The following is a 230,686-nucleotide window of genomic DNA, read 5'->3' as shown; positions in this document are numbered from 1 at the left end:
AAGTTGAAACGGAAAACGTTGGCACCTTCCTTGATCAATTGAGCAATGTTTTTAGCAGATGCTTCACGGTCAAGTTTTTCACCCCAGTAACCATCTTCACCAAATTTCTTGCCGCCACGGATTTCAACCGCAGGACCAAGTGTTGCAACGATTTTTACACGTTTATTCATGATAAATAAAACTCCCTTATATTTTTTGTCGCATTAGCGACGGATTAACAATAATTTAAGTAACTGAGATTAGCTCAAGTTAGACAATGAACGGTTAAGGTCTGCAAAGTCAAGACGTGCTTTGTGAGGATTGTTGACGATAATTTTACCGTCTTCAGTAAGACTGAACAAAGCTCCTTCTTCTGCTGTACCAAGGATTGGGCTTTCAACAAGCTCTTCATTGTGGATACCAACAGCTACACCACCAATACCTTGTTTAAGGAGGTCAACCGCATGTGCCCCCATCCATGAAGCAAGAACACGGTCACGCGCAGTTGGTGAACCACCACGAACCACGTGTCCAATGTTTGTTGCACGAAGATCTGAAGTATCTCCAGCTTCTTTCATTTTAGCTGCAAATTCTTCAGCACCCATGACACCTTCAGCAACTACGATTACATGGTGAGTTTTAGCACCTGATTCGTAACCTTCTTTAACTTTACGTACAACTTCATTAATATCATACTCTTCTTCAGGTACGATAATTTGGTCTGCACCAGAAGCAATACCAGCCCAAAGAGCGATATCACCAGCGTTACGTCCCATAACTTCAACGACGAAAGTACGTCCGTGACTGAAAGCAGTGTCTTGAATCTTATCGATAGCTTCTGTTGCTGTTGCAACAGCAGTATCAAAACCAATTGTGTAGTCTGTACCAACGATATCGTTATCGATAGTTCCTGGAAGACCAACAGCTGGGAAACCATGTTCAGTCAAACGCATAGCACCATGGTAAGAACCATCTCCACCAATAACTACTACACCTTCGATTCCATGTTTTTTAAGTTGCTCAATACCTTTAAGTTGACCCTCAAGTTGGGCAAACTCAGGATAGCGAGCAGACTGAAGGAAAGTTCCACCACGGCTGAGGATGTTGTCTACGCCTTTTGCATCAAGTTGGAAGATATCTCCTTCAACCATACCAGCGTATCCACGGTTAATACCGAAGACTTCAATTCCTTCAGAAATTGCTTTGAGAACAACTGCACGAGCGGCAGCGTTCATACCAGGGGCATCTCCACCACTAGTCAAAACAGCAATACGTTTCATTATTCCTGATACTCCTTTTATATATTTAACATTTTCATTATAACACAAAGAATTCTAAATGGCTTTAAATTTGAAAAGATTTATTGTTTTTTTACCGTAAAACCGTTTTCAACACATAAGGTGCTAATTCCCGATTAAGTTCCTCGTTCTTAGTTACTCTGTATCTTTGACTAACGATAGTTTCCTTACTTCCTTGATAACGGATAATGACAGGAATGTGTCCAGGATGCTTAGCTAATATTTGAGAAACTTCTATGTCTTTATCATGATTCTCAAGTAAAATCCAAAAACGCTCCGTGCTAGCTTCCTCCATGTTTGACAAGATTAACTGAATGCGTCCATCACGCTCCTGGGTCCGTCCATCAAGATAAAAGAGACCACCTTCACTTAATTTATCCTTATGATAGAAATAAGTTTCTGGAAATAGGGTAACATCAAGTTTATTGATCCCATCAGTGACGTTCAGAAAGGCCATCTGATCACCTTTTTTAGTTCTGATAATTCGAACGGATTCTATCTGAACCAAAACCGTTGCCTTAGTATTAACAGCCAAATCAGAAATGGCTTGATAGGGACGAGAGGCCATTTTTTGAGCCAAGTGTAAAGGATGGGGGCTAAGCCCAACTCCTAGTAACTCCTGTTCTAAATTATAACGATCCTTCTGGCTATAGTCTTCATAATCAACCCAAGAGTAAGATGACTCTGCAAACAAACTTCCTAACTCATTGACAAAAGTAAAGAGGTTGCTTAAATTACCAATGATTTTCTGACGATTTGGTTCAAAAATATCAAACAAACCAATCTGGATAAGAGGTGTCAGACTATCGACTTTCTGATATTTGCTAGGAATACGTGTCAAAAAGTCTTCTATAGAAATGTATTTACCATTTTGTTTGCGATCCTCAATAATCCAAAGGGCAAAATCTCTTGGCAAGCCTTTGATAGTCTTAAGACCTAATATAATCTTTCCATCTGAAATCTTGTCCAGATAGGGAATTCTATTAATATCAAGTCTGGCTAGAGAAAAGCCATTTTCAATTGCATCCTTAATGTAATCACTAGACGAATAGTTTAACATGATGTCATAGAAAATCTGAGGGTAATGCGTTTTGAAATAGGCTAATTGAAAGGCTAGTGCTGAATAAGCATAGGCATGACTTCTATTAAAGCCATAACCTGCAAACTTAGCCATCATACTAAAGAGTCGTTCAGCAATCTGTGGGTTACGTCCCAACCGACGACTTCCTTCCATGAACTCTTCGGACATCTTGGACATTTCATTGGCATCTTTTTTCGACATTGCCCGACGAAGCAAATCGGCTTTTCCGAGTGTAAAGCCTGCAAATACTTGGGCAATTTGCATAACCTGCTCTTGATAAAGCATGATGCCATACGTAGGCTCAAGGATTGGTGCAACTACTGGATCAATCAAATCTACTTTTTCCTTACCATACTTACGAGCGATGAAATTATCTGTATAATCGCTAGCTCCAGGTCGGTTAAGAGAGGTTGTCGCTACCACTTCTTCGAACTTAGCGGGTTTAATCCGTTTAAGAAGGTTAATAGCACCCGCCTGCTCAAACTGAAATATTCCCTTAGTTTTTCCCTTGGCAAAAAGAGCTAGGGTCTGTGGATCTTCCAAATCAATTGATTTGATATCTATAGAGACTCCCTGCTCTTCTTCAAGTTTCTCCTTCATTTTTTGAACAAAGGTCAAATTACGGAGGCCCAAGAAATCCATCTTAAGCAAGCCATTGGCTTCGACCGCGGAGGCATCGTACTGAGTAACCATCATATCCTCACCAGCTTTTAGAGGAATATGGTTGGTTAGGTCATCGTCACTCATCACTATACCAGCAGCATGGATTGAGGTCTGTCTTGGTTGGCCTTCAATAGCCTTAGCAATCTCAAAAGCCCTCTGAAATTCTTGTCTTTGATTAATCAACTGTCTAAATGACATATTTTTCTCATAGACAGAGATCAAGGTGTCACGAAAAGAAATCTTTTTACTAAGTTGTGACAGTTCAAATTCCTTGGCTCCGAAACGTTTAAAAACATCTCGGATAGCCTGTTTGGCCCCAAAAGTTGAAAAAGTAACAATCTGAGCAGAGTGCTTACTACCATAACGGTCCCTAACATAATGAAGAAACTCGCTTCGATAGATATCAGGCAAGTCGATATCTATATCAGGCATGCTATAACGTTCTTCATTTAGAAAACGCTCAAAAAGCAAGTCATTTTTAACGGGATCAATTCCAGTAATATCAAGGACATAGGCCACCAAGCTTCCTGCAGCAGACCCACGTCCCATTCCCATATAATAACCACGGCTACGCCCAAAGCGTAATAAGTCCCAGACAATCAAGAAATAATCATCAAAGCCCATCTGATGAATGATAGACAATTCTTTGTCTAAACGTTCCTGATAAACTGCTGCGCTTAACTTTTTAGTTTCTAATCCAGATTGGGCTAATTGACGTAATTGGTCAACTGCTGGCATATCACGATTAAAACGGGGAAGCTTCAAATCCGTATCAAATTGATAAGTAATATCTGAAACAAGTTGCTCCAAATTGTTCAAAGCCTCTGGAATATCACTATATGCACTTTCCATTTCTTGAGGCGAGAAAAGAAGCTGATTCATAGGACAAATAGAGGCCTCTGACAAGGAAACGTTTTGTGAGATGGCGTGTAACATCTGAATCGTCGAGCGATCTACATTCTCAAAATAACGCACTGTATGTAAAGGAATTACAGGATAATCAAACTCTTTGCCAGCATCTTCTGGCCTTACCCCAATAAAAACCTCTGAACCAAGAGTCATCCCTGGCTCCCAGTCTTCACTCGGAAGGATGAGGGCAATAGCATTCAGATAGTCCGAAAAAGCTGTAAACTCGCGTTGCCCTGAGGAGAGCTCTGTTGCCAACTTCATCAAATTTTTATAGCCCTGATTATTTTTTGCTAATAGACGAAAAGGAATTTTTCTTCCCTCGTAAAATAGATTAGCTTCCATACCAATCAAAGGACGTAAACCGTTGCTACTTGCAAACTGAGCAAAATGATAAGCAGCATAGAGATTGTCACGATCCATCAAACCAAGGGCTTGATAGCCAAGCTCTTTGGCACGCTTAATGTAGGTGGTCAAATCTACAACACTATCCATGAAACTATAGACAGATTTTGTATCCAATTGTGCAAACATGAAGGCCTCCTTTCTATCCTTCTATTATAGCATACGCTCCTTGTAAAAACGCCTCTACCATGTTAACTGTTTCAAACAAAAAGAATGAGATAGAACAACACCTTAAACATTGTCCTTATCCCATTCTTTTAAGTCCTCATTATTATTTTACAAACACATCATTGTTTCTTATTGCCAATATGATGGGCGTTGTTTTTCATAGGCAGCAATCAAATCTTCATATTGAAGAGTGATTCCAATATCGTCAAGCCCTTCAACCAATTTACGTTTCCACTCATGATCGATATCAAATGGAAACTCTCCTGCTGAAGATTTAATCACTTGGTTTGGAAGGTCAATCGTAATTTCTTCACCTGCAGGAAGAGCAGCCAATTTTTGACGGACTTCCAAAGGTTGAACGATTGGCAACATACCATTCTTCAATTCATTGTTATAGTGAATATCTGAAAATGATCCAGCAATAACACAACGGAAACCGTAATCTTCCAATGCCCATGCAGCGTGTTCACGAGATGACCCCGAACCAAAGTTATCACCAGTAACCAAAATGGTCGCATCGCGATACTCAGGTTTATTGAAGACGAAATCAGGATTTTCATCGTAATCATCATTAAGGTAACGCCATTCAAACATCAAATTCTTACCGAAACCTTTTTTATCAACAGCTTTCAAGAATTGTTTGGGAATGAGTTGGTCCGTATCGATGTTATCATTCATCAAAGGTACTGATTTCCCTGTATAGACGGTAAATTTTTCCATTATCTTCTCCCTTATGCTTGAACTTCTGGCATATCGCGGACATCTACAAATTTACCAGCGATTGCTGCAGCTGCTGCCATTGCTGGACTACAAAGGTGAGTACGAGCACCATATCCTTGACGTCCCTCGAAGTTACGGTTACTTGTAGATGCACAGTGCACACCTTCTGGAACATGGTCTGGGTTCATACCAAGACACATTGAACAACCTGGATCGCGCCATTCAAATCCCGCATCCATGAAAATTTTATCCAAACCAAGACGTTCAGCTTCTTTCTTAACTGGACGCGAACCTGGAACAACAATAGCTGTCAATGTCGGTGAGATATGTTTTCCTTTAACGAATTTAGCAGCTAACTCAAGGTCGCTAAGACGTGCGTTAGTACAAGAACCAATGAAGACATAGCCAAGATCAATATCTTTAGCATATTCACCAGGCTTAACGTCCATATACTCGTAGGCACGTTCATCATTAAAGTCCTTGATTTCTGGGAATGGTTGATCAAACTCAACACCCATTTCAGGGTTAGTTCCCCATGTAACCATAGGTGCCAATTCTGAAACATCAATAGTAATCACTTTATCATATTCAGCATCTGGATCTGAAACCAAAGTTTTCCAGTCGGCTACTGCTTCTTCGAATTTCTCACCCTTAGGTGCGCATGGACGCCCCTCAACATAATCATAAGTTTTTTGGTCTGGATTCATAAGACCCATCTTAGCACCAAATTCAATAGACATGTTACAGATGGTCATGCGTTCATCCATTGAAAGAGCATCGATAGCTTCACCACAATATTCAACAGCGTATCCTACACCAGCATCAACGCCATAGCGTGCAATGAGTGCAAGAATAAAGTCTTTTGAATAAACACCTGGCTGTGGTTTACCAACAAATTCAACCTTCATTTTCTTCGGTTTCACTTGCCACAAACATTGTGTCGCAAAGACATGTTCTACCTCAGATGTACCAATACCAAAGGCAATAGCACCAAAGGCACCATGAGTAGCCGTATGACTATCACCACAAACGACAAATTTTCCTGGTTGACTACGACCTGTTTCAGGACCAACCATGTGGACAATCCCCTGACGAGCAGTACCGTGGGTAGCCGCATCAATACCAAATTCCTCAACGTTTTTCGCCAAAGTATCAATTTGGTTTTTAGAAATAAGGTCACGAATGTTAAAAATATCAACCGTAGGAACGTTGTGGTCTGTCGTACCAAAAGTTAAATCTGGGCGACGAACTTTACGTCCAGCATCACGAAGTCCTTGAAAGGCCTGTGGACTTGTAACCTCGTGAATATAATGCTGATCCACATACATCAATTGTGGTTCGCCCTCATTTCCAGTAACGACGTGGCGTTCCCAAAGTTTATCAAAAATTGATTTTCCGCTCATAAAATACTCCAATTATAATCTAAGGATTAGCTAATCCGAAAGTCTTGTTAGAATAAGGTATAAAAGAAAGACATCTATAACAATTCCTATAAGCCAGCAAAGCTTAAAGTACCATTTGTTAATTTTATGTCTAAAAAGTCTCCCACCTAGAAAGGCACCAATACCACCAAAGATCAGTGTCTGTAATAATAATGCCTTCTCAGAAATCCGTCTCTTATGTCGGATAGCCTTATGTTTATCAAGGCCATAAACGGATAAGACGACTAGATTCCACACCAACAAAACACTTAGTAACACTAATTTCAGTGTCATGAGTTTAGAGATTGCCAATAATAGCTGCTGTCATTTCAGCAGTCGAAGCCTGACCACCCAAATCACGTGTCAAGATGCCTTGATTCAAGGTCTTATCAACAGCATTTTCAATCAATTCTGCCCCTTCAGTTTCATTGAAACTTTCACGTAACATCATAGCTACTGACAAAATCATTGAAATTGGATTGGCAATACCTTGACCAGCGATATCTGGTGCTGAACCATGGATTGGTTCATAAAGACTTGGACCATTTTCAGAGTGACTGGCAGATGGCATAACACCTAAAGTTCCTGGAAGAACACTTGATTCATCAGACAAGATATCACCAAAAAGGTTTTCTGTCACAACCACATCAAAACGAGCTGGGTTGGTAATCATAATCATTGCGGCACTATCAACGAGCTGATGTTCAAGGGTTACATCTGGAAACTCCAAAGAAACTTCATCAGCAACCTTACGCCACAATTTAGAAGTTGCCAAAACATTTTGTTTATCAATGCTAGTGACCTTTTTGCCACGACCTTGAGCAATCTTGAAAGCACGTCGCATGATACGACGAATCTCATCTGCTGAATAATCATTGATATCGCGGGCCTTATCTTCTTCCAAAATGTGCTCACCAAAGTAAATACCACCTGTGAGCTCACGAACAACGACGAAGTCTACGCCCTCAATACGCTCAGGTTTAAGAGGTGACAAGTGTTTCAAAGCATCAAAGATGCGGACAGGACGGATATTAGCAAAGAGATTCAACTCCTTACGAATGGCCAAAAGTCCTTGTTCAGGACGAACTGGCGCATTGTCATATTTAGGTCCACCAATTGCAGCCAAGAGGATAGCATCTGCTGATTTAGCAGCATCCAAAGTTGACTTAGGAAGTGGATGACCCTCGGCATCAATGCCAGCACCACCAAATGGTTTAGCATCGATGTCGTAATCAAATCCAATTTTTGAAGCTACTTTTTCAAGAACTTCAAGACCTGCTGCCATAATCTCAGGTCCAATTCCATCACCTGAAAGTGTTACAATTTTCTTTGTCATGTTTAACTCCTCTTCGGCTTATGGAAGGTCACGATAAGAAACCTTACGTGCCATCTCACCAGCATTTTCTTTTTGAACCAATGTATTAGCATTGATATAGGCAATTGCTGATGCTTTCAAGACATCAAAGTCCAAACCAGATGCATTGAAAATAGTATCTGTATCTACATTTTCTACAGTTACAAGTACACGTGCTTGCGCATCAATACCATCAGTTACTGCGTCAATATTATAAGAAGTCAAGCGAACTGTTTGGTTGAAGAATTTATCAATAGCATTGAAGATAGCTTCAACTGACCCTTGGCCATTTGCCAAAAATTCAACAGATTCACCATCTTCATTAGCCAAGCTTACTGTAGCAGTGATTGTTTCATCAGCATTAGTAGTCAAACGAAGATCTTGGAAGTGGAAACCTTCTGGATTATCTACACTTGTACCAGCAACAAGGGCACGAATATCTGCATCAGTAATATCATGTTTTTTCCCAGCCAAGACTTTAAATTTGGCAAAGAGTGGTTTGATATCTTCTTCCACAAAATCAAGCTCAAGTTCTTTCAATTTTTCAACAAAGGCATGACGTCCTGACAATTTACCAAGAGGAAGACTGTTACTCTTCACACCTACCAATTCTGGTGTGAAAATTTCATAAGTTTGTGGGTTCTTAAGAACACCATCTTGGTGGATACCTGATTCATGAGAGAAGGCATTTCCACCAACAACAGCTTTATTTTTAGGAACAGGAATTCCAGAGAAGCGAGAAACAAGCTCTGAAGTATTCATTGTTTCATTAAGAACAATATCACTTGTTGCTTGGAAAAAGTCTTCACGAATTTTCAAAGCAACAGCTACTTCTTCAAGAGCAACATTACCCGCACGTTCACCGATACCATTAACAGTTCCCTGTACACGTCCAGCACCGTGTTTAATTGCTGTCAAAGTATTTGCAGTTGCCATACCGAGGTCATCGTGACAGTGAACACCAAAAACAACTTTATGGTCTGATTTAATATTTTCAGTCAAATGATCAAAAATACGTGCAAACTCTTCTGGAGTCGTAAATCCTACTGTATCTGGAATATTAATATATGATGCACCAGCGTCAACCGCTGTTTGAACAACTTCAGTCAAGAAATCAAGCTCAGTACGAGTAGCATCCTCTGGTGAAAATTCAACAACTTCAAATTTTGAACGTGCATATGATACATGCTCTTTTACAGCTTCAAGAATTTCTTCTTTTGATTTCTTCAATTTAAACTCACGGTGAATCGGACTTGTTGCGATAAAGACATGAATTTGTGGATACTTGGCATCTTTCAAAGCCTCATAACAAGCATCAATATCAGATTTTACTGAGCGAGCCAAGCCGGTAACAGAAGTTGTTGTCATAGCTTCTGCAATTTGTTTTACTGCCTCAAATGAATCTGGACTAGCTGCAGGGAAACCTGCTTCGATTACAGAAATTCCCCATTTTTCAAGTTGCTTAGCAATAGCAACTTTTTCTTTGATTGAGAAGTTAACTCCAGGTGTTTGTTCCCCATCACGAAGACTTGTATCAAAAAATTCAACTTTACGCATAGACAATCCTCTTTCTAAAAGTAAAAACGATAGTAGTAAAAAAACATCTCACTCGGAAACCCAAGCGAGATGTTTTTCCCTCCCGCTTGGTAAGCCAAACAGGACTAATGCTTTTGCACTAGCCCTCATTACGCAATAGCAAAACAGTTGTAGTTGCGAATGTCATTTGACTCATTTCCTTTCGATGTATCTTGGTTAATATAATACATCTTTCCAAGTTGAAAGTCAAGGAAAAATTACTGAATTGACTGACTTTTCTGACCGTTTTTTACAATTTTTTTCAGAAAAACAAAAAAGCTGACCGAAGTCAACTTTTTATTTATTAATGATAACTACTTATCTCAGCTTATTTTCCGAGGTAGTATTCAGAAACAACGTTCAATTTTTCGTCAAATTCGAATACCAATGGTGGGAAGTTTAGAATTTCAACATCCATGATTTCGTCATCTGACAATTGTTTGATGTGTTTTACAAGGGCACGAATTGAGTTACCGTGTGCACCTACGAATACGTTTTTACCATCTTTAAGAGCTGGAGCGATTTTATCTTCCCAGAATGGAAGGGCACGTTCCAAAGTCACTTTCAAGTTTTCAGCATCTGGAATTACTGAGTCATCAAGTGAAGCGTAACGACGATCAGTGTGTGCTGAGTGCTCATCATCACGATCCATAAATCAAATTTCATTTCAGATTATAGATTAATTTACTGTCTAACCCCAGAAAGCATCTTCTACTGCTTGATCTGATGAAAAGAGCCAAACTTCCTTGATCTTTCCATTATCCATGCGAAAAAGATCAATACCATTCATGTTGAGTTCCTCGCCGTCTGGGCGAGTTCCAACAAAGGTCACATTGGCTGCTACAAGGTCAATATTTTCAGACACCCAGTTAGTCAATACTTTGAAGGTACCGTTTGTTTTTTCTGAAAATTGAGCCAAGTGTGCTCCAAGTGCTTCTTTTCCAACAACTGTACCGGAATTACTATGCTGACCTGGCTGGTGCCAGATAATATCATCTGCCATAGTCTCAAAAACAGCTGGAAAATCACCTGTTATAAGACCATTGTTATATGCATTAAAAATTTCTAAATTTACTGACATGAGTTACTCCTCGTTTCTTTTATTTATGATATAATATTATCACTTACTAACAAAAAGACAAGTAGGCACTTTATTGTTATCTAGTATCAAATACGATACTATTATTGTCAAATAAGAGAATAATTTTAAAAAATTTGGAGGAATTATGGTAACCAAAGTCAGTGAATACGGAATTTGTCCTTTTGCCACGACGCAGCGTGTACTAACAGGCAAATGGGCTCTAGTCATCATCTATCAACTCAGTACGGGCACTAAGCGTTTTAATGAACTACAACGTCTAATTCCTGGCATTACCCAAACCATTCTAACACGACACCTCAGACAGCTCGAGAAGGATAAAATCGTGGAGCGTAAAGTCTATGCTGAAGTTCCCCCACGGGTCGAATACAGTCTAACTGAAATGGGTAGAAAATTTCAAGGTGTCCTAGATGCCATTGAAAGTTGGGGACTGGAGTATATCGAAACTCTAGACTAATTATCTCCTTGGTTCATCTCACCTTACAAAGTGAGACGAACCGAGAGTCACTTCTCAAAAAAAAGGTGGAATAAATCCCGCCTTTTATCTTTTATAATTATTTTCCGAGGTAGTATTCAGAAACAACGTTCAATTTTTCGTCAAATTCGAATACCAATGGTGGGAAGTTTGGAATTTCAACATCCATGATTTCGTCATCTGACAATTGTTTGATGTGTTTTACAAGGGCACGAATTGAGTTACCGTGTGCACCTACGAATACGTTTTTACCATCTTTAAGAGCTGGAGCGATTTTATCTTCCCAGAATGGAAGGGCACGTTCCAAAGTCACTTTCAAGTTTTCAGCATCTGGAATTACTGAGTCATCAAGTGAAGCGTAACGACGGTCAGTGTGTGCTGAGTGCTCATCATCACGATCCATTGCTGGAGGCAATACATCGTATGAACGACGCCAGATGTGAACTTGCTCATCACCAAATTGCTCAGCAGCTTCTGCTTTGTTTTTACCAGTCAAACCACCGTAGTGACGTTCGTTCAAGCGCCATGATTTTTCAACTGGAACCCAAAGTTGGTCAGATGCTTCAAGAGCCAAGTTAGTTGTTTTGATCGCACGTTTCAATACTGAAGTGTATGCTTGGTCAAATTCGATACCAGCTTCTTTAATCAATTTACCAGCGTCGATAGCTTGTTGAGTACCTTTTTCAGAAAGATCTACGTCAGCCCAACCTGTGAAAAGGTTAGCTTTGTTCCATTCAGACTCACCGTGGCGAGCGAAAACCAATTTTACCATTAGTTATGTCTCCTTTTTATTTTGGGTTAAACCCATTTACTGTATCTATTCTACCCAAAAAACCTTGAAAAAGCTAGCAAAATCCAAAAAATTCTGTAAAATTCTATTGCCTCTTGTCTTGGCAAAAAGAGACGATATCAGAATTTCGTTTTAGAGGCTTTAGCCCGTCCAATATTTCCTTGTTTTAGGCCCCTTTTCATGCTAAAATGAGATGAAATAGTAACATTTTACTTTGTGATCTTTAAGGAGGATCTTATGGTTTCTACTGCTACAAAAGTTGGTCAGTTTACATTTGATAACTGTCTTATGAATGCCGCTGGTGTTCATTGTATGACTAAGGAAGAATTGGCAGAGGTTGAGGCTTCAGCTGCAGGTTCATTTGTCACAAAAACCGGAACACTTGAGGCCCGTCCCGGTAATCCTGAACCACGTTATGTGAATGTTCCTCTTGGGTCAATCAACTCAATGGGATTGCCAAATAACGGTTTCGAATACTACCTTGACTATGTCATTGAATTACAAAAGCAACCCAATACAAAAAATCATTTTCTTTCTCTCGTTGGTCTTTCACCTGAGGAAACACACACCATTCTTAAAAAAGTTCAAGAAAGTGACTATGAAGGGCTGGTTGAACTCAACCTTTCATGTCCTAACGTTCCGGGTAAACCTCAAATCGCTTACGATTTTGAAACAACAACAGAGATCCTAACTGAAGTCTTTTCTTACTTTACGAAACCTCTTGGTGTGAAATTACCACCATACTTTGATATTGTGCACTTTGATCAAGCTGCTGCCGTTTTCAACCAATTCCCACTTGTCTTTGTTAACTGTGTGAACTCAATTGGTAATGGCCTTTACATTGAAGATGAGTCTGTTGTCATCAAACCTAAGAATGGTTTTGGTGGTATAGGTGGTGACTACATCAAACCTACTGCCTTGGCAAACGTTCATGCTTTCTACCAACGTTTGAAACCTGAAATCCAAATTATTGGTACTGGTGGTGTAAAATCTGGTCGTGATGCTTTTGAACACATCCTTTGTGGCGCAAGTATGGTACAAGTTGGTACTGCCCTTCAAAAAGAAGGTGTCGCTATTTTTGACCGTATTACTAAAGAACTTAAAGAAATCATGGAAGAAAAAGGTTACGAAACTCTTGAAGACTTCCGAGGAAAACTTCACTACATCGACTAGTCTATAAAAAAAGTTTGGAAAATCTTCCAAACTTTTTTTGTTATTTGATGAGGATTCTCTTATTAGACAAGACCATCATCATCGCGTTCATCCCAGTCTTCAAAAGGGTCCTTGCCCTCTTTTTCAGCTTGAAGACGTTTCTGACGCGCTTCTTCAATTTGTTCTTCACTTGGCTTCATCAGTTTGCTAATAGCAACAATACCTGATAGTTTAATAACAGTAAAAACCAAAAGAAAAATCAATACCACTGTTATGGTTTTCATAGATTCCCTTAACTTATTTCGTATAAATCAAAACCCCTAAAATCTTAGGGGTTTTTACATTATTTAACTGCGTCTTTAAGAGCTTTACCAGCTTTAAATGCAGGAACTTTAGAAGCTGCGATTGAGATAGCTTCACCAGTTTGTGGGTTACGACCTTGACGAGCAGCACGTTCGCGTACTTCAAAGTTACCGAAACCAATCAATTGTACTTTTTCACCTGCAGCAAGAAATTCTTCGATAGAAGCGAAAACTGCATCTACAGCTGCTGCTGAATCTTTTTTAGTAAGCTCAGTTGCTTCTGCAACTTTAGCGATCAAATCTTGTTTGTTAGCCATTGTAACAATCCTCCAATTTATTTCTAAGCGAATAGTTTTTTTAGCGCTTGAACAAGTATTATCTTATCCTAAAAGACCTATGAGGTCAAGTAATAAACGCTAATTTAATCGCTTTTTTGCAAAAAGTAAAGGCTTTTTAATTTATTGTCTTATAGATGTCAAATTCGATACGGTCATTAACCAAATCTAGGCTTTGAGCACGTGCTGTTATCCCCTTCTCATTCTTCATAGACTGAATATTTAGGGTAACCTTTCCCTTCTTACTATCGATTGCGATGTAATCAGGAAGGTTAGTCGAACGTTTAATCATCTTAAGGACATCCGAAACAGGCAGTTTCAAGGTTCCAGCTGAAAGCTCAGAAACATGCAGTACAATTGCTCCTGATTCACTAACAACCGGCGTAAAATAGACATATAGAGGAACAGGATGACCTAAAACCTTATAGCTACTTTCAAAAACAATTTTAGAATTGGTAACCTTGACCTTGAAACGCATCTTATCAGTCGAATAATCCTGGGCAAAGCCTGTAAGAGCAGCGTCAAGCTCATCCTTAGTCATACTATATTTTCCAATTTTAGTTGCTCCCTTGGATAGAGATACAGAACTTGTCGTCTCCACTGGAGTCATGATTCTATATGTCACAACACTTACTAAGGCTAGATTTAAGGCCAAGAGTCCTAAAAATAGCCATTTCCATATCTTACTCACCTGACCACTCCTTTTTTGTTTGGTTAATACGTTTCAAAATGGCATCTGACATAATTTGATAACCTGTATTATTTGGATGAAAATGATCATCCTCAAAAAGAGCATCGTTCAGACTATCTTGAGAAGATTTACTAGACTGAGAGGTATCATCAGAACTTGTAACACCGCCCTTACCATCAATTCCCTTATAAAGCAAATCATTTACAGGAACAAAATACACATTATCGTACTCTTTGCACACCTCTTCAGTAGACTGGTTCCAATTATCTACAATCGTTTGCATTTCTGTCATCTCTGGAAAATTAAGATAAAAAGGATTGTAAATACCAACAATATAAATTGGCAATGTTTTATTTTCCTTGCGGGCTAGCTCAATAATCTGTTCTAATCTCTTTTGATAGGCCTGAGCAGGCTTAGTGAAGGTAGCTACATTAAGATTCGTGATATTGTCCTTAATGACATGGATTACATCATTACCACCAACTGTCAGAGTCATCACTTTAGCCTTTTTGAGATCTCTTTGAATATCCTTCTTTTCTTGCATTCTTTTGAGAATTTGATTACTCGTATTCCCCGCAATACCGTAGTTACGAGAAGTCACTTGCCAGTCAAAATCTGACTCTAATGCCTGTGATAGCACAGGAACGAATCCTCCTTGATTACTACTATCACCTACCCCTTGAGTAAGGGAATCACCAATAGCAACATAGGTCACATTTTCATTTTTGATAGATTTAATCTTTTCTGCAATTTTTGATGACTGATGCGTACTAGGAACGATAAAAATGAAGAGGCCTACAAATAAGAGAAAAAGCAAGAAGAAGCCTACGAGGCTTCTAACTAATTCTGATTCTTTCCACTTATTCATAACGAACCATTACGGCAAAGGCGCCTTCACCAGTGTGCGTTTGAATGATGGAACCAGTCTCAAGGATTGAAATTGGAGCACCCAAAACCTCAAGTTTTTCAGCCAGTTCATGTGCTAAATCAGGTGTCCCTGCATAAGAAATACCAATCTCTGCCACTTTTAGGTCCTTATCCTTGATACCATTAATATAAGAATCTAACCATTTCGTGAAAGTCTTAGCTCCTCGCCCCTTAGCAACCGTATTCAACTGATAGTCTTTCAACTCCATGATGACACGGATATTGAGTAATGAAGACAGAAGACCTGTTACACGTCCAATACGACCACCTTTGACCAGATTCTCAAGGGTAGAAACACCAATATGAAGTTCTGATTTATTTTTCACTTCTTCAACATGGGCTACAATCTCATCAAGACTAGCTCCTGCTTCAGCTAATTTAGCTGCCTCAACAACTTGAAACTTGAGGCATTGATCCGTAAAGCCTGAATCGATGACAGTTACATCTGCTCCTGAAAGACTAGCTCCTTGACGTGAGGCTTCACATGTCCCAGAGAGTGTGTGCATAATGTGGATTGCCACAATTTGTTCTGCACCTTCTTTGACAAGATTTTCATATGTCTCAGCAAACAAACCTACAGGTGGTTGGCTTGTCTTTGGTAACTCTTTACTATGCTTCATCATTTCCAAGAAACGGCCTTCTTCTCGAAGGTCACTATCTGAATAGATGACACCGTCCACCATTACCGACAATGGGACAACAGTGATATTATATTTTTTAACCAATTCTGGTTCAATCGTGATTGACGAATCGGTTACAATTCTGATTTTACTCATAATTTTCTCGCTTAACACAAATTTTTATTCTATTATAGCATGACTGGAAAGTTTTTCCCAAGTCTTTTCCTAAAGAGAGTCATCCACCTTTAACAAAGCTCTTGCTTGGCTCAAGGCAGCCTCCGTCACGTTATCACCTGCTAACATCTTAGCGATTTCTTGCACCCTTTCCTCAGGTGTCAAAAGACGAACACGAGAGACAGTTGTCTCATTATCGCTTTCCTTAGAAATAAAGAACTGATAATCAGCAATAGCAATAACTTGCGGAAGGTGACTGATGGCCAAGACCTGACCATGACTCCCAATCTTATGAATCTTCTGAGCGATGGCTTGGGCAACACGTCCTGAAACGCCAGTGTCAACCTCATCAAAGACGATACTTGTTTTATCTTCTTTGCGGGCAAAGGCTGACTTAATTGCTAACATGAGTCGAGATAATTCACCACCTGAAGCTACCTTAACAAGCGGTTTAAAGCCTTCACCTGGATTGGTTGAGATGTAAAACTCAACCTGCTCATTACCATCACGATTAAATTTCCCCTTAGTAAAGGTGACTTTAAAATCAGCCTTATCCATATAGAGGTCGCATAACTCGTTCTTAATCTCAGCTTCAAGAGCCGTAGCAATTTGATGGCGTGCTGTTTGTAGGGTCTCCGCAGACGCAAGCAGGTCCTTTTCAAGTTGCTTAAGCTCTTGTTCCATAGCATCTGACGAGCTAGAGTTTCCTGTCAGAAGATTGTATTCTTTACTTGAATTTTCCAGATAATCCAAGACGTCATCGACAGTCCCACCATATTTACGAGTAATGGCATTAATGGTATCTAAGCGGTGTTCAATCTCTTGTAAACGCCCAGCATCAAAGTCCAGATTATCCAAAAAATCACCTAGTTGCTTAGTGACATCTTCCAGAACATAATAGGCTTCTGATAGATTTCCAGAGAGTTCTTTGTAATCAGAGTCATACTCTTCAAGAGACTGGAGGTCATTCATGGCAGAACGAACATTTGAAAGGCTTGAAAAATCCTCATTATCCAGCATGACATAGGCATTTGTTAAGGTATCAGCAATCTGCTTATGATTAAGAAGCTTGTCTCGCTCCTGCATCAAAGCCAAATCTTCTCCTGATTTTAGAGAGACTGCTTCAATTTCTGCAATCTGAAAAGCTAGCATTTCAATTCGAGCCTTATGCTCCTGCTCATTTTTCTGCTTTTCAAGAACAGCTTTTCTTAACTCACGATAGCGGTCAAAATACTCCTGGTACTCTTTCTTAGTCTGGAAAAATTCCTTGTCACCAAAGGCATCAAGCATGGTAATATGCAGAGCAGGTTTCATAAGCTCTTCCTGGTCATGTTGTCCATGGATATCTACCAAGAAGTGCCCAACAGCTTTAAGTGTCGTTAAATTGACCATCTGCCCATTGATGCGACTAACACTTCTACCATTTTGGAAGATTTCACGACGGATAATCAATTCATCCTCAACAGGAATCCCATTATCTTCCAAGATACTAACCAAGGCAGGATTTTGTTCGATTGAAAAGAAGCCCTGAATTTCAGCCTTAGATGCTGAATGACGGACGACCTCACTAGAAGCCCTAGCACCCAACATAAGATTCATAGCATCTATAATAATGGACTTACCAGCACCTGTTTCACCAGTAAGGACGGTCATACCATTCTCAAAGTTTAGAGAAATCTCTTCAATAATTGCGAAATTCTTTATCGTAATTTCGAGAAGCATAGGCCCTCCTATTCTTCAACCCACTTAATGATTTGCCCCTGTAGTTCAATAGCTGCTAACTCTGACTGAGCCACTAAAAAGAGGGTATCATCATCAGCAATAACACTAAAAATCAAATGCCTGTACTCATCTAAAAGAATCTTCTTGATGAGGCGGCTTGTCCCAGGTTGAACAACGATATTCATAAAGGCATGTTGACGATCAACGCGCAACAAGCGACGAGTCGCAACAGAGGTTCCACCTACTCGTCTAGGAGCAGTTGAGAGCCCATAGATGTAAGAACCGTCTTCAGTCGGTACTTTGGTAATACCAATTTCATTGATATCACGCGATACAGTCGCTTGAGTAGCCTTTAATCCCTCATTTTGGAGTAATTTTACCAATTCTCCTTGAGTCGTAATTTTATTTTCTTGGACAATCTTTCGGATTAACTCCAAACGATCATTCTTCTTCATTCTTTTTAAACTCCTTGTGTGCTTGTGCTACAACTTCCTTAATAGAGGTTTGAGCATCATTTTGAGGAGAATTTGTCTTCTCCAAGTGTGCGAGAAACTCAATGTTACCATGACCACCTTGGATAGGTGAAAAGTCCAGCCCCTTAACTGAAAAGCCATAGTCAACCGCAAAAGCAGTCACTGTTTCTAACACTTTTTCATGGACACTGCTCTCACGGACAATCCCGTTTTTCCCAATTTGTTCACGGCCCGCCTCAAATTGTGGTTTCACAAGAGCAACAACTTGCCCCCCATCAACCAATATCTTAGCCAAAGCCGGTAGAATCAGATTAAGAGAGATGAAGCTGACATCGATTGATGCAAAAGACGGTAGTCCTTCTGTAAAATCAACAGGTTCAGCATAACGGAAATTATATTGCTCCATGGAACGAACACGCTCATCTTGACGCAATTTCCAAACCAACTGATTGGTACCGACATCAACAGCATAAACCAGTTTGGCCCCATTTTGAAGCATAACATCAGTAAACCCACCTGTTGAGGCTCCGATATCAATGGTCGTCATACCTTCAACTGACAGATTGAAAACTTCCAAAGCTTTTTCAAGTTTGAGTCCTCCACGACTCACATACTTAAGTTTTTCACCTTTAAGCTTCAACTCTGTACCGTCGTCGATTTTTTCACCAGGTTTATCGTAACGCTCACCATTGATAACATTAACAACTAAACCTGCCATTACGCCACGTTTTGCTTGTTCTCGTGTTTCAAAAAGGCCTTGTTTATAAGCCAAGACGTCTACTCTTTCCTTAGGCATGGAGTCGTAACCTTTCTATGATTTCTATAATACTGTCTTTCTTGAAACCTTGAGTCTCAGCTAGATTTTGGAAAATAGCCTCCGCTTTATTGAGTGATTCCTCGAGGATAGCATGTGATTTTTCCAGACCAAGAAGAGCCGGATAGGTTGATTTCCCAGCTACTACATCTTTTCCAGGTGTCTTTCCAAGTTCTTCGAAATCAGCAGTCACATCCAAAATATCATCACGTACTTGAAAGGCAAGACCAATCAGGCGACCAGCTTCTTTCAGATTTTCCAAAACCTCTAGATTTTTTTGAGCAACAATACCAGCCGCCACAAAAGGAAAGGTTAAAAGCTTACCTGTCTTATGCTCATGAATTTTAGACAGTTGCGATAAATCAAGTTCCTGACCTTCCCCCTTCATATCCAACATCTGGCCACCAACCATACCGAAGGTGCCTGAGGAATGAGACAATGCTTGAATCAATTGAACTCGAATTTCTGCTGATAGCTCTGTTTGGGACAGGAGATCAAAGGGATCCAAAAAGAGAGAATCGCCAGCCAATATCGCCGTTGCTTCATCAAATTTCTTATGGTTGGTTAAACGTCCTCGACGGTAATCATCATCATCCATAGCCGGCAGATCATCGTGAATCAGACTTCCAGTATGAATCATTTCAAGACTCGCTGCAACATCGAAATGACTAGGAGTTAGCTCTAAACCAAATCCTTCAAGTAAATCTAAGAAAATCAGTGGACGAATACGCTTACCGCCACTATCAACTGAATAAAGAATAGCAGTGATTAAATCACTTGATACAGGAAGATTATTTTTTTGGTAGTAATCACGGATAGCCGCATCAATTTTATTTAGCTTGCTCATTAGGCATCCATTTCCGTTTCTGTACCATCTGCTTGCATAACCTTAACTAGTGTTTTTTCAGCATCTTCCAAGGTCTTCTGCAAATCCTTAGACAAGGCCATACCTTTTTGGAACTCAGCAATAGCATCCTCAAGAGCAACATCTCCTGTTTCGAGCTTAGTGACAATGGCTTCTAAGTCCTGTAAATTTTCCTCAAATGTTTTTTTAGTTGACATTTTTTACCTCTACTTCTAGTTCTCCATCTCTCATTTGGACGGTTAATTGATCACCTTCGGTAATATTCTTGGTACTGGTTAAAGGTTTATCATCTTTTTTGACAATGGCATAGCCCCTTGCAACAATACGGCTAGTATCTAGAGACAATAAAGCATCCTGTGCCTTTTCTAATCTCACACGGTTACCATTAATGGTGTTCTTGGTTGTGGTCACCAATAAACGTTGCAAAGACTCTCGACGGTCTTGATAGTTCTGAACACTGCTCAGAAGATTTAAGCCTTGTAACCGTTGTTTCAAAAGTTCCGCTTTTTTTTGCTTTCGCTCGAAATCTTGACTCACGAAGGTTTCAAGCCTTGTTGTTAGTCGATCCAACTTTTGTAAATAACCATCATATAGGCGCTCAGGTTGCCTAAAGACAACAGATTGTGACAGTTTAGCTAAACGTTCTTGATTGTACTGTATACGTCTCAAACAGGCTTGATAAGCTCTATTTTGTCTTTCACGAATCCAAACCAAGGTATCGGCCTTTGATACTGGAGTAGCAAGTTCTGCCGCTGCTGTAGGTGTAGCAGCCCTACGATCTGCAACAAAGTCAGCCAAAGTCGTATCTGTTTCGTGACCAACACTTGAAATCACAGGTAGACGACTCTCAAAAATGGACTGAACAACAATTTCCTCGTTAAAAGCCCAAAGGTCTTCAATAGAACCTCCACCACGACCAACGATAAGTAAATCTAAGTCATCCCTTTGATTGGCTTTTTGAATATTTTCAGCAATTTCCTGTGCAGCTCCTTCACCCTGAACCTTGGTAGGGAAAAGTAAGATTTCTACCCCTGGAAAACGACGACTAACGGTCGTAATAATATCTCGAATAACCGCACCACTAGGACTTGTGACAACCCCGATTTTTTTGACAAAATTAGGCAGCGCTTGCTTATGACGATCATCAAAGTAGCCTTCTGCAGTCAATTTTTTACGAAGCTGTTCAAACTGGATAGCCAAAGCTCCAATACCATCCGGCTCAGCCTTCTCGATAATAATGGAATAAGAGCCACTAGGCTCATAAATCTGGACACGACCTACGACATTGATCTTCATACCTTCTTCGAGTTCAAAACCAAGTTTTTTGAAAACTCCAGCCCAAATCGTCGCCTGAATAACAGCTCCTTCATCCTTAAGCGAAAAATATTGGTGACTCGGGCGGCGACGAAAATTGGAAACCTGTCCCGTCAAATATACCCTCTCTAAATAAGGATCACGGTCAAATTTCATTTTCAAATATTTTGTTAAGGATGTGACCGATAAATAGTCTGACACGACAACTCTCCTTTATTTAACCTATCCTCGAAAACCTGAAGACATTAAAAAAGTTCTGTAGAACCATCATCCCCAAATCTTCTCAGTCAGCTTTTTAATTGTATACACGATTACCTTAAATTATACCAAAAAAGACTGTCAAAAGACAGTCTCAACCACCATAGTCAGGTGTTTTATATAGTTTCATTAATCGGTTGTATAAGTTTTTGAAACGACGTCCCAAGAATCGCTTGAACCGTCAATACCACCATAGGCTTCGAGTTGTCCCTTCTTATCTACACGGAAAAGAAGAACATCATTACCATAGGCATCATAAAGTTGAGCATAAACTATGTTATCATCATCATCCGTCCATGAATAAACATTCCAACCTAGATTTTTATAATTTTCTCCAGTTGAACCTTGTTCTTTAGCATAGGTAGAAACAACCCAGTCTTCTAACTGTTGATCAGACAAAGATGAGGTATCAACTTGAGAGGATTGATTATCAGATGATGCTGCAGCTGCTTCCTTACTTTTTGCCAACTGACCATTTTTCCATGGATTTGTTTCACTCTCTTTTTGGTTATTACTATACCACATCAAGGTAACAACAGGAATAACCACTGCAAGTACTGCAACAACTCCAATTACCCATCTAATGTTTTTAGGATCTTTGAGTTTGTCAAAACTCGAAACTTTTCTTCCCTTTGTAGTTTCATTTTTACGATGTCTAAATTCGCTCACAGCTTTTTCCTCTTTTTCTTGAAAGTAGTCCCTTTTTTTCTTTTCCTCTTGTTCCAAGAGCTTTTGCACTTCCCTACGACCCTGTGGATCACTCGTTTGAGCCAATGAAATCTGCAACTGAAAAATACGATTATCCAAAGCTTGCTCATATTCTTTGGCTGCTTCTCTATCACCATTATCAGCTAAGGCTCTCAGATACTCTTCATTACTGAATTCAGCCATTCACTAAAACGCTCCTGCTTCTAAATCGTTTCTTCTATTTTCTTAAAGCCTGAGACTTTTGTCAAGTTACTAGTTTGTAACAAATTCTTACAGTTGTAAAAAGCCGAAGAAAATCACATTCTTCAGCTTATTTCTTAGTTGTTTCTTTATAATACTTACAATAACTTTGAAGAGGACAGGTCTGGCATTTAGGATTCTTAGCTAAGCAATGATAGCGTCCAAAGAAAATCATACGGTGATGGCTGATAATCCAATCCTTCTTGGGGATTTTCTTCATCAATTCTGCTTCGATTTCCTCTACACTAGCATCCTCTGGGGCGATATTTAGCCTTTTGGAAACACGTGAGACGTGCGTATCTACTGCAATCGAAGGAATGCCATAAACCTCAGCTAAAACCACATTAGCCGTTTTTCGTCCCACACCAGGTAGACTTTCCAATTCCTTATGCGTTTTCGGAACCTGTCCATCAAAATTCATTAAAACAGCTCTAGCAGTCTTAATGATGTTCTTTGCTTTATTCTTGTAAAGACCAATCGTTCGCAAACACATCTCAACATCATCGAGGTTGGCAGAAGCCAAATCCTCAATTTCTGGATAACGCGCCCACAAGCCTGGTGTAATCTTATTAACAGCCTTGTCTGTTGTCTGGGCTGATAAAATAACAGCAACTAATAGTTGGAAAGGCGTTTCCCACTCCAACTCTCCATGAGCATTGGGAAACATCTCTCCCATGAGAGCTAAAGCCTCATTAACACGTTTTCTTCCTAACATTATTGGGCACCCCATAATTGACGGGCGGCATCCATTCCTGTTTTGAAGTCATCGGAAACCTGATGATGGTGCTTCTTACCTTGATGCTCCAAACGACGCTCTTCAACTTGAATTTTAGTTGTAATACCACTTAATTTCCAGTTACGAAGAACTCCTTTTATATAATTCCAATTTGTCTTGCGGTTAAATACTGCTTCTTTCAAAGCCTCACGGATAAGTTCGGGATCAGTATGTTCTTCTTGGATTTCCTTGTTTAAATCTTCGACAACCATTGGATTCAAGATTCCCAAAGCTTGTTCCAATTCATCTGTTAATTGCTTGATGAGCTGGGTATTGGTTGGCTGACCAACGACAGGCCTTGCCGTTGTCTTTTCATTGCTCACTAACTTGTCCAACACTGCCAAGGCAGGTGAGGCATCTACAACCATCTCAATTTCATTGTTAATCTTAATAGTCGTGAAATCAAGAAGTCCAGCCTCAGTTAATGTTGTAATACTTTTATTAACTTCAGTTGGCGTCTTCCCAGTTGCTTGCGCGATCTGACTAGAAGCCACTTCTCCAATCTGGGTTGTCGTTTGTAGATAGAGAAACTGCCAAACCAGAAAGTCATCCGCAGATGGGAAAATATCCTTAAAGTGGAAAAATAAAGCATTAGGAAGGACCAGATTACCTGATCGATACTGTTCAAAAAAACTCATATTTACCTTTCAGAGTAGCTAGACACCCCAAAAAGTCAAATGCTCTCACATAAGTCCTTTGAGACTGTCTACTACAAATAACCGTAGAATGAAAAATCGTCTTCCAACTCTTCTAAACGATAAGGTGTTTCTTGATATACCGCATAGTTAATCCAATTGCTAAAGAAGGCAGATGCCGCAAGATTCCAACGAAGTTTAGGCTCCTGACTTGGATCATCCTCTGGGAAATAGTTTGCCGGTACATCTGGATTAATGCCTGCATCTAAATCTCTTCGGTATTCTCTTGCCAGAGTATCACGGTCATATTCAAAATGACCAAAACTATATACTTCACGAAGATTCTTACTTGCTAGAATGGATAAGCCAACTTCTGGTCCTGACACAACAATATCTAAATCCGTCTTGTTTTTAATATCCTCGAACCTAACCTCAGTATAGCGTGAGTGCGGTGACACAAAGCTATCATCAAAGCCATTCATAAGGAAGTTTGCAGGCATGTCAACCGTTTGTTTATAGATACCAGATAATTTCTCTGACAATGGAACCTTGTCGACTCCATGCTTATAATAGAGACCTGCTTGAGCTCCCCAACACAGATGAAGGGTTGAATAAACATGCTTTTTAGACCAATCAAAAACTTGTGTTAATTCTTGCCAATAATCCACTTCCTCAAATGGCATTTGCTCAACAGGTGCACCTGTTACAATGAGACCATCATAATACTTATGCTTAATTTCATCAAAAGTCTTATAGAAAGTTTCCATATGTTCGGCATGTGTATTTTTTGACTTATGACTAGCCATATAAAGAAACTCGACGTTAATTTGAAGTGGCGTATTAGCTAAAAGACGTAGTAACTGAGTTTCTGTAACTTCTTTAGTTGGCATAAGATTTAGGATTAAGACCTCCATTGGTCGAATATCCTGGCTACTAGCTCTGTTCTCATCCATGATGAAGACATTTTCCGAACGCAATACATCAAGAGCTGGTAACTTATTATCAAGTTTTATAGGCATAACAATATCTCCATCCTTATTTATTCTATCTTCATATTATAAACCGGGGAGGTATTGTTATCAAATATATATTTTCTCTAGTTAGCTATAGCTTTAAACTATATTTAGAGGCCACCTTTGTTTTAAAAGAGTTAAAAAGGCCCTAAGGCCTTTTGTTAATTCATAGATAGATTTATCCTGGGAAGTTCATCAATACTTTAGTATCGTAACCTTCAATAGCTTTGCGTCCATTAAGACCATCAAGCTCAATCAAGAAGGCACAGCCAGCAACGACACCACCTAGGCGCTCAATCATTTCAATTGTAGCTTTGACGGTACCACCAGTCGCCAAGAGATCATCAACGATAAGTACACGTTGACCTGGTTTGATTGCATCAGCATGCATACAAAGTGTATCAACACCATACTCTTTTTCGTAATCTGCTGAGATCACTTCACGTGGCAATTTACCAGGTTTACGAACTGGAGCAAAGCCAATACCAAGTTCAAAAGCAACTGGACAACCAACGATGAAACCACGCGCTTCAGGACCAACAATCATGTCAATCTTCTTATCAGTCGCATACTGAACGATTTCACGGATAGCATAGCTATAAGCATTTCCATCAGCCATCAAAGGACTAATATCACGGAAAGTAACCCCTTCTTTAGGGTAGTTTTCAATAGATGCAATATAATCTTCTAATTTCATTTGTTCTTCCTATAGGCTTTTCGCCAAAAAAATATTTTCATACCATTATAGCATGAATCTTCAGATTTAGAAAATGCTAACCCTCATTTCAAGACGAATCCTTTGGATTAAGTACTCCCCCTACTTATAAAGCCAGTCATAAATTTCCTGTGGTGTCCCTAAAGCCATAAGTTCTTGGAACTTGACGAGATGTTTAAGATCTTGGAAAATCTTGCTGTCCTCAATCTCACGTTTTTCAGCTTCTTTATTGACTGTCATAACACCATTATCAATAGTCACAAAATCCAATTCATCAAAAATCTGAATCATCTTAATCAGAAGTATCTTATCGATTTTAAGGTAATGACTGAGCTCATCCAGTTTATAGCGGACATCGAATTCTGGGAATTGGTAAATGGTTTTATAGAGCCTTGCAAATTGCTCTCTCGTTCCATATCCAGTCAGATAATAGGCTTCCTTAATACTATTTTTAAAATAGATAGCTTGGAAATCTTTACCTTCAAACCACTCTTTTAATTCCGTTGCTGAATCAGGTAAGGTGTTGAGGACAACCGCAGGTTCAGTGTCTGATGCTTCTTCTACCGTTGGTAGGCCTTCAGGTAGTGCCATATTTTTTGAGCGAAAATCAAATAACTGAACACCATCCACACGCGCATCTTCTAGCATGAGCTGGAGCGTTGTCTGACCATTCCATACATTAACGGACAGGGTCACTGCTAATTCCAACCCCTGAGCTTGTTGGAATTCTTGAAGCAAATGACCTTTATTAAAGGCCACAACATCAAAACTATCCTTTCCTTGCTTAACCTTAAACTTAAGATGGGCTCCGTTTTGTCCCATAGTCCTAGCTTGAGTAACGGTAATATCATGTAGCCAAAAGACTGGCTTTTTATTGTCCATACCAAAAGGTGCTAATTTTTCAAGGCTCTTGATGGTATCCAAGCTAAGCTCACTGAGCTGGAGCTCCTCGTCTAAATTTAACGTATTTTTGGCACTCGTATCAATGTCATTATCGTAGACATAATGACACAAAATCTCTGATAGTCGTCCAAGATTTTCTTCAGGAAGGGTCATCCCCGCCGCTCCAGCATGTCCTCCAAAAGCAGTAAAGATGTCTCGGTGGTCATCAAGGGCATGGAAGATATTGATAGATTCCAAACTACGAGCGGAACCCTTAGCCAAGCCATCTTCAATATTCAAAACCACTACTGTCTGACTGATTTGTTCCATGATACGCCCCGCCACAATACCTAGAACGCCAGGATGCCAACCTTCCTTGGCCAGAACCTGAACAGGTTTGTCCCGGTCTACCATGGTTATGGCTTCATCAAAGATGTTTTGAACAACTTCCTTACGTTCTTCATTTTTAGCATTGATTTCCAGAGCAATGGCTTGGGCTTCTTCATCGTCAAATCCGGTCAGCAGTTCAATGGCTGGATTTGGATCATCTAAGCGCCCCAAGGCATTGAGTTGAGGGGCCAGTTTAAATCCTACCGTTTCTTCAGAAATCGTTGTTGGGTCTACATCTGAAATACGGAGTAACTCTTGCAGTCCAATACGCTCAGTAGTCTTTAGAATTTCCAGGCCGACCTTGACCATAATACGATTTTCATCCCTTAGGCTAACCATATCGGCAATGGTACCAATGGCTACCAAGTCCAACATCTCAGTAGGAATAGTTTCAAGGAGGGCAGTTGCCAATTTGAAAGCTACACCACAACCTGCCAAATACTTAAAAGGATAATCGGCATCTGGATGCTCTGGATGGACAATGGCATAGGCATCTGGAAGCTGGGCCGGCATACTGTGATGGTCTGTAACGATAACGTCCACACCTTGCTCTTGCGCATAAGCGATAGCCTCATTCCCCGCTACCCCATTATCCACTGTAACAATGAGTGAAATGCCTTCCTGCTCAATAAAGTACTTGTAGACACTTTCATTTGGCCCATAACCATCTGTGAAACGGTTAGGCAAATAAACTCGAGCCTCAGCTCCCATCATTTCAAGAGCTTCCTTGACAATCGATGCTGATGTCATACCATCTGCATCATAGTCTCCATAGACTAAGATTTGTTCATAATTTTCAATGGCCTGACGAATTCTAGCCACTGCCTTATCCATATCATGAAGAAGATAAGGGTCATGAAGGTGTGATAAATCAGCCTTTAGAAAGTCTTCAAGAGCATCTTCTGTCGTAATGCCACGTTCATAGGCAATCTTGGCTGCAGTTTCTGCCAGCCCATGTTCTTTGGCAAGTTTAAAAAAGCCAGCATCTGGCTCTTTTGTGTTTATTTTCCAATCATACGTTGATGTAATCATGTTTTTATCTTTTCTCCCTGTCATCTAGTCTATCTATTATAACATGAAAAAATTTATCATAGTGGATAGAAAGCTAAGTTTCCTAAAAAGAGAATGTCAAACATCGTAAGTTGCTTAGACTTGTGGTACATTTCCAATCAAGACCTGCTTTTCTAGACAAAATAATAGTCTGGATATTGCTCCCTTTTTGACTTGTGTTTTCTCAGATATTCCTTTATCCTCTTTACGTTAACTAACTCTATTCTACTATCATTTTCAAGTAATATTAGGAAAAACAAGAAAAGAGAGTGGGACAGAAATCGGTAATTCGTTAGAATTCGATTTCGTCGTCCCACCTCCGCACAGTTGAGTAGGGCTGTAAAAGCTGATGAAATCAGCGTAGTAGAGCCCACTCAACCACTGCGTCTTGCTCGACAATCCAAAAACAATTAAGAGGCTAGGACTTTTGTCCCACTCTCTCTCCGTCAATTATTATAAATCATCCCTGTACAAGCTTGCTCTGAAAGTTCGACAAATCCCAGGGATTGGTAAAAGGCTAAATTTTTCTCGCTACGATCAGTGGCAAGGAGCCGTTGATAGACATTGGGGAAAGTCGCTAAAGCCTCTTCTAAGAGTTTCGTGCCAATGCCTTGGCGCTGGTGATCTGGTCGCACCAAGAGGTCCTGTACAAAAATGACAGAATGGCCATCTCCTACTAAGCGAATGTAGGCTACTAACTCTTCCTTATCATAGACCGCCAACTGCCATAGACTGGCATTGACAGCTTTTTCCAACATGGTTGGATTGTTAGTATAATTGGTCCAGCCGACTGAACTGTACAGTGCGAGTAGGTCTGTCATCGCTGGAATCTCTTTTTTATAATTTAACATCTTAACTCCTTTCCAAACTTCCGACTAGTTGCTAATAGGAGTTGTCCTGAGCCCGTAAACCTACCATTTCCTCATTGGGTTCCACAGCTAGGCCTCTATTTTCTTACGCTAGGTGGTTGGACACAGGGCCAAAGCTACTGCCAAAATCAAGCACTCGCTTTCCCTTGATGTCCTTTAATTGCCCAAAAAGGATATCATAATAGATCTGTCCCCAGGGTTTCCGGATGTTTTCTAAATAGGCTTGAATATTAGCTGCCATCTAGTATCCTCCTATTTGTAGTTAAACACATTGGTAGCTAGTTTGTCCGAGATTCGTGGAAATAGCGTGTAGCCTTTGTGGGCAACTGATAAGAGTCGTGGTAGATTGACTTCACGTTTGTTTTTACACAGAATACGGACAATCTTTTTAGCTACGTATTTAGGACTGAGGACAAACTTTTTAACACTCTCAAGATAGGCTCCAGAGGGATCAGCTTGATCAAAGAAACCTGTCTCAATTGGACCAGGATTGACTGTTGTCACATAGACTCCTTTATCAGCCAGCTCTAGACGCAGGGCATCTGAAAAACCAATTACCGCAAACTTTGTCGCTGCATAGACACTTGAGTTGGCTGTCGCAATTTTCCCCGCCATACTGGCGATGTTGATGATATGACCATGGCCTTGCTCCACCATTTTCTCAGCCATCAAACGTGAAAAGGTCATCGTCGCAAAGGTATTGATATCAAACATATCACGTACTTCTTGGCTAGTGTAGTTATCATAAGACTTGAATTCACCGAAACCAGCATTATTGATAAAGACGTCAATACGTCCAAATCGTTGATAGAGATAATCGACCATCTCTTTAATGGCCTTGTCGTCTCTTAGGTCAATGGCAAGGCAGGTTTTATTTTCCACATGACGATAACATTTCTCAAGTTTGTCCTTGTCTCGTCCTAAGAGGATAATACCATCACTGGGTGAGAGCTGCTTGACAATTTCTTGAGCAAGGCCTCCTGAGGCACCAGTAATAGCAATAATACGTTGTTTAGCCATTAAATTTCTACCTCTTCCAAGTCACGAACGATGTGGGTGTTTTCGAAAATTGTTTTAGCATCTGCTGCCATCTTACCGATATCACGCCCTAAGAAACGTGCTGATACGTGATTTAGAAGAAGACGTTTAGCTGACGCATCTTTAGCGACCTGTGCTGCTTGCATGTTGGTTGAATGCCCATGGCTCTTGGCAATTTTTTCGTCACCTTTACCATAAGTAGACTCGTGCACCAAGACATCTGCTCCCAAGCCAAGACGAACACTGGCATTCGTCTTACGAGTGTCACCTAAGATAGTGATAACCTTACCTTTCTTAGGTGCGGAAATAAAGTCCTTGGCAATGATTTTTGTTCCATCTTCAAGGACCACATCTTGCCCATTCTTAATTTGACCAAAAAGCGGACCAAATGGTACACCTGCTGCTTTAAGGGCCTCAGCATCCAAGGTTCCTTCAAGATCCTTTTGAACCACACGGTAACCAATACAAAAAATGGTATGATCCAACTTATCTGCATAAACAGCGAACTTGTCATTTTCCATAACCAAGCCAAGCTTATGCTCATCAATTTCCTTAAAATGCACATGGTAAGGGAGGCGTGTTCCAGAGGTACGAAGACTAGTCATAACATATTGTTTAATGCCGACTGGACCATAAACCTCTAAATCTGTTTGTTCTTCACTCGATTGGAAAGAACGGCTAGCCAAGAAACCAGGTAGGCCAAAGATATGGTCTCCATGCATATGTGTGATAAAGATTTTTTTAACTTTACGAGGTTTGATTGTTGTTTCTAAAATCTGACGTTGGGTACCTTCTCCACAGTCAAACATCCAGACCTCATTGATTTCATCGAGTAACTTCAGAACCAGACTCGACACGTTACGGGCCTTGGAGGGCTGCCCGGCACCCGTCCCTAAAAATTGTAATTCCATGACTTCCTATACTTTCTATCTATCGTTCTTCTTATTTCTGGACAATATAAGCCAGGCATTCACGCTGAGCAAAGCCATAATAAACAGTTTGCCCTTTATATTGAGACAAAAGTTCCACTAATTCGTCTTGATTGAAGCTAGCCAACTTAATGACATTTCCCTTCAATTTAGTTACACGACTAAGTAACTGTGTCTCAGGTGTTAACTCTTCCAATACTTCTTCATCAAAATCAACCTTGGTCATCTTAATTTGAGTGCCTTCAAGATAAACCTTATACTGCGGGAAAACTTGAGCAAGCTCAAACAAAATGCTAGCCGTTGGAACCTCTAAATGCTCGGCAAAGACTAAGGCCACCTCATCAGCATTTTCATAGCAAAATCCATAAGATTTTCCTGACAGATTGAGACGAATAAAAGGCTTGTGCTCATCAAAAGATGGTTCAGGGTTAAAGAGGTTCAACTCCTTTGAAAGGTCCAAATAGTATTCCGTCGCTGCTTCAGGAGATTGTTTTTGGTAAATCTCTGCAAAATAAGCATTAATCACGCTTGGTGGTGGCGTAATGAAAGCCAATTTTTGACTGTCAGAAAGGTCTGACAAGGTATTTTCTAAATAGACCTTATCTAAACTTGTAAAACCACCATATTTTAAAGCTAAATCCATATAATCAGTCATAAAATTCTTCCAATTTCCATTTATTTTTCGGTGAAATATAACCTGTAATTTCTTCCACTTCTGTCTCAAAAGTGTAGCTATCTAGCAAGGCCAATTGACTCAACTGATAAAGTTTATAAGCTTGATCCTGATGTACCTTAATACTAAAGGGTTCAAAAATCTGTTGAATTTCATCAATCAAGAGTCTTCTGAGGGCCTCACGACTTCCCTTGTCACGTGCTGAGAGGCGAACATTAGGAAAGACTGTTGCTACTAGATTATCAGCTACATCCATCTTATTGTAGATTGCTAGTCGAGGAATATCAGTCATGTCTAAGTCTTTGAGAATGTCTAAGACCACCTTTTCATGCTCTTCGTGATTAGGATCACTCGCATCAATGACATGCAAAAGGAGGTCCACATTACGACTTTCTTCAAGCGTTGACTTAAAGGCAGCAACCAATTCTGTTGGCAAATCCTGGATAAAACCAACCGTATCTGTCAAGGTCACTTGAAACTGATCCTTTAAGTAAATTTTCTTAGTTGTTGCATCCAAGGTCGCGAAAAGTTCATTAGCCTCATATTGCTTATCATCCGTCATAAGGTTCATGATCGTTGATTTCCCAGCATTGGTATAACCAATCAAACCAATTTTAAAGGTACTTGAATCAACACGCTTTTCGCGAATGGTTTCTCGGTTCTTCTCAACAATCTTTAACTGGCGTTCAATATCAGCAATCTGGTTACGAATCGAACGACGATTGAGCTCCAATTGACTTTCACCAGGTCCACGGCTACCAATGCCCCCTGCTTGACGGCTGAGCATAATCCCTTGACCAGCTAAACGGGGCAACATGTATTTTAGTTGAGCTAGGTGAACCTGAAGTTTCCCTTCATGGCTTCTAGCCCTCATGGCAAAGATATCCAAAATTAATTGCATACGATCAATAACTTTTACGCCAAATGCTGCTTCAAGATTGGTATTTTGACGAGGTGTTAAACGGTTATTGACAATGACCGTAGTAATCTCATCCGCATCCACCATGGCCTTGATTTCTTCTAATTTTCCTGAACCTACGAAAGACTTACTATCATAGCGTTCACGTTTTTGGGTATAGCTAGCTACAACCTCTGCTCCTGCAGTTTTGGCAAGACTGGCAAGTTCCTCCATTGACATGTCAAAATGCTCTGTTTCTTGCAATTCAACACCTACTAAAATAGCACGTTCTTGCTGTTTGGCTGTCTCTATCATAGCAAACCCCTTTTCAAAATAGTCAACTTTTATTATACCACAGGCAGGGGCAAAGAAAAGGTCACAGACCTTAATTTTTTTCAAAGAAAAACAAGTTGGATTAACCAACTTGTTTTCTCTTAATGTTTACGTGTCGGTTTCTTTTTCGAACCCTTACGACGCTTGCCTTGATGAATGCTTGGCGTATTTTGAGAAATGGTTTGACGCATTTTCTCAGTGGCCTTATCAACCTTATCTTTAGCCTTGACCAATTCTTGAGAGGCCTTAGTAACACTCTTCGAAGGCTTATTTTTCTTAGACTTGCTCTTAGAAACAGGTTTCACTTGACTAGTTCCAGACGTACGCATACGACGAGACATAGCCAGGAGAATTTTATTTTCCTCGTTGAGGTTGGTTTGATAAGCCATTGAAAGCACCAAACCAACACCAATCAAGTTAGAGATGAGTGATGACCCCCCTTGAGAAATAAAGGGCAAAGGAATACCTGTCAAAGGAAGAATTCCCACTGCTGCCCCAATATTTTCAAAAATATGGAAGACAATCATCATGATAAAACCTGTCGAAATAAAGGTATAGAAACGATTGTTAGACCTGAATGTCACCCGCAACATGCGATAAATAAGGAAGAGATAGGTTAGAAGAACCAATCCACCACCTACCAAACCAAAGTCTTCCGCAATAACTGTGAAAATCATGTCACTCTCACGAACCGGTACGTTCAACTCCAGATGATTAAAGCCTTTACCATAGATTCCTCCAGTACCAATCGAAATCATCCCCTGTGTCTGTTGAAAGGCGATACCATCTGCATAAGTGAAAGGATCCAACCAAGCTGAGATACGGTTAATCTGGTAGGTTTGCACCCCCATCTTGAGCATGGCTTCCTTACCCCAATCTGTGGTAAATACCATTACAAACAAGCCTAATCCCACTGCAAAAGCTAGAACTACCGGCAAGATAATACGCCAGGATATCCCCGAAACAACTATTATACCTGCTAAAATAGCGAGGAAGACTAAGGCTGTCCCCATATCACCTTGAAGAACCAGTAAACCTAGGACAGGAAGCGTGACCGCTACATATTGGAAAAGTAGCAACCAGTCATCTTGAAGTTCAGTTACTTCCTTTCCTTGTTTAGCCCAAACACCTATTCTCGAAAGAAAAAGGATGTAGGATATCTTCATAAATTCTGATGGTTGGAAAAGGGTGACTGATCCAATGCTGACCCAGTTTTTTGCCCCTGTCGAGGCAACCAAAGCAGGTGAATAGAAAACGAGAGGTAGAACCATAAGTCCCAGGCCAAAAATATAGAGCCAGGGGGTTGCCTTCCAAAGAAACTCTGTATTAAATAACATGACAACAAAAGCAAGTACTGAACCTAGAAAAATCCATAGTACTTGCTGAGACATGACTTGCACAAGATTCTTTGGGTAATCAAAATTTGTCGCGATAAATACCGAGACCAGACCAACCAGTAGTAGAATAAGGACTGGCAAGAGAATCGAGTAATCTATCCGACTTTCAATAGTATTTTTTGACTTAGCCATGTGTACTCCAAAATAAAGATTTAGCAAGAGTTATTATACCACTTTTTGGCCAGACAAATGACCTGAATGTATAAAAGTTTGACAATTTTTTACGAAAAAAGCAACCACAAAAAGTGATTGACTTCTTTCATTCATTAATCTTAATTTGACACGTAGCCTTTTCCTTGAGCGTTAAAGTATACCCATTGCCCTGAAGGAATTTTAACCCAACGATTAATAGCCTTTTCCCCTGTATGAACATCATAGTAAGAGATTGAGCCATCAGGATTCGCAGCTGTTGCACCTTTCACTTGCTTACCAGTTTGGTCAAAGTAAAGGTTTTGGCCGTTGATCGTCTGTTCGCCAACAACAAGTTCACCTTTGGCATCAGCATAGTACCAGTTGTTGTCTCCAGTAGTGAAGAAGGTTGAGACTAACTTATTACCAGTAGCTCCATGGTAGTATGAACGGCTGCCATTCGCATTTGTTGCAAAGTCACCTTTAACCTGTTTACCATCAGTAGCAAAGAAGAGTTTTTGACCGTTAATCACTTGAGCTCCTGTAACGACATTTCCCTTATCATCAGCATAATACCATCTATCATGACCGGTAGTGAAGAAGGTTGATACCAATTTATCACCAGTATTCCAATGGTAGAATGAACGACTACCGTCAGTGTTCGTTACGAAGCCACCCTTAACTTGACGACCATTTGCATCAAAGTAGAGGTGTTGACCATTGATGACCTGAGCACCTGTGACATTACGTCCATGTGAGTCTGCATAGAACCAGTTGTTGTCCCCAGTAGTATAGAAGCCTGGTGTATGTGCCTTAGTCACAACACCCTTAGCATCGATATTAAAGGTTTGACCATTAACTACTAGTGATGTATCCACAAGTTTCACACCTGTAATGGCATCGTAGTATGAAGTCGTACCATCAGGATTGTTCACAAACTCACCTTTAACTTGTTTACCTGACTCATCAAAGTAGAGCTCGTCACCATTGATGGTTTGCGCACCACGAAGAACATCACCTTCGTTATTTGCATAGTAAGTGGCATCACCAACTTGGAAGAAGCGATTCTTAACTTGAACACCTTTTTCATTGAAGTAAAGGTTTTGTTTACCTACCTTAGTAAATCCAGTGGCAACATAGCCCTTATCATTAGCGTAGTACCAGTTACCATCTTGTTCAAAGAAGCCTGAGTACTTACGTTCACCTGAATCGCCACAGAAGAACATCAAGTGGCCGTCTTTTGTAGGAATGAAGATGCCTTTAGCTTGGTAACCATTGTCATAGAAGTATTTTTCCTTACCTTCTACTTCAGTCAAACCAGTAGCCATGATGCCACCTTTGAAGAAGTATTGGTAGAATTTCTCTTCCTTACCACTATCATCTTTAACAGTAACTTCTTTCCAACCAGTTTGAGTCGTCAATTTACCTGACTTACCATAAACCAATGATTGACCTTTGGCATTTTTAATAACACCATCAGTAAACATAACACCATTTGGCAAGAAGAAATAGTTTGAACCGTCGATAGCTTGTTCACCAGTTACAAGGTAACCCTTATCGTTAAAGTAGTACTGTTTGCCATTATATGTCACAAATTGACTCTTAGCTTGAGTACCAGATGTTGTATAATAAGTTACCCCTGTACCATCATAAGCAAATCCAGTTTTAGCTTTTGTATCACCAGTCAAGGCAGCTGGAAGGAAGGTACCTTTATCGTTAACGGTGAAGTACAATTTACCATCGCTGAGAACGTAGTCTGAACCACGTTTTTGGATGTTTGTACCGTTAAAGTACTTAGCTTCCCATTGTTTAATCTTCACAGATGGATCAATTGTCTTACCTGACGCTTCCATAACTTCTTTGAAGATTTCTGGATAAAGTTTTTGAAGTTTGTCGAGGAAGGCCCCACCATACTGTGCTTGGAAATCATTTCCTGATGACTTGGTATTTGTCACATAGAGCTTATTAACCAAGCTAGTATCATCAAGCACCTTACCATGCGTATCTGTACGAGTAGCTGTCACTACTTCTTTACCTGGGAGAGTATACAATTGGTCTGGAACCCAGTCAGCAATGACTTGAATACCTTGTTTGTGAAGAGCCTTGAGGGCATCACGAAGATCTTCTTTTGAACCATATTTATTGTTTTTGCTCATGGCAAAGTCGTAACGGTCTGTGAAGGCATAACCATTTTCAATAATAGAATCAAGGAAAGTGCCATCCTTAGATGAGACATATTGAGGTGCAATCTCAAATGACGTAATACCCCATGACTTGAAGAGGTCTGCGTTAGCTGCAATCAATTTGTTAGTATATTGACTATCCTCTTTGACAAAGTCTTGGAAGTTTGAGAAACCTTCGTAAATCACTTGTGCTTCAAGTGCTGCAGAAGAGCTATAAACCTTATCCCCTTCTTTGTAGGCTTTTGTTGATGGTTTGGCAAGAACGTTTTGATCGTCAGTCGCACCTACTGGTACCCAAACTGAAAGGTAACCACTCATATCAACAGTCTTAAAGCCTTTGATTTCATCAGCTGTGAAGACAAGATTTCCTTGTGCATCTGTGTATTTAACAATCTTAGTATCTGAATCATTCAATGAGGACACGATACCTTTATCCGTACCAAGCAAGAGTGGACGGTAGGCTTGGTTCTTGTGGGCTGCACCCATATTTACAGTAATTGTTTCACCATCTGCTAATTTCAAATCTGGGTTATTAGCAATGAGGGTCAACATACCAGAATTACGACCGTATTTTCCACCTTCTGTATCAGTCTTAGACATCAAATCTTGACCATAACGGACAGAAACCAAAACTTCTTTATTGTCTTTAGCAGACGATACGCCATCTCCAGCAAGATTGTGGATATAAGATGTTTGTCCACCAGCTACATATTTAGGACGCGCTTTAAGAAGAGTTGTGATTTGATCAAAGTATGGTGATTTCTTAGCCATGTACTGACCATTATCAGTATACAAGTCTCCATAATAAACACGTGTTGCTGCACCCATTGTTTGAAGCATCAAAGCATAAGCTCCAGGAATATTTGAATGCGTATATTCCTTATCCACTTTCAACATATCAGCATTATAAATGTCAAAAGCTTGTTTCAATTGATCTAATGTAAAAGTAAATCCATCTGTTGTAGGATCAATTTTTTTGCTGATAATGTCTGCGATAACCGTTTGAACTTCTGAGTCGTGTGCACGAACAAAGAGATAGGTTGCAAAACCAAGTTGATCATATGATGTAACTTCCGCACGGTTTGAAAGACCGAAATAACCACCGTTAATAAGGTCCTTCATTGATGCATTACGAGCACCTGTACCTTTATTAGTTACTGGACGAGTCAATCCATGAACAATAGACAAACGGAGACCATTATCCATAGAAAGGGCAGCTGTATTATGTTCGTCCACATAATATGGGTCGTTTTGAGACCAAGCTTCAAGAATTGAGATATTAGCAAGGGCACGTGCTTCAGACTCATTGACCTTGTAAGCAGCCTTCATGTATGAAGACACTAATTGAAGCATATCGATGCTGACATTGTCCACAGCATCAACACGGATACCATCAAAGTGAGCATCTTTGTCCTTGTCACCAAAGACGATTTGTCCCCAGTTCATGAAGTAATACAATTGGTTAAGCATTTCAGCTTGCACAATTGGGTTTGAGTTGTCGATATCGCTTGATAGCAAGAACTCATAACCAGCATCACTACCACTCTTGATCTTATCGTTTGCCAAACGACTTGTTGCCGTTTGGTCAAGTTTACGGTAGTCTGAGTTAGCCCACTTCGTTAAATCACTATTAACAAAGAGGAGAGCCCCTTTTTGGAAGTGTTCTTTACCTGGAGATTCAGAGTTAATGTCCCATTTATCTTGGTCTTTAACAAAGGCCTCGATTGACTGACGCAACCAGTCTGTTGACTTATTAGCAGCAATCTTAACCTCAATCTTACGTTGAATGATTTGAGCAGCGGCATTCAAGCTAGCTTGAGAATTTTCAATCGTAAAGACATCTTTTGTTTCTTCACCATTGCTAAGAGCCTTAGTCATGTAGTTCAAGTAAGCTACTTGAGTATCCTTATCAGGCCACCAAGACATCAAAAGTGGGCGAAAATCTTTTTCAGTTGACGCTTTCCAAGTTGTTCCTGCTTCAAGGATTTCTTTTGGACGGTACCAACTATCAGCTGTCAAATAACCATCAACAAGTTCAAAGCTTGCTTTTGTTGAATCGTAAGCAGCATTGTTTTTAGTAAAATCAGTGACAAGATTTGTTGTTTCTTGTGTGAATGAATAAGTTGATGTGCTTGAAAGGACACCATTCTCATCAAAATAAAGGACCTGACCATTTACAGTAATGGCAAAGTTTTTCTTATGTGATCCATCTTCTAAAAGATAGTAATATTTACCATCTTTTTCTTTTTTAATATTATCGAGTGAGACTGCAGCTTTAATTTCAGCTTCAGAAAGCTCTTTAGACTTCTCAGTCGTTGGAGCGGCTACTCCAGCATTTGCAGCTACTTCAGATGTTGTAGCTGTTTCTGGTTTAGCGGCTACTTCTGGCTTAGCAGTCGTTTCAGGTTTGGCTTCAACCTCTACTGCTGCAGCTCTATCACTAGTTGCTCCTGAATTTGGTTGAACTGTCGTTTCAGCTGGTTTATCAGCAGTAACTGCTGCTCGGTCTGTTGTTGTGGCATTTGAAGTATTTGCCACCTCTGTTGTTGTGCCTACCTCTTTTTCAACCACAGGATTTGTATTTTCCCCGACTGTAGTTGTTGAAGGTGATCCATTAGTATTATTTATTTCTTCTGCCGAAACAAGTGAAGACGTGGTAACACTAGCACCAACAATGGTAGCCAAGGCTACTGAAGCAACCGCTAAAGTAACCCATTGCTTCTTCACTTTGTGCAGTTTATAGCGTACTTTATTTTCCATATTCAATTTTTCCCCAATATATTTTTTGTCTAAAAATCTACACCTTAAAGACTCATTCATTATATCATTTTTTAGCGCCAAAAAAACTTGATAAATCTTATTTTAACGAGTTTTTTACTATCTTAATGAAAGATTAAATAATTGTCATGTAATCGAATTGGATACTGTCAATAATTTTGTGTAAACACTCAAGTAGAGTTGAAGAATGTTAATCAAATAAGCTTTCAAGTGTGTCAGCACATTGGCCAAACCCTTTGTGGATACGTTGACTTTGCTTGAAATTATAATTTTCAAACAAAGTAACTAAATAACGTTCCAGAGCCTCCTCGTTAGGAGAGTGGGACAGAAATCGGTAATTCGTTAGAAGTCGATTTCGTCGTCACACCTCCGCACAGTTGAGTAGGGCTGTAAAAACTGATGAAATCAGCGTAGTAGAGCCCACTCAACCACTGCGTCTTGCTCGACAATCCAAAGACAATTAAGAGGCTAGGACTATTGTCCCAGCCTCGTTTGACGTTTGATTTCTTTGTTAAGAGACTCAATGAGGTTTGTCGAATAAATGCTGTGCCAAATCTGGTAGGGAAACTGATAAAAAGTTAAAAGATTATCCGTATTCTCCAGACTTTCCATGACTTTCCTATACTTTGGTTTCCATTCAGCGATAAAGTCCTCCAAAGCTAGGACTGCTATTTCTAAATTTTCAGTACGATAAATCGTTTTAAATTGCTTCAAAATAACCGCTCTATCTGCTCGTTTCACTTTACTAGCTAGATTTCGACTAATATGAATTAAGCAACGTTGTTGTTTAGCTAATGGGTAAGCCTGACTGATCATCTGCTCAAGCCCCTTGAAGCAATCGGTCGCTACATGAGAAACCTGTTGAATGCCTTGTTTTTGAAGCTTATCTAACAGGGTGGACCATGAATCATTGTTTTCATTTGGGGCGATTTCATATCCAAGAACAACCTTCTGTCCTTCTGGTGTAATGCCAAGTGCGATATGAATACATTCTTTATTAACGGCTCCACGTCTTAATGGAAGATAGGTTCCATCAAGAAATAAAACAGAGTAATTGGCTTCTAAGCTTCTCTCATGAAAAGCAGAGACATTCTCCTGAGTTGTTTTTGAGATATTAGAAATTGTGGCAGGACTATAGTGATGACCATCCATTCGCTCGATGATGTCGCTAATTTCTCGAGTCGTTACGCTGGTTTGATAGAGTTTGATAACCATCTCTTCCAAGTGGTCATCTCGACGTCCATAAGAGGGGATCAAAGCTGGACTAAAGTTTCCATTACGACTATTACCAGAATTATAGCCTACTTTATCGTAAGGCTCATACCCTAAAAGGGCTGACAATTCTGCTTGAAGCGGATCATTCATCGCCGTTTCAAGAGAAGTACGGAAAAATTCATCAATATCTTGCTTTTGGGCTAAGAAGTTAAGTAGTTCTGTGCTAAACTGAGTCATAGGAATAAATCTCTTTCTAGTAATGTTTCGCAACTCTACTATAACGGATTTATTCCTTTTTGTGTTTACAGAACATATTGTATACTATCCTCTGCAAAATATAGATATAAACATTTTATTCTATTTTGTACAGAAAATAACAACAAATGACCATATTCCTTGCCTATTTTCAATCATTTTGATACTCTACAATTGGAGGTATATATGACTAAACAAAAAATAAATCAAATTGTCGGTTCCATTGGGGCCTTTATCGGGATTATTGTATTTATCGCCTACATCCCACAAATTTTTGCCAATTTACAAGGCAACAAAGCTCAACCATTCCAGCCTTTATCCGCAGCAGTATCTTGTTTAATTTGGGTTCTTTATGGATGGACAAAAGAACCCAAGAAAGATTGGATACTAATTATTCCAAACTCAGCTGGTGTGATTTTGGGTGGACTCACTTTTTTGACTTCACTTTAACAAATTTAATAGTATGTATAAAAAGCTGAGATGAGTTTCTCAGCTTTTTCTCTATTCTCAGATAATTAAACGCTGCACTCACTAACTTCCGCTTTTCCATTCACAATCATTCTCATGGTCATCAACTAGACCTGCCGCCTGTAGAAAACATACTAAGATTAGTAGTGAAGAAATCTCCGACGGGAGTGAGTACTCACTACTTTTTCTTTGTGTTAAAGTAGAGGTGTCTTGTGAAGTCGTGGCTTCTTTTGGCGCTAGACGCCGTAAAAAAACTGGCAAGACACCTGTTTTAGATGGAATTTTATCAAAGTATGTTGGACGCTAGACGTCGAGTATTGAAAATGAAATCACTAAAATAAGGAATCATTCAAGACAAAGAGGTAAACATAATGCGGACAGTTTTTGGAATTGATGTGAGTAAAGCAAGCTCAGAAGTCGCTATTCTTGTGAATGGTGAAAGGGTTCATGGCTATACTATGTCTAATGACATTATCGGATTTTCTCGTCTACTGAAGGACTAAAGACCGTGAGAAACCCCGAAATTATTTTCGAAGCTAATGGTGTCTACTCTTGTCGACTTCAGGCTTTTCTAGAAGAAAACAGCTATGACTATACACGTCTTAATCCTTTGGAAGCTAAAAAGCAACTTGACAGCTTACGAGTCCGGAAAACCGATAAAATTGACGCAGGGAAACTAGCTTCGTCACAATTCGTTTTAAACCGTAAGCCAATTTATGTTCAAGAAAAAGTCTATCAAAACTTGCATGATCTTAGCCGGTTCTACCAAAATCTGACAGAGGATATCGTAAGGACGAAGAATAGGCTGCACAAAGTTCTTCAAGTCGCCTTCCCAGAAATCGAGATTCTACTATCTACTCCTGCAGGTGAGCAATATTAGAATCTCGTGTCCATCTTCCCAACAAAGCATTAGGTGCTGGAATTATCGGAAGTTGAGTTGAAAGAGACTATTCGCCAGTCAACCTCTAAACGCATTTCAGAGAACAGAGTAGGTAACTTGGCTGAGAAGCTAGTTGGACTGGTAAAGCAATCTTATTCTGCCATTTCAAAAACCTCTCCTATAATAGAAGAGGTTAAGTATAATGCACAGAAACTTATAAGGTTGACAAGCCGTCGAGAACAAGTTTTAGAACAGTTGATAGAGTTAGCTAAACCTCTACCTGAATATGTGATTCTTCTCTCTATTCCTGGCATCGCAGAGACAACGGGTACAAGCGTTATTGGCGAATTAGGAGACATTCGTCGCTTTACGTCTGCTAATCAAATCAACGCTTTTATCGGTATTGATCTCAAACACTATGAGTCGGGAGATTTCCTAGGTCAAGAGCATATTACTAAGCGTGGGAATCCTTGTGCAAGAAAAATTCTGTACAAATCTATTCGCAATATCGCTTCAGCTAGCCATACCAATCCTTGTCATATCGCAGATTTCTATGAGAAACGAAACAGACAATCGACAATAGCTTCAACTAAGCCACATACGATTTCCTCTATACATCGTCTCATTCGAACAATGTATTACCTCATTACGCATAACAAACTTTACGATTACTCTTTGACCCAAAATCGATAAGGCTGTCTATGCCGTATTATGGTAACACCTTGTTTCAAAAAATACCAGATGAGGTGTTTTTTTAGCATGCCCATTTATGGATCAAAAAGTGTTAAAAATAAGACAGTAACCTCAGAATAGCCACTATCTTATCTCTTTTTTTACTTAAAGCCTTGATAGACTTGGCAAATGGTAGAAAAAGAGAACCGAAGTTCTCCTTTTTATTTTATTCTATTAGTTTAACACTCTAGGTGGGTAAGCAATACCAGTCTTATCAAAGTAAACGTAGATTCCTGGTTGGATTTCTATCCATGTGCTGATGGCTTTCTTACCACTATCACCATAGTAATAGCTAATACGACCATTGCCAGCAGTTACCGTTTGTCCTTTTACTTGTTTACCATCTTTAGCGAAGTAATAGGTATCAGCACCGATTTTAACTTCACCAGTTACTGTCTTACCATTAGAACCAATATAATACCAATTGTTATCACCTGTTGTGAAGAATTCATTAGTCAAACGTTCACCTGTTGCAGCATCGTACTTGCTATAGGTACCATCTGCATTCTTAACAACGCCACCTTTAACTTGGCTTCCATCTTCTTTAAAGTAGAGGTGTTGTCCATTGATAACTTGAGCACCTGTAACAGTCTTACCGTCAGCGCCTGCATAGTACCATACATTTCCATCAGTTGTGAAGAATTCGTTAGTAACTAATTCTCCAGAACCTTCTTTGTACTTACTATAAGTACCATCTGCATTCTTAACAACGCCACCTTTAACTTGACTTCCATCTTCATTAAAGTAAAGTTTTTGACCATTGATAACTTGAGCACCTGTAGCGGCAACACCATTTTCATCGAAGTGGTACCATTTACCATCGATGTTCCTCCAAGTGTTCTTGATAGCATTACCAGTATGAGCTTCGAAGTAATAAGTCTTACCTTTATAGGTTGCTAACTTATCTTTAGTTTGGAAACCATCTTCACCAAAGTATTGTGTGGAACCATCGATAACAGTAAGACCTTTAGCCATGACACCTTCATTAGTGAAGTAACGGAATTTCACAACCTTAGATTCATTACCATCTTTATCAGTTTCAGTTACATCAAATTTAGTGTAACCACCCTTGTACATTTGACCTTTATAGTTATAAAGGTAAGTATTACCGTTAGCATCAACATAGAAGGCATTGCTCAACATGATACCATTTGGCAAGAAACGATAAACATCTTTACCATTTGGTGAGTATTCACCATTTGTAACCATGTGACCACGTGCATCAAAGTAATAGGTATTTCCATTGAAAGTAACAAAGGCAGATTTAGCTTGATTACCACTTGTACCGAAGTAAGTGATTCCCTTACCATCATTTGAGAACCCAGTAACAGCCTTTTCATTTCCTGTCAATTGAAGAGGAATGAAGTTACCTTCTTTAGTGACAGTGAAATATTTACCAGTTGCTTCATCGCTAAGTACATAGCCAACACCGCGGTCAAGAACGTTTGTTCCGTTGAAGTATTTAGCCTTCCATTGTTTCAATTTAACAGAATCATCAATTGGTTTACCAGTTGAGATCATGTTTTCCGTGAACATTTTAGGGTACTTAGCTTTAAGTTCAGCTAAGAATTCGCCACCATATTGAGCTTGGTAATCCCTACCTGATGACTTAGAGTTAGCTACATAAAGTGAGTGATCAATGATAGCATCTGCAATCTTACGTCCTGCACCGTCAGTACGAGTCGCTGTTACGACTTCTTTACCTGGCAATTGGTAAATTTGGTCTGGAACCCAGTCAGCGATTGCTTGGATACCCGCTTTGTGAAGGGCTTTAAGAGCATCACGAAGATCTTCTTTAGAACCATATTTATTGTTCTTACTCATGGCAAGATCATAACGATCTGCAAAGGCATAACCATTTTGGATAACTGAGTCAAGGAAGGTACCGTCATCGGCAGATACAAATTGTGGTGCCATTTCAAATGATGTTACGCCCCATGATTTGAACAAATCAACATTTTCAGCAATCTTACGGTTAGTATAGACTGAAGGATCTGAACCATCCGGGATAGTTTGGAAGTTTGAGAATCCTTCGTAGATCAATTGTGAATCATAAGCCTCAGTCGCTTTAAGGGTCAATTCGCCTTCTTTTTTAGCTTCTGTTGAAGGTGCTACACGGATATCTTGATCATCTGAAGCTCCGACTGGAACCCAAACTGCTACGAAACCTGACATATCAAATGTTTCATAACCCTTGATGTCATTAGCGCCGAAAGTCAAGACACCATTGCTGTCTGTTTCTTTCACGTAACCTGCTGCGATTGCCTCTGCATCAGATGTAAAGTTCTTGATACCATCAGCTGTACCAACAATCAAAGCACGGTATTTCTGGTTGGCATGGATTTTACCCATTTCAACATTAAGTTTAGCTGACTCATGCAAAGTCAATTTTGGATTATTCACTACAAGAGTTACCTGACCAGAGGTACGGCTGTATTTAGAACCTTCTGTATCGTCAGCTGTCATGATGTCTTTACCATAACGTACTGAAGTGTAGACTTCACTTGTGCGGTAAAGTTCAACATCTGAATTGTCCATCTTACCATCAGTTGGCAACCAGTAAGAACGTTGCGCTTGTCCACCAGATACATACTTGATACGGTTCTTCATCAAGTTAACGATGGTGTCGTGATATGGTGATTTAGTTTCCATATAGTGACCGTCATCTGTATAAAGGTCTCCATAGTAGACACGAGTGATCGTTTCCATGTTCTGCAACATTACAGCATAAGCTGCAGGGATGTTATTCAAGGTATATTTCTTATTGCTGCTGAGCATGTCTTTGTTGTAAATTTCAAATGCTTGCTTCATTTCAGAATCAGAGATAGTGAAACCATCTGATTTTTTATTGATTTCTTTCTTAATGATTTCAGCAATAATATCTTGAACGTTGTTATCATGGGCACGGATAAAGACGTAGTTTCCTGACGCGTCTCCGTATTTCTCATTGTATTTACCAATTGTAGACTGTTTAGCTGTACCGTCTTCGTTGTAGGCAGTGCTTCCATCTTTGTTAATCCAGTCAGTCTTAAAATCGCGTTGAGTCGTATTGAAAGTATTGTTATACAAAGGACTTACAGCTGGTGTACGATCCTTAATTGGTTTAGCCAATGAGAAAAGGAGGGCCAAACGTTGTTTATTTTCCATGGCAAGCGCAGCACCATCAGTCTTGTCATTGTAATGGTTGTCGTTAAGACTCCACGCTTCAAGAACTGAGATATGAGCAAGAGCTTGCGCCTCAGATTTATTTACACCATAGTACTCACGGAAATAGTTTGTGTAGAGTTGAAGCATGTCAGCATTGACATTATCTACCGCATCGACACGGATACCATCGAAGTTAGCATCCTTGTCACCCATAACAATTGAACCCCAGTTCATAAGGTAGTGAATTTGGTTCAATTGTTCCGCTTGAACAACTGGGTTAGATAAGTCTACGTCATTAGCAAGCAAGAAGTCGAAGCCACCCATGTGGTTTGGGTCAGACTGCTCATCAAGAACTGACTTATTAATCGTACCAGTCTGGTTAGTAGCCGTACGGTTCAAAAGACGATAGTTAGAATTTGCCCATGGTGTACGTGAGTCATTCACATAAAGAAGGGCTCCACCTTGAAGGTGATCCTCTCCTCCACCTTTTGAATAGTTTTCAGTTTCTTTGTTCCACTGTGGTTGTGTCTTAACAAAGGCAGAGATAGTTTCACGCAACCATTGTGTTGATTTTTCAGCCTGAATCTTTTGTTCAATCTTAACTTGGATATCCTTAGCAGCACGATTTAAGTCTGCTTGCTTATCTGTGCTTGTGTACTTAGCCTCCAAGTTGAAGACTTTAGACATGTAGTTCAAGTAATTAACTTGCGTATCTACATTTGGCCACCAAGCCATCAAAAGTGGACGGAAATCTTCTGCAGTTGATGCTTGCCAAGTCACACCATCTTTGATGATAGAAACTGGACGGTACCAGCTATCAGCAGTCAAATAACCATTAATCAATTCAAAACTTGCTTCAGATGAATCGTAGGCACGGTTATTGATTGAGAAACCATCAACAATATTTGTTGTTCCAGGTGTGAAAGAGTGTGTTGATGAACTTGTAAGGGCGCCATCTTTGCCGAAGTAAAGCAATTGACCATTTACAGTAATGGCAAAGTTTTCTTTGTGTGAACCATCTTCATTAACATAGTAATATTTACCATCAGTGTATTTGATGTTTTTCAAAGAAAGTGCTGCTTCCACTTCTGAATCTTTCAAAGCAGCTTGAGGAGCTTTAACTTCTGTATTGACGACTTCAGCCTTGACGGTAGCTGGCTGTTCTGCTGCTTTTTCAGTTGTTACAGCTGGTGCATCTGTTGTTACAACTGCTTCTTTATTTGGAACAGCTGCCACTGCTACATCAGTAGTAGTTGTTGCTGTTGTAGCTACATCAGCTGTTGCTTGTACGTTAGTTGTAGCCCCTGCTTCTACTGCATTTGTTTCTTTTGCAGGTATTAAAATATCTGCTTCTTTTGTATTAGTATGTTTAGCGACTTCTTTTGTTGCTTCTGTTGAAGTTACTTCAGTAGACGAAACTAAGTCTGCTGTTGTATCTGAATTTGGTTGCGTTACAGTCTTGTCTTGTGTCTCATCCGCTGAAACTGAAGATGTTGTTGCAGAAAAGCCCCCTACGACAGTAGCGAGCGCTGCAGATGCAACTGCAATTGTAACCCATTGCTTCTTAACTTTATGAAGCTTATAGTGTACCTTTTTTTCCATTATAATTTTCCCCGTGATTTTATTTGTCAAAATCAGACTGAAATCTATCCGATTTCAAACAATTACATTATATCATTATTTTCTAACTATTTCTCGAATTAATTGTTTTTTCATAAAATATCTTTAACATAACAGTAACATTAGAAATATTTTGTAACACGCCTATTTCATAGGTTTTCAATTCTCATTTTCATATTGTTTGATAGCTAAAACTTTTTTCAAGGAGATCGCTAGAAAGATTGATACAATAGCTTTTTCAGGGTTTCTAACTTAAAATTGATATTTGTCAGATTTTTTCTTTAAGGTACAAAAAAAGGCAAAATTTCCTTAAACGATTTCCGTTTTCAAGAAATTTCACCTAAACAATCATATAGTTTTTCACTTAATATCTCATATTAAGATTAGAATGAGTGATTATTTATCAAAATCAGCATAACCATTTTCGTCGAAGAAGACTGTCTTACCATCTTGGAATGTAATCCATGTATTTGTCACACGTTCTCCAAGAACTGATTCGTAATACTCCACTCCTTTTGCTGTGCTAATAGGGCTTCCTTTAACCTGACGTCCCAAGTTATCAAAGTAATACTCTTTGCCATCAATGTTTTGACGTCCAGTTACAGCCTTACCATCTTTGAAGTAATACCAAACATTGTTTCCAGTTGTCAAGAAACGGTTATTAAGACGCTCACCTGAATCTTTATCATAATATGACAGCGAACCATCCGCATTCTTAACAAAGTCACCTTTGACCTGGCTACCATCTTCTTTGAAGTAATAGTTTTTACCGCCGATACTATAGGCACCTGTCACGATTTCACCATTATCTTTGGCGTAGTACCATGTCTTACCACCATCAAGTGTGAAGAAGTCAGATTTAACTTGGCTACCATCAGCATTGAAGTAATAGTTAAGGTGGTCAATAGTTTGGCGACCTGTGACAAGGTTACCATCCTTATCAGCATGGTACCATTTACCATTCACTTCGAAGAACTTATCTTTAACCTTGTAACCATTATCTACAGTATAGTAGCTAATCTTGCCGTTTTCAGTAACAAAATCACCTTTAACTTGAGCACCATTTGCACGGAAGTAGTATTCGTGACCATCCAAAGTAAGGGCACCTGTCACATTTTTACCAGCCGCATCACGGTAGAACCATGTTGAGCCATCTGTAGTGTAGAATTCCCCCTTCTTAGCTTGTGCATAGCCTTGATCGTTGAATTCATACCAGATACCATCGATTTCTGCCCAACGATTTGTGTAGGCATTACCTGAATTTTTATCGAAGAAGTAGAGTTTTCCGTCTGGAGTCACATACTTAGTGCCTTTAGCTTGGAAGCCATTTTCATCAAAGTATTGCAATCCTCCACCAGCATAAGTCAAGCCAATTGCCATTTCTCCAGTTGGTGAGAAATAACGGAATTTAGCTTCTGTTTCTGAAGTACCTTCTTTTGGTACATCGAATACAAAGTAACCATCTTTGTACTGCTCACCAAAGCTACCAAAGTAATAATATTTACCATCTTGCTGATAAATAGAATCTCGAAGCTGGATACCATTTGGTAAGAAGAAATAAGTCTTACCATCGATATCTTGACGACCAGTCAACATATAACCTTCTTTGTCGAAGTAATAGTAATTTCCACCATATTTAATGAAGGCATTCTTAGCTTGGAAACCACTATTATCAAAGTAGGCCATACCCTTACCATCATAGTAGAAACCTGTCTTACCACCTTGGTCTGTCAAAGGTTTTGGCAAGAAGATACCATTATCAGTAACTTGATAATAGCGACCAGTAGCATCGTTACTGAGAACATAACGATTACCACGACCAAGGATATTTGTACCATTCATGTACTTAGCAGACCATTGCTTGATTTTAACAGATGGATCAATCTTCTTACCAGTTGAAATCATCACATCTTCAAACAACTGTGGATATTTCTTTTGGAGCTCATCAAGGAATTCACCTCCATATTGAGCTTGGAAGTCCTTACCTGATGATTTAGAATTTGCAACGTACAAACTGTTATTGATGTAAGCATTGGCCTTTGGAGTACCATAACTATTAGCACGCGTTGCTGTTACAACTTCTTGTCCTGGCAATTGGTAAAGTTGGTCTGGTACCCAGTCAGCAATTGCTTGAATACCTTGCTTGTGAAGGGCTTTAAGGGCATTACGAAGATCTTCTTTAGAACCGTATTTGTTGTTCTTACTCATGGCAAGGTCATAGCGGTCCGTAAAGGCATAGCCATTTTGGATAACAGAATCAAGGAAGGTACGGTCATCAGCCGATACAAATTGAGGAGCCATCTCGAATGATGTGATTCCCCATGACTTGAAGAGTTCTGCGTTTTCTGCAATCAATTTATTAGTATATTGGCTATCGTTTTCAACAAAATCTTGGAAGTTTGAGAAGCCTTCATAGATAACTTGTGAATCTAATGCTTCAGTAGCAGAGAATGTCTTATCAAGTTTCTTATCTGAACCTTTAACACGAATATCTTGGTTATCAGGTGCGCCTACTGGTACCCATACACCAAGATAACCTCTCATATCAACAGTTCGATACCCCTTGATTTCATCTCCACTGAAAGTCAAGTTCCCTTCAGCATCAGTGTATTTAATTTTTCCAGCTGCTGCTGCATCATTTTCGTAAGTGACAATTCCCTTATCAGTACCAAGAAGTAATGGACGGTAGGCTTGGTTAGCATGAAGTTTACCCATGTTAACTTTCAAAGTACCATCACCCAGTGAGAAATCCTGATTATTGGCAATAAGGGTCAACATACCAGAATGTTTACTTGTTTCTGCTACACCCGTAGTTTGGTCAGCAGTCATAATATCTTTACCGTAACGAACAGATGACAAGATTTCTTTTCCATTGAACGTGTCGACTTTCATCGATTGTCCACCTGAAACGTATTTCATACGGTTCTTCAAGAGTGTTGTGATAGTATCATAGTAAGGAGACTTAGTAGCCATATATTGGCCATTATCTGTATAAAGATCTCCATAATAAACACGAGTTACCTGCTCCATATTTTGAAGAATCAAAGCATAGGCAGCCGGGATATTGTTAATCGTATAACGTTTTTCTGCCTTCTTAATATCTTCATTATAGATTTCAAAGGCACGTTTCAATTCAGCATCAGTCATGGTATAACCATCTGATTTTGGATTGATTTCTTTTTGAACAATATCACGAATGATATCTTGAACAAGGTTATCATGAGCACGCGCAAAGATATAGTTAGCTTGTGTATCCCCATACTTACTATTATTTGTACGGTCTGTCAAACTGCTAGTAATCAAATCTTTCAATGAAGAGCCTGATCCATAAAGTGCACCCATAATTGCATAACGAAGGTTATTATCCATGGCAAGGGCTGCACCATCATGTTTTTGATTATAAGCATTATCATTTAAATCCCAAGCTTCAAGGATAGAAATGTGAGCGAGTGCATTAGCTTCAGATTTATCCACACCAAAGGCTGCTCGGAAGTAGTTTGTATAAACTTGGAGAAGGTCTGCATCAACATTATCAACTGCATCAACACGGATACCATCAAAGTTAGCATCCTTATCACCCATAACAATTGATCCCCAGTTCACAAGATAGTGAATTTGGTTCAACTGCTCAGCTTGCACAACTGGATTTGAGTTATCAACGTCATTGGCAAGTAGGAATTCATAACCACCCAAGTATCTTCCTGTACCATTTAGAGAACCATCTTGGTTACTTGGTGTACGGTTAAGCAAACGGTAATCAGAATTTGCCCAAGGGGTCTTGTCATTATTGACATAAAGAAGAGCTCCCCCTTGAAGGTGGTCAGCAAGGGTATAGTTTTCAGTTGTAGTATTCCACTGGTCTTGTTCTTTTACAAAAGACTCAATTGCTTGACGAAGCCATTCAGTTGATTTTTTAGCTGAAATTTCTTGTTCAATCTTAATTTGAATTGTCTTAGCAGCTGCATTCAATTCAGATTGACTTTGGGTGGTTGAATAAGTTGCGTTAAGGTTAAAGTGTTTAGAGAAAGTATTGAGGTAGGCAACTTGTGTATCTACATCAGGCCACCATGCCATCAAAAGTGGACGAAAGTCTTTCTCAGTTGATACACGCCATTTTTCACCATTTTCCAAAATAGTGACTGGACGATACCAGCTGTTTGGTGTCAAGTATCCATCTACCAACTCGAAGCTTTCTTTCTTAGAATCGTAAGCACGATTATGTGAAGAGAAAGCATCAACTAGATTAGTTGTACCTGGTGTGAACGAGTGTGTTGATGTGCTTGTCAAAGCACCATCTTTACCAAAGTAAAGCAACTGGCCATTAACTGAAACAGCAAAGTTTGTTTTGTATGAACCATCTTCTTTGACATAATAGTATTTACCATCAACTTGTTTGATGTTGTCCAAAGAGAGTGCTGCTGTTTCTTCTTTTTCAGTAACGCCAGATTTTGGTTTTTCAGCTACTGTAAGCGTTGTATCTGTCGCAGTCGCAGTTGTAGCTGGTGCTTCTGTTGTTGCATCATTTACTACTGCTGCACGATCAGTTGTTGCTGGTGCCACCGTATTAGCACTTGTATCTGCTGCAGTGGTTGCTGCCGCAGGAGTTTCGACTGTTGTAGTATCAGCAGCCTTGTCAGTTGTTACTGCTGTCGCATCTGTCGTAGCAGTTGCTGCTGGAGCGGCTACTTCATGCGTTTCAACGACAACATCGCTTTCAGCTGTCGTAGAGGCAACTGGTTTCGTTGTTTCATCGGCTGAAACCTTTTGATTAGCTACTGTAGCACCACCTACGATAGAGGCAAGTGCTGCCGAAGTGACGGCAATCGTCACCCACTGCTTCTTAACTTTGTGAAGCTTATAATGTACCTTTTTTCCCATTTTAGGTCCTCTTTTCATTTTCCTAGTTTGAATGAAATCTACATAATTCAAACAATTTCATTATAGCATATTTTTTTCAGCCTTTTCGAGTCTTTATCAAGTCATTTCAATTTTTAATCATAATGTAAATTGAAAAACATTTTGACAATCATTAAAAACTACCGAATGTCGAAAACGGTAGTTTTTTCTATATTTTTAGGAAAATTTTTAGAGGTAATTGAGAGGTAAATAAACTATCTCTATTCAATCAGTTAGCGATTTTCAAATCAGCTATTAAGCAAAAACCACAGTATGTTGGACCCTGTAGCTAACTAAAAAGAGCAAGGTTTCTGTGACTAATTTTGCCAGAACCAAGCCAAGACCTAGAGCCACTAAGCTACTCAGCAAGAAATAGTTACAGGCCAGGAGGACCAGGACCAACATAAAGTAGCGAACACTCGATCTAAAGAGAGAGCTTGTCGGATTAAAGACCACATTAGCGTTCAGCAAACACTGGCTAGAAGCCGAAATCACACGAGCTAGCACGACCGAAAGGAGAAGATTTTTAGTCAAGGCAAATAGCACAAATAAGGCTGTTGCATCAATGACTGAGGCCAAGACGGCCGTGCCAGAGAACTTTAAAAAAGGGCTGTAGATACGGATGGAATCACGAATGGGGCGAAAGTGCGAACTTTTATTTTCCTCCAGATAAACGGTCTCGATAGGGACTTCAGAGATTTGGTGGCCTGACTTTTTGCCTTCAAGCAACATATTAAACTCGTACTCAAAACGATTGCCATCCAGATTAAGAAGCCATGGAATCAGGTCAGTTGACATGCCTCGAAGCCCTGTCTGAGTATCTGTGACTTTCTGGCCAGTTACTAGACGGAAAAGTCCAGCAGTCACCTTATTTCCAAAGCGGCTACGTGCTGGTACCTTACCAACAAAGGCACGCGCACCCAAGATAAGATGGCTTGGATTTTCCTCAGTCGCTTTGGCTACACGGACAATATCCTTAATCAGATGCTGACCATCGCTGTCAACTGTTACTATAGGTTGAGCAGACAGATGTTGGCTGACCACTTCTTCTTGGATATAAGCGAAAGCAGTCTTTAGAGCAGCTCCTTTTCCTTTATTAATCGGGTGTTTAAGGACCGTAGCTCCAAAAAGGGCTGTTTCATCGTAATAGTCGTTATAGCGTGGTCCACTCCCATCATTGACAACAATAATGCGTGATTTAGGGAGTTTTATGGTAATATCTTGAACCACCTGAATCAGGCGTTTGTCTGGTTCATAAGCTGGAATAATAATATACATAGGCACTTCCTTTCTGTTTCATCCTATGACTCTTTAGTGACCTCCTCCAAAGCCACCTGGTTGTCCACCACCTTGGGGACCACCGCCACCTTGAGGGCCACCGCCACCAGGCATTGAGTTTTCAATCTTAGTTTGTTTTTCACCATTGATAGTAATGTCACCACCGGTATAGGTCGCTGAACCATCGAAGTCAAAGCCAGACTGACCAGTCAGATTGATCGTTCCACCCGATACAATAATATCGCCGTTAGAATCGATTGGGTCTGTATCGCCCTCGCCAACCTCAACATTTAGGGTTCCACCGGTCATCTTGAAGAAAATCTCACTTTGACTGGCATTAGCATTGGCCGCATTAACACCATCATCCGTCGCATAGACATCGATGTCTCCGTCATTGATGGTCACAGATTTACCTTCGATACCTTCAGTTGATTTTTCAACCTTGTAAGTACCACTATCAATAATCAGGTCCCCAGACGCATGAATACCGTCGTCACCAGCCTTAATGGTCATGGTATTGTCAGACAGATAGATGGTACCTACTGAGGTGTCGTCATCATTGTCAACCTTAACACCATCTTCTTCCGCTTCAATGGTCATAGTTGTTCCTGTGATGTTGAGTTCATCGTTGACATTGAAGGCATCACCAACTGAGGAAATCTTATAGGTACCGCCAGTCATATGAAGGCTGTCATTGGCTTTAATACCGTTGTTTTTCTTGGCATCAATATTTAGGGTACCTGAACCGTTAATGGTCAAATCTCCTTTAGAAAAAATCACAGCATCCGCATCTTCATCACTATTAGAACTTGAATCAGAAAGTGTGTTTGCAGTGCCATCTTTAAGTGTCAGATAGACATGACCAGCTTTTGTGGCGTTGATTGCTGCATTTGTATTAGTCATGGTAACACCATCTAGAACAATATGGACATCATCTGAATCCCCAGCGTCTACCTTGATTTTCAAACCGTCGGATTTTCCTGAAATGACGTAGGTACCAGCTTTGGAGATGGTTACAGTTGAACCTGATAGGGCTGCACCATCACCTGAAACATCCGCAGATGAGCCTGATAACTTAATCTTAGTAGCTGAACTTTCATTATAAGAGGTATCAGAATCTTTAGAAGTAAAGTAGTTGCTGTTGTTCTTATTTGTTTTCTTACTGGTCGTTGCTGTTACAGCACTTGTTTTTGAAGTCGTGCTTGACGTCGTCCCAGTTGACTGACTGCTTGATTGGCTACAAGCCGTCATGACTGTTAGGGCTGTCGCACAGGTTAATAAAGTCGTCCATTTTTTTAGTTTTTTTGATTTCATATATTTTTCCTCTCGGGTTCGTTTGGATGATTACAGTTTACGGGACTTACCTAAAACATTTCTAAAGGATAACTGAAACTTATCTTAAGTTAAGTTTGGTGAAAGTTTGACTTAGGAAAACTTTCAGAAAAGTCCCATAGACTAGTAGGCAAGCAAATGAATACTTTATATAGTAGTACTTTTGCTCTCAATTTAATTTTCTACTAAAAAATAAAAGCCAAATCTTGAAGTGACGGCTTTGTATCTCATCTAAGTGAACTCGCCTACAACTCGTGGGAAAAGATGGGACCTGCTTGGAGTTAAACTCCTTCGACTGGTCCCCCTATTATCCTGAGAGTTGCTTCACGGCTTTGTATCTTATCTATAAAAGGAGTTTTTTCATGGTTAAACAATTGGAAACACGTTTTAAACGTATTGAAACAAAATATGTGGTCTCAAAGGAAAATCTTGAGGACCTGCTTACTGATCTTAAGGAGTATTTAGTGGAGGACGATTATCCGACTTCTACCATTTCAAATATTTACTTTGATACGGATAATTTTGACGTCATCCAAGATGCCTTAGATGGTAATCACCGTCAAGAGAAAATCCGCATGCGTACCTACCTAGCCAATCCTAAAATTGATAGTAAGGTATTTTTAGAGGTTAAAGCCAAAGATGATGAAGGAATCGGTCATAAGTTTCGTCTCGTTTCAACACCGCTTGCCATCACTAACTTGCTGACAGACGGTAAGAATCATGGTCAAATCACTGACCGCCAGCTATTACAGGATATCCACCACTTACGTCAACGATATGATGAGGGGCTTAAACCTCGTATGTATATCTACTACGACCGTTTTTCGATGAAAGAAAAAGAGACTATCGAAGGCTATGCCTACAATAAAGTTCGTGTTACCCTTGACCAAAATTTGACTTACCGTGATGAAGACGTCAGTCTCTTTAAGGGAAATCATGGTTTTCCCCTTCTTGATGAAGATACGATTATCATGGAAATCAAGGCACCTGGCAAAAAGCCTGACTGGCTTCAAGCTATCTTAGACAAACATGGTTTGGAAGAGCAGAAATTCTCAAAATACAGCTGTGCCTATCATAAGTCTCAAGGTCTAGACTATGGACCACGTCCAGCACAAGAAAAAGGAGCTGCTGCCTATGTCTAATCTCTTCAATTCTATCTTTAATGATGCGACCGCAACCGCTAGTCCCCTTCAACTCATGCTGGCCTTACTGGTCAGCCTTGTTTTAGGATTGGCCCTGACCTGGACTTATAAATACCGAACCCTCTACACCAGAGAATTTGTCATTAGTTTGACCCTACTTCCATGTTTGATGACCCTAGTTATCTTCCTTGTTAATGGCAGTTTGGGAACCTCTATTGCCGTGGCTGGGACCTTTAGTCTCATTCGTTTTCGTTCAGCTACCAGTGGTTCCAGAGAGCTGATTGCTGTCTTTATGGCCATGATTATTGGTCTGGCATCTGGGACAGGCTATCTCTTACTGGCTGTCCTCTTTACCATCTTCCTTTTGGCTGTTTGGCTTCTTTTGGAAAATCGTCAAAGTCGTACCGACAACCAACGTCGTAGGCTCCTGACCATTAACGTCTCCTACCAAGACTTGATTGATCAAAAAATCACTAAAACATTGCTCAATTTCACCAGCGAATGTGACTTGATTTCTCTTAACACCACTGGTGGGGGCGAGAGCATGCAACTGGTCTACGAAGTGGACTTGAATCCCCAAGTGGATGACTTCCAATTGACGAATCACCTTATCTCAAGTATTGAAAATTGTGACCTTGCCCTAACCAAAAAAGCTAAAAAGAAAAAGAATTTGTAAGATAAAAAACATCTCCAACTAGTTTTTGGAGATGTTTTTGCATGTTTTGAGGTTAGTGTTTTCACTTAGCTATTACCTATACTTCTATGCCGCCAGTATGGAGTGCGAGATTATCGGCAGAAAGTAAAATATCTGCTAATCATCTTCATCTTGGACAACCTTACCATCTTGTATATTAAAGGTATAGCTAATGTGATTGTAATTATCTTCATCAGTTGTGAAAAAATAAAATTCGTACTCTCCGTCTGGCAGCTTGCTAGCATCCAATTTAGTTGCTGCCTCTTTTAAATCTTTCTTGCTAATATTTTTTGAGTCATGTACTTTTATTTCCATAGTGACAAGGTGTTCTTCAATCATTGTTTGGTATGGAATTTGATAATATCCATAAAAATCATGCTTGCCATTTTTACGGTTTTCCTCAGCTAGATGCTTTTTACGATTACCAGCCTCTTGATCTATCGTAGTATGATCTCTGAAGGAGAAATCTTCGATATCAAGGCCTAAAGATTGCTTCTTAAGCTCCTTAAAGAGTTTCTGCTCTTCTTTTTTTACAGATTTTTGTTGTAAGTAGCTTTCCCAATAATGACTTGGGGTCACATATTCTTCACCATTAACTGTCCAGTCAAGATTAAAAGTAATTTTTGAATCTAATGATATAGTTTGATTGTCGTAGGTTTCCTCTGAATAGGTATAATCGACATAAATGCCTGCACTATCTAGAATCACCTTTTTGATATTCTTAACTTGGACCTTTCCCTTAAAACCATTATGAGCCAAGATTTTTTGCGTTTTTTCCCTGGCTTTTGAGTAAGCATTTGGAAGTAGCACTGTGCAACGAACTAAAAGAATAGAACAAAGGAGAAGAATAGCTAAGCGAGAAAGCTTTAAAATATTAGGAGTATTTTTCTTCATAGGACATCTTTCCTTTCCTCAATGATTTGTATAAATAAGCACACCAAATCCTTCAAATAAAACGAGCTTTCTTCACTCCTATTATAGCATTTTAAAGCGCTTTCTCATGGTAGTTAGAGGGACAAAATCATTAGAATTCCTCTAGCAAAAAAGCCTGAAATTAATCATCACTTCAGGCTTTTCATCTTAGTTCAAATCGGTTGAGATAATCCTTAATAATCTGTTACTTCTTTTCGGTCATGGACATTGCTTTGTTTGCCTTGACGTGCTTTAAGTACGTCTTCTACGTCTTCAGGGCTGACCCCTGTTTCAACGAGCATGACTGCTAGGTGATAGAGGACGTCTGCTGTCTCGTTGGCAATTTCTTCTTTATCAGCATTTTTGGCTCCGATCACAACTTCTGTTGCTTCTTCGCCAACCTTTTTAAGAATCTTGTCTAACCCCTTGTCAAAAAGGTAATTGGTATAAGATCCTTCTTTGGGATTTTTTTTACGATCTAAGGCTTCCTTATAAAGTGTTTCTAACATAGCTACTCCTATCTATCTTGATTGTCATCATATATATCTGTAAAGAAACAGCTGTAGGCTCCTGTATGACAGGCTGCTCCTTCTTGTTCCACAGCGATAAGCAGGGTGTCCTGATCGCAATCTGTCTTGATGCTTTTGACATGTTGGAAATGACCAGATGTGGCTCCCTTATGCCAAAGCTCATTCCTAGAACGGCTCCAGTAATGCATTTGTTTGGTCTCAAGGGTCAACTGATAGGACAGCTCATTCATATAGGCCAACATGAGCACCTGCCCCGTCTTGTAATCTGTCACAATGACTGGTACCAGTCCGCCTTGTTTGTCAAAATCAAGTTTAATCTCTGTCATTGTCTCACCTCAATTCCTGTATTTGTCAAGACTTGTTTTGTTTCGCCTATATTCACCTCACCAAAGTGGAAGATAGAGGCTGCCAGAGCACCCGTCGCTGTTGTCTTTTCAAAGACTTCTACAATATCCTCGATATTTCCCGCGCCACCAGAGGCAATAATCGGAACATCAACGACCTCCGCCACACGATTTAGCATTTCCAAGTCAAAACCAGACTTAGTGCCATCCTTGTCCATGCTAGTTAAGAGAATCTCTCCAGCCCCCAAGGCGACGACTTCTTGAGCCCATTGGATGAGGTCTCTACCTGTATCCTTACGGCCACCTGCCACAAAGACATGCCAGCTCCCATCAGCCATCTTTTTCGCATCAATCGCAGCCACTACACACTGATTTCCAAATTTTTGAGCACAATCAGCGATTAGTTGTGGATTGGCAAGGGCTGAGGAATTGACGGCAACCTTGTCAGCACCGGCTTTGAGCATCTTGTTCATGTCTTCGACTGAACGGATACCACCACCTACCGTGAAAGGAATAAAGACCTGATCGGCAACACGACGCACCATGTCAACCGTTGTTTCACGATTATCTGAAGTAGCTGTGATGTCCAAGAAAACAAGTTCGTCACAACCAGCCTCATAGTAAGCACGCGCAGAATCAACAGGGTCTCCAACATCTGTCAGATTCACAAAATTAACCCCCTTTACGACACGGCCATCCTTGACATCCAAACAGGGAATAATACGTTTCTTAAGCATATTAACCTCCGAAAGACTTGAGTTGGTCTAATGTGATATTGCCGTTATAGTAGGCTTTGCCGACAATGGTTCCTGCCACACCAATCTCTTGTAGGTGATCTAAGTCGGCTACTTCTGCAATCCCACCGGAAGCGATGATTTTGGCGGTTGTGAGTTCAGATACCAAACGTTTGTAGTGATCAAGATTGGGTCCTGTCAGTGTGCCATCTCGATCAACATCAGTATAGACAAAGAGGGTTACGCCCATCTTTTCCATTTCCTTGGCCAAGGTAATATAGTCCACATTGCTGGTTTCCAACCAGCCTTCAGTAGCGACAAATCCTGCCTTGGCATCAATACCTACGACAATTTTATCAGCACCAAATTCCTCTAAAGCTGCTCGAACGAAATCAGGATTCTTAACGGCCATTGAACCGATAATGATACGGTCGATGCCAACTGCCAAATAATCACGAATCTGCTCCAAGGTACGGATACCGCCACCAACTTCGATGCCAAGTCCAGAAACCTTCTTGACCTCTGCAATCAAGTCACGGTTAGTGGCACGACCATCAAGGGCACCGTCCAAGTCCACGACGTGAATAAATTGAATGCCCGCATCCTTAAAGGTCTTTGCCTGCTCAATAACATCAGGATTAACAACGGTTTGTTGGGTGAAATCTCCTTTGAAGAGACGAACAGCCTGTCCATCCTTTATATCAATTGCTGGTAGAATTTGCATCTCCCCTACCATCCTTTCTAAGTGAAAAAACTTTGCTCTCAAGAGCTTTTAGGCTTTGCATAAACCTACAAATTGTTCAATAATACCTAAACCAATATCACCTGATTTTTCAGGATGAAATTGAGCTCCATAAACATTGTCTTTATGAATCATGGCTGGCACCTCGATACTATAATCTGCGGTAACATCAATGTATTGGCTAGGGACATCCGTGAAATAACTGTGAACGAAGTAGACAGCTTGGCCATCTAAACCATCTGTCAAAGGGCTGGCTTGCTTAACAGCCAAATTATTCCACCCCATATGTGGGACAGGTTGCTCCTTGCAGGCTGGAATAGGACGGCAGACACCTGGAATAAAGCCAAGACCATCTGTTTCTTCATGTTCCAGTCCTTTTTCTGTTAAAATCTGCATGCCTAGGCAAATTCCCAAAAGGGGAACTCCCTGTGCGACTGCCTCTTTGATAACAGCTACCAAGCCTCTTCGCTCCAACTCTGCCATAGCCGTTGGATAGGCACCTACACCAGGTAAAATCAACCCATCTGCAGCTAGGATTTTTTCTTTATCGGCAGACAATTCTGCAGTCACACCAATCTTTTCAAGGGCACGCAGAACATTTGCGGTATTCCCCGCATCGTAATCAATGACGATAATCATAGCATCCCCTTTGTCGAGTTTACGCCGTGAATGTCAGGATTGATTGTGATGGCTTCACGCAAGGCACGTCCTGTAGCCTTGAAAAGACTTTCTGACTTGTGGTGATTGTTTTTTCCGTGGAGAATCTTGAGGTGGAGATTCATCTGAACATTGAAAGCCAAGGCTTGGAAAAATTCTTCTACCAGTTCTGTGTCAAAATTACCTAATTTTGGATTATCGAAACTAGCATCAAAGACCAAGAAGCTACGTCCAGACAAGTCTAAACTTGCCATGCCAAGGGTTTCATCCATAGGTACAAAAGCCGTTCCATAACGGTTGATTCCTGCTTTATCGCCCAAGGCCTCTTTAAGAGCTTGACCAAGGACAATACCGACATCTTCAACAGTGTGGTGACTATCAACCCAAAGGTCACCATCAGCCTTAACCACCAAAGACATACGACCGTGACGGGCAAACAAGGTCAACATGTGGTCAAAAAATCCGACACCTGTTTGAATATCTACTGGTTCTTGAGCATCCAAGTTAAGACTTAACTTAATTTTGGTTTCAAAGGTATTACGTTCAATTTCTGCTTGTCTCATAACTTCTTCCTCTACTCTCTCAGTTATTGTCGTTTCTGACTTCAATTGCCTTGGCGTGGGCCTGCAAACCTTCTGCGTAAGCCAAGGTTGTGATATCGTGCTGAGCCTTATTGACTGCGGCCTTATCGTATTGCGTATATTGGATACGTTTGACAAAATCGTGCACGCCTAAAGCTGATGAAAAGCGGCTGGTTGCTGTCGTTGGAAGAACATGGTTGGCACCTGCATAGTAGTCGCCAATTGGTTCGCTGGTAAAGTGACCAAGAAAGACGGAACCAGCATTTTCCACTTTTTCCAAGTAATCATAGGCATTGTCCATAGCAATTTCCAAATGTTCTGGCGCAACCAAGTTCATGAGCTCGAACATGTCATCTGTATCATTGGCAATAATAATACGGCCGTTATTTTCGACAGATGGACGAGCAATCGCCTCACGTGGCAAAAGCTTGAGTTGACGTTCAATCTCACTTTCAACCGCATCAGCCAAGGCTTCAGAATCTGTGACCAAAATGGCGCGTGCGCGTGTATCGTGCTCTGCTTGAGACAAGAGGTCAGCTGCCACATAGGTTGGATTGGCACTACTATCAGCGATAACACCAATTTCTGATGGCCCTGCAATCATATCAATACCGACAATACCGTAAACTTGTTTCTTGGCAGTCGCCACGAAAATATTACCAGGACCTGTAATCTTGTCCACCTTTGGAATCGTTTCTGTACCAAAGGCTAAGGCCGCAACCCCTTGAGCCCCGCCAACTTGGTAAATGCTATCCACACCGGCCAATTTGGCGGCTACCAGAATCGCAGGAACAAAATGCTCTTGAGGCGGCGTAATCATAATAATCTCTTTAACCCCTGCAATTTTAGCAGGAATAACATTCATAAGAACTGACGATGGATAAGCCGCAGTTCCTCCAGGCACATAAACACCCACACGATTGATGGGACGAATCAATTGACCACGAATAACACCCTCACTTGGTTGGTCCTCAAAACCAGTCTCCAACTGATGTTTGTGATAGGATTCAATGTTTTCTTTAGCATTAACTAGGGCTTGGTAAACCTCTGGATCAATCTCCTTAAATGCTTGATCAATCAAGTCCTGTCCAACTTCAAAATCAGTCAAGTCAACCTTATCAAATTTAGCTGAATAGTCACGAAGGGCCTCGTCTCCACGTTTTTTAACGTCTTCAATAATGGCTTGAACCGTGCTTTCAACGTCTCTATTTTCTTTTGACAGTTCCAATTGCTCCTGATAAAGAAGCTCTGCAATTTCTTTATTTGTTCCAGTTAATCGTTTCATTCGAACGGTACCTCCTCGTTCCCTACAAGTGATTCAATCTTACAAATGAATGGTAGAACTTCCTTGTTATTTTTCAAAGAAGCCTTGTTCACAATCATTCGTGCTGAAATACGGCAAATATCTTCATAAACTTTTAGGCCATTTGCAACAAGGGTATTCCCTGTTTCTACAATATCAACAATGGCATCCGCTAGACCAATAACAGGAGCAATCTCAACGCTCCCTTGAATCGAAATGATCTCGACATCCTCACCCTTTTGATTAAAATAATCCGTCGCAATGGTTGGATACTTGGTCGCAATACGTTTACGCTTATGGTCATCAGGATTATAGTCTTCTGTTGATGCTACGGAGAATTTACAAAGACCAAAATTAAGGTCTAACATTTCTAAATAGCCTGTCGGATGTTCGACCAAAACATCCTTACCGACAATCCCAATATCTGCGACACCATGTCGGACATAGGTAGTCACATCTGGAGCTTTGACCAAGAGAAAACGGAACCGGTTGTCAGGACTCTCGAAAATCAAATTACGTCCCTTATCGGCCATGAAAGACATATCAAAGCCAGCTTTTTCCAGTAATTTAACCGTATCTTTCTCAATACGTCCCTTGGTCAAGGCAATTGTGATTTGATTGCTAGTCATCCAAGTCACCTCCAAATTCTACATCGTCATGTACTGCTTGATAAACTGAGTCGATATCAATGGCCCAGCCAACCGCTGTTAACTCGGTAGCTCCAAAGCGTTCAAATAGTTTATCGTAACGGCCACCTGATACAAAGGCATCTGGTACCTTGTCACCGAAGACCTTAAACATCATGCCCGTGTAGTATGGCACTGCTGGCAATTGAGCCAAATCAAGCGTCGTCTCTGGAAGACTATCTGATAAACAATTAGTTAAAACTTCCAAACTATCCAAGGCCGTCAAAAAGGCTTCACTATCCGTTAACTGTCTAGCCTTGGTCAGGACAGCATTTGTCTCACCAAACAAGAAGGGTAACTGCTCCAAGACCTTGTCATATTGACTTGGATTTTCTTTGGTGAACTCCTTAAGACCGGTAATCGATTTATCACGGATATAGGCCGCCAACTCTGCTTCTTTTACAGCTGGAAGGTTTAATTCTTCAAAAATGAGTTGTAAGAGGCGGGCGTGTGAAAATTCAAACTTGTAATTCTTGACCCCTGCAGCATCTAGAGCCTCTTTAGCAGAAGCTATTGCTTCTTCCAATGCCTGATGAACTGGAAAACCAATGATTTCCACACCAGCCTGCGTATGCTCATTGGACAAGCCACGCATCTCCTCATTGTAGTTAAAGACTTTTCCAGAGTAAGAAAATTTAATCGGTGTATGAACCTGAGTCGAAGCAATCACACGCCCAATTTGGCTAGTAATATCAGGACGTAAACTAACAAGATCTCCATTTTTGTCAAAGAAATTATAGTTTCCATTGTCCACGACATCACTAAAGACTTCGAAATGTTCTAGGGTTGGTGTCTCAATTCGAAGGAAACCCTTTGTCATCAACAAGTCACAGATACGATGCTCAATCTGATACATGGTACGGGCACGTTTAAAAAGTTTATCGTGCATTCCTAAGGATAATGTCGTTTTTTTCATGCTTGTAACTCCTGTATTGTCATTAATACGCGCTCCATCTCATCCTGCGTCCCAATAGAAATGCGTAGTCTGTCTGAAATACGCTCCACTTTTGGAAAATAACGGACATAAATTTTCTTACTTTGGAGGTAGTCAAACAATTGACCTGCAGTCACTCCGTGAGGTTTGACCAAAACAAAATTAGTTTTTGAAGGTAGGATATCAAAACCAATCGCCTGCAATTCTTGGCTAAACCAGTCACGTGTTGCCATAATCTTTGCGCAAGTGTCCTCATAGTAGTCCCATGACTTAACCGCTGCAGTCGCCAAGACTTCCGCAATGCTATCCACATTATAGGGGTTGACCGAATTCTTGACGGCATTGATCACAGCCATTAGCTTTGGACTTCCGATGCCATAACCGACACGCAAGCCTGCAAGTGAGGCGTCCTTAGAAAAGGTCCTTGTGATAAACACATTGTCATACTTTTCTAGAAGAGGTAAGGCAGTCTCCCCACCAAAGTTAATATAGGCTTCGTCAATAATCACAACTACCGACTGGTTGGCCTTTACGATTTCTTCAATTTGATCGAGAGGTTTATAAATACCTGTTGGCGCATTTGGGTTAGTGAGGACAATCCCACCATTTTCAACCAGATAATCTTGAGTATCAATCCCAAATGAAGAGTTCAAAGTCACTTCTCTAAATGGGATGCGATACAAATCTGCCCATACCTTGTAAAAACCATAGGTCAAATCTGGAAACAAGACTTCTTCCTCACTATTAAAGAAAGCTAGAAAAGCCATTGACAAGATATCGTCTGACCCATTTCCAATAATCACTTGATCGGCAGGAACACCTAACTGTTCAGATAAGGCCTGACGTAAAGCCGCTTGATCCAAAGTCGAATACTTGCGTAACTGATGGGCATCAAAGGATGCTAAAGCTTGATGGACTGCTGGACTTGGTCCATAAGCATTTTCATTAGTATTCAACTTAATGATATTTTTCTCAGCAGGCTGACTACCCGCTACATAGGGTTCAATCTTTCGTAATCCCTTGATTTCCATAGTTTATCCTTTCTGTTCAACTCCGACCAAGTGTACTTCTCGCTACACACTCTAAAAAAAGTGTAACAAAAAACGTCCTCGCAAAAATAACTTTTGCAAGGACGTTGGCACGTGGTTCCACCTTAATTCGAACAGGGGTCGCCCCCTCTTCCTCATGAAGTCACAAAATCTCTCTTGTAACTCCTAGTCTCTAACGGAACCACCCGTCGTACACTACTGTCATCCAGAGTTCGCATACGCTCTCAAGAATGTGTCGTCTTTGATCTCATGCGTTCTCAGCTTCCCGCATTCTCTGTGAAACGATCTGACTTTTTCTATCAACGATTTAGATTTTAGTTCATTTTACCTAAAAATTCAGAACAAAGCAAGTCTTTTTTGTATATTTTTATAAAAACTTGAATTCCTTGTATATTTAATAACCAAAACAAACTGCTGTGAAATTGAGTTCAAATAAATAAAAAGTTGATGAGGTATCTTTTCACAAACCAAGTGGATACCTAAAGAGACCTCTGACTGTGATAGCTTAACTGGAAACCATCACTTTTTTCAAGTACTTTCATCACTACAGAAGATCTCGATCTATCTAAATTCCTATCACAAAAAATCTTGCTCAGTTATTTTTTATGACAATTTCTTTGTACTTTTCCCAAATTGAAATCATTTCTTCATATTATAATTTGTATATTTATCCTAAATAATTTTTCAAAGCAAGACAAAAAGCCTGAAGCACAGCTCCAAGCTCTCATGGTTAAGCTAATTTTCTAGGTCTGATAAATCCTGTCATAATACTCAAACAAAGTAGTCCAGCTGCCACATACCAATAGGGCATATCTACACTAGTTGTACGTCCTGAAACCTCGACAATTCCCTTTACCAGACAGGCACTAGCGACAACAGCGATGGCTGAATTAAAGAGTAGTTTTGAGGCACGATTTCTCACCCAAGACATTCCCATCCCTGTTAGCAGATAAATCAAAGCTCCAGCCAATGGTGCGAAGAACATCATGCGCATAAACATAGATGATTCCCCATAAGAAAAGCGTTCATAAACAAAGGTAAAGACTAGACTAAAAATGGTTAGACCGATGTAGGTGAAAAAGTGTTTGCTAGCTGATTTCTTAGTAACCGATGTAAACAATATCGCTCACCGCCCTTTCTGAGATTTTATTTCCGTTTGTGGTTGGCTTGTTAATGACTTGACCATTGAAGTACATGGTTGATGAGCCACCACCATCAAGGTTATAGGCTGTCGTCACACCATAGGATTTCATCAACTCTGCCATTTCATAAAGAGTCAATCCTGACGACTCACTGGTACGACCATCAGAGACAATGACAATATAGTGCACACTGCCGTCACTTTCTTCGATAACTCCGATGGCTGTACGTGGATTGTCAGCCATGGCTTGACCAACCTCTTCATTTTCTGATACAGCTACCTTGCCATTTTCAACCAAGGTTGGACCAAAGGCAAAGGTATTCACCACACCTGAATCAACCAATTTTTGAGCCGTTGTATCGCTCTCCTTAAAGGTCTTGAAGCTACCATCTGAGTAAACGGCAAGGTCCTCGTAATCACTGTTTCGATCAGTATCACGATAGACCTGACCATTTTTAATCACATAGCCTGACTGGTTTGCCCCATAGTAGTCACCATTGATGGCAAAGATAGCATTGTTTTGCTGAGCAATACTTGAAGTGGTATCAGTAATGTTGGTCCCATAGGTGTTTTGTGCCAAAGCCGTTTTAAGGTAATCTGCACTCGAAAGTTGGATATCTGCCACATAGTATGTGGTATCACTGGTTTTACCCGTCGTGATTTTGATATCTATATTGTCATCTTTGTAAGTTGTATCCGTCTTAGTCACCTTACCAGTGCTGGTAGATGCTGTCGACGAAGATGTGCTTGAGCTAGTCGTATTGGCTGAAACCGTTGAGACTGCTGAGGGAATGACAAAGACCTTTAGGAGAGAGTAGACATTTGCCCCCATCAGAAAAAGGGTAAAGAGTAAGGCATAGGCATGCCTTTTGAGAAATTTCATAGAAAACCTCCAATTTTGAAAGATAAGATAGAAACCATAAGTTTCTTTTGCTTGAAATTAGCATAACAAGCAAAGCTTAAAATCTTCTATAAATCCCACAACCACGCTTTTCCTTTAAGTTTTCCTTAAGAAAAAGACAGCTTCAGTTGAAGCTGTCTTCGCTATATAATCATATCTTCAGTAATATCAAATTCTCTCAAGAGCTCCTGAATCTTATCAAAGTTCAGACGGAAATGCTCTAATTTATGACCATCAGAGCCGATAGAATACTTGCAACATCCCAAATCCTTAACAAGGCCCAAGGCATAACGATAAAGATCTTCGTGATGATAGAGATACATACTCTTTGCATTCAGCTCAAAAGCCAAATCATTAGCAAGCATTTTCTGGAAAATGCGTTTGAGCTGCTCCTCATAGGCTTTTAGCTCATCAACAGTCACCTCAAACAGGCGGAAACCATAGTCAAAGTGAGCCAGAACATCTGCGTCTACACGACCAATAGCGTACTCCAACTTGTCCAGATACTCTTGAATAATGCTTGCCTTGTCCATATCAGCTACCTCATCATCAAGATAATCATTGACCCCATTATGGTGAACAGAAAGCAGTTTGAGATCATAGTCCTTACCATCCAAAAAGGCCAAAATATCCTCTTCCCTAGGCTGATAATAACCAATCTCGATGCCACGTTTAATACGATTGCCATACTTGAGGTTAAGACTTTCGATTTCGTGACTATAAGCCTCGTACTCGGGCACATCGTCCTGTTTGGTATAAGGATTAGAGAGATCGTAATGCTCAGTCGTTACAATTTCGCCATCAAAATGTGTCAAATAGTCAGTAAAGTTCGCATCCGAATCATAGGAATGATGGGTATGCAAATGGTTATCACGAATAGACATAACTACTCCTTATTTTTCAAATACATTGTAAGCTGCTTATGGGCCAACCAGGTCAAACTCACCATCAACCCCTCATAAATAATAAAGAAAATCACAAAACATTGAAGGAAATACTCTTCTGGTAAAACATTGATAATCGGATCCAAGATTGGATTAAAGAGCCAACTGCTATCTCCAGGAAAGAGGGCTTCATGAAAGAGCGTAAAAAACTCATCAAATCCGAGAAAAACTCCCACTACTCCAATAAGGATTGGTAAAACAGCTAAACTCATATAAAGCCTACGATAAAGACCAAAGGTGCCCTTCTTCACACTTCGCCAGAGAGAAGTTGCTGCGGGATAAGCCAGTAGAATAACAAGCCCCTGTACCAAATGAAAGAGCCACTTGACATCATGAAAATGCTTTAGCCCACTCTCCGACGATGGAAAATCAGGCATGGCCAGATGACCAACCCAAGGAAAGGTCAAGTACTGCATGAGGACATTGAAATTATGCCAAAGCTCCGTCTTTCCGATAATGACATAGTCCATAAGATGCATCCAATCAATATCAAAATAATAGAATCCCCATGCCAGATAAATCGTCACTAGGATAGACAGGGCCAGGAGCCAAATCGGAGTCAGTACAGCTTCAATCTTAGTTCGCATCAAAATCCCACTCCGATAGACTAGCAAGTACGTGGTCTGGTTTGACAGGTAGACCTGCAACCTCTTCCGCCTTGGTGAAGCCAGTTGTCACAAGTAGTGTTGGAAAGTCATTTTTAATGCCAGCTGTAATATCAGTCAAGTAATTGTCACCAACCACAATAGTTTGGCTACGTTCTGTCCCAAGTATTTCAAGAGCCTTATTCATGATAATAGCTTTAGGCTTACCAATAATGATTGGTTTCACACGGGTAGCCGCCTCAATAAGGGCCAAGAGGGAACCAGCACCTGGAAGAAGACCACGTTCTGTTGGGATATTCAAGTCTGGGTTAGTTCCAATAAATATAGCCCCTTTGTGGATAGCAAGCGTTGCTTTAACCAACATTTCATAAGTGACTTCACGGTCCAAGCCCACCACAACATAGGCAGGATTTTCCTCATCTACCGTATACCCCGCTTCCGCAATTGCAGATTTAAGTCCAGTCTCACCGATAACATAAACCGTCTTACCACGATTCATATCATTCATATAGTCAACTGTCGCCAAGGTTGCTGTGTAAATGGTCTCAAGAGGCGTTTCCAACTCGCACTGATTACGCAAAAGTTCTTGGACCATTTCTGGTGTACGCATACTGTTATTCGTCACAAAAAGATAGGGAATCTGACGCTTCTGCAACTCCTTAACGAAGGCTTCTCCCTCAGGAATGCGGTCCTTCCCCTTGTAAATAGTTCCATCTAAATCAATCAAATAACCTTTATATGTCATCCTACTCGTCTCCTATTTCTTTCCATTGGATAATAGCCTGAGCATGAATATTGCCATCCACACAAATCTGGTGTTGACTACTCAAACTTTCTTGGTCAAACTCGTAACCTGAATAAATTTCTGCTCCATGATGAATTTCCTTAACATACTTGAGGTCAATATGGGCTGGTGTACACTTGGTCAAAAAGTCCAAATCGAAAACATCCAACATCCACTCCAAGTACTTGCTATTATTAACGTGACCATTCATGTCTAGGTCAAAATAACGCACACGATAAAGCGTCTCAATTGGATTTTCCAAAGCCTTATAGCGAGGCCCTCGAATCAACTTTTTAATCTTATCAGCCCCATAAGGTGCTACCACCTCATCTGGCACTTCGGCTACCTTACGCGTTTCATAATCCATAAGAGCAAAAGTAGTCTTAAAGAGCATGATTTGTTGACCAGTTTCATCCGTGATGTAAAAATTACGGTAACAAAAAATCTTATTATAGGAAACGGCTTCAGTTGTAATGGTCACCTTTTCATTGTAGCGAGGCAAACGGTCAATCTCAATCGCATAGTCTGTCACAATCCAAACCAGACCGTACTTATCAAAAACTTCCTTATCCGTATTACCCAGAGACTCTGACTGCATACCAGATACTTGCAATGAAAAAGCCAATAAATGTGGTAACTTCACCTGATGCGTGATATCCGTCTCATAAAACGGAATCTGATAAGGAATACTAAATTTTAATCCCATCTAATCCTCCAAGATAAATTGCTCAGCGACACTATCTCCCAAAAAGAGTCCTCGTTTGGTCATACGAACCACCTCTGGATCCTTGACCAAGAGACCATCTTCCTGTAGTTTTTTCACAATGTCTCCATAAGTATCCGAAAATGACAAACCAAACTTCTCTTCAAAACGTTTAATAGACACACCTGACTTTTTACGCAAACCAAGGAAGAACTCCTCCTCCATCATCTCCGCCTTAGTCAGATGCTCCTCGTGAAGTCTAGCATGACCATCCTCAGCTATAGCCTTTAGATAATGCTGGATAGGTCCTCTATTGCGATAACGAACACCATTGACATAACCAGAGGCTCCAGCACCAACACCATAGTACTCATCATTATTCCAGTACATGAGATTGTGACGACTCTCCATCCCAGGTTTGGTAAAGTTGGAAATCTCATAATGCTCAAAACCATTCTTTTCCAACTCTTGGATAATATAGTCAAACATCTCTGCTTCCAAATCCTCAGTTGGCAGATTGAGCTTACCCCGACGCATCTTATTCATAAAGACCGTGTGATGTTCCAAGATCAAACTGTAGAGACTTAGGTGTGGAATATCCAGTTCCAGTGCCTTTCTCACATTTTCCTTGACCTGATCCATGGTTTGACCAGGTAGCGCATAAATGAGGTCAATGGAAATATTATGGAAACCAGCAGACTTCAAGCTATCAATGCTTTCATAAATCTGTGCTTGATTGTGACTGCGGCCAATTTGACGCAAGTGCTTGTCATCAAAAGTCTGAACCCCTAAAGACACTCGATTAACAGCAGATTTTTTGAGTACTTCAATCTTATCAACCGTCAAATCCCCAGGATTGGCCTCAATAGTAAATTCCTCCAGCTTTGACAAATCCAAGTTTTTCTGAAGATGACTTAAAAGGTAGTCCAATTGCTCGGCAGAAATAGCTGTTGGGGTCCCCCCACCAATATAAAGCGTGCGAAGCTCCTTGATATCTAAAAGCTCCCACTCACGAATCAAAGCCCGTAGGTAGTCATCAACGGGCTGATTTTTAATAAAGACCTTGGAAAAGTCACAATAATAACAAATTTGTGTGCAAAATGGAATATGCACATAAGCTGAAGTTGGTTTTGTTTGCATGTAACTATTCTACCATTTTTTAAGCAGAAATGAGACCATGAATGATAAGAGTTGAGGCAAAAAAGAAGCTATCTCTTCAGATAGCCTCTTCCTATTATTTTGTTAATGAGAATGGGAAAGCATTGTAGTTGCTATAATCAAAGGTTGGGCCCAAGTCTGAAATGAATTGAACTGGCGTGTAGGTTCCATTTTCAAGAATAAAACCAGGCTTAGCTTGGAAACCAGCTCCCCCTAGTCCAGTAATACCAGGAAGCAAGGTTGAAAAATCGCCACCTTCCCAAACGTAGAGATTACCGGAAATTTGAACAGCTTTTGCAGTTGTTGAGCTTTGACGATAGGGTTCGTAATCGACATTGAAATTAGCTTTTGAAGTGATGTTCCCATCAGCATCAACTGTAAAACTAATGTCTGTTGCTTGAGGACTCGTACCAGTCCAAGTTCCCACTAATGCTGCTGGAACAGGAGCATCACTTTGAGTATCAGTTGTTGCTTGACTAGACTTGTTTGACTCAGAAGCAGCACTACCACTTGTTCCTGCTTGACCATCAGTTCCTGCTGTGGCTTGATTTTTTGAAGAGCTAGCTTCAGGAGCACTCGCTTCTTCTTGACCTTGAGAATCCTTTGAAGATGAATCCTCTGTCTTAGACTTTTTAGCAGATTTCTTCTCAGATGCTTTTGTTTTTGTTGATGACTTCACAACTTTAGAAGTTGACATTGTAGATGATGATGCAGTGTCTTTTTCTGACTTAGAGCCACATCCAACAAGGGTTGTAGAAACAGCTACAGACAACAAAACAAGAGAGCAAACACGAATAACTTTTCTTTTCATTTTCATAAACCTCTTTTCTATATGTCTATTATATCTATTTTGTTACAAAAATCAAGTGTTTTGTGTAATTTTTGTAATATTTATGTAATCATTTGTATCGCTGTTATAAGTTAATGTGGTATTTATAAGTAAAAAAAGCCTATCACCCCCTATAGGAATGATAGACTTTGGGATATGATCTAAGCACTTCTTATCTGCTAGAGGTATCCTAATTACTATTTGTCTTGTCTTTCAAGATAACCTGTAAAGAGATGGTCGTATCTATCCTCCAAGATAATAATGCGCTTGCCACCATCTACAACTACATAATAGTTTAAATTTTTCGAATCGTGGTAGATGTCATTAACACTCATAGCCTGATAACCATGTGACTTAAGAGACTTTTGAATTTTAGTAAACTCTTTTTGTACTTTATTCTTATCTACCCTACCTGATTTATCCACCAGATATTCTTTTAAAGGTTTAGCAATTAAGATTTCTTTACCATCAGAATCTGTAGTAACAACCCCATTTTCAGAGATAGTCCCTTCTCCTTCTGAATCATCATCGGAATCAAATTTTTTCCATTGCCCAACAAAAACTTTTGGAACCTCTGCCTTATGAAAAAGACATTTCTTTTTTAAATCTTTGGTACTTCTTGATCCGTAGTAGAGGTCTGATAAGATTAAATCTAGAACTAAGTTTGTCCCATCCTTCTGAATCAGATTATAGTAGCCAAACCATTCCGTCTTAACCAGGATGATCTCTTTGGTCTGTAAATGGTATTTCTTGTCAAAATCAGCAATCGTTTTTAGTTTTGAATCACTGACGTCCTCTAAGTTTTTTTCAAACTTCTGTCTTACTTTCTGACCAATAGAGATTTCTTTGATTTCTTCTTCCCTATGGCCTGCAACAAGTTTTGACTTTTTCCCACTTAACTCATAAACCAAACCAGCATTATCACTAGTTACCCACAAACCACCCAAGTTTGTTCCTTTGGAAGAAAACAAAAAGAGGCCAAGACTTGTTGCTACAATAAGAAATAAAGCAATACCAAGACCAATAAAAGTCTTCTTCCCAAACTTTTTCTTCTTAACAAAGACCATTTGCTGTGCATAAGGTTGGTTAACTATTTGATTTGGTAAAGGTATGGCTCCTCCAGTCACGGACTTACCATTGCTGGAAAAAGTAGCTTGCCTTCCTTCCATAACAAATTCACCATTTAAGAGGGCTTGCTGACACTCCTGGATGGTGGGTTTACGATTATTAATCGCTTCAAAATATTCAATCCATTCTTTTCTATTCATTATCTCTCCTAACCTCTCTTAATAGAAAAATCTATCACTAACTTTGAAGTGATAGACTTTCCATTTATTTAAGCACTTCTTGTGTCTTAGCGTAGTTAGCTTCAACAGCTTCTTTTTCAGCCTTCCACCAGTCTTGGTGATCTGTGTACCACTTGATTGTTTCTTCCAAACCTGATTCGAAGTTTGTGAATTGTGGTTCCCAACCAAGTTCTTCACGCAATTTTGTTGAATCAATAGCATAGCGCAAATCGTGACCAGCGCGATCTGTTACGCGGTCATAAGCGTCTTTTGGTTGACCCATTTTTTCAAGGATAAGCTCAAGCACTTCCTTGTTATTCTTTTCACCATCAGCACCAATCAAGTAAGTTTCACCGATACGACCTTTAGTGAGGATAGCCCAAACACCAGTTGAATGGTCGTTAGTGTGAATCCAGTCACGGACGTTTTTACCTTCACCATAAAGTTTTGGTTTAATACCTGACAAGATATTGGTGATTTGACGTGGGATGAATTTTTCGATGTGTTGGTATGGTCCATAGTTGTTTGAGCAGTTTGAAATCGTTGCTTTAACACCAAATGAACGAACCCATGCTTTAACGATAAGGTCTGAAGCAGCCTTGGTTGATGAATAAGGTGATGATGGGTTGTATTTGGTTTCTGCTGTGAATTTTTCACCAGGACCTTCACCATGTCCAGGGAGATCTTCACGCAATGGAAGGTCACCATACACTTCGTCTGTTGACACGTGGTGGAAACGAATATCGTATTTACGAGCAGCTTCCAAAAGTGTGTATGTACCAATAAAGTTTGTGTGGATAAATGGTGATGGGTCGTTCAATGAATTATCATTGTGACTTTCAGCCGCGTAGTGAACAATAGCATCAGCCTTAGCAGCCAATTTATCAACCAATTCAGCGTCAGCAATATCACCAACAACCAATTCAACACGGTCACCAAGGATTTCTTCAATGTTAGCACGGTTACCAGCGTAAGTGAGCTTGTCAAGGACAGTCACATGCACGTCTGGATGATTGTTGTAGACATAGTGTACGAAGTTTGAACCGATGAAACCTGCGCCACCGGTTACGATGATGTTTTTATATTCAGTCATTTTTTCTCCAAATAGTTTTTTTGATTGTTCCTTAAATCAATTTTTTTTAGCTTTCCTTAGGTGAGTACGGACGTCAGCGAACTTCTACGAAGTTCCATGACTAAGTTTTGAGCCTAATGTCTCAAAACTTCCGAGCACCTGAAACAAAATGGTTCAGGTGCTTTTCTCACGGCGGAAAGCTAAGCATATAGCTCGCTTCGCTCGTTTATAGCAAAGCTAAAAACTATATAATGATTTTACTGATTCTTTTAAGAGCTATGTTTTTTACAAATCTTCTGCTTTTAGGGGTTTAACGTCTTTGAGCAATGGGTGGTTTTTATCTGCTTCTGAGACTTCTGCTTCCTCCAAGTTTTCCCACTTGATATCAAGGCTTGGGTCAGCATAGTTGACAAAGGCGTATTTTGGTTTGAGTTCAAGTGCCCAGTAGTCGTTCACAAGATAGCTGTATGCGACCTTATCAGACAAAACTTGGAAACCATTGGCAACACCACGAGGAACGAAGATTCCTTTTGAGGCATCAATCACTGTTTGGTAAGTATTCCCAAACGTTTCGCCTTCACGGAGGTCAACCCAAGTTCCAAGAACCTTTCCTTCATCTGCTACTGAGATGTATTTGTCCCATGGCTCAGCGTGCAAGCCACGCAAAACATTTTTACGTGAGAAAGAAACATTATTTTGCAATTTTCCTTCTGCAAAGAATGATTCTGGAAAACCAAGTGGCAACATCTTTTCCTTTTGGAAGTTTTCCTTGAACCATCCACGGTTATCTCCATGAACAGGAATATCAAATTCAAGCAGACCTGGGATAGCATCAATCTTACGTGCAGCTAATTCTTTACCAAAAAATTGTTCAGTCATTATGCTTCTCCAATCAAACGGAGCAAATATTGCCCGTATTCATTCTTCTTAAGTGGTTGTGCCAATTCGAGGACCTGCTCTTTAGTAATGTAACCCATGCGATAGGCAATTTCCTCAAGGTTAGCCACTTGAACATTTTGCAAACGTTGAACTGTTTCAATGTACTGAGCAGCTTGCAAGAGACTTTCGTGAGTGCCTGTATCCAACCAAGCAAAGCCACGTCCCATAAGTTCAACAGAGAGGTCACCACGTTCTAAGTAAGCCTTGTTAACATCCGTGATTTCAAGTTCACCACGAGGACTTGGCTTGATATTTTTGGCAATTTCCACAACATCATTGTCATAGAAATAAAGACCAGTTACAGCAAAGTTTGATTTTGGATGCTCCGGTTTTTCCTCGATTGAGATGGCATTCATATTGTCGTCAAATTCAACAACACCAAAACGTTCTGGATCCTTAACTTGATAACCAAAGACTGTAGCTCCCTTTTCCTTAGCTTCGGCACGTTGAAGCATGGCAGAAAGACCATTGCCATGGAAAATATTGTCCCCAAGAACAAGGGCAACACTATCATCACCAATGAAGTCTTCACCAATGATAAAGGCTTGAGCCAATCCATCTGGACTTGGTTGTACTGCGTAAGAAAGGGAAATACCGAACTCAGAACCATCACCAAGGAGCTCTTCAAAACGTGGAAGGTCCTGTGGGGTTGAGATGATGAGGATTTCCTTAATACCAGCCAACATAAGCGTTGATAGTGGGTAATAAATCATTGGTTTATCGTAAATCGGCATCAGTTGTTTTGATGCAGCACGAGTCAATGGATACAAACGCGTCCCTGAACCGCCTGCAAGAATAATACCTTTCATAAGAAGGCTCCTTTTTTCTCTAATATATTACCTATATTTTAGCATTTTTCAGCCCTCTTGTCACGGTAAACCCTATGTTCTTAAGCTTTCATTAAGAAAATAACAAGTGTCCATTTTCTTAATCCAATGAAAAAAGGATTTCGATTGAAACCCTTTTAGATTGAAGATAACCTCTTGTAGCACTTTCCTTAAAAAGCGTAATCATCATCTTCTTCAGTGCCTTTGTGCACTCATCCAGTCAAAGATACTGTTATATGTTTGCCCATTGACACTAGCTCGAGAGCCACCGCCATAGGTTGGGTCAGTGGCTACCATACCACTATAACCATCCCAATTTTTCGTATTTTCAGGATGCTGAACGCCAATCACCTGGTCATGGAAGAAATAAATCCAAGCCCAATGCCCATCATACTCTGTCCCAGGAAGATCGGTCCCGGTAGCTGTTTCAAAGTATGAAAACCATTTGTTAGAAGCTCCAGAGGTAATCAAACTCTTGTATAGAGGCAAGACACTATTTTCTGGTTGAACTGTTGCGTCTGCTTTCGTGTGAATCAACCACATAGGCTGGTTCTTCAGTTTATCAATCCCAGATTGGTCAACAGTTAAGGGAGCAGCAATTGGAATGAGAGCTGCAAAATAATCTGGATAGGTTGCTCCCATGGTCAAGACCATACCACCACCATTGGAAACTCCTGCAAGATAAATTCGTCCCTTATCTACCTCTGGGTGATTAGCTAGGTATGTATCAATGGTCTCTTTGAGTTGTGCTGCATTATCCGCACCCCAAGGTGTCTGCGTTTGAACAGCAAGCACATTGACCCCACGCGCCTGATCACCAGTTGTTAAGAAATGGCCTTGAATATCAGACTGGGTAAGCGCATAGACGTCATTTGAAAGAAGGGGAATATTCATATCTGTCCCTCTTTCACCAATGCCGTGTAGCCAGACTATCAAAGGTTTGGTGCTATTTCCTGTACCAGTCTGGGCACTATAAGCCGCATACTGCATGTTACCTACCTGCCCTCGCTCATCGAAAACCTCCGTTGTTGGCATCAAACGATTATTGATGGCATCTTGCTCAGAAGACACCATTTGCGACTGACTACTACCTTCTGCCACTACTGACAAATCTTTCATCGATACCATATAACTTTCCAGCCATTGGTTAGTCCAAGTAGAAAGGTTAAAATACATAGGTTCAGCATTTCCACCCATATTGTAGCGATTATAAGAAGGTAGGCTCAATTCAAGCGTCACGTACTTGCTGTTATCATAATAGACCACATGCCCCTGATCGTCGGACACATAAGAATTCGTCACCTGACGACTAACTCCTGTTGTTGTAACCTGGGTTGAGCTGTGGACAACCTCTGGTGTGACCTTCTGATTAAATTCAAAAATGACTTTGGTTACAGCAGGACCAAACTCATAACTCTCTAGGACAATTCTTGTCTTTGTCACAGCCAAGTCTTCTGCTGCCCCTGCTTTGACAGACAAGCCTAAACTTATGACTAACAAGGAAACAAAGACTGTCACATATACTTTAACTTTTTGGAACATAGTCCCTCCCCATTTTTTATTAGTATTCACCTACAATCGATGAACAGTTACTATTTTATCATTTTCTAATCAAATAAGAAATAGATGTAAATAACTCTAATAAAAAAGAATCAGCCAACATCCCTCAATAGCGAGAAATAGCCAGCTGATTCTTGAGTCTAAATATCTAGAAGAACTTTAATACTATTAGTCTTTTTTCTTAATGTACTGAGCCACTGGATAGTCCGCACTATCCAAGCTACCAGGGCGATTCATGGCCAAATCAACCAGATTTTTTCCAATCAGTGGCCCTGTCGTGAGCCCTGAAGATCCTAAACCAGAAGCAACAAAGACACTCTCAAGTTCTGGAACTTCTCCAAAGAAAGGAGAGAAATCACTCGTGTAGGCTCTCGTTCCCACACGTTCTGAGAAGGAATTAGCCGTGCTTAAGCCAGGGAAATAGGTCTTAGCCTCTTCCTCCAGACTTGCAAGTACAGTCTCATCAACTGTCAAATCAAAGCCTTGGTCATTTTCGTGGCTAGCTCCTACCGAAATCTTTCCACCAGCAAAGGGGATGACATCTAGTTCGCCCTCTGGCATCAAAACAGGCAACTTACCAGTATCTAACCCCTCAAAGAAATAGTCACGTAATTGACCTTTTTGGGGGCGAACATCTACTTCAAAACCAAGGGGTTCAAGCGTTTGACCTAGCCAGGCACCACAAGCGAGAATGACCTTATCAAAAGTTTGAGCATTAATCTCGTAAGTGCCATTGTCAAGAGGAGAGAGTGTAACTGGTCCCTCCACCTTTTCAAAACCAGAGGCCTCAATCAAGGTAGCTGTCAACTCTGCCCCCTCCACTCTGGCTCCTCCAGAAGCATAGAGATAATGGTCAAATCCAGTGAATTCAGGGAGATCCTCAGCATTTTTTATAGAGAGTTCACCAATAATGGGTGATTCTTCTAGTCTCGTTTCTGCATGCTGGTACAAAGCATCCAATTTACTATCGTCTTTCTTGAGAAGGGCTACACCAGACTGATCATAGAAGCTTGTGTCATAACCATCCTTTTCAAGATCTGAAACTAAATCTTGGTAAAAATCGGCTCCCAAACGGGCCATGCGATACCAGGCCTTATTACGACGCTTGGAAAACCAGGGGCTGATAATTCCTGCTGCTGCCTTGGTTGCTTGTCCAAGACCATGGTCAAATACTGTAACTTCTACGCCTTTTTCTTTTGATAAGTAGTAGGCAGCCGTTGAACCGACGATACCTGCACCAACGATTGCAATTTTCATTTTTTACTCCATCTATTTGAAAAGAGCTGAGTCCTATATCAATAGGCACAGCTTTTTATTATTCTTTTACCCCAAGGCCACGTCCATGACCATCATGACGACAAAGCCAACCATAAGGCCCAAGGTTGCTACGTCAGTATTACCATTGGTTTGTGATTCAGGAATCAATTCCTCCGTTACCACAAAAATCATGGCACCAGCCACAAAGGCCAAAGCATAAGGAATGATTGCCATCATCAACATGACAAGGGCAGCTCCCATAACAGCCCCTATAGGCTCCACGATGGCTGACATAGATCCCCAATAAAAGGCCTTGATACGAGATTTTCCATCTGCTCGAATAGGAACTGAGAGGGCTGCACCTTCAGGGACATTCTGCAAACCAATACCTATAGCTAGACCAATGGCTCCCATAAGACCCGCGAATGTCATATTGCCACCAGCCAAGGCTCCGAAAGTCACACCGACTGCTAATCCCTCTGGAAAATTATGAATGGTGATAGCCAAAAAGAGCAGTGCTGTCTTGGACAACTTTTTCTTACGAGGTTGAATACCTTCTGCTTTAGAGATGTCATTCCCCAAATGCAAATGGGGAACGACGGCATCAATCAAACGAAGGGCAACACCGCCAAGCAAGAAACCAGATGCCGCAGGGAACCATGACCACTTCCCATAGCCATTTTGAGTCGCATAAGTTAAAGAGGGGTCCAAAAGCGACCAAAAAGAGGCCGCAATCATGACACCTGCCGCAAAGCCCATCATGATATCTAGCAATTTACGGCTAATATTCTTGAAGAAGAAAACAATGGCCGATCCAACAATGGTACAGCCCCAAGTAAAAAGACCAGCAAGCAAGGCCAAAAAGACTACATTTTGATGTAAAAGCCAAGTCACAGACTCATCCTCCTACAAATGGTCAAAAGGATTGGTTGAGGACTGACTTTCAAGTATGGTCACATTCCAATCATGCTCACGTTTCCAAGCCTCAAGTTTCTCAGCAATCTTTGAGATAAAAAGGGCTTCGATATGGTGCCCGGGATCAATTGCCAAGAGACCATTAGTAATCATTTCCTGTCCTGTATGGTAGTAAACATCACCAGTGATGAAGACTTGTGCGCCCTTTTTCAAAGCATCCTGGTAAAATCCTTGACCGCTACCCCCACAAATAGCCACACGGCTAACTAGAGGATTGTCATGATTATAACGAACCAAGCGAACACTATCTAAGGCAAAAACAGACTTGACTTTAAGAGCAAGTTCTTCAATAGTCTGAGGCACGATATCACCTACTCGACCGATTCCATGATTTTCAGAAGTCTGCGTTAAATAAGTGGTGTCTTTAATGTCAAGTAAGTCACAGAACCAATCATTCAGCCCATCATTAACGACATCAATATTAGTATGACTCACATAGACTGCAATATCATGCTTAACCAGGTCAAGTAAAATATCTCGGTCAGGCGAAGACACCAAATCCTTAACTGGACGAAAAATTGGAGCATGTTTAGCAATAATGAGGTCCACACCTTTTTCAATGGCTTCGGCTACCGTATTCTCACGAACATCCAAGGTAACCATAACCTTCTGAATCTCTTTGTCCAGACTACCAATCTGCAAGCCAACCACATCACCTTCCATAGAAAGCTCCTGTGGACAAAATTCTTCATAAGTCTTAATAAGTTCACTAGCTAACATGATTCAAAACCTCCTTAATGGTTTGAATTTTATCTTCAATAGCTGTACGATCAGCCTGATTGGCCAGTGGAATGGATCCTAAAGCAATCTCTAATTTATTGATTTCGCGTTGCCATTTGAGCTGGAAAACCTGAGATTGGTCTTTCATGAGATGAGGACCAAAACGCACTTCCTTGTCCGAAAGGCTCATGTGTCCAGCTTCTGCCACCATGATTTCGTAGTATTTGCCATTTTCAGTCATGATAGACTCTGCAATAATCTCAAAACCATTTTCCATCAACCAGATACGGAGATCATCTTCACGATTATTTGGTTGTAAAATCAGGCGGTCTACGCCCTTAAGTTTGTCCTTTCCAGCATCAAGGATGTCCGCAATAAGACGTCCTCCCATACCACAAATCGTGATAGTTGTTACCTCATCAGCAGGTTCGAAGGCAGCCAAGCCATTAGCCAAGCGCACGTCGATTTTATCTTGGAAACCAGAGGCTGAGACATTAGCAAGAGCAGATTCATAGGGCCCTTTTACAACTTCACCAGCAATAGCTGAAGTAATCAGGCCTTTTTCAAGTAAATAAATCGGAAGATAGGCATGATCACTGCCTACATCCAAGAGTTTTGCGCCTTTGGGAACATAGATTGCTACATCCTTAAGGCGTTGAGATAATTGTACGTACATATTTCATCTTTCTATTTTTTTAAGTCTCTTCAATTATATCAAAAAAGGAGGTTGGTAAGAAATGCTTTTACCACATTTCCTAACAACTTCCTTTTTGCTTATACTTTCTCGCCTGTAAAGACGAAGAATTTAGAAATAATATAGTTCAATACAATGATAAGGACCTGAGAGAAGAGGCTCTCGATACCGTTTACCCAAGCATGACTATGACCAACAAATTGACCAATAATTTCTGGATAGGTATCGACCAAGAAATAGGCCAGAGCCAAATCCAAGACCAAGGTCAATAGGCGAGCACCCACGAACTTAACAAAGCGCGTAACCATACCTGTCTTTTCCTGATTAAAGACAAACATGTCATTTGTAAAAAAGGCAAAGATAATGGCAATCGCATTTGCTAAGACTGCTGAAAGTGTTCCTTGTTGGGTAAACTGGAAAATCAAAGTACGACTGACCATATAGACCAACGTTGCCAAGACACCAAAGAAAAGGTACTTGAAAACTTCGGTGGCCATGAAGGCTCTGAGCTTAGCTATCATACTTAGTCCAATCCAATTTCTGCACGAACAACATCGGCAATCGTATCAACGTAGTAATTCACTTCATCATCTGTTGGGGCTTCTGCCATAACACGAAGAAGAGGTTCAGTACCACTTGGACGAACCAAGATACGTCCATTCCCAGCCATCTCAGCTTCCATTTTTTCAATGATAGCGGCAATTGTAGGAACTTCCATAGCCTTATCTTTCATGCTATTTTCCACACGGATATTAACCAATTTTTGTGGATAGATGGTCACTTCTGAAGCCAATTCAGACAAGCTCTTACCTGTTTCAACCATGACTTTAGTCAATTGGATTGCTGTCAATTGACCATCACCAGTTGTGTTGTAATCCATGATAATAACGTGTCCAGACTGTTCACCACCAAGGTTGTAGCCGTTTTTACGCATTTCTTCGACAACATAACGGTCACCAACAGCTGTCACTGCCTTATTAATGCCTTCGCGGTCAAGTGCCTTGTGGAAACCAAGGTTTGACATAACTGTTGTTACAATAGTATTTTTAGCCAACTCGCCTTTTTGAGACAAATGTTTACCAATGATATACATCACCTTATCACCATCAACAATATCGCCATTTTCATCAACAGCGATGAGACGGTCACTGTCACCATCAAAGGCAAGACCAATAGCTGAGCCAGTTTCTTTAACCAAGGCTTGCAACTGCTCTGGGTGTGTCGAACCAACACCAGCATTGATGTTAAGGCCATCAGGTTGGTCACCAATAACAGAGATTTCTGCGTTCAAGTCAAGGAAAATGTTACGTGCAGATACCGCAGCTGCTCCATTAGCCGCATCCAAGGCAACTTTCATGCCACCGAGGTCAACACCTGTAGCCACCAAGAATTTTTCGTATTTACGAAGACCCTCTGGATAATCCACAAGTGTTCCAAGTCCCTCAGCTGAAGGGCGTGGAAGCGTATCTTCTGCAGCATCGAGAAGGGCTTCAATTTCCGCTTCACGCGCATCATCCAATTTAAAGCCATCGCCACCAAAGAACTTGATACCATTATCAAGAGCTGGATTATGGCTGGCTGAAATCATAACACCAGCACTTGCATTTTCCGTACGGACCAAGTATGAGACGCCAGGTGTCGCAAGTACTCCAAGTTTGTAGACTTCAATACCCACTGAGAGCAAACCTGCTACTAAGGCAGATTCCAACATCTCACCAGAGATACGTGTATCACGTGCCACAAAAACTTTAGGACGGCCAGTCTCATGTTGGCTAAGCACATAACCACCAAAACGACCTAATTTAAAGGCCAATTCAGGCGTAAGTTCAACGTTTGCTTCTCCACGAACACCGTCTGTTCCAAAATATTTACCCATAATTTTATTATTAGTGCTTGAGCACTAAATCCTCCTTAAACTGTGATGCTGTTTAGCAAGAGTCAATCTAGTGAAATCTATCTAGACAATCTAACTTTATAAGATTTCGCCAATATTTTCAACCCTTGATTTTAAACATTTTTAATTGGTTACATTTTTATGAGATTAGTCCCTCTCAATCCCATCCATTATACATGAATTTAGGAAAAATGTAACTCCCCTATTTTTGCGTAACTTTTAAGTTAACCTTAACAGTGCCAGGCTGAATCGTAACACCTTCTGCCTTAAGGTCTATTGTTTTTGAAGTGTCCTTAGTCACTTGGCTAATGTCAACAGGGACTGTAATGCTATCAATCTTATCCATAGCTTCTTGGCTACCAACAATAGTCACATGTCCACGATTAAAGCTATAGCTAATACTAGACACATTGCTAGCCTTATCTCCAGTCAGTTCGACCTTAACAGGAACAGATTTGCTTAATTTTCGTAAACTAATCTTTGCATGTACCTTAGCTGGTGAGATAGAGCTTGCTAGGACTGTACCATTTGTCGAAACTGCTTGAAGAACCAAGTTACCATCATAATCTTCAGACAGGTTTGTATTACCTTCCAATACTGCCTGGACGTGATCAATCTGGTTAATGATATCTTCACTCGAGGTCACTTCTACCTTGGTGTTATCCAGGCTAACCTTTTTAACCTCATAGCCATTTGCCAACTTATCAGAAGTGATGTTAGCTACTACGTCAAAAGTTTTGCTGGCTTTTTTACCAATAGTTGCCGTCAAGGTTGATGGGGATACCTGCGCAGACATTCCGGCTGGAAGATCCTTAACCTGAATAGGTACTCGACTGGTTCCTTGACTCAGATTTGACAAATCAGCAACTAATTTAAAGTGACGTGTATCACTACTTGTCTCAGTCGTTAAAGCCAGCTGTGTTGTCGCCGTCAAATAGACCTCGGCATCATAGGAATAACCACTGATAAAGTACTTATCACTATCATATTTTATATCTACAGGAACCGACTCAATGGTTTGTGTAAAGGTATTAGATGCACTTGAGCTATTGTTTTTATTTTGCGTATTTCCCGACCATGCCGTGAAAAAGAGTACCACAGCAAAGAAGAGAGCAACTAGCATCTGCCATAAACGATCGTCTTTAAAGAAATTTACGAAACGCTTCATTTTTTGCTACCTCCCATCCAACGTTGGAAGAATGACTGACGTGGTTCTTGTTCTTTCAACAAGATAAGACTCAACTCTTGTTCAAATTCTTGAACAGAGAGATCATGGATGAAATTTCCCTTGTACGCAATTGAAATCGCACCAGTTTCCTCAGACACAACAAAGGTCAGTGCATCTGTCTGTTCTGAAAGACCAATGGCAGCCCTATGTCTAGTCCCAAACTCTTTGGAAATCTTATTAGATTCCGTCAATGGCAGATAAGAACAAGCCGTCGCAACCTTGTTATCTCTGATGATAACTGCCCCATCATGAAGCGGTGTATTTGGGATGAATATATTAATTAAAAGTTCCCCAGTCACCACCGCATCAAGTGGAATTCCAGTCGCAATCTGCTCTTGTAAGGTCTGAGTCTGTTCAATAGAAACCAAGGCCCCAATCTTACGAGGACTCATGTACTTAACAGCTTTAACGTAGGCTTGAACCAACTTCTCGTCTGAGCTAACCTCTTTATTTTGCAAAAAATGCTGAGGCGTACGTCCAAAGGTTTCAAGAGCAGAACGAAGCTCTGGTGCAAAGATTACAACCGCTGCAATAGCTCCATAGTTGATAACCTGATTCATCAAATAAGAAATCGTCGTGAAGCCTATAAAATCAGAAATCAGTTTGACTAAAATAAATAAGACAACCCCTTGAACAAGGGTCATAATTTTTGTCCCTCTTAGGGCCCTAATAAAGCGATAAATTAAAAAAGCAACAATCAATATGTCCAAACTATTGACGATAACTTTCAGCGGACTATCAAAGAGTGACCGCCAAAAATCAATATCAATGGACGAAAGTATTCCCATACATATCACACTTTCTTTTAATTTTTAAACAGTTTCTATTATACCACGAATTCTAACTATTTTGAGACTACAATCACTACTTTTTGTGATAAAATAAATTCATGACTATGAAAACTACCATGGGAATTCTGGCGGGTAAAGCTAGCCATTTCGTCCTTTCAAAATTGGGACGTGGTTCAACCCTGCCTGGAAAAATTGCCCTTAAATTTGACAAAGATATTTTAGACACTTTAGCCAAGGACTACGAGATTGTCGTTGTCACTGGAACCAACGGTAAGACTCTGACAACAGCTTTAACAGTAGGTATTCTTAGAGAAGCTTTTGGTGAGATTGTGACCAATCCTAGTGGGGCCAACATGATCACAGGAATCACTTCTACTTTCCTAACAGCTAAAAAAGCCAAGTCTGGTAAGAAAATTGCTGTCTTGGAAATTGACGAGGCTAGCCTTCCAAAAATCACTGAATACATCACTCCAAGTCTTTTTGTCTTCACAAATATTTTCCGTGACCAAATGGACCGCTATGGTGAAATCTATACTACTTATCAGATGATTTTAGATGGTGCTGCTAAGGCACCTGAGGCCACTATTTTGGCCAATGGGGACAGTCCTCTCTTTAATTCTAAAGAAGTGGTCAATCCTGTACGCTTCTATGGTTTTGACACTGAAAAACACGCTCCAGAGCTGGCACATTATAATACCGAAGGAATTGTCTGCCCTAAATGTGAGAGCATTCTTCAGTATCGCCTCAATACTTATGCTAATCTGGGTGACTATGTATGCCTCAACTGTGACTTCCACCGTCCAGAATTAGACTATAAGCTAACAGAGTTGACTAAAATCACTAACACTACTTCTGAATTTGTCATTGATGGACAAGATTACAAGATTAATGTCGGTGGCCTTTATAACATCTACAATGCCCTTGCTGCCGTCTCTGTCGCTGAATTCTTCGGAGTGGCTCCAGAGCAAATCAAAGCTGGTTTTGATAGGAGTCGTGCTGTCTTTGGACGCCAAGAAACCTTTAAGATTGGTGACAAATCATGTACTCTCGTACTAATTAAGAATCCTGTGGGAGCTAGCCAAGCTCTGGATATGATTAAACTTGCAGATTATCCGTTTAGCTTGTCAGTCCTTCTTAACGCCAACTATGCTGATGGTATTGACACCAGCTGGATTTGGGATGCCAACTTCGAAAGCATTCTCGAGATGGATATCCCTGAGATTAACGCTGGTGGTGTTCGCCATTCTGAAATTGCCCGCCGTCTTCGTGTAACCGGCTATCCAGAAGAAAAGATTACGCAAGCAGAAAAACTTGAAGATATTATGGTCTTGATTGAAAAACAAGATTGCGATCATGCCTATATCTTAGCGACCTATACTGCCATGCTTGAATTCCGTGATATTCTTGCTCAACGTCATGCTGTCGGAAAGGAGATGAACTAATGACTTATACTTCACTCAAATCTCCAGAAAATCGTGACTACACCTATGACCTAAATGTTGCCCACCTTTATGGTAATCTACTCAATACCTACGGTGACAACGGAAATGTCCTTATGATCAAATACGTGGGTGAAAAACTTGGTGCTAAGATGACCTTCGACATCGTTTCAGTTGGTGATGACTTCGACAAGGACCACTACGACATGGTCTTCTTTGGAGGTGGTCAAGACTACGAACAATCCATCGTTGCTAAAGACCTCCCAACTAAGCGTGAGGCTATTGGTCAATTCATCCAAGATAACAAAGTAATTCTTGCCATCTGTGGTGGTTTCCAACTTCTTGGTCAATATTACATCCAGGCTAATGGTGTTCGCATTGATGGTATCGGTGTTATGGGCCACTACACCCTCAATCAAGAAAATAATCGTTATATTGGTGACATCAAGATCCATAACGAAGAGTTCGATGAAACTTACTATGGCTTTGAGAATCACCAAGGGCGCACCTTCCTCTCTGATGATGAAAAACCACTTGGAAAAGTGGTCTACGGTAATGGTAATAACAAGGAAGACGGTTCTGAGGGTGTCCACTATAAAAATGTTTATGGTAGCTACTTCCATGGACCAATTCTTTCTCGTAACGCCAACCTGGCCTACCGTTTGGTCACTACTGCCCTTCGTAACAAATATGGCCAAGACATTAAATTGCCAAGTTACAATGACATTCTTTCAAGTGAAGTCGCTGAAGAATACGCAGATACTAAATCAAAAGCAGAATTTGAAAAATAATTCTATGACATAGCAAAATAGCGAAACCCTAAGGGTTTCGCTATTTTTTCATCTCTATTTCCAAAGTCGTCTTTTCTTCAATCTGTCTTCAATTTTTCGATTATCAATCCTTAGAATGGCAATCATATCAAACAAGAGCCAAGTTCGTTTAGGATAAACAATATATTTGGGAGACCAAATTGGAGAGAACTTCTCCTTATAACGTTGGAGCCCACTAAAAGAGTAAAAGCGCTGCGCAAAGACATAGACCAAATTGGCAACCTTCTCTTCCAAAAAACTATCTTCTTCAGTACCCACATTCGCGAGTGGAGCCATTCCCATATCAAAGTACTGCTTTCCTTCTGCTTGGAAGTACTGGAAGAGTTTCACAAAGAGGTAATCCATAATGCCTTCAGGTGCCTTTTCAAAGTCATAACGCATAAGGTCAATCGTCGCCACCCGTTTGTTTTTGGTTGGCATGATGTTGGCAAAGGCTACAATTTCTCCCTCCTCACTCTCCACAATAGCAATCGGTGCTTGCTGCAAATAGGCTACATCAAAGAAACCAAGGGAGAAGCCCTTCTCCTTACGACCGTTAAGCCAAATATCTGAGACAGCCTTCATTTCTTGCATTTGAGTCTCTGAAAATGGAGGATCAAGTAACTTAAACTGGAAACCTGCTTTTTCAACACGATTGGTTGGCTTACGGAACTTCTTACCATGCTTACCATCAACAGAAAATGACGTCAAATCAACCATGGCATTTTCCCCAAATTTCATAAAATCAAAGCCATAATCATGAAGCATCAGGGTAATACTCTCATCTGCCTCATAAAACAAGGCTTGTAAATTCCAATCCGATAAGGTCTTCAAGAAAGATTCCCAAGCTGCTCGGTAATAGTTTTCATTACCTATCGGATTTCCCATAACCACACACTTGTTACTGGTTTGTGCAAATTGGAAAACTACCTGGTCTTGTCCATCGACACGATACCAAAAGAGGCGTTTATCATGTAAATAAGCCAGGGCACTTTCTGATGCACCTCCATATTTCTCAAGGAGAGCTGTGAAGCGCTCATCATCCATGCTTTGACCAAAAGGCCTGCGGGGTGCCAAAATTCTCAAGACTCCCCAAACTATGGTTGCAATGATAACTGATGCCAGTAAAATATCAAACCAAATATGAACAAAATGTCCAAGAACATCTCGGTTCTTAGGTGGCAACAAATGAGACCAAAAACCACTGCCACCCAAAACGAGAAGAACCAGAATCGTAAAGGCTAGGAAAAGAAAATCCTTGGTTTTGTCTTCCCAACTATAAACAAAGTAACGATGATACAACCTTTTTCTGATGATCAACATAAGCACCAAAGAGAGTAAAATTAGGAAAGACATGGCCCATGAAATACCATTGAGATTGACATAAATTAAGGCCAAGACAAAGGTTATCAAGGAGGCAACAAAAGCACCCTTAACCCGACGTCTAATGAGACGAGCCATGAAAATGAATAGGGTACCAAATAGGATACTTGGGAATTGCCAAATCAACTGTTCCTGAATAGGATCAAAACGGCTAATAAAGTAAACATTTGCCAAGCGTTCAGGGATTAGGGCAGACAAAATCAAGAAAATCCCTAAAAAACGTAGCAAATATACGAGAAAACGGTGGAGACTTCCACCAAATACTCGTGAAGAAAGTTTGAAGTATTTCTCGTTGATACGTCCTCCCATGTGTTTGAAAAAGAAGATAACACCAAGCAAGAAGGGAATAACGTAGTAGGTTAAACGAAAGAGCAAGAGCAGACTAACCGCAAGAGCATTGCTAACCCCCATAGAGGTCAGACCGGTAATCACAATCAAATCAAAACTACCAATCCCACCCGGAATCATAGAGAAGATACCAATAATAACCGCTAGGAAATAAAGTGGAACCAGATTATAAAGGGGAACATGTAAGCCCATTAAATAAGCCACACTGACAAAGCTCCCCAGGGCCGTTCCCCATTCAGCTGTCGAAGCTAAAAGAAGACTTAGCCTCGTTTTCAACGGTACTTGACCAAAATAGGTTAACTTTTCACGACTAGAAACAAAGAAAATAAAAGGCAGATAAAGGAAAATACCCAATAAGAGTAACCAATATTTTCTTAAGTCTGGACTGAGAGGGAAGAACCAAAAGACAGCGAATACCAAACCACTTAAAAGGGATAGGCCCGACATAAAATAAGGTAATAAACGAGAAAGTGCCTTAACACCTGTCTTTTCCTGCCCATCCTCAGAATAAAAGGAATATCGTAGTCCCACATCGACCAAACCAGCAAAACCAGCCAAGTTATTAATGGTATTGACAGCCCAACTTGTTTCTAAGATATAGGATTTGGAATAATCCGTTTCTAGCTCCTTATTCAGTATAATGTCATAAAAGAGCATGGGGGAGACAGCGACTAGTCCGATGACAGCCATCAAAACAAGATGCCAAATAGACAAACCGGACAGAGCTGACTCCAGTGACTCTAAAGTGATGGTCCGTTTTAGACGAACCAATTCTATGACGACAAGGACCGTAATCGAGATAAAGAAGATGGATTTAACGGCTGCTTTTAAAGGTTGAAGTCTCTCTAAAAAACGCTTCATGCCACCACCTCTTTTCGACTAATTCTCACAAGCTCACGAATCATATGATTAAAGACCTTATATTTACGTTGAGCTAGACGATGCCCTTCACGACGTTGGACATAGAGCTTATGAATCGGAAAGAGCTCTGAAATCTCTCTAGAATGCCTAATACTGATAACATCCCTTTGCCCCATAACTACCCAAGCAGGATAGGCAGCCTGATGTAGACGTTCCCTATCTAATGGCAAGTCATGAAGCATAAGACCCGTTACCTGAGCCATGATATCCATTTTAGATGAAAATGGTGACAAGGCCTTTAAGCACAGATATTGTATATAGACCGCGAATCTTGAGCGTCTCGTCAACCCATTAAAGGTCATATTCCCTGCATTAAGTAGGAGTCCCGCAATCCGGTCAGGATAACGACTAGCATAAACCATAGCCAAATTAGCACCGTCACTATGACCGACAAATAAGGCCTTCTTGATATTCAAATATTGCAAAATTTCCTCCAAATCGGCAGCCATCTGTTCAAAGGTCATCTTTACACTCTGACGACTGGACCTGCCGTGATTACGACTATCAATGAAAATTAAACGATAGTCTCGATACAGAATTCCTTGCTTACCAAAGTAATTTCCTGACAAATTATTGCCATGCAAAAAAACAATTGGAAAGCCTTTACCGAGATCACGATAATAGATGATTTGACCATCTTTCACTTTGAATTCCATAATATTACCTACCTTTTCACTAACGCACTCTTATACGATAATTAGTCTTATAAGGCATTAGGGCTGATGAGTTGGACTTATCACATTCCAAAACCATCTAACCCCCTTCACTCCATTATAACACTTCCACTAGGGAAGAGTCAGAATATTTGTGCATTTTCTGCAAAAAGAAAAAGCCTTTTCAGGCTTCTCCTCTTATTGTTCGAAAGTTTGTTGAGCGATGAGCTTATTATAGTTTTCTTCATCTTCTTGGTTATCACGGACAACCTTAGATACTGTAAATGAAGATGAAATCAAACCAACACATCCCATGAGATAGTAACCCTTAACCATCAAAGGCTCTTTAAGGGTATAGAGGCCTACCAACATCAAGATTACGAAGAAGCCAAATGATCCCCATGCCATCATGTTGAAAGATGTTGTGTTACGATACACTTTTTTCTTTACTTTGTTCATAAAGTTAGTCTCCTTTTATATACTAAGACTATTATACCAACAATGTAAGCCTTTCACAACTCAAAACATGAAAAGGTTCTCATCATTCCTTAACTTTCCAATTGTTCTGATAGGTCACCCCACTCTTCCATCAGAGCTTCTTGATTGACTGATAAGTCATCCAGCTCTTTCTGTAAGTCAGACAATTCTGCCACGTCATTTGTTTCAAGCATGGCAGCAGAGATTTCCTCCAATCGTTCTTCAATCGTCTCTAGCTCATTTTCAATTTGCTCAATGCGTCGGCTTAATTTACGCATCTCTTTTTGATTGGCTTTTTGAGCTTGATAATCACTAGCACCCGCTGAAGCTACTTGGACTTCCTCTGTTACTTGATTTTCCTCTGCTTCAAGACGTGCTAACTCTTCAAGCTCCGCCTTCTTTTCAAGGTAGTAATCATAATCTCCAAGATAAATGGTTGCCCCATCCTCAGAAATTTCCATCACTTTGGTTGCCACACGGTTGATAAAGTAACGGTCATGGCTGACAAAGAGAAGCGTTCCATCAAAGTCAATGAGGGCATTCTCCAAGACTTCCTTACTATCAATGTCCAAGTGGTTGGTCGGCTCATCTAGGATGAGGAAGTTATTGTTTTCCATTGATAATTTAGCTAGGAGCAGACGAGCTTTCTCACCACCAGAAAGCATGGAAACAGACTTTTTGACATCATCACCTGAGAAGAGAAAGGCCCCCAGACGGTTACGAATCTCAACTTCAGGAGTCGTCGCAAAATCATTCCACAACTCATCAAGGACTGTGTTCGACGGTGTCAAGGCAGATTGGGTTTGATCATAATACCCCACTTCAACATTAGCACCATAGGTTGACGTTCCCTTGATAAAAGGCAATTTACCCACTACCGACTTGATAAAGGTTGTTTTCCCGATACCATTTGGACCAACGATGGCAATGGCATCCATCTTCTTAACATCCAAGGAAATAGGCTCTGAGAGAATCTCATCGTCATAACCAATAGCAGCATCCTTAACTGTCAAGACCACATTCCCAGAGACCTTATCCGCATGAAAAGTCATATTAGCTGACTTCTGGCCTTCTGTTGGCTTATCCAGACGTTCCATTTTCTCTAGCTGTTTACGACGGGCTTGAGCACGCTTAGTTGTAGAAGCACGGACAATATTACGATTAACAAAGTCCTCCAACTTAGCAATTTCCTTTTGTTGTTTTTCGAAGTTCTTTGCTTCAGTGGCCAACTTTTCAGCCTTAAGGTCCATGAATTTTGAATAGTTTCCGACATAACGATCTAAACTATGTTTGGTCAAATCCAGGGTTACTGTCGCCACCTTATCCAAAAAATAACGGTCGTGACTGACAATGACTAGAGCTCCCTGATAATTGACCAGGTAATTCTCCAACCAGGCAATGGTTTCGATATCCAAGTGGTTAGTCGGTTCATCCAGTACCAAGAGTTCAGGCTTCTCAAGCAGCATTTTCGCCAAAGCTAAGCGCGTGTTTTGCCCTCCAGAAAGATCTGAAATAGGCATCTCCCACATGCTTTCATCAAACTTAAAACCATTGAGAATGGCTCTGATATCAGATTCATAGGTAAAACCACCTCGCTGTCTGAAATCCTCAGAAAGGCGATCGTAGTCAGTCATTAACTTGTCCAAGTCTGACTCAGTTAACTCAGCCATCTTCATTTCCATGTCACGAAGGCGTTTTTCGTCTGCACGAAGACCTGCAAAAACATTTAACATTTCCGCATAGATGGTATTGCTAGACTCAAAGCGACTATCCTGAGCTAAGTAAGACAAATTCAAATCACGTTTTGTGTTGATTTCACCACTTGTCGGCGCTTCCTCTCCAACCAAAATTTTCAATAGGGTTGATTTCCCAGCACCGTTACGTCCAACAAGGGCAATACGATCGCGTTCATCTACCTGAATATTAATATTATCAAAGAGCACATCCCCTGAGAAAGAGCGCTCAATCTTGTTTCCTTGTAAAATAATCATAACGTTTCAATTATACCAAAAAAGCCAAGCTCCTGCTTAGGCTTTCTGACTTTCTTTCAAAATGCTTGCTACCTTAGTATTAATCAAATCGATAGCAACAGTATTTGTGACACCTTCAGGAATCACCACATCTGCGTAGCGTTTCGTAGGTTCGATAAACTGGTGGTACATAGGTTTAACCACACTGATATATTGCTCAATAATACTATCCAAGCTACGGCCACGCTCTTCCATGTCACGCTTGATACGACGGATAATACGAATGTCATCATCAGTATCTACAAAAAGCTTGATATCCATCAAATCACGCAAGCGTTTATCCTCAAGTACCAAAATCCCTTCAACAATGAAGACGTCCTGTGGTTCCTGACGATAAGTCTTTTCACTACGAGTGTGTTGGGTGTAGTCATAAATCGGAATATCCACTGGTCGCCCAGCAATCAGCTCATTGATGTGTTCAATCATAAGATCTGTATCGAAGGCAAAGGGATGGTCGTAGTTCGTTGATACACGCTCTTCAAAAGTCAAATGTGACTGATCCTTATAATAAGAATCATGCTCAATCATAGCAATTTTCTCATCTGGAAAATTTGATAGAATGGCACGAGAAACACTGGTCTTACCTCCACCAGAGCCACCCGTAACCCCAATAATAATCGGTTTTTTAGGCATGGTAAATTCCTATCTAATATAGTCTTTCTTATTTATTCTACACTAAATCATGATATAATAAAAGCAAATCCATATAGAAAATGAGACTTTTATGTTTAAAAACTTTCCTGAACAATGGCAAGACCTCCTTAAAGAAAAAGGAATCACTACAGAGACTGCCATTCAAAAAGAACTCTTTGCACCAATCACTGAAGGAGACAATATCCTAGGTATCAGTCCTACAGGAACAGGTAAGACTCTAGCCTACCTTCTCCCATTGCTCCTCTCACTCAAGCCCAAAAAATCTCAGCAATTGCTTATCCTAGCACCCAATTCAGAGCTTGCTGGACAGATTTTTGATGTGACCAAACAATGGGCTGAGCCACTAGGACTCACTGCCCAACTCTTCCTTTCTGGCTCTAGTCAAAAGAGACAAATTGAACGCCTGAAGAAAGGACCGGAAATTCTCATCGGAACACCTGGCCGTGTCTTTGAGCTGATTAAACTCAAAAAGATCAAGATGATGAATGTCAACACCATCGTCCTAGATGAATTTGATGAGCTTCTCAGTGATAGCCAATACCACTTTGTGACAAAAATCAGCCACCATGTTCCTCGTGACCATCAAATGATTTATATTTCGGCAACCAACAAAATTGATGATCAAAATCTTGTCGAAAATACCATCGTTTATGACCTATCTGATCAAGAACTTGACACCATCAAACATTATTTTATCAGTGTTGATAAACGTAACCGTGTCGAACTTCTTCGTAAGTTCTCCAATATCCCTGACTTCCGTGGCCTTGTCTTTTTTAACAGTCTATCTGACCTTGGGGCTACTGAAGAACGCCTCCAATTTAACGGGGCTTCAGCGGTATCATTGGCTAGTGACATCAACATCAAATTCCGTAAGGTTATCTTGGAAAAATTCAAGAATCATGAGATTTCACTCTTACTCGGTACTGACCTCTTGGCACGCGGCATCGATATTGAAAATCTAGAGGTAGTCATCAACTTCGATATACCTCGAGATCGCGAAGCCTATACTCACCGTGCAGGACGTACTGGTCGTATGGGAAATGAAGGTAGCGTCATTAGCTTTGTAACCCATCCAGAAGACCTCAAAAAACTTAAAAAATTCGCCAAAGTTTCAGAACTGGTTCTTAAAAATCAAGAACTTCACGAAAAATAAGGCATTACAAAAGCACTTCAGTTTACTCTGAAGTGCTTTTAACATATACAGACTAGGCTTTTTTACCAAAGTCCTCAATCATTTGTTCCATTTCCTCACGACTTGGAGTTGTCAACATATAGAGGAAGTCACCTTGCAACTCTGCAAAGGCTGCAGGCATGATTTTCTTAACTTTAAGTTGTTCACGATACTTATCAAAAAGTTCTTCTTCTGAATAAGCATAGTGAGAGCTTGCACGACGTGAAGTCGCCAAACAGTAAAGTGGCTCAAACTGAGAAGCTGGGAATGGTTCGCCAGCAACGATATCCGCATACCCCTTGTACAAATCGAAAGAGTGAGCATAGTTATACACGTCGATTGTGAAACCACCTGCTGGACGGTTGTTATATTCAATAGCAATATAATCGTCACCATCACGGAAGAACTCAATATGGAAGAAACGTTCCTTCATACCAAATTCTTTGACAATTGCCTCACCATACTTACGTAACTTAGGATCCATTTCTTTAAGAACGTAGTAAGAATTATCCATCTTGTAAATCATCAAGTCAAGTGGTGTGTGGGCATAATCAAAAGTTGTCGAGAAGACAATATTACCATCATGATCAATCAAACCATCGAAAGTACAGATTTCGCTTGATGTTACAAATTTTTCAAAGAAATAAACTGTTTCATGATCCCACTCAGCCTTAAAGTGATTGATATCATCTTCTGTTTCAAGTTTGAAGGTTGCAGCTGCACCAACCCCATTATCTGGCTTAGCAATCATTGGAAGACCGATTTCTTTCACAGCTTTATCCACATCTTCATCAGTTTTAATGATAGCACCAGGTACAACTGGAACTCCAGCTTTTTGGAAGAGTTTTTTCATTTCAGACTTGAATTTAGTCTTCTTAAGATCTTCTGGCTTAGCACCAAAAACATTGAACTGTTCACGAAGAGCAGCATCCAATTCCAACCAGTATTCGTTATGAGATTCGATTCGGTCAATTGGTCCGTGTTTATAGAAAAGAAAGGCTACCGCACGTTTAACTTCATCCAAGTTTTCCAGATTGTCTACACGGAAGTACTCAGTCAAAGCCTCTTTCAAAGGTTGATCCAATTGTTCATAAGGCTCTTGACCAATACCAAGAACAGTGATTCCCTTATTAGCAAGTTCAACTGTAAACTGTTGGAAGTTTTGTGGATAGTATGGTGAAATAACAAGATAATTCATTAGTAATTCCTCTTTTATAGTTATTTAGATGGGATGGACAAAGAAATTATAGGTTCATATTGTCAAGGAAATAAGGCATTTGTTTACGCCACCATTCCCAATCATGAGCGACATCATGGCCCCACTCAGAGAACCAAGCTGGAATATTCTTTTGTTCAAAGGCTTCCTTGAGTTTATAGTAAGATGGAAGACCATCTTGTTCCCAAGCACCAAGACCTGTACATACGATAATCTCAGCTTGACGGTAACGGTCGATAAACCAACCATCATTTTGGTTCCAGATATAATCTGATGGGGAATTTTGGTAAATAGCTTCGTCCCCTCCAAACTCACCCACAAAGAAACGAGCATCGTAGACACCACTGAGGGCTACCACTTTATTGAAAACATCAGGGTGTTGCAAGAAGAAATTAAGCGCATGGTATGCCCCCATTGAACAACCTGTTGTCATCATTGGATCAAACCAACCAGTTTTGTGTTTGATAAATGGAATAGCTTCTTCAATAACATAGCGTTCATAGGCACGGTGCATTTCAGCACGATCGTGTGGATTTTTCCAATCACAAAGCCAGCTTTCACTGTCCACACTTGAAAGCGTAAAGAATTGTACGCGTCCTTCTTCGATAAAACGTGCACAAGCATCAATCATACCAAAGTCATAGTATTCGTTATGGCTACCACCTGATGAGGCAAAAACCACAACAGGGATACCAGCGTGCCCGTAACGGTTAACATACATTTCACGGTTAAGTTGACCACTCCAGTGGCTAAGATGTTCGATATTCATATTTATATTCCTTTTCCTAAATTAAATTAAATTAATTTGCGTTAATAAAGACTAGTCCCATTTTTCAGCGAAAAAGCGAAGACAGTCTGGTAAATTCTCGGCCCAAGCTTCTTCATTGTGTTCAGCACCAGATTGAATGTGAATCTTGATATTTTCCAAATCAACCCCACGAGCAATCAAATCATGATAATAGCTCAATGAAGAGTCTATATAAGCCTGCTTAATATTACCAGCCATCAAGGTCTTGTCAGTATCATCAGCTTCCTCAGTTCCTACATATATGTAGACACGTTGATCTGAATCGAGCTTTTGACGCGACATGTAACGATCAAAAGCATCCTGATGCAACCAGTTAGCTGAAGAAAATACCCCAAGACAACCAATCTGCTCCTTATAATCAAGCCCCATAAACTGAGTAATATTACCACCGAGAGATGAACCAATCATAGCTGTGTGCTGACGGTCAGAGAGGGTACGGTATTCCTTATCAATAAAGGGTTTAACCACATCCATGACAAACTCTGCATACTCTACACCCTTACCTCCGAACTGGACACCAGGGATATTAGATTCTTGGTACTTCCACGCAGAATACTCATTCATACGGCCAGGACCATCATTATCAATAGCTACAACAATCATGCGCGAAATATCAGGATTACGCTTGATTGTTGGGATAATCTTCCAAGAATAGCCAGAAAACGACTCCTTACTATAAAGAACATTCTGACCATCATGGAAATACACGACAGGGTAAGAACGATCTGTATCCGTTTCATAGTTCTTAGGTAGAAGAACACGCACACGACGAAGTTGACCAGTGTATGGTACCTCTAACTCATGCGTCTTCATAACCAAGTAAAAATAAGATTTATTCATTGTCAGAAAACTCTCTATATTCGAAATTTAGTTCTATTATACCATATTTTAAAAGAAAAAGAGCCCCTATTATTGGGACCCTTTACACTTTTTTAATGATTGAATAGCTACACTCTTAGTAGTTTGCGATATCAAATACTGTTGATTTCACACGAGTCATAGCTTCGATAGAGTATTTCACACCTTGAGTTCCGGCACCAGATCCTTTAACACCAAGGAATGGGAAGTTATCTGTACCACGTTGTGTTTTGTTGTTGATGTGAACTGTACCAACTTCAAGTTGTTCAGCAATTGCAAATGCACGTGGGTAGTCTTGTGTGAAGACAGCACCTTGAAGTCCAAATTCAGATTCGTTAGAAATCTTGATTGCTTCTTCAACTGAAGATACACGGATGAATGGCAATACAGGACCAAATGGTTCTTCCCAAGCAAGACGCATATCAGTTGTTACATGGTCAAAGACTGCTGGGTAAATAAGGTTACCTTCACGTTTCAATTCAGTTTTAGCAGTAGCACCTTGTTCAACTGCATCATCAATCAAACCTTGAACGAAGTCAGCAGCTTTTGTATCGATAAGTGGTGTAACGCTTGCGCTTTCTTCAGGCATACCAACAGTGATATTACCTACCAAAGCAGTTACTTTTTCTACCAATTCATCTGCAACGCTATCCATTACAAGGACACGTTTGATAGCTGTACAACGTTGACCTGAATAGTCAAAGGCACCAGCAACAATGTTTTTAGCAGTCAAGTCAAGATCAGCATCTTCAAGAACGATAGCGGCATCTTTACCACCAAGTTCAAGCATGATTGGACGCATAGCTGCCAAACGACCGATATTTTCACCAACTGGTGTTGAACCTGTAAAGTTGATGAAATCAACTGCTTTGTGCTCAACAATGTAGTCACCGATAACAGAACCACGACCTGTGATAGAGTTCAAGACACCTGCAGGGATACCAGCTTCTACAAATGCTTCAACCAAAAGAAGACCTGAGATAGAACCTTGTGTTGGTGGTTTGAAGGCAACAACGTCACCAGCAATCAAGGCAGGAGCAATTTTAGAACCAGCCAAGTTTACTGGGTAGTTAAATGGAGAGATAGCAAGGACAAGACCTACTGGTTCGCGACGAACAACAGCGATTTTTTTCTTGCTACCAGCGTCAAATGCACCACCTTCAAGTACTTCACCTTCCAAACGCAAACCTTCTTCAGCTGCATAGTGGATGATTTCAGCAGTACGAACGACTTCACCGATTGCAGATTTCAAACCTTTAGAGATTTCTTTAGAAAGAACTTGACCGATCTTTTCTGCATCACGTTCCAAGATATCTGCTGCTTTATGAAGGTAAGCTGCACGTTCAGCATATGAAAGCGCACGCCATGCTGGGAGTGCTGCTTTAGCTGCTGCGTAGACTTCGTCTACTTCAGCTTGGCTCATCGCTGGAACTGATCCAAGTTCCTCACCGTTTGCAGGTGCGTAAATAGTAATTTCGTTTTCAGATGTTTTCCACTCACCATTGACATAGTTTTTGTATTGTTTAGCCAAGATAGTAACTCCTTTTATCTATTATAAGACCTATTTTATCATTTTTTTAGAAATATTCCAAGATTTAAACGAGAATTATTCAGAAAATTTTGACAAAAAATAGTTAAAATTGTTAACCTAGGTTAGCCGTATTCTACTCCTAACTAAAGAATGAGTCAATTATTTTGTCTCCGTTTAGATATAAAAAAAGTGAAAGCCTAAGCCTCCACTTTTTATGATGGCTCTATAATTTCTGTAGTGGGTAAAACCACTGTAGAGGATTATGGAGCTTTTTCAATGTACACAAAAAGTCCCATAAGAACTATAATGAAAAGCGACCAAACCATCATTAGGAAGAACTTATGAGACTTATTAAGAATACCACAGAATTAATCGGAATTAAAGACCAAAATATCAATATTTCACTTGTTTTTGAAACTGATACTCATATCGAGATTCAAGCAAAACTCGATTCCCCTGCACCATCATGTCCTCATTGCCATAGAAAGATGATCAAGTACGACTTTCAAAAGCCTTCTAAAATCCCTCTTCTTGAGCAAGCTGGAACTCCAACACTACTACGTCTGAAAAAACGTCGTTTCCAGTGTAAAAGTTGTAGACGAGTCACGGTAGCTGAGACATCTATCGTTGAGAAAAACTGCCAAATCTCCAATCTAGTCCGACAAAAGGTTACACAACTCCTAACTGAGAAGGTGTCATTAACGGATATTGCCAGAAGACTTCGCGTGTCAACGTCCACTGTCTATCGTAAACTCGACCAGTTTACTTTCAAGGAACATTATGACAAACTCCCAGCTATTATGTCCTGGGATGAGTTTGGCTTCAAGAAAGGGGAATTGGCTTTTGTGGCACAGAACTATGAGACAAACGAACTCATAACTATACTTGATAATCGCTGCCAAACTACTATACGAAACTACTTTTTGAAGTATCCATTGAAAGTCCGACAACAGGTACAGTTTATCACTATGGATATGTCTGGAGCTTATATGCCACTGGCTCGCAAGCTCTTTCCAAACGCCAAAATCGTTCTTGATCGATTTCACATTATTCAGCACCTTGGTCGAGCCTTTTTAAAGACAAGAATTGCGATTATGAACCAGTTTGATAAGAAGTCGCTACCTTATCGAGCTTTAAAAAATCACTGGAGACTCTTCCAAAAGGACAGCCGTAAGTTATCTCTCAACCCTTTTTACTCAAAGACCTTCCATCAAACATTATGCCCACATGAAGTCGTTGAGAAGACACTGAATTTCTCAGAAGAACTCACCAATTATTATAATCTCTATCAGCTTTTGCTTTTTCACTTTCAGGAGAAGAGGGGGGATGAGTTTTTTGAACTCATAGAGGAGAATATAAGCAAGGTCAATCATTACTTCAAAACAGTCTTTAGGACTTTTCGTAAACATAAACAATACATCAAAAATGCACTAGAAACACATTACTCAAATGCAAAATTGGAGGGGACCAATAAGCTTATCAAAGATATTAAACGTCTGGGCTTCGGTTTTAAAAATTTTATCAACTTTAGAAAGCGTGTTTTCATCACTCTGAATATACAAAAAGAGAAGACCTATCTGGTCCTCTCTAGATGTTAGCTTTTCGTCACCCACTACAGTTGACAAAGAGCCTTTATGATTAGTCTACGTTAACGTATTCTTTTGAAAGTTCAAGAACTTCTTCCATTGTTGCACATTCAGTAAGAGCACGGTTAGCGTATTCTTCCATTTTAGCTGTGTCAAGTTTCTTCATCAAGCTACGTGTACGAAGAACAGATGTCGCTGACATTGAGAACTCATCCAATCCCATTCCAACAAGAAGTGGAACAGCAGTTTGGTCACCAGCCATTTCACCACACATACCAGCCCATTTACCTTCAGCGTGAGCCGCTTTGATAACATTGTTAATCAAACGAAGGATTGAAGGGTTATATGGTTGGTAAAGATATGAAACTTGTTCGTTCATACGGTCAGCAGCCATTGTGTATTGGATAAGGTCATTTGTACCAATTGAGAAGAAATCAACTTCCTTAGCAAATTGGTCAGCAAGCATAGCTGCAGCTGGGATTTCAATCATGATACCTACTTCGATATCGTCTGCAACGGCAACACCTTCAGCAACCAATTTAGCTTTTTCTTCTTCAAGAATACCTTTAGCAGTACGGAACTCAGTCAACAAAGCAACCATTGGGAACATGATACGCAATTTACCGTGAACAGATGCACGAAGCAAAGCACGCAATTGTGTACGGAACATTTGATTACCAGTTTCAGAGATAGAAATACGCAAAGCACGGTAACCCAAGAATGGGTTCATTTCTTTAGGAAGGTCGAAGTAAGGGAGTTCTTTATCCCCACCGATATCCATTGTACGAACGACAACAGGTTTACCGTTCATACCTTCAAGAACTGCTTTGTAAGCTTCATATTGGTCATCTTCAGTTGGGAAGTCTTGAGAATCCATATACAAGAATTCTGTACGATAGAGACCAACAGCTTCAGCACCGTTATCATTTACACCTTCAACGTCTTTAGGTGTACCGATGTTGGCAGCCAATTCGAAATGTTTTCCATCAGCAGTAACTGTTTGAGCATCTTTAAGGAGAGCCCATTCAGCTTTTTGTTTAGCGTAAGCTTCACCAGCTGCTTTGAACTCAGCAATTTGCTCTTCAGTTGGGTTGATAACAACTTCACCAGTAATACCTGAAACAGCCAAAACATCACCATCTTTGACAAGTTCTGTGATGTTATTTGTTCCAAGAACGGCTGCGATTTCAAGTGTACGCGCCATGATAGCTGAGTGACTTGTACGTCCACCGATGTTAGTAACAAAGGCTTTTACGTACTTTTTGTTCAACTGAGCTGTATCAGATGGTGTCAAGTCATGAGCAACAACGATTGATTCTTCGTTGATTGTTGCCGGGTTAGGCAATTTCTTACCAAGCAAGTTAGCAAGCACACGTTTTGTAACGTCACGAATATCCGCTGCACGTTCTTGCATGTATGGGTTATCTTCCATACCTTCAAAAATAGCGATAAACATGTCTGTTACTTCTGTCAAAGCAGCTTCAGCATTAACTTGTTTAGCACGGATAGTTTCTTTAATTTGACCAGTCATTTCTGGGTCAGCAAGAACCATCAAGTGAGCATCAAAAACGGCTGCCGCTTCTTCACCAAGGCTTTCAACTGCTTTTTCACGGATAACAGAAAGCTCGTCTTGTGACGCCGCTAGAGCAGCATCTAGACGAGCCTCTTCTGCACTTGTATCTTCAACTGTTACAGTTTCAAATGACAAGTCCGGTTGAACAAGCAGATATGCCTTAGCAACTGCAACACCATCAGATGCTGCGATTCCTTTAAGCATTTCTGTCATATTCTTATGCCAATCCTTCTTTTGTCATTGTTTCTGCGATTGCTGCGATTGCATCATCAGCATCAGCACCTTCTGCAGAGATAGTTACGTCAGCACCTTGACCAACACCAAGGCTCATAACACCCATGATTGATTTAAGGTTAACTGCTTTACCTTTGTAGTCAAGAGTGATATCTGAAGCAAATTTGCTAGCTGTTTGAACAAGCAAAGTAGCTGGACGTGCGTGGATACCTGTTTCTGCAACAATGTGGAAATCTTTAGAAGCCATAATGGATTCTCCTTCTTAGTTTGGAATATTTGAGTTATCAATGATAACCCTTACAATTTAGAATTATAACATAGCTAATTGAGATTATCAAGGTTAAAACGTACTTTCTACAAGTTTTTCAAAAGCCTGTCTCTCATTTTACTGCTCATTTTCAATTTTTTAAACATAAGCAAATACTAGTCTCTAGTTATTTACAACATTTTCAGAAAATTTCTTTCATGGTGTTTTCAATCGTTAATTTTTCATTTTCGAGCAAAAACAATCACATAATTGAAAGAATTTGATTGCTAAAGGCACTCGTTGAATAAGCTTGTTTTCCAAATGCTAAGTCAGCTGTAAAGATATCAGCTTTAAATGTCTTTTCAATAGCACTTGTAATCAGTTGAGCTGCCTCAGTCCAACCAATATAATCTAGAAGCATGCAGCCAGATAATAGAACTGAGCAAGGATTAGCCTTATCTTGATCTGCGATATCCGGAGCTGTTCCATGTGTTGCTTCAAAAATAGCATGGCCTGTTTGATAGTTAATGTTGGCTCCAGGGGAAATGCCGATACCGCCAACTTGTGCAGCTAAGGCGTCACTGGCATAATCACCATTCAAGTTGGTTAAGGCAACAACATCAAATTTTTCTGGATTTAAAAGAATCTGTTGTAGAAAGTTATCCGCGATTATATCATTAATCTCTAAACGACCAGTCAGCAATTCTTCTTTATATTCTTCCTGAGCCACTTCATAACCCCATTTACGGAAGCCACCTTCTGTAAATTTTTGAATATTCCCCTTATGAACTAAGGTCACTTTTTTTAGATTGTTCTTGAGAGCATAGTCGATAGCCGAGCGAATGAGACGTTTACTTCCTTCTATTGAAATTGGCTTGATTCCGATACTACTTGATTCTGGGAAGCGAATTTTACTAACATTCATTTCTGTCTGGAGAAACTCAATCACGCGCTTAACATCTGTTGTTCCCGCTTCCCATTCAATTCCCGCATAAATATCTTCAGTATTTTCACGAAAAATAGTAATATTCGTTTTTTCAGGTTCCTTAAGCGGACTTGCTACTCCTTCAAAGTAACGAACCGGTCTAACACAAGCGTAGAGATCAAGTTCTTGACGTAAAGCTACATTTAAAGAACGAAGCCCTCCACCTACTGGCGTCTCAAGCGGACCCTTAATAGCAACTAAACTTTCTCGAATAGTCTCCAATGTTTTTTTCGGCAACCATTCCCCTGTTTTATCATAAGCCTTCTTACCAGCTAGGAGCTCTTGCCACTCAATTTGACGCTTTCCTTCATAGGCTACTTCTACTGCTTTATCAAAGATTGCTTGGGCATTCTTCCAGATATCATGTCCAACACCATCCCCTTCAATAAAAGGGATAATTGGACTATCAGAAACTTGAAGCTGTCCATTTGTCATTACGATTTTTTCTGCCATATAGCTTTCCTCCCTAGCGTTTTTCTAAAGGAATATAGGTCATATTTTCTTGTCCAATATACTGTGAGCGAGGACGAATCAATTTGTTATTTTTTTGCTGCTCTTGAATATGAGCAATCCAGCCGGCAACACGACTCATTGCAAAGATAAGTGTGAAGATATCGCTGTCAATTCCTAGAGTATGATATACGGTGGCTGAATAGAAGTCTACATTGGGAATTAATCCCTTCTTATCTTTCATGAACTCTTCAATTTCTTGAGACATATTAAAGAATTCTTCATTCTCGGTACCCTCTGTCAACTTTTTAGCCATATCTCTTAAGAAAATTTCACGAGGATCCTGTTTCTTGTATACACGGTGCCCAAATCCCATGATTTTCTCTTTAGAGTCAAGTTTTTCCTGCAAGTAAGCATAAACATCACCTGATTCGCGGATTTCTTTAAGCATATCAAAGACGCGTTCATTAGCCCCACCATGCAGAGGACCTTTTAGAGCACCAATAGCTGTTGTAACACAAGAATAAATATCTGTCAGAGTCGAAGCACAAACACGCGCTGCAAAAGTTGAAGCATTCAACTCATGATCAGCATGTAGAATTAAGGCCTTATTCATAGCCTCAACTTCAATTTCAGAAGGTTCAACACCATTCAGCATGTAAAGAAAATTAGCAGCAAAACCTAAATCTTCTCTTGGTTTGAGGGGCATTTTACCAGTGCGTAAGCGTGCAAAAGTCGTAATAATTGTTGGCAATTTAGCCATCAATTCAATACTTTGCTGATAAACGGCTTCCATGGATTTCTCCTCAGCATCCACATTGTATACCCCAAGAAGTGAAACTGTTGAACGTAAAACACTCATTGGGTGCAAATGTGGACGAGATTGGATAAGAATGCATTGTTCTACAGCATCTGAAATGTCATAGTTCTTACGCAACTCAGCTTCAAAATACTTGAGTTCCATTTGCGTAGGAAGATGACCATTCCATAAGAGATAAATCACTTCCTCAAAAGACGCTTTATTTTCCATAAACTCGGAAATATCATATCCTGCATAGGATAAATGGTCATCAATAATAGATGAAATCCTAGTATTACAGGCAATCATATCCTTAAGTCCATTAATTTCAACTGTTGTCATATTAGGCTCCCTTCAATTTTTTTCTTACAACCATTGGTAAGATACCACCATTTTTATAGTAGCGAATATCAGCATCTGCATCGAAGCGTACCAAGGCTTTAAAGGTTTTGGTTTGTTCAGGTGTTGAAGCTGTAACAGTGATAACATCATGGACACCTGGATTTTCTGAAAGATCGAAGCTAAAGGTCTCATGCCCTGTCAATCCAAGACTTTCAGCATTTTCCCCTTCCATAAATTGTACTGGTAAAATCCCCATCATAACTAGATTTGAACGGTGAATACGCTCAAAACTCTCAGCAAGCACTACTTTTACACCAAGGAGATTTGCACCTTTAGCAGCCCAGTCACGACTAGAGCCCATACCATAATCCTTACCAGCAATTACAAGCGTATCTTGATTAGCTTCTTTATATTTCATAGCAGCATCATATATAGGTAGAATATCACCATCATATTTAGTATATCCACCAATTTTTCCATCTGCTAGCTCATTCTTTATACGAATATTAGCAAAAGTTCCTCGCATCATGACTTCGTGATTTCCACGACGGCTACCATAAGAATTAAATTCTTGATAATCAACACCATTCTCAGTCAAATAACGAGCTGCTGGGCTATTTCTGGCAATATTACCCGCTGGAGAAATATGGTCTGTTGTAACCGTATCTCCAAATTTAGCCAAAACCTTCAAATCATTCAATGGTTTAATACTCAAATCATCTCCTAAAGCATCAAAGTAAGGTGGGTTTTGAATATAGGTAGAGTTTTGATTCCATTTATAATTTTGACTTTGTTCAGTAGGAATGGCATTCCACTTCTCGCTATCAGAAAAGACACTGGCATATTCATCTTGGAAGAGTTGACGGGTGACGTATTTATCAACATAAGTCTCAATGTCATCACGAGATGGCATAATCTCCTCTAAATAAACAGCTTGACCATTGTCGTCAAAGCCTAGAGGTTCAGTTGTCAAATCAATATTCGTGTTACCAGCCAAGGCATAAGCAACAACCAATGGTGGACTAGCCAAGAAATTCGCTTTAACAAGTGGATTAATACGCCCTTCAAAATTACGATTTCCTGACAATACAGCACTCGCTAAGAGATCATTGTCTACAATAGCCTTAGCCACTTCAGGACGTAAATCTCCTGAGTTACCAATACAAGTTGTGCAACCATAACCTACCAAGTTAAAGCCAAGCTTATCTAGATAGGTTTGCAAGCCTGAAGCTTTGAGATAACCTGTAACGACTTTAGATCCAGGCGCCAAAGAGGTCTTGACTGTTGGAGATACTTTTAATCCTTTCTCAACCGCTTTTTTGGCTAAAAGACCGGCTGCCATAAGAACGTAAGGATTTGAGGTATTGGTACATGATGTGATTGCTGCAATGGCAACATGACCCGTTTGAATTGTTTCTGAATGATCCTCAAAATCAACTTTTGCAGTTTTTGCTAACTCTTCATTATCTAAACCGAAACCACGGACACCTGCTTCACGTACCACTGCATCTTGAAATTCTTGCTTAGCATCAGATAAGAGAATCAAATCTTGTGGACGTTTAGGACCTGAGATAGAAGGTTTAATAGATGACAAATCGACTTCAACAATCTTAGTATACTTGGCTTCTTTACTTGGATCATAGAAAAGATGATTGGCTTTTGTATAGGCTTCAGTGACTTGGATATGTTCCTCATCACGATTAGTTAAACGCATGTAGTTAAGAGTCTCGTCATCAATAGGAAAATAACCACAAGTCGCACCATATTCCGGTGCCATATTAGCGACAGTAGCACGGTCAGCTAGAGATAAACTCTTCAAGCCAGGTCCAAAGTACTCAACAAATTTACCAACCACATTTTCAGAACGAAGCACCTGAGTAATCTTGAGAGCCAAATCTGTTGCTGTGGCAATTTTAGGCAGCTCTCCTGTCAGATGTACACCAATAACCTCTGGAATTGGGAAATAAGATGCTTCACCTAGCATCGCTGCTTCAGCTTCAATTCCGCCAACACCCCAACCAAGAACGCCAATACCATTAATCATAGTCGTATGACTATCTGTACCAAACATAGAGTCAGGATATAGGAGTCCATCATTTTCAATAATGACATCACTCAAAAATTCAATATTAACCTGATGAATAATACCTGTTGCTGGTGGAACAGCACGGTAATTTTCAAAAGACTGTTCGGCCCACTTAAGAAACTCATAGCGCTCGTTATTACGTTTAAACTCTAGATTGATATTATCTTCAAGAGCAGTATCACATCCATATGAATCAACTTGGACAGAGTGGTCGATGACCAAATCTACTGGAATCTCGGGATTAATAAATTCGGCTTTACCACCATTAGCCACTATAGCATCACGCATGGAAGCTAAATCAACAACAACAGGAACCCCTGTAAAATCCTGTAAGATAACACGACTTGGTTTAAAAGGTACTTCAGAAATTGTTGGAAAATTCGGAAATTTTATTAGATCAGAAATGTGAGATTCCTTAACATCGACACCATCTTTTTTTCGAAGGAGACTTTCAAGTAGTATTCGAATGCTATAAGGTAGTTCTCCGACCTTAACATCATGAGATTTTGCTGCTTTTTCGAGATCATAGAAAGAGAATGTTTTACCATTTACAGTTAGATTTGAACAGTATTCTTGCATACTTGAACCTCCATTAGTTAAAAATTTCCTTTATTCTACACTGTTATTTTTGAAAAAACAAATAGAATCGGCATTTTGATGTTATATTACATAACATTTGTGGTGAGATATTTCTTTTTTAGCCATTTTCATAAACAAATTCTATTTAATTTAGAGAACTTAAAAAAGCCTTTGAAACACAAGATATAGGGTTGTGTTTCAATACTAAACACAAAATATTGTATTTCCTTAAGATATTTAGCTTGATTTTTCCCAATATTTTGGGTATTCTATTAGAGTTGAAAAAGTGGCTCTCTTGGCCACTTAAAATCTTTTTATAAAGGAGTATTTGCAATGGCAAAGATTACATTGTTTTCTAAAAACAACTGCATGCAGTGTAAAATGACTAAAAAATTCTTGGAAAAGGAAGGTGCTGATTTCGAAGAAATCAACATTGATGAACAACCAGAAAAAATCGATTACGTAAAAAGTCTTGGTTTCACTGCTGCTCCAGTTATTGAAGCAGGCGATATCGTCTTTTCAGGTTTTCAACCGACTAAACTTAAAGAAATCCTTTAATTATCAAGTTTTTAAATAGAAAGGAACTTGTTTGCTTAGTTTAATATTTTAACCTTAATATACTATTAAACTGAGCCTGGTATCTGTATTATGTCTTTAAAAAATCTTGGCGATGTCTCATACTTCCGCCTCAACAACGAAATTAACCGTCCTGTTAACGGTCAAATTCCTTTGCATAAGGACAAAGAAGCACTTCGTGCCTTCTTCCTTGAAAACGTTAAGCCAAATTCAATGGCATTCAACAGCATCACAGATAAAATTAATTATTTGATTGAGAACGATTATATCGAGTCTGAATTCATCGGTAAATACGAACCTGCTTTCATCGAAAAGTTGTCTGCAGAAATTCATTCTCAAAAATTCCGCTTCCAATCTTTCATGGCAGCCTACAAGTTCTACCAACAATATGCCCTCAAAACAAACGATGGCGAGTCTTACCTCGAAAGTATTGAAGATCGCGTTCTTTTCAACGCCCTTTACTTTGCTGATGGTGATGAAAACCTAGCTAGCGACCTAGCTAACGAAATGATTCACCAACGTTACCAGCCTGCTACTCCTTCATTTCTAAATGCTGGACGTAGCCGTCGTGGTGAACTCGTGTCATGTTTCCTTATTCAAGTAACGGATGACATGAATTCTATCGGACGTTCTATCAACTCGGCCCTCCAGTTATCACGTATTGGTGGTGGGGTAGGTATTAGCCTATCTAACCTACGTGAAGCTGGTGCTCCTATCAAAGGTTATGCTGGGGCAGCCTCTGGTGTCGTACCTGTTATGAAGCTTTTCGAAGATAGCTTCTCTTACTCAAACCAACTTGGCCAACGTCAAGGTGCTGGTGTTGTTTACCTGGATGTTTTCCACCCAGATATCCTTGCCTTCCTTTCTACTAAGAAAGAGAATGCTGATGAAAAGGTGCGTGTTAAGACACTGTCACTTGGTGTTACAGTTCCAGATAAATTCTACGAGTTGGCACGTAATAATGAAGATATGTACCTCTTCAGCCCATACTCAGTCGAAAAAGAGTATGGTAAACCATATAACTACATTGATATTACAGCTATGTATGATGAGTTGGTTGCCAATCCCAATATTACAAAAACCAAGATTAATGCACGTGAGCTAGAAACTGAAATTTCTAAACTCCAACAAGAATCGGGTTATCCATATATTGTCAATGTTGATACAGCCAATCGACACAACCCAATTGATGGTAAGATCGTCATGTCCAACCTCTGTTCTGAAATTCTCCAAGTTCAAACACCAAGTGAACTTAACGATGCACAAGAGTTTGTCAAACTCGGTACAGATATTTCATGTAACCTTGGATCAACTAATATCCTTAACATGATGACATCTCCTGACTTCGGACGTTCGATTAAGGCTATGACACGTGCACTTACCTTTGTTACAGATAGTTCAAGTATTGATGCTGTACCATCCATCAAAAATGGTAACCAACAAGCTCATACCTTTGGTTTAGGAGCTATGGGGCTTCACTCTTACCTTGCTAAACACCATATCGAGTATGGTAGCCCCGAATCTGTTGAATTCACTAATATCTACTTCATGCTTATGAACTACTGGACTTTGGTTGAATCTAACAATATTGCCCGCGAACGTCAAGAAACCTTTGTCGGTTTTGAAAAATCAAAATATGCTGATGGTTCTTACTTTGATAAATACGTTACAGGTCAATACGTTCCTAAATCTGACCGTATCAAAGAACTTTTCGATGGTCACTTCATCCCACAAGCCAAAGATTGGGAAGAACTACGTGAACTCGTTAAGAAAGATGGACTCTACCATCAAAACCGTTTGGCTGTTGCACCAAATGGCTCAATCTCTTATATTAATGACTGTTCTGCTTCTATCCATCCAATCACACAACGTATTGAAGAACGTCAAGAAAAGAAAATCGGAAAAATTTACTATCCGGCCAACGGACTTTCAACAGACACAATTCCTTTCTACACTTCAGCCTACGACATGGACATGCGTAAAGTTATCGACGTCTATGCCGCTGCGACTGAACACGTTGATCAAGGTTTGTCATTAACCCTATTCTTGCGTAGTGAGTTACCAAAAGAAATTTACGAATGGAAAACAGAAAATAAACAAACAACTCGTGACCTTTCTATCCTTCGTAACTACGCCTTTAACAAAGGAATTAAATCAATCTACTACATCCGTACTTATACAGATGATGGGGAAGAGGTTGGTTCTAACCAATGTGAAAGCTGTGTCATTTAAGATAGTGATTTAACGATAGCAACTTCACTACTCTTATTTACAAAATGCATTAAAAGGTCGGTTCGCCGACTTTTTTAATAGATCAACTCAAAAAACTATATCATGATTTTGAATTATGATAAAATAGTAACGATATCAATAAAGAAAGAGGTTTCTAATGGAAACTTACTACAAAGCCATTAACTGGAATGAAATCGAAGATGCGATTGATAAATCTACCTGGGAAAAATTGACCGAGCAATTTTGGCTAGATACACGTATCCCACTTTCAAATGACCTTGATGACTGGCGTAAACTTTCCGCTGAAGAAAAAGATTTGGTTGGAAAAGTTTTCGGTGGTTTAACATTGCTAGATACCATGCAATCTCAAACGGGTGTTGAAGCCATTCGTGCAGACGTCCGTACACCTCATGAAGAAGCTGTATTGAACAACATTCAGTTCATGGAGTCTGTTCACGCCAAATCTTACTCTTCAATCTTCTCAACTTTGAATACTAAATCTGAAATTGAAGAAATTTTCGAGTGGACTAACAGTAACAAATACCTCCAAACCAAGGCGAAAATCATTAACGATATCTATGAAAATGGAACGCCTCTTCAGAAAAAGGTTGCTTCAACATATCTTGAAACTTTCCTTTTCTATTCAGGGTTCTTCACTCCACTCTATTATCTTGGTAATAACAAGCTAGCTAACGTCGCTGAAATTATCAAGCTCATTATCCGTGACGAATCTGTTCACGGAACCTATATTGGCTATAAATTCCAACTTGGATTCAACGAATTGCCTGAAGAAGAGCAAGAAAGTTTCCGTGAATGGATGTATGATCTCCTCTATCAATTGTATGAAAATGAAGAGCTCTACACTAAATCTCTTTATGACGGTGTTGGATGGACTGAGGAAGTTATGACTTTCCTTCGTTACAATGCCAACAAGGCTCTTATGAACCTGGGACAAGATCCACTCTTCCCAGATAGTGCGAACGATGTTAACCCAATCGTTATGAATGGTATTTCTACAGGAACATCTAACCACGACTTCTTCTCTCAAGTTGGTAATGGTTACCTTCTAGGAACTGTCGAAGCCATGCAAGACGATGATTATAACTACGGACTATAATAAAAAACTAGCTTAGCTAGTTTTTTATTGTGTTCAATACTATATTCGAAAAACAAATAGAAAAAAGAGTTCACGGTGAACTCTTTTTATTTTATTTTGCTTTTACTTCAAAACCTTCTGCTACACCTTCAGCAAAGTTTTCTTCAACAATGCTAGCACAGTGATCACAGATAGTCGCGTTGTAGCTACGTTCTTTAGTAGTTGGATCGATACGACGACAACGGTCACAGACATCACCTGTAGCACGTTCTACTGTGAATGCCACGCCTTCAAAGCTTACAGCAGATTCAGGTGCTTCTCCTTCAGCAATAGTCAATGCTGAAACAATCAAAAGTTGAGCAAGGTTAGTGTTCAAACCTTCAATAAGTTCTTTGACTTCATCATCAGGATAGATAGTCAAATGAGCTTCAAGCGATTTACCAATAACTTTTTCATTACGAGCTTCTTCCAAAGCTTTTTGAGCTTGGCCACGGAAATCCATGAAGGCATTCCATCTTTCAAGAAGTGCATCTTGGCCCACAAAATATTCTGCTTCTGGCAACTCTGACAATTGAACATAGTCTTCTGTTTCAAATTCAAGATATGACCAAATTTCTTCTGCAGTATGAGGAAGGATTGGAGTCAAGAGTTTTGTAATCTTAACAAGAATATCGTAGAAGACTGTTTGCATTTGACGACGTTCAAGTGATTCCGCACTCTCAATATAAACCACATCTTTGGCAAAATCAAGATAGAATGCAGACAACTCAACGTTAATAAAGTTAACCAAGGCTTTGTAGATAGTCAAGAACTCAAAGTTTGCATAGGCATCACGAATAATCTTAACTAATTGGTTAAATCGAATAGTCATGTACTGATCTACAGAACGCAAGTCTTCAAAGGCTACTGCATCAGTTGTTGGATTGAAGTCAGAAGTATTGGCAATCAAGAAACGGAGTGTGTTACGAATCTTACGATAAGATTCTGATACTTGACTAAGGATATCCATTGAGATACGAACGTCATTAGTTGTATCAACACTTGTTACCCAAAGACGAAGAATTTCAGCACCAAATTGTTTCTCAACATCACTAGGAGCAATTGTGTTACCGAGCGATTTAGACATCTTCTCACCCTTACCATCAAGCGCAAAACCTTGAGACAAGAGTTGCTTATATGGTGCAACACCATTATTGGCAACAGATGTAATAAGAGATGAATTAAACCATCCACGGTATTGGTCTGAACCTTCGAGATAGAGGTCAGCTGGATAAGTTAACTCAGGACGGTTAACAACAACACCGTTCCATGATGAGCCTGAGTCAAACCATACGTCCATAATGTCAGTTTCTTTAGTAAACTCGCCGTTTGGTGAGCCAGGATGTGTAAAACCTTCTGGAAGAAGATCTTTGGCATCACGTTCCCACCAAATAACTGAACCGTGTTCTTCGAAAAGTTTAGCCACATGTTCGATAGTTTCTTCAGTCATGATTGGTGTTTTATCTTCAGCATAGAAGATTGGGAGTGGCACACCCCAAGCACGCTGACGAGAGATTACCCAGTCACCACGGTCACGAATCATGTTGTAGAGACGAACTTTACCCCACTCAGAATGGAATTTAACTTTTTCAATCTCATCCAGAATCTCTTGACGGAATTTAGAAACAGATGCAAACCACTGTGGTACTGCACGCCAGATGATTGGTTTCTTCGTACGCCAGTCGAATGGGTATGAGTGTGAGATTTCTTCTTTGGCAAGGAGTAAATCGCCGAGTTTTTCCATAACAATTGGAGCCACTTTATCGTAGAACTGACCTTCAAAATCAGGTCCAGCATTTCCCATCATGATACCACGCTCATTAACGGTTACGGCAACTTCAAGACCATTAGCAATACCTACGTTATAGTCATCCTCACCAAAACCAGGAGCCGTATGGACGATACCTGTACCTGAATCTGTAGTAACGTGGTCACCAAGAATAACAAGCTCATCAACTTCTGTATCCCATGGGTGTTCAGTCACAATTTTATTTAATTCTTCACCACGGTATGATTGAAGTACTTCCACATCTGTCCAACCGAATTTCTCAGAAAGACTATTAAGTAATTCAGAAGCAACAACAAATTTGCGGTCTTCTCCGGCAGGTTTTACGAGAACGTATTCGATATCAGCACCAACAGTCAATCCACGTGAAGCTGTTACTGTAAATGGTGTTGTTGTCCAAACTACGATATATGTATCTGTGTCTAGTACTCCTTTACCATCCTTAACCTTATTGGCATAGTAAAGTGAAGTTGAAACCAAATCATGGTACTCAATTTCTGCTTCAGCAAGCGCTGATTCTGATGACCATGACCAATAAACTGGTTTTGCACCTTGATAGATGTAACCTTTTTTAGCCATCTCACCAAAGACACGAATCTGAGCTGCTTCATAATCTGGTGTCAAAGTAACATATGGGTTATCCCAATCAGCCGAAACACCAAGACGTTTGAAATCTTCACGTTGTTTGTCAACTTGTGAAAGTGCATAATCGCGACACATCTTAAGATATTCAGCACGATTAAGTTCTTTACGTTTCACACCTTGTTTTGCCAACACTTGTTCAATTGGAAGACCATGCGTATCCCAACCAGGCACGTAAGGAGCATAGAAACCAGACATTGATTTTGAACGCACAATGATATCCTTAGAAATTTTATTCATCGCATGACCAACGTGAATATTACCATTGGCATAAGGAGGACCATCATGAAGAGTGAAGTGAGGTTTACCTTGGTTCAACTCTTGACGACGTTGATACATCTTAGCTTCTTCCCACTCTTTTTGCCAGATTGGTTCTTTGTTAGGAAGTCCAGCTCGCATTGGAAAGGCTGTCTTACCTAGATTTAAGGTTTCTTTGAGTTTCATTATATCTCCTCTTTAATTTAATTTACTAAATAAAAAGAGCCTTCATCAAAAAGGACGAAAGCTCGTGGTACCACCTTAATTCAGAGCAAAAGAATTTGCTCCCTCATATGTCCGTAAGGAGGACCATCCTTCTAACTTACTTATTTCAGTTAGAATGCTTGAAAATGATAACTATCCAAATAGGGAATGTGGGACTCACACCATCTCCCACTCGCTGTTAATATACTTGGTAAGTTGTATTTTTCTTATTCGCTAATATTCAATTTAAACGTTTGTGTTTCGTTTAGATTAATTTCACCTGTTGTCTCAGGTTGCAAATCAAAATCTTCATCTACTGGTGCTGAAGTTGGGAAATCTGCCACTTCACTCTCGAAAGTGTCTGGAATACCAAAATCAACTGGAGTTGAAACAACTTCGTTTGTTTCATCAACTTCTGGACTAGAGAAATCTTCAACTTGCTTATTACTTTCAGCAACGCGACGTTGAAGTTCAGCCATTTCATCAGGAGTGAATTGACGAGTTGCATCAAATGAAGCTGCATCATTTGAATCAGGTACATGCTCATCCAAAACTTTTTCAACAACTTCTTTAAAGGCAGCATCTGAATTTTGAAGATAAATAGCTGTTGGTTGCAACAATTCACCCCATTCTGGAGCACTTGCTAAGCTAAGCTGACCTTCAACTGCAGCCAATAGGCGTTGGTGGAAGACACGACTTTGACGTTTAAGTTCTTCTGTTTCGATGGCAACACGTTTGGCTTCATCTGTTGCATCACGAAGAATTTCAGATGCCTTAGATTTAGCTTCTTCAACCAAATGAGTAGCATTGAAGTTAGCCTTATTAATTAAGTTAGCTGATTCGTCAGCCGCTGAAGCTTTAACTTTTTCTGCTGTTTCTTGAGCCAAAATAACTGATTGACTCAATGATTCTTTCATTTCATCAAAATAAGCCAATTTTTCTTCGAGCTCTTTTACACGAGCAGCAAGTTCACGATTGTCACGAACTAAATCTTCATAATCGTCTACAATAATATCAAGAAATTCATCAACTTCTTGCTCATTATATCCACGAAATTTAGTTGTAAACTGTTTATCTTTAATATCAAGTGCTGTAATAGCCATTACAGGCCTCCTTTATTTTTCATTACCATATTTAATGGTTTAAATTAAATAACTACTTTTTTCTCCGTCTTAACAGACTTTCAATAACGATTTTAGCTTTCCCGAACTTTGAAAATCCGTCTTGTTGAGCTAGTCGAAATCGACCATAACCTCTAACCGAAATCATATCACCAATAATAACTGCCTGATCAGCCTTCTCAACTTGTCTATAATTTAATTTTACTTTTCCTGAAGCAATAAGTTTTAAGGCGTTAGAACGAGATAAGTTTAATACCGTCGCTAACACATTATCAAGACGCATACTGGAAAGTAAGACAAAAGTTTTTGAATACTTTTCTTGATTTGAAATCCAATCGTCTTTACTTACTTCTTTTAGAGTAACCGAAACATTACCAATCTTAGTAATAGTCATTATCGCATAACTTGCTAAATGAGAAGCAATGTAAAATTGAACGCGTCCTTCTTCATCAAGAATAATATCTCCAAATACTTGACGATCAAGACCAAGCTGATTAATCAGTGCTCCCAAAACTTTTGGGTGTGTCAATTTATTGAACTGTCTCGCATATGAGATTTCTAATCGTTTAATTTCAAAGTCATCTTCTTCAAGCTCGTAATAATCGGGAGCAAGTATCACTCTTCCATACTCTTCAGATTCAAGAGTTGAACTCACAAAAAATTTTAAATTGTAATAATGAGCCAACTCTTCAACAATCTGAATTTCACGAGGATTCAAGAAATCAGTTAAGTAAGGACTGTACCTCTCATCAACTAAATGACAAAATCCCCTAACCTTCTCTAGAAAAGGTCGTTCATCTAACGAGTAATGCTGTTCAATTTTTTTAATATCTGACATCAGAGTAGAATAAATCTAAGAATTCTAAGTGAAAAGTTTAGTAGAAGTACAATTACGATTATTGAAAAATCAATACCAGCAAAAGCTAAATTCAGGCGACGAAATGGTGCGAGAATCGGTTGAACAATTTGTCTAATGATTCTTCCAAGGCTAGTATCATAAGCTCCTGGAAACCAGGATAACAAAGCATAGACTACAAGAAGAATCTCTATCACGTTAACAACACGTGCCCAAATAACATAAAGTAATACTGACATCACTTAACGTCTCTTCATGTCGAAGTCAAAATTAGCTTCTTGGTTGCCGTGAGCCAAACCAATCTCTTCAATGTCAACTACGACATTAATTGGCGTAAGCAAATACATTGAAGAGCCGACTTTTTGCAAGTTGCCTGTAAGTACCTTGCTAGCACCATCAATAAAGTCAAGACAACGACGAGCTTGCGCTTCCAACATATATTGAAAATCGATTAAAACACATTCATTTTCAATCAATAGTTCTACAATTTCCTGAGCATCTTCATACTTTTTAGGATATTTAATTGCAATTGTTGTTTTAGTTGTATTCATTTGTTGTGGTCCCTGATTTGCTTGTGAACGACTCAGAGGTAAACTACGAAGGACTTGAGTTTCCTGTAAGTCTGAATTAACATGTTGGCGACGAGGAGGGACTGTTGCCTGAGAACGCTCAGGTTGACGTTGCTGACGAGGAGGTGGTGTCTGCACAGGTCTCTGTGCTTTTACTGGACGTGCTTTTACTGGACGTGCTTTAGCCTCTTCTTTAGCAGCATCTTCATAATCTGTTACTTCGTCGGTATCAAAATATGAAACAATTTTATCAATTGCGTCTTTTAATGCCATAAGGTTATTCTCCGTTCTCTTTAAAGAATGCACTGCCTATTCTGACAAAGGTTGATCCATTCTGAATAGCCATGTCATAGTCTCGACTCATCCCCATGCTTAACTGATCACAAGGAACATTCTTTAGTTTTTTCTCTTGAATTGATTGTCTAAGCTCATTTGTCTCAGAAAAAATCTTATCAAGTTCTTGATCATCTGCATCAATTGGAGCCATAGTCATTAGTCCAACTATACAAATGTTATCAAGATTTTCAATTTGTTTTAGAACAGTATCAAGTTCTTCAGCTGAAAAACCATGTTTTGATTCCTCCCCTGAAACGTTAACTTGTAGGAAGCAATTAATAGTATGGTCGGCACGCTTTTGAATTTCCTCTGCTAATTTAACAGAATCCAAAGCATGAAAATAATCAACTAAATTAATAACATCCTTTACTTTACGACGTTGCAAAGTACCAATAAGGTGCCAAGTCAAATCATAATTTTTTAAAGATTGATACTTATCTAAGAATTTATCAACGCGATTTTCAGCAATATGCTTAATTCCCGTTTGAACCAATTCTTCAGCGACATCACTTGAAACATATTTGGTTACGGCAATAATATTGACTTCATCACTAGAACGATTAGCCTTTTCACATGCTTCTTTTACCGCTTGATAAACATTATTTTTATTCTCTTCTATAGTCATTATTAACGATTTTTAAAGAATGGTGGTGTCTCCAATTCATCATCATCTTCAACATCACTTGAGAATGTAGACATAGTCAATTGACTATCTAGTTGACCAGTTTCAGGACGAGAAATATTATCACGTCTCAAATCCCAATTACCAAAAGCTGACTGCTCTTGTTGAGGAGCTGCCGCTGCAGGACGAACTCCTGGTTGTGGCATTGAAGGTGTTTCATTATAGTCAAAATTTGGTTGACGTTCAAATGAAGGTTGAGAGACTGGACGTTGTTCTTCTTGAACAACTTGTTGAGTAGGAGCTGATGGTTGTGAAGGAGCTGTAGTCACTTTACGTGGTTGAGCTTTGATACCAGATACTTTTTCAGCACGATCTTTGCGAACACCAGTTGCAACAACTGTTACACGGATTTCATCTTTCAATGTATCATCGATTGATGTACCAAGCCAAATGTTAACACCGTTACCAGCTGCTTGACCAACAATTTCAGAAGCTTCTTCTGCTTCTGTAAGCGTCATATCAAGACCACCAGTTACGTTAACGATAACATCTTCTGCACCATCAATAGTAGTTTCAAGAAGTGGTGAATAGATTGCTTTGCGTGCAGCTTCAACAATACGTTCTTCACCAGACCCAATACCGATACCCATAAGTGCATTACCTTTATTGGCCATAACTGTTTTCACATCGGCAAAGTCGAGGTTAATCAAACCTGGGTTAGTGATAAGGTCAGTAATACCTTGAACCCCTTGACGAAGAACATTATCTGCTTCACTAAGAGCTTCAAGAAGAGGTGTTTTCTTATCAACGATTTCAAGAAGGTTATTGTTAGAGATAATAAGAAGGGTATCAACTTGCTCACGCAACTCTTGAATTCCTTCGACAGCAAAGGCACCACGTTTGTTACCTTCAAATCCAAATGGACGTGTCACAACTGCAACTGTCAATGCACCCAAACTTTTCGCAATACGTGCAATAACTGGTGCTGCCCCTGTACCAGAGCCACCACCCATACCAGCAGTGATAAAGACCATATCAGCACCTGTAAGTGCTTCTGTAAGTGTTTCTTCACTTTCTTCAGCTGCCTTACGACCAACTTCAGGTTGACCTCCGGCACCAAGACCACGAGTCAATTTAGGACCCAATTGGATTACTGTTTCTGCTTTAGAAGAACTGAGTGCTTGAATATCAGTATTAGCTGCAATAAATTCAACACCAGCAAGACCTTCTTCAATCATTCGGTTGATAGCGTTTCCGCCACCTCCACCGACACCGATAACTTTAATTACCGCACCTTGAACTGATGCGCTATCAAATGAAAAACTCATTTTATTTCCTCGCTTTTACTAGATTCAATTAATCAAACATACTGCCGAAAATTCCACGAACACGATCACCAAGTTTTTGTTTTTGTTCATGATTTTCTTCTCCAACTGGCAGAGGTACCTCAATAGTGTTCTCAACAGGAATAGGATTTGGTTGAGGAGCCACTCGAGGTGCTGGAGCAGGAGTTCTATCAAAACTCAAGGAAGGAGTCTCATTGTCGATTGGTTTACGACGAAGATACTCTTCACCAGACACAGCCTGTTGCGCGATGATGTCAACTTCTGTAAGAAGACCAACATACTCAACAAGACTAATCACATTTGCAAACATTGGATTACGGATACCAACTTGGTTTGGCACGTAAAGTTTAACATTTGTTTCAAAAATCTCTTGAGCAACTTCAACCACACCTGGCATGATAGCTGTTCCACCTACAAGGACAATGCCACCAGGCAAATCAAGTAGACGTCCTCGAGTCAAGTCTTGTTTAACTCTATCAAGGATATGCTTCACACGAGCTGAGATAATCTCAGCAAGGTATTTTTCTGTAATTTCAACAGGTGAATTCTCACCTACAACCTCTACTTGGACAGTTTCTGTTTCGCTTGCTTCTTCAATATCTGCATTACCAAAATTGAACTTAAGCGCTTCAGCAATCTGCATTGAAGTCTTCAAAACTTTTGAAATATCCTTAGTGATGTACTCGCCACCTTCAGAATAAATATTGGTAAATTGAAGTTCTTGAGCACGCATGCTTGCAACAGTTGTTTGACCGCCACCCATATCAATAACAGTAGCACCAAACTCACGTTCACCTTCATTCAGAACAGCACGTGTCATTGCAAGAGGAGAGATGATAATATTCTCTACTTGAATACCAGCACGTTCAACTGTCTTACGAAGGTTGTGAAGAATTGTTGTTGGTCCTGTATAAATGAGACCTCTCATTTCAAGACGAATCCCCATCATTCCACGAGGATCACGAATTCCTTGGAAGCCATCAACAATAAACTCTTCAGGAACTAGTGAGATAACCTCACGCTCAGGTGTAATGCTCTTTGTCAAGGCTGAGCGAACAACACTTTCAACATCTTCATCTTTGATTTCTTTTGATTCACTTGTTACAGGAATCATACCTTGTGTAGGCTCAATTTGAAGAAGATTAGCTGGAAGCCCAACGTTCACTTGCTCAATAACAATCCCAGCTTTTTCTTCTGCTTGTTCAATAGCTGTTTTGATTGTTTTCGCTGCAGCGTCAATGTCAACAATGATGCCATCTTTCACACCAGAACTCTTAACATTACTTACACCGATGACATTCATTGATCCATCAATAAACTCAGCAACAAGAACCTTAATCGAGCTAGTTCCTATATCTAATCCTGTAAAAAAGCCATCTCTAGCCATTCACTCGACCTCTCAATCTTTCCATTCAATATCTTTGTAAACTGTATAAAAACAGAATTATTCGGATACTATTGTACCATAAAAAAACGTAAAATGTCAGCATTTTACGTTTTTTATTATTCAATATTAGCCTTGGGCAGGGGAAGGACGAAGAGTTGTTTCTTGACCAACAGTTGGATTTTCTTGTCCTTGAATACCCGGATTTTCAGAATTAGACTCTTCCTCAGAATGCTGTTCAGTTGATGTTGTAGTATCTTGATCTTCTTCAGAAGTTGTATTTTCATCCTTTTTATCAGTCTTATCTTTGTCTTTCTTTTTATCCCCATCAGTTTTTGATGATTCAACCTCAGGAGTCGTTGTATAAAGTCCAACTTCCATATCAACAATACTTCCATCTGAAAGTTGGTTCTTAATTTTCTCGTAGTAAGGGAGCTTAACCGTTAATTGAGAAAGAGGAACACGAATGGAATTGCCATCATACAGCTCAATCGTTAGTAAATCTGAAGTTGCTTTAGTTGGCGTAAGATTAATAATTTGAATATTATTCTTGATTTTTGAATCAAGTTTATTTAATTCTTTTACTAAATCTTCGATTTTCTTCTCGTCATCCATCTTTAAAGTGATGAATTTATCAGGTAGATTGCTAGTTGAAACCGTTCCTCCTGTCTTACCACTTTCAAGAATAGAAACATAACCATTTGTAGTTTGACGATAAGCAACAATTGGGTATTCTTTTACTGCAATATTAAATTGATTTGGAAAACTATAAGTTACTGTAGCCTTTTTAACCCAAACATTGGTTTTTTCAACAGTTGATGCAATCTTTCCTTGGTTGAAAAAGACATGAGTGATATAGTCTGTATCAAGAATTCCACTTGCAACTTTCACATCTTCTGGTAGAGCATTTTTTGTTCCTGATACAGTGAGAACCTTTTGTTTTGACCAAGGTGAAATAAAGAAAAGTGAAAATACGATTAGGAGTGCAGCGATAAAAACAACTAGTCCCGCAAGATTTTGTTGTGCAATTGGAATATTACTACTCGTATTCCCTTTTTTTCGTTTCTTCTTTTTGGTCTTTTTTTTCTTTCTAACCTTCTTTTTCACTGGTGGCTGGCTCTCATTTGAAGTCGCTCCTTCTGAATGAACGACCTTTCCATTCGCAAATTCTTCAGAATCTTCGGTTTCTTTTTTTCTCAAAAATTCGAGGTTTCTCTTCTGCCACTCTGTGAGAACTTGTTTTTCTTGTGATTCTTGATCCTTTTTTGCCATGAAATTCCTTTATTTTTTTGAAATACTAGTCACTAATAGGTTATAAAAATCATCAGGAGAAGTGATTTCCTCAGATTTAGCCATAGCTTCTTTGTAAGTCTCTGCATGTTCAACAAGTTGTTCAAGCTCATGATTTAAGGTTTCCCAACTTAACTCTGCTTCCTGTAATTGACGTGCGTAACCTTTTCGTTCAAAATAGGCAGCATTTTCAAGTTGGTCTCCTCGGCTAGCTTCTTTCCCTAAAGGAATAATTAAATGAAGTTTTTTCATAGCTAACAATTCAAAAATCGTATTTGAACCACCACGAGTGACAACTAAATCTGCCGTATCCATAAGAGGTTGATACAAATCTGTCACATAATCAACTCTATAAAGATGACGTTCTAAGGTATTCAATGAAGAGTCCCCAGAAATATTAATGACATTATATTTTTCAGTCAGTTGTGGAGTATTACTAATAAAATCATTAAATACCTTTGCACCAGCTGATCCACCTATGAAAAGGACAGTTTTTAACTTGTCATCAAACTGTACTTTAATCTTATCCAGAGCATCAGACTGATTGGACGTTGCCATCCCTACCTTTGTAATAGCACCTATATGTTTTGTCTTCGCCAATCCTTTAGATTGTTCAAAAGTCGTAAACATAGTAGTCGCAAATTTATAGGCAATCTTATTGGCCAAGCCCATAGAAAGATCAGACTCATGCACATATACAGGAACGCCTAATAACTTAGAAGCAATTACCGGTGGCACTGAGACAAATCCACCTTTTGAAAAGAGTGCTTGAGGACGAATCTTGGCAATAATTGCAATTGACTGTAGAATCCCCCAACCAACTTTAAAGACATCCAACATATTTTGCCATGAGAAATAACGACGTAGTTTACCTGTAGCAATACTATGGAATGTCACATCCAAGCCAGATTTATCAATTTGCTCGTGTTCAATTCCGTGCTTATCACCAATATAGTGCACTTCCCATCCATCTTTTAGAAATTTTGGAATTAAGATAAGATTTAAAGTCACATGTCCAACAGTTCCACCACCGGTAAAAACAATTTTTTTCGCTTTTGCCATAGCCTATCCCTTCAATTGCTCAACAGTTGTGATAAATTCGTCACCACGCACTTCGAAATTCTTGTACATATCCCAGCTTGCATTTGCAGGGCTCAACAAGACAACATCTCCTGCACTGGCTTGATCAAAAGCAATACGTGTCGCATCTGCCACATCTTTGGCATCAAGATAAGTTACTCCTGCTTTATCAGCAGCACGCTTGACACGAGGAGCTGATTCCCCTAAAATCACCATTTTCTTAAGACCGGTAATGTCAGGAATGAGTTCATCAAATTCATTACCACGGTCCAAACCACCAGCAATCAAAATGACTTTACTATTATCAAAACCAGAAAGTGCTTTTTGTGTCGCTAAAATATTAGTTGACTTACTATCATTATAGAATTTCACTTCATCGATAGTATCAACGAATTGGAGACGGTGCTTAACACCACCAAAACTTGCGAGGGTTTCCTTTATAGCTTGGTTTGAAATACCTGACAATTTTGCTACAGCTATAGTTGCCAAGGCATTTTCAACATTGTGACTACCAGGAACGCCAATTTCATCAGCTCGCATCACTAATTCACCTTTGAAGTAAAGAGCACCATTTTCAAGATAGGCACCATCTACTTTTTCCACTGTTGAGAATGAAACTACTTGTGCCTTAGTTTGTGTAGCTAATTCCTTAGCTAAATCTTGATTGAAGTTCAAAACAACAAAATCATCCACAGTCATTTGATTTTGAATATTCCACTTAGCAGCCACATATGCTTCAAAACTACCATGATAGTCAATATGTGTCGGCATCAAGTTAGTAATCACAGCAATATGTGGATGGAAGCTGTCAATCCCCATCAATTGGAAAGAAGACAATTCCATAACTAAGGTATCTTGATTAGTTACTGACTGTGCAACTTCTGACGCAGGGAAACCAATATTCCCAGACAAGACACCTGATTTACCACCATGATTTAAGACATCAGCAATCATAGTTGTCGTTGTTGTCTTACCATTTGACCCTGTAATACCGATAATAGGTGCTTCAGATACTAGATAGGCCAATTCCACTTCAGTCCAAACCGGAATACCTTTTTCTAGTGCACGAGCTACCATTGGATTGTCATAACGAATTCCAGGATTTTTCACCATTAATTCAAAATTTTCATCCAAAAGTTCAAGAGGATGTCCGCCGCAAACAACCTTAATGCCTTCTTCAAGAAGGGCTTGGGCCGATGGATTTTCCTCAAATGGTTTACCATCATTTACTGTGACAATAGCACCCAACTTAGCCAATAGGCGAGCAGCTGCTTCACCAGATTTAGCCAAGCCAAGGACCAAAACTTTTTTATTTTCAAATTGTGTTACTGATTTCATAATTCGTCCATTCTCTCAAATTGTATCATAATCATTTTACCCTTTATCCCAAGCTATTTCAAGGAGTTACCTCTTCTTGGTAAAAGAAAAAGCCAATCTATCAGACTGACTTTTAATCTCATGCTACTTATTTATCTTCATGCTCAGCTTTTTCATGATTAAGGTCCGACATGGCGAAAAAATCTTTCAAGGTGAAATAGCTCAATACAAGCATTCCAACTGTAACAAAGAACTCACCAGGTAGGCTGAAGAATTTAATAATTGATAGCACTGCCAAAAGTAGGAGCAATGCTAAGGTAGCCATGACAAAGAGAAGATTCATGGTGTTTTTTACCGACTTTGGTGCAATAAAGAAATAGAATGATGCAATCAATACAGCAACAATCAGATAAAACATCTCTTCTCCTCTCTATATATTATTCAGCTTCTGCTGCTTTTTTCTTACGTTTATTGGCTTTATCACGCTCTGCTTTATTCAAAATTTGTTTACGCAAGCGGATAGATTCAGGCGTTACTTCCATGTATTCATCATCATCCAAGAATTCAAGTGATTCTTCAAGAGTCAAGATACGTGGAGTCTTGATAACAGCCGTTTGGTCCTTAGTTGCTGAACGCACGTTTGTCATTTGTTTTGCTGTAGTGATATTGACACCAAGGTCATTTTCACGAGCATTTTCACCAACAATCATACCTTCATAAACTTCAGTACCTGGGTTAACAAAGATTGTACCACGTTCTTCAATACGCATAATTGAGTAAGTTGTCGCTTTACCTGTATCGATAGAAACGAGGGCACCACGGTGACGTCCACCAATTTCACCAGCAACAACTGGCAAGTATTGGTCGAAGGTATGGTTCATGATACCGTAACCACGTGTCATAGACAAGAATTCAGTAGAGAATCCGATAAGTCCACGAGCTGGTACAAGGAAGATAAGGCGAGTTTGACCGTTACCAACCATTTGCATATCAAGCATGTCACCTTTGCGTTCTGAAAGGGCTTGGATGATAGAACCTTGGTACTCTTCTGGAGTATCAATTTGAACACGTTCAAATGGCTCACATTTCACGCCATCAATTTCTTTGATGATAACTTCTGGACGAGACACTTGAAGTTCGTATCCTTCACGACGCATTGTTTCAATAAGGATAGACAAGTGCAATTCACCACGACCTGATACAGTCCATTTATCTGGAGAATCAGTTGGATCAACACGAAGAGAAACGTCTGTTTGCAACTCTGCCAAAAGACGCTCTTCAACCTTACGTGATGTCACGTGTTTACCTTCACGGCCGGCAAACGGTGAGTTATTCGCCAAGAAAGTCATTTGAAGTGTTGGTTCGTCAATACGAAGAACTGGCAATGGTTCAACAGCATCAGTTGGTGTAATTGTTTCACCAACGAAGATGTCTTCCATACCTGAGATGGCAATCAAATCACCAGCTTTTGCTTCTTCAATTTCACGACGTTCCAAACCAAAGAAACCGAAAAGTTTAGTAACACGGAAGTTCTTTGTTGTTCCGTCAAGTTTTGAAAGGGTAACTTGGTCACCAACTTTTACAGTTCCACGGAAGATACGTCCAATACCGATACGACCAACGAAATCATTGTAGTCAAGAAGCGACACTTGGAATTGAAGAGGCTCATCTGAGTTATCTACAGGAGCTGGGATGTGATCAATAATAGTGTCAAAGATTGGAGCCATAGTGTGCTCTTGATCAGCAGGGTTATCTGACAATGATGATGTACCGTTAATCGCTGACGCATACACAACTGGGAATTCCAACTGATCATCATCGGCACCAAGCTCGATGAAGAGTTCAAGAACCTCATCAACAACTTCTTCCGGACGTGCTGATGGTTTATCAATCTTGTTAACAACAACGATAGGTGTCAAGTTTTGCTCAAGCGCTTTTTTCAGCACAAAACGTGTTTGAGGCATTGTACCTTCGTAGGCATCGACAACAAGGACAACCCCATCAACCATTTTCATGATCCGTTCAACTTCTCCACCGAAGTCCGCGTGACCTGGTGTATCCATGATGTTGATACGTGTACCGTTATAAGCAACGGCTGTATTTTTGGCAAGAATTGTAATTCCACGTTCTTTTTCAAGATCGTTTGAGTCCATTGCACGCTCATCAAGCTCTTTACGCTCATCAAGAGTGTGTGATTGTTTCAACAATTCATCAACAAGTGTTGTTTTACCGTGGTCAACGTGGGCAATGATGGCTACGTTACGGATATCTTCTCTAAGTTTAGTCATTTTTTCCTCTTTAATTTTTATTTCAACTTTTAAAGTATACCACATTTTCAACAAAATGGCAGAGCTCAGCTGATTGTAAACGTTTTTCAACAAGAAAAAGGTGCTGTCCACCTATAATTGGTCAGACACACCTTCTGTCATTAGTTATCAATTGTAAGTGCAAGACTAGCAGCTCCAATAATACCAGCATCATTTCCAAGCTCTGCTAATTTCACTTTTGTTGTACGGCGAACTTGTGGGAATGCATAACGTGTAAAGTATCCTTCAACACGGCTACGCAAGAATTCACCAGCTGCTGAAACACCACCACCGATTACAACTGAATCTGGGTTAAGAATGTTTGAAATGTTTGCTGTTGCAAGTCCGAGATATTGAGAGACTTTATCAACAATGCTATTAGCAAACTTATCACCTTCAGCAGCAGCTACGAAGATATCTTTACTTGTCACTTGCTCACCATTATCTACAGCAGCTTTAATAGAAGAGTTCCCTTCGTATCCTTCTGCCAAATGACGTGCTAAACGTACAACACCTGTTGCTGAAGCTACAGTTTCCAAACACCCCTTGTTTCCGCATGTACATTCAAATCCTGTTTCAGGTTCAACAATAATGTGACCAATTTCACCACCAGCACCGGCAACACCATGAATTAAATTACCATCAGCTATAACACCGCCACCAACACCTGTACCCAATGTTACAAAGACAACATCAGGATTGTTAGCACCAGCACCAACCCAACGTTCCCCCAGTGCAGCCACATTAGCATCATTATCAATAGCGAATGGAATACCAAGTTCTTTTTCAATGACAGAGCCAACTTCTTGAGTTTCTGCCCAGTTCAAGTTAAAAGCACCCGTTACTGTTTTATTTTCACGGTCAACTGCTCCTGGAGATCCCATACCAATGCCAATGAAGTCTTCAGCAGTAAGTCCATACATTTCCAAACGGTGTTTCAAGGATTCAACAATGTTAGGAACAATGTGGCGACCATTTTCAAGCGTATTTGTCTCAATAGCCCATTTTTCTTGCACTTCACCTTCCGAAGTCAAAATACCAAACTTAACAGTTGTTCCACCAAGGTCAATTCCTAAGAGTTTTTTAGCCATTTTCTTTCTCCATTTCAATGCGATGTTCACGTCGTAAAATCATTTCAGCAGTAAGATAGTTGTCCTTGTCCACTAAACCATTCTGGTAGAGGGCTTCTAATTCAATCTTCATCATTTCGATATCATAGAGCCTTTTCCCTAGGTAAACCACTATGCCAAACTGTTTCAACAACTGTTGAACGTCATATAAAGTTTTCATAGCAATATTTTAGCAAAAAGCTTCTGCCATGACAAGATAGTTTTGAAAACCTTTACAGATTATTGTATACTTCAAGACTTAAAAAACCTAAGTCATTAAGACTCAGGTTATTGACAGTTTGGGCAAATCCCATGTAATATCATCTGTTCACGAGTAATGCGAAAACCAGTTTGTGATTCTACCTCTTCCTTGAAAGACGGAATCGGTAGGTCTAAGTCGGTAATGTGACCGCATTTTTCACAAACAATATTTAAGTGATCATGTCCCATAAAATCATAATAGGTTGTATTATCATTATTAACCTTAATTTCAGAGACAATCCCTTCTTCAACCAACACCTTCAGGTTGTTATAGACCGTCGCCAAGCTCATCCCAGGATTGTCAGGGAGAAGGTCATAATATATCACATCTGCACTAGGGTGTTGATCAGACATCATCAAATAACGAATAACAGCTTTACGAGATTCCGTCAACCGAATTCCCTTAGCTTTTAACTGATTTAGGACATCTTCATAAACGCCTAGACTACGTCGATGCTCAGACATATCGCCGCCTCCCTTCTTCTAAAAGTATTTTACGTTTATTATACACTTTTAGAGGAACTCTTGACAATCATCTTAACTCAAAAATGCTTATCTCAATCCAGGTGCTTGTCCAAGTTCAGCAGTCAACATCCAGATTGTCTTATCAATTTCAGATTTAGCTGCAGTGAAGATATCATTCGAAGGAGCATCTCCTTCTGCATCTGTGATATCCAAACCAACTTGGAACAATACTGACAAATACTTGTATGTATCAACCAATAATTGAATTTGATCAGACATCGATTTATCAAATGTACCAGTAGTTTCAGTCAAGCCTGAATTAGATGAAAATTCTACCAAAGTTGAGTATGGTTCCCCACCGATAGTAATCAAACGTTCACTAATAACATCAAGATGAGCATTCAAACTATCCATCAATTCATCCATTTTTGGATGAAGATAGAGGAAACCAGGACCACGCATATACCAATGAACTTGGTGAACAATTGAAGCTGCTACAGACAAATCAGCAACTGCTTGATTCAAAACTGCTTTAGTTTTTGTATTTGTTGGAGTTTCAGCTTGTTGGTTAACTGTTTCATTGATTGTTTCTTTAATTGAATCTACCATATTAATTCTCCTTATTTAGAATTATTATTATTTACACTTTTATTTTAGAATATTTCTAAATAATATGCAAGTGAAATGCTTTTTCTCATTCTTTTTCGAATAATTAGGTATGTTAAGCATTATTTATTTTTTTCTAGGAGCCTCTTTAGGCTCATTTATCGGACTAGTTTGTGATCGTTTTCCTGAGAACTCGATTATTTTTCCTAGTAGTCACTGTAGCCATTGCAAGCATCAGTTGCGTTTTTTCGAGATGATTCCTATCCTCTCACAACTTTTCTTAAGATCTCGATGTCGTTCATGTCAGACTCCTATCCCTTTTCGTTACCTCTTTATGGAACTATTTTGTGGGGTAATATGTCTTCTATATTTCTATGACTTTTTAAGTCTTGAAGTAACCTACTTTCTTTACTTCAGCCTTTGTTTATCTATTTTTGATTTGCAACAGAAATCCTATCCACTTCTGATCTGGATAGTTGGAACAGTCCCACTCCTATTCATGGGCAACTATTACCTCACATTTGCCATAGGGATAATCCTCGCTTTCCTTTCTTTTATAAAACATCTAAATATTGGGGAAGGTGATTTTCTCTACTTAGCAAGTGCCTCACTTATTTTCCCATTTTCAAAAATACTTCTAACTATCGAGCTTGCGTGCCTATTAGGGCTAGCGTATTTCCTTATACGAAGAAATCTTAAGGAATGTATCGCATTTGTCCCATTTCTTTTTCTAGGGATTGTACTTCTTACCTTTTATTCAATTGTATAGAAAAAAGCCGATAAACTCGGCTTTCTTTATTAGTTCATATTAACACGGTGCCACTCATTAATAACATAAGAGAGCATTCCTAATTGTTGGAGACCCCAACCGCTGATTTCATCTGAATTTTCAGTTGATCCACCAAGGTAACGTGTATAGATTGCAACCATATAAGGTGTATCTTCCATAACGATAGCATCAACGTTAAGTGCTTCACGGACATAACCTGGTTTTTGGTAAATTGTCAGATTAGGAAGATATGTCTTATAGTACTCATTAGGGAATGACTCACCAATGTAGTGGAGAATATCTTTGTAATTATCTTGGTGTTTCCAAAGGTAATCCAAAACTTGGATGTAATAATCCGTCGTTGTCTTATTACCATGCATTTGGATAGTTTTCACTTCACCTTTTGATTTACCATATTTATCAAGCATGCCATAGAATTTTTCCATACCACCAAGGCGTTCCGCCAAAGCATAGGCTGGAGTATTCTCAGAGTAAACAAGAGAATACTCTTGCATTTCTGGAATAGTCATTGAACCACCGAAAGCAGCAACATAATTATCATGTTCGCCTTGATACTCATACTCAGTATTAGTAATATCAAAACGTTCAGTTAAAGAAAGTTTTCCTTTATTAACCTCATCCATGACAAGCATGTTTAGTGGCAATTTATAAGTTGATCCTGCAGTCATTGGCTGAGTATCATTCATAGAGAATTGCTCATTTGTCTTGGTATTTTTATATGAAAAGGCAATTTGGCTAGACTCGATACCTTGGTCAGCCATAAAAGCTTCAACCACTTGGTTCAATGTCATGTTAGCATAATCATAATACAATCCATTACCATACATGGTATCTGCATCTGCTTCCATGACTGCTTGTTTAGCTTCGGCTGATTTATTAGTTGGAGTTACCTTTTCCTCTTTTTCTTTGTCTTCTTTTTTAGTGACTTTAGAACTAGAGCCGAAGATATTTCCAAGGCTACCAGTGTGACCAGCTTGTTTACCACGTCCTGCTAAAGCAAGCATGGCAACAAACAGAAGAATTACCAAAACACCTAGGAAGGCTAAGATAATATAAGCTTTTTTATCATCACGAGATGATTTTGATTTAGCTTTAGATTTCTTAGAGCGCTTACTTCTAAGTGCCAAAGTTTCAGTTTTTGCTTCGTTTTCCTTGTGTTCAACTGGTACTACTGTTTCCTCAGCTGACTTCTTGTCTACTGATTTTTTAGAAGTCTTTTTAGCATCTTTTTTCGATGCTTTTTTGTTGTCTTTCTTAGCGCCTTTTTTGACATCTTTTTTAGTATCTTTAGTGTCTTTTTGGACGTCTTTTTGAAGGTCTTGTTTTACCGAATCTTTCTTTTTATCTTTAGTTTTTCGGCGGCTTCCACTATACTTTTTGCTTGAATGTTTTTTCTTTTTTTTCATAACAATTATAGTTTAAGCTATAATTCACTAAAAATCAAGGAGATTTTACAATCATATTACAAAAAAATTATCCCCAATAGTGAGGATAATTTTAAACTTATTTAGCTGCTGCATAAAGCTCAGCAACTTTATTCCAGTTAATGATTTCAAAGAAAGCTTTGATGTAGTTTGGACGTACGTTACGGTAGTTTAGGTAGTATGCATGTTCCCAAACATCAAGTGCCAAGATTGGTTTCTTACCGTCTGAGATAGGAGTATCTTGGTTAGCAGTTGAAACGACTTCAAGCTTACCTTCAGCGTTAACAACAAGCCATGCCCAACCTGAACCAAAACGAGTTGTTGCTGCTGCTGTGAAAGCTTCTTGGAAAGCTTCAAATGAGCCGAAAGCTTCGTTAATAGCAGCTGCTACTTCTGCAGTTGGTTCTTGTTTTTCAGGAGACAAGAGTTCCCAGAAAAGTGCGTGATTAAGGTGTCCACCACCATTGTTAATAAGTGCTTGACGAATATCTGCTGGAATTTGTTCCACGTCAGCCAAAAGTGCTTCGAGATCTTCACCAATTTCTGGGTGTTTTTCAAGAGCAGCATTAGCATTTGCTACATAAGTTGCGTGGTGTTTATCGTGGTGAAGAGTCATTGTTTCAGCATCAATGTATGGTTCCAAAGCGTCGTAAGCGTAAGGAAGGTCTGGAAGGATAATTGCCATAGTAAAGGTCCTCTTTTCATTTTTTCTTCATTTTACCGTAAAGTGGTAGAGCTTTCAAAAATTTTGCTTACAAAATCAAAGAAAACTCCAAATTTCTAGCGGTTTGATACGATTTTTAAAAGTGCTAAATCAAACAAGTAATCTTTATCTAAAGTTCCTGTTTTTATCTGGTAATCTGTCTCTACTAAAATCTTAATCGTCTTTTTTAAGAATGCTACTGACAAAGGACGGCTATCTCTCAGTGCAAAACGAACCTGAAATTGATTGACTTTACGCCCTAAATAATCTGACAGACTTGAAACAATTTGCTGCTCACTTTTGCCTTGAGCAGATAAGAGTTTAACCTGTAAATAGGTACGAAATTGTCCCAACATAACAGCAATCAACTTAATCTCATCTTCACCCTGAAGCCGTAAATCATGAACCAATTCACGAACACTCTGGATCTGGCCTCGCAAAAGAAGTTGCGTCATATCAAAAATATTATCTTGCAAACTTTTAGGAATGGCCTCAGCAATATCTTGCGATGAGATATTTCCTTCCGTTTTATACCCCTTTAGAAAAGCTAAGTTTTTTTGAACATCTGAAAAGTCAAAATTTGACTTAATCAAAAGTTCCTCAAAGACTCCTGTGTCAAATGTAAGCCCCTCTTGATGCGCCTGCTTTTGAAAATAGGTTCTAAGTTCTGCATCTTTTAAAGGACTGGCTTCAAGCACCATGGCATCACGTTTGAGAAGTTTGACTAAACGACGCTTTCCATCTAGCTTTCCTGCAGACATCAAGACAAGACGTGTTGTTTCAACAGGAGACTCAAGATAATTTTCAAGGCGCTTCAACTCTTTCTCATCCAGATACGATTTTTTAGCAGTAGTCATATCCGCGAAATGATCAAAAATGACCACCTTTTCATCTGCAAAAAAAGGCATGCTTTCTAAATCGAGCTCAGCATCTTGATAATCAGTCTCAGACATATCAAAATAAGAATAGGTTAAGTCACCCGGATCAAAACCAATTTGTTTTAAAAATTTTTCTTTTGCTTGACTATACTGCCCTAAATCCTCGCCCGCCAAGACCGTTATCATGGGGAGCTTTTCTTTGGACAGCTTTTCAATCGTTTCCATAGCAATCATGGTTTTATTATAACAGATTTTTCACCATAACAAAAAGCCCACCACCAAAGTGATGAACTTTACTTTATTAACCAGAGTTACGAAGACCTGTTGCAATACCATTTATGGTAATGTGAATAAGGCTAATTTCGTCATCGGTCAAATCATTGTTACGAAGACGTTTAATCAATTCAATTTGGATGTAGTTCAAGACATTGAAGTATGGTAAACGGAAGTCCAAACTTGCTTTAAGTGATGGACTTTCATCAAGGAAGCCATCATGTTTTTCAATAGCAAGAATAACATCCTTAGTCAACTGCCACTCATCCAAAATAATATTGAAGACACTGCGTACTTCTTCACTCTCTGCCAATTGTGCATAGTGGAAGGCGATATTCATGTCTGATTTTGAAAGCACCATGTCCACGTTTGACAAAAGTGAACGGAAGAATGGCCATGTTTCAAACATATGTTGAAGTTTCTCAAGGTTGCCTTCTTCAGCTTGGATAAAGCGATTAAAGGCAGAACCCACACCATACCAACCTGGGAACATGATACGGTTTTGTGACCATGAGAATACCCAAGGAATCGCACGAAGACCAGAAATCTCAGTAATAGTCTTACGAGCCGCTGGACGAGAACCGATATTCAAACTTGAGACTTCTTTAATAGGGCTTGCTTCAAAGAAGTAATCATAGAAATGTTCGTTTCCAAAGACAAGGTCACGATAAATAACATTTGAATCGTGAACAATTCCGTCCATAACCTCACGGAAATCAACCAATTCTTCTGGATCGGCAATTTGACGTGTCACCATACGGTCAAGAGCAGCTGAAACAAGCATTTCAAGATTGTAGTAAGCAGCATCCTTGTTGCCATATTTATTACCGATAACCTCACCTTGTTCAGTCAAGCGGATACGGTCTTTGATTGTACCAAATGGTTGAGAAGTAATGGCATCATATGATGGGCCACCACCACGACCAACAGTACCACCACGACCATGGAAGAAGGTAATCTTAATACCACGCTCTTCCCCAATCTTAGTCAATTCATTTTGAGCCTTGTAGAGGGTCCAACCAGATGACAAGTAACCACCATCTTTGTTAGAGTCTGAGTAACCCAACATGATTTCTTGGTAATTGTTACTATTTTTAATCCAACGTTTAACGATATCATAACCAAGGTATTGTTTCATGATATCATTAGAGTTTTCCAAGTCTTCGATAGTTTCAAAAAGTGGAACGATTTGGACACGCGCACGTTCTGTATCAACCAAGCCAACTTCTTTAAGAAGGATAGCCAACTCAAACATATCAGAAACGCTCTCAGTGTGAGAAATGATATGTTGTTTGATGACATCTTCACCAATATAGTCTTTCAAGAGACGAGCTGTACGGAAGATTGCCAATTCTTTTTCAAGAATTTCTGACTTAGGCACATTAGTTGATGACAAAGTACGAGGATCTTCTTGCAATTCTTTGAGAAGAACCGCAACCTTTTCAACCTCAGTCAATTCACTATAGTTATCAACAATATTAGCAGACTTAAGCAATTCTGCCACACAAGTTTCATGAACGCTTGAATCCTGACGCATATCGATTGTAGCAAGATAGAAACCAAAGACTTCTACAGCTTGGAGAAGCTCTTCAAAATCACCTGAAATTAAGACAGCATCGTCGTTTTCAAGAAGTGAATTTTTGATTGCCAAAAGATCATCATGGAAATCCTCAGCTGTTTCATAAAATTCAGTCGTTTGTTGTGAGACAGCTTGAAGACTTTGGCTGAGACGTTGTTGCACGTAATCAGCTACTACTTCACCCGTTGAAGCTGAGCCTAGACGAACATTTTCAGAAAGACGTTTGGCAACTCTTTCCTTGCTAAAGTTTCCTTCTTTAAAGAAAAGAAGTGTCTGAATCAACTTAGACTGAATGTAACTGAAAGCACGACGGTAAGGTTCATTTTCACGATAAACAGATGTATCTGGAGAATGTTTCGCCATCTCTGCTACTGTATCTGAAACCTCAGTCAAGCGTGATGAGAGGGAGAATGAACGGTAAAGATTATCAACTTTTTCGATATAGTAATTGAGGATAACTTCACTTTGTACTGTTGCAGAAAGTTTAAGAGTTTCTGCTGTTACAAATGGGTTCCCGTCACGGTCACCACCAATCCACATCCCCATAGTAATAGGTGTTGGATTGTCAAGTTTGATACCTTTTTCAACCGCTAAACGTTTGAATTCATGCGATAAGTTCGTAATCGCCTTAATCAATGAGGAGTTATAATACTCCATAACGTTAGTGATTTCGTTTTTAACCTTAAGTTTTTTCTCACGAATGATATCTGTTTGCATCATGATTTCTACATAACGACGCAAATCTGCATACCATTTATCCTTGTTGATAAGACCAGCCTTAACATCACGATGCTTACGGAGAAGTTCGTGAATGTGATTAGTCAATTCAAGCATGGTTTTACGTTGAACCTGAGTTGGGTGGGCTGTCAATACTGGCACAACATTGACATTTTCAAGAATGTCACGTGCATTTTCACTTTCAGCGACAACATCAAAGGTTTCAGACAACTTACCTAGATAAGATTCATCAATATTGTTCTTGTGGTTGACTTCATAAGCCAAATCCACGTCTTCAGAGATATTAATCAAAAGAGGTAACAAAGAGAAATAACGTGATGCAACGACCATATCGTCATTTGTCATTTCTGAAATGGCTTGTGTAAGGGCCACATAGTCACCTTCATCATAAAGCTCAACCAAATGTTGAATAGTTGTGAGACCTTGCTCTCCAGCCATGCCTCGTGTTGCATCATCCAACAATTCTTTCAAGATACCAACTTCTTCAGAGATGATTTCCTGGTTGTTACTGCTTTCCAATTTGTTAAAAGCCAAACCTTATTCTCCTTACTTTATGTAGTACCCTCTTATCATATCACTTTTAAAACAAAAGTAAACTATTTTCCTTTAAATCGTCAGTTATTTTGCAATTTTCCGACTTTTTCAAACAAATTTTCAAGGCTATTTCCGAACTTTATAAAAAAGACTCTGAAACAGAGTTCAGAATCTTAATTATACTTTTCTTGATAGAATTTGATTTCATCGCCATCTTCAACCTTAAGTTGGTTGGCTGCTTTTTCACCAAGTTTACCATTGACATCAAACATCCAATAGATTCCCTTATCTTTATCTTGAGAAATACCATCAATCTCAGTGATGAAGCCATCGTTTTCTTGAACAGGATATACCTCTTCCAAGACATCAAGCACTGTATCCCCTTTTTGGATTTCTACTGATTTTTTCTTACTTTCCTTATCTGTTTTCAAAATCAAAGTCACTTGACCTTGAACCTTAGACTGATGATTATTTGTGCTGCTAGTAAGTTTAGCTGCCTCATTTTTTCCACAGGCTGCTAGAGTAACAAGTGATAAAGCAAGAAAAATATATGTCGCTAATTTTTTCATTTCAAAAACCTCCTAAAAATAGACTGGATGAATGGATAGAATAGAAGCGTCGATACTGCATGATAGGTGTCGTAAAGCAGACCAGAAATAACAAAGGTAATCCCACTTCTAAATAGGAGGCCATAGCTATAATCCATGAGAACCCCATAGAGAAAGGACAAGAGAGTTACCAAAGCAATCTGCCAAACAAGTGACAACCTAGGTGCAATCAAACTCCAAAGAGCCATCAAGACGCCGAAGGCCAGAATCTGATTAAAGACCCAAGGACCAAAACCAAAGATGAATCCTGAGATGGACATGGTTAAAGCCATAATCAACAGACCATCTACCAAACCCAAGTAAAGAACAGCCACAAAAAACATAGCTGTAATAGGCTGAATATTTGGCAATCCTATAAATGCTGACCGCAATCCTACTGCCAGAGCTGACAGAATGGCTATTCGAGCCATTCGTTGAATCGTTAGTTTCATACATCTATTATGCCAGAAATAAGGAAATATGACTAGTTTTTAAAAATAAAAACTAAAGATTTCTTGAAATACAGAGTAAGATCGTACAAATTGAAGAAAATAATGTCCCTTGTTGCCTCTCCCAAATATCAAACGGTTTGAGCAGGCTGAATATTTGATATAAAAAGTGTACTCTCATTCACTATCCTCTGTCATCTTGACAACAGTAAATAATTAAGTTTGATTAATTATAAAAGTTAACTTGACTTATTTTTTATTTTAAAGTATATTAAACTCAAGGAGGTAGCTAATGATTCAAATTGAAAATATTAATGTGTCTTACCAACAGACATTAGCTCTGGATAATATCACCTTAAACTTGGAGGGACCTAGTATTACTGGGATTATTGGACCAAATGGTGCTGGTAAATCAACTCTAATTAAAGCATTAATTGGTATTATTCCTCACTCTGGAAAAATCCTTTTCAATAAACAACCTATTCGTCAGCAATTGAATCGTATTTCCTATGTTGCACAGAAGGCTGATATTGATTTTAACTTTCCGATTACTGTCAGAGAGTGCATCTCTCTAGGACTCTATCCCAAAACCAAGTTCTTTAAACGTCTATCTAAGAGTGATTGGTCTAAGGTCACAGATGCTTTAACACTACTTGGTCTAAATGATTTGGCCCATCGACAAATAAGCCAATTATCAGGAGGGCAATTTCAACGTGTTCTAATCGCTCGTTGTCTTGTACAAGAGGCTGATATTATTTTATTAGATGAGCCTTTTGTAGGGATTGACTCTGTTAGCGAAGATATTATCATGAACACCTTGAGAGAACTTAGGGACAAAGGTAAGCTTATTCTTATTGTCCACCATGATTTGAGCAAAGTTCCTCATTATTTTGACCAAGTTATCCTCCTAAATCGTAAACTGATTGCTAGTGGGCCTACTAATCTTGTTTTTAATGAGGATAATCTCCGTAAAACCTACGGTAACAGTTTATTTTATAAAGGAGATGTAAATGATTTCTGAATTTATTGATGGTTTGCTAAATTTCCACTACTTACAAAATGCTCTTATAACGGCTTTAGTTATTGGAATTGTCGGAGGGGCTGTTGGTTGTTTTATTATTCTAAGAGGCATGTCGCTTATGGGTGATGCGATTTCACATGCGGTTTTACCCGGCGTAGCTACTTCCTTTATCTTGGGTATTAACTTTTTCATAGGAGCCATCATCTTTGGACTTTTAGCTTCTACAATGATTACCTATATCAAAAGCAATTCCATTATTAAGAGTGACACGGCAATTGGGATTACCTTTTCGAGCTTTCTAGCTCTCGGTATTATTCTCATCGGTGTTGCTAATAGTTCCACAGATCTCTTTCATATTCTCTTCGGGAATATTCTAGCTGTACAAGACATGGATATGTGGATAACGATTATCGTTTCACTTCTCGTACTAGCAACTATTACAATCTTCTTTCGCCCTCTACTCCTAACATCCTTTGATCCAATTTTGGCCAAGTCTATGGGAGTTAAGGTCACCTTCTACCACTACTTACTTATGGTTATTCTAACTTTGGTTTCTGTAACTGCCATGCAGAGTGTTGGCACTATTCTTATTGTGGCACTTTTAATTACACCGGCTGCCACTGCCTACCTTTATGTTCATAGCCTAAAAACAATGATTCTTCTCTCATCAGGATTGGGGGCTCTGGCATCTGTTCTAGGTCTTTTTATCGGCTATAGTTTTAATATTGCAGCTGGTTCGAGCATTGTATTAACGTCTGCTCTACTCTTTCTCATCAGCTTTTTCATCGCCCCAAAACAAAGTGGCATGAATAAAACTTCTAAACAATAAAAAATAGGATGAAAATAATATGAAAAAAATACTATCAACAATAGTACTACTACTTTTAGCGGTAGTTACTCTAACAGCTTGTACCAATAAACAAGGCAGTAACAAGGATAAATTACGAGTCGTTACGACCAATTCCATTATTGCTGATATCACCAAAAATATTGCCGGAGATAAAATCACTCTCCACAGTATTGTCCCCGTTGGTAAGGATCCTCACGAATACGAACCCCTTCCTGATGATGTAAAGAAGACATCGCAAGCTGACTTGATTTTTTACAACGGTATCAATTTAGAAACTGGTGGAAATGCTTGGTTTACTAAGTTAGTCAAGAATGCTCATAAGACAGAAAATAAAGATTATTTTGCAGTTAGTGATGGTGTTAAGGTAATTTACCTTGAAGGTCAATCAGAAAAAGGTAAGGAAGATCCCCACGCTTGGCTTAATCTGGAAAATGGGATTATTTATGCTCAAAATATTGCCAAGCAACTGATTGATAAGGACCCTAAAAACAAGGCCTACTACGAAAAGAATCTAAAATCCTATACTGACAAACTTAGTAAACTGGACCAAGAAGCTAAAGAAACATTTAACAAGATTCCCGATGAGAAAAAACTGATTGTCACTAGTGAAGGATGCTTCAAATACTTCTCAAAAGCCTATGGCGTACCATCTGCCTACATCTGGGAAATCAATACAGAAGAAGAAGGCACACCAGACCAAATCAAAACACTCGTGGAAAAACTACGTCAAACAAAGGTACCAGCTCTCTTTGTCGAATCTAGTGTCGATGAACGCCCTATGAAAACAGTATCTAAGGATACCAATATTCCTATCTATGCAAAGATCTTTACAGATTCTATTGCTGAAAAAGGGCAAAACGGTGACAGCTACTACAACATGATGAAATATAATCTGGATAAAATCACCCAAGGCTTGAATCAGTAAAAATCTTATCTAAGAAACATTCTGTATTCTTATGATAAATCTGTTATACTAAGGTGAGACTATTTTCAAAGGAAGAGAAATGACACCTAACAAAGAAGACTACCTCAAATGTATCTATGAGATTGGTACTGAAGAAGGCAAAATAAGCAATAAGGAAATCGCAAACCGTATGCAGGTGTCTCCACCTGCTGTGACGGAAATGATTAAGAAATTGATTTCAGAAGACCTCATCATCAAAGACAAAGTCAAGGGCTATCTTCTAACGAAAACTGGTAAAATCAATGTCGCTGAACTCTATCGGAAACATCGCCTCATCGAAGTCTTTTTGGTGGACCACTTGCAATACACTTGTGATCAAATTCATCAAGAGGCTGAAATTTTAGAGCATACTGTCTCTGATCACTTCATCGATGCCCTTGACCGCCTACTCAATTACCCCAAAACCTGTCCACACGGTGGGCAAATCCCCAAGTCAGGTCAGCTCATAGAGGAAATCTACAACCAGACTTTTACACAAGACCTTGCTCCTGGAGAATATGTCCTTCGTCGAGTTCAAGATCAAATTGATCTACTCCATTATTTGAAGACTGTCGGTCTTAAAATTGGAACACCTTTTACCTTTGAAGGCTTTGACCCTTTTACACTACTATACCGCCTGAATATTGATGGAAAAGAAATTCAAATTCCAGAAACTGTTGCTAGCAACCTTTATATTGAATCAAACTAAAAAAGCGAGGCTGACAGACACCCTTAGAAGTGTCATCAGTCTCACTTTTTTTACATTTGTTTCAAGCGTTCCACCCGTTCTGAAATTGGTGGGTGAGTATAAAAGAGCTTCTGCAAACCAGATTCCTTTTTAGGGTCATTGATAAAGAGGGCTGCGCTAGCATCATCCACGTGATGTTGCATTGGCGCACTATTATCAAGTTTGAGCAGAGCGTTAATCATACCTTGTGGGTTACGTGTCAATTCGACGCTAGAAGCATCAGCTAAAAATTCACGCTGGCGTGAAATAGCCAACTGAACCAAGGTAGCTGCCAAAGGCGCCAGAATAATAGCAATCAAAGAAATAATGAGAAGAATAATTTCCAAACCGCTACTTCCATTACGGTCATCATCATTTCTACGACGCCCTCCACCCCAGAACATCATATTACGAGCCATCCCAGCTAGCATGGTAATGGCAGATGCTAAGGCAACTGCTATGGTAGAGATTCGGATATCGTAGTTGCGAATATGACTCACTTCATGTCCAATAACTCCTTCAAGTTCCTCACGATTCATAACCGCAAGAAGACCTGTTGTAGCAGCTACTGCCGCGTTCTTAGGGCTTGATCCAGTCGCAAAAGCATTCATAGAAGGATCATCGACAATAAAGACACGTGGCATCGGTATTTGTGCCACCATAGCCATATCCTCAACAACATGATAAAGGTTCGGAGCGGTTTGTTCGTCAACCTCTCGTGCACCATTCATAGCCATAACGACATTAGTGGATTGGAAAATCATGGTAACGGCATAGATAAAACCGATAACTAGAGCAAGAATCAGACCACCGAAGCCTGAACCTAACCAAAGATAGCCGACACCGTAGCCAACAAGGCCCAACAAGAGGAAAAAGACCAGGAGCAAAAGCCAAGTCTTTCTCTTATTTCGAGCAATTTGATCAAATAACATATTAGTTACCTAGTCCACTGAAATCAACCTTAGGCACAGCTTTTTCTTCTTCTGGTGTTTCAAGGAATTCAGCAGCCTTAAAGCTAAACATTTTAGCAATAACATTGCTTGGGAAGGTTTCCAATTTAACATTGTAGTTACTTGTCACACTGTTATAAAGTTGACGTGAATAGGCAATTTTATTTTCAGTGTTCGTCAACTCTTCTTGAAGCTGGCTGAAGTTGGCACTAGCCTTAAGATCAGGGTAACTTTCAGCTACGGCAAAGATTCCAGAAACCTGACGAGTCAATTCATCACTGGCACGCATCGCTTCTGCAGGTGAAGTCGCCGCTGCAACTTGATTACGAAGTTCTGCTACTTTTTCAAGTGTTGAACCTTCGTATTTCGCATATCCCTTAACAGTTTCAATCAAGTTAGGAAGAAGGTCATTACGACGTTTCAACTGAACATCAATTTGACTCCATGCCTCCTTAGTCTGCATACGGCTTTTAACCAAGCCGTTATAACTTGCAATAACAAAAATTACAAGAACAACGATAATGGCAATAATAATCCAAATCATATTTAGTTTCCTTTCTTATACTTAAAAAGAGTCGGTACGACTTCTCTTACAAGTATTTTGATAGTCTCAGTATATCAAATTTTCAGATAAAAGTGGTAAAATGTGAGTCGTTTTACAAAAAAACTGGACATCTTGTCCAGCTTTTTTTTATTACTCTTTAGACGTGTGTCGTTTGCCTTGGGCTAGGGCATCTGCTTCTGTCATAGTAACGACATTTGCTTTGTTGGTGTTGCTAGGCATACTATTGATGTCATACCAATAAACATCTGCTGTTCCATGACGCGCCACATAAACTGTTCTATTCTCTTCTTGTATAGGTTGCACAGGCTCTGGTTCAGAACTTGGTTGTTCAGTCACCTGTGAACTCTCAGAACTAGGCTCAGATGGTGCTTCAGTAAATTCAGTTACCGTATTTGTTGCTGTCCCATCTGCATAATTGATTTCTGCATTTGGTGATTGGTTATCTAAGACAACATGTGTAACTCCCTGACTATCAAGAGTCTCCTTATCTCCACCAAGTTTAATTTCCAAGAGATTTCCAGAACTATCGATACCAACATACTGAAGTTCCACTTGACGAGGCAACAACTCGTCTCCACTGTAGATAGCTGTTACCTTATAATCTAACCAATAGTTAGGGTGGAGTGCCAGCCAGTTATCCAAGCGATTCTCGTAATAAAGCATGCCTGACTGATTACCTTCGTCAGTTCCTTTATAATTTCCAGAGTTCAACCAGGCAGTCATAGGTACTAAATTCTTGCCCTCGTCATTGACACCAGAAAACTGATAGCCAATCAAATGTCCTCGATTCATTAACCAAGATTTTGATTTACCATCACCATAATAAAACTTATAGTTATGCCATCCTACAGGATCATATTTTATTTTACCGGGGCGTTTATTCTTTGGCTCGTCCTTATCTTGTAACTGTATATGAGCACTGTGGGCACGTCCTAACTGGTCCTTTTCCTCCATGACAAACTGCTTTTGACCATTAAAAGCTAATATACCGTTGTTCTCATCCGCTTGAGCTACTTGAGAGCTTACAGTCAACGATTGTTTGCTAGTATCTATTGAAAATCCTAAACCTAAAGTAAATACTAAAACAAGAAGAGCAAATAAACGAATCCTACTATTTCTTTTTTCTTTCATTATCTTAACTCCTTAATTTTTTATCACTTTAATTATACAGGACCAAATCAAAGTGGATGATTAAAAATAAAGAATAATGATATTAGCCATCTTAGAACTTGCTTAAAAAACAAAAAACATCCATTTTCTTGGATGCTTCTTTCCTATTATTTACCTGCTTTTTTACCTTGTTTTGTAAGGTAAACTGTAGATATACTTAGTGCCGCAGCAACTCCGACAAGAAGGAAGACCGTTGTCGAGTTAGACTTACCTTTTTCTTTTGAAGTGCTAGCTTGGCTTTCAGAACTCTTGGCCACCTGTTTAGCCTCAGTTGCTTTATCAATACGGGCGACATTCTTAGGTGTGTCATCCTTCTGGTTTTCCGCCAATTCTGACAAATCACTGCTAATCTCTTTGGCAACACCTTCAGAGCTTGTAAGTGATGCCGCTTCTGAGGCTAATGTTTCAGAGGCCATAACCGCCATAACTTTACTTGCAATCACATCCACAGACTTCTCATTCAAAAGAGAATTAAAGCGAATAGCTTCTGAGGCGAGCTGACTGCTTGTTACAGGAATTATTAGGTCATTTTTATAAGCGACCTGACTATTTGGTGCGATGCTGACAACTTCAGATGTATGTGCTGTTGTTGGAGATTCAGAAACTTTGACATCGACCTGACTTGTTGAACCTTTTTCAATAACTTCTGAGGAAACCTCGCTTATCGGATCCTTTTGTGAACTTTCTGAAGTTGGAGATTTCTCTGGGCTGTCAGAAGTAATTACTACGTCAACCTGACTGGTAGATGAAGCTACTGATTCTTCCTCACTCTTTGGTGTTTCTGAAACTGAAGTCTCAGAGATTACTTCACTGTTAGATGCCTCAGAAACTGAGGTCTCGGAAACTACTTCACTATTGGATGCTTCGGAAACTGGGGCGCTTGAATCTGCTTCACTATTCGGTGTTTCAGAAACTGAAGTCTCGGAAGCTACTTCACTGTTTGATGCTTCAGAAACTGGAGTGCTTGAACCTCCCTCACTCTTTGGTGTTTCTGAAACTGAAGACTCTGAGATCACTTCACTGTTAGATGCTTCGGAAACTGGAGTGCTTGAACCTCCCTCACTCTTTGGGGTTTCTGAAACTGAAGTCTCGGAAGCTACTTCACTGTTTGATGCTTCAGAAACTGGAGTGCTTGAACTTGCTTCACTCTTCGGTGTTTCTGAAACTGAAGTCTCGGAAATTACTTCACTGTTTGATACTTCAGAAACTGGAGTGCTTGAACTTTCCTCACTCTTTGGTGTTTCTGATGCTGAGGTCTCAGAAACTACTTCACTAGTTGATACTTCAGAAACTGGAGTGCTTGAACTTTCCTCACTCTTTGGTGTTTCTGATGCCGAAGTTTCGGAAACTACTTCACTATTGGATGCTTCAGAGACTGGAGTACTTGAATCTGCTTCACTCTTTGGTGTTTCTGATTCTGAAGTCTCGGATACCACTTCACTAGTTGATGCTTCAGAAACTGGGGTACTTGATCCTGCTTCACTCTTCGGTGTTTCTGATGCTGAAGTCTCAGATGCCACTTCACTGTTTGATGCTTCGGAAACTGGGGTGCTTGATCCTGCTTCACTCTTTGGTGTTTCTGATGCCGAAGTTTCGGAAACTACTTCACTATTGGATGCTTCAGAGACTGGAGTACTTGAATCTGCTTCACTCTTTGGTGTTTCTGATTCTGAAGTCTCGGATACCACTTCACTAGTTGATGCTTCAGAAACTGGGGTACTTGATCCTGCTTCACTCTTCGGTGTTTCTGATGCTGAAGTCTCAGATGCCACTTCACTGTTTGATGCTTCGGAAACTGGGGTGCTTGATCCTGCTTCACTCTTTGGTGTTTCTGATGCTGAAGTCTCAGAGACTGGATTATTGACTGGCTTTGGCTCAGACTTTGTTGGAGAAACTGTTGAAACAGCTCCAACAATCGTCGCCTTATTGTCAATCGTATTATTTGATATACGGATTTCTCCATTACCATTGTCACCCATCTCAAAGTTTTTAGTAATCACTGGATCAGCCAAGGTATTCAATAGTTTATTATCGTAGACATCGACATTCTTGATTGTTCCACGAACTTGTTGGAAATCAATCGCACCACGATGGAGGTTATAGAGGTCATTAGTTGTCCCTGAACGTAGAATGGTATTGTCATGAATCTTAATTCCAGAATCATTGAGGTCAAAATTGTGACCTGCAAAGACTGTGTTCACACGAATACCTGCTCCAGCAAAGACGTCCTTGATGAGGTTTCCTGAGATTTCATGACCCTTACCACCAAAAATACCGATACCAGCCGCACGCCAGCCTGATTCAATGGTGTTGTTGAGGAATTTATTATTTTCCTCGGCTGCGGCATTTGTCCCATCTGAAATACTTGACCAGATAGCCAAACCATCATCACCATTCCCACGGATGTTAGAGTTTTTTACCGTTGAATTCTTGGTTCCTTGAGCAAAGTTAATACCATCAGCCAAGTTATTACGGATACGAGCGTTTTCAATAACAAGACCGTCCGTATACTTCATATTTCCCGTCTGGTCGTAGTCTCCAATCCACATACCAACTTCAAAATGCTGAACCCAGATGTCATGAATTTTCGAATCCTTGCCAAGTGTTCCCGAAATAGCCTTGTACTGTGCATCCTCGTTATAACGAGAGGTCAAGTTGGAATCCATATAAAGATTGCTCAACTCAATACCATTACTATTATGACCGAAGACAATTCCACCACCATAGCGTTTATCACTTGTAAAGTGCAGTTGTGTATGCCAAACACCAGCACCTGAAATTTTTAGATTATCAGCTTCGATATTAACTTGTTTGTCGAAATTGAAACGTCCCTCTGGAATATAGACAGATTTTCCGCTAGCTTTAGCTTCCTCAACAGCCGCAAGTAGGGCAGCTGTGTCATCACTATCATCATTGGCAGATGCACCCTTATCCACAATACTGATGCTATTTTCACCTTGGGCAACTGGCGCTGGAGCCTGTTCTAGCTCAATAAAATCAATACCATAAGTGACATTGTCATCTTTCTTCTTAACCAAAGAAATCTTATCACCAGATTTCAATTGGATGTCCTTGAGGAGAAGACGTGTCTCATCAAAACGGAAGCGTGCACTTGATCCATCAACGACTTGATCATATTCGTGGTCACCTTTAAGGTACTGCCATGCTGAGTGAGATGACAAATCAAGATTACCAACGCTTGAACCATTAACCTGCACATCCAACTGACCTGATACACCATCAGGTATTGTATAACGCACATTCAAAGCATTGGCTGGCTCGGTGACATTGAAAGTAACTGCTGCATCTTTTTTAGGAAGCTCGACATAAGTTTGGTTCGTCGCTTCCACGGCCGTAGATTCCATGTCAGTTGACTGTTGGATTGTAGCTCCATTTTCGATAGTCGCATTTTCTGCTTCATGAGTCGTGTAAGGCATTTTGGCACCGTAGGCATCTGTGTTATACTCCTTGCCTTGTCCTTGACCCTCAGTCGCATTGGTTAAGACATTTGCTGACGTTCCTTGATTTTGAGAGGTGCCTGTCTCAATCACTTGATCGATGGTCGGAGTCTGCTCAGCTGCTTGAACAGTCCTTACCTGAGGTTGAGACGGCATAATATTGGCAGGCTGAGAAGCTTGCACACTCTCTGATGCTAGCTCTGAAGTCGCCAACTGAGCTGTTGAAACCGCTTGAGGGGCCTGCGCTTGATTTGAAGCATCAGTCAAGTCACTAATCGATTGTGCCTCGTCAGCCTGAACTGCTTGCCCATTGGCAAGGGCCATGAAGCCAATCAAAGCCGATGCTGCCCCAATGGAATATTTTCGGATGCTGTACTTTGGTTTTGTTTTACTTTCTCTAAACAAGTTAATTCTCCCGATACTTTTTTTCACAATCTCTCCATTTTAGTTTTAAGCTATTCTCGAACTAAAAACAGAGACTCTTAAATATTTGATGTACTTAATGATGCTGTTGTTTCTTTAATCCAAAACAAACCAAAACAAATTATAAGTCATGAGAACACAAAATAAAAGGCTAAGTAATCCATTTTAACAAGGCCTTAACAAAAATGTCATATTAGAAAGTTCAGTTATTCATTTCTAAATTATAGTCTAAAAATGTCGCACAAAAAGGTAATTTCTTTCACGTGTAAGAAAGACAAACATCTAATTTCCCTCCAATCCTTATTTAGCAAGATCTATCGGCTAAAACAATCAAATTGTTTTAAATCTGTTTTCTCAGATTTCTGTCAAACGTTTGACAGTCTTTTTTAATTTTACGATTCAAAGTATTATTTTCCGAATGTTTTAGTATTACAAATGTTAAATACCCAAAAATAAAAAAAGAGACAAAAACTGCCTCTGACTTTTCAAATAAATATTTATTCCTAACTGATTCTTACGATAACAATGTCTCTAGTTCTTCAACCGATAAACCAGTAACATCTGATACTGCCTCTAGTGACAGGCCTTTTGAGAGCATCTTGCGAATCAGTTCTAATTGTCCCTCATGACGGCCTCGTTCCAACCCTTGTTCCAAACCTTCCTCACGTGCTTCATCGATAGCTGTTTCCATAGTCATGTCATAATTTTCTTGAATACGTATGCGTTCATCAATCATCGCCTTTTCCTCCTGTGTCCAGCTGGATGAATCCAGTAATGAATCGGCATGCGTGACCGCTTGACTAGGTTCCTTAGAAAATGGGAGATTTCCAAAAAACTCTAGCCACTGCCGCCCTTCATCCGTAATATGTTTACCTTTATTATACTTATCCAACTCTAAAAAGGCAATCTGAAGAAGGTTTTGCCGTTTCCCATCCTTATAGAAAGAACACAAAGGCTTGCCCGTCCGACTATTTGCCATCCAATAAGTATTAATCGGGGACTCCTCATCTGGCAACAAGGTCTTCTCCAAGATAGCTATACCATAGACCGGCTCCATCTGCTCATACATCTTATGCGTCTGTCCTTGTTGACGTAATTGTTGCACATTTTCCACCAGCTGGTTAGCCAAATAATAATGAAAACGATTGAGAAAATAATGTTGCTTACGCACCTGAATCTCAATGATAACCTCAGTTCCATCATTCAACTTAGCTCGAACATCCACCGAGGTTGAAAAGAGCTCATCCTCGTCAAAGTCCTTTTTATGAAGCTGTGTCCCCTCCAAAATCTGAGCATCCACAACATCCAAATCCAAAATATCTCGAATAAATGCCACCGTCACTTCAGGCAGGCTGAAAATCTTCTTAGCCATGATATCCAAGGTCGGTGAGACATGCTTGTGTCTTTTTTCCATTTACCTCTCCTTAAGAAAAAATAGAGGGTTGGCCCCTCTACTTCTACTATTCGGAAAAAGTAAATGAAAGCTTGCAACTACCCCTTAAATGCTTTCACAAAAGCCTTGAGTTCTTCGTCTGCTTCTGGAGTAGTTCCATGAAGCTGGCCAAGCATGTCGAGAAGGGATGCTGTCTGACTTTCGATCGTCGCATTAGTCTCGTTAATCTTAGCCACAATCTCGGTCAAGGGCTCAACTTCCTCTTCCTCAAAGGTGTCCACATAGCGAGGAATATTAAGGTTGTAGTCATTTTCCACAACCTCTTCAAAGCTAGCCAGATGGGCGAACTTATCCATATCCTCTCAGCTCTTATAGGCATCGAGAATCTTCTCAATATGGGCATCTGTCATGATATTCTGATTTTTCCCTTTATCAAACTCCTTAGAGGCATCGATAAAGTAAACATCACGATTGGTGCGGTTCTTTTTGAGAATGATAACCGTCGTTGGAATACTGGTATTAAAGAAGATATTGGCATGATGAAATTCACAGTCAATTATCTGACAAAAATTGATAAATTTTGCTAGATTGAAACCTATCAAATTATTTAAGTTTCCAAATCAACAACTACACTTATATATATATTTGGCTTGTTTCAAAATTATTTGGTTTATATGTTCAAGTTCTTCCATCAATTTTTTACTAACTAAATAACCAAAATAATTATCATGAATCCATTCTCCATCTTTAACATAAGCATTGTAATATTGTTCTTTTGCTGTTTCAACAATAATTTGTATATCCTCTATCTTATTAATATCACGTATCATTAATAAAATATCGTTAAATGCCATTTCAACTTTTTCAGAATAAGTTATCAATAAATTATAAATATCAATATAATGTTTTATCTGCAAATTTCGTTCACCAAAAATTTCTTTTAAAACCACTTTGGGAGTCAATCCGTCATTACTTTTAACAAATTCAACCTTAAGATATTCTCTAATATCAAAAAAATCAAAATATGGATTAACTTCACTAGTCGTAGGACTTTTAGAGTTATATTGATGTGCAAAGCCATTACAAGAAGGACATGCAATAATCAAATTAACGGGTGTTACAATAAAATGTGGTGCTTTACTTTTTGGGAGTATATGCTCAATACTCCTCTTTATCACACTTATCATTACATCCTCGCAAATTGGACAAATCGTCCTAGTTTCTCTAGGATTTTTTACTGTTGGTAATAAAGACCTGATTGACTCCTGTTTTGAATTATATAGTTTATCATTTAATTCTTTGTAGGTAAAATCATAATTTCAAATACGAATAGGAAAAGGAATGTTTTTATAAATTTCATACAATTTATTGCATTTTGCCTTTTCAATATAAAGCTTCTCAAACTTTATAAATTCTTCAATAAATTTTTGTTTTCCTACATCAATGAACTTTCCATTATTATTCAAACCACTAGATCTTTTTTGGGGGAAAACAATATCTAAGGCTTCTTTAACTGTAGAATTACTATTTAGTTTCAATCTTTTCATTGTTGCTTCTTACTCATTAACAATTTATATTTTATCATCGCTTCTCTCCCCATAGCTTCTTCCAATTCATTTTTTTCTTCATCTGTCATCGAGTTTATGATACCTTTATTGAAAATATTGTCAATTAAATTAGAATATCCTGTATCTGCTAGATAAACTCCATAAACATTTTTCATCAACTCAGAAATATTTTCACCAAAAGTTTTATAATCGACAGATTTTAGTTCAAAGTCATCTTTTTTTCTATACATTTCATAAATACAATTATTAGGAATTTCTTGGAGAGTTAACGGAGTATGAGTTGTCAATATTGAAAAACCATTTAATTCTTTAAGAATTACAGATAGTGATCTAATATACGATTTTAATAGAGACGGATGAAGAAATAATTCAGGTTCATCAATCAGTAATACTGATTTTTCGTCAAAAAATAACGAGACTTCCATTAATGATATTAAAACAATTTTTTGTCCAGAGCTTAGTTCCTTCGCAAATCTGACAAAATATTCAAACGAAGAGTCACTTCTTTTACAAATGTATTCTATAAAGGTATATAAAAACTCTTCTTTTTCGAAATTATCTAAAACATTAATCAATAGATTTTTTCTATCTATATTATTTCTATTAATTATAGTTTTCATTAAATAAGCAATCTGTAACTCTAGCTTTTCACCTAAATCACTATAGATTAATTTAAAAATAATCTTCTCGATTTCTGACTCAATTATTTCCTCATACCTATGTTTTATATCTTCTAAAACTGAGTTTTCACTTCCAATAACTCGACATTCCTCGTTTTCAAAAGATGATTCAAGCGACGTTATTATATTAAGCGCTTTTGGATTCTCAGTACATACAGACATGAATATTTCATACAAATTGGTATCATATCTAATATCATGAATGATTTGACTCAAATGTTTTTGATGAAATATAACATCCTCTTTTAATTTATCTTCAATTTCTTGATATTGCTTATTATACTCAACGAAACCTTTATATAACTGATACTGCTGACTAAAAGTTAAACTATTTATGAACTCCCAAATGACATCACCTTCATCCGAATATCTATAACGGGAATCCATTATGCTTCCCATAATCTGTGCATCAAAACAACTAAATTTTAAGTCCTTTAAATCAAAATCTCTAAAGAATTTACTTTTTAAAAATATACCATCGTCTAGGGAGGATTCAGTTTCTAATTTGTTTTTTAATTGTTCAAATAAAAAATTATCGAAATTTTCTTTTACAGCGAAATAAGAGGTTGAGTAGAACCTGTTTCTTAAACCGATAAATTTAGTATTGGAATTTTTAGATACACTACCAACATGATCAAAAGGACTATATGAAATGAATAATAGATTATTAATCCCACTATCGTCTTCCTGATCTATGAAAAGCTCATCATCACTAACTATTTCTTCTTTTATCGGCTTATTATCTCGAAGAAGAGCACTAGCTATTTGCCTTAAAAGAAATGACTTCCCTGCACCATTCTTACCAATTATCGCATAAATATTATTTGGTAATACTAATTCTTGATTTACTTGTATATCTAATATATTCTTATTTTTATAACGAATGTGTAAATTATATTTAATATACTGTTCTTTCCCGTGAGAAATTCTATGAAGACGACCTCGTATTGTATTTTCTGTTATGAATTGAAAAAAGTTATCGTTAAATAAATCTACAGCAAGCGACGGCTCATATTCTTTATAATTATTATTCCTAAAAGTATCAATTAACGTGGGATTATATGCTATATCTCCGACAATCTTATACCAGCTGTCCCTATCATTATCAGATAATATTTTATTTAAAAATTTATAATAATTTTCATCGCCGAGTGAAATATATTTTCCATTTATATCAATTATTCCATCTTTTGGAACTGGGTAAATGTAAAACAAGAATTCATATTCTTTTTTATCAACTGTAATAGTCAAATAACCTTTTGGTTGATTTAAAATTTGTTCGATTTCGCGCTGAATAAATCGAACATTTTTTAAAAAATTAAAATTTTCCATTATACCTCCATTAAAAAATCTATACTATATTTTAATCTAAATAAAAATAACTTTCTTTATTGAAAAACAAATATAGTAACATAAGGTAGGATATTATCTATAATCTATGATTTAATAGATATAACTCTACACATACTTAACTTCCAATAATTTCATTAATTATTTTTTTAAGTATCATTAGTAATTTCCTTTATTATTTTCCAGCTAGAAGGTTTTCCAAGTTTGGACACAGCAACTTCTATATAATCACTATACTTAATTACATTCTTTTTTTATAAAAAATTTAATTCCCGTCATTCTATATCTAAACATCGATAATTCTTAAATCATTATATAAGATAGTTTCTCAATATAAATATCAAAAAATTAGAACATTCTACATACTACTTAAGTCTATTTTATAGTTACTTATATAACCTTCACCTGTCCATTCATCAACATTGGCAAGAGCCAATCACGAAGTTGAGTGAGTCCTTGGTTTTGTCTACTTCTATTTTTGATTTCTCTATCAAACGATTTTACTGATTGGTCAAATTTCATCAATAGTTCATTTGGCGGATAGACTAATTGTAATGAGTAAAGGTCATCTTTAGTAATTGAACCAAATGTAGTCCCTACAGAATTCCTCATATCAAATAGCTTTTTAAAATCTTGCATAACATTAAAAATATAGCTATTTACTCGTACTTTACTATTAATAGCCACTAAACCTCGACCAATACAACATCTTGTATCAGCGATATTCAAAGTCCCCACAGGTGCTCTAACACTTAACAAGATATCATCTTCTTCTGCTATCCTAGACGGTTCAGTTGTGTATTGTCTTGCCACAGGAAATCTCCATCCAAAATCTGTCGAACCTTGAAAAAATAACATTCCCTCTCCAACTTCATTATAAGAAGTTCCTTTAGGAGATTGTCCCATTGTTATATTAGCAATATTTTCCAACTTCTCCACTCCCCACCCCTCTGGGATTTCGCGTTTGAGTTCTGGGTGATAGACCATCTTTCCACCTGATGATTTGTAGGGTTTGCCATTCTGGTCTGGGAAATCAAACTGCACAAACCAGTAGTCATAGAGGGTCTTAGCCATGGCTTCCAACTCTTGGTTGATTTGGTTGTTGATTTGGATTTTCTTATCGATTAAAGATAGAATTTTAATAGTCCTTTGTTGGTATGTTTTATCACGATAAGCCCTAATCTTAATCGGATGTAAATGATTTCTATTCATTGTTGGTACACCAGAACCAGATTTTTGATTACCTAAATCCAAATATTGCAATAAATAATATATATATTCAATATCATTCCCTTTAAATTCTTTAACAAAGAGTGAAGTATTGTGAGGGAAAAAATTTTCTCTAATCAAGTGAGGATTACCAACTGTACCACTTCTACCAATTGTAATCCCAGGCCCCTCTACTTTATACTCGTTATGATAGCCTAAAATACCATTTGATGATTGCACCGGATACTTGCCTTCTACAAACTTTGATTTTGGCAAGTCATATCCTCTTTGAAACTCAACTAAGTCACCTAGTATACACTCTTCTAACTTACTCATATTTCAACCCCTTCATTTGCTCTTTAATCTCCTGCTCCAATGCATGTGATTGCTGGAAGAGGTCTGAAAGTTTGTCTTGAAAGGCGGTCATCTTGGCTTCAAACTCTTCTGCTGTGATATCCACATAGTCGATCTTGATGTCAAAGTATTGGCCTGCGCTAAGAGAGTAGTTTTTCTCCTTGATGTCCTCATAAGAGACAGTGACAGAAAAGTCCTCGACGGCCTCTTTCTTGATAAAGGTCTCGACGATCCTCTGCTCTTCCTCAGGAGAGAGCACAGTCTTTTGGTTCTTGCCTTCCTTGACCTTGGTTCCTAGGTTTGAGGCATCGATGAGGACGACATCGCCCTTATTTTTCTTATCGATAAAGAGGATGGAGACGTTGGTTCCTGTAGTCGCAAAGATATTGGACGGCATAGAGACGACACCTGCCAGCATTTGATTATCCACCAAGTGTTGACGGATTTTCTTATCAATTCCCGATTGAGCAGTAATAAAACCTGTAGGCAGAACAACTGCTGCTTGACCTTCTGGTTTTAAAGAATAGATGATATGCTGAACAAATAGTTCATAAATCGCCATCGAATTCTTTTTATTTTTTGGTGTTTTAGGCACTCCTGCAAAGAAACGCTCACTGGCTTCTGGCAAGGTCTCCACTTGGTCACGCCACTCTGAAAAGTCCAACTTGAAAGGAGGGTTGGACACGATATAGTCCATCTTTTCAGGATGACGATTACGCAAAATAGTATTACCTTCAACGATATTATGGATGGAGTGTTGTAGTCCATTCAAAATTAGGTTGAGACGAAGGAGATTGGATGACTTTTGTGAGATATCTTGACTGTAGACAGTTGCCTTATCCACACCGATACGACTTGCCAGGTTCATGAGCAAGGTCCCAGAACCAGCAGATGGGTCATAAATCCGCACGTTTTGAGGTTTATCATTTCCCACCAAGATATCAGCGATAATCTTAGCCACAGAGTGAGGTGTGTAATACTCGGCATAGGTCCCACCGCCATCTTTGTTGTAGTCCTTAATCATATACTCAAAGATGGTAGAGAAAAAGTCAAAGCCTTGGGAAAAAATAGCCTCGTCAAACTTAACGCTAGCAAGGAGATTGATGATAGATTTTGCGACTTCGTTACGCTTACTGCTATCTGAGATGTTATCGGTAATCAGGCGCTCATTAAAGAGACGAACAGTTGTATCCCCTTCTGTATGGACCGAGAAGATATCGTTATTGTCAATGGCTATTTGATTGAGAGTGTTTTCAAACGTCTCATAAAAATCAGATTCATTTTGCTTGCGATGGAGCGTTTCGATGAATTGATTTGGCTTCATCCAGGCTGTTGAAGTTCCGATATCCTCTAGGAGCCAATCATAGTCTTCTTCACTCATAGATACTAGATGCTCATAAGTGTTTTCCGAATCGACGTTTTGTGCTTCATAGAGAAACTTGTCATTCAAGAATTTGTACAAGAAAGATTGGGTAAGGAGCTTGTACTCTCCTGCTTCACCCCCTAAACCAGCATGGGTAAAGACTGCTTTCAAATCGTCTACCAAGTTTTGGACTTGGACCTTATATTGTTCATTCATTAGTTTTGATATTCCTGTTCGTATTCTTCAAATAAAGATTCAACAAGATTGTTGAAGTCTTGTTTTGTCAACTTTTCATTTCCAGTTGATTCTGTGTTTTTCATTTCTTTGCGTGCCTGTTCACGAATCATTCGTTTCAAAAAGTCATTGTTATCAAGGACACCTTGATTTAAACCAATTTGATAATCTAAATTGGCTTTTGAGCCTTTAATCACATGGAAGATAACTGGAAATTCACTTACTACGGTTGAGTTGGTAACATGCTTGAAAGAACGAGCTGCCATTTCATCGCCATTGAAATTCATAGCTAGTCGTCGCATTCGGGTCTTATAATCTTCAAATGCGTCAAACAGATTTTGATACTCAGTCTGAGTTTCTTTGATATTCTCCATTGTGAGGCCTTCCTGCTCATAAATCATATGTTTCTTCATGATTCTACGGAATTCCTCATAGAGATTTACCCATTCAGGGTCTTTTTCATCTGGACGACCGTTAATCCCACCTGCCACTCGTTTGCGAAGCTCGTAGAGATCATTCGCTGCTAGTCGTAACTCTTCTTCTGCGATTTTAACGAAACTAAATGTCGTGTCAGACATTGCTAAATTGAGCAAGGTTCGACTTGAGAATTCATCGGTTTTTTCCATAAGAGAAAGGTTAAGCAAACGTCTTGAAATCACGTTCAACAAAGTCGAAACCTGGTTAATGTCAATTTTATTTAGAAGTTCACGATGTCCTAAAAGTCGAGCAACATTATAAAATTGCTTCATCGCTTCTAGAGCTTTTCGTAACTCAATCAGTTGATGTCTATCCCTCACTTCGTCGATGGTTTGAGAGAAGAACTCTAGATTCTCAGTTGGATAATTCATCAAAATTGTTTCTGATTTCTCAAGTTGTTTACTGATTTCGTCTGCTGAGACAAAGAGAGAACCAAAAACATTTTCAACATCTTCTCCTGTGTTTTTTTAGATCATACTCCTGATTGAGTTCCTCCAAATACGCACGATTGGTTTTATCAAATTCTTTCGAAATATCCGCAAAGTCAATCACATATCCAAATTGATAATCCTTATATGGACGATTAACACGTGTCAATGTTTGAAGTAAGTTATGAGCCTTGATTTTGCGACCTAAGTACAATCTTTTCAACCTAGGTGCATCAAATCCTGTTAGCAACATCGAATATACAATGACGAGATCAATTTTACCTTCTTTATAGCTCTCTACACGATCTTTCTTGTACTCTTTGTCTCCTTCATCATGAAGAATTAAAGCTGATGTGATATTTGTCTCCCCTCGACTTCTGCGTTCTTCTAATTGCTTTTCAATCTCACGAGCTTGCTTAGATGAATCACAAACAATCATTCCACCGATGGAATCATCATCGAAGACAACATCACGTGCTCTATTGAAATCTTCCAGAATGAAATCCAACATTGGTGAGACATAACGTGGATGAGCAAAAATATCATCTTTGGAAAGATCTCCACGCAAGATTTCTTCATTAATGGTTTGAAGAGTCTCTTTATAAGAGGTTTCAATATCTTCACGCATCAGACGAAGTGTAAAACCATCATCAATCGATTGATTATAGTAGTATTTATGGATATAATCACCAAAAATATCACGTGTCGTTGCATGACTTTCCTTGGTTTTACCATCTTTTTTATATGTTATTAGGGGCGTTCCAGTCAGTGCAATCTTAATAGCATTTTTATCTGCATTGTATAGATTTGGGAGATAGGAGCCTTTCTCATTATATGAACGGTGAGCTTCATCAATAAAATATATATTTTGACGATTTAAATCATAGCCTGAATGATCTGTTAAATCTGAATTATCCTTAAATTTTTGAATATTAACGACAGCAGCTTGATAAGCATCATGTTTTTCATTCAATTCTTGTGGACGGTTAATCCTTTTTACTTTCAAGCCACGTTTCGTAAACTCCCGCGTAGCTTGGTCTGCAAGATCTAAGCGGTCAACTACAAAATAAAACTGAGGAACAATTTCCTGTTTTGAGAAATAATTTGTAAGGTACCTGATATTAAAATAAGACAAGGCAGTTTTTCCAGATCCTTGTGTATGCCAGATGACACCTTTCTTCACTCCTTTTCCAATTGCATACTCAATTGCTTTTGTTGCAAAAAACTGTGGATAACGCATCACATGTTTTTGCAGTTGAATAGTGCCATCTTTCGAGTGTTCTTCTACATAAGCTAATCCATAGCGAAGCAAAAACAATAGTCTTTCCTTTTGATAGAGTGATGAGATAAATGTATTACAAGGTGTACTTGGATCTTGATTTGTCTTAAATTCTGGCTGAGATTTCAAGGCAAATCGATTAACATCTTTTAATACTGCGTCAATCTCCTCTTCACCTAATGAACGTATAGAATAAATTAGTTCCTCTTCTCTTTCTTCCTTAAATGCATTGAATTTAGTTTTTGAGAATGCATTTGAACAGTAAAAGGACCCTTGCTTTTGTTGACCTTGACCACTGATATAAGGTAAATTATCTGAGAATGAAAGCAATTGGGTAATATTATTGAAACGACGAAATCTCCTATTCTCAAATCTAACGGCTGTTCGTGATTGTTCAGATTGAATAGCAGTCTTACCATCACGAATGGCATTAGGTTGTTTCACCTCAATATATGAAAGAGGCAAGCCATTTATAAAAATGACGATATCAGGTCTAAACTCGTCTCCTCCATTTTGACAGGTTACCTCTAAAGCAAGGTGAAATGTATTATTTTCAGGGTTTTCCCAGTCAACATAAGTTGGACCACTCTCACTTACTATACGATTATAAAAGGCACGTCCTAAGTCATTTTGATCTAATTCAATCTTGATATTATTGAGTTCTCTTTCAACATCCAAATCAGTTGCATAATTGTTGAACTTTAAAAATTGCTCTCTAAAGATTGAAATTAAAATATTTGTTTCAGGATCTCTTCCCATAATCTCCTTACCATTATGAGGAAGATATGTATACCCCAAACGCATTAAGTGTAAGGCTGCTGGAATCTGAACCCTAGTTAATTCTGAAAACTCTCTTCTAGAAACCATTGTTTCACCTCTCCGTCCTGTCGTAATCCCTTACATTATAGCATTTTCAGAGTTCCTTTCATAGTTTTGGGAAAATTCAAACAAAAAAACACGGCCCGAAGGTCATGTTTTTATCATCTATTTATTCCCCCCTATGAATCGTAAACCCTGTGGCTTGTTGGTTAGCCATGATGGTCATGTCTGAAATCTGCACACGTCGTGGTTGCTTGGTGACATAGAGGACAGCATCCGCAATATCTTGGGCTTGGAGGGCTTCCAAACCTTGATAGACCTTGGCTGCCTTGTCCTTGTCACCGTGAAAGCGAACTTGTGAAAAGTCGGTCTCAACGATACCGGGCTGAATGGTTGTCACCTTGATATCTGTGGCAATGGTATCAATACGCAAACCATCGCTGAAAGTTTTCACTGCGGCTTTTGTAGCTGAATACACAGCTGCACCTGCATAGGCATAGATGCCCGCCGTAGAGCCCATATTGATGATATGGCCCTCATTGGCAGCTACCATACTTGGCAAAATCTGACGTGTCACCATCATCAAGCCCTTGACATTGGTGTCGAGCATGGTCAGCATGTCCCACTCTTCATAGTCTTGATAGGCTGTTAGGCCTAGTGCCAGACCTGCATTATTGACTAAAACATGGACTTGCCCCACACTTTTGAGAATGGCTTGACAAACATCCTTGACCATGTCCATATCGGTAACATCCAGTGCAAAAGTCCAAAATTTTTGGTCTTGATAGGTTGCTTGGAGCTCTTCTTTCAAGGCTTGAAGAAGCTCCACACGGCGACCTGTTAGGATGAGATTTTCTCCCTCTTTAGCAAAGGCACGCGCCGTTGCTTCGCCAATTCCTGATGTTGCTCCTGTAATAAGTACGTTTTTAGTCATGATATCCTCCACTCCTATATTCCAGCTGCCCCTAATCGTTATTTGTCAATTCACCCAATTTCTTGATAAAATCAGGAAGTTCAAGCTTGGGCAGGGTAGATTTTTTATTTCCTGACTTCCAAAATATCCAGAGTAACTGGTTGAAACCGTCTTGCAAGACCTTCTTTTGTTTGTCCGAGAGATTGCCAAATTCTTGCAACAACTGACCTAGCTTAGGGAGAGTTTTGATACTAATATCGTCTAGACTCTCAATTCCAGAATCAAGAATGGTATCAAAGAACAAATCACAGACCTGCTTGAGTTGTTGATTTGGCAAGGTCTCAATCCATTCTTGGAAAGTTCCTTCTAAGCGTTGACTCAGGTCTGTCGGCTGGTCCACATAAACAAAATCTCCTGCTTCTAGGTCAACCTCCCAAGTCAAGGCGTTATGTTGAGCAAATCCAATGCCTTCTGCTGCGACTAGCTGGGCAGGCCTATCCCAATAGAGCATAACCCCCACAACAGAATCTTGAGGTCTAATAACTGTCATCTTGGTTTTCACCCCTTGGTAAGAAGGCTTCTCTAAGAGGGGCTTCATCAATCCCGGAGAATCCAGAAGCAAGAGCTCTGCTATTTGCTCGCGTAGAGCAGTTGAGCCTTGGACAGCCGAATAGAGGGCAAGATTACCACCCTTGGAATGTCCAGAAACAGCGATATAGCCACTGAGTTTTGGCAAGTGCTCAGACAGAAAGGCAATAGCTGAGCGATGGGCTGGAATTTCCCGACTGTAGGTCAGCTGAAAATCCTCCTTCCAGCCAATAACACTATCATCTGTCCCACGAAAAACAATCTGTTGGTAGTCCAGTTCAGGCAGGCTAAAAATCATGGCTGCAAACTGCTTTTCGACTTCCTTGTCCAAGACACTACAGTAGTCACTTAGATTAAGTCCAGCGAAACGCTTCGATCTGACCATGGCTTCAGCCAAATCTACCCGTTCCTTAGTCACCATGAAGGTATACTCAGGATTTAGCTCTTTACTCTCGGCATAGTCATGTAAATTGATGGTTTTCTGTAAATCACTTGCTGTGAGGCATTTTTCATAAGTCAGGTAGCCAATTTCATTGATGCAAACCTTATCCAAGATATTAAGTGGCTCTTGGTCAAAAGGCATATCCTTAACCTTTTCAAGATAATCGATTAGATTGGACATAGTAATCTCCTTGAAGTCTTTCTTACTTTGATTTTACTAGAATTTTCAATAAATTGTTAGTGAAAAATGTGATATCATAAGAGAGATTATTTATTAGGAAAAGGAAGCTTATGACTATTTCACGATTTTACCGTATCTTACTAGCTCTTTGTGGACTGGTAGGAGTCTCTATCCAAATCCATGACGATGGTTGGGGCATGTTGCTCTACTACACCGTTTTGTCCAATATCCTCGTCTTTTCTAGTTTGATTTTCTTTATCATCTATGACTTCAAAAAAGGGGATGCGACGACTAACACAAAACTCTTGCGTTACAAGGGGGGCGTAACCATGGCCATCCTCATCACTGGAGTCATCTATCACATCCTCTTGGCTCCTATTACAGAACCTGAGAAATTCTGGACCCTCCGCAATTTCTTGGTTCACTATATTGTCCCTTGGGGATTGGTGCTTGATACCCTCATTTTCGATGCTAAGAAAGCCTACCGTCTCCGTGAACCAATTTACTGGTCAGTGGTCCCTCTGTCTTACTTTGCCTTTGCCCTTCTAAATGGCTTGGTTCTAAAACTCCCAATCCCAGGTGCCAAAGATAGCCCCTTCGCCTACTTCTTTATCAATGTCAATAAATTTGGTTGGAACAAGGTCTTGGTAAATGTCCTAGTCATCAGTGTCGGGTATATCGCTGTTGGCTATCTCTTGTACCTCTTGAAAAAATTTATCGGTCGTAAACCAGCATAAAACACAAACTGAGCTCCAAAAGGAACTCAGTTTTTCTATTTCAACAAGCCTAATTTATCAAAAGCCTTGTAGAGGCCATCTGCTTCAACATCGTCTGTGATTAGGTCTGCCATAGCTAAGATTTCTGGCCCACCATTTCCCATGGCAACCCCAACCTCACAGTATTCCAACATAGGGATATCAATCTTGGCATCGCCAAAAGCAATGGTCTCCGAACGCTCAGCCCCCAAATGTTCCAAAAGGACATCGATGGCATGGGCCTTGTTAATATCCTTAACACCTAGATCACCAAACAAGGCTGTTTCACCTCGACCTCCCCAAGTATGGGCTTCAAGCTGTGAAAAAGCTTCTTTTGAATCTAGATGGTCCTGATAGGATTCTAAAACGAAACTGACCTTGTTTAGGTCATCACGGTAGAGTTCCCCACCATACTGAAGGCCATGAAGAAAATCTTCTGGTTCCTTACCAGCGACAGACTCTTCTGACTGCCCCTTTTGAATAGCGTAAGTCTTAAGCATCTCACGTGCCCGCTCCCGAAAATCAGGACTGGCAAAGAGACCATTATTGCTCTCAAGATAAAAAGCTAGATGACGTTGGGTCAACCAATCCACAATCTTAGCCGCATCTTCCTTAGAAATCAGCTCATGCATGAGGACTTGGCCATGATGCTCTACATAAGAGCCATTACCACCAATCATCCCATCCAAGCCAATTTCCCATAATTCTGGTTGCATTTCTGCCTTGCTACGACCAGTACAAACATAGACCAGATGACCCTTTTTACGGGCCTGACGAATAGCCTTTACTGCTGATTCTGGAATGCGATTATGATAATCCACCAAGGTCCCATCAACATCTAGAAAAATAAGTTTTGACATGTTTTCACCTCGAGTCTTCTTTTACTTTATTATACCCTGATAATGCGACAAGAGATACTACTATCCTTGGACAAACTGATACTATCCTACGATAGTATGCTTCTCAATCCAATGCATTGCCATTTTGCATGAAAGAAGCTATGATGAAAGTATGAATGATTTAAAAACACTACTGGATCACCTGCCCTATAAATTAGCAGCCTATGATGCCCAAGGAAACTTTCTCTATGACAATGGTGGCGCTGACGGTAGTTTCTTCCCCCGTGAGTCTGAAAATCTGCCTGATTGGATCATGTCTGAAGTGCTAGCCTCTCCTACCAAAGAAAGAAGTTATCAGATTCCAACAGACAGTTTTGATCAAGTCCTCATCCAAACCTACCAAGCTGCTATAGACAAAGATGGAAATGTCTTGGGATTTTGGGAGACCATCTATGATTTGAAGCAGCCTCTCAAAACCTATCTAGATAACTCTGCTCAAGCTCTTGTCGCCTGGTCTGATGCCACTAGTGGCGCTAGTTTCAAGGAAGAAACTGACTTTTAAGCTAAATTTTTTGCTTTAATAAATGAAAAATTCACTTAATTCAAGACTAGCTCAAAACACCCTTATTCATAAAATGTGCCTAAGTCAGCACTACAAAGGCTTTTTGGAAATCAGTCACTTTAATATCTCTCACAGAATTTATAAACACTCTATTTTGCATTTTTGCACTATTTAAGGTAAAATGGGAGTAATGAGAAAAAGAATAAAACCGATCGTTGTTTACGTGGTTCTAGCTCTTTTAGGATTAGCATTAGTTATTGCAAATATTCACAATACGTCCAAACAGCAGGCGCATCTCCAAAGCGTGAAATCTGCTCTTCCTTATGCTACTACACCAAAAACAACAACCAGTAGTACATCTAGCAGTTCCGACGAGGAGCTGATACTCAATCCCATTATAGACCTTTCGGGGTGGCAACTACCTCAGGATATCGATTACGATGTCTTGTCAAATCATATTTCTGGTGCTATTATCCGCGTCTTCGGTGGATCACAGATTAGTAAGGATAGCAATGCCGCTAGTTCGAATGGGGTCGACAAATCTTTTAAAACACATATCAAAGAACTCAAAAAACGTGACGTTCCAGTTGCCGTCTATTCCTACGCTCAAGGTACTTCTGTTAAAGAGATGAAGGAAGAAGCTCGTATTTTCTACAAAAATGCTTCTCCATACAAACCTACTTATTACTGGATCGACGTTGAAGAAGAAACCATGTCCAACATGGAGCAAGGTGTCCAAGCCTTTCTCGCTGAGCTCAAACGTCTAGGAGCTGAAAACGTTGGTCTCTATATTGGTGCTTATTTCATGCTTGAGCAAGAAGTTTCAACTAAAAACTTTGATGCTGTTTGGATTCCAGCCTACGGTACCGATTCTGGTTATTATGAGGCTCTACCAAATACTGAAATCGACTATGACCTTCACCAGTATACGTCACAAGGAAGCCTGCCTGGTTTCGATAATATCCTAGATCTTAACCAAATCAATCCTGAGAAAAACAAACGTAAAACCTTTGAAAAACTCTTTGGTAAGATTAAGCAAAAACCAAATAAAAATAAGAAGACTACTTCGACAAGTTCATCTAGTAGTCAGTAAAAACCAGTGTCTAAGGCACTGGTTTTCTTCTTGTCAAATTGGCTTAGGCGTGCTCGGATGAATGTGTTATAATGGATGGTAGAAATGTATAACTTTAAAAGGAGATATGACAATGGCTAAGAAAGGCAAAGTCAAGAAGACCTTGGTTGACCAAATTCTTGATAAAGCTAATATTGACCATGATAGCTTATCCTTCAATGGTTTAGAAGGGGAGCTTCCAGAAGATGTGGCGCGTGAGAGCATTTATAAAACCCTCGCCCTTAAGGGAGATAAGACAGGACCAGTCATCGGCATCGTCCCTATCACCGAACACCTGTCTGAAAAGAAATTAGCTAAAATTTCAGGGAACAAGAAGGTTCAAATGATTCCACAAAAGAATCTCCAAAAAACAACTGGCTATGTTCACGGAGCTAACAACCCAGTGGGAATTCGCCAAAAGCACAATTTCCCTATTTATATCGATCAATCTGCCCAAGAAGCTGGCTTCCTTATTGTCTCAGCGGGGGAAATTGGGCGTTCTATCCGTATCAATAGTCAAGATCTTGCTGATTTTGTTAATGCTGAATTTGCTGATATTAAGGAGTAATCATGAAACTGTATTTTGTACGTCACGGTAAAACCGAGTGGAACTTGGAAGGCCGACTTCAAGGCGCCAAGGGAGACTCGCCTTTGCTTAAAGAATCTATCGAACAAGTACGTGAGTTAGGTCACTATCTCAGTGACACACATTTTGACTTGATCTTCTCAAGTGACCTACCACGTGCTAAAAAAACCACTGAACTCATCATGGAGTCTCAAAAGCCTAAAGCTAAAGTTACCTACACTAAAGCTCTGCGTGAATGGCAACTTGGTAAACTGGAAGGGCAAAAAATTGCACTCGTTCAGGCCATTTATCCAAAAGAAATGGATGCCTTCCGTCATAACCTAGCCAACTTCCGTGCTAATGACTTCCAAGCTGAGTCTGTCTACCAGACAACCAAACGTGTGGCCGAATTTGTTAAAACACTTAAAGATAGTGATGCTAAAAATGTCCTCATCGTCGGTCACGGAGCTAACTTAACGGCTTCTATCCGTACACTCCTTGGTTTTGAACCTGGTCTTCTTCGTAAGGCAGGCGGTCTTGACAATGCTTCTGTCACTATTCTCGAAACCAATGATTTCGAGCACTTCACTCTTAAATGTTGGAATGATACGTCCTATATGGATGAACAAAACAAGATCAGCTAAATCAGCGACTGACTTCATAAGACAAGCGATCCTAAACAAGGGTCGCTTTTTTGCACTCAAAAAGCCCTTAAAGCCTACTACTTCAAGAGCTTCACTTCCATTATTTCCAACTCGGTTCCTCTGGCAAACGGTCTAATTCAACACCAAATCCTCGAGCCAAATCATCTAATTCCTTTTCGAAAACGTCTAGTTCCTGTAAGACAAGATCATACTGTCCTTCAGACAATAAACGCTTAAAACGAAGACCACGACTCAAAACAAATTCCATATCTATTTTGACAGTTCTATGAACATGTTCCCAATAGTTGTTAGCAAACTCTCGTTGCTTTTCTTCAGTATTAAGGTGGTCTGATAATGCATTATAGGAATCCCAGGCAAGACACTTCATCTGTTCTGCATCTCTAACACCTTCAAAGAGATCGTCACGTTTGGCTTCGAGTGATTCGACCTCTTTTCTCAAAGCCTCACGTTCAGCACTTAGTGCTTCAATATCATGTTTTAAGTTGTTGATTTCTACCATTTTCAAACTCCTTATCTCACGTTCTAGACAATAAAACGGCCACACGAGGCCGCTCTATTATCTTCCATATTTCATACGAAGGATTTTTTCCTGGTTCGCATTCAAACGAAGAAGGATAACCACTTTATCAATACTCATATTGCTCTCAAGAAGACGTTCAGCCGCCATCATAAGACCATTATTGATACCTAGTTGAAGGACTGGATTTTCATTATCATTGATATCAAAGATATATTTGTTATTTGGAAGGTCGAAAAGGACTTTCACCGCTCCAAAGAGTTGCTCAAAACTATCAATTTCCAAGTCAAAGACTGGCTTAGTACCTGGTTTAAGGCTACGTCCACGGTGGTTAAACCACATAGAATGCCAACCACCATTGAAGGCCCCCATGACATCATTGTCATAAGAATCTCCAACATAGAGCGTCGTCGATGGATTCATGTCAAATTGCTCAGCTGCGAGGTTGAAGATTTCCTTCTCAGGCTTTTGGAAACCTGTCGCCTGACTGACGATGACACGCTTAGGATCAACGTAATCATAAAGTCCCAACTTCTTAACCTTTTTAAGTTGGTGCTCTGTTGGTCCATTGGTAATAATCCCCATAGGCACATTTTTTTCCTTGAGGAAATCAAGGGTCATGCGCATCTCATCAAGCATGGTGATATTTTCCAACTCATGCTCGTAAACCTCTTGGAAATGGTTGCCCGTTTCTTCATCAATTTCACGGTAGCCAAACTCCAAAAGGGTCTCTTTACAGCGCCAAAAACGGAAATACTCGGTTGTCCACTCACCTGCCATTACACGTGGAAAACCAACATCAGAATAGTGGCGGAAACGAATGTAGGCTTGATTCATGTGACTCATATCAAAGTCAGGGAAACATTTTTCCATGGCAATACGATAAGGTGCCTGTTGGTCGTAAATAGTATCGTCAACGTCAAAAACAATAGAGGTAATCATCTGTCCGTTCTTTCTTATATCATTCTCTTGTCAGAGACTTAGCTAAATTAAGAGGTCTAACAACTAAACTGCAATATCAGTCAGCTCCTAGTGAAATCCTAAGTCTTGCAAAAGTAAGCTTTAAGTCAACTGTCTTAGGGCAATCTTACTCGTCTGTTTTTTATCAGAATGCAATTGCCCAAACAGTCTTATTATACCGTTTTTGCCCTCTTATTTCAATTTTCGACCCCACTTAAGAAAAGATTATTCGTGTTTTGAAGATAGAAAAAGGTTTGGAACAATTTGTCCCAAACCTAATGCATCTTGTCATATTCAGACACTTATTTAATTTCTTTGAAGGTCATTTTTTGTTTGACTTCACCCTGACCACCTTTGGCAATCTGGTAGTAGAAATCTTTTGATGTGAAGTGGTCACCATAAGCAAAGACCTTGTTGTACTGCCATTGTGACAGTTGATCATCCTCTTTTTTACCAAGAGTCAATGTTGTCTTTGTCACACTGTATTCCCACTTAGCTGTTTGGTCATTATAGGCCTTGTCAAAGTCAGTCTGACTCTTAGCAGCATTAACCACTGTCGTACGATCTTGACTCACAAGTGCCTTGTTACCACCTTCTTGGAAGGCTACATACATGACACGATTATTGACCTCACCGTTTAGAGTACTTGAATATTGGTAAACCTTACCAGGTACAACACTATCCAAATGGTGTGTTCCCCAGTAATAGAAAGCACCAAATCCAGCTCCTGTAACCAAGAGACAAGCAAGAACAACACTAATAATGATATTTCTCTTTGACATGTCTTGCCCCTCTCTATTCGTCACCAGTTAGGTCAGAGAAAGTTGCCTCTGAGTCTGTTTCAGTGTGGCTTGAAGAACTTGATGAAGAGCGTTCAACGCTTGGTGAGCTTGAACTCATGCGTGTTTCTGTTTGAGAATCATCACTTGATGACGCCTTAGATTCTGATGATTTTTCAGTGCTTGATGATGAACTTTCTTTTTCTTTGTAAACATCAACGTTGAAAGCCCACTTATCACCCTTATAACTTACCTGAATTTGAGCATATTTTGCCTTGATAAGATCTGAGATCTTACTATCCCTGTTAAGAGCGTCATAAATCTTTTCAGCAAGAGCCTTGGCATTTGCTTCAGTTTTGGCACCATCTTTAGGTCCATCAACAATATCTTTAGCCTTTGGCGTTTCACCTTGAAGGTAGAGAGCTGTGCTTTCAGTGTCCTTCTTAGCTGTAGCATTTACACCAGTCTTATCATCTGCATGTAAGAAGAAAGTCCATGCAGGACTACCTGAGTGGTTTTGTTGATATACTTGTTTGAATTCACTTTGAACCTTGTCTTGGAAAGCATCATCAGTCAATTCTTTTTCCTTAGAACTTTCTGTACTTGCTTTGCTTTCACTGCTGCTTGCTGTTGAGCTTGATGCAGAAGATGAAGATGATGATCCACTTGTTGAGCTTGATGAAGCATCTTTAGATTCAGATGATGAAGATGATTCCTTGCCATCTTTAGAATCTTTAGTATCTTTGTCTTTATCGTTATTATTGTTTGTCGTGTTATTTGAGAATGAAACGCTATTGTCAGAATTATCTGGAGCGTAAATCACTGTATTCTTAGAATGGTCATCAGAGACAAAAGTGCTGTTATTGATAATCACTCGGTTGTTATCACCGTAGTAGTTGTTGATAACAATCTTAGAATGTGCACAACGGTAACCATTACCAGTCACATGGTAACCTGCTGGGACATCACCATCACGTTTCAAGATGAGGATATCACCTGCAAAGATAAGATCAATATTCTGAATATTGTTATCGTAGGCTAATTTTTCAATAGAAATTCCAGTCGCTTGAGAGATTCCCCACAAGGTATCTCCCCATTGAATCACGTACTGTTGGCCATCTAACTGCTGTGGATTGATATTCTGAGTTGTCAAATTATTTGTAATTTGTTCAGGTGTGCTGGCAATCCAGTTTGTAATATCAGCAGCGTGAGCACTCGTTTGATTTTGATAAAAGCTATCTGCTAACACAGATACCGTAGGCATCCCAATAGGTGCTAGTAAAGCGCCAAGCATCACGGCTTTACTAACATAATTTTTCTTTTTCATCGTATTTCCTCCTTATATCATACGAAACTTACTTTGCTATTGTACACCCTTTTTATTATATTTGTCAATAAATTCTATAACTTTCTAATCAAAGGTTAATGCTAGTTTACAATTTGTACTAAAAATAGACAAATCCTAGCTTTATTTATCTGACATTTAATCATTTGTCCTATCTTTAGAAGGTGATTTATGATACAATAATTACGACTATTTTATGGAGGACTAACATGTCAAATCAACACATGGAAGAATTGAACGATCAACAGATTGTCCGTCGTGAAAAAATGGCGGCCTTGGCTGAACAAGGAATCGATCCTTTTGGTAAGCGATTCGAACGCACAGCTACATCTGGTCAATTAAAAGAAAAATACGCTGACAAAACAAAAGAAGAATTGCACGAAATCAACGAAACTGCTACTATCGCAGGTCGTTTGATGACTAAACGTGGTAAAGGTAAAGTTGGCTTCGCCCACATCCAAGACCGCGATGGTCAAATCCAAATCTACGTGCGTAAAGATGCTGTCGGTGAAGAAAACTACGAAATCTTCAAGAAAGCTGACCTTGGTGACTTCCTCGGTGTCGAAGGTGAAGTTATGCGAACAGATATGGGAGAACTTTCTATCAAGGCTACTCATATCACTCACTTGTCTAAAGCCCTTCGTCCATTGCCTGAGAAATTCCACGGACTTTCAGACGTTGAAACAATCTACCGTAAACGTTACCTCGATTTGATTTCTAACCGTGACAGTTTTGACCGCTTTGTCACACGTTCAAAAATCATTTCTGAAATCCGTCGCTACCTTGATGCTCAAGGTTTCCTTGAAGTAGAAACACCTGTTCTTCACAACGAAGCTGGTGGTGCTGCTGCTAAACCTTTCATCACTCACCACAATGCTCAAAACATCGACATGGTGCTTCGTATCGCGACTGAACTCCACCTCAAACGTCTCATCGTTGGTGGTATGGAACGCGTTTACGAAATCGGACGTATCTTCCGTAACGAAGGTATGGATGCTACTCACAACCCTGAGTTCACATCTATTGAAGTTTACCAAGCTTACGCTGACTTCCACGATATCATGAACTTGACTGAAGGTATCATCCAACACGCTGCTAAAGCTGTTAAAGGTGACGGACCTATCAACTACCAAGGAACTGAAATCAAGATCAACGAACCATTCAAACGCATCCACATGGTTGACGCTATCAAGGAAATCACTGGCGTTGACTTCTGGCAAGACATGACTTTGGATGAAGCCAAAGCTATTGCTGCAGAAAAGAATGTTCCAGTTGAAAAACACTACACTGAAGTTGGTCACATCATCAACGCCTTCTTCGAAGAATTCGTTGAAGAAACATTGATTCAACCAACATTCGTTTACGGTCACCCAGTTGCTGTGTCTCCATTGGCTAAGAAAAACCCAGAAGACCCTCGCTTCACTGACCGTTTCGAACTCTTCATCATGACTAAAGAGTACGGAAATGCCTTCACCGAATTGAACGACCCAATCGATCAATTGTCACGTTTCGAAGCACAAGCTGCTGCTAAAGAACTCGGGGACGACGAAGCAACAGGCATCGACTACGACTACGTTGAAGCCCTCGAATACGGTATGCCACCAACAGGGGGACTCGGAATCGGTATCGACCGTCTCTGCATGCTCCTCACTGATACAACAACTATCCGTGATGTCTTGTTGTTCCCAACGATGAAATAATAATCATATCCCATTATTTGAATAATGGGATATTTTTATATGAGGTATAAACGTGATTAGAAAACTGAAGTCCCTTTTTAAGAAAAAATCAACTGTAGTTGAACAGCCTGAGACAAAGATCGAAGAAAGTCAATTAGACTTTCCCATAGACCGCGCAGATTATTTTTTCGATCATGCACTTGTATTCTATTGTGAAGAAAATAATATCCCGTCAGAAAAACTAAGCAAATCAGATATGCTAGAGATTAGTAAAAGAGCTGCTTTTCATCTCAGTATCTTCGTCGCCTGGCTAGCAAAACATGATTTTCTGAATCCTAAAAGCGATGGATTTAACCTTGAGGATGCACAAAAACTCAAGAATGAAACGATTATGGGTACAGACTATCTCTTTAAACATCTTGATGAAAAACTCTATTCATCTGATATTAGTGACACACTCCTCCCCTTCATCTCTGATTTTTATGAAGATTATATGGATTTCTGTTATACAGTTCTGGTTGATGATATTGCTAGAACTGAATTTAGTTGGGAAATCTATCACTCGGTTGAAGATGATATTGACGAGATATTCAGTCAATATAAGACTTACATCGGATAATATGAAAAACGCTTCTCTCATCTCGAGAGAAGCATTTTCTTATTTCCAAAATTTTGCTTTTGAAGTAGCAAGACATTATTTCAGATGTTTTTTCACATCGGAAAATCTCGATAAGTGCTCTCTTCGATTACAAAAATGATGTACTTTTATAACTTAGTCTTACGTAATGAATCACTATACCTAGATAAGTCAGCAAGCTTCTAATTGAACAAATTATTTAGAAGCTTATTTTTGATATAATGATAGTAATTTGTATTCTTAGAAAGGGATTATACAATGCCAGAGGGAATTAATTTATTTCAGGACACTTTGATAAAATCACTTAAGTTTGGTTTTGTTGATAACATTAAATATCAAGAGGGTGGTTATTCTCCCCAAATTCTTGTGAACAATAGCGATGAAAAGCGCTATGTCTTGACAGACCTACAGGAAGAATTGAGTAAGTGTACTGCTTTCTATTTTTCTGTCGCTTTTGTCACTAAAAATGGAATTGCCATGATTAAGTCTCAGTTATCAGATTTAATGGACAAGAAAGTACCAGGAAAAATCTTGATTTCTCCTTATCTAGATTTCAACGACCCTGATGCAATGCGTGAGCTACTAAAACTTAAAAATGTTGAAGTTCGTTTAACGCCTGAAAAGATGCAGATGCACGCTAAATTCTATCTTTTCGAACATACTGGTAAACAGGTACTGATTTCAGGTAGTTCAAACCTCACACATACAGCTCTAAAAATTAATTATGAGTGGAATATCAAACTGACCTCTACTCATAACGGGGAGTTCATTCAAAATACCAAATCAGAATTTGACCGTATTTGGGAACAATCAGAGTTACTAACATCCGAAATAATTGATACCTATGCTAAAAAGAGAAAGAAGGTCATTAGTCTCACAAAGATTAATGATGAAGAGAAACTCCCCTATTCAGCTGAAAAAATTGTTCCTAATAAAATGCAAGAAGCCGCACTAGAAGGGCTCAAAAATATTCGAGAACAGGGAAAAGATAGAGCACTCGTTATTAGTGCCACAGGTACTGGTAAGACATTTTTATCTGCCTTTGACGTTAAACAATATAATCCTGAACGCATGTTATTCATCGTCCATCGTGAACAGATTCTCAAAAAATCTTTAATAGATTTTCAAAAAGTTCTGGGCTTTAATCCATCTGAAGGACATATTTATCACTCGGGTGACGATTTAACTGGTAAAAAATATATTTTTGCGACTATTCAAACATTGTCACGCGAGGACAACTTAAAAGCATTTTCAAAAGACTTCTTCGACTATATTCTCATTGACGAAGTGCATAAGGCTGGGGCTGATTCATACAAAAAAGTTATGGGCTATTTTACACCCAATTTTTATCTAGGTATGACAGCAACTCCTGAACGTACTGATGGCCAAAATATCTACGAGATTTTTGACTATAATATTGCCTATGAGATTCGCCTACAAGATGCATTAGAAAATGACATGCTCTGTCCATTCGTTTATTTTGGTGTTAAAGACATTGAAATTAATGGGAAACTTATTGACGAAAAATCAAACATCACAAACCTTACATCAGATGAGCGTGTCAAACATATTCTAAATAAAATTGATTTCTATGGTGTTTGTAATAATCAAGTTCGTGGACTTATTTTTTGCTCATCAAAAGCAGAAGCCAGAGAGTTATCAATAAAACTTAATCAACATGGAAAACGTACCATCGCATTGACTGGTGATGACGATATCAACTATCGTGAAAAGGTTGTTAAGCAATTAGAAGATGGAGAGCTAGAATATATCTTGACCGTTGATATTTTTAATGAGGGGATAGATATACCATCCGTAAACCAGGTAGTTATGTTACGTAACACGCAATCAAGTATCATTTTTGTTCAGCAGCTTGGTCGTGGACTTCGTAAGCATAAAAGCAAAGATTACGTTACTATTATTGATTTTATTGGTAATTACAAAAATAACTATCTGATTCCAATTGCATTATTCGGTGATAAATCTATGAATAAAGATAATTACCGTCGTGAACTGCGTGAACCAAATATCTTGAGTGGTTTAACAACCGTAAACTTTGAGGAAGTTGCTAAAGAACAAATCTTCAAATCGATTACAAATACGGTTCTATCTAACATGAAAATTCTCAAAGATGCTTATACAGATCTTGAAAATAAACTTGGTAGAACTCCTATGCTAATCGATCATTTAACCTTTGATAATATTGATCCAATAGTATTTTTTAACAATAATAGCTTCAAAAACTATGCAGATGTTATTAACAAATTTTTAAACAAGTCAATAGAACTCACTGACACTGAGAGTAACTGGTTGAGTTTTATCACATTTGAACTTCTTCCTGGTAAACGAAAACATGAGCTGCTTCTACTTCAGAAACTTATCAAAAAGGGGGAAGTCTCGAAAGATAAATTTATTGAGATACTGGAAACTGAACAATTATCTACTAGAGACTCAATCATCTCCTCCGTTGAAAATGTATTAAGTCTTCAATTTCTTAAATCTCAAGAGGTAAAAAAATTCGGTACTGAACCTCTGGTCACTCTAGAAAAAAATGTTTATAAGCTCAATCCTGAGGTCCTAGATTGTTTCAAGAACTCTGATTTTGCCTTGCTTTTTAATGATGTTATTGAGGCAGGACTCTACAAAGCGAATGATTATCCTGAAATATTTACAATTGGTCAAAAATATTCACGTCGTGATGTCTGTAAACTACTCAATTGGTCTAAAGATGAACCTCCTCTTAATATTGGTGGCTATAAAATCGATAAGAATACTAACACTTGTCCAATCTTTATCACCTATCATAAAGATGATGAAATCAGTGATACGATTAAATACGAAGATGAGTTGTTAAACGAAACTACTCTAAAATGGTTCTCTAAGAACAAGCGTACACTTGAGTCGCCAGATGTAAAAGCAATTATCAATTCACCTGAAAATGGATTAGATCTAAAATTATTTATTATTAAAGATGATGCTGAGGGTGGCGATTTTTACTATTTAGGTGACCTGACGATCGTGCCATCAACCGTTGAAGAATTAGTACGTCCACTTGAAAGCGGCAATGAAAGTATTGTTACTATGAACTTCAAACTAGATAATCCTGTTCCTGATACTCTTTATCGTTACATAACTAATAAGTAAGAGCACCACATTTGTGATGCTCTTATTTTGATAACAATTCTACAGCTGGTCGGTCTACAGGTGCCCAATCTAAAGTTTTCAAGCGACTTGGCTCTAGCCAAGCTGAATCCTGATGTTCCAACAAATCTAGATTTCCAGAAACAAGTTTAGCATGAAAGGTTTTCATAACAACAGTTCCAAAATCATAATCATAGGAAGCTTCATTAACGAAGGAAATAATCTCAATCTGAGAATTTAATTCTTCATGAATCTCTCGAATTAATGCTTCTTCAGGTGATTCTCCTTCTTCCAACTTACCTCCAGGAAATTCCCAGTATCCTCCTAAACTTTTTCCTTCTGGTCGTTGGGCACAAAAGATTTTGCCATCCTTTTCGATGGCTGCTGCCACAACATTAATGATTTTTTTAGACATCTAACATTCCTCCAGATAGTATTCTATCAAAAAGCTATCACGACAAGCAAACTTTAATTTGTTATTTAAAAATACTTCTCTCATCTCGAAAGAAGCATTTTCTTATTTCCAAAATTTTGCTTTTGAGGCTGCGACCCAAGCTGATAGACAAGCTAGGGCTACTACTGCATAGATAGCGTATTGTTTCGTAGGATAAAGCCAGGCTTTGTTTTCTTCATGCCAGCGAGACTTCCAGAGGCCAATGTAATCGCCCGTCATTCCAGGATTTTTAAGGCGCTCCATGTAATTGGCAGGTAGGTTATCAGGCTGATTCATCTGCACGTTAACGATAAAGATAACCAAAGCAAGCGCAATGACAACTAGGAGTGCCAGGGTAATCTTTTTCTTAGCTGTTAGTTGAAATGTTTTCAATTATTTTTCTCCCTCATTTATGAAATAATCTACTCATATAGTTTAGTATAAAAAGGCAATTCTGAAAAGTCCTCTATGACACCAATGTAAGATAAGTCAAAACCTTGCACATCTTCCTCATGGTGCTATAATAAAGATGTCGGTCTGTCTAGAAATAATACACTTTTAGGCAGATATGACTTAGAAAGAGGTGTTTATGACATATTCAAAGAAGGTTTCCCTTTCTGAGGTAAACCAATCCATAGATACACCAAATAATAATCGTTTTTGGCAAAATCTTAAGGCTTTCTTGGGACCTGGGGCTCTTGTGGCCGTGGGTTACATGGATCCAGGGAACTGGATTACCAGTGTCGTCGGTGGGGCGACCTACAAGTATAGTCTGCTTTTTGTCATCTTAATTTCATCTTTAATCGCTATGCAGTTGCAACAAATGGCTGGGAAATTAGGGATTGTGACCCAAATGGACTTAGCTCAAGCGACTGCCTATCACTCGCCCAAATGGTTGCGATACACACTTTGGGTGATTCTGGAGCTTGCCTTAATGGCAACGGATTTGGCTGAGGTGCTTGGTTCTGCCATTGCTCTTAACCTGCTCTTTGGTATTCCAATTATGGTTGCCATTCTGGTGACAGTCCTTGATGTCTTCCTGCTACTGCTCATCATGAAGCTGGGATTCAAAAAAATCGAGGCTATTGTTTCAACCTTGATTTTGACTATCTTGGTTATCTTTGTCTATCTGGTAGCCTTGTCTGAACCTAGTATTACGGGAATCCTAGAGGGTTATCTCCCTACGCCAGCGCTCTTCGAGCCACATGCTGCTGGACATACCAACCAGTTGACCTTGGCGCTTGGGATTGTGGGTGCGACCGTTATGCCACATAACCTCTACTTGCACTCATCCTTGTCACAGACTCGTAAGGTTGACTATTCTGATGGCAAAGACGTGACTAAGGCTGTCCGTTTCATGACCTGGGATTCTAACATCCAGTTGACTTTGGCCTTTGTGGTTAACTCCCTCCTCTTGATTTTGGGAGCAGCTCTCTTCTTTGGTCATGCTTCTGATATTTCAGCTTTCTCACAGATGTACAATGCTCTTCAGGACTCTAAGATTGCTGGTGCGGTAGCTAGTTCGACACTTTCAACACTCTTTGCCTTGGCGCTCTTGGCTAGTGGTCAAAACTCTACCATTACTGGTACTCTGACTGGCCAAATTGTCATGGAAGGCTTTCTCCACATGAGGTTACCGCAGTGGGTAATTCGTTTATTCACACGTCTCTTCGCCTTGCTACCTGTTATCGTTGTAGCTATTCTCTACGGTGATCAAGAAAAGACTCTGGATCAACTGCTGGTTTATTCACAGGTTTTCCTTTCACTTGCCTTGCCATTTTCTATCTTCCCTTTGATTTACTATACTTCTAAGAAATCACTCATGGGAAAACACGTCAATGCCAAGTGGAATACCTTCCTTGGTTATGCCATCGCTATTGTCCTAACCATTCTCAATCTCAAACTTATCTTTGATACGTTTTAAACAAAAAAATAAGGCCAGCGCCATGCTGACCTTGTTTTAGTTTTTGAAGGCGTCAACGAGAACTTGGAATTCTTCGTTGCTGAGGGTAATCCCCTTGCCCATCTTGGTATGGTCTGGACTCCATGTACGGATGTCATACTTAGCTGGTGCGCCATTGAAACTCACACGATTGAGTTCCTTAGTCCAACCCTTGTCATTCTCAGACAAGACCAAGAGTTTTTCTTCAATTTCAAATGAAAATTCTGCCATTTGCTTACCTCCACTAGCTTTATTCGTTTTTTTCTGTGAAAATTGTCTGTTTTAGAATGAAGTTATCCACAAAAATTCACCTTTCATGCTATAATTATTTTATCAAGAAACGAGGGAAATGACCATGATAAACTTTTTAGAAGCCGTAAAGCATCAGCTTCATCAGTTTGTGGAAATAGGTCACAGCAAACCTGTCCACCTAATGCAGAATCAACTTATTAACGATATCTATCATGCTATTGATCATAATCAAATGGTCATGCTGACATCCAATCAGAAGACCTATAAGGGCTACATCAACCGTTATGACAGGGAGCGACAAGCCATCTTTATCGAGCAGGATAAGGTCATCAGCATGATTGAACTTGATGAAATCAAACGTCTAAAAATCATATCACAACGAGGTTAAGTTTATCAGTTAACCTCGTTTTATTATTAGGTTGACTTTTTTGAAACCACTTGCTATAATAAGTTAACTATTTATTTACGAAAGGTTAACTAAAAATGACACAAAATCGTACACTGTCACTTATTCTTCCAGCTTTTGGTGCTGCCATCATTGCTGCCCTAGCTCAAATTGTTATTCCTATCGGTGCAGTTCCCATTACTCTGCAAACTTTTGCTGTCGGACTTGTTGCTGCTATCCTTAAGCCAAGAGAGGCGACACTTGCTGCTACCCTCTACCTGATTCTAGGCGCCATTGGTCTACCAGTTTTTGCAGGTGGAGGCGGTGGGCTCCAATCCTTCTTTGGACCTTCAGCTGGCTATTTGTTGGCCTATCCATTTTTCGCCTTTGTCACTTCAAAACTAACTCATGCTGAGACTCCTATCTGGAAAATCTTTGTGGCTTTTGTTTTGGGAGATGCACTTGTCTTTGTTGGTGGTATCCTCAGCCTGCACTTTCTCGGAAAAATGGGATGGTCTGCAGCTGTAGCTGTTGGCTTGACACCCTTTATTATTCCTGACCTCTTAAAAGGTCTCATCGTCGCTTTGGTGACTAAGCCAGTCTTAAAAGCTCTTAAAAATCATAGTTACTTTAACTAAAAAAGATTGAAGACTTTGTTCATGTGAACAGAATCTTCAATCTTTTTATTTTTCAAAATAAATATCATAGTGCTTTGAACAAGCTGGGTTGAAGGCACTGTGACAATTGGGACAAGCTTCTACATCTTGATACTCCTCAATTGTCATCTCATGCCTACAAACGCCACAGATAAGGATCTTGTCCTGCTTCAATTGACAAGGATAAGCTCGAAAGCTATGTTTCTCTAAGCAATCATGACACTGATAACAGGCATAATACTTCTGGCACTCGAAGCATTTTAGGGCAACTATATCTAGTGGAGAATGGTAGTGTTGACACCTACTCTGATCATCTACCAGGAGCCCATTGATTTGACTTGTCATTAGGCACGAACAGTTTTGCTTGAACCGTCTTTTTGGTAGAGGTTAATCAAACCTTCTTTAGTTGAACGAATCATGTCACCAGGTTTAACTTCTTGTGGCACGGTAATTGTAAGAAGTTCCATTGGGTTTGGTGCACGGTCAATCTTGTTACCATTGGCATCGTGAAGGTCTTTGATATCACACTCGAAATGACGGAAGCCTGGTCCGTAGAATTCAACGTGGTCACCTTCGAGGATAACGTTACGTTGACGGATAGTAGCTGTCATAGTTGCTGGATCAAAGTCTACGACTTCACCAACGAATTTGTATTGTGGAATCTTACGACGAGCTCCAAAGAGTTGTTCGTTTTCTGTTGGTGTCTTGTAGTAGAAACCTGTTGCCAATTCACGCTGGGCAACTTTCCAGAGTTCGTTAATCAAATCATCTTTGATGGCATAAAAGGCTTCTGCACTTTCCATGTAAGCGTCACAAGCAGCCTTGTAACAGTTGGCAACTGTTGAGACATAGTGGACAGATTTCATACGACCTTCGATTTTAAGGCTATCAACGCCATTATCGATAAGGTCAGGGATATTTTCAATCATACACATGTCAACGGCTGACATAGAGTATTCTTCAGGAACTTCACCTTTGATACTCTTACGTTCTTGGCCGAATGGCATGTCGTAAAGGTCATATTTCCAACGACAAGACTGTGAACAACCACCACGGTTGGCATCACGGTCTGACATGTGGTTAGAAAGGGTACAGCGACCTGAGTATGAGATACACATAGCGCCATGGACAAAGGCCTCAATTTCAAGATCCGTACGCTTACGGATTTCAGCCAACTCTTCCATGGTAACCTCACGTGCCAAAACGACACGGGTCAAACCATACTCTTTCCAAAAATGGAAGGTTTCAACGTTTGTCGCAGATGCTTGTGTAGACAAGTGGATGTTAAGTCCTGGTGCGTAGGTTGAACAGATTTCAATCAAGGCTGGGTCAGATACGATAACAGCATCGAGTCCCATGTCACGCAATTCACGGAACCACTCACCAGCACCTTTTTCATTTCCTTCATGGGTAACCATGTTTGAAGCAACGTGCACATCAACACCACGAGCGTGAGCATATTCGATACCTTCTCGAAGCTCATCCATGGTAAAGTTTCCGGCACGGCTACGCAAACCATAGGCTTGTCCACCAACGAAAACAGCATCTGCGCCGTAATTTACAGCGACTTTCAATTTTTCCAAAGTTCCAGCAGGTACAAGTACCTCTGGGCGTTTTTTAGTTGTAGTCATAATTTCTCCAATTTGCAAGATTGTCGATTTTAAGTTTTGAACAACTCCTTCGTTCCCTGAAAATGGAAAACTCTCAAACGAAGGAGGAAGTATTTTTATTTTACACGGTCAGGTTCATAGTCGTAGAAACCTGTGTCCAAACCACGGTTGGCTGGGTGTAATTTATGAATAGCCTCATCAAAGAGGAAGGCTTGGTCTTGTGAAAATTCGCCAGCCTCGATGAGGTCACGAGCCTTCACAAAATACTCAGTGATTTTTACAAAGTTTTCACCTGGGCAATAAACGCCGTCCAACTTCCAGTGGTCAAAACCATGTTCAACGAGTTCTGAAAGTTTAGTCATCATATCCAAGTCATTGTTGGCAAAGATATGTGTCCCGTGCATATCTTCATAAACTGAGTAGTGAGAATCTGGATCTCCTGGCTCAGAAAGGAAGAGGTCACGTTCTTTGGTAACAGCTTCATCCGTTTTGATAAAGTTGTAATAGTTTTGAAGAAGTGGACGTTTTGAGTGGTGAATGATACTTGCACCATAAACCAAAACCTCAGCTGGAATCTGAAGATTTTCAGCCATGATGAATAGTTCCGCAGATGGAATCTCACGAGCCAAAACCGCTTCAGATGCTCCTGCCTGTTTGCCCCAGAAATTAATCTGACGGCTAGAGGTTACCATAGTTGAAGCATCATAAATCATTTTGAAGGGACGTTTGTCACGGTTACAGATGTAGAAAACTCCTGCATCACCAACCGTGATATAATCTGCCTTGATTTCTTCAAGAAAATCAAGATAGTCTGGAAGAGCATCCATCATACCTTGGTGCATGAGGGCATTAACGGCAACAGTCAATTCCTTGCCTGACTCATGTACCAGCTCTGCAATCTTTCGCATTTCTGCGAATGAAAAAGGCTTAGGCAAACGAAGGCCAAAGGCTTTTTCGCCGATATAAATACGATCTACGCCAAGTTCTAGGAGCTCACGTGCTTGCTCGTAGCTCTCAGCAGTCGCTGTAATTACAATTTTTTCCATAACTCACATTATAGCACAAATGATTTGATTTTTTTAGAATTTTTAGGTTCAAAACTATGTATCTCAATATTTTAAATTAGTTTTTAAATACTATAATTTTCACAAAAATCAAAAAAAACTTTGCAATATAAATTTTTTATGGTATTATTAATGAGATTCTAAATAGTGAAATACTGACTAAGTATTTTAACCTACACGAAAAAGTGATTTAGATATTTTATATAGAAAGGAGGCAGACATGGCTGACAACTTACACCGTCAATTTGATCACATCGAAGATTTCGAGACTGAGCGTCTTCAAACGACGAATTACCAAGATTATCAAACTTTAAATAGTAATAGTATTAAGCTACAAGATATGATTTTCTTTGGACGTATCTCAAGCTTCTGTGTTTCAACAGTCCTAGTTGCCTTCCTTTTCTTGGTAGCACAGGTGGCTACCTTCTGGGCCTTCTTCTGGGCAATTACCATCAGCGTCATTGGTCAGATAGGCATTTATGTCCTAATCGAGTATTATAAAGCACAAAAACGTTGACTGTTTGGTCAACGTTTTTTTCGTACTAAAAAAAGCCTCATGGGCTTTCTTTTTATTTTGCTTCTGCTGCTTCTTCAGAGATATCTTTGATATCAATGACGATATCATCAACGATAGCTTTTGTTTCTGCTTCAACATCTGCTTGCTCAGGAGTTACTTGAGCAGTTTTCTCTTTGATAAGTTCAAAGCTCTCTTTTGCAAAGTCAGCAACTTGAGCTGTTTTTTCTTGGACAGCTTTTGTCAAATCATCCGCAGTGATGTCGCCATTTTCAAATTTTGTTTTATAGTCTTGGAAAGTATCGACTGCCAAATCTTTGTAGTCGTTAGCTTTTTCCACCACTTGATTTTGATAAGCTTTAGGATCTTCTTTGAATGAAGCGATTTCTTCATCAATACGTGCTTTAACAGCTTTACCTTTTTCAGTTGTAAAGAAGTATGCTGCTGCAGCTCCAGAAGCTGCACCAATGATTAGGGTATTTAAAAATTTACTCATGAAAAGATCTCCTTATTTTTTCTTGTCTTTTTTACCAAAAAGTTTTGAGGCAACCTTACCGATAGCAAAGGCTGAACCTGCCTTACCGACACTTGCTCCTGCTGCACTTGCTTTAGCACCGAGGTAACGGGCTTCAGTATTCAAGTCAGAGACACTTTCTGAAAGCTCAGCTACTGCTACAAAGAGAGGATCGATGGTTTGAACTTTTTCATTAACATCTTCAACCAAGACGTTTGCCTTAGCCAAGATTTCATTTGTTTGATGAAGGGTTACATTGATATCTGTACGAAGCACAGCAACTGTTTCTTCAACTTCTTTAACCACATGACGGGTACGAAGTAGGGTAGGGATTAATGCAATGAGGAACGCAGCAAGTGCGATTGCGATAATAAGAAATGCAATTTCTGCCATAGTTTAGGACTCCTTTGACCTTTTTAAAAGGTTACTACAAGAAAACTGAAATAGATTCTTCAGTTTCCAGTAACCTTTGTTATGATAATTTTCATTATATTATAACAAAGTCTGAGCGGTATGACTAGTTTTTCATTTTATAATCTGCCTCTGGACGTTGCTTTCGCAAATATAGTAAGATAGCACCCAAGATGATAATGGCGATGCTGACCCATTGAGAAACACGCAAGCCAGCAAACATGAGACTATCGGTACGCATACCTTCAATGACAAAACGTCCAAGACCATACCAGATAAGGTAAAATGAGGTCACATCTCCTTGACGTAGTTTCTTATAAAAGCGTCTTAGTCCTAGGATAGTGATAAATCCGACTAAGTTCCAAAGACTTTCATAAAGAAAGGTCGGTACACGATAACTCCCATCAATGAACATCTGCTGGCGAATAAATTCTGGGACATAATTCAGATGACTAACTGCTCTTCCGTAAGCCTCTTGGTTAACAAAATTTCCCCAGCGACCGATACTCTGAGCAATCATAACGCCAGGTGATGCAATATCAAGAAAATCCAAGACAGCAATGGCATGACGTTTCGAAAACCAATAGAGGACAGCTGCACCTGCAATCAAGCCACCATAAATGGCAATTCCGCCATTCCAAATCGCAACAATTTCTGAAAGATTCTGACTGTAGTAAGACCACTGGAAGATCACATAGTAGAGCCTTGCACCAACAATGGCTATAGGAAAGGCAAGAAGAATAAAATCTAGGATGTTTTCAGGGTCAATTCCCTTTTCGGGAGCCCAACGCTGAGCCAGATAAACGGCTAGTAAAAGACCAGATACAATACAGATGGCATACCAATGAATACTGATTGGACCAAGTCTTAGGGCAATTGGATCAATGGTAGCTAACATCAGTCTTCACCATTCTTACTAATGAGGTTGGTCAAACGGTCCTCAAAGGTTTTGGTTGCATCAAATCCCATTTGCTTAGCACGATAGTTCATTGCTGCAGCTTCGATAACGACTGAAACGTTACGTCCTGTCTTAACAGGAATGCGGATACGTGGAATCTTAACGCCCTGCAATTCAATTTCTTCATTGCCATTTCCAAGACGGTCAAAGATCTTGCCATTTTCAAAATTATCAAGATAAATAGCCAACTGAACTTGAGAGGAATTACGGACAGCACTAGCTCCGTAAAGGCTCATAACGTCAATGATCCCAACCCCACGAATTTCAAGAAGATGGCGGAGGATTTCCGCGGGCTCACCCCAGAGAGTCTCCTCATCCTTAGCATAAACATCCACACGGTCGTCAGCGACAAGACGGTGACCACGTTTCACCAACTCAAGCCCTGTCTCACTCTTACCGATGCCAGAGTCTCCTTGAATAAGAACTCCCATCCCGTAGATATCTACCAAAACACCATGGACACTAGTTCGTTCAGCTAATTGCGAGTTAAGATACCAAGACATGTCACCTGAAAGCGACGATGTGCCGTTTCGTCCTTGAAGAACTGCTACACCATTTTCCTTAGCAGCTCGAAGCATCTCTTCCGGAATCTCAAGACCACGCGCCACGATAACAGCTGGAGTTTCCGCTTTAAACATATTCGCAAAAACAGAATAACGGTTGTAATCAGTCATGGTTTTAAGGTAGGACCACTCCTTCATCCCAACCAACTGAAGTCGTTCAGGTGAATAATAGTCAAAATACCCCGTCATTTCTAAACCAGGACGAGAGATATCAGCTGTTGTTATTGGTTTTGACAAAAGTTTTTCGTTCCCATAGACAACCTTAAGCTTAAGCCTATCAACCAGCATTTTAACAGTTACTGTCATGTTATTTCCTCCGATTATTTACTAGTTTCATTGTATCATAAAAAGGTTTTCAATGCGGTTCTCAAAGCAAAAAAGACCTATGACTAGCACTGGAGCCAATCATAGATCTTTTCTATTATAATTTACTTACCAGTTCCACTCGTCTTCTACAGGTTCAGCGTTTTTGCGTTTTCTTCCATCCTTAAGTTTTACTTCGGGATAAATATCCTCTTTGTAAGGAAGGAGAAGGGCTAAAACCAAGTATAAGAAGATTCCAAACTGCGTTGAAACCATTAGAATAACAGCCAAGATACGAGCCAAAGCTAGGTCCCAACCAAACTTATCTGCCAAACCTGCAACAACACCGGCGACGAGTCTATTTTTTCGTGTCTTATAAAAACGATTTGACATGGTCTTCTTCTCCCATCATTTCTTTGATTTAATTATATGATTTTTTTAAATTAAAAAAATCAGCCCTAGGACTGATTTAGAAAAATGAGCTTGCCTCGACACAGACCGCATCCAAACTTCTGTGTATTGACACGGCGTTTGCGACGGTAGATATGACCACAAGATTGGCACTGATAAAGGTAGTACTTCTCCTTTTGACCTTGCATCTTTGGAGCGTATCTAAGGCCTTCAACCTTGGCTAGTAAGTCCTTAAAATCTCTATCAACATGCTTGTAGCCCTTACCTTGAAAATAAAGGTGATAATGACAGAGCTCGTGGCGGACGATTTTTCGAAAGGTCTCAAGACCATGTTCCTCATAGAGTTTTGGGTTGAAATCTAAGTGTCCATCATTGGGAAAGAACCGCCCTCCAGTGGTCCGGAGACGCTTGTTCCACAAGGCTTGATGCTTAAATTCCCAGCCAAAATCTTCTATAGAAACAGTCTTAACATAATCAGTTAGATTCACGTGGATTCACCAAGGAGAGGTTGAGTTTTTCATGCTCCAAATCAACTTTTGATACCCACACGGTAACCAAATCCCCAACAGAAACGACCTGACTTGGGTGGTTAACGAAGCTCTTGCTCATCTCAGAGATATGGATAAGGCCATCCTCATGGACACCGATATCCACAAAGGCACCAAAGTCCACAACATTTCGGACTGTCCCTTCAAGTTTTTGTCCTACTGACAAGTCTTTGAGTTCAAGAACATCCTGACGAAGCACTGGTGCTTCAAAATCATCACGGAGGTCACGACCTGGTTTCAAAAGGTCAGCGATGATATCTTTAAGGGTTTCCTGACCAAGCCCTAGCTCTTCTGCTGTTTCTTTAAGATTAAGAGCCTTCAATTTCTCTTTGGCAGAGTCGTCCAAATCTGTGATATCCAACTGCTCGAAGAGGTCTTTTACCGCTGGATAAGACTCTGGGTGGACTCCCGTATTATCCAAGATATTCTTGGCATTTGGAATACGAAGGAAACCAGCTGCTTGTTCGAAGGCCTTGGCACCGAGACGTGGAACCTTTTTGATTTCAGCACGTGATGCAATCTCACCATTTTCCTCACGGTAGGCGACGATATTTTCAGAGATGGTCTTGTTGAGTCCTGACACGTGTGACAAGAGGGTACTACTTGCCGTATTGACATTGACACCGACTTGGTTAACCACGGTATCAACGACGAAATCAAGATTTTCAGACAGTTTCTTCTGACTAACATCATGCTGGTATTGGCCTACTCCGATTGATTTAGGGTCAATCTTAACCAACTCGGCCAACGGGTCTTGGAGACGACGGGCAATAGAAATGGCAGAGCGTTTTTCAACCGTCAAATCTGGAAACTCATGGCGAGCCAACTCTGATGCAGAATAGACAGAGGCACCACTTTCATTAACAATGACATAAGAAGTTTCTGGGAAATCCTTGAGGACTTCTGCCACAAAAGCTTCACTTTCACGGCTTGCTGTTCCATTACCAATCGCAATAATCTCAATGGTATACTTTTTGATGAGGTCAGCCAAGTCTTTTTTAGCCTGTGCGATTTTAGCCTGACTTGCTGGAGCTACTGGATAGATAACTTGCGTTGTAATGAGCTTACCAGTTTGATCAACCACGGCCAACTTAGCCCCTGTACGAAAGGCTGGGTCAAAACCAAGTACCATCTTGCCTTTAAGTGGCGATACTAGAAGGAGGCTTCGAAGATTTTGAGAGAAAAGTTGAATAGCACCATCTTCTGCTGCTTCAGTCAATTCGCTTCGGATACGACGCTCCATAGCTGGAATGATTTTCTTCTTGAGAGATTGATTGATAACTTCCTCGATATAGTCATTCTTTTGTTTGAAACGAGCACTGTAGAAACGGTGCATTTTCTCAAGATTGTGCTTAAAGCTTACCTTGATAACGCCTAGTTTCTCACCACGGTTAAGGGCTAACGTACGGTAACCTTGAAGTTTAGACACCTTGTCCTCAAAATCATAGTAAATCTTGAAAATTTCTTTTTCATCCAGCGATTGATCCTTGAGGGTTGAAGTGATGTCACTGTTGTTCCAGATTTCGTTGTAGGTCCAAGAGCGCAAGCTATTGTCCTCAGAAAAGGCCTCAACCAAAATATCCACAGCACCCGCAAGTGCCTTATCAGCTGTTGGAAAGGCTTCAGATGTCAACTTTTCAGCTTCAGCCTTGAGGTTGGGACTATTTTGCAAGATAAGACGAGCCAATGGGAAAAGACCTGCTTCACGGGCAATAGTCGCTTTGGTGCGGCGTTTTTCCTTATAGGGGAGGTAGAGTTCTTCCACGTCTGCCAACTTTTCAGCCGCTTCAATGGCTACCTTGAGTTGGTCAGTCAATTTACCCTGAGCCTCGATCTTAGCCAAAACCGTTTCCTTGCGGTCTTGAAGAGTAGTCAAGGACTTGTCCATATCAATGATAGCCTTGATTTGCGTTTCATCCAGATTGCCTGTTTTTTCCTTACGGTAACGGGCGATGAAGGGGATGGTATTGCCTTCTGCGGTCAATTCCAAAACAGTTTCAACTTGTTGTTTTTTTAGGCCCAATTCCTGAGCCAGTGTCTCTAGATTACGATTTTTCATAAGTTCTATTATACCACGATAGGAGATTTGCTTGGGTAGAAAACCTTGTAGCTGAAGCGAGAATTTTTAAGCAAGAGGTAGTATAATAGAAAGGTAAACCTATTGTTAGGGGCTATTTCTAACAGAAATGACGCCCTTAGTATCTTATTGCAACTGAACTCGGGCTATTTCTTTCGGAAAATAGATGCATCTTCCTAGAAGCAAAGCTTCTTCGGCCGATGCCCTAATTTTCTGTCAGAAATGACGCTCTTAGTATCTTATTTTAACTCGGAGGCTTTTTATGGCGGTTATTCAGAAAAAAACAAATGAACTTGAAAGCATGATGGCATCTTTTGCGGCTATCCCTGATTTTGAGAAGGCGGGAACTGATCCTAAGAAGGACAAACGTCTTCAAGAAGATAAGAAGAAATAATAGTTATGGCTATTTTTCATCAACTACCAGATAGCGTTTTGCAGCTTCTGGCAGTTTTTCTATCTATTATTATCGAAGCCCTGCCCTTTGTTTTGTTGGGAAGTATTCTGTCTGGCTTTATCGAAGTCTTCGTGACTCCTGAAAAGGTCCAAAACTTCCTGCCGAAAAACAAGATCCTGGCTATTCTTTTTGGAACTCTAATTGGTTTTATTTTCCCTTCTTGTGAGTGTGGGATTGTTCCCATTATCACGCGCTTTTTAGAGAAAAAAGTGCCTAGCTACACGGCTATTCCTTTCATGGCAACAGCTCCTATCATTAATCCAGTCGTTCTTTTTGCGACCTATACGGCCTTTGGGAACTCTTGGTACTACGTGATTTTACGTTTCCTCGGGGCTTTCTTGATTGCCATGATTTTGGGAATCTTGCTGGGCTTTGTGGTAGATGACCAGATTCTTAAGGAAAATCGAAAGGTCAGTCATGTGCACGACTATAGTGGTTTGTCAGCTGGTAAGAAAGTTTTTCAAGCCTTGATTCATGCTGTCGACGAGTTCTTTGACACTGGACGTTACCTGATTTTCGGGAGTCTGGTGGCCGCAAGTATGCAGACCTACCTACCTACCCGTATTCTTACGACAATCGGGCACAATTCGGTGACAGCCATCCTCATCATGATGCTTTTGGCCTTTATCCTCTCGCTTTGTTCTGAGGCAGATGCCTTTATCGGGGCTTCCTTACTCTCTAGTTTTGGAGTGGCACCAACGGTGGCCTTTCTCATCATCGGTCCTATGGTTGATATCAAGAACCTAATCATGATGAAACACCAGTTTAAGACACGCTTTGTTGGTCTCTTCGTAGGAACCGCAAGTCTGGTGACAATCATTTACTGTCTGGTATTGGGGGTGATTTAATGTTACGTTTTCTCATCTTATCTGGGTATTTTGAGCTGGTCATGTACTTGCAAGTTTCTGGCAAGCTCAACCAGTACATTAATATCCACTACTCCTACTTGGCCTACATTTCCATGGTGCTTTCCTTTATCCTCGCTGTGGTTCAACTCATTGTTTGGATGAAGCAGATGAAGGTTCACTCGCATTTGTCAGGTCGAGTAGCCAAGGTAGCCAGCATCGTTCTCTTGGCCTTTCCAGTCCTTACGGGGCTCTTGGTGCCAACAGTAACCTTGGATGCCAATACCGTATCAGCTAAGGGCTATCATTTTCCACTGGCGGCAGGGAGCGATCCTAACCAGGCCGACCAAGAGGGAACGACTATCCAGTACTTGAAGCCAGATACCAGCTCCTACTTCACCTCCTCAGCCTATGAGAAGGAGATGACCAAGGAGCTAGCCAAGTACAAGGGACGTGAGACCATCCAGATTACCACGGAAAATTACATGGAAGTCATGGAGCTCATCTACCTCTATCCTAACGATTTCATGGGCAAGAAGGTCACCTATACCGGCTTTGTTTACAATGACCCACAGACCAAGGGTTATCAGTTCATCTTCCGTTTCGGTATTATCCACTGTATCGCCGATTCAGGTGTTTACGGACTGGCGACGACAGGAAGTGACCAAACCTTCAAGGATAATACCTGGGTAAAAGTCACTGGTACCATCACTGTGGATTATTATCAAAATCTTAAACAGAGCCTCCCTATCCTTAATTTGACTGAGATTAAAGAGGTCGGTCAGCCTGACAATCCTTATGTTTATCGCGTATTTTAAAAAGCCAAGTTCAGTTGAACTGGCTTTTTCTTCTTGTGCAAAATGGATTTGTCTAGACTTCTTTTGCTAGGGCTATTGCTTTTTCAAGGGCTTGGTCCGTCGACTCGCAGATATTATCTGGACCGATAGTCTGGATGAAGCCTGATTTTTCGAGAACTCGGTAGGGTTGGGCGTTAACGTGAGAAAGAAGCAAGGTCATGCCACGTTTTTGGCAGATAGCAAGCGTTTCCTCAAGGGCATCCAGACCAGAGATATCCATAGCTGGAACGTTGCGCATGCGTAGGATAAGGACATTCTTACCATCGTCATTGATAACATTCAAGAAGTTATTGGCTGCACCAAAGAAGAGGGCACCAAAGATTTCATATACGACTGCATTTTTAGGGACTTGTTTCAAGTCGCTGTCCTCAGACAATATAGGATCGTCCAGATTTTCCTTGTCCACCCACTGACGGATTTGAGCCACGTCTGACATGCGTTTGAGGAAGAGGAAGGCTGCTAGGACCATACCAAATTCGATGGCAACCACTAGGTCAAAGAAAACGGTTAAGATAAAGGTTACGATAAGGACTGCTACATCACTCTTAGGGGCACGTTGAATCATACGAACGACAGTACGCCAACCGCTCATGTTATAACCGACAATCATTAGGATTGAGGCCAAACAGGTCATAGGAATCAATGAGGCATAAGGCATGAGAAAGAGTAAAATCAGAAGCAAGGTAAGGGCATGAACCATCCCCGCTACTGGTGTTCGTCCTCCATTTTTGACATTGGCTGCGGTACGGGCGATGGCACCCGTTGCAGGAATCCCGCCAAAGAGGGCTGACATGATATTCCCAACACCTTGGCCAATCAATTCAGCATTAGAGCGATGATTACCACCAATCATCCCGTCTGAAACAACGCAAGAAAGTAGGGATTCGATGGCTGCTAGTATGGCAATGGTGAAGGCTGGCGACATCATTTGACGAATCAAAGAAAATGATAAGTCAGGAACTGTGAAACTTGGAAGTCCTGCTTTGATGGTGTAAAGATCACCGATGGTTTTGACTGGCAGATGACCAAAAGCTACGATGGCTGTGGTCACAATAATTGCAACCAAAGACCCCGGAATTTTCTGAGAAAGGCGTGGCCAAAAGATTTGAATGACTAGGGCCAAGATACCAATTGCAAGTGTCGGCCAGCTAATACTTGATAGATGCTTCTCATAAGCTAGAAGTTTTTCTAAGAACTCAGCTGGCACGGACTTCATCTCAAGGCCCAGAAAATCTTTAACCTGTCCAGCCACAATCCCAACAGCTATCCCCAAGGTAAAACCAAGTGTGATGGTTTTGGGAATGAACTTGATCAGGTCACCAAAATGTAGGAGCCCCATGATAATAAGCATGAGTCCCGCCATGAGCGTGGCAAGGGTCAAACCAGCCATACCATACTGGGCAATGATGCCATAGATGATAACAACGAATGCTGCAGTCGGTCCACCAATCTGAACCCGACTACCTCCTAAAAAGGAAATAAAAAAGCCTGCAACGACTGCTGTGTAAAGACCTTGTTCGGGATTGACACCAGAGGCAATGGCAAGGGCAATCGACAAGGGCAGGGCAATGATAGCCACGATGACTCCTGCGATTAAGTCCTTAAGAAACTGGCCCTTAGAATAATTCCTGATGGTAGTGAAAAATTTGGGTGTGATATATTTTAAAGCGTCCATTTTTTCCTCCTAACTACTATCCTAAAACTCTTTAACTCAGTGAAATAACTCTTTTTCAATGAGTGTCAGACGCTTATCAATTTTACAATCTTATGATAGCATAGGAAAAGTTCATTTTCTAGGGGCTTGAGGGATTTAAAGCTATTATTTCAAGAATTTTTAATTTTCTTAGTTTAGAAGTGAAGGTATCAAAAAACAAGTCCAGACTATGGACTTGTTTTGAAAGATTCATTATGGATTACCAACTTGTTGGCAAGGAAATCGGAATGTTAAGTTTAACCTTCATCTTGCTATTGGTCACAGAGGCTTGCTCAATTTCATAGCCGATTTCAGGAAGCTTGAGCTGAATTTGGTCATTAACCATTTGAACACCACTGCTGGACTGGGCAATGCTCTTCTTGAGGTAAGGCAGAACCAGTGATTTTGGAACTGGAAGGCGACCCAGGTGGGCACCTGCCAAGTCTAGTAAGATGACTTCCTTGTTAGTGCTGACCTTAAAATCAAGGCTAAATGTTGATCCGATAGGCCCAAGAGATACGGGAACCTTAGCTGTTAGATAGGAATCATTCAACTCTACGCTACTGTTTTGCAAGGTCTCGTCATTAGAATCAGCCATGCTTGCTTTTAGGATTTGACGAAACTGATTACTGTCAAGATTAATCTCAGTTGAAACTCCGCCTGATGAAAGGGACGCCCCACCAATACCAGCCTGGGCTAAATCAGCAAGGGATGTTTGTGTTGATACATTTTTTAATTGGTCCTGACTGTCGATCTTGTCCGGAATAAGTAGAGCCGCCACTGCAAAAAAGAGCACAATGACGAGGACAATGAGTCGTTTAAACCATTTCCACATAGGGATACCTCATTTCAATTTTTCACTTTTGACGTCTATTGTACTGTAATCAAGGGAAAAAAGCGAGTAAGAACTGGAAATTCTCTCATATTTTCTTAATGCAGGAGATATGGCTCCAGAACTTCAAAGACTTTTAAGTAAGCATTGGCATAAAGGTGGACGCCGTCATAGGTATGCTCTGCCTTCTGCTCTTTTCTATCATCAACCAAATCAGCATTACAATTAATGAAGTAGCAGCCATAGGTTTTAGCGATTTCCTCAAGAGCCTGGTTACAGCGGTCAAGATTTTCAGGAGTCCGCAGTTTCATCCACTGGATAGATGCCGGTGTCTGCCAAGGCAGATGAAGATTGGCTGGATAAAAAGCCATCAGGTAAATCTTGGTATTTGGCAATATAGCTAGTGTTTGCTCCAGAATTTGGCTGATATTTGCCGTCATATGTTGGAACCACTGATCTCCATAAGGCTCCTCGGTCATGTCATTGGTACCGATATTGATGAAAACCTTACTCGGTTGCAGATCCAAAAGTAGAGGATGGATATGCTGGAGAAATTCATCCGTATTCAAACCACTGATGCCCCGATTGTAGATGATATCGTCGATACCTCTACTCCTAGCGATTTCACAAATGGGAAAAAGCTCCATGAGTGAGGAGCCCGTAAAGAGTGTCTCCCCCTTGATAGCAACCTCATTTAGGCACTGATAGTTTTTAAGTTTGATATCTTTTAATTCATCCATGATAACTTTCTTCTATATAATTTTATCTAAATGAGGGAGAAGGCAAAGAGCAACCCTACAACCGTATTGGCCAAGGCGTGGATAAAGACACTTGGAAGAATGGAGCCATTTGCTTTCTTTTCATTGATAGCACCCAAAACGAAAGCTATGAGACTGATAAAGACCAAGATAACAAAAGCCTTTAGATAACCAATTATTTGGATAAACATAAGTGCATGGATGAGACCAAATAAGAGAGACTGAACCAGATTTGCTCCTAGAAATCCTAGTTTTCCTTGCATCCTTTTTAATAGAAAACCTCTAAAGAAGATTTCTTCAGGCAAGGCAGTCCCTAAGATAGCGTAGGCTAGAATAGCAGGAAGAGCTCCAATTCCCTTTCCAGAAAAATCTGCTGTGGCCGTTTTGCTAGAGTCGAACCAAGCTAAGACGATAATTGAAAAAAGAAGAAAAAGTAGGGAAAAACCAAAAATGGTCAGTAGTAATCGCCTCTTCTGCTGGGTTTGAACTTTCTTCAACCCAATCCAGTCAAAGAAACCGACCTTTTTCCTGCTCCAAATTAACCAAGTGATAAAAGGAATGACAGAGACTATGAGCAGTTCCATAATACCGCTCATCAGTTTAGACATAAATAGGGTCATAAGTTTGTCCTCCATTTCTAATCAAAAGACAGCTTCGTTCTTTTGAAAACGATTACCTTTACACCATGATTATACTACTTTTAGGGGAAGAAAAAGCCCATTTTCACCAATCTTGCCAGGTTTCTTTGGCACGAATCACACGGTTTTGCTCATAGTCAATATGGTAAACACGCCAGCCACCAATCCAATCGTCCTTCAGCTTGTACTCAACACTTCCTTTAAGGTCGTCACCCTTGCCCAAGAGCTTCTCCACTTCTTCTCTCGTCATGCCCTCAAGCTGATACTGACGGTGAAAACTCCACATGAGTTTGTGTCGCATGGGAGCTGGTGTATGAGCCCATTTTTCAGGCGTAAAGACTCGGTCACGAGGGACAATGATTGCAAAATGAACCAGACAAATGATTTCGATAATTAAGCACAAGGCTTTTAGCCTTTTTCGTCTGGTTTCTGGGGTAAGGTATGCCATAGGACTACCTTACTTTCTCTTGCTTCCAATGGTCGTCCAAAATCACTGTGTGCTCTTTTGAAAAGCGAATAAGGATGTCTCTGGCAACTTGTTGAGATACCCGCGCGACATTGGTCAAGTCTAGTCCTAGCTCAGGTGTGTCGTGTTCCAAGCGATACTTGTCATCCTCGTATTCAACAAAGATAAAGCTCCTTGACCTTTTATCGCCATAGGTGAGATAGAGACTATCGTAGGATGTTGGAAGTTGCACCAAGGCATCCCAGATATCACTGTCACTTGGTTCTGTGATCGTTACATAGTCCACCTGATCCGCTGTCGATATACGCATGACAAGGCCTTCTGCTGCTTTCTTTTTAGGTGCTAGCCACTTAAATAAATGCATCGTTTTACTCCTTTAGATGATGATTCCTTTTTGCTTGAGATTGTCCAGACATTCCTGTAAATAGGCGGCATCGTGCTCTGGGTAAATGATGTCTGGTAATGTCTCCACTTCAAGCTTATCGTAGGCTGGCATCTGCTTACCTCGATACTCCTTGTCTAACCACTCAGGGCTGACACGATAGCCACGTTCCGTCATTTCTTGCATAATAAGTTCATGGTATCTAAACAAGCGATATGGAGAATAGTCAAAAACATAGTTAACCGTCGCATGTTTGCGTTGCCACCCCTTGCCACGAAGGGCACAACATTCTCGGTGTTGTCCTAATAATTGCTGACGAGGTAGTTTTGCAATCAAGTCTTGATGCCACAGTCTCATTTGCAACCTCCATTAATCAGAGTTGACTCCTCCAGATAGCGATTTGGGTACTTGATGAGGAGCTCTTTGACGGATTCCACCAAACAATGCTGAGGAATTTTGCCTGCCGCATAGCTATCCAGTTGGGCCATAAACATTTCCTTTTCGCTGACAGTCGCCTTTTTCTTAAAATACCCCCAGATATGTTGGAAGGCATTGACGACCTGACCAGGATTTTCAGGAAGGTCAAGTGCTTGATCAATGTAGGCTTGAACCTGATCAAAACTAACCTCTTCATTCTTGAGATAGTTACGGATTTCCAAGTAAATCTTGTTCGAATGGCTGAGCACCAGGTACTTATTGGCTGCCCATAGTTGCTCGCACTGACGACGTAGATTAGTAGTTGTCATTAGGGACCTTCCTTCTTGCTTTTTATCAGTATAGCATAGTTTAAATAGGGATAATAGATTATGCCTTTGAGAATTCGAAAGAGTGATTTTCAAGCATTTTCAGAAAAAGTTTTTTGCTTGGTTTGTTTGTAAGCGTTTGCTATACTTAAGATATCAAAGAAAGGAGACAAGCCTATGACATTGTCCAAAAAACTCACACTTTCTCTTGCCTCTATGGCAGTTCTTGGTCTTTTAGCAGCCTGCTCAAACCAGAAAGTTCAAACACCTGAAAGCTCTTCTAGCACCCAACAAAGTTCAAGTAAGGTTTCATCTTCACAAAGCTCTGAAGCCTCTAAACAAACTGAAGGCCTAGATGGCACCTATAAAGGGACTGACGAAAATGATCGTATTACTCTTACCATCTCTGGAAATACTGGAACTTGGGAAGAGGACGAGGCAGATGGCGAGAAGGAAAGCAAGCCTGTAACAGTTAACTCTGACAATCAAAGTCTGACAATCGGTGACGACACCAAATACTATAAACTCGATGGTAATCAACTGACTATTGAAGATGACGACCATGATCCAAATGATACGGTTGTCTTGACTAAATAAGATGAAAAACCTTAGCCAAACCACTCTCTAGAATTTAGCTAAGTTTTTTTATGTTATACTATAGGCAGAAAGAAAACGGATACAAACAGGAGGTTGACGATGACTCAAAGAAGATTATGGGTGACGCTATTTGTTGTGTCGATTATTGTAACTCTTATTGGACTGGGATTTGCTGTCTATAACTATTATGTCTTTAATAAACCTTTCATGACGACTACTACAAAAGGGTTACTAGGTGCATTTTTCCTGTGTGCGACAATGGTTGCCATCAGCCTATCCAAATCAAATAAGAAGTAAAGATAAGAAAGAGGTATAAGTTTGTAGACTTATACCTCTTTTCATACAACATTACTTAATCTTGTGTTTGTTCATTTTTTCTTCAAAGATAGCTGTCATGATTTTACGTAGCTCTTGGCCTTCTTTTTCAGTCTTTAGATGATGAAGCCAAACGAGTCACCTCCTAAAAATGACACTATGTCATTATCTCAACAAATAGGAAAGAAAAGCTCCCACCGAAATTCAGTGAGAGGTTAAAGTCTATTTCTCTGATTTTCGTATAGCCACCAGCCAAGAAGCTACTAGGATTTCGAAAATAACTAGAAGGATAATCTGAGGAAGAGAGCTCTGAACCAGCATAAGGACAGCCAGACTATCAATTAGCATATGGGCAAGAATACAAGGAACAGCTCCTTTCGAGTACTCTTTGAGAGCTCCCAAAAGAAAGCTATTACCTAAAATCATCAGGTAAAAGATGAGATAGTTGGACGAGCCTGCTGTAATCCAAGGGAGTTGATAGATAGGGATATGCCAGAGGAACCAAACAATGGAAAGAACCATCATTTTAGTTATAAAGTGCTTACTAAAGTAAAGATGTTCTTGTAAAAACCAACGCCAACCGACTTCTTCCAGACCGCCATATAAAAAGGTCCAGGGGAGATATAGGAAGAAGGCCATGAGGGAGTTCCCAGTAAAGCGAACATTCATGAGCAAGATTGAGATCCCATAATAGATGACTGGAATGAAGATAGCTAAAATCCAGGATAGGTGACTTTCATTTTGAAGAAAGACCTTTTTGAAAAATTCACCCAAGGATTTGACTTCACTCAACACAAGAGAAAAGACAGCCGCCATAATCAGGGGAACACAGTTCATTAGGATAAACAGTAGTGAGGCACCCAGACTACTTCTGTCTGGGAAACACCATAGGATAACTTGCCCTACTATATATGTAGAAAAGAGGGCAGACAGTGCATACCAGATAGCGACTGATTGTTTTGAAATAAATTTGCTCATTTTTTCTCCGTAACGGGATGGTAAAATTGACAGTATCTCTTTTTTATGGAAGGTTGATTCGTAATTGTAGAAATAAACACATTGTCTTTAAAAATCTTATTTAATCTTGTGTTTGTTCATCTTTTCTTCAAAGATGTCTGTCATAATCTTGCGGAGCTCTTCTCCTTCTTTTTCAGGAAGGTCCCCTTGGCGCTTAGCCACTGCATAAAGTTCAGGATATTGCTTGGCTACACGCTCGACTGTCTTAGTCGTCGCATGCCCTCTGACAAAGAAAGGAATGCGTTTAATCCATTCTTGTGGTACGAGAGCGAGCAACTTCTTAGCCGCTTCCTTATCAGAAATCTCAGCTGTGCTCAAACCTTTTTCGATTTGCTTTTGTTCTTGTTCTGTAAAATCTTTTAATTCCATAACTTGCTCCTCTTTATCTTTATATAGTAAATTTTACACCCATGCATGAGAATATACAAGAGATGGGATGTTGTTAGCTGTGAACAATAATAGAATTAGGAAAATCATGATTTCTTTTTTCCAAAAATACCATACAAAAAAATCTGATGGATTTGCTCAACCTCCTTCTCTAAAATGTCACTATGGGCTAATTGATTTCCCATACCATTAAGAGCATCCATAACATTTAAAATAAGGTCTGTCGATAAGTCTTCAGCAATAACCCCCTCTTCTTTTCCGAGCTTAATATAAGCACGATAGATGTCACGTTTTTTTGCAGTGATTGCTTTCGCTAAGAGAGTTGAAAAAGTAGGTTCTTTCACCAATTTATCTTGAAAATATTCCGAGATTTGCTGACTCATTTTCTCCTGACATAGGGCAAAAGCATGGTCTAATTTTGTTTTAAAATCTAGATTGCTGTTTAAAATATCCTCAGCTTGTTGGGCTATTTCTTCAAACAAGTCATTAACACAGAGAGCTACCAAATTATCTTTACTCCCGAAATAATTGTAGATAGAAACAGGAGATACTTCTGCTGCCTCTGCAATAGATTTTATACTAGTTTCCTTAAAACCTTTGTCTTTAAACAAACGCAAAGCTGCTTGAACAATCGCTTGCTTCTTTTTCTCAGTCGTCTTTTGATATTGATTCATGTGAATACCTCTGTTATTATCAATTGTAGCATAAGTTTGAAATATATGAGTATATATTTCAATTTTCCTTGCTATTCTTACTAGCTTTCTCTATAATAAAGTTTGAATTTAAACCATCTATATTTCAAACTTTATTTTCAAAAATGGGAGGGAACATGCTCATTCAATATCTTATAAAGCAATCTATAAATCCGAGTGGTCTTGTTGGCCGAGTGATTACCAACATCTGGTCGTCCTACTTTAAGGAACTCAGCCTTTGGGCAACCAAACAAACCACTATCCCTAACAATAGTCGTATTTTAGAAGTCGGTTATGGCGGTGGTAGCACTATCAAAAACCTACTTGCTTTAGATAAAAATCTTGACATTCATGGCATTGATATTTCCAAGGAGTCTTATCAAACTGCTAAACGGATGCTTTTAAAGTCAATAGAAAATGATAGTGTCCAGCTGATGGTTGGAAATGTCGAAAACCTTCCCTACCAAAATCATTATTTTGATCTTGTCTTTGCCATTCAGACCCATATTTTCTGGAAAGATTTAAAACAAAGCTTTCAGGAAATCTATCGAGTCATGTCCAATCCTTCCACTCTGATTATTGCTTCCGAAAAAGAAAAAATTAAGTATCATATGACAGATTATGGAACAAGTTCTGAATTGAGTCAGTTATTAACAAGTATTGGCTTTTCAAAGATTGAAGAAAGGCAAAATCACAAATGGGTTTTGTATATTGTTATTAAAAGACATTAGGAAATTGATAGACAAATTCCCACTTGACTTAAGAAAAGCTCTCCCCCTTAGCAACACGAAAAGAGAAGACTAATTTTGTCTTCTCTTCATACTAGGTTGCGGAACATCAACAATTACTTTACTTTTATACCTCTAGTAAGCCCTATTCGTCCACAATTGCATCTTACAAATGGATAATTCTGTTAGAAAATAAGGAGATAAGGATCTTCAAGATAAGATATAACTTGTGCTAAAAATTCAGCTGCTGGAAGGCCATCGATGACTTGATGGTCGAAGCTCAGACTCAATGGAAGATAGTCTTTTTGAACAACCTCTCCCTCCTCATTAAATGCCAAAGCTTGTTGAGTTGCTCCTACTCCAAGAATTGCCACCTCTGGGGAGTTAAGGATTGGTGTGAAGTATTCTACACCTGGCCCCCCTAGGTTCGTAATTGAGAAAGTAGAACCACTATATAGGTCAGATGGAAGTGTACCTTTTCGAGCTTGATTAGCCAGAGTCTTAATGCTTTGACCAAGATCTGCTAAAGTCATACGGTCTGCGTCTCGAATCACAGGGACAACCAAACCATCATCCAAAGCTGTTGCCATGCCAATATGAATGCGTTCTTGAATCTGATGAATGCCGCCGCCATACCAAGCATTCAAAGCTGGAAAATCTCTCAAAGCTTTGGTTACTGCTTTAGTTAATAGAGTTGTGATACCTAGTTCACCATTTTCAAGTGGAGTATGGACCTTGGCCTTAAGTTCTTTACGGAATTTCAAAAGCTCAGTTAAATCAGCCTTACGATGGAGTGTCACTTGAGCAGAAGAATGAAGACTGTTCATCATACGTTCGGCAATAATCTTACGCATGCCTTGGAGTCCCTCACCGTATTGACCTGAGGTCATATCTTGTGGTAGAGGTTCAACGACCTTATCAACAACAAGACTTGGTTGGTAAGCTTCTACATCACGTCTTGTAATACGACCATTTCCACCTGTCCCTTTAATAAGGGAGATATCATAGCCTTTCTCAGCAGCCATCTTACGAGCCACCGGTGTAATAAAAATTCGTTCCCCACCAGTACGAGCTATAGGTGCTGTAGTAGATTTAGGACTAGACGGTGTTGAATCTTTAGCGACTTCAGTTGGAGCTTCCTCTTGTGCAGGAGCCTCTTGGGTTCCTACATCTTCTCCTTCCTGACCAACCCATCCAACGACTTCCTTACATTTAACTGTAACACCTTCACCATGCACAATGTCTAGAACAACCCCAGAAGCAGGGGATTCGACTTCACTAGTCAATTTTTCAGAACTAATTTCCAATAAAGGCTGACCACTTGTTACTGTATCACCAACTTGGACCAACCACTTTTGAATGAGTCCTTCAGTCATGGTTAGGCCGAGCTTGGGCATTAAAATTTCTGTTGCCATAAGTGCCCTCCTATCCTTTCAAGTCCTGAATCAATTCATCAGCTACTTTCAAAACCTTATCCGCATCAGGGATATAGGCTTGTTCTAAGTTTGTCGCAAATGGAACAGGAGTATTTGGAGCACAAACACATTTCACTGGTCCATCAAGATAATCAAAAGCTTTATCTGAAACGACAGATGCAATGTCAGTTGCAGTATTGTTATGTGGATTTGCCTCATCCACAATAATTAAACGACCAGTTTTCTTCACGGAATTTAACACTGTTTCTTCATCCCATGGAGCAACTGTACGAAGATCAATCACTTCTACAGAAATGTTGTCTTTTGCCAAGCGGTCGGCGACCTCATAGGCTACGTACAACATCTTACCAATTGTCACAATTGTTAAATCCTTACCTTCTCTACGAACGGCAGCCTTACCAATTGGTACAGTATAGTATTCTTCTGGCACTTCCCCTTTTAAGCCATAGAGGGTTTTGTCCTCAGAAAAAATAACAACATTATCATCCTCTATTGATGCTAGGAGTAATCCTTTGGCATCATAAGGGGTAGCAGGAACGACCACCTTAATACCAGGGATCGATCCAAATAAACCGTAATAGGATCCAGAGTGTTGCGCAGCAGCTGAAGCACCTGCCCCGTGCATAGTACGAACAACCATCGGAACTTTAGCTTTACCGCCAAACATGTAACGCATCTTAGATGCCTGTCCTAATAGGGCATCAAAACAGAATCCAATAAAATCATTAAACATCAACTCTGGTACAGGTCTTAGTCCCGTAAGCGCCATCCCCACCGAAGCTGATAAATAGCCGTGCTCAGAAATCGGAGTATCAATAACACGTTCCCTGCCATATTTCGGCATCAGTCCTCGTGTAATCCCCATGACACCGCCCCAGGCATCCTCGTTATTATTTTCTAAGTGTTCAACATTAACACCACCTGAGATATCCTCTCCTAGGAGAACAACTCGCTCGTCTCTTTCCATGGCTTGATCGAGCCCTTCATTGATGGCTTTCATAAATAATGTTTCTCTAGTCATTATGAATCCTCCTCAATCAGTCTGCAAATACGTCTTCGTAGAGAGCTTCTTCTTTTGGAATTGGGCTCTCTTGAGCAAAGTGGATTGCATCTTCAACATCTTTTTGTGATTGGGCAACAATCTCATCCAATTCATCTTGGCTAAGGATACCCTTTTCAGTTACCAGATCACGAAATACTTCCAAGGCATCCACATCTGCCCATTCTTTTTCAATTCCATCTGGTGCTTTGTATTTTTGCTCATCTCCTTCGAAATGGCCATGGTTACGATAAGTAATAGCTTCAATTAACGTTGGACCATCTCCACGACGCGCACGTTCAATGGCCTCCTTAGCCACTTGATAAACAGCAAATAAGTCCTTACCATTAACGCGAACTCCAGGCATATTGTAAGCTTGTGCACGTTCAGCAATTGTTGGAGAACCTGATGAATACCATTGTGGTGTTGATTCTGCAAAAAGGTTGTTTTCATTTACAAATACCACAGGTAGATTCCAAATAGAGGCCATGTTTAAGCACTCATGAAAATTACCTTCATTGGCAGCACCATCACCAAAGAAACATACAGCAACATCATCAGTCTTTAGATATTTGTTGCGCATAGCAGCACCCGTCGCAAGACCAAAGCCTCCGCCTACCATACCATTAGCACCAAGGATTCCTTTATCCAAGTCAGCGATATGCATAGAGCCACCCTTACCTTTACCAAGCCCAGTAGACTTACCAAAGATTTCAGCCATCATTTTTTTAAGGTCTCCACCTTTAGCCACACAGTGTCCATGTCCTCGATGTGTGCTAGTAATGTAGTCTTTATCAGTCAGGTTAGCACATACCCCAGTCGCAATAGCTTCCTCACCTGAGTAAAGGTGAACAAATCCTGGAATTTGACCGATTGAAAAGAAATGTCGTGCATTTTCTTCAAAATTTCGAATATCCCACATAGTCTTATACATGGATTTAGCCTCTTCTTTTGAAACATTTTCCACACCAAGATCATGGGCAGTTTGAACCTTAACTTCTTCCTTGGTTAAGGTTTGTCCCTGATGTTTTTCTTTCATTAGGGCTTGTGGCAATTCTTGATAATGTGTCATATTGTTTCCTCCTTCTATAGAGAGCTTTATAAAAAACAAATATTATTGACAGATATATAGATTGAAAAATGAGAATGGCTGTGCTAAACCTATCCATCGACCTTAGGACCTTAAAATCAGTCTTGCAACTTCCTGAACCAACTCAGAAATTGTTGGATGTGCAAAAATTGTCTTATCAAGCTGATCAAGTGTTCCTTCAGCATCTTTCAAGACAATCAAGGATTGTAGAATATCAGTTGCATGTGGACCAACGATAACGGCACCTAATAGTAGGTGATAGCGTTTTTCGGAGACAATTTTAACAAAACCTTTTGCTGAATTAGACGCAATGGCTCGACCATTATAAACATAAGGAAGTTGACCAACTGATATATCATATCCTTGTTGTACAGCCTCCTCTTCTGACAAGCCAAAGGAAGCAATCTCTGGTGTTGTAAAGAGCGACCGTGGAACACTTGAATTATCAACCGGTTCCTCAGCCTGACGACAAATGGCTCGAACAGCTTTGATTCCCTCGCTACTAGCAACATGAGCTAACATATATCCAGGAATCAAATCCCCAATCGCATAAACACCTGATTGAGATGACTCGTAATAACTATCTACCTTAATAAAGCCTTTTTCGGTCAGCTCCAAGCCCATCATTTGGGCTAACTCAATATTTGGCTTACGCCCTGTTGCTACAAGTAAGTTATCATAAGAGTAGGACTTCCCATCTGCTAAAATTACAGCATTTTCTTTAACCCTATCTATGCTAACTCCCTCCAGAATGGTAATTCCAAGTTGTTCCATCTTTTCTCTAATAATGGAACGTGCTTCATCATCTTCAGTTGCTAAAATTGTTGGTGCAACCTCTATCACTGTCACATCCACACCAAGTGGAGCCATGGCAAAAGCTAACTCAACGGAAATAATACCTCCACCAATGATAAGCAAACGTTGAGGAAGTTCCTTTAAGTTGAAAAAGTTATCTGTTGTCAAGTAGTCAACATCGTTAATACCAGGAATAGGAGGAATAAATGGATGACTCCCCGTCGCCAAAATAACAGACTTACCTGAGACTCTTTCACCATTAACTTGGAAGGTTTTATCAGAAATATAAGCTGCCTCACCTTCAATATAGGTGATCCCTAATTGTTTAAAACTTGATTGAATACCAGACTGTAGTGTTGCTACGACTTGATCTTTGCGAGCAACAAGTTTTTGAAAATCAAGATTATCATTTAAAACTGTCACTCCATACTGAGAGGCTTCTTTAGCAGCTAATAGCCAATGGGCATGTTCAAGATAGGCTTTGGATGGGATACAGCCAACGTTCAAACAGGTGCCACCTATGGAGTTTTTCTCAATGACAGTTACCTTTTTACCTAAACGGGCAGCTTCTTCAGCAGCAACATAACCACCAGGACCTGCCCCTATAATGAGAATATCACATTGACTCAAAACAATACTCCTTTCTAGAATGGAAGTCGGCTGTTAGCCGAACCACTTCAAGTAGGACAAAAACTCGGAGATGTTTTTGAAAGCGTTTTCTATACTTTGATTATAAAACTAATACTTATGAAAATCAAGTAATTCACTGAAAATGTGATGTTTAGGTAGTGAAAATATTCACAAGTAATGCAAGCGTTTACCATTCCCTATTCGGGATGACGTCAGCACTTATACTTTGCTGATTTTTATAGACACTAGATAAATACAAATCTCCCCGATCATTAAATAATTCTTCAAAATGTTATAAAAAACACTCTAGCGTCTATAGCTTGGATAAAACTATAGAAATTAGAGTGCTTTTACTATTAGAAAGAATATGTATATGGAGTTAAAAAGGAATTTGAATTAATCTAAAGAAAGTTGATTTTTCAACTGAATAATATTATAAGAATATCGATTTGTAGTTATTTGAAAGTAATCTTATAAGTGAGTAATTAGGAGTAGAATATGACAACTCTATTTTTTGTAGAGTAGCTTTTGTAGCTTTTATGTGAAAAATCAATTGACTATTTAATTATTTATCGTCCTTTTTAATCATATTTTTCACACCTTCGATAGCTCCTTCAACAGCATCTTTGGCATCTTCGGCAACTTCTTTCACTTTTGAGACTGCTTTTTCCGCAGCACCTTCTTTTTCTGTTTTTTTATCACCAGTTAATTTTCCGACACCTTCTTTAAATGCGCCTTTAGCTTGGTTGAGTTTTTCTTCTACTGACATAATATTATCCTCCTTTGGACATAAAGATTTTTAAATATGAACGCTCTTAAACAATACATTCAAATTTTTGAGTATAAAAAGATAAGTTAAATTATAGCTTTTGTGTTGAAGTCGAGTCATAAACAGCTTGAACACCCTCACTAACGTTATCTTTATTTGCTGATAAACCATTAGCTAGTCCATGTTTACCACTTTTTTAATTTATCGGCACTAAGTTTGCTAGTTGATTGGAGTCTTCCTGTCGAAATATTGAAAATTATTCTTTTTTCCCTAAGAAAAATGATACTACTGCAACAACAATAACTGCCCCTAAAATTGACGGAACTAAGGCCATTCCAGCTAGTCTAGGTCCCCAAGAACCGAAGAGTGACTGTCCAACAGATGAACCAATTAAACCTGCAAAGATATTGGCAATTATTCCCATGGAACCTCCCTTTTTAGTGATTCCACCAGCAATAAAACCTATAAAGCCTCCGACAATAATAGCCCAAAGCATAATGTCTCCCCCTTTCTAAATTGAGGAAAGTTAGATTGTTTGGAAAATCAAACCATCTAAAGAGTTACATTTTAGCTAAAACATTTTTTATATTAATCTTAACAATCATAAGATTAATGTTAGTATATACCTGTTAATAACAGTATAAGTTAATCAAATTGATAAGTCAATGAAAATGTTTGCGCTTACACAAAAATAGACATGAAAACCATCATTGGCCTTTGCAATCGGTTGCATAGTTTTACAATTTCGCTTATCTCATTTTTTTATTAAAAATCTACACATACTTCTACTGTTATTAGGACTTCCTCTAAATGGATTGATTTATGAATAAAAAGTTTGATTAAACTGCTACATTCATATGATTGATTAGCATTTTAGCCACAAAAGAAAATATCCCTAAGACGTTCGAGTGACGAAAGTAAAAATAAAATGTATAATTGAGACATGTAAACCCTTACACGTTTTTCTTTAAATAGTAAGTATCTAACAAAATAGTATAAATAATAAACCAAACACTGCATCACTTTCAGTAGGAATTTAAAATTAATATGGAGTAGTGAACTGATTACAAATTGAAAGTAGAATATAAAACACGCCCACGTAAAGAAGTTACAATAATAATAACCAATGATTTAGATACGTCGTCAAAGAGTGAGCTTAAAAAGTTGTTCCCTCAAGATATTCCTTCCTTTCAGAAGAGGTCAAACAGTATTGAGTAACTTCTTAAAAAGTTGACTATAGTAACAAAGAGGGAGTACTGTTATGGAAAAAGTTTTGAAGGATGGTAAACTTTATTCTCTAATAGAATTTAGGGACAAAATCTATGAGGATTTAGATTTATCAAAAAGTGACTTAACCACTTTATTGTGTGCGATATTGATTGCATCTATTGGTTTGAATATGAATTCTATTCCAACAATCATAGGGGCAATGTTGATTTCTCCATTGATGACACCTATCCTTGGAGTAGGTTTTGCGTTAGCAATATTAGATACAAAACTTCTCAAAAAATCGTTTAAAGTTCTTTTTATTCAAGTTGCAGTAAGCCTTTTAGCTTCTACACTTTATTTTTTACTTTCGCCCATTTCTTACGCAAGTACGGAAATTATTGCTAGAACTTCGCCCACAATTTGGGACGTTGTAATAGCATTCGTCGGTGGATTAGCCGGCATTATTGGAGCACGAAAGAAAGAAGCTAATAACATTGTTCCTGGTGTCGCCATTGCAACTGCTCTTATGCCACCCGTTTGTACCGTGGGGTATTCTATTGCCACAGGAAATCTTGAGTATATGATAGGGGCGTCATATTTGTTCTCCATTAACTGCAGTTTTATTATGATTGCTACATATATTGGCACTAATGTGATGATGGTTAATAATCCTTATGTTAAACATAATCGTAAAGCCTCTAAAATGCGAAAAATATTAATTCTAGTCTCGCTTGTTCTTATTATTCCAAGTTTAGCTTCTGCAACTACCTTAGTTAGAGATACGCTAATCAATGAGTCTATCAATAATTATCTATCTGATCAATTTGAAAACCATACTATTTTGAAAAAGAAATATAGTAAAGAAAACAATACACTAAAGCTAACCATTTCAGGTAAATATCTTTCAGAAGCTGAGTTACAAAGTATCATTAACAAACAAAATGAATATGGTTTGAAAAATATCTCGATTCAGGTTTCACAATTAACAAATGATAGATTAACTGAAAAAGAATTAGTCGACTACATCATTCAATATAAAAACGATGATGATCTTCAACAAATAGAAAAGGATAAGTAAAAAGAATCCCCAAATAACAACAAGTAATGTGAGATATTAATTTGATAAGCATAAGAAACCGTTGAAAAGTATTGTCACTAGTAGTCCATAGGAGAAAATATCAATGAAAAAAGTAATGATAATTATTAATCCAACTTCTGGAGGAGAAACAGCATTAGATTATAAAGAGAGCTTGGAGAATAAGGCTAAAGAGTATTTTGATTATGTTGAAACTAAGATTACGCAAAAAGCCAAAGATGCAACTCAATTTGCTGAAAAAGCCTCTAAAGAAAAATATGATGCAGTAATTGTTTTTGGTGGAGACGGTACTGTAAATGAGGTTATTTCAGGGATTGCTGAAAAAAATCACATTCCAAAACTTGGGATTATTCCTGGTGGAACTGGTAATTTAATCACTAAGCTATTAGAAATCAACCAAAATATTGATCAAGCGATTGAAGAACTTGATTTCAATTTTACTAAAACCATTGATGTTGGAAAAGCTAATCAAAATTATTTTGGCTATATTTTTAGTGTTGGATCTTTACCAGAAGCTATTCATAACGTTGATATTGAAGATAAAACAAAGTACGGTATCTTTGCATATGCAATCAATACGATGAGGTCCGTTATGGAAGACGATGTATTTAATGTTCGTATTGAAAGCGAAAATGGCAATTATGAAGGTGAAGCTAGTCAGGTCTTAGTTCTTCTATCTAATTACTATGCAGACAAAAAACTATTTGATGAAAATACAGATGGATATGGAAATATCTTGATTTTAAAAGATGCATCCATCATTTCTAAATTATCGACTATCCCAGATTTGTTAAAAGGGGATCTAGTAGGTAACGATAATATCGAATATATCAAAGCGCGTAATATTAGGATTTCTTCAGAGGTTGAGTTAGAGTCAGATGTTGATGGAGACAAATCGGATAATCTTCCAGTAGATATAAAAATACTAGGAAATCATATCGAAGTATTCTCAGGCACCAAAGTATAGTTTTTTCCCTTCTACTTCTCCAACAAAAAAGTTCTAAATGATATAAGTTACTGCATCAGCAACAATAATAGTCTTGTCCTTTTTGAAGTTAGGATATAAGTCAAAGGTAAGTCAATTACTTTTAATATATGGAGTTAAGGCGTTTTTTGATTCATGTCTAAAAACTTTTCGGAAGCATCAACTGTGATCGTAGTTTTCGAGCATAACAAAAAGTAGTGAAGAGATTCCATCGTCGGAATCTTCTTCACTACTTTTCTTCTCTCTTTCCTACTCAATCACCAATAGCAGCATTTCAGAGTTTCCACTCTTCAATCAACCAATCCGAAAGAGCATCATATCTTTCTTGGAGATGGTCATGATGACCGTAGGAGTCAAATGCTGAATAAGTGGACAAGCACTGTTTTTTGATGCATCCATGTACTTCTTTGGCAAAGCTAGGAGCCCTGACCAGTCTATTCTTATGATTAGCCCCTTCGGTCAAACCGTTACGTAAATAGACCGAGCAAGACTTATTAAGAAGCTGATGGGATTGGCAGTAATCTACAAAATCTGGATACCAAAAGGATCCACAAATGGAAAAGATAAAAGGCATCTTATCACTGCCATAAAGACTGGAAATAGCAGCCAGTCCACCCAGCGAGTAGCCTCCGTAAGCCATACGACTGTCATCCAATCGAAACTCCTCTTGGATGCTATTTAAAATATGGCCAAATAGATGGTCATGATAGCTAGCTAGCTTGCCACCAAAATCAGGACTTCCAGGTCTCAAAGCCTGAGCATACCAAGGTGTAAAATCATCTAAGCGATTCTTGGGCTCAAGGCCTATCAGGATAACAGAATTCGCTAGTTTTCCCAGATAATCCAGTTGTCCATCGTTCAGAAAAACAACTGGATAAGTCTTAGTAGCATCATAAGACTCAGGAAGGGCAATCGTCACTCGAATGCCATGGCAGACAAAGTCTTTATTTATTAACAAAGTCATTAACCTTCTCAAGAGAATCAATCACAGATGGACCGTAATCCATAAGCTCATCATAAGAAATAGTCATGATTTTCTTGTTTTTAACGGCTGGTACATTTTCAAGAACAGCGTTCTTTTCCATCTTGTCTGTAGCATCCTTGTCCATGGCCTTATTACGGTCACTAGTTACATAGATAATCAATTCTGGTTCCATAGACACGAGATTTTCCAGAGTCAAATCTGATGTTCCTGTCGCAACATTGGTATAGCCAAGCTGATTAAGCATACTTTCTTGAAGGGCAGATTTGTAAGTTCCAAAGGTCTCATCGTTGTAGGCACACATGATCAGAGCCTTCTTCAAGTCTTTGTCAGAAGACTTGTTTTTCTTTTTAACGGCGTCGATACGCTTTTGGAGTTGTCCTGCATACTTGTCTGCCTTGTCTTGAACGTTGAAAATGTCACCAATATTTTTAACATCTTCGATGATATTATTCAAATCTTGTTTGGTTGTTGAAACAGAAGCTTTTTGCGTATAGACGGGAATGTCGTTGCTGTTCCACGTGCTGATGGTTCCCATTGATTTGTCTGAGAACATCATGTTACGACCAATAAGGGCATCAGGTCCGTAAGCCAAGATGGCTTCTTGAGAGATGGTCTTCTTATCACCGACATGTGGGATTGAGGCAATGTCTTCCTTATATTTATCGGTTACTTCATTGTCAGGGTTAAGCATACCGACAATCTTGTCTTTTAAACCAAGCTCAATCAAGATTTCCGTTGATGAAAGGTTGTTTGTGATAACCTTTTCTGGTGCCTTTTTGAAGACTTGATCTAGCTCAGTTCCTTGATCGTCATAAGTTTTAACGGTCAAAGGATACTGGGTTTCTGAGTTAGTCTTTTTCACCGTTTCTTTTGCTGCTGATGACGATGATGTGCTGTTTTTATATGTAGAACTGCATGCTGTCAATGTGAGGACTGCTGCAGCGATTAATGCGATACCAAAAGTTTTCTTGTTCATAAGGCCTTCCTTTCCTAGGCTTATAAATACTGAATCATTGCCTGCTGGTCATCCGTCCAGGTAATACGACTCTGAACATCATAAACCGCCTGCAAGGATTGTGGGGTTACGGCATCCCTTGGGACACCTTGGGCAACAATCTCACCCCCTTTCATTAAGTAAATATAATCTGAGAAACGACAGGCCAATTGAATATCGTGGAGAACTGCGAGAACATTAATGCCGAGTTCCTTGACCAAGGCCAACATCTCCAACTGATACTTAATATCCAAATGGTTGGTAGGCTCATCCAATAAAAGGAGTTTGGGTTTCTGAGCCAAAGCACGCGCTAGGATAACTCTTTGTTTTTCGCCACCTGATAAGGACGAATAATAGCGTGTCTTCTTTTCAGACATGCCAACCTTGTCTAGGGCATCCTGGACGAGCAAGTGGTCCCGCTCCGATTCTTTTTGTAGAAAGGAAAGATGGGGCGTTCGGCCAAGCATGACAATTTCTTCCACCGTGCAATCAAATTGAAGGGTGTTAAACTGTGTCACAACGGCCATTTCTTTTGCAGTTTCCTTTAGGCTTACCTGATCTAGGCTTTTTCCATCAAGTAAAATCTGACCGCTATCTGGTTTCAACTGGCGATAAATGGTTTTTAGCAAGGTTGATTTCCCACTCCCATTTGGTCCTAGTATGGTCTGGAATTGTCCGCCTTCGACCTTTAGGGAGACTCCATTTAGGATTTTTTTCTCTCCAATCGAATAATGAATATCCTTACACTTTACATCCATAAGTCTAAACCACCTTCCTGCGATTTTTAGTCACAATATAAATAAAGAAAGGTGCGCCAACCAAGGCTGTAAAGATACCGATAGGTAACTCCGCATTTTTGACGAGGATTCTAGCCAAAACATCTGCCCAAACCACAAATAAGGAACCTAAGAGAGTTGCCACTGGAAAAAGCTTACGATAATTAGTCCCGACTAAACTTCTGGCAATATGAGGGGTAATCAAGCCCACAAAGCCAATAATACCACAACTAGCAACCAAGACTGCCGTTATGATCGCAACGATGGCGATATAAAGATACCAATAGAGTTTAAGTGGGATTCCTAAAGTCAAAGCTGCTTCATCTCCCATCATCATGGCATTGAAGACACGATACTGAGTTGAGAAAAAGAGAAAGGCCAAACCAACCACTACTGCTGGAAGCATCAAATCTGACCAAGATGTTCCTGTCAATGAACCCATGGTCCAAAACTTAATGGTCATAACACTGTCCGCTGTCGCTCCAATAGAGATTATAAAATTGGCAAAGGCAATAAAGAGGGCATTAACAACTGTTCCAGATAAAATCAAGCCAGATGTGGTTACTCTCCCCTGCATAGAGGCAATCATTAGGACAAGAACCGTCGCTAGGATAGCCCCCACAAAGGCACCCAAGCCTACCACAGCTTTAAGGCCTAAAATGATGGCCAAGGTTGCTCCAAAAGTTGCTCCTGCCGAGATTCCTAATATATAGGGCTCAGCAATAGGATTATTAACGGTTGACTGCATGACACTCCCAGACATGGAAAGGCCTGCACCGACTACTAGCCCTAGGATAACCCTAGGAACTCGCATATTCCAGATAATAGCTTCAAGTGGTTTGGCTATGCTTTGACTGGCAATCGGAAATCCCAATTTTCTGAGGATGACACCATAGGTATCACCTATATCTATAGTGACCGCTCCTAAGGACACTGCAACAAAAACTGACGTTACTACTAAAAATAGAAGCAAACAGAGCAGGCTTAGGTAGCGGGAAAAAACAAGGTGTTTTGTTTTTTTAAAAGGCATTAGCACCTCCTTTCCACCTGTAATGTCAGAAAATTTTGACAATACATTTTCTAGTATAACATGCCTCAAAAAGAAGGGCAAGGTCATTTGAGTATTACATAGAAAAAAGAGCAGTCACTTAACTACTCTTAGGATTTAACCTTCTCCAAACTGCTACTAGCAATTCTCATGGCAAGAAGAATTATCAACACCTTAATCACAAGTGATAGCCATACGCTCTCAGTTGATGACAGTTGCGATAAAGCATTGATCAACGCATGTGTCATCACACAAAGCCAAAGGCTTCTGGTCTTTGTATAAATAGCGGATAAGATGAAACAATTGCTTAATAAGCCTAGCAAAAATGGTAGCAAATGAACCGTGGCCATAGACCCATCAATATAAAAATAGAGTAAATGCCATAGTGACCAGGCTACAAAGGTACACAGCGTAGACACTAGATAGGTCAACTTTTCTTGCAAAGTAGGCTGGAAAAAATGGCGCCAACCAATTTCTTCGATTCCACCAAAGACGAGGGCTTTTACAAATAAAATTATGGGGAAATACCAAGTTGGAATAATCATTTCCCCACTAAAGACCTGTGGTAAAAAATCCAAACCTATAAAAATGAGGACTAAGAGATAGTTAAGAGGAGCTTGTTTGACTTGGAAAAAATCTCTGACAAGCTGTTTAAAACTGGAGTGATGATAGCGGATACTAATAATTGCTCCCCAAATGGCTGATGACAAGCCACCTAACATAAGGGTAAAGAGGCCAATTGGAGTCCCATAATCAACCCTAACTCCTCCTGCTCTTAGCAGCCAAACAAGGAGACTGACCAGTAAGATTTGTCCAAGGGTCCCTGCTAGATAAAGCAACAAGGCTTGTTTTCTTTTCATATCTTGCTTCCTTTTTCTTCCCTATTAAAACTTCCGCTTCACGATAACCTAGTCCATATCCACCCATTTGTCATTGTCCATGATAAAGGGTTTGGCTAGACCTGGTCCGGTATAGTCCTTGTACTTAGTTGTCAGATACTTGTAGCAATCTTTTTTGCTGGCAAATTTAATAGCTTGGTAGGGCTCTTCAAAGGTCAACTTTTCAACAAATAAGTAGCCATCCGTCGTAGGCACCAAGACTCCGACGTGACCGACAAAAAGGGAATCACCATCCAAATTATCGTGGACAACAACCGACAGCATGCGTGCCTTGTCATCAAAGGTGAACTGCTTATAGTAATCCTCCATATGCTTGGCGTGAACCTTGACATCTTGGGTAGCTTCAGTCTTGACCCTTGAAAAAAGAATGTCAAAGTTTGCCTGGTCCTTGGCATTAAAGAGCTTGCCCTTGTCAATGGCGTCCTTGTCTTGGAAAAGGAGCTCAGTATCACTTTTGACTTGAGGAATCTTGATTTTGCCTTTCAGTAGCGTGTAGGTGTTGATACGGCAGTTGGTACCGATAAAGTCACCATGCTTGGCTGTCCACAGGCTACTGATTTTTTCCACATCATAGTCTGTTTTGGTAAATGGCGCAAAACTCCCAGAAAGACCAACAGAACCCACAGTGTCATTGTAATCAGTGACGAGATTGATAAAGTTATCCACACTCTCCTCGTCCAAATGTTTCGAGAGAATGGAACGCACCTCATTAAGACTGGCCTTGCTATTAAGGTTGGAGTAGCTTGGTTTTTCCTCCTTTTTGTGGATATGTGCAAAAACTGCTAAACCGACAAGTAGCAGGCTAGAGATAGATAAAAGAATTAGCGTCTGTTTTTTCAAAGTTTTCATAGGCGCCTCCTTGGCTTCATTATACCAGATTTTGACAGCTACTTATTCTCAGAATACTTTTCCACAAGAAAAAGCCTTGTTGCTAAGGCTTTAGATTGAGGACAAAAGCTTTTACTATTCTCCAAAACCTTTACTTGTCATTCACAATATTGGCAAAGGCTTCTTGGATGTCCTTATTATTGGTAGGGTACATATAATACATGTTTTCAGGATTCCCCTGTTTTTGCATGGAAACTAGGACCACTGGTTGACCTTTATGGATGGTGAAATGATAGAGAATCATGGCGGAACCTGAATACCCGTAGCTGTCTACAATGATATAGTCGGCTGTCCCTGTACCATCGTCAGAAAAGGCAACGTCTACCTTTTGTTGGTTGGTCATTGGGGCATTTTGTTCAGTCTTTTCACCTACAATAATGCGGTTATTTTTAGCAAAAGACATGGCACCAAAGAAATCATCATTTCCGTTAGGTGTTAGCCTTCTATAACTTTCTTGATTCATCTTGTGCCCAAACTCCACCATGTAACTTGCGAGCTTGGCAGCCTTGTCACTATCCCAAAGGTCTGCCGTATTGGTTGGGCTAGTCTGGCTGGACTGGCTCTTGCTTTTCACTCTGTAATAAGACGTGTAAACCACCCCTGGCCCAGCAGACTCTGGAATTTGAACCAAACGATCTGTGTCTTTGACAGAATTGTCCGGAGACGGTGCTGCTTGATTGGCTGGCACAGGCACAAAAGGATTGACCCCATGCCCTGGACCATTGTCCGCAAAATAAAACATAGGCTGACCGTTGAAATCTTTAACGACAGTCTTGCCATCAGTACTTCCTGTCTCTTCAGACTTTGTGAGCCCTGACTTGGTAATGGTCACAACATGACCACCGTCAGAAACCCAGTCACCTTCGATGCTTGAAAAATCACCATTTCGAATAGCATCCACATCCATGGCAGGCATTTTAGCTTCTGATGAGGCATTCTGACTTTGAGAACTAGAGTTTGAAGACGGCTCAGAAGCTCTGGAACTCGATTGCTTGGACTTGTCTGAGCCAGACTTTTGACCTGTCTGACTGCTTGACGAAGATACCGCAAGGGATGACGTTTGTTGAGCTTGTGAATGAAGGGAATGCCAAGCAAAAATGGCACCACCACCAAGAAGCGTCATACAAGAAACTGCAAGAACTGACGCTGCGACCTTATGAGTCACAACATACTGACTTAAGGTTTGCCAAAAGCTCTTCTTAGATGCTAACAATAAGCTCTCTACTTCTGCTCGATTAGCCAAGAGACTACCATTTTGTATCGCCTCGTCGACCTCTGTCATCTTTGGGCGACGTCCATAAATCTTTATAAAATAGGTTAACCATTCTTCTGCTTTCATCTCATCTCCTTTTTGAAGCGTAATAGTTTCATTGTAGCATAAATTAGGGATTCTAGTTGACTTGTAGAAAAGAAAAAACTGCAAGCCAGTAGCCGCAGTTAGTGTATAAACTTGGTTCTTATTTCTGAGTATTGCCAAGTTTTTTAAGATAAGTATAGCCCAGATAGAAAAAGAAAAGCGCTAAAAGAATAAAGAACCCCATGACGAGTTTGGTCCCACCTAATTGATAGGCAATGTAAACAAAAGTATTAACCTTGATCTGACCACCCGTTTTTTCCAATAGCGAAAGGCTCTGTGAGTAATAGTGACCAAGCCAAATAGCTCCTAGCCCTAATAACGGATAAATAATGACACCCAAGATAGGGTTCTTTTAAAAAAATTATCTAACATACATCCCCCAATTTTTTTAATGCTATAGTAATAGCTTACCAAAGAATGACTAGAAAAGCAAAGTGCCTCCCATTGCACAAAAATCAAAAGGAACCGGGCCAAGAAGCTGGTTCCATTGTAAATCTAAAAGACGACACGTGTTCCATGAACTTGCTCAAGACCAAGTATGGCAAGAAATTGGTCACGATTAGCCACGGAGATACCACCTCCTGCTAAAATATCCAACTGACCGTCTGCTAGCTGAACCAATTCTGCATAACGTTTCAAGCGTAAGTCTAGAGCAGTCTCAGGAGTTCCAGCACGGGTGAGAAGACGCGTCACACCGTGGTCCTTAAGCCACTGAATAGCACTAGACTGAGCTGCTTTAGGGATTTGGTCAAAGGCCATATGCATGGTGACCTCTAGGTCTCGACTAGCATCTAACAAGGTCTTTAGAGCTTCTGTATCGAGTTGGTTTTCTGAAGTCAAAGCACCTAGTGCAAAGCCGTCAACACCCAATTCACGCGCACACTTGATATCTTCTAGCATGATAGCTAATTCCTGCTGGCTATAGACAAAGTCGCCCCCTCGTGGACGAATCATCACAATCACCTTAGCCTGATAATCCTTGGCCAACCCAACAGCCGCCTTTATGACACCATAAGAAGGTGTCGTGCCTCCAACAGCCAGATTATCACACAACTCCACGCGTTGAGCACCGGCTTGAAAAGCTTTTTCTAAGTAAGTCACATTCTCTGCACAAAATTCATATATTGGCATACTGAACCTCCAATTAGTTGTAGTAGCAAGGGGATTATTTCTTCTTTTGTGGAAAAAGCGGGAGACCAAGTTTGGCAATCTTTTCAGCTGGGGTCTTCATGCCATCCTTGACCCATTTGGAAATCACTGAGACAATAGCTGAGCTCCAAAAGGAATTGAGGTAGCTACCGGCACCATTTGATGAGCTACCATTTCGTTTTTCCAAAAAATCATAAACTGCCTTGGTCAATACCTGCTCAAAATTATAATCAATGGCAAGACTGATGATTTTGGCTTCTTTTTTGACTTCCTTAAGGAGATAAACCCAGACTTGGTAAAGATCCGTCTTGAGATTATAGCTGTCCAAGGACTTAGTAATCTTTGTAATGCAAGACTCAAAAATAGATTTTAAAATCTCTTCCTTAGAACCATAATTGCGATAAAAGGCAGCACGAGATACACCCGCACGCTCAACCAGTTCCGATATGGTAATCTTTTTAAAGTCTTTTTTCTCCAACAATTGCAGGAGAGAAATTTCGATGGATTCTCGTGTAATTGCCTTGTTTTCTTGGTTAAATCGTTTGAGATTTTCCAAGGATTTCTCTGAGATTTTTCTTTCTGCCATAACATTCACTTTCTATCTGTCACACCTGATGAGATCTACTATGATAGCAATGCACTTCATGATAAAATTGTAAAAGAAGACAAAACACTTGTCAATGTACATTATGCAGATATGAGGTATAAACCTATGAAATGGAAAATTATTGCGGATTCAGGCTGTGACTACCGTTCTTTAGACAATCTGGCACCAGATACGGAGTTTGTCAGTGTTCCTTTGACTATCCAAGTGAGCGAAACCATTTACAGGGATGATGCCCAACTCAATATTGATCAAATGATGGAGAAAATGTATGCAACTACGACTGCTTCTAAGTCTGCCTGTCCGAGTCCTGATGATTATATGAAATCCTTTGAAGGAACGGACAATATAGTCGTCGTGACGATCACTGGAACCCTTTCTGGTAGCTACAATAGTGCTGAAATCGCTAAGAAAATTTATCTGGAAGAGCATCCTGATACTAAGATTCACGTGATTGATAGCCTGTCAGCTGGTGGCGAGGTCGACCTTATCGTTCGTAAACTCAATCACTTAGTCGCTGAAGGCCTTGATTTTGACCAAGTCGTTGATGGCATCACAGCTTATCAAGCCAAGACTAAGTTGCTCTTTGTTTTAGCCAAAGTTGATAATTTGGTGAAGAATGGTCGTCTAAGTAAACTAGTTGGCACCGTTGTTGGACTCCTCAATATCCGTATGGTCGGTGAAGCTAGTAAGACAGGTACTCTTGAATTGCTTCAAAAAGCCAGAGGTCAAAAGAAAGCCATCAAAGCTGCCTTTGATGAACTCCTCAAGGCTGGTTATGCTGGAGGCCACATTACGATTGCCCACCGCAACAATGAAAAATTTATCGAGCAATTCTCTGAATTGGTTCGTGAAAAATTTGCCCAAGCAAGCATCGAAGTCCTTCCTACTTCTGGACTCTGTAGCTTTTATGCTGAAGAAGGCGGACTCCTTATGGGGTATGAAATTTAAGACGACATTGAAAAGAGGCTGGACTACATGTTCGGTCTTTTAAAAATCAGATTATGCTATTTGATAATCAGCAGAATAGGATTATAAAACTAAAAATTCTTTCTTGACAATCCAACGTAATCGCTTTCATCACCCCCTTCATTTATGGTAAGATGGAAGTGACGCATTAGTGTCATATTCTTAAAAATTAAAATACCCTTATTAAACATGGAGACGCTTTATGAAACAGAAACATTCACATTTTCTAATCCCTGGAATCCTTCTTCTAGGGATCGTTTTGCGGGCCCCGTTCACAACCTTGTCTACGGTCTTATCAGACATTGCTTCTGGTCTAGGCGTTGAGGTCAGTTCTCTCGGTCTCTTGACAAGTCTCCCTCTCTTGACCTTTGCGATATTCTCACCTTTTGCGGCTAGCTGGGCCAAACGCTTTGGTATAGAAAGACTCTTCCTCGGTGTTTTAATTGTGATGACACTTGGTTCTGCTTTGCGTACCCTTAATCTCCCTCTTCTTTATGTGGGAACGCTGTTAGTCGGAGCTGGAATTGCCTTTATCAACGTCCTTCTCCCAAGCCTAATTCAGGCTAACGAGCCAAATCAGTTAGGATTCTTAACCACACTCTACATTACAGCCATGGGATTATCCACAGCCGTAGCTTCATCAGTTGCCGTTCCAATCACTAAGGCAACCTCATGGCAAGGCTTGGTCTGGGTATTGACAGCGGTCTGTGCCCTAGCTCTTGTGATTTGGCTCCCTAATGTCCGTCACAATCATTACTTAGAACAAGATACTTCTACCAGCGAAAATTCAGGCAGTTGGTATAAGAGTGGCAAAGTCTGGGCCATCATGATTTTCGGTGGATTACAGTCACTCTTCTTCTATACCACTATCACTTGGCTTCCAACCATGGCTACACAAGCCGGTGTCGGCGAAGCCAATGCCGGAATTCTAGCTTCCGTTTTCACACTGACGAGTATTCCATTCTCTATGATTGTTCCTAGCCTAATCACGAAACTTTCTGATCGCAACCGCCATTTGATGCTAGTGACTACCGTCCTAGCAGGACTTATCGGAGTGGCTATGCTTCTAGTCAATACAGACAGCTTTGTGTATTGGTTGGTCCTTAACCTCTTAATCGGAAGTTCTGCTAGTGTCCTATTCCCTTACATGATGGTTTCCTTTTCAATGAAGGCTAGCACGCCTGAAAAAACAGCCCAACTATCAGGTTTAGCCCAAACCGGAGGCTATATCTTTGCAGCCCTTGGTCCAGTCTTGTTCGGTTCAAGCAAACAACTCTTTAACTCTTGGACCCCTGCTGTTTTAATTCTTCTTGTCTTGACCATAATCATGGGAATTGCCCTTTACAAAGTTGAAAAAACAGACGTAATTTTGTAAGTGAAAAACTAATAAAAGAAAATGCCCCACAAGTTGTAGCTTGTGGGGTGATTTTTTGTGTAGCGAATGAATGCAACTTTTAAATACAAAGGTCGAAGTATTCGTATTTGTCTTTCGACAAGTTCCCTTAACCACATAACCCTATTTCTCTAGCCAAAAGAACGCTTGGTTTAACATCTCTTTTGCTTGTCCAATCATACACGGTCCATGAGAAATAATAATATTCTTAGGTTCCCATTTCTTTATTTTGTGATAGCTCTTCAGAGCTTGTTTTTTACCAAATAAGAAAGTCATTCTTAAATCTCTTGGTGTTTTACCATTTGGATGGTGATTATCACCTATTTTAAAAAGTAGCTTTTCAAAAAGCGATAATTTCTCAGTTTCTATGTTTTCAATAAGATCCGTTAAAACCAGAGTTGAACTTTCATTATGGAAAAAAACAACCTCTTTTACATAAAAACTTCCCTCAAATGTTGTAAAACAAATTTCTTCGTTCCAATTGGCCTTGCTTAATTCCTGACCATAATCCAAACTCATTCCCGATTTTCTTGCACGCTTTTGAACACCACTAGCTAGCCAAACTTTTGCTTCAGGAAATAGTTGATGCCATTCATCTATATAACTATAATGTAAGACATTGGGGGCAATAAGGTGTTTTACCTCACCTAATTGCTTGATTTCAAAAAGTAAATTGTCATTAGGCTTAGTCGGTGAATGCACCCAAAGACCACCATTCTGTAGACGGATAACTGTCATTCTAGTTGAAAAAGGCACTTTGAAGAATTTGAAATCCATCAGTACTTCTTCCCCATCCACAATCCATAGGTTATCTGCTATCTTTTTTAAGGAATTGAGGGGAGTATATTTTTTGACTTCCATGAAACTCTGCTTTCTAAATTAATAAAGTATAATCAATCGTTATTCTCCAAAAATGGAACAACCAAGTCAATCCACTCTTGAGGTAGGTAGGCTGATAAATAGCCGTGATTATATCCTTTTGCCTCAAACAAGATAGTGTTGGGATGCAGCTGCTCAAATAACCTAGCTGACTCCTTAACACATTTCAATTCTTTTTCACCATAAATATAGAGAACCTGCGCCTTACTTTTAGAAATCCTACTCTTCAACTTATAATGCCCCATATAAGTTGAAGAGATGGTCACTAATGTTTTGATAGGCGTCCTTGGCATATCCTCCATATAAAAATTTTTTATCTCGTCTGGGTAAGCTAATTGGGGATAGAATTTATTCATTAAGCTTAACTGAAGTTTACAAGAGAATTTATTGAACATCAATTTACCAAATAGAGACACTAGAAAGATGCTGATTTTAGCTAACCTTGGTTGAGGAATACAGAGGCTTCCGTCTATGATGGCCTTCTCAGCAATTTCACTGTCTAAAGACAAAAGCTCCATGGCAATTTGACCACCAAGTGAAACACCACCGATTGCTAACAATTTCCCACCACAGTTTGCTTTGATATAGTCTAGAATCTCCAAAGCAGAATCTTCAGTAGAAACATAATCAAGTTGATATTCCTCGCCGTGGCCATTCAAAGTGGGTAGAATAACACGGTATTCTTCTGACAAGATTCGTGCTTGACGAAGATAATTCCACCAAGAACTGCCACCACCATGTATCAGTAAGATAGAAGGCAAATTCTTATCCCCAAATTCATGGAATTTCATGTTTAGACTCCTTACTTTAGGACTTTCACTTGCTAAATCCTTGTTTAATCAGCTCGTAGAAGCAAAGCTACACACTCCACGTGTCCTGCTTCATGTAATTGAACACTAGTTTCCTTGAACTCTTTGGTATATTTTTGGCTCATTTGGACATCTCCTTTGGTTAGATACTATTCTACCAAAACGTGTCCATAAAATCATACTAACATCAGTTCACTTACTTTGACAAAGTGGAGGTATCTATCCTCAAGACCCTCAATGCATTCCATACTGCTAGTAGCGTTACACCAACATCTGCAAAGATGGCCTCCCACATATTAGAAATTCCCAATCCACTTAGAACCAAGAAAATTAGTTTAACTACAATAGCCAAGGTCATGTTTTGTTGGGCTATTCTGACTGTCTTTTTTGCCAGTCGAATGACTTGAGGAAGTTTTCCAAGGTCATCATCCATCAGTACAACATCTGCTGATTCAATGGCTGCGTCCGAACCTAGCCCTCCCATAGCAATACCAACATCTGCCCTAGCAAGAACCGGTGCATCATTCACCCCATCTCCAACAAAGGCAACAGCCTGCTGAGACTGAGTCAGAATTTCCTCAAATGTACTCACCTTATCCTGAGGCAAGCAATCTCCAAATGCATCATTAAAGGCAAATTGCTGTGCAAATTCATCAACCACTGCCTGACGATCGCCTGAAAGGAGAACCGTCTTTTTAATTCCGACTGCCTGTAAATCCTTCAAGGCCTCGATGCTCGTCTCCTTCACTTGGTCTGTGATAAGGAAATAGCCTAGAAAATGACTGTCCTCTGCCAAATAGAGAACTGTTCCTGTGCTGTCAATAGCTGGATAAGCAATCCCTTGAACTTCCATTAATCTAGCATTCCCAAGATAGAGCTGTCTGCCATCTACCCTACCGGACATGCCCTGCCCTGGTAGCTCGGTAATCTGACTCACCCTATTCTCGTCCACTTCCTGTCCATAGGCTGTTCGAATAGAGTTTGCGATTGGATGATTGGAATAGCTTTCCAGATGGGCAGCGAGGTACAGAATATCATCCTCGACACCTTCTGCGTTGACAACGGTATCCACCGCAAAGATACCTTTTGTAATTGTCCCCGTCTTATCAAATACGACCGTATCCAACTTGGCAAGAGCCTCTAAATAATTCCCACCTTTCACTAAGACACCTAATTTAGATGCTCCCCCTAGCCCGCCAAAGAAACTCATTGGTACCGAAACCGCAAGAGCACAAGGGCAAGAAATGACTAAAAAGGTAAGTGCCCGATAAAGCCAAGTCGACCACTCCCCTAAACCAAGCAAGGGAGGCAGGCTTGCAAGCAGAAAAGCGATTCCGACAACCACTGGTGTATACACACGCGAAAAACGTGTGATCATCCGTTCCGTCTCCGCTTTTTTATTGCTTGCATTTTCAACTAATTCCAAAATTTTGTTGACCGTTGATTGCGAAAAAGTCTTACTCACTTCAATTACCAATGGACTAGTCAAATTGATCACACCACTTGTAATGTCCTCACCAACGCCAATTTCCCTAGGCAGTGATTCTCCTGTCAAGGCTGACGTATCCAGAATAGAACGACCTTCTCTGACCAGACCATCTAGGGGCACCTTCTCCCCAGGCTTAACTAAAATATGGTCCGCAACCCTTACTGTTTCAGGGTCTACTTGAACGGTTTCTCCCCCCTCTAGTCTCCAAGCCTTATCCGACCGAATATCCATCAATCGTGCAATGGACTGACGAGATTGAGAGGTGGCCTTATCTTGGAAATACTCCCCAATCTGATAAAAAAGCATGACGGCTACTGCCTCTGGAAATTCTCCCAAGAGAAAGGCTCCTAAGGTCGCGATACTCATCAAAAAGTTTTCATCAAAAAGATTACCACGTTGAATATTTTGAACCATCTTGATAAGAACCTTATGGCCGATAATGATATATAGGGTCAGATAATAGACCAGACGAATCCAGAAATACTCCTCTGGCAGGAAAAAGCCGAAGGCAAATAGAATCATAACAGCAAGTAGCAGCTCTTTCGCCCAATCTCGTTTTTCTGGAAGTGCCTCTTCCTTTTTCTCACTGATAACTTCGATTCCAGGTTCAATAGCATCCACCAAGTCAATAATTTCCTTATCTATCCCATCTTCGCTTTTTGTTTCCAAAATCAGCTTTTGAGCTATCAGATTGACAGTGGCAGATTCTACCTGCTCCAATTGATTGACAGCACGTTCAATCTTAGCAGCACAATTGCCACAGTCAATTCCTCGAAGTTCATACTCTTTCTTCATGTTTTTCCTCTTTCAAATGTTTCAGTGTCAAAGACAAGACTGCTGCGACATGATCGTCCGCAAGTTCATAATAGGTCATCCTTCCTTTTTTCTCCCCCTTGACCAATTGGCAGTCCCGCAGATAGCGTAGTTGGTGAGAAATAGCAGACTTGGTCATCTGTAACGCAATCGCTAAGTCTCCGACACAAATTGGATTTTGCCGTACTGCTTGTAAAATCCGCAAACGAGTTGGGTCAGAAATCGCCTTAAAAAAATTGGACATATTTAGCAATGTAACGGTATCAAACTCCGTCTCATGGACCCCTTGAATTAAATCTGGATTACAAGCTGTTAAACACTGTGACATATTTTCTATTCCTCCTATACTAAAGTTGTATCAAGTAACATCATGATTAGAAATCCGGCCATAACCCCACTTGTCGCAATATCGGTATTCTTGTGCTCTTGAGCACCTGGCACAAGTTCTTCCACTGCAACATAAATCATGGCTCCCGCCGCAAATAAGAGAGCATAAGGTAGTAGCTGGGTCATAGACATAACAGCATAGGCCCCTAAAACAGCTGCAATCGACTCAACAATCGCTGACATGGCGCCATAGTAGAAAGCTGATTTCCTACTTCGCCCTTCTACCCGTAGTGGCAAGGACAAGGCAGAGCCTTCTCGAATATTTTGGATGCCAATTCCCAAGGCCAATCCAAGGGCACTCATTCACGTAAAGGAAAGTCTAGTTGCGAGATTTGCCACACTAGCAAATGCCACACCAACTACTAAGCCCTCTGGTATATTATGAAACACTACCGCCAGATAAAGCAGCATGGTCTTTGATAAGGGTCTTTTGGGATTCAAAATCCCTTCCTTATCACTCATCTGATGATTCAAATGTAGGTCGGGAACCAAATAATTAATAAAGCGGATAAATAAGCCCCCGACAATAGAACCAACAGCCGTCGTCAACCAGTAAAATCTGTTCGTAGCTATTGACTGGCTATAGTCCAAAGAAGGGACAAGCAAAGGCCAGACTGCCGCTGCCGTCATAATGCCCGCTGCCAAGCCCATCATCATATCCATGAATTTTTGATGAATGGTTTTGACAAAAAAGACCAAACTAGCACCGATAAGGGTACAAAACCAGTTGAATAAGCCAGCTAATAAAGCTTGCATTACTGGTGATAGAGAAGAAAAATTACATCTCATACCTCAATAATCGATGATTCAGTTGAACAACCACTCAACTATTATCATTATAGTTGAACACTCGCTCAATTGTCAAGGAAGAAAGTAAAAAAGCTATGAGAAATCCCCATAACTTTGTAAATTATTGAAGCAATCTCGTGTTCTTAGAGAATATCACAATGCCATAAAAAGCCCAAAGGACTATTTGGAATTATCATATCATATAACGCTTCGACACAATTTAACGATTACTATATTGAGAAACAAACTTTACTCCTCAAGAAAGTTAGATGTTCCCAATGCTATCCGTAAGAGTACTTAAAACCTTGAAACATACTGATTTCAAGGTTTTTATAACGTGTTATTGTATCACCTAATTTCTACTGATTTCCATAGATCAAACCTTTCGTGATTTTTTCATATAGGTGGGTACGTTTCTATTCCCTCAAACTCCTTGTCAATGGAAATAAAAACGTACCCACAGTGTAAATGGAAATAGAATTTGAGAATTCCTAACTATCACTTCCACTCACTCCAAAAATTACTTACTCTAATACTTCCCCACCATAAAGCAAAAAGCCTTGCAATCAAGGCTTTTCATTATCCCTTTCGTTCAAAGGTTCTAGGCTTTTACGAGCAAAGCTACACACTCCACGTGTGCTGAGAGCTTTCTTCTATACTAATAGACGAAAGGGTGTGAAAATGATTTTTAAATGATACTGTGGAACGGAACAGTAGCCCTAGTATTGACTACTGTCGTTTCTATTCATATTGGCTATTCTAGGACTGAGATGAAAAAATCTATAAATGCTCAGAATAAAATTGAACCCGCAAATCTCCCCAAAACAATGGTGAGTCATGTACTTGTATTATTCCGAAAAAATACACCTCTGGTGCAGTGAGACAAATTGGTGTATCTTATAGTGGCTTCGTAGATGAAAGCTATACTCTACTATCACTCTTTGATGATGTAGAACAAATTGAAAAAGATAATAGACTTCAGACAGCTATTGATGTTGTCAGAGAACAGTTTGGTTTTTTAGCCATACAAAAAGGAACCGTCCTAACTGAAGGTTCCAGAAATATTGAACGCAGTAAACTTATCGGTGGTCATTCCGCGGGTGGATTGGAGGGATTAAAATGAAACAAGAAAAAAATACAGTACAATTTTCAGAAATCCGTAGCAAAGGATGTAATGATATTGAAATGCTTGAAAGATTTTTACATGGAATCGTTGAAACAGCAACTTCAAAACTTCGTCAGAGAAAACTCAAAACAACTGAAATATCGATACGACTAGTACATGCTAAATCTGAAAACCGATTACCATTGGAATTTACATTTAGCATTAAGCCAACAAGCTCATCTGTGATAATCTATACTGAGGTAATCAATCGCTTTAAAGAATGTTACACAGGTGGGGGAATTCAAGGTTTTACGATTCAATTTGATAAAAATACCCTTGCCTCTGCATAGAAAGGATTTGATATGATTGACCGTTCATATTTACCATTTCAATCAGCAAGAGAGTACCAGGATACAAAGATGCAAAAATGGATGGGCTTTTTCCTATCTGAACATGCATCAGCACTCTCTGATGATACAAACAAAGTAACGTACATGTCTGACTTATCACTAGAGAAGAAATTATTACTCCTCAGTCAAGTATACGCCGGGCAGCTACGCACACGCATTCAAGTGATTGAAAAAAACAAGCGTGTTTCCTACACTGGAACAATACCAAGTCTGACCAAAGATTTCATTTTGATAAAAACTACAACAGGTCACATCAATTTGAAATTAAAAGACATTATTAGTATTGAACTTGTCGAGGAGGTGCTCTATGAATCAGCTTGAGTTTCAGCGTAATCACCTACAAATGGACTATTATAGCGAGAGCTACCAAGATTTTGAACGTGACTTCTACCGCTACTCTAACATGAATATTCCATTGACCTTCCTAACTGATGATATCCTAAAAACAATGGCGACTTCACGTAAGAATTACTTTGTCCTCAATAAGGAAAAGTCCAGAGATAACCGCGATCACTTCTTCATATTTGAAGTAAGTACCGTAGATGAGAATCCGCTAATCTATCATTATACATATAAGAAAACTACAATATATTTAGCAGAAAAATAGGAGCAGTTCAATTGACTGTTCCTATTTTTAATATTCATAAAATCTAAAGTCTTTATACTCTTTAACAATGGAGTCGCCAACCAGAACAGACTATACTGACCAGCGACTACCTTAAATTTAATGTTTCAGATTTATTTTCTTATCTCTAATTTCATAAACTACATCTGCTACATTTTCGAGTAATCGTTTATCGTGGGTGATAAACACGATAGTTCCGGTGTACTCCTTCATTAGTATTTCCAAAGCCTCTAAACTTGGTATGTCAAGGAAGTTACTGGGTTCATCCATTATTAGGATGTTATATCTACCCATGAGCATTTTAGCAAGCAACAATTTTATAATTTCTCCACCGCTTAAAACAGATAAACTTTTTCCAATATCGTTCTGTTTGAACCCCATAGATGCTAGCACTGAACGAATTTCTGATATATTGTAGTCACAATCCTTCTGCATAAACTCCATAACATTCTGATTACTGTTGTACTTGTAACCATTCTGTGCAAAGTAACCTATTTTTGCCTTAGGCGAAATAGAAATTCCTTCTTCATGGTTTAAGATCATTTGGATTAAAGTTGTTTTTCCGATTCCATTACCACCAGTTAACGCCACTTTTGCTCCTAACGGAATTTGAAAAGATGCATTTTCAAACAGAGCCTTATCCCCAAATACTTTATTAATTTCTGCACCGACTATAGGGTATGGATTATGGAGCTCCAATGCTTTACTTTGCCTGAAACGAATTCTGCGAATGCCTTCCGGAGCTTCTACTTTTCCTAAGGCCGCAATCCTGTGCTCTAGGGTTTTAGCAGCATTATACATCTTTTTTTCCTTACTTCCTATTGATTTTTGATGAGCTAAACGCCCTCCGTCTTCAGTACTTTTTTTCTTTGAAGAACCTTTTGCCTTCTGTTCTATTTTACGAGCCTGTTTTCGCTTTTCCTCCGCAGCCCTTTCCAATCGGGCACGTTCCGCAATAAATTGTTCGTATTCTGCAGCTTGGCTCTTACGTTCTTCCTCTTTCTGACGAAGATAATCAGAATAGTTTCCCCAATACTCAGTGATTTTGCCATCTTTCAGTTCCCATATTTTATCTACTATTTCATCAAGAAAATAGCGGTCATGGCTAATAACTAACAGTGCACCTGTAAAATATTTTAGCTGTCCTATTAGAAAATCAATTCCTTCACGGTCTAAATGGCTCGTAGGTTCATCCGCTAAAATACCATGAACCTGTGCCGATAAGGCCTGTGCTATTTTAAGCCTTGTTTCTTCACCACCGCTCATAGTCTGTATATTTAATTGCTCAACACCTAGCTTGCCTACAAGTGCAAAATCTTTTTCCTCCTGCAGAGTTACTTCGTCCAACTGGGGAATATAGGCAAGTTCACCCAGACGATTCATTTTACATCCTGGGGGAGTTAATTCTCCTAAAAGTACCCTGAGTAAAGTGCTTTTTCCAGCACCATTTGCTCCTACTAAACCAATACGGTCATAATCATATACTTCTAATTCATTTATATCTAAAACATCGCGTCCTTTGAATTCCACACGAATGTCTTTTGCTTTTAATATTAATTCCATAACATTTCCTCCTGTCTATAATCGCATGCTTTCATTTGCTTGTATGCAGGGAAAACCCTGCGATTTTAGCAGGAAGAGTTACATGAAAATAAGATACATAAATATTCCTCCAATATTGTTTATTTTAAATCTAATTTTCTAACCTCAGTTATCATTTGGCAAACTATAGCAATGCCAATAATTAAAATACCTGATAGTAAAAACCAATGATTTACACCGATTTTATCAGCAAAGAATCCAGAAAGAATTAACCCAATTGGCATAGCAAGTGACATGATACTTCCGATCAAAGAAAATACACGTCCTAAATATTCAGGCTTAATTTTCTCCTGAAAAAGAGCTGTTTGCACACCGCTATAAAATGGCACCGAAAGCCCCATTATTGCACAGCAAACTACGAATATTACAAATCCATTTGGAGGAAGTATTCCCGAAACGGCTAAACTGGTCCCCATTATAAAAAATGAACTTGTTATTAGTAATACATGCTTTTCGAAGCCCCCTAATCTTCCTAATAATAAGCCTCCTGCTAGCATCCCAAATGCAAAGGAAATTTCCGTAATAGAAATATGCACAGGTGTTCCATTAAAGTGTTCCATGCTTATTAAAGGAAATAGTGCATTGATTGGCATATAAACAAAAGTATATAGTGTTCCTAAGAGTAATAAGGCAAACAATCCTTTGTTTTGTCTCAGAACCACAACTCCTTCTTTCATCTCCCTTATGAAATTTGGTTCTAAACTTTGCACTTGATTACCCAGCTTAGGTATACGTACAATTGCTACCGTAATAGATGCAATCACAGCACCCAATACGTCGATGGCAATAATAGCATTTAAATCCCAAACGGAGTATAAGAGTGCTGCAACTGCCGGACTAACAATATAGCTTATAGACTGCAAAGACTGACTATAGCCTGCGCATTTCGTTAGCTGTTCTTCTGGTACTAAAAGTGGTGTAACCGCATTGAGTGCTGGGGTATGAAAAGCTGTTCCAATGCTACGGATAAACAATACTATCATAATCATCCAGACAGGTAGCTCCATACAGAATGCAACAATAGCAAGCACTGCACCAGCTGCTGCGATAATTAAATCGGCACCAATCATTATCTTCTTCCTATCATGACGATCCACTAGCACACCAATGGCAGGTCCCAAAATCGCATAGGGTAAAAAACCTACTAATGAAGCCATAGACAAGACCATCGCAGATCCTGTTTTTTCTGTAAGGTAAAAAATAATCGCCATTTGCAGGATGGCACTAGTGATTAATGATACTGCTTGCCCTGCCCATATTGCATAAAATTTTCGTTTCCAATTGTTGTATTTTTCCATTTATATTATCTCCTGCATATTATTTTGCTTGAATTTCTATTTTGAATAGCATTCTAGGCAATAAAAAATGCAGGCCAAACCCCACAATGTGGCTTTTGGTCTGCATACATACAATTTGGAAACATTCATATTAAAGACATAGTTAAATAAAGGTATAGTTAAATAACCAATATCCTCACCGTAACTAATGAATGCTCAATATCGTATAAATAAGCACAACAAAAAAGCCTATCATCGGGTATAGATTCTGCTTTTTTTATTGCCAGCTTATCTTAAACGCATTGAGGCTGTCATAGTTTCGGTTCCTCCTACATCTTTGTTTATATCAACTTATAGTATAACACAACAAGATGATATGTTCAATATAAAAGTTATGGAATGAGACTCATACTTCCAATTCGATGCCAGATTTAAAGGATATGACGAAGTTTTCTTCATAGACTGTAACGCTCTGGATTATCTTCCTTAGTAGCAAGCGATTAGCTTTCACAAAATCTTCTGTTTGTAGTTTTAAAAATTCATCAGGATTTTCTAACTCAACCTCAAAATATTTCATTTTACATTCCCTCATTTCATTTATTGATAAATTGAGTTTGCAAAAAAGAGTGGACAATTTTTGTCTACTCTTAACCTTTAAAATAGTTTTTTTTAATCGATTTGAAGTTGCCTAAATTATTACTTATTCGGTAAAATGAAGTATTGCTTTCAACAGATTTCCTTCAACTACACTTCACTTGATTCAAACAAGGTGGGTACATTTCTATTCCCACAAACTCCTTGTCAATGGAAACAAACACGTACCCACAGGGTAAATGGAAATAGAATTTGAGAATTCCTAACTATCACTTCCACTCACTCCAAAAATTACTTACTCTAATACTTCCCCACCATAAAGCAAAAAGCCTTGCAATCAAGGCTTTTCATTATCCCTTTCGTTCAAAGGTTCTAGGCTTTTACGAGCAAAGCTACACACTCCACGTGGTGCGTTTGCGGAAATAAATCAACCGGTTGTACTTTCTTCAATTCATATCCCAATTCTTGGTAGAGTTTGATATCACGCGCCATGGTTGCTGGGTTACATGAGACGTAAGTAAT

Annotated in this window: 214 protein-coding genes and 10 pseudogenes (2 of these 224 cut by a window edge); 44 read left to right on the top strand and 180 right to left on the bottom strand. The window is 39.6% G+C overall.

Going from position 1 to position 230,686, the window contains the following annotated elements; genetic code table 11:
• The 10 genes and pseudogenes from pyk to NYE32_RS04300 form a co-directional block, all read right to left on the bottom strand.
• Positions 1-170 carry the beginning of a pyruvate kinase gene (gene pyk / locus NYE32_RS04345; RefSeq protein WP_002890793.1) on the bottom strand. It extends 1,333 nt beyond the left edge of the window, so the window shows 170 of its 1,503 coding nt (coding positions 1-170); it begins with the start codon at positions 168-170; the stop codon falls past the left edge of the window.
• Between the two features lie 69 nt (positions 171-239).
• Positions 240-1,259, bottom strand: a complete 1,020-nt coding sequence (gene pfkA, locus NYE32_RS04340; protein WP_013990713.1) for a 6-phosphofructokinase — start codon at positions 1,257-1,259, stop codon at positions 240-242.
• A 91-nt stretch (positions 1,260-1,350) separates the two neighbouring features.
• A complete protein-coding gene (locus NYE32_RS04335) occupies positions 1,351-4,461 on the bottom strand; it encodes a DNA polymerase III subunit alpha (RefSeq protein WP_156685413.1) in 3,111 nt (1,036 codons plus the stop codon).
• Between the two features lie 168 nt (positions 4,462-4,629).
• A complete protein-coding gene (gene leuD, locus NYE32_RS04330) occupies positions 4,630-5,220 on the bottom strand; it encodes a 3-isopropylmalate dehydratase small subunit (protein WP_002890790.1) in 591 nt (196 codons plus the stop codon).
• 11 nt (positions 5,221-5,231) lie between these two features.
• Complete coding sequence (leuC, locus tag NYE32_RS04325; RefSeq protein ID WP_037597711.1) at positions 5,232-6,623, bottom strand: 3-isopropylmalate dehydratase large subunit; 1,392 nt, start codon at positions 6,621-6,623, stop codon at positions 5,232-5,234.
• Positions 6,624-6,653: 30 nt separating this feature from the next.
• The gene (locus NYE32_RS04320) at positions 6,654-6,935 is read right to left on the bottom strand and encodes a DUF1294 domain-containing protein (protein WP_125411889.1); all 282 of its coding nucleotides are present in this window, start codon (positions 6,933-6,935) and stop codon (positions 6,654-6,656) included.
• Positions 6,936-6,939: 4 nt separating this feature from the next.
• Complete coding sequence (gene leuB, locus NYE32_RS04315; protein WP_002890787.1) at positions 6,940-7,977, bottom strand: 3-isopropylmalate dehydrogenase; 1,038 nt, start codon at positions 7,975-7,977, stop codon at positions 6,940-6,942.
• Between the two features lie 18 nt (positions 7,978-7,995).
• Complete coding sequence (locus tag NYE32_RS04310; RefSeq protein WP_155124013.1) at positions 7,996-9,552, bottom strand: 2-isopropylmalate synthase; 1,557 nt, start codon at positions 9,550-9,552, stop codon at positions 7,996-7,998.
• A gap of 346 nt (positions 9,553-9,898) precedes the next feature.
• Positions 9,899-10,222: pseudogene (locus tag NYE32_RS04305) on the bottom strand (2,3-bisphosphoglycerate-dependent phosphoglycerate mutase); the annotation flags it as partial.
• 39 nt (positions 10,223-10,261) lie between these two features.
• Entirely contained in the window at positions 10,262-10,651 is a 390-nt protein-coding gene (locus NYE32_RS04300) for a nuclear transport factor 2 family protein (protein ID WP_107372977.1), read from the bottom strand.
• A gap of 145 nt (positions 10,652-10,796) precedes the next feature.
• Here NYE32_RS04300 and NYE32_RS04295 point away from each other — a divergent pair, with 145 nt between their 5' ends.
• Positions 10,797-11,126: a helix-turn-helix domain-containing protein gene (locus tag NYE32_RS04295; protein ID WP_002890783.1), complete on the top strand. Its 330-nt coding sequence runs from the start codon at positions 10,797-10,799 to the stop codon at positions 11,124-11,126.
• Positions 11,127-11,223: 97 nt separating this feature from the next.
• Here the strand turns inward: NYE32_RS04295 and NYE32_RS04290 are convergent, their stop codons facing one another.
• Positions 11,224-11,916 carry a phosphoglycerate mutase gene (locus NYE32_RS04290; protein WP_000240128.1) on the bottom strand — a complete coding sequence of 231 codons (693 nt, stop codon included), beginning with the start codon at positions 11,914-11,916 and terminating at the stop codon, positions 11,224-11,226.
• Positions 11,917-12,171: 255 nt separating this feature from the next.
• Here NYE32_RS04290 and NYE32_RS04285 point away from each other — a divergent pair, with 255 nt between their 5' ends.
• The gene (locus NYE32_RS04285) at positions 12,172-13,107 is read left to right on the top strand and encodes a dihydroorotate oxidase (protein ID WP_060971492.1); all 936 of its coding nucleotides are present in this window, start codon (positions 12,172-12,174) and stop codon (positions 13,105-13,107) included.
• Between the two features lie 62 nt (positions 13,108-13,169).
• Here NYE32_RS04285 and NYE32_RS04280 read toward each other — a convergent pair whose 3' ends face one another.
• From NYE32_RS04280 to NYE32_RS04150, 27 genes and pseudogenes are all read right to left on the bottom strand, one after another.
• Positions 13,170-13,370 (bottom strand): hypothetical protein, encoded by a 201-nt coding sequence (locus tag NYE32_RS04280; protein ID WP_002890779.1) that lies wholly within the window; start codon positions 13,368-13,370, stop codon positions 13,170-13,172.
• A 59-nt stretch (positions 13,371-13,429) separates the two neighbouring features.
• Entirely contained in the window at positions 13,430-13,705 is a 276-nt protein-coding gene (locus NYE32_RS04275) for an HU family DNA-binding protein (RefSeq protein WP_002884048.1), read from the bottom strand.
• A gap of 136 nt (positions 13,706-13,841) precedes the next feature.
• The gene (locus NYE32_RS04270; protein WP_037601109.1) at positions 13,842-14,414 is read right to left on the bottom strand and encodes a YpmS family protein; all 573 of its coding nucleotides are present in this window, start codon (positions 14,412-14,414) and stop codon (positions 13,842-13,844) included.
• Entirely contained in the window at positions 14,407-15,282 is an 876-nt protein-coding gene (locus NYE32_RS04265; protein WP_037601106.1) for an SGNH/GDSL hydrolase family protein, read from the bottom strand. The genes NYE32_RS04270 and NYE32_RS04265 overlap by 8 nt, the downstream gene beginning before the upstream one ends.
• Positions 15,275-16,117: a DegV family protein gene (locus tag NYE32_RS04260; protein ID WP_037601103.1), complete on the bottom strand. Its 843-nt coding sequence runs from the start codon at positions 16,115-16,117 to the stop codon at positions 15,275-15,277. Before NYE32_RS04260 ends, NYE32_RS04265 begins: the two co-directional genes overlap by 8 nt.
• A gap of 69 nt (positions 16,118-16,186) precedes the next feature.
• On the bottom strand, positions 16,187-17,857 hold the full coding sequence (gene recN / locus NYE32_RS04255; protein WP_037601101.1) for a DNA repair protein RecN: 1,671 nt from the start codon (positions 17,855-17,857) through the stop codon (positions 16,187-16,189).
• Positions 17,858-17,865: 8 nt separating this feature from the next.
• Positions 17,866-18,312, bottom strand: a complete 447-nt coding sequence (locus tag NYE32_RS04250; RefSeq protein WP_037601099.1) for an ArgR family transcriptional regulator — start codon at positions 18,310-18,312, stop codon at positions 17,866-17,868.
• Positions 18,299-19,126: a TlyA family RNA methyltransferase gene (locus NYE32_RS04245; RefSeq protein WP_002884054.1), complete on the bottom strand. Its 828-nt coding sequence runs from the start codon at positions 19,124-19,126 to the stop codon at positions 18,299-18,301. The genes NYE32_RS04250 and NYE32_RS04245 overlap by 14 nt, the downstream gene beginning before the upstream one ends.
• Entirely contained in the window at positions 19,119-19,991 is an 873-nt protein-coding gene (locus NYE32_RS04240; RefSeq protein WP_156246650.1) for a polyprenyl synthetase family protein, read from the bottom strand. The genes NYE32_RS04245 and NYE32_RS04240 overlap by 8 nt, the downstream gene beginning before the upstream one ends.
• Entirely contained in the window at positions 19,991-20,206 is a 216-nt protein-coding gene (locus tag NYE32_RS04235; RefSeq protein ID WP_002884058.1) for an exodeoxyribonuclease VII small subunit, read from the bottom strand. Before NYE32_RS04235 ends, NYE32_RS04240 begins: the two co-directional genes overlap by 1 nt.
• Complete coding sequence (xseA, locus tag NYE32_RS04230) at positions 20,196-21,524, bottom strand: exodeoxyribonuclease VII large subunit (protein WP_129852316.1); 1,329 nt, start codon at positions 21,522-21,524, stop codon at positions 20,196-20,198. The genes NYE32_RS04235 and xseA overlap by 11 nt, the downstream gene beginning before the upstream one ends.
• 186 nt (positions 21,525-21,710) lie before the next feature.
• A complete protein-coding gene (locus NYE32_RS04225) occupies positions 21,711-22,472 on the bottom strand; it encodes a hypothetical protein (protein WP_073685425.1) in 762 nt (253 codons plus the stop codon).
• Positions 22,473-22,599: 127 nt separating this feature from the next.
• Positions 22,600-23,244, bottom strand: coding sequence for an endonuclease III (gene nth / locus NYE32_RS04220; RefSeq protein ID WP_021144303.1), 645 nt, complete (start codon positions 23,242-23,244; stop codon positions 22,600-22,602).
• Positions 23,244-23,942 (bottom strand): DnaD domain-containing protein, encoded by a 699-nt coding sequence (locus tag NYE32_RS04215; protein ID WP_156685414.1) that lies wholly within the window; start codon positions 23,940-23,942, stop codon positions 23,244-23,246. Before NYE32_RS04215 ends, nth begins: the two co-directional genes overlap by 1 nt.
• A 71-nt stretch (positions 23,943-24,013) precedes the next feature.
• Entirely contained in the window at positions 24,014-24,958 is a 945-nt protein-coding gene (metA, locus tag NYE32_RS04210; protein WP_021144305.1) for a homoserine O-succinyltransferase, read from the bottom strand.
• 172 nt (positions 24,959-25,130) lie between these two features.
• Positions 25,131-25,649 (bottom strand): adenine phosphoribosyltransferase, encoded by a 519-nt coding sequence (locus tag NYE32_RS04205; protein ID WP_002890753.1) that lies wholly within the window; start codon positions 25,647-25,649, stop codon positions 25,131-25,133.
• Positions 25,650-25,769: 120 nt separating this feature from the next.
• Complete coding sequence (gene recJ, locus NYE32_RS04200) at positions 25,770-27,971, bottom strand: single-stranded-DNA-specific exonuclease RecJ (RefSeq protein ID WP_156685415.1); 2,202 nt, start codon at positions 27,969-27,971, stop codon at positions 25,770-25,772.
• A gap of 464 nt (positions 27,972-28,435) precedes the next feature.
• Positions 28,436-28,840, bottom strand: coding sequence for a GNAT family N-acetyltransferase (locus NYE32_RS04195; protein ID WP_110980942.1), 405 nt, complete (start codon positions 28,838-28,840; stop codon positions 28,436-28,438).
• Between the two features lie 103 nt (positions 28,841-28,943).
• A complete protein-coding gene (locus tag NYE32_RS04190; RefSeq protein WP_080583692.1) occupies positions 28,944-29,099 on the bottom strand; it encodes an SAM-dependent methyltransferase in 156 nt (51 codons plus the stop codon).
• 11 nt (positions 29,100-29,110) lie between these two features.
• A complete protein-coding gene (locus NYE32_RS04185; protein ID WP_110980944.1) occupies positions 29,111-29,878 on the bottom strand; it encodes an SDR family oxidoreductase in 768 nt (255 codons plus the stop codon).
• The gene (rnz, locus tag NYE32_RS04180) at positions 29,878-30,807 is read right to left on the bottom strand and encodes a ribonuclease Z (RefSeq protein WP_002884122.1); all 930 of its coding nucleotides are present in this window, start codon (positions 30,805-30,807) and stop codon (positions 29,878-29,880) included. Before rnz ends, NYE32_RS04185 begins: the two co-directional genes overlap by 1 nt.
• A 31-nt stretch (positions 30,808-30,838) precedes the next feature.
• A complete protein-coding gene (locus NYE32_RS04175) occupies positions 30,839-31,480 on the bottom strand; it encodes a hypothetical protein (RefSeq protein ID WP_021144310.1) in 642 nt (213 codons plus the stop codon).
• On the bottom strand, positions 31,473-32,711 hold the full coding sequence (gene hflX / locus NYE32_RS04170) for a GTPase HflX (RefSeq protein WP_003096966.1): 1,239 nt from the start codon (positions 32,709-32,711) through the stop codon (positions 31,473-31,475). Before hflX ends, NYE32_RS04175 begins: the two co-directional genes overlap by 8 nt.
• 377 nt (positions 32,712-33,088) lie before the next feature.
• Positions 33,089-34,258 (bottom strand): annotated as a pseudogene (locus NYE32_RS04165) (FtsW/RodA/SpoVE family cell cycle protein); the annotation flags it as partial.
• A 140-nt stretch (positions 34,259-34,398) separates the two neighbouring features.
• Positions 34,399-39,198: a glycoside hydrolase family 70 protein gene (locus tag NYE32_RS04160; protein WP_060972383.1), complete on the bottom strand. Its 4,800-nt coding sequence runs from the start codon at positions 39,196-39,198 to the stop codon at positions 34,399-34,401.
• A 208-nt stretch (positions 39,199-39,406) separates the two neighbouring features.
• Positions 39,407-39,532: pseudogene (locus NYE32_RS04155) on the bottom strand (IS256 family transposase); the annotation flags it as partial.
• A gap of 170 nt (positions 39,533-39,702) precedes the next feature.
• Positions 39,703-40,668: pseudogene (locus tag NYE32_RS04150) on the bottom strand (IS256 family transposase); the annotation flags it as partial.
• A 204-nt stretch (positions 40,669-40,872) separates the two neighbouring features.
• Between NYE32_RS04150 and NYE32_RS04145 the strand changes: the two are divergent.
• On the top strand, positions 40,873-41,136 hold the full coding sequence (locus tag NYE32_RS04145; RefSeq protein WP_037599404.1) for a SemiSWEET family transporter: 264 nt from the start codon (positions 40,873-40,875) through the stop codon (positions 41,134-41,136).
• A gap of 81 nt (positions 41,137-41,217) precedes the next feature.
• Here the strand turns inward: NYE32_RS04145 and NYE32_RS04140 are convergent.
• Positions 41,218-41,283, bottom strand: a pseudogene (locus tag NYE32_RS04140) (DNA-3-methyladenine glycosylase I); the annotation flags it as partial.
• A gap of 242 nt (positions 41,284-41,525) precedes the next feature.
• Here NYE32_RS04140 and NYE32_RS04135 point away from each other — a divergent pair.
• Positions 41,526-42,727 (top strand): annotated as a pseudogene (locus NYE32_RS04135) (IS110 family transposase).
• Positions 42,728-42,940: 213 nt separating this feature from the next.
• Here NYE32_RS04135 and NYE32_RS04130 read toward each other — a convergent pair.
• The 4 genes from NYE32_RS04130 to NYE32_RS04115 form a co-directional block, all read right to left on the bottom strand.
• Positions 42,941-47,515: a glycoside hydrolase family 70 protein gene (locus NYE32_RS04130; protein ID WP_156685416.1), complete on the bottom strand. Its 4,575-nt coding sequence runs from the start codon at positions 47,513-47,515 to the stop codon at positions 42,941-42,943.
• Between the two features lie 414 nt (positions 47,516-47,929).
• Positions 47,930-52,411 (bottom strand): glycoside hydrolase family 70 protein, encoded by a 4,482-nt coding sequence (locus NYE32_RS04125; protein ID WP_339157102.1) that lies wholly within the window; start codon positions 52,409-52,411, stop codon positions 47,930-47,932.
• A 273-nt stretch (positions 52,412-52,684) separates the two neighbouring features.
• Complete coding sequence (locus tag NYE32_RS04120; protein WP_339157101.1) at positions 52,685-53,707, bottom strand: glycosyltransferase family 2 protein; 1,023 nt, start codon at positions 53,705-53,707, stop codon at positions 52,685-52,687.
• 33 nt (positions 53,708-53,740) lie between these two features.
• Positions 53,741-55,021, bottom strand: a complete 1,281-nt coding sequence (locus tag NYE32_RS04115) for a carbohydrate-binding domain-containing protein (protein WP_339157100.1) — start codon at positions 55,019-55,021, stop codon at positions 53,741-53,743.
• Between the two features lie 380 nt (positions 55,022-55,401).
• Between NYE32_RS04115 and NYE32_RS04110 the strand changes: the two genes are divergently transcribed.
• Together NYE32_RS04110 and NYE32_RS04105 are read left to right on the top strand one after the other, a co-directional pair.
• Positions 55,402-56,181 (top strand): polyphosphate polymerase domain-containing protein, encoded by a 780-nt coding sequence (locus NYE32_RS04110; protein ID WP_339157099.1) that lies wholly within the window; start codon positions 55,402-55,404, stop codon positions 56,179-56,181.
• A complete protein-coding gene (locus tag NYE32_RS04105; RefSeq protein ID WP_156685420.1) occupies positions 56,174-56,857 on the top strand; it encodes a DUF4956 domain-containing protein in 684 nt (227 codons plus the stop codon). The genes NYE32_RS04110 and NYE32_RS04105 overlap by 8 nt, the downstream gene beginning before the upstream one ends.
• A gap of 135 nt (positions 56,858-56,992) precedes the next feature.
• On the opposite strand, the gene NYE32_RS04100 is transcribed toward NYE32_RS04105, so the two are convergent.
• The 32 genes from NYE32_RS04100 to cdaA all read right to left on the bottom strand — a co-directional run bounded on the left by NYE32_RS04100 (position 56,993) and on the right by cdaA (position 85,652).
• Complete coding sequence (locus NYE32_RS04100) at positions 56,993-57,769, bottom strand: hypothetical protein (RefSeq protein WP_156685421.1); 777 nt, start codon at positions 57,767-57,769, stop codon at positions 56,993-56,995.
• A 212-nt stretch (positions 57,770-57,981) separates the two neighbouring features.
• Positions 57,982-58,296 carry a phosphoribosyl-ATP diphosphatase gene (gene hisE / locus NYE32_RS04095; RefSeq protein ID WP_073687572.1) on the bottom strand — a complete coding sequence of 105 codons (315 nt, stop codon included), beginning with the start codon at positions 58,294-58,296 and terminating at the stop codon, positions 57,982-57,984.
• A gap of 8 nt (positions 58,297-58,304) precedes the next feature.
• Complete coding sequence (gene hisI, locus NYE32_RS04090; RefSeq protein ID WP_014634297.1) at positions 58,305-58,643, bottom strand: phosphoribosyl-AMP cyclohydrolase; 339 nt, start codon at positions 58,641-58,643, stop codon at positions 58,305-58,307.
• Entirely contained in the window at positions 58,640-59,398 is a 759-nt protein-coding gene (hisF, locus tag NYE32_RS04085; RefSeq protein ID WP_156685422.1) for an imidazole glycerol phosphate synthase subunit HisF, read from the bottom strand. Before hisF ends, hisI begins: the two co-directional genes overlap by 4 nt.
• A gap of 1 nt (position 59,399) precedes the next feature.
• Positions 59,400-60,119 (bottom strand): 1-(5-phosphoribosyl)-5-[(5-phosphoribosylamino)methylideneamino]imidazole-4-carboxamide isomerase, encoded by a 720-nt coding sequence (gene hisA, locus NYE32_RS04080; protein ID WP_156685423.1) that lies wholly within the window; start codon positions 60,117-60,119, stop codon positions 59,400-59,402.
• 48 nt (positions 60,120-60,167) lie between these two features.
• Positions 60,168-60,776, bottom strand: coding sequence for an imidazole glycerol phosphate synthase subunit HisH (gene hisH / locus NYE32_RS04075; RefSeq protein WP_156685424.1), 609 nt, complete (start codon positions 60,774-60,776; stop codon positions 60,168-60,170).
• Entirely contained in the window at positions 60,773-61,357 is a 585-nt protein-coding gene (hisB, locus tag NYE32_RS04070; protein WP_002888923.1) for an imidazoleglycerol-phosphate dehydratase HisB, read from the bottom strand. Before hisB ends, hisH begins: the two co-directional genes overlap by 4 nt.
• 19 nt (positions 61,358-61,376) lie before the next feature.
• Positions 61,377-62,660: a histidinol dehydrogenase gene (gene hisD, locus NYE32_RS04065; protein WP_156685425.1), complete on the bottom strand. Its 1,284-nt coding sequence runs from the start codon at positions 62,658-62,660 to the stop codon at positions 61,377-61,379.
• A complete protein-coding gene (gene hisG / locus NYE32_RS04060) occupies positions 62,657-63,307 on the bottom strand; it encodes an ATP phosphoribosyltransferase (RefSeq protein WP_060972722.1) in 651 nt (216 codons plus the stop codon). The genes hisD and hisG overlap by 4 nt, the downstream gene beginning before the upstream one ends.
• Positions 63,300-64,280 (bottom strand): ATP phosphoribosyltransferase regulatory subunit, encoded by a 981-nt coding sequence (locus NYE32_RS04055; protein ID WP_156685426.1) that lies wholly within the window; start codon positions 64,278-64,280, stop codon positions 63,300-63,302. Before NYE32_RS04055 ends, hisG begins: the two co-directional genes overlap by 8 nt.
• Positions 64,277-65,329: a histidinol-phosphate transaminase gene (hisC, locus tag NYE32_RS04050; RefSeq protein ID WP_156685427.1), complete on the bottom strand. Its 1,053-nt coding sequence runs from the start codon at positions 65,327-65,329 to the stop codon at positions 64,277-64,279. The genes NYE32_RS04055 and hisC overlap by 4 nt, the downstream gene beginning before the upstream one ends.
• 748 nt (positions 65,330-66,077) lie before the next feature.
• Entirely contained in the window at positions 66,078-66,467 is a 390-nt protein-coding gene (locus tag NYE32_RS04045; protein WP_156685428.1) for a hypothetical protein, read from the bottom strand.
• Entirely contained in the window at positions 66,448-67,371 is a 924-nt protein-coding gene (locus NYE32_RS04040; protein ID WP_156685429.1) for a phosphodiester glycosidase family protein, read from the bottom strand. Before NYE32_RS04040 ends, NYE32_RS04045 begins: the two co-directional genes overlap by 20 nt.
• Positions 67,372-67,532: 161 nt before the next feature.
• Entirely contained in the window at positions 67,533-68,267 is a 735-nt protein-coding gene (locus tag NYE32_RS04035; protein ID WP_156685436.1) for a PHP domain-containing protein, read from the bottom strand.
• Between the two features lie 8 nt (positions 68,268-68,275).
• The gene (locus tag NYE32_RS04030) at positions 68,276-68,920 is read right to left on the bottom strand and encodes a TIGR01906 family membrane protein (RefSeq protein WP_156685430.1); all 645 of its coding nucleotides are present in this window, start codon (positions 68,918-68,920) and stop codon (positions 68,276-68,278) included.
• On the bottom strand, positions 68,910-69,683 hold the full coding sequence (locus NYE32_RS04025; RefSeq protein WP_070575028.1) for a TIGR01457 family HAD-type hydrolase: 774 nt from the start codon (positions 69,681-69,683) through the stop codon (positions 68,910-68,912). Before NYE32_RS04025 ends, NYE32_RS04030 begins: the two co-directional genes overlap by 11 nt.
• A gap of 1 nt (position 69,684) precedes the next feature.
• Entirely contained in the window at positions 69,685-70,428 is a 744-nt protein-coding gene (locus tag NYE32_RS04020; protein WP_110980958.1) for an acyl-ACP thioesterase domain-containing protein, read from the bottom strand.
• A complete protein-coding gene (gene hemW, locus NYE32_RS04015; protein WP_110980959.1) occupies positions 70,429-71,565 on the bottom strand; it encodes a radical SAM family heme chaperone HemW in 1,137 nt (378 codons plus the stop codon).
• A gap of 94 nt (positions 71,566-71,659) precedes the next feature.
• Positions 71,660-72,400 (bottom strand): hypothetical protein, encoded by a 741-nt coding sequence (locus NYE32_RS04010; RefSeq protein WP_110980960.1) that lies wholly within the window; start codon positions 72,398-72,400, stop codon positions 71,660-71,662.
• A 209-nt stretch (positions 72,401-72,609) separates the two neighbouring features.
• Positions 72,610-73,680, bottom strand: a complete 1,071-nt coding sequence (locus tag NYE32_RS04005; protein ID WP_156685431.1) for a hypothetical protein — start codon at positions 73,678-73,680, stop codon at positions 72,610-72,612.
• Positions 73,681-73,744: 64 nt separating this feature from the next.
• Positions 73,745-74,791 (bottom strand): dTDP-glucose 4,6-dehydratase, encoded by a 1,047-nt coding sequence (gene rfbB / locus NYE32_RS04000; RefSeq protein ID WP_002884100.1) that lies wholly within the window; start codon positions 74,789-74,791, stop codon positions 73,745-73,747.
• Between the two features lie 264 nt (positions 74,792-75,055).
• A complete protein-coding gene (locus tag NYE32_RS03995; RefSeq protein ID WP_339157098.1) occupies positions 75,056-75,649 on the bottom strand; it encodes a dTDP-4-dehydrorhamnose 3,5-epimerase family protein in 594 nt (197 codons plus the stop codon).
• Positions 75,649-76,518 (bottom strand): glucose-1-phosphate thymidylyltransferase RfbA, encoded by an 870-nt coding sequence (rfbA, locus tag NYE32_RS03990; protein WP_002883992.1) that lies wholly within the window; start codon positions 76,516-76,518, stop codon positions 75,649-75,651. Before rfbA ends, NYE32_RS03995 begins: the two co-directional genes overlap by 1 nt.
• Before the next feature lie 213 nt (positions 76,519-76,731).
• Complete coding sequence (locus NYE32_RS03985) at positions 76,732-78,078, bottom strand: PHB depolymerase family esterase (RefSeq protein WP_339157097.1); 1,347 nt, start codon at positions 78,076-78,078, stop codon at positions 76,732-76,734.
• A gap of 186 nt (positions 78,079-78,264) precedes the next feature.
• The gene (locus tag NYE32_RS03980; RefSeq protein ID WP_110980964.1) at positions 78,265-79,353 is read right to left on the bottom strand and encodes an FAD-binding oxidoreductase; all 1,089 of its coding nucleotides are present in this window, start codon (positions 79,351-79,353) and stop codon (positions 78,265-78,267) included.
• Positions 79,354-79,419: 66 nt separating this feature from the next.
• The gene (locus NYE32_RS03975) at positions 79,420-80,247 is read right to left on the bottom strand and encodes a ZIP family metal transporter (RefSeq protein ID WP_110980965.1); all 828 of its coding nucleotides are present in this window, start codon (positions 80,245-80,247) and stop codon (positions 79,420-79,422) included.
• A 12-nt stretch (positions 80,248-80,259) separates the two neighbouring features.
• Positions 80,260-81,048, bottom strand: coding sequence for a Nif3-like dinuclear metal center hexameric protein (locus NYE32_RS03970; protein ID WP_156685432.1), 789 nt, complete (start codon positions 81,046-81,048; stop codon positions 80,260-80,262).
• A complete protein-coding gene (locus NYE32_RS03965) occupies positions 81,038-81,724 on the bottom strand; it encodes a tRNA (adenine(22)-N(1))-methyltransferase TrmK (protein WP_156685433.1) in 687 nt (228 codons plus the stop codon). The genes NYE32_RS03970 and NYE32_RS03965 overlap by 11 nt, the downstream gene beginning before the upstream one ends.
• A gap of 98 nt (positions 81,725-81,822) precedes the next feature.
• Complete coding sequence (locus tag NYE32_RS03960; protein ID WP_013990768.1) at positions 81,823-82,263, bottom strand: GtrA family protein; 441 nt, start codon at positions 82,261-82,263, stop codon at positions 81,823-81,825.
• 2 nt (positions 82,264-82,265) lie between these two features.
• On the bottom strand, positions 82,266-83,618 hold the full coding sequence (gene glmM / locus NYE32_RS03955; protein ID WP_060972739.1) for a phosphoglucosamine mutase: 1,353 nt from the start codon (positions 83,616-83,618) through the stop codon (positions 82,266-82,268).
• Positions 83,619-83,838: 220 nt separating this feature from the next.
• Positions 83,839-84,804, bottom strand: a complete 966-nt coding sequence (locus NYE32_RS03950) for a CdaR family protein (RefSeq protein WP_156685434.1) — start codon at positions 84,802-84,804, stop codon at positions 83,839-83,841.
• Positions 84,801-85,652 (bottom strand): diadenylate cyclase CdaA, encoded by an 852-nt coding sequence (cdaA, locus tag NYE32_RS03945; protein ID WP_037600527.1) that lies wholly within the window; start codon positions 85,650-85,652, stop codon positions 84,801-84,803. Before cdaA ends, NYE32_RS03950 begins: the two co-directional genes overlap by 4 nt.
• Before the next feature lie 101 nt (positions 85,653-85,753).
• Here cdaA and murT point away from each other — a divergent pair, with 101 nt between their 5' ends.
• Both murT and gatD read left to right on the top strand, forming a co-directional pair.
• Complete coding sequence (gene murT, locus NYE32_RS03940) at positions 85,754-87,097, top strand: lipid II isoglutaminyl synthase subunit MurT (protein ID WP_156685435.1); 1,344 nt, start codon at positions 85,754-85,756, stop codon at positions 87,095-87,097.
• A complete protein-coding gene (gatD, locus tag NYE32_RS03935) occupies positions 87,097-87,885 on the top strand; it encodes a lipid II isoglutaminyl synthase subunit GatD (RefSeq protein ID WP_037600521.1) in 789 nt (262 codons plus the stop codon). Before murT ends, gatD begins: the two co-directional genes overlap by 1 nt.
• A gap of 54 nt (positions 87,886-87,939) precedes the next feature.
• On the opposite strand, the gene mprF is transcribed toward gatD, so the two are convergent.
• From mprF to udk, 5 genes are all read right to left on the bottom strand, one after another.
• Positions 87,940-90,495 carry a bifunctional lysylphosphatidylglycerol flippase/synthetase MprF gene (mprF, locus tag NYE32_RS03930; protein WP_049528789.1) on the bottom strand — a complete coding sequence of 852 codons (2,556 nt, stop codon included), beginning with the start codon at positions 90,493-90,495 and terminating at the stop codon, positions 87,940-87,942.
• Positions 90,492-91,211: an alpha/beta hydrolase gene (locus NYE32_RS03925; protein ID WP_339157096.1), complete on the bottom strand. Its 720-nt coding sequence runs from the start codon at positions 91,209-91,211 to the stop codon at positions 90,492-90,494. Before NYE32_RS03925 ends, mprF begins: the two co-directional genes overlap by 4 nt.
• Positions 91,212-91,406: 195 nt before the next feature.
• Entirely contained in the window at positions 91,407-91,667 is a 261-nt protein-coding gene (locus NYE32_RS03920) for a YiaA/YiaB family inner membrane protein (protein WP_048674474.1), read from the bottom strand.
• A gap of 89 nt (positions 91,668-91,756) precedes the next feature.
• A complete protein-coding gene (locus NYE32_RS03915) occupies positions 91,757-93,676 on the bottom strand; it encodes an ABC-F family ATP-binding cassette domain-containing protein (RefSeq protein ID WP_339157095.1) in 1,920 nt (639 codons plus the stop codon).
• A 36-nt stretch (positions 93,677-93,712) separates the two neighbouring features.
• The gene (gene udk / locus NYE32_RS03910) at positions 93,713-94,348 is read right to left on the bottom strand and encodes a uridine kinase (protein WP_002890688.1); all 636 of its coding nucleotides are present in this window, start codon (positions 94,346-94,348) and stop codon (positions 93,713-93,715) included.
• Between the two features lie 91 nt (positions 94,349-94,439).
• Here udk and NYE32_RS03905 point away from each other — a divergent pair, with 91 nt between their 5' ends.
• A complete protein-coding gene (locus tag NYE32_RS03905) occupies positions 94,440-95,522 on the top strand; it encodes a DEAD/DEAH box helicase (protein ID WP_339157094.1) in 1,083 nt (360 codons plus the stop codon).
• 52 nt (positions 95,523-95,574) lie between these two features.
• On the opposite strand, the gene NYE32_RS03900 is transcribed toward NYE32_RS03905, so the two are convergent.
• The 4 genes from NYE32_RS03900 to NYE32_RS03885 form a co-directional block, all read right to left on the bottom strand.
• A complete protein-coding gene (locus tag NYE32_RS03900; protein ID WP_037600505.1) occupies positions 95,575-96,738 on the bottom strand; it encodes an ATP-grasp domain-containing protein in 1,164 nt (387 codons plus the stop codon).
• Between the two features lie 46 nt (positions 96,739-96,784).
• Positions 96,785-97,525 (bottom strand): alpha/beta hydrolase-fold protein, encoded by a 741-nt coding sequence (locus NYE32_RS03895; protein WP_002884014.1) that lies wholly within the window; start codon positions 97,523-97,525, stop codon positions 96,785-96,787.
• Positions 97,526-97,576: 51 nt separating this feature from the next.
• The gene (locus NYE32_RS03890; protein ID WP_004182709.1) at positions 97,577-98,404 is read right to left on the bottom strand and encodes an alpha/beta hydrolase; all 828 of its coding nucleotides are present in this window, start codon (positions 98,402-98,404) and stop codon (positions 97,577-97,579) included.
• Between the two features lie 115 nt (positions 98,405-98,519).
• The gene (locus tag NYE32_RS03885) at positions 98,520-99,953 is read right to left on the bottom strand and encodes an NADP-dependent glyceraldehyde-3-phosphate dehydrogenase (RefSeq protein ID WP_002890682.1); all 1,434 of its coding nucleotides are present in this window, start codon (positions 99,951-99,953) and stop codon (positions 98,520-98,522) included.
• Between the two features lie 341 nt (positions 99,954-100,294).
• Between NYE32_RS03885 and NYE32_RS03880 the strand changes: the two are divergent.
• Positions 100,295-101,544 (top strand): annotated as a pseudogene (locus NYE32_RS03880) (ISL3 family transposase).
• Between the two features lie 47 nt (positions 101,545-101,591).
• On the opposite strand, the gene ptsP reads toward NYE32_RS03880, so the two are convergent.
• The 5 genes from ptsP to acnA all read right to left on the bottom strand — a co-directional run bounded on the left by ptsP (position 101,592) and on the right by acnA (position 108,834).
• Positions 101,592-103,325, bottom strand: coding sequence for a phosphoenolpyruvate--protein phosphotransferase (gene ptsP, locus NYE32_RS03875; protein ID WP_002890681.1), 1,734 nt, complete (start codon positions 103,323-103,325; stop codon positions 101,592-101,594).
• A gap of 4 nt (positions 103,326-103,329) precedes the next feature.
• A complete protein-coding gene (locus NYE32_RS03870) occupies positions 103,330-103,593 on the bottom strand; it encodes a phosphocarrier protein HPr (RefSeq protein ID WP_002884015.1) in 264 nt (87 codons plus the stop codon).
• A gap of 262 nt (positions 103,594-103,855) precedes the next feature.
• Entirely contained in the window at positions 103,856-105,031 is a 1,176-nt protein-coding gene (gene icd / locus NYE32_RS03865; protein WP_073689335.1) for an NADP-dependent isocitrate dehydrogenase, read from the bottom strand.
• A gap of 13 nt (positions 105,032-105,044) precedes the next feature.
• Positions 105,045-106,169, bottom strand: coding sequence for a citrate synthase (locus tag NYE32_RS03860; RefSeq protein ID WP_002890679.1), 1,125 nt, complete (start codon positions 106,167-106,169; stop codon positions 105,045-105,047).
• 1 nt (position 106,170) lies between these two features.
• Positions 106,171-108,834 carry an aconitate hydratase AcnA gene (gene acnA / locus NYE32_RS03855; protein WP_201041241.1) on the bottom strand — a complete coding sequence of 888 codons (2,664 nt, stop codon included), beginning with the start codon at positions 108,832-108,834 and terminating at the stop codon, positions 106,171-106,173.
• 333 nt (positions 108,835-109,167) lie between these two features.
• On the opposite strand from acnA, the gene nrdH reads away from it, so the two are divergent.
• The 3 genes from nrdH (at position 109,168) to nrdF (ending at position 112,759) form a co-directional block, all read left to right on the top strand.
• The gene (gene nrdH / locus NYE32_RS03850) at positions 109,168-109,392 is read left to right on the top strand and encodes a glutaredoxin-like protein NrdH (protein ID WP_004182714.1); all 225 of its coding nucleotides are present in this window, start codon (positions 109,168-109,170) and stop codon (positions 109,390-109,392) included.
• Between the two features lie 90 nt (positions 109,393-109,482).
• Positions 109,483-111,642 (top strand): class 1b ribonucleoside-diphosphate reductase subunit alpha, encoded by a 2,160-nt coding sequence (nrdE, locus tag NYE32_RS03845; protein ID WP_002890676.1) that lies wholly within the window; start codon positions 109,483-109,485, stop codon positions 111,640-111,642.
• 157 nt (positions 111,643-111,799) lie between these two features.
• Positions 111,800-112,759: a class 1b ribonucleoside-diphosphate reductase subunit beta gene (gene nrdF / locus NYE32_RS03840; RefSeq protein ID WP_002890675.1), complete on the top strand. Its 960-nt coding sequence runs from the start codon at positions 111,800-111,802 to the stop codon at positions 112,757-112,759.
• 91 nt (positions 112,760-112,850) lie between these two features.
• On the opposite strand, the gene ileS is transcribed toward nrdF, so the two are convergent.
• The 17 genes from ileS to NYE32_RS03755 all read right to left on the bottom strand — a co-directional run bounded on the left by ileS (position 112,851) and on the right by NYE32_RS03755 (position 130,338).
• The gene (gene ileS, locus NYE32_RS03835) at positions 112,851-115,649 is read right to left on the bottom strand and encodes an isoleucine--tRNA ligase (RefSeq protein WP_037600942.1); all 2,799 of its coding nucleotides are present in this window, start codon (positions 115,647-115,649) and stop codon (positions 112,851-112,853) included.
• Between the two features lie 245 nt (positions 115,650-115,894).
• A complete protein-coding gene (locus NYE32_RS03830; RefSeq protein WP_037600939.1) occupies positions 115,895-116,770 on the bottom strand; it encodes a DivIVA domain-containing protein in 876 nt (291 codons plus the stop codon).
• A 52-nt stretch (positions 116,771-116,822) separates the two neighbouring features.
• Positions 116,823-117,626 (bottom strand): YlmH/Sll1252 family protein, encoded by an 804-nt coding sequence (locus NYE32_RS03825; RefSeq protein WP_339157093.1) that lies wholly within the window; start codon positions 117,624-117,626, stop codon positions 116,823-116,825.
• Positions 117,626-117,883 carry a YggT family protein gene (locus NYE32_RS03820; RefSeq protein ID WP_002890670.1) on the bottom strand — a complete coding sequence of 86 codons (258 nt, stop codon included), beginning with the start codon at positions 117,881-117,883 and terminating at the stop codon, positions 117,626-117,628. Before NYE32_RS03820 ends, NYE32_RS03825 begins: the two co-directional genes overlap by 1 nt.
• Before the next feature lie 3 nt (positions 117,884-117,886).
• Entirely contained in the window at positions 117,887-118,486 is a 600-nt protein-coding gene (locus tag NYE32_RS03815) for a cell division protein SepF (RefSeq protein WP_049528752.1), read from the bottom strand.
• A 4-nt stretch (positions 118,487-118,490) separates the two neighbouring features.
• Positions 118,491-119,174 carry a YggS family pyridoxal phosphate-dependent enzyme gene (locus NYE32_RS03810; protein ID WP_339157092.1) on the bottom strand — a complete coding sequence of 228 codons (684 nt, stop codon included), beginning with the start codon at positions 119,172-119,174 and terminating at the stop codon, positions 118,491-118,493.
• Positions 119,175-119,176: 2 nt separating this feature from the next.
• Positions 119,177-120,499 (bottom strand): cell division protein FtsZ, encoded by a 1,323-nt coding sequence (ftsZ, locus tag NYE32_RS03805; protein ID WP_037600927.1) that lies wholly within the window; start codon positions 120,497-120,499, stop codon positions 119,177-119,179.
• Positions 120,500-120,527: 28 nt separating this feature from the next.
• Positions 120,528-121,904 carry a cell division protein FtsA gene (gene ftsA / locus NYE32_RS03800; protein ID WP_155212968.1) on the bottom strand — a complete coding sequence of 459 codons (1,377 nt, stop codon included), beginning with the start codon at positions 121,902-121,904 and terminating at the stop codon, positions 120,528-120,530.
• Positions 121,905-122,030: 126 nt separating this feature from the next.
• Positions 122,031-123,173 (bottom strand): FtsQ-type POTRA domain-containing protein, encoded by a 1,143-nt coding sequence (locus tag NYE32_RS03795; RefSeq protein ID WP_339157091.1) that lies wholly within the window; start codon positions 123,171-123,173, stop codon positions 122,031-122,033.
• Positions 123,174-123,182: 9 nt separating this feature from the next.
• On the bottom strand, positions 123,183-124,253 hold the full coding sequence (locus NYE32_RS03790) for a UDP-N-acetylglucosamine--N-acetylmuramyl-(pentapeptide) pyrophosphoryl-undecaprenol N-acetylglucosamine transferase (RefSeq protein WP_049545838.1): 1,071 nt from the start codon (positions 124,251-124,253) through the stop codon (positions 123,183-123,185).
• Positions 124,254-124,256: 3 nt separating this feature from the next.
• Positions 124,257-125,609, bottom strand: a complete 1,353-nt coding sequence (gene murD, locus NYE32_RS03785; protein WP_064524713.1) for a UDP-N-acetylmuramoyl-L-alanine--D-glutamate ligase — start codon at positions 125,607-125,609, stop codon at positions 124,257-124,259.
• Between the two features lie 127 nt (positions 125,610-125,736).
• Positions 125,737-126,006 (bottom strand): DUF3165 family protein, encoded by a 270-nt coding sequence (locus tag NYE32_RS03780; RefSeq protein ID WP_064524715.1) that lies wholly within the window; start codon positions 126,004-126,006, stop codon positions 125,737-125,739.
• A gap of 19 nt (positions 126,007-126,025) precedes the next feature.
• Positions 126,026-127,876 (bottom strand): translational GTPase TypA, encoded by a 1,851-nt coding sequence (typA, locus tag NYE32_RS03775; protein ID WP_002884130.1) that lies wholly within the window; start codon positions 127,874-127,876, stop codon positions 126,026-126,028.
• Between the two features lie 140 nt (positions 127,877-128,016).
• Positions 128,017-128,985: an ROK family glucokinase gene (locus tag NYE32_RS03770; protein ID WP_037600464.1), complete on the bottom strand. Its 969-nt coding sequence runs from the start codon at positions 128,983-128,985 to the stop codon at positions 128,017-128,019.
• Positions 128,978-129,184 carry a YqgQ family protein gene (locus tag NYE32_RS03765; RefSeq protein ID WP_002890657.1) on the bottom strand — a complete coding sequence of 69 codons (207 nt, stop codon included), beginning with the start codon at positions 129,182-129,184 and terminating at the stop codon, positions 128,978-128,980. Before NYE32_RS03765 ends, NYE32_RS03770 begins: the two co-directional genes overlap by 8 nt.
• A gap of 107 nt (positions 129,185-129,291) precedes the next feature.
• Positions 129,292-129,729: a Fur family transcriptional regulator gene (locus NYE32_RS03760; protein WP_002884117.1), complete on the bottom strand. Its 438-nt coding sequence runs from the start codon at positions 129,727-129,729 to the stop codon at positions 129,292-129,294.
• A gap of 87 nt (positions 129,730-129,816) precedes the next feature.
• The gene (locus tag NYE32_RS03755; RefSeq protein ID WP_021144375.1) at positions 129,817-130,338 is read right to left on the bottom strand and encodes a Dps family protein; all 522 of its coding nucleotides are present in this window, start codon (positions 130,336-130,338) and stop codon (positions 129,817-129,819) included.
• Between the two features lie 109 nt (positions 130,339-130,447).
• On the opposite strand from NYE32_RS03755, the gene NYE32_RS03750 reads away from it, so the two are divergent.
• Complete coding sequence (locus NYE32_RS03750) at positions 130,448-131,104, top strand: A24 family peptidase (protein ID WP_021144376.1); 657 nt, start codon at positions 130,448-130,450, stop codon at positions 131,102-131,104.
• Between the two features lie 29 nt (positions 131,105-131,133).
• Here the strand turns inward: NYE32_RS03750 and NYE32_RS03745 are convergent, their stop codons facing one another.
• The 6 genes from NYE32_RS03745 to NYE32_RS03720 all read right to left on the bottom strand — a co-directional run bounded on the left by NYE32_RS03745 (position 131,134) and on the right by NYE32_RS03720 (position 138,293).
• A complete protein-coding gene (locus NYE32_RS03745; protein WP_339157090.1) occupies positions 131,134-132,531 on the bottom strand; it encodes a serine hydrolase in 1,398 nt (465 codons plus the stop codon).
• Positions 132,532-132,628: 97 nt separating this feature from the next.
• Entirely contained in the window at positions 132,629-133,234 is a 606-nt protein-coding gene (sodA, locus tag NYE32_RS03740) for a superoxide dismutase SodA (RefSeq protein WP_004182735.1), read from the bottom strand.
• A gap of 95 nt (positions 133,235-133,329) precedes the next feature.
• Complete coding sequence (gene holA, locus NYE32_RS03735) at positions 133,330-134,364, bottom strand: DNA polymerase III subunit delta (protein WP_257056682.1); 1,035 nt, start codon at positions 134,362-134,364, stop codon at positions 133,330-133,332.
• A 67-nt stretch (positions 134,365-134,431) separates the two neighbouring features.
• Positions 134,432-137,254, bottom strand: coding sequence for a phosphoenolpyruvate carboxylase (gene ppc / locus NYE32_RS03730; RefSeq protein WP_060972752.1), 2,823 nt, complete (start codon positions 137,252-137,254; stop codon positions 134,432-134,434).
• Positions 137,255-137,427: 173 nt separating this feature from the next.
• Positions 137,428-137,823: a DUF4430 domain-containing protein gene (locus tag NYE32_RS03725; RefSeq protein ID WP_002890648.1), complete on the bottom strand. Its 396-nt coding sequence runs from the start codon at positions 137,821-137,823 to the stop codon at positions 137,428-137,430.
• Positions 137,820-138,293 carry a substrate-specific component CbrT of cobalamin ECF transporter gene (locus NYE32_RS03720; RefSeq protein ID WP_021147012.1) on the bottom strand — a complete coding sequence of 158 codons (474 nt, stop codon included), beginning with the start codon at positions 138,291-138,293 and terminating at the stop codon, positions 137,820-137,822. Before NYE32_RS03720 ends, NYE32_RS03725 begins: the two co-directional genes overlap by 4 nt.
• Before the next feature lie 289 nt (positions 138,294-138,582).
• Between NYE32_RS03720 and NYE32_RS03715 the strand changes: the two genes are divergently transcribed.
• The 4 genes from NYE32_RS03715 to NYE32_RS03700 all read left to right on the top strand — a co-directional run bounded on the left by NYE32_RS03715 (position 138,583) and on the right by NYE32_RS03700 (position 141,813).
• Positions 138,583-139,311: a metal ABC transporter ATP-binding protein gene (locus NYE32_RS03715; RefSeq protein ID WP_002890643.1), complete on the top strand. Its 729-nt coding sequence runs from the start codon at positions 138,583-138,585 to the stop codon at positions 139,309-139,311.
• Positions 139,301-140,140 carry a metal ABC transporter permease gene (locus tag NYE32_RS03710; RefSeq protein ID WP_021147014.1) on the top strand — a complete coding sequence of 280 codons (840 nt, stop codon included), beginning with the start codon at positions 139,301-139,303 and terminating at the stop codon, positions 140,138-140,140. The genes NYE32_RS03715 and NYE32_RS03710 overlap by 11 nt, the downstream gene beginning before the upstream one ends.
• Before the next feature lie 19 nt (positions 140,141-140,159).
• Positions 140,160-141,086, top strand: a complete 927-nt coding sequence (locus tag NYE32_RS03705; RefSeq protein ID WP_073689704.1) for a metal ABC transporter substrate-binding protein — start codon at positions 140,160-140,162, stop codon at positions 141,084-141,086.
• Positions 141,087-141,165: 79 nt separating this feature from the next.
• Positions 141,166-141,813 (top strand): metal-dependent transcriptional regulator, encoded by a 648-nt coding sequence (locus tag NYE32_RS03700; RefSeq protein WP_073689703.1) that lies wholly within the window; start codon positions 141,166-141,168, stop codon positions 141,811-141,813.
• A 50-nt stretch (positions 141,814-141,863) separates the two neighbouring features.
• Here the strand turns inward: NYE32_RS03700 and htpX are convergent, their stop codons facing one another.
• The 14 genes and pseudogenes from htpX to NYE32_RS03630 all read right to left on the bottom strand — a co-directional run bounded on the left by htpX (position 141,864) and on the right by NYE32_RS03630 (position 161,674).
• Positions 141,864-142,763, bottom strand: a complete 900-nt coding sequence (gene htpX / locus NYE32_RS03695) for a zinc metalloprotease HtpX (RefSeq protein ID WP_002890638.1) — start codon at positions 142,761-142,763, stop codon at positions 141,864-141,866.
• Position 142,764: 1 nt separating this feature from the next.
• Entirely contained in the window at positions 142,765-143,325 is a 561-nt protein-coding gene (locus NYE32_RS03690; RefSeq protein WP_002884070.1) for a LemA family protein, read from the bottom strand.
• A 150-nt stretch (positions 143,326-143,475) separates the two neighbouring features.
• Positions 143,476-144,477 (bottom strand): DNA/RNA non-specific endonuclease, encoded by a 1,002-nt coding sequence (locus tag NYE32_RS03685; RefSeq protein ID WP_201042896.1) that lies wholly within the window; start codon positions 144,475-144,477, stop codon positions 143,476-143,478.
• A gap of 146 nt (positions 144,478-144,623) precedes the next feature.
• A complete protein-coding gene (locus tag NYE32_RS03680; RefSeq protein WP_339157089.1) occupies positions 144,624-148,379 on the bottom strand; it encodes a YSIRK-type signal peptide-containing protein in 3,756 nt (1,251 codons plus the stop codon).
• 532 nt (positions 148,380-148,911) lie between these two features.
• The gene (locus tag NYE32_RS03675) at positions 148,912-149,811 is read right to left on the bottom strand and encodes an Rpn family recombination-promoting nuclease/putative transposase (protein WP_110980983.1); all 900 of its coding nucleotides are present in this window, start codon (positions 149,809-149,811) and stop codon (positions 148,912-148,914) included.
• A 77-nt stretch (positions 149,812-149,888) separates the two neighbouring features.
• Positions 149,889-150,326: pseudogene (locus NYE32_RS03670) on the bottom strand (N-6 DNA methylase); the annotation flags it as partial.
• A gap of 84 nt (positions 150,327-150,410) precedes the next feature.
• Positions 150,411-150,977 carry a hypothetical protein gene (locus NYE32_RS03665; protein WP_339157088.1) on the bottom strand — a complete coding sequence of 189 codons (567 nt, stop codon included), beginning with the start codon at positions 150,975-150,977 and terminating at the stop codon, positions 150,411-150,413.
• A 132-nt stretch (positions 150,978-151,109) separates the two neighbouring features.
• Positions 151,110-151,337 (bottom strand): hypothetical protein, encoded by a 228-nt coding sequence (locus tag NYE32_RS03660; RefSeq protein ID WP_339157087.1) that lies wholly within the window; start codon positions 151,335-151,337, stop codon positions 151,110-151,112.
• Positions 151,334-153,370, bottom strand: coding sequence for an AAA family ATPase (locus NYE32_RS03655; protein ID WP_339157086.1), 2,037 nt, complete (start codon positions 153,368-153,370; stop codon positions 151,334-151,336). The genes NYE32_RS03660 and NYE32_RS03655 overlap by 4 nt, the downstream gene beginning before the upstream one ends.
• A gap of 408 nt (positions 153,371-153,778) precedes the next feature.
• On the bottom strand, positions 153,779-154,933 hold the full coding sequence (locus NYE32_RS03650) for a restriction endonuclease subunit S (protein WP_339157085.1): 1,155 nt from the start codon (positions 154,931-154,933) through the stop codon (positions 153,779-153,781).
• On the bottom strand, positions 154,926-156,530 hold the full coding sequence (locus NYE32_RS03645; protein ID WP_339157084.1) for a class I SAM-dependent DNA methyltransferase: 1,605 nt from the start codon (positions 156,528-156,530) through the stop codon (positions 154,926-154,928). The genes NYE32_RS03650 and NYE32_RS03645 overlap by 8 nt, the downstream gene beginning before the upstream one ends.
• Positions 156,530-159,599, bottom strand: a pseudogene (locus tag NYE32_RS03640) (type I restriction endonuclease). The gene NYE32_RS03645 and the pseudogene NYE32_RS03640 overlap by 1 nt, the downstream one beginning before the upstream one ends.
• A gap of 121 nt (positions 159,600-159,720) precedes the next feature.
• Positions 159,721-160,485: an SDR family NAD(P)-dependent oxidoreductase gene (locus NYE32_RS03635; protein WP_339157083.1), complete on the bottom strand. Its 765-nt coding sequence runs from the start codon at positions 160,483-160,485 to the stop codon at positions 159,721-159,723.
• Positions 160,486-160,516: 31 nt separating this feature from the next.
• On the bottom strand, positions 160,517-161,674 hold the full coding sequence (locus NYE32_RS03630) for an Mbeg1-like protein (RefSeq protein ID WP_339157082.1): 1,158 nt from the start codon (positions 161,672-161,674) through the stop codon (positions 160,517-160,519).
• Between the two features lie 110 nt (positions 161,675-161,784).
• Here NYE32_RS03630 and NYE32_RS03625 point away from each other — a divergent pair, with 110 nt between their 5' ends.
• A complete protein-coding gene (locus NYE32_RS03625) occupies positions 161,785-162,411 on the top strand; it encodes a Pr6Pr family membrane protein (RefSeq protein ID WP_021144400.1) in 627 nt (208 codons plus the stop codon).
• Positions 162,412-162,446: 35 nt separating this feature from the next.
• On the opposite strand, the gene NYE32_RS03620 is transcribed toward NYE32_RS03625, so the two are convergent.
• Entirely contained in the window at positions 162,447-163,289 is an 843-nt protein-coding gene (locus NYE32_RS03620) for a Cof-type HAD-IIB family hydrolase (RefSeq protein WP_060971416.1), read from the bottom strand.
• Positions 163,290-163,440: 151 nt separating this feature from the next.
• Between NYE32_RS03620 and NYE32_RS03615 the strand changes: the two genes are divergently transcribed.
• The 4 genes from NYE32_RS03615 (at position 163,441) to NYE32_RS03600 (ending at position 166,150) form a co-directional block, all read left to right on the top strand.
• Entirely contained in the window at positions 163,441-163,830 is a 390-nt protein-coding gene (locus NYE32_RS03615; RefSeq protein ID WP_048674407.1) for a hypothetical protein, read from the top strand.
• Between the two features lie 190 nt (positions 163,831-164,020).
• On the top strand, positions 164,021-164,923 hold the full coding sequence (locus NYE32_RS03610) for a glycoside hydrolase family 25 protein (protein WP_339157081.1): 903 nt from the start codon (positions 164,021-164,023) through the stop codon (positions 164,921-164,923).
• A 112-nt stretch (positions 164,924-165,035) separates the two neighbouring features.
• On the top strand, positions 165,036-165,509 hold the full coding sequence (locus NYE32_RS03605) for an aminoacyl-tRNA deacylase (RefSeq protein ID WP_155198152.1): 474 nt from the start codon (positions 165,036-165,038) through the stop codon (positions 165,507-165,509).
• 2 nt (positions 165,510-165,511) lie between these two features.
• Positions 165,512-166,150, top strand: coding sequence for a histidine phosphatase family protein (locus NYE32_RS03600; RefSeq protein ID WP_002890596.1), 639 nt, complete (start codon positions 165,512-165,514; stop codon positions 166,148-166,150).
• Positions 166,151-166,250: 100 nt separating this feature from the next.
• Here NYE32_RS03600 and NYE32_RS03595 read toward each other — a convergent pair whose 3' ends face one another.
• From NYE32_RS03595 to NYE32_RS03580, 4 genes are all read right to left on the bottom strand, one after another.
• A complete protein-coding gene (locus NYE32_RS03595) occupies positions 166,251-166,670 on the bottom strand; it encodes a hypothetical protein (protein WP_014634219.1) in 420 nt (139 codons plus the stop codon).
• Between the two features lie 57 nt (positions 166,671-166,727).
• Positions 166,728-167,630, bottom strand: coding sequence for an HAD family hydrolase (locus NYE32_RS03590; RefSeq protein WP_002890593.1), 903 nt, complete (start codon positions 167,628-167,630; stop codon positions 166,728-166,730).
• Between the two features lie 320 nt (positions 167,631-167,950).
• Positions 167,951-168,430, bottom strand: coding sequence for a hypothetical protein (locus NYE32_RS03585; protein ID WP_002885961.1), 480 nt, complete (start codon positions 168,428-168,430; stop codon positions 167,951-167,953).
• 13 nt (positions 168,431-168,443) lie between these two features.
• On the bottom strand, positions 168,444-169,754 hold the full coding sequence (locus NYE32_RS03580; RefSeq protein ID WP_156685209.1) for a LysM domain-containing protein: 1,311 nt from the start codon (positions 169,752-169,754) through the stop codon (positions 168,444-168,446).
• 227 nt (positions 169,755-169,981) lie between these two features.
• On the opposite strand from NYE32_RS03580, the gene lysS reads away from it, so the two are divergent.
• From lysS to NYE32_RS03565, 3 genes are all read left to right on the top strand, one after another.
• Positions 169,982-171,472 carry a lysine--tRNA ligase gene (lysS, locus tag NYE32_RS03575; protein ID WP_037603892.1) on the top strand — a complete coding sequence of 497 codons (1,491 nt, stop codon included), beginning with the start codon at positions 169,982-169,984 and terminating at the stop codon, positions 171,470-171,472.
• A 52-nt stretch (positions 171,473-171,524) separates the two neighbouring features.
• Complete coding sequence (locus NYE32_RS03570; RefSeq protein WP_037603894.1) at positions 171,525-172,070, top strand: hypothetical protein; 546 nt, start codon at positions 171,525-171,527, stop codon at positions 172,068-172,070.
• Positions 172,071-172,346: 276 nt separating this feature from the next.
• Positions 172,347-175,232 carry a DEAD/DEAH box helicase gene (locus NYE32_RS03565; RefSeq protein ID WP_070476423.1) on the top strand — a complete coding sequence of 962 codons (2,886 nt, stop codon included), beginning with the start codon at positions 172,347-172,349 and terminating at the stop codon, positions 175,230-175,232.
• A 22-nt stretch (positions 175,233-175,254) separates the two neighbouring features.
• On the opposite strand, the gene NYE32_RS03560 is transcribed toward NYE32_RS03565, so the two are convergent.
• Both NYE32_RS03560 and NYE32_RS03555 read right to left on the bottom strand, forming a co-directional pair.
• Positions 175,255-175,644 (bottom strand): (deoxy)nucleoside triphosphate pyrophosphohydrolase, encoded by a 390-nt coding sequence (locus tag NYE32_RS03560; protein ID WP_049545284.1) that lies wholly within the window; start codon positions 175,642-175,644, stop codon positions 175,255-175,257.
• Positions 175,645-175,746: 102 nt separating this feature from the next.
• Positions 175,747-176,055 (bottom strand): hypothetical protein, encoded by a 309-nt coding sequence (locus NYE32_RS03555; RefSeq protein ID WP_049545283.1) that lies wholly within the window; start codon positions 176,053-176,055, stop codon positions 175,747-175,749.
• 196 nt (positions 176,056-176,251) lie between these two features.
• On the opposite strand from NYE32_RS03555, the gene NYE32_RS03550 reads away from it, so the two are divergent.
• A complete protein-coding gene (locus NYE32_RS03550) occupies positions 176,252-177,586 on the top strand; it encodes an Nramp family divalent metal transporter (RefSeq protein WP_049545282.1) in 1,335 nt (444 codons plus the stop codon).
• 36 nt (positions 177,587-177,622) lie between these two features.
• On the opposite strand, the gene NYE32_RS03545 is transcribed toward NYE32_RS03550, so the two are convergent.
• Positions 177,623-177,835 carry a YdbC family protein gene (locus NYE32_RS03545; RefSeq protein WP_002886106.1) on the bottom strand — a complete coding sequence of 71 codons (213 nt, stop codon included), beginning with the start codon at positions 177,833-177,835 and terminating at the stop codon, positions 177,623-177,625.
• Between the two features lie 124 nt (positions 177,836-177,959).
• Here NYE32_RS03545 and NYE32_RS03540 point away from each other — a divergent pair, with 124 nt between their 5' ends.
• A complete protein-coding gene (locus tag NYE32_RS03540; protein ID WP_156685210.1) occupies positions 177,960-178,244 on the top strand; it encodes a hypothetical protein in 285 nt (94 codons plus the stop codon).
• Between the two features lie 95 nt (positions 178,245-178,339).
• A complete protein-coding gene (locus NYE32_RS03535; protein ID WP_014634210.1) occupies positions 178,340-178,879 on the top strand; it encodes a biotin transporter BioY in 540 nt (179 codons plus the stop codon).
• 45 nt (positions 178,880-178,924) lie between these two features.
• On the opposite strand, the gene NYE32_RS03530 is transcribed toward NYE32_RS03535, so the two are convergent.
• The 3 genes from NYE32_RS03530 to NYE32_RS03520 form a co-directional block, all read right to left on the bottom strand.
• Entirely contained in the window at positions 178,925-179,242 is a 318-nt protein-coding gene (locus NYE32_RS03530) for a CHY zinc finger protein (protein WP_083306734.1), read from the bottom strand.
• Positions 179,242-180,528, bottom strand: a complete 1,287-nt coding sequence (locus NYE32_RS03525) for a U32 family peptidase (RefSeq protein WP_002885971.1) — start codon at positions 180,526-180,528, stop codon at positions 179,242-179,244. Before NYE32_RS03525 ends, NYE32_RS03530 begins: the two co-directional genes overlap by 1 nt.
• Before the next feature lie 95 nt (positions 180,529-180,623).
• Positions 180,624-181,553, bottom strand: coding sequence for a peptidase U32 family protein (locus NYE32_RS03520; RefSeq protein WP_037603903.1), 930 nt, complete (start codon positions 181,551-181,553; stop codon positions 180,624-180,626).
• 238 nt (positions 181,554-181,791) lie between these two features.
• Here NYE32_RS03520 and NYE32_RS03515 point away from each other — a divergent pair, with 238 nt between their 5' ends.
• On the top strand, positions 181,792-182,088 hold the full coding sequence (locus tag NYE32_RS03515; RefSeq protein WP_037603906.1) for a DUF3270 domain-containing protein: 297 nt from the start codon (positions 181,792-181,794) through the stop codon (positions 182,086-182,088).
• A gap of 52 nt (positions 182,089-182,140) precedes the next feature.
• Here NYE32_RS03515 and NYE32_RS03510 read toward each other — a convergent pair whose 3' ends face one another.
• The 7 genes from NYE32_RS03510 to NYE32_RS03480 form a co-directional block, all read right to left on the bottom strand.
• Positions 182,141-182,581, bottom strand: coding sequence for a YtxH domain-containing protein (locus NYE32_RS03510; RefSeq protein ID WP_037603908.1), 441 nt, complete (start codon positions 182,579-182,581; stop codon positions 182,141-182,143).
• Positions 182,582-182,593: 12 nt separating this feature from the next.
• Positions 182,594-182,992, bottom strand: a complete 399-nt coding sequence (locus tag NYE32_RS03505; protein WP_002885965.1) for a DUF948 domain-containing protein — start codon at positions 182,990-182,992, stop codon at positions 182,594-182,596.
• A gap of 124 nt (positions 182,993-183,116) precedes the next feature.
• The gene (gene lgt, locus NYE32_RS03500) at positions 183,117-183,908 is read right to left on the bottom strand and encodes a prolipoprotein diacylglyceryl transferase (protein WP_048790722.1); all 792 of its coding nucleotides are present in this window, start codon (positions 183,906-183,908) and stop codon (positions 183,117-183,119) included.
• Complete coding sequence (hprK, locus tag NYE32_RS03495; protein WP_080611433.1) at positions 183,908-184,837, bottom strand: HPr(Ser) kinase/phosphatase; 930 nt, start codon at positions 184,835-184,837, stop codon at positions 183,908-183,910. The genes lgt and hprK overlap by 1 nt, the downstream gene beginning before the upstream one ends.
• Before the next feature lie 126 nt (positions 184,838-184,963).
• Entirely contained in the window at positions 184,964-185,227 is a 264-nt protein-coding gene (locus NYE32_RS03490; RefSeq protein ID WP_073950154.1) for a PspC domain-containing protein, read from the bottom strand.
• A gap of 65 nt (positions 185,228-185,292) precedes the next feature.
• Positions 185,293-185,733 carry a SprT family protein gene (locus tag NYE32_RS03485; protein WP_073950153.1) on the bottom strand — a complete coding sequence of 147 codons (441 nt, stop codon included), beginning with the start codon at positions 185,731-185,733 and terminating at the stop codon, positions 185,293-185,295.
• Positions 185,720-187,852, bottom strand: coding sequence for a Tex family protein (locus NYE32_RS03480; protein WP_080611434.1), 2,133 nt, complete (start codon positions 187,850-187,852; stop codon positions 185,720-185,722). Before NYE32_RS03480 ends, NYE32_RS03485 begins: the two co-directional genes overlap by 14 nt.
• 280 nt (positions 187,853-188,132) lie before the next feature.
• Between NYE32_RS03480 and NYE32_RS03475 the strand changes: the two genes are divergently transcribed.
• Genes NYE32_RS03475 through NYE32_RS03465 form a run of 3 tightly spaced genes read left to right on the top strand, consistent with a single transcriptional unit; the run spans position 188,133 to position 189,987 of the window.
• Positions 188,133-188,264 (top strand): SPJ_0845 family protein, encoded by a 132-nt coding sequence (locus NYE32_RS03475; protein WP_002885949.1) that lies wholly within the window; start codon positions 188,133-188,135, stop codon positions 188,262-188,264.
• Between the two features lie 5 nt (positions 188,265-188,269).
• A complete protein-coding gene (locus NYE32_RS03470) occupies positions 188,270-189,172 on the top strand; it encodes a permease (protein WP_073950151.1) in 903 nt (300 codons plus the stop codon).
• Positions 189,172-189,987, top strand: a complete 816-nt coding sequence (locus tag NYE32_RS03465; RefSeq protein WP_073950150.1) for a TIGR03943 family protein — start codon at positions 189,172-189,174, stop codon at positions 189,985-189,987. Before NYE32_RS03470 ends, NYE32_RS03465 begins: the two co-directional genes overlap by 1 nt.
• Before the next feature lie 52 nt (positions 189,988-190,039).
• On the opposite strand, the gene NYE32_RS03460 is transcribed toward NYE32_RS03465, so the two are convergent.
• The 8 genes from NYE32_RS03460 to NYE32_RS03425 form a co-directional block, all read right to left on the bottom strand.
• Positions 190,040-191,701: a SulP family inorganic anion transporter gene (locus NYE32_RS03460; protein ID WP_080611435.1), complete on the bottom strand. Its 1,662-nt coding sequence runs from the start codon at positions 191,699-191,701 to the stop codon at positions 190,040-190,042.
• 238 nt (positions 191,702-191,939) lie between these two features.
• Positions 191,940-192,554 (bottom strand): DUF2140 domain-containing protein, encoded by a 615-nt coding sequence (locus tag NYE32_RS03455; protein ID WP_339157080.1) that lies wholly within the window; start codon positions 192,552-192,554, stop codon positions 191,940-191,942.
• Positions 192,555-192,649: 95 nt separating this feature from the next.
• Entirely contained in the window at positions 192,650-193,291 is a 642-nt protein-coding gene (locus NYE32_RS03450; RefSeq protein WP_073689491.1) for a GDSL-type esterase/lipase family protein, read from the bottom strand.
• Positions 193,292-193,317: 26 nt separating this feature from the next.
• On the bottom strand, positions 193,318-193,929 hold the full coding sequence (locus NYE32_RS03445) for a CPBP family intramembrane glutamic endopeptidase (RefSeq protein ID WP_339157079.1): 612 nt from the start codon (positions 193,927-193,929) through the stop codon (positions 193,318-193,320).
• Positions 193,930-194,032: 103 nt separating this feature from the next.
• Entirely contained in the window at positions 194,033-194,395 is a 363-nt protein-coding gene (locus NYE32_RS03440; protein WP_339157078.1) for a hypothetical protein, read from the bottom strand.
• 4 nt (positions 194,396-194,399) lie between these two features.
• Positions 194,400-194,777 carry a hypothetical protein gene (locus NYE32_RS03435; RefSeq protein ID WP_339157077.1) on the bottom strand — a complete coding sequence of 126 codons (378 nt, stop codon included), beginning with the start codon at positions 194,775-194,777 and terminating at the stop codon, positions 194,400-194,402.
• A gap of 12 nt (positions 194,778-194,789) precedes the next feature.
• Positions 194,790-195,152 (bottom strand): TIGR02328 family protein, encoded by a 363-nt coding sequence (locus tag NYE32_RS03430; RefSeq protein ID WP_339157076.1) that lies wholly within the window; start codon positions 195,150-195,152, stop codon positions 194,790-194,792.
• Positions 195,149-195,541 (bottom strand): YbgA family protein, encoded by a 393-nt coding sequence (locus tag NYE32_RS03425; protein WP_339157075.1) that lies wholly within the window; start codon positions 195,539-195,541, stop codon positions 195,149-195,151. The genes NYE32_RS03430 and NYE32_RS03425 overlap by 4 nt, the downstream gene beginning before the upstream one ends.
• 174 nt (positions 195,542-195,715) lie before the next feature.
• Between NYE32_RS03425 and NYE32_RS03420 the strand changes: the two genes are divergently transcribed.
• A complete protein-coding gene (locus NYE32_RS03420) occupies positions 195,716-196,135 on the top strand; it encodes an SP_0198 family lipoprotein (protein ID WP_339157074.1) in 420 nt (139 codons plus the stop codon).
• A 99-nt stretch (positions 196,136-196,234) separates the two neighbouring features.
• Positions 196,235-196,432 (top strand): bacteriocin immunity protein, encoded by a 198-nt coding sequence (locus NYE32_RS03415; protein WP_339157073.1) that lies wholly within the window; start codon positions 196,235-196,237, stop codon positions 196,430-196,432.
• Between the two features lie 240 nt (positions 196,433-196,672).
• On the opposite strand, the gene NYE32_RS03410 is transcribed toward NYE32_RS03415, so the two are convergent.
• The 3 genes from NYE32_RS03410 to NYE32_RS03400 form a co-directional block, all read right to left on the bottom strand.
• Entirely contained in the window at positions 196,673-197,428 is a 756-nt protein-coding gene (locus NYE32_RS03410) for a CPBP family intramembrane glutamic endopeptidase (RefSeq protein WP_339157072.1), read from the bottom strand.
• A 96-nt stretch (positions 197,429-197,524) separates the two neighbouring features.
• Positions 197,525-197,836, bottom strand: coding sequence for a hypothetical protein (locus NYE32_RS03405; RefSeq protein WP_002890543.1), 312 nt, complete (start codon positions 197,834-197,836; stop codon positions 197,525-197,527).
• A 104-nt stretch (positions 197,837-197,940) separates the two neighbouring features.
• Positions 197,941-198,528 carry a TetR/AcrR family transcriptional regulator gene (locus tag NYE32_RS03400; RefSeq protein ID WP_339157071.1) on the bottom strand — a complete coding sequence of 196 codons (588 nt, stop codon included), beginning with the start codon at positions 198,526-198,528 and terminating at the stop codon, positions 197,941-197,943.
• 155 nt (positions 198,529-198,683) lie between these two features.
• Here NYE32_RS03400 and NYE32_RS03395 point away from each other — a divergent pair, with 155 nt between their 5' ends.
• Positions 198,684-199,277 (top strand): class I SAM-dependent methyltransferase, encoded by a 594-nt coding sequence (locus NYE32_RS03395; RefSeq protein WP_339157070.1) that lies wholly within the window; start codon positions 198,684-198,686, stop codon positions 199,275-199,277.
• A 182-nt stretch (positions 199,278-199,459) separates the two neighbouring features.
• Here the strand turns inward: NYE32_RS03395 and NYE32_RS03390 are convergent, their stop codons facing one another.
• The 6 genes from NYE32_RS03390 to NYE32_RS03365 all read right to left on the bottom strand — a co-directional run bounded on the left by NYE32_RS03390 (position 199,460) and on the right by NYE32_RS03365 (position 205,529).
• Entirely contained in the window at positions 199,460-200,689 is a 1,230-nt protein-coding gene (locus NYE32_RS03390; protein WP_339157069.1) for a dihydrolipoamide acetyltransferase family protein, read from the bottom strand.
• 10 nt (positions 200,690-200,699) lie between these two features.
• Complete coding sequence (locus tag NYE32_RS03385) at positions 200,700-201,731, bottom strand: alpha-ketoacid dehydrogenase subunit beta (protein ID WP_002890539.1); 1,032 nt, start codon at positions 201,729-201,731, stop codon at positions 200,700-200,702.
• A gap of 16 nt (positions 201,732-201,747) precedes the next feature.
• Complete coding sequence (locus NYE32_RS03380) at positions 201,748-202,821, bottom strand: thiamine pyrophosphate-dependent dehydrogenase E1 component subunit alpha (protein WP_014634179.1); 1,074 nt, start codon at positions 202,819-202,821, stop codon at positions 201,748-201,750.
• Positions 202,822-202,923: 102 nt separating this feature from the next.
• Positions 202,924-204,264: a dihydrolipoyl dehydrogenase gene (gene lpdA / locus NYE32_RS03375; RefSeq protein WP_070574857.1), complete on the bottom strand. Its 1,341-nt coding sequence runs from the start codon at positions 204,262-204,264 to the stop codon at positions 202,924-202,926.
• Positions 204,265-204,829: 565 nt separating this feature from the next.
• Positions 204,830-205,033, bottom strand: coding sequence for a CsbD family protein (locus NYE32_RS03370; protein WP_002886207.1), 204 nt, complete (start codon positions 205,031-205,033; stop codon positions 204,830-204,832).
• Between the two features lie 256 nt (positions 205,034-205,289).
• The gene (locus NYE32_RS03365) at positions 205,290-205,529 is read right to left on the bottom strand and encodes a GlsB/YeaQ/YmgE family stress response membrane protein (protein ID WP_002890536.1); all 240 of its coding nucleotides are present in this window, start codon (positions 205,527-205,529) and stop codon (positions 205,290-205,292) included.
• Positions 205,530-206,294: 765 nt separating this feature from the next.
• On the opposite strand from NYE32_RS03365, the gene NYE32_RS03360 reads away from it, so the two are divergent.
• Positions 206,295-207,320: a DUF389 domain-containing protein gene (locus NYE32_RS03360; RefSeq protein ID WP_002890534.1), complete on the top strand. Its 1,026-nt coding sequence runs from the start codon at positions 206,295-206,297 to the stop codon at positions 207,318-207,320.
• 103 nt (positions 207,321-207,423) lie between these two features.
• On the top strand, positions 207,424-208,305 hold the full coding sequence (locus tag NYE32_RS03355; RefSeq protein WP_156685483.1) for a diacylglycerol kinase family protein: 882 nt from the start codon (positions 207,424-207,426) through the stop codon (positions 208,303-208,305).
• A gap of 292 nt (positions 208,306-208,597) precedes the next feature.
• Here NYE32_RS03355 and NYE32_RS03350 read toward each other — a convergent pair whose 3' ends face one another.
• From NYE32_RS03350 to NYE32_RS03305, 10 genes are all read right to left on the bottom strand, one after another.
• On the bottom strand, positions 208,598-209,287 hold the full coding sequence (locus NYE32_RS03350) for an alpha/beta hydrolase-fold protein (protein WP_070439307.1): 690 nt from the start codon (positions 209,285-209,287) through the stop codon (positions 208,598-208,600).
• Entirely contained in the window at positions 209,268-210,284 is a 1,017-nt protein-coding gene (locus NYE32_RS03345) for an ABC transporter substrate-binding protein (RefSeq protein ID WP_070439304.1), read from the bottom strand. The genes NYE32_RS03350 and NYE32_RS03345 overlap by 20 nt, the downstream gene beginning before the upstream one ends.
• A 20-nt stretch (positions 210,285-210,304) precedes the next feature.
• Entirely contained in the window at positions 210,305-211,060 is a 756-nt protein-coding gene (locus NYE32_RS03340; protein WP_070439303.1) for an ABC transporter ATP-binding protein, read from the bottom strand.
• A gap of 4 nt (positions 211,061-211,064) precedes the next feature.
• Positions 211,065-212,108 carry an iron ABC transporter permease gene (locus tag NYE32_RS03335; RefSeq protein WP_156685482.1) on the bottom strand — a complete coding sequence of 348 codons (1,044 nt, stop codon included), beginning with the start codon at positions 212,106-212,108 and terminating at the stop codon, positions 211,065-211,067.
• A 128-nt stretch (positions 212,109-212,236) separates the two neighbouring features.
• Positions 212,237-212,986 (bottom strand): CPBP family intramembrane glutamic endopeptidase, encoded by a 750-nt coding sequence (locus tag NYE32_RS03330; RefSeq protein WP_070439297.1) that lies wholly within the window; start codon positions 212,984-212,986, stop codon positions 212,237-212,239.
• A gap of 48 nt (positions 212,987-213,034) precedes the next feature.
• Positions 213,035-213,874: a DUF4300 family protein gene (locus NYE32_RS03325; protein WP_048790553.1), complete on the bottom strand. Its 840-nt coding sequence runs from the start codon at positions 213,872-213,874 to the stop codon at positions 213,035-213,037.
• A 130-nt stretch (positions 213,875-214,004) separates the two neighbouring features.
• Positions 214,005-215,252 (bottom strand): DUF4767 domain-containing protein, encoded by a 1,248-nt coding sequence (locus NYE32_RS03320; protein WP_048790552.1) that lies wholly within the window; start codon positions 215,250-215,252, stop codon positions 214,005-214,007.
• A gap of 118 nt (positions 215,253-215,370) precedes the next feature.
• Complete coding sequence (locus NYE32_RS03315) at positions 215,371-215,610, bottom strand: hypothetical protein (RefSeq protein WP_339157068.1); 240 nt, start codon at positions 215,608-215,610, stop codon at positions 215,371-215,373.
• A gap of 155 nt (positions 215,611-215,765) precedes the next feature.
• Positions 215,766-216,401, bottom strand: coding sequence for a copper homeostasis protein CutC (locus NYE32_RS03310; protein WP_003094690.1), 636 nt, complete (start codon positions 216,399-216,401; stop codon positions 215,766-215,768).
• Between the two features lie 34 nt (positions 216,402-216,435).
• The gene (locus NYE32_RS03305) at positions 216,436-217,005 is read right to left on the bottom strand and encodes a TetR/AcrR family transcriptional regulator (protein WP_048790550.1); all 570 of its coding nucleotides are present in this window, start codon (positions 217,003-217,005) and stop codon (positions 216,436-216,438) included.
• 126 nt (positions 217,006-217,131) lie between these two features.
• Between NYE32_RS03305 and NYE32_RS03300 the strand changes: the two genes are divergently transcribed.
• Positions 217,132-217,974, top strand: a complete 843-nt coding sequence (locus tag NYE32_RS03300; RefSeq protein WP_048790549.1) for a DegV family protein — start codon at positions 217,132-217,134, stop codon at positions 217,972-217,974.
• A 220-nt stretch (positions 217,975-218,194) separates the two neighbouring features.
• The gene (locus tag NYE32_RS03295) at positions 218,195-219,367 is read left to right on the top strand and encodes an MFS transporter (protein WP_021144461.1); all 1,173 of its coding nucleotides are present in this window, start codon (positions 218,195-218,197) and stop codon (positions 219,365-219,367) included.
• Between the two features lie 141 nt (positions 219,368-219,508).
• On the opposite strand, the gene NYE32_RS03290 is transcribed toward NYE32_RS03295, so the two are convergent.
• The 5 genes and pseudogenes from NYE32_RS03290 to NYE32_RS03270 all read right to left on the bottom strand — a co-directional run bounded on the left by NYE32_RS03290 (position 219,509) and on the right by NYE32_RS03270 (position 224,551).
• On the bottom strand, positions 219,509-220,246 hold the full coding sequence (locus tag NYE32_RS03290; protein ID WP_021144462.1) for a DUF4336 domain-containing protein: 738 nt from the start codon (positions 220,244-220,246) through the stop codon (positions 219,509-219,511).
• Positions 220,247-220,278: 32 nt separating this feature from the next.
• The gene (locus NYE32_RS03285) at positions 220,279-221,055 is read right to left on the bottom strand and encodes an alpha/beta hydrolase (RefSeq protein ID WP_048790548.1); all 777 of its coding nucleotides are present in this window, start codon (positions 221,053-221,055) and stop codon (positions 220,279-220,281) included.
• A gap of 214 nt (positions 221,056-221,269) precedes the next feature.
• Positions 221,270-223,357 carry a heavy metal translocating P-type ATPase gene (locus NYE32_RS03280; RefSeq protein ID WP_002890512.1) on the bottom strand — a complete coding sequence of 696 codons (2,088 nt, stop codon included), beginning with the start codon at positions 223,355-223,357 and terminating at the stop codon, positions 221,270-221,272.
• Positions 223,341-223,703 (bottom strand): metalloregulator ArsR/SmtB family transcription factor, encoded by a 363-nt coding sequence (locus NYE32_RS03275; protein WP_002890511.1) that lies wholly within the window; start codon positions 223,701-223,703, stop codon positions 223,341-223,343. The genes NYE32_RS03280 and NYE32_RS03275 overlap by 17 nt, the downstream gene beginning before the upstream one ends.
• A gap of 14 nt (positions 223,704-223,717) precedes the next feature.
• Positions 223,718-224,551: pseudogene (locus NYE32_RS03270) on the bottom strand (ZIP family metal transporter).
• A gap of 877 nt (positions 224,552-225,428) precedes the next feature.
• On the opposite strand from NYE32_RS03270, the gene NYE32_RS03265 reads away from it, so the two are divergent.
• Genes NYE32_RS03265 through NYE32_RS03250 form a run of 4 tightly spaced genes read left to right on the top strand, consistent with a single transcriptional unit; the run spans position 225,429 to position 226,673 of the window.
• Positions 225,429-225,674 carry a hypothetical protein gene (locus NYE32_RS03265; RefSeq protein WP_001813542.1) on the top strand — a complete coding sequence of 82 codons (246 nt, stop codon included), beginning with the start codon at positions 225,429-225,431 and terminating at the stop codon, positions 225,672-225,674.
• Positions 225,671-226,006, top strand: a complete 336-nt coding sequence (locus NYE32_RS03260; protein ID WP_000806926.1) for a hypothetical protein — start codon at positions 225,671-225,673, stop codon at positions 226,004-226,006. The genes NYE32_RS03265 and NYE32_RS03260 overlap by 4 nt, the downstream gene beginning before the upstream one ends.
• Before the next feature lie 12 nt (positions 226,007-226,018).
• Positions 226,019-226,387 carry a hypothetical protein gene (locus NYE32_RS03255; RefSeq protein ID WP_000567222.1) on the top strand — a complete coding sequence of 123 codons (369 nt, stop codon included), beginning with the start codon at positions 226,019-226,021 and terminating at the stop codon, positions 226,385-226,387.
• On the top strand, positions 226,374-226,673 hold the full coding sequence (locus tag NYE32_RS03250) for a DUF5960 family protein (RefSeq protein WP_001072467.1): 300 nt from the start codon (positions 226,374-226,376) through the stop codon (positions 226,671-226,673). Before NYE32_RS03255 ends, NYE32_RS03250 begins: the two co-directional genes overlap by 14 nt.
• A 117-nt stretch (positions 226,674-226,790) precedes the next feature.
• On the opposite strand, the gene msr(D) is transcribed toward NYE32_RS03250, so the two are convergent.
• The 4 genes from msr(D) to rlmD all read right to left on the bottom strand — a co-directional run.
• Positions 226,791-228,254, bottom strand: a complete 1,464-nt coding sequence (msr(D), locus tag NYE32_RS03245) for an ABC-F type ribosomal protection protein Msr(D) (RefSeq protein WP_000420313.1) — start codon at positions 228,252-228,254, stop codon at positions 226,791-226,793.
• A gap of 119 nt (positions 228,255-228,373) precedes the next feature.
• Positions 228,374-229,591, bottom strand: a complete 1,218-nt coding sequence (mef(A), locus tag NYE32_RS03240; RefSeq protein ID WP_000417519.1) for a macrolide efflux MFS transporter Mef(A) — start codon at positions 229,589-229,591, stop codon at positions 228,374-228,376.
• A 385-nt stretch (positions 229,592-229,976) separates the two neighbouring features.
• Positions 229,977-230,147, bottom strand: a complete 171-nt coding sequence (locus NYE32_RS03235) for a hypothetical protein (protein ID WP_000873143.1) — start codon at positions 230,145-230,147, stop codon at positions 229,977-229,979.
• A 389-nt stretch (positions 230,148-230,536) separates the two neighbouring features.
• On the bottom strand, positions 230,537-230,686 hold the 3' end of the coding sequence (gene rlmD, locus NYE32_RS03230; RefSeq protein WP_339157067.1) for a 23S rRNA (uracil(1939)-C(5))-methyltransferase RlmD. The gene runs 1,206 nt beyond the window's last position; 150 of the gene's 1,356 nt are visible here — the last part of the coding sequence; its start codon lies off the right edge, out of view; it ends in the stop codon at positions 230,537-230,539.

The sequence above is a fragment of the Streptococcus sp. FSL R7-0248 genome (assembly GCF_037967965.1).
In the GTDB taxonomy this organism is placed as follows: domain Bacteria; phylum Bacillota; class Bacilli; order Lactobacillales; family Streptococcaceae; genus Streptococcus.
Note: the sequence above shows the minus strand (reverse complement) of the source record. Positions and strands in the feature narration are given on the sequence as shown.

Coding starts and splice junctions, on each gene's coding strand:
- NYE32_RS03530 (WP_083306734.1), bottom strand. CDS start 179,242: ATGACAAGTCAAATCAATGGGCTCCTGGTAGATGATCAGAGTAGGTGT.
- NYE32_RS03900 (WP_037600505.1), bottom strand. CDS start 96,738: ATGAATTATCTTGTTATTTCACCATACTATCCACAAAACTTCCAACAG.
- NYE32_RS03355 (WP_156685483.1), top strand. CDS start 207,424: ATGAAAAAAGTAATGATAATTATTAATCCAACTTCTGGAGGAGAAACA.
- NYE32_RS03350 (WP_070439307.1), bottom strand. CDS start 209,287: ATGACTTTGTTAATAAATAAAGACTTTGTCTGCCATGGCATTCGAGTG.
- ftsZ (WP_037600927.1), bottom strand. CDS start 120,499: ATGAGTTTTTCATTTGATAGCGCATCAGTTCAAGGTGCGGTAATTAAA.
- NYE32_RS04265 (WP_037601106.1), bottom strand. CDS start 15,282: ATGAATAAGTGGAAAGAATCAGAATTAGTTAGAAGCCTCGTAGGCTTC.
- NYE32_RS03425 (WP_339157075.1), bottom strand. CDS start 195,541: ATGACAACTACTAATCTACGTCGTCAGTGCGAGCAACTATGGGCAGCC.
- NYE32_RS04105 (WP_156685420.1), top strand. CDS start 56,174: ATGTCTAATCTCTTCAATTCTATCTTTAATGATGCGACCGCAACCGCT.
- NYE32_RS04020 (WP_110980958.1), bottom strand. CDS start 70,428: ATGGGATTAAAATTTAGTATTCCTTATCAGATTCCGTTTTATGAGACG.
- NYE32_RS04130 (WP_156685416.1), bottom strand. CDS start 47,515: ATGGAAAAAAAGGTACACTATAAGCTTCATAAAGTTAAGAAGCAATGG.
- NYE32_RS03830 (WP_037600939.1), bottom strand. CDS start 116,770: ATGGCTATTACAGCACTTGATATTAAAGATAAACAGTTTACAACTAAA.
- recJ (WP_156685415.1), bottom strand. CDS start 27,971: ATGATTACATCAACGTATGATTGGAAAATAAACACAAAAGAGCCAGAT.
- NYE32_RS03765 (WP_002890657.1), bottom strand. CDS start 129,184: ATGAAAACTTTATATGACGTTCAACAGTTGTTGAAACAGTTTGGCATA.
- NYE32_RS03970 (WP_156685432.1), bottom strand. CDS start 81,048: ATGTTAGCTAGTGAACTTATTAAGACTTATGAAGAATTTTGTCCACAG.
- hisF (WP_156685422.1), bottom strand. CDS start 59,398: ATGCTTAAGAAACGTATTATTCCCTGTTTGGATGTCAAGGATGGCCGT.
- pfkA (WP_013990713.1), bottom strand. CDS start 1,259: ATGAAACGTATTGCTGTTTTGACTAGTGGTGGAGATGCCCCTGGTATG.
- NYE32_RS03235 (WP_000873143.1), bottom strand. CDS start 230,147: ATGAAATATTTTGAGGTTGAGTTAGAAAATCCTGATGAATTTTTAAAA.
- ptsP (WP_002890681.1), bottom strand. CDS start 103,325: ATGACAGAAATGCTTAAAGGAATCGCAGCATCTGATGGTGTTGCAGTT.
- NYE32_RS03820 (WP_002890670.1), bottom strand. CDS start 117,883: ATGTCAGTATTACTTTATGTTATTTGGGCACGTGTTGTTAACGTGATA.
- NYE32_RS03655 (WP_339157086.1), bottom strand. CDS start 153,370: ATGGAAAATTTTAATTTTTTAAAAAATGTTCGATTTATTCAGCGCGAA.
- rnz (WP_002884122.1), bottom strand. CDS start 30,807: ATGGAATTACAATTTTTAGGGACGGGTGCCGGGCAGCCCTCCAAGGCC.
- htpX (WP_002890638.1), bottom strand. CDS start 142,763: ATGTTATTTGATCAAATTGCTCGAAATAAGAGAAAGACTTGGCTTTTG.
- NYE32_RS04120 (WP_339157101.1), bottom strand. CDS start 53,707: ATGTATATTATTATTCCAGCTTATGAACCAGACAAACGCCTGATTCAG.
- NYE32_RS04310 (WP_155124013.1), bottom strand. CDS start 9,552: ATGCGTAAAGTTGAATTTTTTGATACAAGTCTTCGTGATGGGGAACAA.
- glmM (WP_060972739.1), bottom strand. CDS start 83,618: ATGGGTAAATATTTTGGAACAGACGGTGTTCGTGGAGAAGCAAACGTT.
- leuC (WP_037597711.1), bottom strand. CDS start 6,623: ATGAGCGGAAAATCAATTTTTGATAAACTTTGGGAACGCCACGTCGTT.
- NYE32_RS03605 (WP_155198152.1), top strand. CDS start 165,036: ATGGCTAAGAAAGGCAAAGTCAAGAAGACCTTGGTTGACCAAATTCTT.
- NYE32_RS04185 (WP_110980944.1), bottom strand. CDS start 29,878: ATGGCTAAACAACGTATTATTGCTATTACTGGTGCCTCAGGAGGCCTT.
- NYE32_RS03705 (WP_073689704.1), top strand. CDS start 140,160: ATGAAAAAAATACTATCAACAATAGTACTACTACTTTTAGCGGTAGTT.
- NYE32_RS03760 (WP_002884117.1), bottom strand. CDS start 129,729: ATGTCTGAGCATCGACGTAGTCTAGGCGTTTATGAAGATGTCCTAAAT.
- NYE32_RS04295 (WP_002890783.1), top strand. CDS start 10,797: ATGGTAACCAAAGTCAGTGAATACGGAATTTGTCCTTTTGCCACGACG.
- NYE32_RS04010 (WP_110980960.1), bottom strand. CDS start 72,400: ATGAAAATGAAAAGAAAAGTTATTCGTGTTTGCTCTCTTGTTTTGTTG.
- NYE32_RS04320 (WP_125411889.1), bottom strand. CDS start 6,935: ATGACACTGAAATTAGTGTTACTAAGTGTTTTGTTGGTGTGGAATCTA.
- NYE32_RS04260 (WP_037601103.1), bottom strand. CDS start 16,117: ATGAGTAAAATCAGAATTGTAACCGATTCGTCAATCACGATTGAACCA.
- NYE32_RS03620 (WP_060971416.1), bottom strand. CDS start 163,289: ATGTCAAAACTTATTTTTCTAGATGTTGATGGGACCTTGGTGGATTAT.
- hisB (WP_002888923.1), bottom strand. CDS start 61,357: ATGAGACAAGCAGAAATTGAACGTAATACCTTTGAAACCAAAATTAAG.
- NYE32_RS03895 (WP_002884014.1), bottom strand. CDS start 97,525: ATGAATATCGAACATCTTAGCCACTGGAGTGGTCAACTTAACCGTGAA.
- nth (WP_021144303.1), bottom strand. CDS start 23,244: ATGTTAGGAAGAAAACGTGTTAATGAGGCTTTAGCTCTCATGGGAGAG.
- NYE32_RS03780 (WP_064524715.1), bottom strand. CDS start 126,006: ATGTTTTATCTGATTGTTGCTGTATTGATTGCATCATTCTATTTCTTT.
- NYE32_RS03255 (WP_000567222.1), top strand. CDS start 226,019: ATGATTGACCGTTCATATTTACCATTTCAATCAGCAAGAGAGTACCAG.
- rfbB (WP_002884100.1), bottom strand. CDS start 74,791: ATGACTGAATATAAAAACATCATCGTAACCGGTGGCGCAGGTTTCATC.
- NYE32_RS03995 (WP_339157098.1), bottom strand. CDS start 75,649: ATGACTGAACAATTTTTTGGTAAAGAATTAGCTGCACGTAAGATTGAT.
- hisA (WP_156685423.1), bottom strand. CDS start 60,119: ATGCAAATTCTACCAGCAATTGATATAAAGGATGGACAGGCTGTTCGT.
- NYE32_RS03345 (WP_070439304.1), bottom strand. CDS start 210,284: ATGAACAAGAAAACTTTTGGTATCGCATTAATCGCTGCAGCAGTCCTC.
- NYE32_RS03535 (WP_014634210.1), top strand. CDS start 178,340: ATGACACAAAATCGTACACTGTCACTTATTCTTCCAGCTTTTGGTGCT.
- NYE32_RS04205 (WP_002890753.1), bottom strand. CDS start 25,649: ATGAAATTAGAAGATTATATTGCATCTATTGAAAACTACCCTAAAGAA.
- NYE32_RS04300 (WP_107372977.1), bottom strand. CDS start 10,651: ATGTCAGTAAATTTAGAAATTTTTAATGCATATAACAATGGTCTTATA.
- hisI (WP_014634297.1), bottom strand. CDS start 58,643: ATGACAGAGATTAAACTTGATTTTGACAAACAAGGCGGACTGGTACCA.
- NYE32_RS03755 (WP_021144375.1), bottom strand. CDS start 130,338: ATGGTAGATTCAATTAAAGAAACAATCAATGAAACAGTTAACCAACAA.
- hflX (WP_003096966.1), bottom strand. CDS start 32,711: ATGATAGAGACAGCCAAACAGCAAGAACGTGCTATTTTAGTAGGTGTT.
- NYE32_RS03745 (WP_339157090.1), bottom strand. CDS start 132,531: ATGAAAAAAAAGAAAAAACATTCAAGCAAAAAGTATAGTGGAAGCCGC.
- NYE32_RS03580 (WP_156685209.1), bottom strand. CDS start 169,754: ATGAAAAAGAAAAATTATGTTAGTAAAGCCGTGATGCTTGGCGCTTTA.
- NYE32_RS03685 (WP_201042896.1), bottom strand. CDS start 144,477: ATGAAAGAAAAAAGAAATAGTAGGATTCGTTTATTTGCTCTTCTTGTT.
- NYE32_RS03340 (WP_070439303.1), bottom strand. CDS start 211,060: ATGGATGTAAAGTGTAAGGATATTCATTATTCGATTGGAGAGAAAAAA.
- NYE32_RS03750 (WP_021144376.1), top strand. CDS start 130,448: ATGTTAAGCATTATTTATTTTTTTCTAGGAGCCTCTTTAGGCTCATTT.
- icd (WP_073689335.1), bottom strand. CDS start 105,031: ATGGCAGAAAAAATCGTAATGACAAATGGACAGCTTCAAGTTTCTGAT.
- udk (WP_002890688.1), bottom strand. CDS start 94,348: ATGCCTAAAAAACCGATTATTATTGGGGTTACGGGTGGCTCTGGTGGA.
- NYE32_RS03455 (WP_339157080.1), bottom strand. CDS start 192,554: ATGTGGAAATGGTTTAAACGACTCATTGTCCTCGTCATTGTGCTCTTT.
- NYE32_RS03920 (WP_048674474.1), bottom strand. CDS start 91,667: ATGAACAAAGTAAAGAAAAAAGTGTATCGTAACACAACATCTTTCAAC.
- NYE32_RS03560 (WP_049545284.1), bottom strand. CDS start 175,644: ATGTCTAAAAAAATCATTAATGTTGTGGCAGCAGCCATCGAAAAGGAT.
- NYE32_RS03415 (WP_339157073.1), top strand. CDS start 196,235: ATGACTCAAAGAAGATTATGGGTGACGCTATTTGTTGTGTCGATTATT.
- NYE32_RS03430 (WP_339157076.1), bottom strand. CDS start 195,152: ATGAGACTGTGGCATCAAGACTTGATTGCAAAACTACCTCGTCAGCAA.
- NYE32_RS03320 (WP_048790552.1), bottom strand. CDS start 215,252: ATGAAAGCAGAAGAATGGTTAACCTATTTTATAAAGATTTATGGACGT.
- hisH (WP_156685424.1), bottom strand. CDS start 60,776: ATGATTATCGTCATTGATTACGATGCGGGGAATACCGCAAATGTTCTG.
- NYE32_RS03615 (WP_048674407.1), top strand. CDS start 163,441: ATGAATGATTTAAAAACACTACTGGATCACCTGCCCTATAAATTAGCA.
- leuD (WP_002890790.1), bottom strand. CDS start 5,220: ATGGAAAAATTTACCGTCTATACAGGGAAATCAGTACCTTTGATGAAT.
- NYE32_RS03460 (WP_080611435.1), bottom strand. CDS start 191,701: ATGGACGCTTTAAAATATATCACACCCAAATTTTTCACTACCATCAGG.
- mprF (WP_049528789.1), bottom strand. CDS start 90,495: ATGAAGCGTTTTTTAGAGAGACTTCAACCTTTAAAAGCAGCCGTTAAA.
- NYE32_RS03330 (WP_070439297.1), bottom strand. CDS start 212,986: ATGAAAAGAAAACAAGCCTTGTTGCTTTATCTAGCAGGGACCCTTGGA.
- NYE32_RS03565 (WP_070476423.1), top strand. CDS start 172,347: ATGCCAGAGGGAATTAATTTATTTCAGGACACTTTGATAAAATCACTT.
- NYE32_RS04160 (WP_060972383.1), bottom strand. CDS start 39,198: ATGGAAAATAAAGTACGCTATAAACTGCACAAAGTGAAGAAGCAATGG.
- NYE32_RS03275 (WP_002890511.1), bottom strand. CDS start 223,703: ATGTCACAGTGTTTAACAGCTTGTAATCCAGATTTAATTCAAGGGGTC.
- NYE32_RS03870 (WP_002884015.1), bottom strand. CDS start 103,593: ATGGCTTCTAAAGATTTCCACATTGTTGCAGAAACAGGTATCCACGCA.
- NYE32_RS03650 (WP_339157085.1), bottom strand. CDS start 154,933: ATGAGTAAGTTAGAAGAGTGTATACTAGGTGACTTAGTTGAGTTTCAA.
- NYE32_RS04215 (WP_156685414.1), bottom strand. CDS start 23,942: ATGAGTTTTTTTGAACAGTATCGATCAGGTAATCTGGTCCTTCCTAAT.
- typA (WP_002884130.1), bottom strand. CDS start 127,876: ATGACTAAACTTAGAGAAGATATCCGTAACGTAGCCATCATTGCCCAC.
- NYE32_RS03585 (WP_002885961.1), bottom strand. CDS start 168,430: ATGTCAAAGAGAAATATCATTATTAGTGTTGTTCTTGCTTGTCTCTTG.
- NYE32_RS04030 (WP_156685430.1), bottom strand. CDS start 68,920: ATGCGAACTAAGATTGAAGCTGTACTGACTCCGATTTGGCTCCTGGCC.
- NYE32_RS04245 (WP_002884054.1), bottom strand. CDS start 19,126: ATGCCTAAGGAAAGAGTAGACGTCTTGGCTTATAAACAAGGCCTTTTT.
- NYE32_RS03395 (WP_339157070.1), top strand. CDS start 198,684: ATGCTCATTCAATATCTTATAAAGCAATCTATAAATCCGAGTGGTCTT.
- NYE32_RS03600 (WP_002890596.1), top strand. CDS start 165,512: ATGAAACTGTATTTTGTACGTCACGGTAAAACCGAGTGGAACTTGGAA.
- nrdH (WP_004182714.1), top strand. CDS start 109,168: ATGGCAAAGATTACATTGTTTTCTAAAAACAACTGCATGCAGTGTAAA.
- NYE32_RS04175 (WP_021144310.1), bottom strand. CDS start 31,480: ATGACTGATTATATGGATTTAGCTTTAAAATATGGTGGTTTTACAAGT.
- holA (WP_257056682.1), bottom strand. CDS start 134,364: ATGATTGCTATGGAAACGATTGAAAAGCTGTCCAAAGAAAAGCTCCCC.
- NYE32_RS03980 (WP_110980964.1), bottom strand. CDS start 79,353: ATGAAAATTGCAATCGTTGGTGCAGGTATCGTCGGTTCAACGGCTGCC.
- NYE32_RS03385 (WP_002890539.1), bottom strand. CDS start 201,731: ATGACTAGAGAAACATTATTTATGAAAGCCATCAATGAAGGGCTCGAT.
- NYE32_RS04005 (WP_156685431.1), bottom strand. CDS start 73,680: ATGAATAGAAAAGAATGGATTGAATATTTTGAAGCGATTAATAATCGT.
- NYE32_RS03305 (WP_048790550.1), bottom strand. CDS start 217,005: ATGGCAGAAAGAAAAATCTCAGAGAAATCCTTGGAAAATCTCAAACGA.
- NYE32_RS03450 (WP_073689491.1), bottom strand. CDS start 193,291: ATGGATGAATTAAAAGATATCAAACTTAAAAACTATCAGTGCCTAAAT.
- NYE32_RS04195 (WP_110980942.1), bottom strand. CDS start 28,840: ATGTTAAATTATAAAAAAGAGATTCCAGCGATGACAGACCTACTCGCA.
- acnA (WP_201041241.1), bottom strand. CDS start 108,834: ATGCAAGAATACTGTTCAAATCTAACTGTAAATGGTAAAACATTCTCT.
- NYE32_RS04100 (WP_156685421.1), bottom strand. CDS start 57,769: ATGAAGAAAAATACTCCTAATATTTTAAAGCTTTCTCGCTTAGCTATT.
- NYE32_RS04225 (WP_073685425.1), bottom strand. CDS start 22,472: ATGGCTGAATTCAGTAATGAAGAGTATCTGAGAGCCTTAGCTGATAAT.
- NYE32_RS03370 (WP_002886207.1), bottom strand. CDS start 205,033: ATGTCAGTAGAAGAAAAACTCAACCAAGCTAAAGGCGCATTTAAAGAA.
- metA (WP_021144305.1), bottom strand. CDS start 24,958: ATGCCTATAAAACTTGATAATAAGTTACCAGCTCTTGATGTATTGCGT.
- NYE32_RS03480 (WP_080611434.1), bottom strand. CDS start 187,852: ATGAAAAATCGTAATCTAGAGACACTGGCTCAGGAATTGGGCCTAAAA.
- NYE32_RS03410 (WP_339157072.1), bottom strand. CDS start 197,428: ATGAGCAAATTTATTTCAAAACAATCAGTCGCTATCTGGTATGCACTG.
- NYE32_RS03890 (WP_004182709.1), bottom strand. CDS start 98,404: ATGAATAAATCTTATTTTTACTTGGTTATGAAGACGCATGAGTTAGAG.
- NYE32_RS03590 (WP_002890593.1), bottom strand. CDS start 167,630: ATGATTACCTCTATTGTTTTTGACGTTGACGATACTATTTACGACCAA.
- NYE32_RS03645 (WP_339157084.1), bottom strand. CDS start 156,530: ATGAATGAACAATATAAGGTCCAAGTCCAAAACTTGGTAGACGATTTG.
- NYE32_RS03360 (WP_002890534.1), top strand. CDS start 206,295: ATGGAAAAAGTTTTGAAGGATGGTAAACTTTATTCTCTAATAGAATTT.
- NYE32_RS03310 (WP_003094690.1), bottom strand. CDS start 216,401: ATGCCAATATATGAATTTTGTGCAGAGAATGTGACTTACTTAGAAAAA.
- NYE32_RS03595 (WP_014634219.1), bottom strand. CDS start 166,670: ATGGTAGAAATCAACAACTTAAAACATGATATTGAAGCACTAAGTGCT.
- NYE32_RS03290 (WP_021144462.1), bottom strand. CDS start 220,246: ATGGAAGTCAAAAAATATACTCCCCTCAATTCCTTAAAAAAGATAGCA.
- NYE32_RS03475 (WP_002885949.1), top strand. CDS start 188,133: ATGGCGGTTATTCAGAAAAAAACAAATGAACTTGAAAGCATGATGGCA.
- NYE32_RS03550 (WP_049545282.1), top strand. CDS start 176,252: ATGACATATTCAAAGAAGGTTTCCCTTTCTGAGGTAAACCAATCCATA.
- NYE32_RS04280 (WP_002890779.1), bottom strand. CDS start 13,370: ATGAAAACCATAACAGTGGTATTGATTTTTCTTTTGGTTTTTACTGTT.
- hisE (WP_073687572.1), bottom strand. CDS start 58,296: ATGTTAGAAACACTTTATAAGGAAGCCTTAGATCGTAAAAAAAATCCC.
- NYE32_RS03725 (WP_002890648.1), bottom strand. CDS start 137,823: ATGAAAAAATTAGCGACATATATTTTTCTTGCTTTATCACTTGTTACT.
- NYE32_RS03435 (WP_339157077.1), bottom strand. CDS start 194,777: ATGCATTTATTTAAGTGGCTAGCACCTAAAAAGAAAGCAGCAGAAGGC.
- hprK (WP_080611433.1), bottom strand. CDS start 184,837: ATGACAGTAACTGTTAAAATGCTGGTTGATAGGCTTAAGCTTAAGGTT.
- NYE32_RS03960 (WP_013990768.1), bottom strand. CDS start 82,263: ATGATAGCTAAGCTCAGAGCCTTCATGGCCACCGAAGTTTTCAAGTAC.
- NYE32_RS03720 (WP_021147012.1), bottom strand. CDS start 138,293: ATGAAACTAACGATTCAACGAATGGCTCGAATAGCCATTCTGTCAGCT.
- NYE32_RS04110 (WP_339157099.1), top strand. CDS start 55,402: ATGGTTAAACAATTGGAAACACGTTTTAAACGTATTGAAACAAAATAT.
- gatD (WP_037600521.1), top strand. CDS start 87,097: ATGACTTATACTTCACTCAAATCTCCAGAAAATCGTGACTACACCTAT.
- cdaA (WP_037600527.1), bottom strand. CDS start 85,652: ATGGGAATACTTTCGTCCATTGATATTGATTTTTGGCGGTCACTCTTT.
- NYE32_RS03715 (WP_002890643.1), top strand. CDS start 138,583: ATGATTCAAATTGAAAATATTAATGTGTCTTACCAACAGACATTAGCT.
- NYE32_RS03470 (WP_073950151.1), top strand. CDS start 188,270: ATGGCTATTTTTCATCAACTACCAGATAGCGTTTTGCAGCTTCTGGCA.
- NYE32_RS04235 (WP_002884058.1), bottom strand. CDS start 20,206: ATGTCAACTAAAAAAACATTTGAGGAAAATTTACAGGACTTAGAAGCC.
- NYE32_RS03405 (WP_002890543.1), bottom strand. CDS start 197,836: ATGGAATTAAAAGATTTTACAGAACAAGAACAAAAGCAAATCGAAAAA.
- NYE32_RS04240 (WP_156246650.1), bottom strand. CDS start 19,991: ATGAGCAAGCTAAATAAAATTGATGCGGCTATCCGTGATTACTACCAA.
- NYE32_RS03540 (WP_156685210.1), top strand. CDS start 177,960: ATGATAAACTTTTTAGAAGCCGTAAAGCATCAGCTTCATCAGTTTGTG.
- NYE32_RS03280 (WP_002890512.1), bottom strand. CDS start 223,357: ATGAAGAAAGAGTATGAACTTCGAGGAATTGACTGTGGCAATTGTGCT.
- murD (WP_064524713.1), bottom strand. CDS start 125,609: ATGAAATCAGTAACACAATTTGAAAATAAAAAAGTTTTGGTCCTTGGC.
- hisD (WP_156685425.1), bottom strand. CDS start 62,660: ATGAAACGATTAACTGGAACAAATAAAGAAATTGCAGAGCTTCTTTAT.
- NYE32_RS03790 (WP_049545838.1), bottom strand. CDS start 124,253: ATGGCAAAAGCGAAAAAAATTGTTTTTACCGGTGGTGGAACTGTTGGA.
- NYE32_RS03905 (WP_339157094.1), top strand. CDS start 94,440: ATGTTTAAAAACTTTCCTGAACAATGGCAAGACCTCCTTAAAGAAAAA.
- NYE32_RS03325 (WP_048790553.1), bottom strand. CDS start 213,874: ATGAAAACTTTGAAAAAACAGACGCTAATTCTTTTATCTATCTCTAGC.
- NYE32_RS03420 (WP_339157074.1), top strand. CDS start 195,716: ATGACATTGTCCAAAAAACTCACACTTTCTCTTGCCTCTATGGCAGTT.
- NYE32_RS03300 (WP_048790549.1), top strand. CDS start 217,132: ATGAAATGGAAAATTATTGCGGATTCAGGCTGTGACTACCGTTCTTTA.
- NYE32_RS04335 (WP_156685413.1), bottom strand. CDS start 4,461: ATGTTTGCACAATTGGATACAAAATCTGTCTATAGTTTCATGGATAGT.
- recN (WP_037601101.1), bottom strand. CDS start 17,857: ATGCTTCTCGAAATTACGATAAAGAATTTCGCAATTATTGAAGAGATT.
- lgt (WP_048790722.1), bottom strand. CDS start 183,908: ATGTTAGCTACCATTGATCCAATTGCCCTAAGACTTGGTCCAATCAGT.
- NYE32_RS03625 (WP_021144400.1), top strand. CDS start 161,785: ATGACTATTTCACGATTTTACCGTATCTTACTAGCTCTTTGTGGACTG.
- NYE32_RS04290 (WP_000240128.1), bottom strand. CDS start 11,916: ATGGTAAAATTGGTTTTCGCTCGCCACGGTGAGTCTGAATGGAACAAA.
- NYE32_RS03545 (WP_002886106.1), bottom strand. CDS start 177,835: ATGGCAGAATTTTCATTTGAAATTGAAGAAAAACTCTTGGTCTTGTCT.
- NYE32_RS03810 (WP_339157092.1), bottom strand. CDS start 119,174: ATGACTATAGAAGAGAATAAAAATAATGTTTATCAAGCGGTAAAAGAA.
- NYE32_RS03515 (WP_037603906.1), top strand. CDS start 181,792: ATGGCTGACAACTTACACCGTCAATTTGATCACATCGAAGATTTCGAG.
- NYE32_RS03610 (WP_339157081.1), top strand. CDS start 164,021: ATGAGAAAAAGAATAAAACCGATCGTTGTTTACGTGGTTCTAGCTCTT.
- NYE32_RS03630 (WP_339157082.1), bottom strand. CDS start 161,674: ATGTCCAATCTAATCGATTATCTTGAAAAGGTTAAGGATATGCCTTTT.
- NYE32_RS03985 (WP_339157097.1), bottom strand. CDS start 78,078: ATGTTCCAAAAAGTTAAAGTATATGTGACAGTCTTTGTTTCCTTGTTA.
- NYE32_RS03690 (WP_002884070.1), bottom strand. CDS start 143,325: ATGATTTGGATTATTATTGCCATTATCGTTGTTCTTGTAATTTTTGTT.
- NYE32_RS04190 (WP_080583692.1), bottom strand. CDS start 29,099: ATGGCAGCTAATATTCAAGCCTATTTAGAAAACATCCGGAAACCCTGG.
- NYE32_RS04055 (WP_156685426.1), bottom strand. CDS start 64,280: ATGAAAAAAACGACATTATCCTTAGGAATGCACGATAAACTTTTTAAA.
- NYE32_RS03700 (WP_073689703.1), top strand. CDS start 141,166: ATGACACCTAACAAAGAAGACTACCTCAAATGTATCTATGAGATTGGT.
- NYE32_RS03795 (WP_339157091.1), bottom strand. CDS start 123,173: ATGGCAAAAAAGGATCAAGAATCACAAGAAAAACAAGTTCTCACAGAG.
- NYE32_RS03815 (WP_049528752.1), bottom strand. CDS start 118,486: ATGGCATTAAAAGACGCAATTGATAAAATTGTTTCATATTTTGATACC.
- NYE32_RS04275 (WP_002884048.1), bottom strand. CDS start 13,705: ATGGCTAACAAACAAGATTTGATCGCTAAAGTTGCAGAAGCAACTGAG.
- leuB (WP_002890787.1), bottom strand. CDS start 7,977: ATGACAAAGAAAATTGTAACACTTTCAGGTGATGGAATTGGACCTGAG.
- NYE32_RS03440 (WP_339157078.1), bottom strand. CDS start 194,395: ATGGCATACCTTACCCCAGAAACCAGACGAAAAAGGCTAAAAGCCTTG.
- rfbA (WP_002883992.1), bottom strand. CDS start 76,518: ATGAAAGGTATTATTCTTGCAGGCGGTTCAGGGACGCGTTTGTATCCA.
- NYE32_RS03295 (WP_021144461.1), top strand. CDS start 218,195: ATGAAACAGAAACATTCACATTTTCTAATCCCTGGAATCCTTCTTCTA.
- NYE32_RS03965 (WP_156685433.1), bottom strand. CDS start 81,724: ATGTACGTACAATTATCTCAACGCCTTAAGGATGTAGCAATCTATGTT.
- nrdF (WP_002890675.1), top strand. CDS start 111,800: ATGGAAACTTACTACAAAGCCATTAACTGGAATGAAATCGAAGATGCG.
- NYE32_RS03925 (WP_339157096.1), bottom strand. CDS start 91,211: ATGGAATTCAAAGTGAAAGATGGTCAAATCATCTATTATCGTGATCTC.
- lysS (WP_037603892.1), top strand. CDS start 169,982: ATGTCAAATCAACACATGGAAGAATTGAACGATCAACAGATTGTCCGT.
- NYE32_RS03665 (WP_339157088.1), bottom strand. CDS start 150,977: ATGATAAGTGTGATAAAGAGGAGTATTGAGCATATACTCCCAAAAAGT.
- NYE32_RS03860 (WP_002890679.1), bottom strand. CDS start 106,169: ATGACAACAGTTGAAATTAATGGACTTAAGGATATGATTGCCTGTAAT.
- NYE32_RS03660 (WP_339157087.1), bottom strand. CDS start 151,337: ATGAAAAGATTGAAACTAAATAGTAATTCTACAGTTAAAGAAGCCTTA.
- NYE32_RS04285 (WP_060971492.1), top strand. CDS start 12,172: ATGGTTTCTACTGCTACAAAAGTTGGTCAGTTTACATTTGATAACTGT.
- NYE32_RS03675 (WP_110980983.1), bottom strand. CDS start 149,811: ATGGAAAAAAGACACAAGCATGTCTCACCGACCTTGGATATCATGGCT.
- NYE32_RS03260 (WP_000806926.1), top strand. CDS start 225,671: ATGAAACAAGAAAAAAATACAGTACAATTTTCAGAAATCCGTAGCAAA.
- NYE32_RS03490 (WP_073950154.1), bottom strand. CDS start 185,227: ATGTCAAATCGTTTTTATAAGACACGAAAAAATAGACTCGTCGCCGGT.
- NYE32_RS03770 (WP_037600464.1), bottom strand. CDS start 128,985: ATGGCTAAAAAACTCTTAGGAATTGACCTTGGTGGAACAACTGTTAAG.
- NYE32_RS04025 (WP_070575028.1), bottom strand. CDS start 69,683: ATGACATATAAAGGTTATTTGATTGATTTAGATGGAACTATTTACAAG.
- nrdE (WP_002890676.1), top strand. CDS start 109,483: ATGTCTTTAAAAAATCTTGGCGATGTCTCATACTTCCGCCTCAACAAC.
- NYE32_RS03465 (WP_073950150.1), top strand. CDS start 189,172: ATGTTACGTTTTCTCATCTTATCTGGGTATTTTGAGCTGGTCATGTAC.
- sodA (WP_004182735.1), bottom strand. CDS start 133,234: ATGGCAATTATCCTTCCAGACCTTCCTTACGCTTACGACGCTTTGGAA.
- hisC (WP_156685427.1), bottom strand. CDS start 65,329: ATGGAAATCAAGGGATTACGAAAGATTGAACCCTATGTAGCGGGTAGT.
- NYE32_RS04115 (WP_339157100.1), bottom strand. CDS start 55,021: ATGAAATCAAAAAAACTAAAAAAATGGACGACTTTATTAACCTGTGCG.
- NYE32_RS03635 (WP_339157083.1), bottom strand. CDS start 160,485: ATGACTAAAAACGTACTTATTACAGGAGCAACATCAGGAATTGGCGAA.
- NYE32_RS03285 (WP_048790548.1), bottom strand. CDS start 221,055: ATGAAATTCCATGAATTTGGGGATAAGAATTTGCCTTCTATCTTACTG.
- NYE32_RS03335 (WP_156685482.1), bottom strand. CDS start 212,108: ATGCCTTTTAAAAAAACAAAACACCTTGTTTTTTCCCGCTACCTAAGC.
- NYE32_RS04040 (WP_156685429.1), bottom strand. CDS start 67,371: ATGAAATTTCTCAAAAGGCATGCCTATGCCTTACTCTTTACCCTTTTT.
- NYE32_RS03365 (WP_002890536.1), bottom strand. CDS start 205,529: ATGCTTTGGGCTATTATTGTCGGAGGCTTTATAGGTTTTATTGCTGGT.
- NYE32_RS04250 (WP_037601099.1), bottom strand. CDS start 18,312: ATGAAGAAGAATGATCGTTTGGAGTTAATCCGAAAGATTGTCCAAGAA.
- NYE32_RS03915 (WP_339157095.1), bottom strand. CDS start 93,676: ATGATTATTTTACAAGGAAACAAGATTGAGCGCTCTTTCTCAGGGGAT.
- murT (WP_156685435.1), top strand. CDS start 85,754: ATGACTATGAAAACTACCATGGGAATTCTGGCGGGTAAAGCTAGCCAT.
- NYE32_RS04145 (WP_037599404.1), top strand. CDS start 40,873: ATGACTAAACAAAAAATAAATCAAATTGTCGGTTCCATTGGGGCCTTT.
- NYE32_RS03390 (WP_339157069.1), bottom strand. CDS start 200,689: ATGGCAACAGAAATTTTAATGCCCAAGCTCGGCCTAACCATGACTGAA.
- NYE32_RS03400 (WP_339157071.1), bottom strand. CDS start 198,528: ATGAATCAATATCAAAAGACGACTGAGAAAAAGAAGCAAGCGATTGTT.
- hemW (WP_110980959.1), bottom strand. CDS start 71,565: ATGCAAACAAAACCAACTTCAGCTTATGTGCATATTCCATTTTGCACA.
- NYE32_RS03525 (WP_002885971.1), bottom strand. CDS start 180,528: ATGACTACAACTAAAAAACGCCCAGAGGTACTTGTACCTGCTGGAACT.
- ileS (WP_037600942.1), bottom strand. CDS start 115,649: ATGAAACTCAAAGAAACCTTAAATCTAGGTAAGACAGCCTTTCCAATG.
- NYE32_RS03710 (WP_021147014.1), top strand. CDS start 139,301: ATGATTTCTGAATTTATTGATGGTTTGCTAAATTTCCACTACTTACAA.
- NYE32_RS03445 (WP_339157079.1), bottom strand. CDS start 193,929: ATGACCCTATTTATGTCTAAACTGATGAGCGGTATTATGGAACTGCTC.
- NYE32_RS03510 (WP_037603908.1), bottom strand. CDS start 182,581: ATGAGTAAATTTTTAAATACCCTAATCATTGGTGCAGCTTCTGGAGCT.
- NYE32_RS03520 (WP_037603903.1), bottom strand. CDS start 181,553: ATGGAAAAAATTGTAATTACAGCGACTGCTGAGAGCTACGAGCAAGCA.
- hisG (WP_060972722.1), bottom strand. CDS start 63,307: ATGACTAGCAATCAAATCACAATTGCCTTGACCAAGGGACGTATTGAG.
- NYE32_RS03380 (WP_014634179.1), bottom strand. CDS start 202,821: ATGACACATTATCAAGAATTGCCACAAGCCCTAATGAAAGAAAAACAT.
- NYE32_RS03505 (WP_002885965.1), bottom strand. CDS start 182,992: ATGGCAGAAATTGCATTTCTTATTATCGCAATCGCACTTGCTGCGTTC.
- NYE32_RS03950 (WP_156685434.1), bottom strand. CDS start 84,804: ATGAAGCGTTTCGTAAATTTCTTTAAAGACGATCGTTTATGGCAGATG.
- ftsA (WP_155212968.1), bottom strand. CDS start 121,904: ATGGCTAGAGATGGCTTTTTTACAGGATTAGATATAGGAACTAGCTCG.
- NYE32_RS03825 (WP_339157093.1), bottom strand. CDS start 117,626: ATGTCAGATATTAAAAAAATTGAACAGCATTACTCGTTAGATGAACGA.
- NYE32_RS04125 (WP_339157102.1), bottom strand. CDS start 52,411: ATGGGAAAAAAGGTACATTATAAGCTTCACAAAGTTAAGAAGCAGTGG.
- NYE32_RS03250 (WP_001072467.1), top strand. CDS start 226,374: ATGAATCAGCTTGAGTTTCAGCGTAATCACCTACAAATGGACTATTAT.